Source organism: Burkholderia sp. A2 (assembly GCF_001729305.1).
GTDB lineage: Bacteria > Pseudomonadota > Gammaproteobacteria > Burkholderiales > Burkholderiaceae > Burkholderia > Burkholderia sola.
Genome location: NZ_LZXX01000057.1, coordinates 69,954 through 263,051 on the forward strand (window position 1 = coordinate 69,954; position 193,098 = coordinate 263,051).

A 193,098-nucleotide genomic window follows, 5' to 3' on the forward strand; every position below is an offset into this window, starting at 1 on the left:
CGAAGGCGACGGCAACCTGAAGGCCGCGGCACCGGTGCGGGAAACAAAGGTAGCAACCGCACCGGTCGCGGCGGCGACGCCGTCGAAGCCGGTGGCGGACGTGCCGGCCGAGCCGCCTGTGCAGCCCGCAGCGCCTCGCGCACCGGCGCAACCGCGCCGCGACGAACCGGCCGCGCAGCCGCGCGCGGCGCGCGCGCCGGGCGAACGGCCGCTCGCGTCGCCGGCCGTGCGTCAGCGCGCGTGGGACATGGGCATCGAGCTGCGCTACGTACGCGGCACCGGTGAGGCCGGCCGGATCCTGCACGCGGATCTCGATGCGTATGCAGGGTCCGGCGGCGGCACGGCGCGCGCATCGCAACCGCGCGGCTACGACGAACGCCACGACGAAACCGAAGTGCCGGTGATCGGCCTGCGGCGCGCGATCGCGCGCAAGATGCAGGAAGCGAAGCGCCGCATTCCGCACTTCAGCTACGTCGAGGAAATCGACGTGACCGAGCTCGAATCGTTGCGCACGGAACTGAACCGCCGCCACGGCGACACGCGCGGCAAGCTCACGCCGCTGCCGCTGCTGATCCGCGCGATGGTGATCGCGCTGCGCGACTTCCCGCAGATCAACGCGCGCTTCGACGACGAAGCGGGTGTGGTCACGCGCTACGGTGCGGTGCACATGGGCGTCGCGACTCAGACGGACGGCGGCCTCACGGTGCCCGTGCTGCGCCATGCGGAAGCGCGCGACGTGTGGTCGATCTCGGCGGAAATCGCGCGGCTTGCCGACGCGGTGCGCGCGAACCGTGCTCAGCGCGACGAGCTGAGCGGATCGACGATCACGATCTCGAGCCTCGGCGCGCTCGGCGGCATCGTGTCGACGCCGGTGATCAATCATCCGGAAGTGGGCATCGTCGGCGTGAACCGGATCGTCGAGCGGCCGATGATCCGCGACGGCGCGGTCGTCGCGCGCAAGATGATGAACCTGTCGTCGTCGTTCGATCATCGCGTCGTCGACGGCGCGGACGCGGCCGAATTCATCCAGGCCGTGCGCGCGGTGCTCGAACGCCCGGCATTGCTGTTCGTGGAGTGAGCCGATGAAGAACGAACACACCACACTGCTCGTCATCGGCGGCGGCCCGGGCGGCTACGTCGCCGCGATCCGCGCGGGGCAGCTCGGCATTCCGACGGTGCTCGTCGAGCGCGACCGGCTCGGCGGGACGTGCCTGAACATCGGCTGCATTCCGTCGAAGGCGCTGATCCACGTGGCCGACGCGTTCGAACAGGCGTGCGGCCATGCCGGCGAAGGGGCGCTCGGGATCCGCGTGCGCACGCCGGAGATCGACATCGCGAAAAGCGTCGCATGGAAGGACGGCATCGTCGACCGGCTGACGCGCGGCGTCGGCGCGCTGCTCAAGAAGAACGGCGTGCGCGTACTGCACGGCGAAGCGCGCGTGGTCGACGGCAAGACCGTCGAGGTCGTCGGCGGCGGCCATACGGTGCGGATAGGTTGCGAGCACCTGTTGCTCGCGACCGGGTCCGAACCGGTCGAACTGCCGTCGATGCCGTTCGGCGGGCACGTCGTGTCATCGACCGAAGCGCTGTCGCCCGCGACGCTGCCGAAGCGGCTCGTCGTCGTCGGGGCCGGCTACATCGGGCTCGAACTCGGGATCGTCTATCGGAAGCTCGGCGTCGACGTCAGCGTCGTCGAAGCGGCCGAGCGCGTGCTGCCTGCATACGATGCCGAACTCGTGCGGCCGGTTGCCGATTCGCTCGCGCGGCTCGGCGTGCGGCTGTGGCTCGGCCACAAGGTGCTCGGCCTGGACGCGCACGGCGCGGTGCGCGTGCAGGCGGCCGATGGCGCCGAACAGACGCTGCCGGCCGACCGCGTGCTGGTTGCCGTGGGCCGTCGGCCGCGCGTCGACGGGTTCGGGCTCGAATCGCTGATGCTCGATCGCAACGGCCGCGCGCTGCGGATCGACGACACATGCCGGACCTCGATGCGCAACGTGTGGGCGATCGGCGACGTCGCGGGCGAGCCGATGCTCGCGCATCGCGCGATGGCGCAAGGCGAGATGGTGGCCGAGCTGATCGCCGGCCGGCGTCGCCGGTTCACGCCCGCGTCGATTCCGGCCGTGTGTTTCACCGATCCCGAAATCGTGACGGCCGGTTGGTCGCCGGACGATGCACACGCGGCCGGCGTCGATTGTCTGAGCGCGTCGTTCCCGTTCGCGGCGAACGGGCGGGCAATGACGTTGCAGGCGACCGACGGATTCGTGCGCGTCGTCGCGCGGCGCGACAATCATCTGATCGTCGGCTGGCAGGCGGTCGGGCGCGGGGTGTCGGAGCTGGCCGCGGCTTTCTCGCAGTCGCTCGAAATGGGTGCGCGGCTGGAGGACATCGGCGGCACGATCCACGCGCATCCGACGCTCGGCGAAGCGCTGCAGGAAGCGGCGTTGCGCGCGCTCGGACACGCGCTGCATATCTGACGTAATCGCCTGACGGGGCGCCGCCGGTGCGTCACGCACGTATCGGCGGCGCTTGCGGCGTCTGATGGACTTCATGTTGTTTCAATCGGCATCCGCTCGCGCGGGATCGCGCCCGACAGCGCCGTAATTTTTCGAGACGAGTGGAGGGTTGTCGGCGTGGCGCCGGCCGACGATCATGTCGATAGCCGGAAACCGGGCCGCCTCGGTCCGCCAACGCAGGCTCCACACGGAAAAACCGACATGAAACTGCTGCTCGTCGGCGCGACCGGACTCGTCGGGCGCCACGTTCTCGACGTCGCGCTGGCCGATGCGCGGATCGATCAGGTGATCGTCCTCGCGCGCCGGCCGTTGACGCCGCATCCAAAGATGCGCGCGCTGGAAGTGGATTTCGACCATTTGCCCGATACGGCCGACTGGTGGCACGCGGATGCCGTGATCTGCACGCTCGGCACCACGATGCGGGCCGCCGGTTCGCAGGCGGCTTTCCGGCGCGTCGATCACGACTATCCGCTCGCGGTCGCGCGGCTCGCGCATCGGCACGGCACGCCGACCTACGTGCTGAATTCCGCGCTCGGCGCCGATGCTGCGTCGCGGATCTTCTACAACCGCGTGAAGGGCGAGGTCGAGCAGGCGCTCGCCGGCGTCGGCTTCGATTCGCTCACGTACGTGCGACCGGGCCTGATCGGCGGCAGCCGCGACGAGTTCCGGTTCGGCGAGCGGCTGTTCGTGTTCGCGCTGAGCGCCGCCGCGCCGGTGCTGCCGGCGAAGTGGCGCGTGAATCCCGCACCGCGGATTGCGCGCGCGCTGCTCGACGCGGCGATCGACGCACGGCCGGGCGTGCAGGTCGTCGCATCCGAGCGGCTGGTCTGATGCGGTGCGGGCGCGCCCGTCCGACTGATCGGCTGCGTTTCCCGTGTGGTGACCGCTGCGCCCGACCGGGCCCCCGGGCAGGCCGAACTTTCATTTTTCCGACATCCGGCTTGCGGCAATGCTGCCCTGGCGTGCCGCAATGACTCGGACGATTTCGAAAATCGCTTGATTCCGGGTAATCACCGATATCTCGCAAGTTGTATATACAAGATCATCCGCTGGCAATGTCGGCACACGTCGTGCCGCTTGCGCGCCAGCATGCAGACCGTGCGTGCGTGGCGCATGCCGGCGATCCACGGCGCCCCGCATCCGCCGAGCCGAAAGGGCGGCTCGCAGCTTCCTGTCCCGTTCAAACCATGTGTGGTCCTGAGTATTTTGGAGATTGACCCGTGTCAACGAATTCCAGTGGAAAAGCCGGCGGACTGATCGAGGTACGCTCGATCGACTTCATTCCCGACGCCGAGCGCCACGGCGGCCTGCTGAGCCAGTTCACGCTGTGGCTGTCGGCGAACATGCAGATCACGGCCATCGTCACGGGCGCGCTCGCGGTCGTGCTCGGCGGCGACGTGTTCTGGTCGCTGGTCGCGCTGCTGCTCGGCCAGCTCGTCGGCGGCGCGGTGATGGCGCTGCACGGCGCGCAGGGGCCGCAGCTCGGGCTGCCGCAGATGATCTCGAGCCGCGTGCAGTTCGGCGTGTATGGCGCGATGATCCCGATCGTGCTCGTGTGCCTGATGTACATCGGCTTTTCCGCGAGCGGCTCGGTACTGGCCGGGCAAGCCGTCGCGCAACTGCTGCACGTCGACGACGCGGCCGGCATCCTGCTGTTCGCGGCCGTGATCGTCGTGCTGACCGTGTTCGGCTATCGCGCGATCCACTTCGTCGGCCGGATCGCGAGCGTGGTCGGCATCGTCGCGTTCGTCTACATGTTCGCGCAGTTGTTCGCGAACCACGACATCGGCGCGCTGCTCGCGAACAAGCATTTTTCGCTCGCGAGCTTCCTGCTCGCGATGTCGCTGTCCGCGTCGTGGCAGATCGCGTTCGGCCCGTACGTGGCCGACTATTCGCGCTACCTGCCGCGTTCGACGTCGTCGGTCGCGACGTTTCTCGCGGTCGGTCTCGGCTCGGTGATCGGCGCACAGGCGGCAATGGTGTTCGGTGTGTTCGCGGCCGCGCTCGCCGGCAGCCAGTTCGCGCACCATGAAGTGGCGTACATCGTCGGCCTCGGCTCGACGGGTGCCGTGGCCGCGCTGCTGTACTTCAGCATCGCGTTCGGCAAGGTGACGGTGACGGCGCTCAACGCGTACGGCAGCTTCATGTCGATGGCGACGATCGTCAGCGGCTTTCGCGGCAAGGGGGCGGTATCGTCGAAGAGCCGCCTCGTGTACATCTTCGGGATGATCTGCGTATCGACGCTGATCGCGCTCGCGGGCCGTCATTCGTTCCTGAAGGAATTCACCGCGTTCATCCTGTTCCTGCTCGCGTTCTTCACGCCGTGGAGCGCGATCAACCTGGTCGACTACTACTGCTTCACGCGTTCGCGCTACGACGTGCCGGCGCTGTCCGATCCCGACGGCCGCTACGGCCGCTGGAACGTGATGGCGATCGCGATCTACGCGGTCGGCATCCTGGTGCAACTGCCGTTCATGTCGACGCACATCTACACGGGGCCGCTCGTCGATGCGCTCGGCGGCACCGACATCTCGTGGATCCTCGGTCTCGTCGTGCCGGCCGTGCTGTATTACGTCGGCGCCCGCGCGTCGCGGCGCAGCATTCCCGAACGCCTGATCCTGCCGCTCGAACGCGGCGAGGTCTGACACCGACGGATCACGTCGTTCGTCGGGCCGGTCTGCCGCCGGCCTGAGCGGCCCGATAGCGCCGAATCGGCGCGACCGGCAACCGCACCGCACATCATCTTCGTTATCCGCGATGCCGGCATGGCAGACCACCGTGCCCGGCATCGTTCCATTCTCCTTTCATTGAATAGCATGACTAAGAAAATGAACGCACGAGGACATCGTTCCCGGGCGCGACCGGCGTATGCCGGTCTTCGGATGGCCGTCGCGGCCGCTTGCGTCGTCGGTTCGGGAGCCGCCTTCGCGCAGGACGGCGTCACGCTGTACGGCGTGATCGACGAATTCGCGCAGGTCGTGAATACGGGCAACGGCCACACGGCCGCGATCAACTCGGGCGGCCAGTGGGGCAGCCGGTTCGGACTGAAGGGCGGCGAGGAGATCGGCGGCGGCCAGAAGATCGAATTCGCGCTGGAAAACGGCTTCAATCCGAACGACGGCTCGCTTGCGAGCGCCGGCAGCCTGTTCAACCGGCAGGCGTGGGTCGGCATCGCGGGACCGTGGGGCAAGGTGCGTGCGGGCCGCCAGAATTCGCCGCTGTTCAACGACCAGGGCGGGCAGGATGCGTTCGGCGGCGTCACGCAGGCGTCCGGCATGGACAACCTGACCGTGTTCGCGTTCCGCACGAGCAATACGCTGTCGTACCAGAGCCCGGAGATCGCCGGTTTCCAGGGCGGCCTGTACTTCGGGTTCGGCGAGGCGGGCGGCGTGCGCTCGGCCGGCTCCAGCCAGCAGTTCGACCTGACCTACGAGCACGGCTCGTTCGGCGCATTCGTCGCGGGCCAGTGGTTGAAGAACGCCGCGGCGACCACGACCGATCGCACGATCATGGCCGGTGCGTCTTACGAGATCGGCAAGGCCACCGTGTATGGCGGGTTCTCCGCGGTGAAGTGGGGCGACCTCGGAATCGATTCGCGCGTGTACGGGCTGTCGGTCAAATACCAGTTCAACCCGGCGAATGCGGTCGCGCTCGGCTACGCGTACCTGCACGACCGGTCGTCGCAAGGCAACAATGCAGATCAGCTCGGGCTGATGTACGAGTACGACCTGTCGAAGCGCACGAGCTTTTACGGCGCGCTGTCGTACCTGCGCAACCGCAACCAGGCCGGCTACACGCTCGCCGGCGCGGCGAACCCCGGCCTGCCGCTCGCGTACCCGGGCGCGAATGCGCGTGGCGTGCAACTCGGCATCGTGCATCGCTTCTGACGCCCACACACGGCGCGACGCGCGCGGCCGCATGCGCCCGGCGCTTTCTCCGCGCACGTGCGCGCCGTCATTTCCCGAGCCGCTCCGCGAGCGAATAGCGCTGCATGCAGCGCTCCATCGCGTCGAGAAACGCATGCTCCGCCGCATTCATCTTGCGGTCGCGATGCCACAGCAGGAACACGTCGACATCGACGAGCCCGTCGTCGGGCGGCAACCGCCACAGCCGCTGCTGCGCGATGTCGTCGCGCACGATGTGCTCGGGCAGGCAGCCGATCCCGTAGCCCGCGAAGATCAGCCGCCGCACTTCGTCGAGGCTCGGCGACGACGCGACGATGCGCCCCGTGAAGCCCTTCTGGTCGCGGAACACGGTGAGCGGCGACAGGCTGTCGCCGATCTGGTCGCTCGTGAACGACACGAAATTCTCCGCGAGCAGATCGTCCATCCGCAATTGCGTCTGCCCGAACAGCCGGTGATGGCGGCCGCAGTAGATCGCATAGCGCTGGCGCAGGAAGCACCGCATTTCCAGCTTGTCGTGCGGCGTGCGGCACAGGCCGAGCCCGGCCGTGGCCGTCTTCTGCAGCAGCGAGGAAAGAATGTCCGACGAGCGCATCACTTCGATCTGCAGATCGATACGCGGATACGCGCGATGGAAATCCGCGAGGCATTCGTCGTAGACGGGCGATTCGATGCGGCTCACCGTCAGCAGCCGGATCGAGCCGGTCAGGTCGGCGGTGCTGTCGTCGATTTCGGTTTCGAGGCGCGAGATGCCGCCGTAGATGTCGCTCGCGATCCGGTACACGGCTTCGCCGGCCGGCGTCGGCGCGAAGTGCGCGCCGCGCCGCTCGATCAGCCGGCGCTCGAGCGTCTCCTCGAGCCGCCGCAGCGCCTGGCTCACGGCCGGCTGCGTGACGTGCAGGCGCGCGGCCGCGCGGCTCACGCTGCGCTCCTGCATGATCACCAGGTAGGTGCGCAGCAGGTTCCAGTCGAGGCGATCGTTGAGGAACGGGGCGAGGTCGGGGCGCATCGGGTCTCCGGGCGGGCGGCGAGCGGGCATTAGTTGAACTTATATGGTGAATAATAACTTGAAATTTGACTAATGATTTGCGGCCACCGATAAAGGAGGGGCGCCGCAGCGTGCGGCGCGAGGCCGCGACAGACGGCCGTCCTCACGATATTGCGTGCCGCCCGCCGCGGCGCGCGTCAGGAGCCCGCATGACTGAGTCCCTTCCTTCCGCCCGCCAGCCGGCACGCGCCGCGACGGCCGCGTTCATCGGCACGATGATCGAGTGGTACGACTTCTACATCTACGCGACCGCTGCCGCGCTCGTGTTCGGCGAACTCTATTTCCCGTCGCACGATCCGTTCGTCAGCACGATGGCGTCGTTCGCGACGTTCGCGGTCGGCTTCTTCGCGCGTCCGCTCGGCGGCGTGATCTTCGGCCATCTCGGCGACCGCATCGGCCGCAAGAAGGCGCTGATGACGACGCTGATGATGATGGGCGTCGCGACCGTATGCGTCGGGCTGTTGCCCGCCTATTCGAAGGTCGGCGTCCTCGCGCCGGTGCTGCTCGTCGCGCTGCGTATCGTGCAGGGGATCGCGGTCGGCGGCGAATGGGGCGGCGCGGTGCTGATGGCGGGCGAGCATGCGCCGCAGGGGCGCCGCACGTTTTTCGCGTCGTTCGCGCAGCTCGGCAGCCCGGCGGGGTTGATCCTGTCGCTGATCGCGTTCCGCGCGGCCACGTCGATGGACAAGGCCGACTTCCTCGCGTGGGGCTGGCGCCTGCCGTTCCTCGCGAGCTCGGTGCTGCTGGTGGTCGGGATTCTGATCCGGCTCGGTGTGAACGAGTCGCCGGAATTCGCGCGGGTCAAGGAAGCGAACCGCACGGTGAAGCTGCCGGTCGCGGAAGTGTTCCGTTCCGCGTCCGGGCCCGTGCTGCTGTGCATCGGCGCGAACACGATCGGCATCGCGGGCGTCTATTTCACGAACACGTTCATGATCGCGTACACGACGCAGTACGTCGGCGTGTCGCGCTCGCTGATCCTCGACAGCCTGTTCGCGGTCGCGATCATCCAGTTCTTCGCGCAGCCGCTCGCGGCGTGGATCGCGGAGCGCATCGGCGGCGCGCGCTTCCTGAAGCTGGCGGCGCTGCTCGCGATGCTGTCGCCGTATCCGATGTTCATGCTCGTGCAGGGCGGGACGTCCGCGTCGCTGATCGCCGGCATCGCACTCGCCGTCGTCTGCATGGCCGGTTTCTATTCGGTGATCGCGGGCTTCGTCAGCGACGTGTTTCCCGCCCACGTGCGCTATTCGGCGATCTCGCTCGCGTACCAGATTTGCGGCGCGATCGCGGGCGGCCTGACGCCGCTCGTCGGCACATGGCTCGCGCATCGCTTCACGGGCCAGTGGTGGCCGCTCGCGGTGTTCTACACGTGTCTCGCCGGCATCTCGCTGCTCTGCATCGTCGCGCTCGATGCGCGCCGCGCCGCGCAGCCGGCCGCCGCCGAAGCGCTCGGCTCGCATTGAACCCTCAACGAACGAATCGATCCGGAATTGCGATGAACGACCTGCTTGAAATCGACGGCGCCCGCCTGTGGCAGAGCCTGGCCGACATGGCGGGCGTCGGCGCGACCCCGCGCGGCGGCGTGCGGCGCGTCGCGCTCACCGATGACGACCGGCGCGGGCGCGACCTGTTCGCGCAATGGTGTCGCGACGCGGGGCTGACTGTGAGCGTCGATGCCGTCGGCAACCTGTTCGCGCGGCGCGACGGCGCCGATGCGCACGCCGCGCCGGTGCTGATCGGCAGCCATCTCGACACGCAGCCCGAGGGCGGCCGCTTCGACGGCGTCTATGGCGTGCTCGCCGCGCTCGAACTCGTGCGCACGCTGAACGACGCGGGCATCGCGACCGACAAGCCGCTCGAGATCGTGTCGTGGACCAACGAGGAAGGCGCGCGCTTCGCGCCGGCAATGCTCGGCTCGGCCGTATTCACGGGCGCGCTGCCGCTCGACGACGCGCTCGCGAAGCAGGACGCCGACGGCGTCACGCTCGGCGCGGCGCTCGACGCATGCGGCTATCGCGGCACGCGCGCAACGGGCGGCGCGGTCGACGCGTATTTCGAGGCGCATATCGAACAGGGGCCCGTGCTCGAGGCGAACGGCACGACGATCGGCATCGTCACCGGCGGGCAGGCGATCCGCTGGCTCGACGTGACGGTGACGGGCGTGGCCGCGCACGCCGGCACGACGCCGATGCCGTATCGCAAGGACGCGTATTTCGCGAGTGCGCAGATCGCGCTCGAACTCGAACGGATCGTCGCCGGCCATGCGCCGCGCGGGCTCGCGACGATCGGGCGGGTCGGCATCCGCAACGCGTCGCGCAACACGATCGCCGGCGAGCTGACGTTCACGGTCGACCTGCGTCATCACGACGATGCCGAAGTCGACGCGATGGAGCGCGACCTGCGCGATGCGTGCGCTCGCATCGCCGTCGTGCGCGGCGTGCAGGTGGCGATCGACACCTGCTGGCGCAGCCCCGCGACGCCGTTCGATCCCGATTGCGTCGGGCTGGTCGCGCGGGCGGCCGCCGCGTTCGGCTACACGCACGAGCGGATCGTGAGCGGCGCCGGCCACGATGCGATCCTGCTCGCGCGCCGTTTCCCGACCGCGATGGTGTTCATTCCGTGCGTCGACGGCCTGTCGCACAACGAAGCCGAGGACGCATTGCCCGACGACGTGACGCGCGGCGCGAACGTACTGCTCCATGCGGTGCTGGCGCGCGCGGGCATCGCGGCGCGCGTCGACGCGGCGGCCGCCGCGCACGGCGCCTGATCCGGCGAATCGACGAGGACTACGATGAAAACCTATTTCCATCCCGAACAATTGCTGCACCATCCGCGCAGCTACCTGTCGCGCGGCCGGATGCGCGAACCGCAGGAAGTGCCCGAGCGCGCGGCGCGGCTCGTCGCGGCCGTCCGGTCGCTCGACTTCGACGTGCGCGAGCCGGCCGACCGCGGCACCGCGCCGATCGCGGCCGTGCACGACATGAACTACCTGCGCTTTCTCGAGGACGCGCACCGCGACTGGAAGCAGATGCCCGACGACTGGGGCGACGAAGTGATGTCGAACGTGTTCGTGCGCGATCCGAACCCGCTGCGCGGCGTGCTCGCGAAAGCCGCGCGCTATCTCGCCGACGGTAGTTGCCCGGTGGGCGCGAATACGTGGCGCGCGGCGTACTGGTCCGCGCAGGGTGCGCTGGCCGCGGCGGCCGACGTCAACGACGGCGCACGCGAAGCCTACGCGCTGTGCCGGCCGCCCGGCCATCATGCGCGCCGCGACGCGGCCGGCGGCTTCTGCTACCTGAACAACGCGGCGATCGCCGCGCAGGCGCTGCTCGGCCGCCATCGCCGCGTCGCGATTCTCGATACCGACATGCATCACGGGCAGGGCGTGCAGGAGATTTTCTACGGCCGCGACGATGTGCTGTACGTATCGATTCACGGCGACCCGACCAACTTCTACCCGGTCGTCGCGGGCTACGAGGAAGAGACGGGCGCGGGCGCCGGCGACGGCTTCAACCTCAATCTGCCGATGCCGCACGGCGCGCCGGAGTCGACGTTCTTCGCGCGGCTCGACGACGCGCTGCGCGCGCTCACGCGCTTCCAGCCCGATGCGCTCGTGCTCGCGCTCGGCTTCGACATCTACAAGGACGATCCGCAATCGCAGGTTGCGGTCACGACCGACGGGTTCGGCCGACTCGGCGGCGCGATCGGCGCGCTCGGCTTGCCGACGGTGATCGTGCAGGAGGGCGGTTACCACCTCGAGAGTCTCGACGCGAACGCACGCGCGTTCTTCGGCGGGTTCGCCGCTCGGCGCTGACCGGGCCGTCGAACCGACCGCGCGCCGACAATGAAAACGGCCGCATGACGCGGCCGTGAGAATGCGTGCGGACGGTTCCGGATGGTCCCGACGTGCCCGCGCTTACGAATTCGCGGCGGCCGGCGAGCGGCGGCGCTGCGTGACCTGCAGCATGACGAGGGCGAGCCCGGCGGCGGCGATCAGCGCGCCGACGAGCGGCACCGCCGCGTAGCCGAACCCGGCCGAAATCGCCGCACCGCCGGCGGCGGCGCCCACCGCGTTGCCGAGATTGAACGCGCCGATGTTGACGGCCGACGCGAGGCCCGGCGCTTCGTGGGCCGCACGCATCACGCGCATCTGCAGCGGCGGCACCACCGCGAACGTCGCGATCCCCCAGACCAGCAGCGTGACGGCGGCGCCTGCATGGGTGGCGGCGAGCAGCGGGAACGCGGCCATCGTCGCGATCAGCAGCAACAGGAAGCCGATCAGCGTGCCGTCGAGCGAGCGGTCGGCGAGGCGCCCGCCCGCGATGTTGCCGATCGAGAAGCCGACGCCGATCAGCACGAGCATCGCGGTCACGAAGCCGGGCGTGGCGCCCGTCAGGTGTGCGAGCGTCGGCGCGACGTACGTATAGAGCGTGAACATCGCGCCGGCGCCGAGTACCGTCGTCGCGAGCGCGCCGAGCACGACCGGGCGCGTGAGCACGGAGAGTTCGGCACGCAGGTCCGGCATCTTGCCGGCTTCGCCCTTCGGCAGCGCGGCGAACAGGCCGGCGATCGCGACCAGGCCCAGGCCGGCGGTCGCCGCGAACGACATGCGCCAGCCGATGATCTGGCCGAGCCAGGTCGCGGCCGGCACGCCGCCGACATTCGCGATCGTCAGCCCCATGAACATCGTCGCGACCGCGCTGGCCTGCTTCTCGCGCGGCACGAGGCTCGCGGCGACCACCGAGCCGAGCCCGAAGAACGCGCCGTGGTTGAGGCTCGTCACGAGGCGGGCGAGCAGCAGCGTCGTGTAGTCGGGTGCGGCGGCCGACAGCAGGTTGCCGATCGTGAAGATCGACATCAGCGCGATCAGCGCGGAACGACGCGACCAGCGCGCGAGCAGCAGCGTCATCAGCGGCGCGCCGACCATCACGCCGATCGCATACGCGCTGATCAGCATGCCGGCTTGCGGAATCGACACGTGCACGCCGTCGGCGATCACGGGCAGCAGGCCCATCGGCGAGAACTCGGTCGTGCCGATGCCGAACGCGCCGGCGGCGAGCGCCAGCAGCGGCAGCGCGGCGCTGCCGCCCGGGCGGGACGGAGAAGAAGTCGTGGGGTTCACGCGGCGGGCTCCTGTAAGCGGGGGACAACGGCACGAAGCCATTGAGGACAGCCCGAAGTGTGCCTGCATTACTTTTGCGGAAAAAGCCGCATCCAGACGAAATTATCTTGATTTCATGTCAACAATGCGGCGCGCGGGCGGCGTGTGGGGCGTGACTCGACACGCAACAGCAAAAAAGCCCCGACCACAGGGGGTCCGTGGCCGGGGCGGAAACGCATCCTCTCTTTGGCACGAGGGGTTGGATGCGCGGGCAGTATATTTCGGGCCAGGACGATTCGAATCGGCGTTAAACGGCCGTTTTGGGTGTCAATTTGAAAATAGCGTCGTCGTGACGCCGTCTGTCGGCGTTCTGAAAGAATTTTCGGTGACACGGCGGTGTCGTTTAGTGTGCAAAAACAGCGAAAACGGCGAGATGGCGGAAAGGCGATTCCGTCCATCGGCCGGCGCTGCCGGTCGCGTCGCCCGGCCGCGCGCCGATGCGCCCGGCGTACGTTCAGCCCGGTTCGCCGGCCGCGTCGCGGACCGCCGCGAGAAACCGCGCGACGACGGGCGACGGGGCCGCCGCCGCGCCGTCGAACACGAACTCGATGTCGAAGCGGCTCGCGAGCGCGTCGAGCGCGACGAGCCGGACCGTGCGCGGGCAGGTCGGCGACGCACTTTCCGGCACGAACGCGCAACCCATTCCGGCCGCGACGAGGCCGATCAGCGTCGGGATGTCGCTGCCGACCTGCGCGATGCGCGGCGTGAAGCCGGCCTGCTCGCATTGCGTCATCAGGAACCGGTGGTGCGCGGCGGAGCGCTGCGCATCGAACCAGACGAACGGCTCGTTCGCGACGTCGGCCAGCGTGCGCGGCGCGACGAAGCGGCCGCCCGGCGGCGCGGGCATCGCGAGCACGAAGCGGTCGCTCAGCAGCCGCACGCCCGTCAGGTGCGGCGCTTCCTCGCGACGCCACGCCATGATCCCGGCGTCGAGCTGGCCGCGCATCAGCGCGCTCGCCTGTTCGGCCGACAGCATCGGCGCGATCGACAGTTTCACGTCCGGGCACGCGTCGCGAAACGCCTTGAGGACGTTCGCGACGACCGGCAACGGCAGGCAGTTCGGCAGCGCGCCGAGCCGCAGTTCGCCGAGCTGGCCGGCCGCGCTGCGCAACGCGCGCTCGCGGCTGTCCTGCAGCATCGCGAGCAGGCCGGTCGCATCGCGCAGGAAGCTCGTCCCGGCCGCCGTGAGCGTGACGCCGGTCGCGCGACGGATCAGTAGCGGCGTGCCGATCGCGTCCTCGAGCTCGCGGATCTGCCGCGACAGCGCGGGTTGCACGATGCCGGCCGCGCGGGCGCCGGCCATCACGCTGCCGGCCTGGGCGACGGCGACGAAGTAGCGCAGGTGACGCAGTTCGATCTGGCGCATGCGGTGTCGGGTCTGGGGTGTGGATATGCCTGTGAAGCATAGCAAAAGCCATCCGATGGTATTGGAAAGCATGGCGGGCCTGCCGTACGATGACCGTCATTGCCGCATTCGCGTCGTCGCGCGTCGCGTGCGTTTCCTCCCTTCCTCATTGCGTTCCGTCCCATGCCGCTTCATATCCCGACCCCTTATATCCGCTCGCCGATCGCGTCCCGCCGGCTCGGCACGTCCATCCGGCTGAAGCTCGAGGCGCTGCAGCCGTCGGGTTCGTTCAAACTGCGCGGCGTCGGCGCCGTCTGCGAGGCACGGCACGCCGCCGGCGCGCGGCGATTCGTGTCGTCGTCGGGCGGCAACGCGGGCATCGCGGTCGCGTACTGCGGCCGCGAGCTCGGCGTGCCGGTGCGCGTCGTCGTGCCGGAAAGCACATCGGCGCGGGCGCGCGAGCTGATCCGCGTCGAAGGCGCGGAACTCGTCGTGCACGGCGCGAGCTGGGCCGAGGCGAACGCGTTCGCGCAGTCGGGGCTCGACGCGCACGACGCGTTCGTGCATCCGTTCGACGATCGGGCGCTGTGGGACGGCCACGCGACGATGATCGACGAGATGGCGGCGGCCGGCCCGAAACCCGACGCGGTCGTGCTCGCGGTCGGCGGCGGCGGTCTGCTGTGCGGCGTGCTCGAAGGGCTCGCGCGCAACGGCTGGCACGACGTGCCGGTCGTCGCCGCTGAAACGAAAGGCGCCGACTGCTATGCGCGCTCGATCGCGCAGGGGCGCCCGGTCGAACTGGCGGCCATCTCGAGCATCGCGACGACGCTCGGCGCGAAGCGGCCGTGCGACGCGGCGGTCGAATGGGCGACACGCCACGCGATCCATCCGGTCGTCGTGTCCGATGCCGACGCGGTGGCTGCGTCGCTGCGGTTTCTCGACGAACACAGGATCGTCGTCGAGCCCGCGTGCGGCGCGGCGCTGGCCGCACTGGAGCGGCCGGTGCCGGTGCTCGCGTCGGCCGCGGACATCGCTGTGATCGTCTGCGGCGGCGTGACCACGACCGTCGAGGATCTGCAGACGCTGCGCGCGACGTTGCGGTAGGCGCGGGCGCCGACGAGCAGCGCGGTCGCGGGACGGCGGATCGCTTGCGATTGTCGCGCGCGGTGACGGCGAGCCTGGCGCGTGCATGGCGAACCGTCACGCGTCGACGTTGCCTTACCGTCAATCCCGCCCGGACATACGCGGCCGGCGCACGGCCGGATGGGCGGAAACGACCTCAGGGAATCATGCGGAAGGGCGACGTACCGTCGCGCCGCGCCGCATGCGGCCGGGCGCAACGGTACGGGAGCGCGATCAATTTGCGGTGGGTGCGCCCACGCCGGACGGCGTGGACGATGCGACGGGGTTGGCGGCAGCCGGCGCAGGCGATGCGCTTGACGGCGGCGATGCCGAGGTCGATGCGGACGTGGATGTCGCTGACAAAGACGCGGCCGAGGACGAGGACGAGGACGAGGACGAGGACGGCGTAACGGTGGCCGCTGCTGCCGCTGGCGCCGAAGCAGACGCGGGCGCGGAAGCCGGCGCGGCCGTCGAACCGGAGGTCGACGAAGGTGCGGGCGCGGTTGCCGGACCGGAAACCGGCTTAGGCGCCGAAGCCGGCGCAGCAGCCGAAGCGGGAGCCGGCGCAGGGGGCGACACAGGCGCCGGGCCAGCAGCCGAAGCCGGCGCGGGTGCCGAAGCCGCCGCGGGGGCCGCTCCCGAAGCCGGCACCGGCCCGGACGCCGTCGTCGGCGCCGCAGCGCGCATCGCAGCCGGCGCCGCGACGGCCGATGCCGCGGCCGGCACGGCATTCGCGCCCGAACCCGGCGCGACACCCGTCGCCGAAAGCGGCACCGGCGCCGCGGGCGGCGTCGGCACGACCGGCGTCGTCATCTTCATCGGTTCGCCCTGCGGGGTCGGCGCCGGCTCCGGCAGCGGCGCAACGGGCTCCTTCTCGGCGGCCTTCACGGTCGCGCGGTCGCGGCGCGCCGGATCGATCTTCAGGAAATGGTCGACGAGCGTGAAGAAGCGCTCATAGAACACGCCGGCGGGAATCGTCTCGCTCGCGGTCTTGACGAGCGCGTCGTCGCTCGACCCGATCGGCAGCGACAGCGAGCCGAACACGCTGAGGCCCACGCTGGCCGACGTATTCGATTTCTTCAGCGTATAGCGGTCCTGCACCGCGTTCACGTACGCGATGCTCGACGCGCCGTCCGCGGTCGCGTCCGCGCACACGACGTGAAACTCGATCACGACGTGCATGTCGTTGCTCGGCTGGAAATTCTTGCTGCCGTCGACCGCGTCGTTGCGCGATGACGACACCACGTAGCCCTGGCTCAGCAGCGCGCGCCGCGCGGCCTCGCAGGCCGCGTCGGATTTCGCGTGGAACGTATGCGCGTACGGGCTGGTGGCCGCGTCGAACTGTTCCTGCTGGTAGATCGGCTTGGGCGGCGACGAGCATGCCACCAGCACGGTCGCGGCCGCGAGCGCGCACGAAACGGAAAACAGGCGAAATCGGTTGTGCATGGCGTCTTTCAGAAGGCTCGGCGAGAGGCGGCGCAAGGGGAGTGCCCGGATTGATGCGGCGCACATCTCGTATGGCCGGGGCGACATTATAGTTTCGTTTGATGTCGCGCTCGCTTCAGTCGACCGGCGCGCCGCGCGGCGCGGCCAGCAATTGCGCCGTCAGCGGATGATGTTCGCCGCGCCGGGAGCGGATCGCGTGGATCTCCTCGGTCACGTCGCCCGCGCGCCCGAGCCGCCTGAGCCCGCGCAGCAGCGACGCATCGTTCGCGCCGAGTTCGCTCAGCGGAAACACGCCGAGGCCGCGCGCCGCGAACACGGCCATCAGCGCGCTGTCCTCGAACTCGCCGGCCACGCGCGGCATGATCCGCTCGCTTTCCAGCCACACGTCGAGACGCACGCGCAATGCCGAATGCGCGGTCGGCAGCAGCACCGGAAGCTCGGCCAGGCAGTGCGGAAAGCGCTGCCGCGCGGCCGGCGTGACGAGCGCCGCGGGCCCGTACCAGTCGACCGGCGACGCGACGAGCCGCTCGCTCGTCACGCGCAGGTTCGACCCGGACGGCGCGCCTTGACCGGCCAGCACGAGATCCAGGTGGTGCAGCGCGAGTTCCGCGAGCAGCGCGTCGTGCTCGCCTTCGTGACACAACAGCCGCAGCGTGGGCGTGTCGAGCACCGGGGCCAGGATCGCGTGCGCGGCGAGCTTGGAGATGCCGTCCGCGAGGCCGACCGCGAGCCGCACGGTCGGCTGGCTGGCCGCCGCGCGCACGTCGTCGGGAATCAGCCGGCCCATTTCGAAGATGATTTCCGCGCGCGCAAAGGCGGCCTGCCCGGCGTCGGTCATCGCGACGCCGCGCCCGGCCGGGCGCAGCAACGGGTGCCCGAGCGCTTTCTCCAGCTCGCGCACCTGCGCGCTGATCGTCTGCACGGCCATGTCCAGCCGGCCGGCCGCGCGCGCGAAGCCGCCTTCCTTCACGACGACCCAGAAATAGTACAGATGGCGAAAATTCAGCATTGGAGCGCGACATATCGAAAAAACCGAACTTGAAGTCAGATTCTCGCTGATTTTTCCGAAGTGCGGGTCGTCATATCATCAGGCTTTCCACTTTCGTATCGGCCCATCCCATGGACTACCTGCTGACGCTTGCCACCGACCCCGCCGTCTGGGCCGCGCTCCTGACGCTCGTCGTGATGGAAGTCGTGCTCGGCATCGACAACCTGATCTTCATCTCGATCCTCAGCAACAAGCTGCCCGAAGCGCAGCGCGCCCGCACGCAGCGCCTCGGCATCGCGCTCGCGCTGGTGATGCGCCTCGCGCTGCTCGGCAGCGTCGCGTGGATCGCGAGCCTGACCGAACCCGTGTTCACGCTGTTCGCCCATGCGTTCTCGTGGCGCGACATGATCCTGCTGTCGGGCGGCCTGTTCCTCGTGTGGAAGGCGACCACCGAGATCCATCACCACGTGTCGCACGACGGCGACGGCGCGGGCGGGGCCGCCGGCGCGGCCGGCCTGACGATGTGGGCCGCGATCGGCCAGATCGTGATGCTCGACATCGTGTTCTCGATCGACAGCATCGTGACCGCGATCGGCATGACCGAGCACGTTCCGATCATGTTCGTCGCCGTGATCATCGCCGTGAGCGTGATGCTGTTCGCCGCGCAGCCGCTCGCACGCTTCATCGACCGCAACCCGACGATCGTGATGCTCGCGCTGTCGTTCCTGGTCGTGATCGGCATGACGCTGATCGCCGAAGGGTTCGGTTCGCACGTGCCGAAGGGGTACATCTACGCGGCGATGGCGTTCTCGGCGTTCGTCGAGGGCATGAACATGCTGGCGCGGCGCGCGAAGGCGAAGCGGGCCGCGCACGTGGCGCGCGACTGAGCCGGCGCGCGTGACGCCGGCCGCCGCGGCGGCTCGCGCGCCTCATACGGAATCCGGATGACATTCGCACGGAAAGGAGAAATGCGATGAAATGTCCTGTCTGCAAGACGCCCGACCTGCTGATGGCCGAGCGCCAGTCGATCGAGATCGACTACTGTCCGACCTGCCGCGGCGTGTGGCTCGATCGCGGCGAACTCGACAAGCTGATCGCCCGCGAAACTGGTGACGCGCCGGCTCGCCGCGACGCCGCGCCGGCGCAACACGATGCGCACGCGCCGCGCGAGCGCGGCGACGGCTGGGGGCGCGACGGCCGCTCGCACGACGAGCGATACCGGCACGACGGCCGGCGCCGCAAGAAGTCGGTGTTCGATCTGTTCGATTTCGATTGAAGCTGCCGTCCGCGCGCCTGAGCGCGCGCGGCCCGATGCAAAAAAAGCCTCGCCCGGCATCGTGCCGGAGCGGGGCTTTTTCATGCGCGTCGCGTCAGGACACGCGTCGGCCCTTACGCGTTGCCGACCGTCACGTCGATGCGGCGCGGACGCGTTTCCTCGCGGCGCGGGATCGTCAGCGTCAGCACGCCGTCACGCAGGTTCGCGTCGATCCTCGACGTGTCGAGATCGGCGCTCAGCACGAACGACCGTGCATAGCGCGTCGCGCGCACTTCCGCGTGTCGCACGCGCAGATCGGCCGGCGTGTCGATATGCGTCGCGGCTTCGATCGTCAGCGTCGTGTCGTGCACCTTCACGTCGAGGTTCTCGCGCGGCACGCCGGGCAGATCGGCCCGCAGCGTGACGCCGCGCGCGTCCTCGACGATGTCGACGGACGGGGTGATCGCGGGCCGGCGCACGGCTTCGGCGGCGGCAGCGTGAACGGTGCTCGGTTGGCGTTCGGCCAGGGTCGGGTTCGTGTTCATGTCGGTATCCTGAAGATTACTGAATGGTGATCGCACGCGGCTTCGATGCTTCGCGCCGGCCGACGCGAATCAGCAGGCAGCCGTTCTCGTAGCGGGCGCTGACCTGGTCGGGGTCCGCGTCGCGCGGCAGTTCGACCACGCGGCGGAACGCGCCGTGAAAGCGCTCCTGCGCATACGTGCGTACGTCGTCGCCCTCGGTGCGCGGCGCCGGTTTGCGCTCGCCGCTGATCGTCAGCAGATCCTTGTCGATCGACACGTCGAAGTCGGCCGCGGCCATGCCGGGCGCGAACGCGACGATCTCGATCGCGTCGTCGGTCGCGCCGACGTTGAGTGCGGGAAACGTACCGGCGCGCCCCGCGCGGATGCCGGACGGACGTTCGCCGAGCAGGCTCGTCATCTGCCGCTGCAGGCGGGCGAATTCGTCGAACAGGTCATAGCCGTGATGGATACCGCTCATGTTGGTCCTCCTGAACAGGGAACGCGGGAGACGTGACGGCGCGACGCCTGCGGCGGGCGCGACGGGTGGCTCCACGGGGTCGATACGGGGGCGGTGCGTTGCATGCGGCACTGCCAGCCGACGCTTAATTAGTGGCCGTCGCCGCGCATTTCAAGAGGCAAGATGCAATCCGCGTCGACGCGTGCGCGGGGGATTCGATGCGACAATCGCCGCGGCATATCCGCAGACCAAACTACACGGGACAACCATGGACATTCGACGTATCGCGATCGTCGGCGCCGGCGTGATCGGCGCGAGCTGGGCCGCTTTCTACCTGACGCAAGGCTTCGACGTCGTCGCGACCGACCCGGCGCCGCAAGCCGATGCGCGGCTGCGCGACGCGCTTGCCGCCTTCCTCGGCGAGCGGGCCGCCGAACTTTCCGCGCGGCTGTCGTTCGACGCCGATCTCGTGCGCGCGCTGGACGGCGTCGACTTCGTGCAGGAGAACGGCCCCGAGCGGCTCGACCTGAAGCGCGCGCTTTACCGGCAGATGGACGACGTGTTGCCCGCGCACGTGCCGATCGCGTCGAGTTCGTCGGGCCTGAAGATGTCCGATATCCAGACCGCGTGCGCGAAGCATCCGGAGCGCTGCCTGATCGCGCATCCGTTCAATCCGCCGCACCTGATCCCGCTCGTCGAGCTGGTCGGCGGCGACGCGACCGCCCACGACGTGATCGCGCGCGTGAAGCAGTTCTACGATGCGCTCGGCAAGCAGACGATCGTGCTGAACAAGGAGATGACCGGCCACGTCGCGAACCGGCTCGCGGCCGCGCTGTTCCGCGAGGTGTATCACCTCGTCGGCGAAGGCGTCGTGAGCGTCGCCGATGCGGACAAGGCCGTCGCGTGGGGGCCCGGCCTGCGCTGGGGGCTGATGGGGCAGTGTCTGACCTATCACCTCGGCGGCGGCGCGGGCGGGATCGCGCATTTCCTCGAACACCTGTCGGGGCCGATCACGAGCTGGTGGGACGACCTCGGCGCGCCGTCGTTCGATCCGGAAGTCGATCGCAAGCTGACCGACGAGCTGCGCGCGATCCAGGGCGAGCGCTCGATGCAGGAACTGGCGGCGGAGCGCGACCGGTTGCTCGTCGAACTGATCGACGCGCGGCGCCGCAGCTTCCTGCCCTGATCCCGATCCCGTCGCGCCGGCGCGACGGCGGCGCCGGTCATTGCTGCGACGTCGCCTGGCTGGCGGGCGGCACGTGGGCCAGCCAGGCGGGGCTCACGGCCTGCACGAGTTCGCGGTTGCGTGCACGGGTCGCGGCGTTCGGCGGGTAGTTGCCGTCGTTCGTCGGCAGTTCGCCGTCGAGATAGGCTTGCTTGAGCTGGTCGATGACTTCGGCGCGCGTCAGGCCCTGTTGTGAGGGGGCCGACGCGTCGGTCTGGGCAAAGGCGGGGGACAGCAAGGCGGCTGCAGCGGTCGCGACGGCGAATCGCAGGGCGTTGTTCATGGCGGGCTCCGATCGAGGGGACGGGGTACCGGCGCGCGCGGCGATGCGCGGTGCGTCCGGATGGGGCCCATTGTCGCGAGCGGGTGCTGCGCGGACGATGACGCGTTCCGGGCAAAGCTGTCAGGTGCGGTCGCGCCCGCGCGCAGTGCCGTTACAGCTCGGCCGCCGCCGTGATCAACGTGGCTTCCAGCGCGAGCGTCGAGCGCGACGCGGCCGCCGGGCGATCGATCACGTATTCGAGTTCGCCGAGTTCCGGCAGCCCCGCGTCGAGCCGCGCGAGCCCGGCCGGGATCACGTAGCCGGCGAATGCGCTGACGCCGAGCCCTGCGCTCGCGGCCGCCCGCAGCACCGCGATGCTGCTGCTCACGACGGCGATCCGGTACGGCCGCCCGATGGCCTCGAGCGATTCGAGCACGCGGCGGCGCGACACGCTCGGCTCCGGATGCATCGCGAGCGGCAGCACGGCCTCGTGGCCGGTGATCCGCGAATCGGGGCCGGTGCACCAGTACAGCGGTTCGCTGCGGATCACGCGGCCGCGCCGGCTGCCGGCGATGCGTTTCGCGAACACGAGATCGTGCCGGCCCTCGTCGAGCGCGTCGAACAGGTCGCCCGACAGTCCGGTCGAGATCGCGAGCTCGACGTCCGGGTTGCGCTGCACGAAGCTCGCGAGCGCGGCCGTCAGGTGCGCCGACGCGAAATCCTCCGACATCGCGAGCCGCACCTTGCCCGACAGCGGCGGCCCGCATACCGACGTGACGGCCTCGTCCATCAGTTCGAGGATGCGCACCGCGTAGCGGAACAGCGCGTCGCCGTGCTGCGACAGGTGCACGTTGCGCGTGTCGCGCTCGAACAGCGGCCGGTCGAGCAGCTCCTCGAGCCGGCGGATATGCTGGCTGACGGTCGACTGCGACAGGTTCACGCGCTCGGACGCGGCGGTGAAGCTGCCGGACTGGGCGACGGCGACGAAGCTGCGCAGCAATTCGGGCGGTAACGGACGCATTGCTAAATCCACTGAATCGGTTTCGACAACTTCATAAATGGCCGGATTTTGCGGCGCTAGTATCGGATCACGCGCCAGTGCGGCCTCCGCGAACGAGGGGCACCGGACGCGTAGCCCGTGTCGCGCCGCCGGCTGCATCGATCAGTCTAAGCCATCCGGCGTCCGGCCCGAACCCGCATCATCCCATCGACCCCGAGAACGCGCTCGCACGACGAGCCGCCGGGCCGCGGCGCCCCGCCGCAGGAGACACACAGTCCGCCCGGGATCGGCGTGCGGGCCTGGCTCCCGCACGCGTCAGGCGCCCGTCACGAAGAGACTGGAGACGACTCATGATCATCTACGGAACCGCGCTGCTGGCGTTCTGCCACCTGGCCGGACTGTTCCTCGGCGACCTGCTCGGCAGCGCGATCGGCGTGAAAACCAACGTCGGCGGCGTCGGCATCGCGATGCTGCTGCTGATCTGCCTGCGCCTGTGGCTGCACCGGCGAGGCTGGCTGCCGAAGGAGACCGAGGCGGGCGTCGGCTTCTGGGGCGCGATGTATATCCCGGTCGTCGTCGCGATGGCCGCGAACCAGAACGTCGTCGCCGCGCTCAAGGGCGGGCCGGTCGCGCTGCTGGCCGCCGTCGGCGCGGTCGCGATCTGCGCATGCTGCATCGCGGTACTCGCGCGCACGGGCCGCGACGACACGGCCTTCGCGGGCGTGCCGCAATTCGAAGAACAATAACGGAGGCCGCCATGCTGCAGATGCTCGAAAAAACCGTCGCCCACAACGGGCTCGTCGCGTCGTTCGCGCTGGTCGGCCTGATCATGTGGCTGTCGTCGATCGCGTCGCGCAAGCTCACGTTCGGCCGCGTGCACGGCTCGGCGATCGCGATCGTGATCGGCCTCGTGCTCGCCTACGTCGGCGGCGCCTTCACCGGTGGCGAGAAGGGGCTGGCCGACGTCAAGCTGTTCGCCGGCATCGGCCTGATGGGCGGTGCGATGCTGCGCGATTTCGCGATCGTCGCGACCGCGTTCGAAGTGCAGCCGACCGAGGCGCGCAAGGCCGGGCTCGTCGGCGTCGTGTCGCTGCTGCTCGGCACCGTGCTGCCGTTCATCGTCGGTGCGTGCGTCGCGCGCGCGTTCGGCTATACCGACGCGGTCAGCATGACGACGATCGGCGCGGGCGCCGTCACCTACATCGTCGGGCCCGTCACGGGCGCGGCGATCGGCGCGAGCTCCGACGTGATCGCGCTCAGCATCGCGACGGGGCTCGTGAAGGCGATCATCGTGATGGTCGGCACGCCGGTCGCGGCCAACTTCATGGGCCTGAAGACGCCGCGCTCCGCGATGATCTTCGGCGGCCTCGCCGGCACCGTCAGCGGCGTGAGCGCGGGGCTCGCCGCGACCGATCGCCGGCTCGTGCCGTACGGCGCGCTGGTTGCGACGTTCCACACCGGCGTCGGCTGCCTGCTCGGGCCGTCGCTGCTGTTCTTCACGACGCGCGCGCTGGTCGGCGCGTAGGGCAATGCGACGCGGCCCGCGTGCGGGCCGCATCCATCGCGGCGTCCTCTGAGTCGCATTCTGCAACATCATCAATCGGCGGCGGCGCCAGGCTTAGAATGCCGCTGAACCATCGAAGCGGAGAACTGTTCATGACCGGATGGAATCACGCGCGGCAGGCGCGCGATGCACGCGTCGCGGCCGGCGCGGCGTACGCGCAGGGCAAGCGGGTCGACGCGCGCGACACCGTCGCGTTGCTCGAAGCGGTGCTGCGGCCCGGCGACCGCGTGTGCCTCGAAGGCGACAACCAGAAGCAGGCCGATCTGCTCGCCACCGCGCTCGCCGACGTCGACAGCGCCAAGATCCACGGCCTGCACATGGTGCAGTCGGGCGTCGTGCTGCCCGAGCACCTCGACGTGTTCGAGCGCGGCATCGCGACGCGTCTCGACTTCGCGTATTCGGGCCCGCAGTCGCAGCGCATCGCGAAGCTGCTGTTCGGCGGCAAGATCGCGCTCGGCGCGGTGCATACCTATCTCGAGCTGTTCGCCCGCTACTTCATCGACCTCACGCCGCAGGTCGCGCTGATCGCGGCCGTGAGCGCCGATCGCGACGGCAACCTGTACACGGGCCCGAACACCGAGGACACGCCGACCGTCGTCGAAGCCACCGCGTTCAAGGACGGCATCGTGATCGCGCAGGTCGACCGCATCGTCGACAAGGTGCCGCGCGTCGACATCCCGGGCGACCGCGTGCATTTCGTCGTCGAGGCCGGCCGGCCGTTCTACGTCGAGCCGCTGTTCACGCGCGACCCGGCCGCGATCACCGAGACGCAGATCCTCACCGCGATGCTCGCGATCAAGGGCCTCTACGAGCCGTACGGGATCAAGCGCCTGAACCACGGGATCGGCTTCAACACCGCCGCGATCGAGCTGCTGCTGCCGACCTACGGCGCGAAGCTCGGGCTGAAGGGCAAGGTGTGCACGCACTGGGCGCTCAATCCGCACCCGACGCTGATTCCCGCGATCGAATCGGGCTGGGTCGAGCAGATCCACTGTTTCGGCTCCGAAGTCGGGATGGACGACTACATCCGCGCGCGCTCCGACGTGTGGTTCACGGGCCCCGACGGGTCGCTGCGCTCGAACCGCGCGTTCTGCCAGACGGCCGGCCTCTATGCGTGCGACATGTTCATCGGCTCGACGCTGCAGATCGACCTGTCCGGCCATTCGTCGACGGTTACCGCCGAGCGCATCGCCGGCTTCGGCGGCGCGCCGAACATGGGCAGCGACGCGCGCGGCCGGCGCCATCCGAGCGAGCCGTGGCTGAAGGCCGGCGCGGAAGCCGACCCCGACACGCCGGCGGCGCTGCGGCGCGGCCGCAAGCTGGTCGTGCAGATCGGCGAGACGTTCGGCGACAAGAACGTGCCGATGTTCGTCGAGAAGCTCGACGCGCTGAAGCTTGCCGACAAGCTGCAGCTCGACCTCGCGCCGATCATGGTCTACGGCGACGACGTCACGCACATCGTCACCGAGGAGGGCATCGCGAACCTGCTGATGTGCCGCGACAAGGACGAACGCGAGCACGCGATCCGCGGCGTCGCCGGCTATACGGACGTCGGCCGCGGCCGCGACCGGAAGATGGTCGAACGGCTGCGCGAGCGCGGCGTGATCCGCCGCCCGGAGGATCTCGGCATCGATCCGCTCGACGCCGACCGCCGCTGGCTCGCCGCGCGTTCGATCAAGGATCTCGTGCACTGGTCGGGCGGGCTCTATGCGCCGCCGGCCCGGTTCCGCAACTGGTGAGGAAGAGGGGCATGGAACAGTTGAACTATCGCTTCACCGCGCGCGAACGCGCGAAGGGCGAACGGGCCGCGGCGCTCGTCGGCGTGGTCGCGTCCGGCAATCTCGAGGTGCTCGTCGAGCGCGTGCTGCCGGGCAACGAATGCGAGATCGACATCCGCACCGCGGCCGTCGGATTCGGCGCGGTCTGGCAGGCGGTCGTGTCGGATTTCGTCGAACGGCGCACGCCGGGCGGCCTGAAGCTGTCGATCAACGACGGCGGCGCGCGGCCCGACATGGTGTCGCTGCGGCTCGCGCAGGCCGTGCGCGCGATCGAGGGGGATGCATGATGAGCGACACGATCCACGACGCACCGGCGTTCGTCGCGAATGCGGCGAGCTGGTATGAAGCATCGGCGCGGCAGCGTATCGACGGGCTGCTCGACGCGGGCAGTTTCGGCGAATTCCTCGGGCCGGCCGAACGCGTGACGAGCCCGCACCTGCCGCTGTTCGGCCTGCCGCAGCAGTTCGACGACGGGATGGTGGTCGGCCACGGCCGGCTCGACGGCAAGTCGGTGTTCGTCGCCGCGCAGGAAGGCCGTTTCATGGGCGGCGCGTTCGGCGAAGTGCACGGCGCGAAGCTCACCGGGCTGCTGCGTGCCGCGCGTGAAGTCGGCAAGCCGGTGCTGATCCTGTTCGATACGGGCGGCGTGCGGCTGCAGGAAGCGAACGCGGGCGAGCTCGCGATCGCCGAGATCATGCGCGCGCTCGTCGAAGCGCGTGCGGCCGGCGTGCCGGTGATCGGGCTGATCGGCGGCCGCGCGGGCTGCTACGGCGGCGGCGGCTTGCTCGCCGCGTGCTGTTCGGCGCTCGCGGTGTCGGAGCAGGGGCGCATCAGCGTGTCGGGGCCTGAAGTGATCGAGACCAATCGCGGCGTCGAGGAATTCGACTCCAAGGATCGCGCGCTGATCTGGCGCACGATGGGCGGCAAGCACCGGCGGCTGATCGGCGGTGCCGATCGGTACGTGGCCGATACGCCGGACGCGTTCCGCGCGGCGGCGCTCGACCTGATCGATCGCGCGCCGACGTTCGATGCGGCGATGCTGCGCGCGGAGCAGGCGCGTCTCGACGCGCGGGTCGAACGGTTCGGCGGCTGCAAGGATGCGCTCGACGTGTGGCGCATGCTCGGGGCCGACGCGCCGGAAGCGATCCCCGGGATGCCCGACCAAGAATTTGCGAAGCTCGCCGATCAACTGCAGGAGCCGCGGCATGACGCTCGATGAAGTACTGAACTCGCTGTTTCCCCGAGGCCATTCGATTGCGCGCAATGGTGGCCTGCTGACGGGCCACGCGGAACTGGCCGGCACGCGCGTCGACGTGATCGGTGTGACCGACCGCTTGCCGTTCGGCATCGACGAGGCGCTGACGCTCGCGTCGCGCGTGCTCGACACGGTCGCGCGCGGCGGCGATACGCCGATCGTCGTGCTGGTCGACAGCGACAGCCAGCGGATGAGCAAGCGCGACGAATTGCTCGGCCTGAACGAGGGGCTGTCGCATCTCGCGAAGTGCCTGATGCATGCGGATCTCGCCGGGCACCGGACGATCGGCGTGCTGTACGGTCACACGGCCGCGGGCGCGTTCATCGCGACCGCGCTCGCGACCCGCACGCTGCTCGCGGTGCCGGGCGCCGAGCCCGAGGTGATGGACCTGCCGTCGATGTCGCGCGTCACCAAGCTGCCGATCGACGTGCTGAAGGAGATGGCGCGTTCGACAGCGGTGTTCGCGCCGGGGCTCGACAACCTCGTGAAGATGGGCGCCGTCGACGCCGTGCTCGATCCGTCCCACGCGCTCGACGCACAGGTCGGCGAGTGGCTCGGCAAGCCGGCCGAGCGCGTCGATCGGCGCGCGGCGCGCGGCCGGCCGGTCGCGACCGACGTCGCCGCCCGCGTCGAGGCACTCGCGCGTGCCGCACGCTGAGCTGCCGCTGCGCCGCCACACGCTCGTCACGCTGACGGCGGCCGGGTGGGACGCGGCCTTTGCCCGCGATCCCGCGCTCGCGGGCGAGTCGTTCTTGCGCGCATGGGCCGAACGCGGGTGGCCGCTGATCGTGCGTCGCGCGTCGCCGGATGAAGCCGATGCCGGTCGCGTGCCGCTCGGCCTGCCGCTGCCGCCGTCGGCGGGCAAGCGGCGCATCGCGCTGAACGTGGCCGCCGACGCGCTCGCGACGGTCGGCCCGCTGCCTGCGTTGGCGGACGTACTCGCCGCCGCGCCCGCCGCGTGGCATGCGCCGCTGCGCGAGCTCGATGCGCTCGGCGCGCGCTGCGGCGCGCAGGGCCGCGTGTTCGGCAGCCTCGCCTGGCAGGCGCTGACCGGCGAGCCGTACCTGAGCGCATCGTCCGATCTCGACATCGTGTTCCCGCTGCCGGACGCCGCGTCGCTCGCGCCGCTGCTCGACGGTCTTGCGGCGATCGACGCGCACGCGCCGATGCGCATCGACGGCGAACTGCTGCGCGACGACGGCGCTGGCGTCAACTGGCGCGAACTGCACGCGCGGTTGCCCGAAGTCGCGGTGAAGACCGCGATGGCCGTCGAATTGATGCGCGCCGATGCATTCATCGGAGGCACGGCATGAGCGCCCGGAGTGCGTGCCGCGTGGCGGTGCCGTCGGCTGCCGAGCGCGTCGCCGCGCTGGCCGAGCGCAGCCTCGTGCTCGAGATCGACACCTATCCGAAGCCGGGCCTCGTCAGTCACGTCGACACCGGCAGTCACGCGGACATGGATGCCGCGACGTTCGCGCGCAGCGCCGCCGTGCTGCGGCCGTACTTCGCGGAACTCGCCGACGCGGGCGCACGCGACGCCGACATGGCCGTGCTGCGCAAGATCGGCCTGCGTGCCGAGCACGCGATGCTCGCCGCGACCGGCGGCGTCAATACGCATCGTGGCGCGATCTTCGGCCTCGGGCTGCTGTGCGCGGCCGCCGGCCGGCGCGCGATGCCGGGCGCGATGCCGGCCGGGACGACGCTCGGTGCGTTCGTGTCGCGCCGCTGGGGCGTCGAGATCCTCGGCGGCCCGCGTTTGCCGGACAGCCACGGCGAGCGCGCGAGCCGCCGCTACGGTGTCGGCGGTGCGCGTCGCGAGGCCGCCGACGGCTTCCCGACCGTGTATGCGATCGGACTGCCCGCGCTGCGCCGCGCACGGCGCGATCTGCCGGGCGATCCGGAAGCCGCGCGCGTCGCCGCGTGCTTCGCGCTGATCGCCGCGCTCGACGACACGAATCTGCTGCACCGGGGCGGCCGGGACGGCCTCGATTTCGCCCGCGCGACCGCCCGTGCGTTCGTCGCGCGCGGCGGCGTGCGGGCGCGCGACTGGCGGCTGCGCGCGGCGGCCGCGCATCGTGCGTTCGTGGCGCGCCGGCTGAGCCCGGGCGGCGCGGCCGACCTGCTCGCGATGAGCGTATTCGTCGATGCGCTCGAAGCCGAAGGGCATGCGCGATGACGCTGGCCATCCTGTGCTCGGGGCAAGGCGCGCAGCGCGCCGACATGTTCGATCTGACCGGATCGGCGCCGCAGGCCGACGCACTGTTCGCGCATGCGGGCCGGCTGCTCGGCGAAGATCCGCGCACGTGGGTCCGGCAGGCCGGGCCCGACACGCTGCAGGAAAACCGGGTCGCGCAGATCCTCTGCACGCTCCAGGCGCTCGCGGCGGCCGCGCTGCTCGACGCGGCGTGGCCGCGCCGGCGCTGCGTCGCGGGCTACAGCGTCGGCGAGGTCGGCTCGTGGAGCGTCGCGGGGATGATCGACCCGCACGATGCGCTCGACCTGGCCGATGCGCGTGCACGCGAGATGGATGCCGTGAGCGGCGGCGACGAGCGGATGGCGTTCGTGCGCGGCCTGACGCGGGCGCAACTGGCGAAGCTGTGCGACGGTCGCGACGCGGCCATCGCGATCGCGAACCCCGGCGACGCGTTCGTGGTCGCCGGGCGGCAGGCCGATGTCGACGCCGTGGCCGACGACGCGGCGCGCGCCGGCGCGCTGCGTGTCGCGCCCGTGTGCGTGCGGATCGCGTCGCATACGCGTCGGCTGGCGGCGGCCGTGCCGGCATTCCGCGCGACGCTGGCCGCGACGCGCGTGCGCCGGCCGTTGCCCGGCACCCGGCTGTTCTCGGGGATCGATGGCGCGTCCGTACTCGATGTCGACGCGGGCCTCGACAAGCTCGCGCGGCAGATCGCGGAGCCGGTCGAGTGGGCGGCCTGTCTTGCCGCATGCGTGGAGGCCGGCGCGACCGCGTTTCTCGAACTCGGCCCCGGGCGCGCGCTGGCCGAGATGGCCGGTGGCGCGTATCCCGCGTTGCCCGCGCGCAGCCTCGCGGATTTCCGTTCCGTCGACGGCGTGACGAGCTGGCTTGCGCGCGTCGCGGCCGGCTGATCGACGGGTCGGAACCCGGGTCGAAACACAGCGGCCGGGCACCTGTTCCGTACTGTGTGTTGCGTCGGCGCAGCAGCGTCGCAGCCGCCTCTTGTCATGCGAATTGGCGTCGCTACAATGGCGCCCGCCATGAGACCAGCCGCCTTCTTGCTCGCCGCGTTCTGCTGCGCGACGAGCGTCCACGCCAGCCAGATTCCGTCCGATGCCGCATCGGTCGGCACGTACTTTTCGTATGACAACGCGGCGGCCGACGCGACCGTCGATCTGATCGAACAGGCGCAGCGCCGCGTGCTGCTGGCCGGCTATACGCAGGTGCCGCCGGCCGTCGCGAGCGCGCTGCGGGCGGCTCGCGCACGGGGTGTCGAGGTGCGCGTCGTGCTCGTACGTTCGCCGCGTGCGGGCAAATACAGTGGCGCCGGCTATCTGAAATCGGCGGGCATCGACGTCGCGATCGATTCGCGGCACGGCGGCCCCGCGTCGCGTTTCGTGATCGTCGACGACAGCGTCGCGCTGACGACGTTGTCCGACGGCGCGGCCGAGCACGCCGACACGGTGAACGTGTTCCGGCGCGCGCCCGAACTCGCGCAGTCCTACGCGCAGTCGTTCTGGCGGCTGTACCGGCAGGCCGCCGGTCTCTGATCCTTTCCCGCGGCGCGTCGCGCGCCGGTATGACCCTGCTTGCATCGACGCGATCGATGAACCATGCTCGTTGACAGGCGTCGGCGCGGGTTGCGCGCGCCCGGCGCAACGGCAGGGAGCCGATCGTGATCGAAAGCAGTTTTGCCGATCGCGCCGATGCCGGCCGCCAGCTGGCCGACGCGTTGCGCGAATACGCGGGGCGAACCGATGTCGTCGTGCTCGCGCTGCCGCGCGGCGGCGTGCCCGTCGCGTATCCGGTCGCGTGCGCGCTGCGCGCGCCGCTCGACGTGCTGGTCGTGCGCAAGCTCGGCGTGCCGTTCGACCCCGAGCTCGCGATGGGCGCGATCGCGACGGGCGGCGCGACGCATCTGCAGCGTTCGGTGATCCGCGCGATGGACGTATCGGATGCGCAACTCGCCGACGTGATCGCGCGCGAGACGGCCGAACTGCAACGCCGCGAAGCGCTGTACCGCGGCGCGGCGCCGCCGCTGGCGGTGGACGGACGCATCGCGATCGTCGTCGACGACGGTGTCGCGACCGGCGCGTCGATGCGCGTCGCGCTGCAGGCGCTGCGCGAGCGCCGCCCGGCGCGCATCGTCGCGGCGGTGCCGGTCGCGCCGGCGGGCGCGGCGCATGCGTTCGACGGCCTGGCCGACGCATTCGTCGCGGTGTCGCAGCCGGCGCGGCTTCTCGGGATCAGCCAGTTCTACGCGCGCTTCGAGCAGACGAGCGACGACGAGGTGCGCGCGCTGCTCGACGCGGCGCGCCCCTGACGCGTCGTCACGTCCGACGGTTCCGGCGCGGGCGCGGTCGGCCGGTTTCCGCCTGCGCGAACACGCGCTGCATCGCCGGATGGACGTTGCCGTGCCAGCGTGGCCCCGTGAACAGCCCGTAGTGATCGCAATCGTCGACGTCGACGCGATGGCGCGCATCGGCCGGGAGGCCGCTGCACAGGTCGAGCGCCGCATGCGTCTGGCCGGCGCCCGTGACCGCGTCGCGGGCGCCTTCGACGGTCAGCAGCGCGACGTCGCGCAACGCGGCGGGTTCGACGCGCCGGCCGCGCACGTGCCACGCACCGGTCGCGAGCAGCATGCGCTGGAACACGACGTCGACCGTATCGAGAAAATAGTCGGCCGGCATGTCGAGCAGCGCGGTGTATTCACGCAGCGCCCGCCGTGCGTCGGCGAGCCCGGCCATGTCGAAGCGGGAAGCGGCCAGCGCGTAGGTCTCGATCAGCGTCAGGAAGCGTTGCGGATACAGGAGCGCGATCTCGCCCTGTTGCAGGTAGGTCGGGAACACGTGGCGGCCGTGTCCCGCGAAGCCGGGCGGCACGATGTCGATCAGATGGCGCCGGCACCAGTCGAGCGAATGGGCGGCCGCCGCGGCGCCGAGCGCGCTCGGGTTCAGCCGCGCATCGAGCGGGCCGCCGATCAGCGTGATGCTCGCGGGCGGCGCAAGGCCGCGAGCGGCCCGCAACGCGAGCGCGCCGAGCGCGGGAACGGTCGCCTGACACACGGCGACGACGTGCAGCGGCCGATCGTCGTGCTGGAGCGCGTCGACGAAGCCGTCGAGCATCGCGACGTACTCGTCGAGCCCGAAGCGTCCTGCCGCGAGCGGCACGTCGCGCGCATTGCGCCAGTCGGTCACGCAGACGTCGCCATCGGCGAGCAGCGTTTCGGCGGTTTCCCGCATCATCACGGCCGCGTGCCCGACGAGGGGCGCGCACAGCAGCACCGTGCGGCGCGCGTCGGCGTGCGCGAAACGCCGCAAGTCGCAAAACGGCGTATGCGCGACGACCTGCTCGCCGACGTCGGGCCACGCGAGGTCGAAGCCCGGCGGCGCGGCCTGCGGCCCGAGCAGCGGTTCGAACAAGTCGTCGTAACACGACGACGCGGCATGCGGCAGCGACGCCGCCGGCCATGCGTCGAACGCGTATCGCGTCGCCGCGCGCCACGCGCGCATCCATTCCCGCTGCTGCTCGACGACGGCATACCACATGGCGGACCCTGGGGCGGAAGGAGCGTGAATCTGCATTATGGTCGCAGGGGGCGGGCAGTGCGAGCCCGATACGCGGCTCGCTGATGCGCGTCAAGCGCGCGGGCACGCAAGGGTCCGTTATTGGCGTGAACAGACCCTAGGCGCCGCCGCGCGACGCTGCTACAGTCGTCGGTCCCATCCCCGTAAGCGGAGCGTTCGCGATGAAGCTGATCGGCATGCTGGATTCCCCGTTCGTGCGTCGCGTCGCCATTTCGGCGAAGCTGCTCGACCTGCCGTTCGAACACGAGTCGATCTCGGTATTTCGTCATGTCGAGCAGTTCAGGCGGGTCAACCCGGTCGTCAAGGCGCCGACGCTCGTGACCGACGGCGGCGCGACGCTGATCGATTCGTCGCTGATCGTCGACTATCTCGATCATCTCGCCGCGCCGGAGCGGCGCCTGCTGCCCGACGCCGTCGATGCCCGACTGCGCGCGCTGGTGCCGATCGGATTCGCGCTGGCCGCCGCCGAGAAAACCGTGCAGGTCGTCTACGAGCAGGCGCTGCGGCCGACGGACAGGCAGCACGAACCGTGGATCGAACGCGTGCTGGGCCAGCTCGAAGGCGCATACGGCGCACTCGAGCCGCTGGTCGCGGCCGCGAACGGCTGGTTCGGCGGGGCGCGACTGCTGCAGTCGGACGTGACGGTCGCGGTGGCGTGGCGCTTCACGCAATTCATGGCGGCCGGGTACCCGGTGCTGGCGCGGATCGATCCGGCCCGTTATCCGGCGCTCGCCGCGCATTCCGCGCGGGCGGAAGCGCTGCCGGCCTTCGTCGAGACGCCGCTCGCCTAGCCTTTGAAGCGGCCCGCCGGGCGATCGCACGCCGCTCGCCTTGGTCCGGCAAGCCGCTGCCGATTGTTCTCGGCCGCTGACAAGTGACTTCGCATTCGCGCTGTTTATCCGGAGGCCACCGATCCCTAGAATCCACTCCATCAAATCACGCATTGCCAGATGGAGCCGATGATGAAAGCCCTGATCGAATCGAGCCTGTACCACCCGTCCGTCGTGTTGGCGCTTGCCGGGCTCACGCAGCTGATGGTCGAGCGCGATTTCAATCTCGGCCAGGTCGGGATGATCGTCGCGGCGCGCGGTGCGCAGGCGGCCGTGTCGCGGTCGCGCGCGCTGATCTTCTGCCGTCACTGCGAAGCGCAGGCATGAACGCGCATGTCGACTGAATGAAAAAAAGCCCGGCCGGCGCAAGCCGGTCGGGCGGATCGGGTTCGATCGGGCCCCGGCTTCGGCCGGGGCTTTTTCATTGAGCGACGCTCATGCGCGTGCGGGTGTCGCGACGCCGTAGATTTCCGAGTCGTCGTCCTCGTCGCGCAACTGGCGCGCGAGCTGGTGCGCTTCGCGGCGCGTCGCGACGGCCGGCGGCGAGCCCTTCAGCGGCTGGCGCGCGGTTTCGGCGAGCGCGACGACCGACACGATGCCGATCAGCGCGGCGCCCATCATGTAGTACGCGGGCATCATCAGGTTGTGCGTCACGTCGACGAGCCACGCGGTCACCAGCGGCGTCGTGCCGCCGAACAGCGACACCGACACGTTGAAGCCGATCGCGAGCGCACCGTAACGGATCTCGGTCGGGAACAGCGCGGGCAGCGCCGACGGCATCACGCCGGTAAAGCACGACAGCAGCACGCCGAGGATCAGCAGGCCGCCGAACACCGATGCCGTGGTGCCCGTGTGGATCAGCATCAGCGACGGGATCGACAGCACCAGCAGGCCGACGCAGCCGGCGAGCATCACCGGCTTGCGGCCGACCTTGTCCGACAGGCGGCCGGCGTACAGCGTCATCGGCATCATCAGCACCATCACGATCAGCACCAGCACGAGGCTGTGCGATTCGTCGAAGTGCAGCGTCGACGACATGAAGCTCGGCAGGTACGACAGCACCATGTAGTCGGTCACGTTGAAGATCAGCACGAGGCCGACGCACAGCAGCAGGGCACGCCAGTTGCGCAGCAGCGTCTCGCGGAAGCGCGTCTTCGGCACGGCCTTGTCCTGCGCTTCGCGCGCTTCGGCCTGGCGCTTGAACGCGGGCGTTTCCTCGAGCTTCATCCGGATGTACAGCCCGATCAGGCCGAGCGGCCCGGCGATCAGGAACGGCACGCGCCAGCCCCACGACAGCAGCGCGTCCTGCGACAGCGACGCGGTGAGCAGCGCGACGACGCCCGCGCCCAGCACATAGCCGATCAGCGTGCCGAATTCGAGGAAGCTGCCCATGAATCCGCGACGCTTGTCGGTCGAGAACTCGGCGATGAAGGTCGCCGCGCCGCCGTATTCGCCGCCGGTCGAAAAGCCCTGCACGAGGCGCGCGACGAGCAGCAGGATCGGGGCCATGATGCCGATCGACGCGTAGCTCGGGATCAGGCCGATCGCGAAGGTGCCGACGGCCATCATGATCATCGTCGCGGCGAGCACGCGCTGGCGGCCGATGCGGTCGCCGAGCGGGCCGAACACCATGCCGCCGAGCGGGCGCACGAGGAACGCGGCCGCGAACGTGCCGAAGGTCGCGAGCAACTGCGCGGACGGGCTGCTGGACGGGAAGAACACCTTGCCGAGCGTGACGGCGATATAGCTGTAGACGCCGAAGTCGAACCATTCCATCGCATTGCCGATGGCCATCGCGCTGACGGCGCGCTTGAGCAGGCTCTGGTCGACGACGGTGATGTCGTCCGCGGCGAGCGGGGCTTCGCCGGACGACGAAGCGGGGGAAGAGACAGCGGTCGGGCTGACGTGTGTTGCGGTCAAGGTCATGCACTCCTTTGACAGCGCCGGAACGGGCGGGGCCGTCCGACACGGTTTGCCGGCGAGCGCGGTGTCGTGTGCTGCGCGTCGGGGCAGACCTTTAAGCACTTACTGCGCAGGGGGCAGCAAAGGGCCGAGGGGCTGCTTCGACGCGGGCCCGATGGGCCGTCGCGACAGTGCGCTCATGAAGAATGGGCCGCGTGATGCAAGCGGCGGATGCCGGTGCGGACGAGATGTCCGGCGTTCCGGCAACGCCCCGGAGGGGCAACGAAACGAGAAAAGCGGGCCTGTCGGGCGGGCTTTCCTGTGGATGCAATTTCGATCGAGGCACCGGCCCGCAGCGTGCGGACGGACTTCTCTCAAAATCGAAAAGACAGAGATTGAATGTTGAAACAGGCGACATGATAGCACGATGACGGACGATCGTGCAAATTGCCCGGAATCGCCCGTCTGGCGGGGCATCCGGGCGGGCCCGCTCGGGTATGATCGGCGGCGCGCGGCGCGGGCATGCGGTCCGCCGCGACGGGGCAGAATTCGCGAGGAACCGGATGACCGAATTGACGAGGATCGCGGCGCTGTTCGCCGCTACCGCACTGGCCGAAATCGTCGGCTGCTACCTGCCGTGGCTCGTGCTGAAGGCCGGGCGCCCGGCCTGGCTGCTGGTGCCGGCCGCGCTGTCGCTCGCGCTGTTCGCGTGGCTGCTGACGCTGCACCCGAGCGCGGCGGGACGCACGTATGCCGCGTACGGCGGCGTGTACATCGCGGTGGCGCTGATCTGGCTGCGGGTGGTCGACGGCGTCGCGCTGACCCGCTGGGACGTGGCCGGCGCGGTGCTCGCGCTCGGCGGGATGGCCGTCATCGCGCTGCAGCCGCGCGCATGAGCGCGGCTGCAACGCGGGTTGCGGGTATTACGCCGCTTCGGCGGTATCCGTGTCGGCGGACTGGCGCCACACGCAGGTGCCCTTGACCGACTTGTCGAGCTCGTCGAGCTGAGCCTGGTGCGCGGCCAGCTCGTCGTCGCTCGCGGCCACCACGGGCAGGTCGAGCGCGGCGAGCGACACGCGCTGGCCATTCGCCGCGCCGCCGCCGACACTCGCGTCGTCGAGCATGTCGATCACGAGGCTGTCCTGACCGCGCGTCATCGCGAGATACACCTCGGCGAGCAGCTCCGAGTCGAGCAGTGCGCCGTGCAGCGTGCGGTGCGCGTTGCTGATGCCGAAACGGTCGCACAGCGCGTCGAGCGAGTTGCGCTTGCCCGGGAACATCTGCTTGGCCTGCACCAGCGTGTCGATCACGCCGCCGCAATGCTCGGTGAACGGCGGCAGGCCGAGCCGTGCGAATTCGGCGTCGAGGAAGCCGAGGTCGAACGGCGCGTTGTGGATGATCAGCTCGGCGTCCTTCACGAAATCGAGGATCTGGTGGGCGACTTCCGCGAATTTCGGCTTGTCGCTCAGGAATTCGGTCGTGAGGCCGTGCACCGCCAGTGCGCCCGGATCGCTGTCGCGTTCGGGGTTCACGTAGAAGTGCAGGTTGTTGCCGGTGAGCCGCCGGTTCAGCAGCTCGACGCAGCCGATTTCGATGAGGCGGTCGCCCGTGCGGGCGTTCAGGCCGGTGGTTTCGGTATCGAGAATGATCTGGCGCATGTCGGGAAAAGCAAGAAAAACGGGAGAGGGCGGCCGGCGTTTACGCGGCCAGCGATTCGACGCCGCGATTCGCGAGCGCGTCCGCGCGTTCGTTTTCGGGATGGCCCGCGTGGCCCTTGACCCAGCGCCACTCGATCTCGTGCTGCGCGACGAGCGCGTCGAGCCGCTTCCACAGGTCGGCGTTCTTCACCGGGGTCTTCGCCGCGGTGACCCAGCCTTTCTTCTTCCACCCGTGGATCCACTCGCTGATGCCTTTCTGCACGTATTGCGAGTCGGTATGCACGATCACGCGGCACGGCCGCTTCAGCGCTTCGAGCGCGGCGATCACGCCCATCAGCTCCATGCGGTTGTTGGTCGTGTTCGGCTCGCCGCCGAACAGTTCCTTTTCCTTGTCGCCGTAGCGCAGCAGCGCGCCCCAGCCGCCGGGGCCGGGGTTGCCCTTGCAGGCGCCGTCGGTATAGATGTCGATGGTGTCGATTGTCATGAACGTTCTTGGTGAGTGGTCGGGGAGGCCGCCGGCGTCAGGCCCGGTGCGAGCACGGGCTTCTTCATCTTGATCGGGCCGACGAGGCGCATGCCGCGCACGCGCTTGACGGCCGTCACCATGTAGACGGCGCCGAAGATCGGCCACCAGCGGTCGCCGGCGGCCTCCATGAAGCCGTAGCGGGCCAGCCACTGGTCGGTGGCGAGCGGCGGCCGGTAGCAGCCGAAACGGCCGCGTTCGAGGTCGAAACCGAGCAGCTTGATCCAGTCCTTGAGCCGGATGAACGCGATCTGGTCGCGCGTGGCCGGCACGAACGGGCGGTTCGCCATGCGCCCGAACGATTGCCGCATGCCCCACAGGCTCAGCGAGTTGAAGCCGGTGATCACGAGCTGGCCTTCCGGCATCAGCACGCGCTCGGCCTCGCGCAGCAGGCGGTGCGGGTCGGACGTGAATTCGAGCGTGTGCGGCATCACGATCAGGTCGACGCTCTGCGATTCGAACGGCAGGTCGAGCAGGTCGCACCAGGTCGTGCTGCGATCGGCGGGCGCATGGCTTGCCGTGTGCGCTTCGCGCGCCCACGGATACTGATACGGCGCGCTCGCGCCGCTCGCCGGGTCGAGCACGAGGCCGCGATACGGCATGCGGTTCTCGCGCAGCGCGTCGAGCTGCGGCAGGCCCAGCTGCAGCGCGTGGAATCCGAAGACGTCGGACACGATCCGGTCGAGCTGCGCCTGTTCCCAGCCCAGCACGTAGCGGCCGGGCGGCGAGTCGGTCCAGGCGGGCCAGTCTATAATTTGTGGATCGGACATAACGATGATTGCGCGCCCATGAACGAGCTGGAATACGTGCCGGTTCCGGCATTCGAAAACAACTATATCTGGCTCGTCTCGGACGGCCGCGATGCGATCGCCGTCGATCCGGGTGAAGCCGCGCCCGTACGCCGGGTTCTTGCCGAACGAGGTTGGCGGTTGACCGCTATTTTACTCACGCACCACCATGCCGACCACGTCGGCGGTGTCGACGCGCTGCGTAATAGCCAACCGGACGATGCTCCGCTCCCCGTTTACGGTCCTGCGGCCGAAGCGATCGGCGTGGTCACGCGGCCGCTGGCGGGCGGCGATCGCGTGACGCTCGACGCGCCGGCCGTCGTGTTCGACGTGCTCGACGTGCCGGGTCATACGCGCGGCCACATTGCATACTTTCAGGCGGCCGGCCAAGGCACGGCCGGTCCGGGCGCGGCCGGGCAGGGCAACGCGGTGCCGCACGTGTTCTGCGGCGACACGCTGTTCTCGTGCGGCTGCGGCCGCCTGTTCGAAGGCACGCCCGCGCAGATGCTCGCCTCGCTCGACGTGCTCGCGGCGCTGCCGGGCGACACGCGCGTGCATTGCGCACACGAATACACGCTGTCGAACATCCGCTTCGCACTCGCGTGCGAGCCGGGCAATGCGGCGCTCGCCGCGTGGCGTGACGATGCGCAGGCGCTGCGTGCGCGCGGCGTGCCGACGCTGCCCACGACGATCGCGCACGAGCGTGCCGTCAACCCGTTCATGCGGGCCGACAGCGCGGCGATCCACGCGACGCTCGAGGCCGAGCTGCACGAAACGGTGACGGATCGTCTTGCCGCGTTCACGCTGATGCGCGAATGGAAAAACCGGTTCCGATGAGCTTTTCCGGAGGACTCCAAAGCTCAAGCGGTATCTGTAAAAATTGCTCCAAATGTAGGATTTCGCTGAGTTTTCGGTGTTTTTATTGACGTGAAGCACGCACTTCCGTAGTATCGCTTGCAATTTCCAGCCGTCGGAAGCAGAGATTTTCATGCGACTTATATTGAGTGCGATGGTGGTGCTGCTACTCGCCGCTTGTGCGAGCCAGCCCCCTGTCGCCAACAACGCCGCCGATTCGCAGGCGACGTCCAACTACCTCCGTAAATCAGCCACCGCCAAAGAAACTGTCGACGTCGACAAGCAATCCGTCGGCGACCTGACCACGGCAGACTCCGATCTCTGGGCGCGCATCCGCCGCGGCTTCCAGATGCCCGACCTGCAGAGCGATCTGGTCGACATGCAGACGACCTGGTATACGCAGCGTCCCGATTACGTGCAGCGCATGACCGAGCGCTCGCAGAAGTACCTGTATCACATCGTCGAGGAACTCGAGGCGCGTCACATGCCGACCGAGCTCGCGCTGCTGCCGTTCATCGAGTCCGCGTACAACCCGCAGGCGCTGTCGGTCGCGAAGGCGGCCGGCATGTGGCAGTTCATGCCCGGCACCGGCCGCACGTACAACCTGAAGCGCAACATGTGGCAGGACGAGCGCCGCGACGTGCTCGCGTCGACGAGCGCCGCGCTCGACTACCTGTCCCGCCTGCACGACATGTTCGGCGACTGGTATCTGGCGCTGGCCGCGTACAACTGGGGCGAAGGCAACGTGCAGCGCGCGATCGCGCGCAACCAGGCGGCCGGCCTGCCGACCGACTACCAGAGCCTGCGGATGCCGAACGAGACGCGCAACTACGTGCCCAAGCTGCAGGCGGTGAAGAACATCATCGCGAGCCCGCAGCAGTACGGCCTGGCGCTGCCCGATATCCCGAACCACCCGTATTTCGTGACGGTCACGACGTCGCGCGACATCGACGTGGCGGTGGCCGCGAAGCTCGCGAACCTGCCGCTCGACGAATTCCGCTCGCTGAACCCGTCGTTCTCGAAGCCCGTGATCCTCGGCGCGACCGAGCCGCAGATCCTGCTGCCGTTCGATAACGCGTCCGCGTTCGAGAAGAGCCTGAAGGCCTATAGCGGCCAGCTGTCGTCGTGGACCACCTACACGGTCAGCGAGCGTGCGCGCCCGGCCGCGATCGCCGAGAAGATCGGCGTCGACGCCGATACGCTGATGTCGGTCAACAAGATTCCGGCCGGCATGCGCTTGAAGCCCGGTTCGACGATCGTCGTGCCGCGCGGCGATGACGACGACGAGGACATCAGCGCCGATGTCGCCGAAAACGGTGCGCTTGCGATGGAGCCGGACGTTCCCGATACGCGCAAGATGCTGATCCGCGTGCGTCGCAAGCAGTCGATGGCGGCGATCGCCGGCCGCTACGGCGTGTCGGTCGGCCAGTTGAAGGCGTGGAACCGTACGCACCGCGATCTCGTGATGCCGGGCCAGGCGCTCGTGCTGCACGTGCCGGTCGGCCGTTCGGTGCCTGCGGAACCCGGTCCGGAGCGAATCGCGACGTCGGCCGCCGGTGCGCACATCGAGCGCGCGAGCCTGGCGGTGGGCGGCAAGTCGCACGGCGGCAAGCGCGGCGCCGCCAAGTCGTCGGCGAAGTCGGCGAAGGCTGCCGCTCCCGCGAAAGCCGCGCCGGCCAAGACCGCCGCGCACAAGGGCAAGAAGAAGTAAGCGCGGCCGTCGCGCGCGGCGTAGCGGCCGGCGAGGCCCGCGCGATTGCGCTATTATCCGACGAATTCGGCGAAACGCCGTCACCGAGGTGACGGCGTTTTCGTTTGTGCGCGGCGCATCGGCGCTGCGTCGCGCGTATTCATCCAACAAGGGGAAGCGATGTCGTCGGTGCAGGTGAGGGTGCTCGCGCTGTTTTCGGTCGGATATTTCGTGTCGTACGTGTTTCGCGGCGTCAATCTGGGCTTCGCGCCGTTCGTCACGCATGAGCTCGGGCTGTCGGCCGCCGATCTCGGCCTGCTCACCAGCCTCTATTTCCTCGGCTTCGCGGGCGCGCAGATTCCGGCCGGCGTGATGCTCGACCACTTCGGCCCGCGCCGCGTGACGGCCGGCATGCTGCTGTTCGCGGCGGCCGGCGCGGCCGTGTTCGGCGCGGCGCACGGCATCGGCGCGATGATGGTCGGCCGGCTGCTGATCGGCGTCGGCGTGTCGGTGTGTCTCGGCGCGGCGTTCAAGGCGCTCGCGCAGCATTTCCCGGTCGGCCGGCTGCCGCTCGTCAACGGCCTCGTGATGGCCGTGGGCGGCCTCGGCGGCGTGATGGTCGGTTCGCCGCTGACCTGGCTGCTCGGCTGGGCGAGCTGGCGCGCGATCTGTTTCGGCCTCGCGGTGCTGACGGTGATCGTCGCGGCGTCGATCGGCTTCGGCGCGCCCGATGTGCAGCAGGCGCGCCACCAGGGCGGGCTCGTCAGTCAGTTCAAGGGCACGTGGCACATCCTGACGAGCCGCGCGTTCTGGAAGATTGCGTCGTTCTCCGTCGTCACGCAGGGGGTGTTCTATGCGATGCAGTCGTTGTGGGTCGGCCCGTATCTGCGCGATGTCGGCGGGTTCGATGCGCGTCATGCCGCGCGCCTCGTGTCGGTGCTCGGCTTCGCGATGATGGCTGGCTGCGTCGGCTTCGGCGCGGCGGCGCGCGTGCTCGAGCGGCGCGGCGTGTCGGTCTACGCCACCTGCGGCATCGGCATGGCGCTGTTCGTCGCGACGCAGCTCGCGATCGTCGCGCGCGTGCCGTTGCCGCCCGCCATGCTGTGGGCCGCCTACGGGATGTTCGGCGGCGTGGGCATCCTGACCTACGCGGTGATGGCCGGACATTTTCCCGCCCAGCTGATCGGCCGCGCGAACACGACGCTCACGCTCGTGATCTTCCTGCTGATCTTTGCGTTCCAGATCGGCGTCGGCGCGGTGCTGTCGCACTGGCCGGCGGTCGACGGCCGTTATCCCGCGGCCGCGCACTTCACCGCGTGGGGCGTGCTGCTCGCGCTGCAGCTCGCGAGCGCGGTCTGGTACATGTGGCCCGCGCGCGGCGCTGGTCAAGCGCACTGATCCGGCGGTACGCTGGCAGGCGGGGCGGCCGCGGAACCGGGGCCGCAGCACAGTGCGCTGCGCCGCCGAATGCGGCGCGCACACGATCGGACGGCCATATCCATTGAAGATAGGCCCATTTTCAGGCTATAATTTGAAAGTTTGTGCTGATCAACCTCGCACCCTAGCGCCTACCTCATTCATCCCGTTCATCCGCCGCACGCCGCCTGCCGGGCGATGCCGCGAAGCCTCGTGCGCCACGCGCCGGGTTCGCGTCTCGACAACGCAGGCCGCGTCCAGCTAGCGACCGCGCGCGCCCACGCAGCGCGGCGCTTGCGCGGCAGGGTAAACAGGTCGGCAGCAGGGTGTTCCCCAAGGAGCCTCCCGTGTTGCCGTCTTTTTCTCCCGCCTTGCTTGCACTCGCCGACGGCACGGTCTTTCGTGGTTATTCGATCGGGGCCGAAGGCCATACGATCGGCGAAGTCGTGTTCAATACCGCGATCACCGGCTATCAGGAAATCCTGACTGATCCGAGCTACTCGCGCCAGATCGTCACGCTCACCTATCCGCATATCGGCAACGTCGGCGTCAACGCCGAAGACGTCGAAGCCACGAAAGTCCATGCCGCCGGCCTGATCATCCGCGATCTGCCGACGCTCGCGTCGAACTTCCGCATGGACCGCACGCTCGGCGACTACCTGCGCGACGAAGGCGTCGTCGCGATCGCCGGCATCGACACCCGCAAGCTGACCCGCATCCTGCGCGACAAGGGCGCGCAGAGCGGCTGCATCCTGACGGGCTCCGACGACGAAGCGAAGGCGATCGAACTCGCGCGCTCGTTCGAGGGCCTCGCCGGCATGGATCTCGCGAAGGTCGTGTCGACCACCAAGCCGTTCGAGTGGAAGCAGACGGAATGGCGTCTCGAAGGCGGCTACGGCATGCAGGAAGCGCCGAAGTACCGCGTCGTCGCGTACGACTTCGGCGTCAAGTACAACATCCTGCGCATGCTCGCGGAGCGCGGCTGCCACGTGACGGTGCTGCCCGCCCAGGCCAGCGCGGCCGATGCGCTCGCGCTGAATCCGGACGGCGTCTTCCTGTCGAACGGCCCCGGCGATCCGGAGCCGTGCGATTACGCGATCGCGGCCACCAAGGAATTCATCGAGCGCGGCGTGCCGACCTTCGGCATCTGCCTCGGCCACCAGATCATGGGCCTCGCGGTCGGCGCGAAGACGCTGAAGATGAAGACGGGCCACCACGGTGCGAACCATCCGGTGAAGGATCTCGGCGACGGCCGTGTCGTGATCACGTCGCAGAACCACGGCTTCGCGGTCGACGCCGATTCGCTGCCGGCCAACGCGCGCGTGACGCACGTGTCGCTGTTCGACGGCACGCTGCAGGGCTTCGAGCTGACCGACAAGCCGGCGTTCTGCTTCCAGGGCCACCCGGAAGCATCGCCCGGCCCGCACGACATCGGCTACCTGTTCGACCGTTTCACCGCGCTGATGGACGCGGCGAAGCAGCGCACCGCCTAACGTCATCGACGCAACCGAAGAACGGGAGATTCACATCATGTTCGGCCACGCACTCGGCATCACGGATATCTGGACCTACGTGTTCGGCGTGATCTTCATCATCCTGCTGCCGGGGCCGAACTCGATGTACGTGCTGTCGCTCGCCGCGCAGCGCGGCGTGAAGGCCGGCTATCGCGCGGCCTGCGGCGTGTTCGTCGGCGATACCGTGCTGATGGTGCTGTCGGCCGCGGGCGTCGCGTCGCTGCTGAAGGCGAACCCGCTGCTGTTCTCCGTCGTCAAGTACGGCGGCGCCGCATACCTGCTGTACATCGGTACCGGGATGCTGCGCAGCGCGTGGAGCAAGCTGCGCGCGCGCGGCGATGCGCCGGTCGAGGCCCGGCAGGCGGTCGACGGCGAACGTCCGTTCCGGAAAGCGCTGATCGTGAGCCTGCTGAATCCGAAGGCCATCCTGTTCTTCATCTCGTTCTTCATCCAGTTCGTCGACCCGGCATTCCCGCATCCCGCGCTGTCGTTCGTCGTGCTCGGGGCGATCGCGCAATGCGCGAGCGTCCTGTACCTGAGCACGCTGATCTTCGCGGGCGCGCGGCTCGCCGAGCACTTCCGCCGCCGCCGCAAGCTCGCGGCAGGCGCGGCGAGCAGCGTGGGCGGCCTGTTCATCGGTTTCTCGGTGAAGCTGGCGCTCGCGACCATGAGCTGAGCGCCGCCGGCCGACCCACGACAACGATTACTTATTGAATTCACAAGCCATGCCAAAACGCACAGACATCAAGAGCATCCTCATCATCGGCGCCGGCCCGATCATCATCGGCCAGGCGTGCGAGTTCGACTATTCGGGCGCGCAGGCTTGCAAGGCGTTGCGTGAGGAGGGCTACAAGGTCGTTCTCGTCAACAGCAACCCGGCGACGATCATGACCGACCCGAACACGGCCGACGTGACCTACATCGAGCCGATCACGTGGGAAGTCGTCGCGCGCATCATCGAGAAGGAGCGCCCGGACGCGATCCTGCCGACGATGGGCGGCCAGACCGCGCTGAACTGCGCGCTCGACCTGCACCACCACGGCGTGCTCGAGAAGTTCGGCGTCGAGCTGATCGGCGCGTCTCCGGAAGCGATCGACAAGGCCGAAGACCGCCAGAAGTTCAAGGAAGCGATGACCAAGATCGGTCTCGGCTCCGCGAAGTCGGGCATCGCGCATTCGATGGAAGAAGCGACCCAGGTGCACGCGCAGATCATGGCGGAGACGGGTGGCAGCGGCTACCCGGTCGTGATCCGTCCGTCGTTCACGCTCGGCGGCTCGGGTGGCGGCATCGCATACAACCGCGAAGAGTTCGAGGAAATCTGCAAGCGCGGTCTCGACCTGTCGCCCACGCGCGAGCTGCTGATCGAAGAGTCGCTGCTCGGCTGGAAGGAATACGAGATGGAAGTCGTGCGCGACCGCGCCGACAACTGCATCATCGTCTGCTCGATCGAAAACCTCGACCCGATGGGCGTGCACACCGGCGACTCGATCACGGTCGCGCCGGCGCAGACGCTCACCGACAAGGAATACCAGATCCTGCGTAACGCGTCGCTCGCGGTGCTGCGCGAGATCGGCGTCGACACGGGCGGCTCGAACGTGCAGTTCTCGATCAACCCGAAGGACGGCCGCATGGTCGTCATCGAGATGAACCCGCGCGTGTCGCGTTCGTCGGCGCTCGCGTCGAAGGCCACCGGCTTCCCGATCGCGAAGGTTGCCGCGAAGCTGGCCGTCGGCTACACGCTCGACGAGCTGAAGAACGAAATCACCGGCGGCCAGACGCCGGCGTCGTTCGAGCCGACGATCGACTATGTCGTCACGAAGATCCCGCGTTTCGCGTTCGAGAAGTTCCGCGAAGCCGATTCGCGCCTGACCACGCAGATGAAGTCGGTCGGTGAAGTGATGGCGATCGGTCGCACGTTCCAGGAATCGTTCCAGAAGGCGCTGCGCGGCCTCGAAGTCGGTGTCGACGGCCTCGACGAGAAGTCGACCAACCGCGACGAGATCGCGATCGAGATCCACGAGCCGGGCCCGGACCGCATCTGGTACGTCGGCGATGCGTTCCGCATCGGCATGACGGCCGAGGAAATCTTCGCGGAAACCGCGATCGACCCGTGGTTCCTCGAGCAGATCGAGCAGATCATCCTGAAGGAAAAGGCGCTGTCGGGCCGCACGCTCGCGTCGCTGACGTTCGACGAGCTGCGCTACCTGAAGCAGAGCGGCTTCTCCGACCGCCGCCTCGCGAAGCTGCTTGGCGCGACGCCGGAAGACGTCCGCAAGCGTCGCGTCGAGCTGAACGTGCGTCCGGTCTACAAGCGCGTGGACACGTGCGCGGCCGAGTTCGCGACGAAAACGGCGTACATGTACTCGACCTACGAGGAAGAGTGCGAGGCGCAGCCGACCACGAACAAGAAGATCATGGTGCTGGGCGGCGGCCCGAACCGGATCGGCCAGGGCATCGAGTTCGACTACTGCTGCGTGCACGCGGCGCTCGCGATGCGCGAGGACGGCTATGAAACGATCATGGTCAACTGCAACCCGGAGACGGTGTCGACCGACTACGACACGTCCGACCGCCTGTACTTCGAGCCGCTGACGCTCGAAGACGTGCTCGAGATCGTCGACAAGGAAAAGCCGGTCGGCGTGATCGTCCAGTACGGCGGCCAGACGCCGCTGAAGCTCGCGCTCGACCTCGAGGCGCACGGCGTGCCGATCGTCGGCACGTCGCCGGACATGATCGACGCGGCCGAAGACCGCGAACGCTTCCAGAAGCTGCTGCAGGACCTCGGCCTGCGCCAGCCGCCGAACCGCACCGCACGCGCCGAAGACGAAGCGCTCGCGCTGGCCGACGAAATCGGCTATCCGCTGGTCGTGCGTCCGTCGTACGTGCTCGGCGGCCGCGCGATGGAGATCGTCCACGAGCCGCGCGACCTCGAGCGCTACATGCGCGAGGCCGTGAAGGTGTCGAACGATTCGCCGGTGCTGCTCGACCGCTTCCTGAACGACGCGATCGAGTGTGACGTCGACTGCATCTGCGACGGCGAAGCCGTGTTCATCGGCGGCGTGATGGAGCACATCGAGCAGGCGGGCGTCCACTCGGGCGACTCGGCATGCTCGCTGCCGCCGTACTCGCTGTCGGAGGAGACCGTGGCCGAACTGAAGCGCCAGACGGGCGCGATGGCGAAGGCGCTGAACGTGGTCGGCCTGATGAACGTGCAGTTCGCGATCCAGCAGGTGCCGCAGGCGGACGGTTCGAAGCAGGACATCATCTACGTGCTCGAAGTGAACCCGCGCGCATCGCGCACGGTGCCGTACGTGTCGAAGGCGACCAGCCTGCCGCTCGCGAAGATCGCGGCGCGTGCGATGGTCGGCCAGAAGCTCGCGCAGCAGGGCGTGACGAAGGAAGTCGAGCCGCCGTACTTCAGCGTGAAGGAAGCGGTGTTCCCGTTCGTGAAGTTCCCGACCGTCGATCCGGTCCTCGGGCCGGAAATGCGCTCGACCGGCGAAGTGATGGGCGTCGGCCAGACGTTCGGCGAAGCGCTGTTCAAGTCGCAGCTCGCGGCCGGTTCGCGCCTGCCGGAGTCGGGCACGGTGCTGCTGACCGTGATGGACGCGGACAAGCCGAAGGCCGTCGAAGTCGCGCGCATGCTGCACGATCTCGGCTACCCGATCGTCGCGACCAAGGGCACGGCCGCCGCGATCGAAGCGGCCGGCGTGCCGGTGAAGGTCGTGAACAAGGTGAAGGACGGTCGTCCGCACATCGTCGACATGATCAAGAACGGCGAGATCGCCCTCGTGTTCACGACGGTTGACGAGACGCGCCAGGCGATCGCCGATTCGCGTTCGATCCGCATGAGCGCGCAGGCGCACAAGGTCACGTACTACACGACGATGTCGGGCGCGCGCGCGGCCGTCGAAGGCTTGCGCTACCTGAAGGATCTGGAAGTCTATGATTTACAAGGTCTTCACGCTCGCCTAAACTAAGCAGTCAGTTACCTGTCGAAGCAACACGTGCCGCGATTAGGCGGTGTTTCCAGTGCATCGGAAGCGCGCTTAATCGCGGTGATTTTTTTTATAGCCGTTTTTAGCGATTGAGCCGTTTATGAGCACCATTCCGTTGACAAAGCGTGGCGCGGAGCAACTGCGCGATGAATTGCAGCGCCTCAAGTCCGTCGAGCGGCCGGCCGTGATCAACGCGATCGCGGAGGCCCGCGCACAGGGCGATCTTTCCGAAAACGCCGAATACGACGCCGCGAAGGAAAAACAGGGCTTTATCGAGGGCCGCATCGCGGAACTCGAATCCAAGCTGTCCGCCGCGCAAATCATCGATCCCACGGTGCTCGACGCCGACGGCCGCGTCGTGTTCGCCGCGACGGTCGAACTCGAGGATCTCGAGTCGGGCGACACCGTCAAGTACCAGATCGTCGGCGACGACGAAGCCGATATCGATCACGGCCTGATCTCGGTCAGCTCGCCGATCGCGCGCGCGCTGATCGGCAAGTCCGAAGGCGACGTCGCGGCCGTGCAGGCGCCGAGCGGCGTGCGCGAGTACGAAATCATCTCGGTCAGCTACATCTGAAACGGGGCGACGTGATGCCGCATCGCGTGTTCCGTCTGCTGTCGGCCGTGTGGGTCGGCAGCCTGCTGACGATCGGGTATGCGGTCGCACCCGTCCTGTTCAAGACGCTGGAGCGGATGACGGCCGGTTCGGTCGCCGCCCAGCTGTTCCGCATCGAGGCGATCCTCGGCGTCGTGTGCGGCGTGCTGCTGCTCGCGTTGTCGAATCAGCAGGTGCGGCGCGGCAGCACCGAATATCGCCGCGTGCGCTGGATCGTCGCGGCGATGGTCGTGTGCGTGCTGGTCGGGTATTTTGCGCTGCAGCCGTTCATGAACGCGCTGCGGGTGGCCGCGATGGAGGCGGGCACCGATATCGCGAATTCGCCGTATGCGAGCCGCTTCGGGATGCTGCACGGCGTGTCGAGCGTGTTCTATCTCGTCGAGAGCGTGCTGGGGCTGATGCTGATCTGGCGTCTGCCGGCGCGCGACGCCTGAGCGCCGCGCCGTCGCGCGTTGCGCAACGACGAGGCAGGGCGGCACGGGCATCCGTGCCGCACGGGCGCCTTACTTGTCCTGGAACGGCCGCTTCGTGCTGGCCTGACGCTTTTTCGCGCGCTTCACGGTGCCGCCTGCCGTCACGCGTTCGTTGCCGCGCACCGTGACCTTGACCGGCCTCGGGCGGCGTACGGGGCTCGCGTTCGGCGATACCTTGACGACCTTGACGGTGCGCGGTGCACGGCCTTTCTTGTCGTCGACGGCTTCGGCCGCGCTCGGCAGCGCGCCGGCACGACGGCCGCGGGTCGGGGCCGCTACGGCCTCGGGCCTCCAGATCACCAGCAGCTTGCCGATATGCTGAATGGGGGCCGCGTTCAGGCGGTCGCAGATCTCGTCATAGATTGCGATGCGTTCGTCGCGTTCATCGCCGAACACGCGGATCTTGATCAACTGGTGCGCGTCGAGGTGCACCTTGATTTCCTTCAGCACGGCGTCGGTCAGCCCTTCGGCGCCGATCAGCACGACGGGCTTGAGCGCATGGGCCTGGGAGCGCAGCGCGGAGCGCTCGGCGGGAGAAAGCGAAAGGGCGGGCATGGAAATGTCGAAATCTAAATAAGGGCGCGCTGACTGAAAAGCGATCGCGGGACGTTACCGCGTCAGCCGTGCGCCGAAACCACGTAAAATCGCGGCTTGGGCCTGAAAAGGGGCCGCAGCCGCGCGAAGAAGACGCGTATTATCCGCTAAAAGCGCGGCTTCACGAAGCAATGGGCAGCAATCTCTCTCTCGAATGGCAAAAAACCGCTTCAACCAGCACTGGCTGCACGACCACATCAACGACCCGTACGTCAAAATGGCGCAGCGGGAGGGCTATCGCGCGCGCGCCGCGTACAAGCTGAAGGAAATCGACGAGCAGGACAAGCTGATCCGTCCGGGCCAGGTGATCGTCGATCTCGGCGCCACGCCGGGCAGCTGGAGCCAGTATGCCCGCAACAAGCTCGCGCAGGGCAAGAAGCGCGACGCGGCGCGCGAAGGCGGCATCGACGGCACGATCGTTGCGCTCGACATCCTGCCGATGGAGCCGATCGCCGACGTCCACTTCCTGCAAGGCGACTTCCGCGAGGACGACGTCCTCCACCAGCTCGAAGAAGTGCTCGAAGGCCGCGCGGTGGACCTTGTTATTTCCGACATGGCCCCCAACCTCTCCGGCGTGGCCTCGGCGGACGCGGCGCGCATCGAGCATCTCTGCGATCTGGCGCTCGAATTCGCGCAGAACCATCTGAAGCCGGACGGTGCGCTGCTCGTGAAGTGCTTTCACGGCAGCGGCTACAGCCAGATCGTCGAGAAGTTCAAACAGCAGTTTAAGGTTGTCGCGCCGCGCAAGCCCAAGGCATCCCGCGACAAATCGTCCGAAACGTTCATTTTGGGTCGGCAGCTGAAGCATCCGCGCTGATGCGGAGCGCGATGCCGCAAACGGGCTCCGGCCCTTGCCGGACAAGCGAAGCGCTATCGCGGCGGTTGTCAATGCTTATGGCAGGGGTGGTCGGACTGGATTAGAATGACCGAGGGGCGCCGCAAGGAAAATGTAGGCGCTCGTCTACGAGTGAAGGAGTGGTGCTTTGAACAACAATATGTTTTCGAAGGCAGCGGTGTGGCTGGTGATCGCACTGGTGCTGTTTACGGTGTTCAAGCAGTTCGACAAGCCCCGCGTCCAGGAAGGCGTGTCCTATTCGCAGTTCATGGACGACGCCAAGAACGGCAAGGTCAAGAACGTCATCGTTCAGGGGCGCAACCTCACCGTCACTCCGGCTGATGGCCAGAAATACCAGATCGTGTCGCCCGGCGACATCTGGATGGTCGGCGATCTGATGAAGTACGGCGTGCAGGTCAGCGGCAAGGCCGACGACGAGCCGAACGCGCTGATGTCCGCGCTGTACTACCTCGGGCCGACGATCCTGATCATCGTGTTCTGGTTCTACATGATGAGGCAGATGCAGGGAGGCGGCAAAGGCGGCGCATTCTCGTTCGGGAAATCGCGTGCGCGGCTGATCGACGAGAACAACAACGCGGTGAACTTCTCCGACGTCGCGGGCTGCGACGAAGCGAAGGAAGAAGTGTCCGAGCTCGTCGACTTCCTGCGCGATCCGCAGAAATTCCAGAAACTGGGCGGCCGCATTCCGCGCGGCGTGCTGCTGGTCGGCCCGCCGGGTACCGGCAAGACGCTGCTCGCCCGCGCGATCGCGGGTGAAGCGAAGGTGCCGTTCTTCAGCATCTCGGGTTCGGACTTCGTCGAAATGTTCGTCGGCGTCGGTGCGGCCCGTGTGCGCGACATGTTCGAGCAGGCGAAGAAGCATGCGCCGTGCATCGTGTTCATCGACGAAATCGACGCGGTCGGCCGTCATCGCGGCGCCGGCATGGGCGGCGGCAACGACGAGCGCGAGCAGACGCTGAACCAGATGCTCGTCGAGATGGACGGCTTCGAGGCGAACTCGGGCGTGATCGTGATCGCGGCGACCAACCGTTCCGACGTGCTCGACAAGGCGCTGCTGCGTCCAGGCCGTTTCGACCGCCAGGTCTATGTCGGCCTGCCGGACATCCGCGGCCGCGAGCAGATCATGCGTGTGCACCTGCGCAAGGTGCCGATCGCGAACGACGTCGACGCGGCGGTCATCGCACGCGGTACGCCGGGCTTCTCGGGCGCCGATCTCGCGAACCTCGTGAACGAAGCTGCGCTGTTCGCCGCCCGTCGCGGCAAGCGCATCGTCGAGATGCAGGATTTCGAGGACGCGAAGGACAAGATCTTCATGGGTCCGGAGCGCAAGTCGGCGGTGATCCGCGAGGAAGCGAAGCGCGCCACCGCGTATCACGAGTCGGGCCACGCGGTGATCGCGAAGCTGCTGCCGAAGGCCGACCCCGTGCACAAGGTCACGATCATCCCGCGCGGTCGTGCGCTGGGTGTCACGTGGCAGTTGCCGGAGCATGACAACGAGACGTATTCGAAGGATTACCTGCTGGACCGCCTCGCGATCCTGTTCGGTGGCCGGGTGGCCGAAGAGTTGTTCATGAACCTCGTCAGCACCGGCGCGTCGGACGACTTCAACAAGGCCACGCAGACGGCGCGTGCGATGGTTGCGCGGTTCGGCATGACCGACGCGCTCGGGCCGATGGTGTACGTCGACGACGAGAACGATGCGTCGCCGTTCGGCCGCGGTTTCACGCGCACGATCTCGGAAGCGACGCAGCAGAAGGTCGACTCGGAAATCCGCCGCGTGCTGGACGATCAGTACAACCTCGCGCGTCGCCTGCTCGAGGAGAACCGCGACAAGGTCGAGGCGATGACGGCCGCGCTGATGGAGTGGGAGACGATCGACGCCGATCAGATCAACGACATCATGGAAGGCCGTCCGCCGCGCTCGCCGAAGAGCTCGCCGGCCGTCGGCGGCGATTCGTCGGGCGGCGGCAGCGCCGAGGTCAAGCCCGGCAGCGCGCCGGCGCCGGCTACGCCGGCGGCATAATCTCCGCTTTAGCACCGTTCACGGGCTGGTGTGGCTTCACACCGGCCCGTTTTGCATTCATCCACGCCCGTTGCTCGTGTCCGATTCCGCAGTGTCCCCATTCATTCCCGCGCCGCTCCGGTGCGGCCGCTTCGAACTGACGTTCGAACGCCCGCTCGTGATGGGCATCCTCAACGCCACGCCCGATTCGTTCTCCGACGGCGGCCGCTTCCTCGCGCGCGACGATGCGCTGCGCCAGGCCGAGCGGATGATTGCCGACGGCGCGGACCTCATCGACATCGGCGGCGAATCGACGCGCCCCGGCGCGCCGCCGGTGCCGCTCGACGAGGAACTCGCGCGCGTGATTCCGCTCGTCGAGGCGCTGCGGCCGCTGAACGTGCCGCTGTCGATCGATACCTACAAGCCCGCCGTGATGCGCGCGGCGCTGGCCGCCGGTGCGGACCTGATCAACGACATCTGGGGGTTCCGCCAGCCGGGCGCGATCGACGCGGTGCGCGACGGCAATAGCGGCCTGTGCGCGATGCACATGCTCGGCGAGCCGCAGACGATGCAGGTCGGCGAGCCCGACTACGGCGACGTCGTGACCGACGTGCGCGATTTCCTCGCCGCGCGCGCGCAGGCGCTGCGCGACGCGGGGGTGGCGGCGGAGCGGATCTGCGTCGATCCCGGCTTCGGGTTCGGCAAGGCGGTCGTCGACGACAACTATGCGCTGCTGGCCGCGTTGCCGGACACGGCGCCCGCGCGGCCCGACGGGTGCGCTTACCCGATTCTCGCGGGCATGTCGCGCAAGTCGATGCTCGGCGCGGTGATCGGCGGCAAGCCGCCGCTGGAGCGCGTCGCGGCGAGCGTGGCGGCCGCGTTGTGCGCGGTCGAGCGCGGCGCCGCGATCGTGCGCGTGCACGACGTCGCGGCGACGGTCGATGCGCTGAAAGTATGGAATGCCGTGCGCGCAGCCGCGCGGCAACGATAAGCAAGTCAGAAAGACGAAAGACGAAAGACGAAGGAGGAAGGACCCCATGGGACGTCGATATTTCGGCACGGACGGCATTCGCGGCACGGTGGGCGAGGCGCCCATCACGCCGGACTTCGTATTGCGCCTTGGCTATGCGGCCGGCAAGGTGCTGGCCGGCTCGGCCGACGTCGCGGCAGGCTCGCGTCCGACCGTGCTGATCGGCAAGGACACGCGCGTGTCGGGCTACATGCTCGAAGCCGCGCTCGAGGCCGGATTCTCGGCGGCCGGCGTCGACGTGATGCTGGCCGGCCCGATGCCGACGCCCGGCGTCGCGTATCTGACGCGTGCGCTGCGCCTGTCGGCCGGTGTCGTGATCAGCGCGTCGCACAACCCGTATCACGACAACGGGATCAAGTTTTTCTCGGCTGACGGCAACAAGCTGCCCGACGACACCGAGGCCGCGATCGAAGCGTGGCTCGACAAGCCGCTCGAATGCGCGCCGTCGGACGGCCTCGGCAAGGCGCGCCGCCTCGACGACGCGGCCGGCCGCTACATCGAGTTCTGCAAGAGCACGTTCCCGGCCGCGTTCGACCTGCGCGGGCTGAAGCTCGTGATCGATTGCGCGCACGGCGCCGCGTACCAGATCGCGCCGCACGTGTTCCACGAGCTCGGCGCGGACGTCATTCCGATCGGCGTCGCGCCGAACGGCTTCAACATCAACGACGGCGTCGGCGCGACCGCGCCGGACGCGCTGGTGCGCGCGGTGCGGGCGAACCATGCCGATCTCGGCATCGCGCTCGACGGCGACGCCGATCGTCTGCAGGTCGTGGACGCGACCGGCCGCCTGTACAACGGCGACGAGCTGCTCTACGTGCTCGTGAAGGACCGGATCGCGACCGACGGCAAGGTCGAAGGCGCGGTCGGCACGCTGATGACGAACCTCGCCGTCGAAGTCGCGCTGCAACGCGAGGGTGTGAAGTTCGTCCGTGCGGCGGTCGGCGATCGCTACGTGCTCGAGCAATTGCGCGAGCACGGCTGGCAGCTCGGAGCGGAAGGGTCGGGTCACATTCTGTCGCTCGACCGGCACTCGACCGGCGACGGCATCGTGTCGGCGCTGCTCGTGCTGGCCGCGCTCAAGCGCAGCGGCCGCACGCTCGCGCAGGTGCTCGATGGCGTCACGCTGTTCCCGCAGAAGCTGATCAACGTGCGGATGAAGCCCGGCGCCGACTGGAAGGGCAGCGCGTCGATTCGCGCCGCGATCGACGCCGCCGAAGCCGCGCTTGCCGGCAGCGGCCGCGTGCTGATCCGCGCATCCGGCACGGAGCCCGTGTTGCGCGTGATGGTCGAAGCGCAGCAGGCGGCCGATGCGGTGCGCCATGCGGAGACGATCGCCGACGCGGTGCGCGCGGCGACGGCCTGATCCGTGCCGGCGCGCGCGGCGGTTCGGCCGCCCGTGCGCCGGCTTCCGACGAATGTGCGTGCGGCGCCCTCGGGCGCCGTCGTTTTGTCGGACGCAAAGGTTTGCGTTACCTAATAGAAGCAAGCTTCGGCAAACGCATCCTTCCAATCGAATCGGCATCCGACCCCGGAATCGGACCTCCGGCCGGACCGGGCTTCCCGTCCGTCCGACGCTGCGCTACGATGCGCCCGCACGCTGCCGAAACCCGGCGTTCATCCTCTCCGTTCGAGCCAGGCAATTCTTGCCGCCGGCGGCGCTCCCGCGCCACCCGATATTCCCTTTCAACCAGTCATGTTACTGTCACGCCAGTTTCATCGATTGTCACATTACCGTCATGAGCAGCCCCTAACCTTCGCGGTGCCGTAGTCATCCGCTCACACACTGGAGGTCTCATGAAATTGATGCAAACCGCGATTGCCGGCCTGGCTGGCGCGCTTTTCGCCGTCGCCGCCCACGCTGCCGACATCACGGGCGCAGGCAGCACGTTCGCGATGCCGATCTATACGAAATGGGCTGCCGACTACCAGCAGTCCGGCGGTTCGAAGGTCAACTACCAGGGCATCGGCTCGTCGGGCGGCCTGAAGCAGATCATCGCGAAGACGGTCGATTTTGCCGGTTCGGACGCTCCGCTGAAGGATGAGGATCTCGCGAAGGAAGGCCTGTTCCAGTTCCCGACGGTGGTCGGCGGCGTGGTGCCGGTCGTCAACGTGCCGGGCGTGAAGGCCGGCGAACTGACGCTGTCGGGCCCGGTGCTCGGCGACATCTACCTCGGCAAGATCAAGAAGTGGAACGACCCGGCGATCGTCGCGCTGAACCCGAAGGTCAAGCTGCCGGATACGGACATCGCCGTGGTCCGCCGCGCCGACGGCTCGGGCACGAGCTTCATCTGGACGAACTACCTGTCGAAGGTCAACGACGAGTGGAAGTCGAAGATCGGCGAAGGCACGACGGTCAACTGGCCGACGGGCACGGGCGGCAAGGGCAACGACGGCGTCGCGGCCTTCGTGCAGCGCCTGCCGGGCGCGATCGGCTACGTCGAGTGGGCGTACGCGAAGAAGAACAACATGACCTACACTGCGCTGAAGAACTCGACGGGCACGGTGGTCGAGCCGAAGACGGAAACGTTCAAGGCCGCAGCGGCAGGCGCGAACTGGTCGAAGTCGTTCTACCAGATCCTGACGAACCAGCCGGGCAAGGAAGCGTGGCCGGTCGTCGGCGCGACGTTCGTGTTGCTGCACGCAAAGCAGGACAAGCCGGAGCAGGGCGCGGAAACGCTGAAGTTCTTCAGCTGGGCGTTCAAGAACGGCGAGAAGGCTGCCGACAGCCTCGACTACATCTCGCTGCCGGCGACGGTCGAGACGGAAATCCGCAAGCAGTGGAAGACGAAGGTGACGGACGCTTCGGGCAAGCCGGTCGCCGCCGAGTAAGCCATCCAGCGGTTCGCTGCCCGGCCGTGCCGGTCGGGCAGTGTGTGCGGTAAAGCCGGGCGTTACGGCGTCCGGCGATCAAAAGCAGGCACCCATGTCTGATATTTCATACCCGTCCTCCCGATCGGCCGACAGTGCACAGCAGCGCGCGCCGAGCCGTCTCGGGGATGTCCTGTTCGGCGGCCTTGCGCGGCTCGCCGCGATCGTGACCCTGCTGCTGCTCGGCGGGATCATCGTTTCCCTGATCATCGCGTCGATGCCGACCATCCAGAAGTTCGGCATCGGCTTCCTGTGGCAATCCGAGTGGGATCCGAACTCGGACATCTACGGCGCACTCGTGCCGATCTACGGCACGATCGTGACGTCGCTGATCGCACTCGTCATCGCGGTGCCGGTCAGCTTCGGCATCGCACTGTTCCTCACCGAATTGGCGCCCGTGTGGCTGCGCCGTCCGCTCGGCATCGCGATCGAGCTGCTCGCCGCGATTCCGTCGATCGTGTACGGCATGTGGGGGCTGCTTGTGTTCGCGCCGATCTTCGCCGAATACTTCCAGAAACCCATCGGCCGGCTGCTCAAGGACGTGTGGGTGCTCGGCCCGCTGACGTCCGGCGCGCCGATCGGCATCGGCATTCTCGCGGCCGGCGTGATCCTCGCGATCATGATCATCCCGTACATCGCGTCGGTGATGCGCGACGTGTTCGAGGTGACGCCGGTGCTGCTGAAGGAATCGGCATACGGCATCGGCTGCACGACCTGGGAAGTGATGTGGAAGGTCGTGCTGCCCTATACGAAGACCGGCGTGATCGGCGGCGTGATGCTCGGCCTCGGCCGCGCGCTCGGCGAAACGATGGCCGTGACCTTCGTGATCGGCAACACCAACCTGCTCGACAGCGTGTCGCTGTTCGCGCCGGGCAACAGCATCACGTCGGCGCTCGCGAACGAATTCGCGGAAGCGCAGCCGGGCCTGCATACGTCCGCGCTGATGGAGCTCGGCCTGATCCTGTTCGTGATCACGTTCATCGTGCTGTCCATCTCCAAACTGCTGCTGCTTCGTCTCGAGAAGGGAGAGGGCAAGAAATGAGCGAGCCCATCATGAATTTCCCGGGGCCGGACGGCGCCGCGCTCGACGCGATGCGCAACCGCCTGCAGCGCAAGCGCAAGGCCGTCAACGCGATCGCGCTCACCGCGTCGCTCGGCGCGATGGCCTTTGGCCTGCTGTGGCTCGTGTGGATTCTCTACACGACGGTGCATCTCGGCGTCGGCGGCCTGTCGCTGCAACTGTTCACCGAATCGACGCCGGCGCCGAACACGGAAGGCGGCGGTCTCGCGAACGCGATCGTCGGCAGCCTGCTGCTGTGCGGCTTCGGCACGCTGGTCGGCACGCCGATCGGCATCCTCGCGGGCGTCTATCTCGCCGAATACGGGCAGAAGAACCTGCTGGCGAGCACGATCCGCTTCATCAACGACATCCTGCTGTCCGCGCCGTCGATCGTCATCGGCCTGTTCGTGTACGCGATCGTCGTCGCGAAGTCGGGGCGCTTCTCCGGTTGGGCCGGCGTGATCGCGCTGGCGCTGCTGCAGATCCCGATCGTGATCCGCACGACCGAGAACATGCTGAAGCTGGTGCCGAACGCGCTGCGCGAAGCGGCCGTCGCGCTCGGCACCCCGAAGTGGCGCATGGTGCTGAAGATCACGCTGCGCGCGTCGGTCGGCGGGATCGTGACGGGCGTGCTGCTCGCGGTCGCGCGGATCGCCGGCGAAACGGCGCCGCTGCTGTTCACCGCGCTGTCGAACCAGTTTTTCTCGGTCGACATGAGCCAGCCGATGGCGAACCTGCCGGTCACGATCTACAAGTTCGCGATGAGCCCGTTCGCGGAATGGCAGTCGCTCGCGTGGGCGGGCGTGTTCCTGATTACGCTCGGGGTGCTCGGACTGAACGTCCTGGCGCGCTCGATCTTCTCGAAAAAGTAACGGCGGAGCAATCCGATGAATATGGCAGAAAGCCACCTGAATCCCGTCGAGCGCACCGCTGCGCCCGCCGGCACGCAAGACGCGGCGCACGGCCGTCCGCTCGCGCCGCTGAACGCGAAGATCGAGGTCAACAACCTCAACTTCTTCTACAACAAGTTCCACGCGCTGAAGAACATCAACCTGCGCATTCCCGAAGGGAAGGTGACGGCGTTCATCGGCCCGTCGGGCTGCGGCAAGTCGACGCTGCTGCGCACGTTCAACAAGATGTTCGCGCTCTATCCGGAGCAGCGCGCCGAAGGCGAAATCCTGATGGACGGCGAGAACCTGCTGACGACGAAGCGCGACATCTCGCTGCTGCGCGCGCGAATCGGCATGGTGTTCCAGAAGCCGACCCCGTTCCCGATGTCGATCTACGACAACATCGCGTTCGGCGTGAAGATGTTCGAAAAACTCACGCGCTCGGAAATGGACGATCGCGTCGAGTGGGCGCTCACGAAGGCCGCGCTGTGGAACGAAGTGAAGGACAAGCTGGGCCAGAGCGGCTACGGGCTGTCGGGCGGCCAGCAGCAGCGTCTGTGCATCGCGCGCGGCATCGCGATCCGTCCGGAAGTGCTGCTGCTGGACGAACCGTGCTCGGCGCTCGACCCGATCTCGACGGGCCGCATCGAGGAGCTGATCGCGGAGCTGAAGAGCGACTACACGGTCGTGATCGTCACGCACAACATGCAGCAGGCCGCACGCTGCTCGGATTACACGGCCTACATGTACCTAGGCGAGCTGATCGAGTTCGGCGACACCGAAAAGATCTTCATCAAGCCGGTGCGCAAGGAAACGGAAGACTACATCACCGGCCGCTTCGGCTGATGACGGAGAACAACAGCCATGTCGGATAAACATCTGTCGAGCCAGTTCGACGCGGACCTGAATGCCGTGTCGTCGAAAGTGCTGGAAATGGGCGGACTCGTGGAGTCGCAGATCGTCGGCGCGATGCGCGCGCTGAACGAGTTCGATCGCGATACGGCCGAGAAGGTGATCGCGGCCGAGGAAACGCTGAACGCGATGGAAGTGGACATCGACCAGGAATGCGGCAACATCATCGCGCGGAGGCAGCCTGCCGCGCGCGACCTGCGTCTTTTGATGTCGATTTCGAAAACGATTACGAACCTCGAGCGCGCCGGCGACGAGGCCGAGAAGATCGCCAAGCGCGTGCGCCGCCTGGTCGACGAGCCGGCCGCACGTGCGGTCAACATCGCCGAGATCAAGGTGTCGGGCGAGATGGCCGTGACGATCCTGCGCCGCGCGCTCGACGCGTTCGCGCGCCTCGACACGGTGGCTGCCGCGCAGATCGTCAAGGACGACAAGGAAATCGACATGGAATTCCGCGCGTTCGTGCGCAAGCTCGTGTCGTACATGCAGGAAGATCCGCGCACGATCTCGGTCGGCCTCGACTACCTGTTCATCGCGAAGGCGATAGAACGGATCGGCGACCACGCGAAGAACATCGCCGAATTCATCATCTACATCGTGAAGGGCACCGACGTGCGGCACCAGCCGCGCGACACGCTCGATCGCGAAGCCAACAGTTAATCGACTCCATAGGAAGAACAGAGGTGCCGATGCCCAGCAACATTCTCGTCGTTGAAGATGAGCCCGCGATTTCCGAATTGATCTCGGTGAATCTCCAGCACGCCGGTCACTGCCCGATCCGCGCGTACAACGCCGAACAGGCACAGAACCTGATCAGCGACGTGCTGCCCGATCTCGTGCTGCTCGACTGGATGCTGCCGGGCAAGTCCGGTATCGCGTTCGCGCGCGACCTGCGTAACAACGAACGGACCAAGCACATTCCGATCATCATGCTCACCGCCCGCGGCGACGAGCAGGACAAGGTGCTCGGCCTCGAAATCGGCGCGGACGACTACGTGACGAAGCCGTTCTCGCCGAAGGAACTGATGGCGCGCATCAAGGCCGTGCTGCGCCGCCGCGCGCCGCAGCTGACCGAGGACGTCGTGTCGATCAACGGGCTGCGCCTCGACCCGGCCACGCATCGCGTCGCCGCGCACGGGGACGGCAGCGAGATCAAGCTCGATCTCGGCCCGACCGAGTTCCGGCTGCTGCATTTCTTCATGACCCATCCGGAGCGCGTGCACAGCCGCACGCAGTTGCTCGACCAGGTGTGGGGCGACCACGTGTTCGTCGAGGAGCGCACCGTCGACGTGCACATCAAACGATTGCGCGCGGCCTTGAAACCGGCCGGCTGCGATGCGATGATCGAAACCGTGCGCGGCAGCGGCTACCGCCTCGCCAAGCACGCGTAACGTATTCGGGCACGCCGCGTGCCGCGGCATGCCGTTCCTTCTTTCGGACGCTGAATCATGAACATCATCTGGGCGCGCTTCCTGGTGTCGCTCGTGCTGCTCGTGCTGATCGGCGTGTTGGTCGGCGTCTTCGCCGGCCCGACCGCGGGCCTCGTGTTCGTGGTCGTGATGCTGGTCGCGCAGGGCTTTTTCAGCACCTTCCACACGCAGCGTCTGTGGCGCCTGCTCGATGCGCCGGTCTACGGCGAAGTGCCGAGCGCGCCGGGCATCTGGGGCGAGATCTACTATCGGCTGCACAAGCTCGCGAAGCAGTGGCATGCGCAGGTGCGGCAGGTCGAGCAGCAGCATTCGCGCTTCATCCAGGCGATCCAGGCTTCGCCGAACGGCGTCGCGATGCTCGACGATCACGACCAGATCGAGTGGTGCAACGCGATCGCCGAAGTCCATTTCGGCCTCGACGCGAAGCGCGACCTGCGTCAGCACATCACGAACCTGGTGCGCCATCCCGATTTCGTCCGCTACCTGAATGCGCAGCATTACGACGAGACGCTGTTGATGCGCGGCATGGGCGACTCGCGGCAGAACGTGCTGGCCGTGCAGGTGTTTCCGTACGGCGAGAACCGCAAGCTGCTGCTCACGCAGGACATCACCGAGCTCGAGCGTACCGACGCGATGCGGCGCGACTTCGTCGCGAACGTGTCGCACGAGCTGAAGACGCCGCTCACCGTGCTGTCGGGCTTCCTCGAGACGATGCGCGAACTGCCGCTGAACGAGGAAGACCGCGCGCGCTATCTCGACATGATGGAGCAGCAGGCGTCGCGGATGCGGCACATCGTGACCGACCTGCTGGTGCTCGCGAAGCTGGAAGGCGAGAGCAAGCCGCCGGTCGATCACGCGATCGACATGCGTGCGGTGTTCGACCATCTGAAGGAAGATGCGCACACGCTGTCGAACGGGCATCACGACATCGCGTTCTCGATCGACGAGACGCTCGGCGTCACGGGCGCGCAGACGGAGTTGTTCAGCGCGTTCGCGAATCTCGTCACGAATGCGATCCGCTATACGCCGGACGGCGGCAAGATCGTCGTGTCGTGGCGGCGCGAGGGCGCGCAGGGCGTGTTCTCCGTCACGGACAGCGGCTTCGGGATTCCGGCCGCCGACCTGCCGCGGCTCACCGAGCGCTTCTACCGTGTCGATCGCAGCCGTTCGCGCGACACCGGCGGCACGGGCCTCGGGCTCGCGATCGTCAAGCACGTGCTGCAGCGGCACGACGCGCATCTGTACGTGCAGAGCGAGGAAGGGCGCGGCAGTACGTTCACCGCACGGTTCCCGGGCTCGCGGGTCATCGCGATCCGGCCGGCCGCTTACGAAGCATGATCGCGTAGCGGTTTGACAGTCAAAAAAAGCAGCCCGCGGGCTGCTTTTTTCATGGCGAAGCGGCGCGTATCGCGCCGAAGGCTCACGAGCAGAACTTCGCGAGCAGCCCCAACTGCGCGTTGCGGATCGTCTTGCCGGTGCGGCGGCGGCGATAGTGGCCGTCGCTGTGCATCTGCCATGCCGACTGGTTGTCGCCGAGGCACACCGACAGCCCTTCGGCGATCACGCGCCGCTTGAGCTTGCGCTCGCGGATCGGGAACGCGACTTCAACGCGGCGGAACAGGTTGCGGTCCATCCAGTCGGCGCTCGACAGATAGACGTCCTCGGCGCCGCCCGCGTGGAAGTAGTAGATGCGGTGGTGTTCGAGGAAGCGGCCGACGATCGAGCGCACCGTGATGTTTTCCGACAGGCCGGGCACGCCGGGCTTCAGCGCGCAGACGCCGCGCACGATCAGGTCGACCTTGACGCCGGCCTGCGACGCTTCGTACAGCGCGGCGATCACCGACGGCTCCAGCAGCGCGTTCATTTTCGCGACGATGCGCGCGCGCTTGCCGGCCTGCGCATTGTCGATCTCCGCGCGGATCGAATCGATGATGCGCGGATGCAGCGTGAACGGCGACTGCCACAGCTCGTGCAACGTCAGTTCGCCGCCGATCCCGGTCAGTTGCTGGAACACGTGATGGACGTCCTCGCAGATCTTCTGGTCGGCCGTCATCAGCCCGAAGTCGGTGTAGAGGCGCGCCGTGCGCGGATGGTAGTTGCCGGTGCCGAGGTGCACGTAGCGGCGCAGCGACGCCTTGCCGGCCTGCACGACGCGCCGCACGATCAGCATCATCTTCGCGTGGCACTTGTGGCCGACCACGCCGTACACGACATGCGCGCCGACGGCTTCGAGCTGCGACGCCCAGTTGATGTTGGTTTCCTCGTCGAAGCGCGCGAGCAGCTCGACGACGACGGTCACTTCCTTGCCGTTGCGCGCGGCTTCCATCAGCGCGTCCATCAGCGGCGAGTCGGTGCCGGTGCGGTAGATCGTCTGCTTGATCGCGACGACGCTCGGATCTTTCGCGGCCTGCTGCAGCAGTTCGAGCACGGGCTGGAAGCTCTCGTACGGATGATGCAGCAGGATGTCGCCGGCGTCGATCGCGTCGAACATCGTCGGCGCGTTGGCGATGACGGCCGGCGTCGATGCGGTGAACGGCGCGAACTTCAGGTCGGGGCGATCGACGAGATCGGGAATCTGCATCAGGCGCACGAGGTTCACGGACCCGGCCACGCGATAGCAGTCCTTGTCGCCGAGTTCGCTTTCCTCGAGCAGGCGTCGCACGATGTGCAGCGGCGTGTCGGCCGACACCTCGAGGCGTACCGCGTTGCCGAGGTGGCGCGCGGGCAGTTCGCCCTGCAACGCGACACGCAGGTTCGTGATTTCGTCTTCGTCGACGAACAGCTCGCTGTTGCGCGTGATGCGGAACTGGTTGCAGCTTTTCACGACGAGTTGCGGAAAGAGTTCGCCGACGAAGCGCTGCATGAACGAGCTCAGCAGCACGAAGCCGTGCTCGAAACCCGACAGCGCATGCGGCATGCGCACGACGCGCGGCAGTGCGCGCGGCGCCTGCACGATGCCCATCACGGCCTGGCGGCCGAATGCGTCGCGGCCTTCGAGCTCGACGACGAAGTTCAGGCTCTTGTTCAGCACGCGCGGGAACGGGTGGGCCGGATCGAGGCCGATCGGCGTCAGCACGGGCAGCAGTTCGTCGAGGAAGTAGCGTCGCGCCCATTCGAGCTGCTCGTCGTTCCACGTGTCGCTCGCGTGGAAGTAGATGCCCTCCTGTTCGAGCGCCGGCAGCACGGTTTCGTGCAGCATCGTGTACTGTCGATGCACGAGCCGCTGCGCGCGTTCGACGACGAGATCGTAAGCATGCTGCAACGACATGCCGTCGGGCGTCAGCGCGCCGGGGTTGTCGCGGATCTGCTCCTGCAGGCCGGCCATCCGGACTTCGAAGAATTCGTCGAGGTTGCTGCTGGTAATGCAGATGAAGCGCAGGCGCTCGAGCAACGGGACTTGCGGATCGGCCGCCTGGGCCAGCACGCGCTCGTTGAAACCGAGGATGCCGAGTTCACGATTGAGAAGCGGGTAACGGACGGACATCGGCAGAGTAGGGGGTAATTCAGGCGATGATTCGAAAGGACGCTCGGAAACTCTCACGGTACGATGACGTGCTGATGACAATCATGGTTTTATATCGGGAAATTCTACGCCCGAACCCTTTCGTCGCATAAATGTTTTGGCTATATGGAACGGAGCAGTGTGCATGCCCGTGAAGCGTGGCAACGGCAAGCGTTCCACGCTTAAAATGTCGCCTTTGATTGATCGCCCGCGGGTGCCGGAACGGCCGCCGCGGAAGAACGCGCACGGAGCCCCTTCTGATGGTTACAACTCCCCACTTGCTGGCTGCCGTGGATCTCGGCTCGAACAGCTTCCGGCTGATCGTCGGGCGCGTCGAGGAAACGCCGGCGGGCAGCCAGATCTATCCCGTCGACGCGCTGCGCGAGCCGGTTCGGCTGGCCGCGGGGCTGTCGAGCGACAAGATGCTCGATCGCGCGTCGCAGGAGCGTGGCTGGGAGGCGCTCAAGCGGTTCGGCGAGCGCCTGCGCGATTTCCATCCCGATCATGTGCGTGCGGTGGCGACCAACACGCTGCGCGTCGCGAAGAATGCCGCCGAATTTCTCGGCGAGGCCGAGGCCGCGCTCGGGTTCCCGATCGAAGTGATCGCGGGCCGCGAAGAGGCGCGCCTCATCTATGCGGGCGCCGCGCACTCGGTGCCGGCGAGCGCCGGCAAGCGGCTCGTCGTCGACATCGGCGGTGGCTCGACCGAATTCATCATCGGCTCGCACTACACGCCGATCGTGATGGAGAGCCTTTATATCGGCTGCGTGAGCCATAGCCGCGCCTTCTTCCCGGCCGGCAACGTCGACGAATACACGATGCGGCAGGCCGAGCTCGCGGCCAAGCGCGAGATCCAGATCATTTCGAGCGAATACAAGAAGGCCGGCTGGGACCAGGCGATCGGTTCGTCCGGCACCGCGCGCGCGCTCGCGGAGCTCGTCGAGGCGAACGGCTTCAACGATCCGGGCATCACGCACGGCATTTCGCGCGGCGGCCTCGAGCGCCTGAAGCGTGCGCTGATCAAGGCGGAGAACGTCAACCGGCTGAAGCTGATCGCGCTGAAGCCGGACCGCGTGCCCGTGCTCGCGGGCGGCCTCGCGATCATGCTGGCGGTGTTCGAGGAGCTGGGGGTCGACTACGTCGATACGACCGACGGCGCGCTGCGCCTCGGCGTGCTGTACGACCTGCTCGGCCGGACGCAGCACGAGGACATGCGCGCGGTGACCGTCGAGGGGTTCACGCGCCGCTACGGCGTGGATCGTGCGCAGGCGGAGCGGATCGGTGCGCTCGCGGTGCGTTTCTACGACGAGCTCGAGGAAGACGACGAGGAAGCGCGCGAGGAAGGACGGATGTTCCTCGGCTGGGCGGCCGCGTTGCACGAGATCGGCCTGTCGATCTCGCACAGCGCGTATCACAAGCATTCGGCCTATATCGCGAGCAACGCGGACATGCCGGGTTTCTCGCGTACCGACCAGGCGCGGCTCGCCGCGCTCGTGCTCGGCCATGCGGGCAAGCTCGGCAAGCTGTCGCAGGCGCGCGAGGTCGAGTGGCCGCTGCTGTTCTGCCTGCGGCTCGCGGCGCTGCTGTGCCGGCGCCGGACCGATGCGGGGCTGCCCGAGATTTCCGTTTCGCAGATGAAGAAGGGCGGGTACGAGGTGCGTCTGCCGAGCGCATGGGTCGAGCAGAACCCGTTGACCGACTACAGCCTCAGCCAGGAGGCGGCGGAGTGGGAGAAGGTCGGTATCCCTTATCGCGTGGTTTATACCGGCGCGTGACAGGGCGATAGCGGGCGCCGGAAGGTGCTTCGGGCTCCGGGGAGATATGCCTTTGGGCGGCACCTTTCAGGCGTCGCCCCGTACAATCACGGGCCTCGCAACGCGGGCGGTGATGGTCTGCTCAATCCGACGAGCAGACGATCGCGGTCAGGAACGGGAACGCCTGCTTGACGGTCGCGTCGCTGCCGGCCTTGCGCACGGCTTCCTCGACGGCGCTCTTCGTGCCGCGCACGACGACGCCGTAAGCCCAGTCACCGATCGGCTTGCCGTCGCCCGGACGGAAGATCGGGTCGTTCGCCTGGTAGCCGAGCACGACATAGACGCCGAAGCCGTACGCCGTCAGCGAGCGGTTCGTGCGGAACGCATTGACCGAATTCGATTCGACGTGCATCGGCTCCGACTGGATGTCGCCGGCCGCGAGCAGCGGCGCGACGAACTTGTGGCCGGTCGAATGGCAATCGAGCGCGTCGTCGAGCGCTTTCGCCGACGCGTCGCCGGCGGTGGCGAGCACGAGCAGCAACGCACACAGAGCAGTTTCGAGAATGTTGTTTTTCATGCGCGGATGCGGGTTGTTCACACGTATTATCGCGTGTTCCAGCAAGTTCCGTGCGCGGGCTTGGCGGGTGACGCGGGGGGATCGGTGCCCGGGCCGTGCCGCTGCGGGCCCCGGAGCGATTCAAGTGGTCGGTAAAAAGCGCCCGCAAACTGAAAAAGGGGCTACGGTGTTCACTCCGTGCCGGCGCGCTCGGCCCACACTTCGATTGGTCTCGCGCATGCCCGCCAGCGGATGTGGGTGCACCTGGCTTCGACGCTGAACTGTCCTATCTGTGTGCTGCCAATGCCACACGGATACGCATGGTTTCCAATCGTTGGGGAAACCGGTAACTCATGCCGGCGGTGGCGAATACCAAGAAATGGAAACAAATCAGGCGTTGCGTCTAGCCAGCATGTCCGCATCCAGCGATCAATATTCTGGCCAAGGTAGACCGATTAGTCTATATTCCCTGCACGCTGCGCGCTTAATCCGGCGAGCGCGTCTTCATCAGCCGTTTTCCGACGGAAATGGGCATCGATAAGGCCAAGCCGCGGCGAGTCTTTTTCGCGATCAACTCCGTTGTGTGCGATACCGCCGACATCGAATAATTGCCGTGAAGATGAAATCGAATAACGGGTGATCCAGCGGAGACCATCGATGCACCGAACGCGCTTCGTATTTTTGCCTGCCCTGCTGAGTGCGCTGGCTTGCGGCTCTATCGCCCAAGCGCAGACTGCCTGTCCTCCGGGGATGGTTCCGTATGGCACGGCGCAGGACCAAAGCGTGTGCGGCGCGGATCCGAACGCGCAACAGCAATACCCTGGCCAGAGCGCGGTGCCCTCCGTCCGGTGGGCTTCCAGCTGGCAGGCGCTTGCGACAGACACGCCTAAAGGCATCCTCGGAGCCTCGAAAGACCAACCCGACAGGGCGCTGGCCGAAGTGGCTGCTCTGAGGGATTGCCGCCTCAAGGGCGGCACTGACTGCACACTGCAGATTTCCTATGGAAACGGCTGTGTGGCGATGGTGGTCGGCGATCGCGCGATGAACATGAATGGCGGTATCACGGACGACGATGCCGCGCAGAAGGGATTGGAGATGTGCCGCGCCGCAGGAGATTCCAATTGCCGCGTTTACTACTCCGCCTGCAGTCTTCCTCAACGCATCCAATAGCGGGGTCGACTTCATCGACTATGCGTACCTTCCGAACTTTTGCCTTGCTCGCGACTCTTCTGGGCACTGCATCCATCGGCGATGCACAAGTCGCGTGTCCGCCGGGTTGGATCCCCTATAGCGCGAGTTCCTGCGGCCCGGATACGGGCGGCCAAGAACAAGAAGCCTCTCCACCGCAACGCCAGATTAGTTGGATCTCCCGCTGGGGAGCAATCTCCACCGACGGCAAGGTGGGCGCGCTCGGCACATCCACCGATCTGGACAGCCAGCGACAGGCTGAGCGCGCCGCGCTTTCGCAATGCAAGGCGCAAGGTGGTACGCAGTGCGAGGTTGACCTCTCCTACGCGAATGGCTGCGCGGTCATGTCTGTTGGAGAAAACACGCACAACTCGAACTACGGGGCTTCGATCGACGAGGCCACAGCCAAGGCCATGAAAGTCTGCAACGCGAACGACAGGAACTGTCGCGTTTTCTATTCGGGTTGCAGTCTTCCCAGGCCGGTGCAGTAAGGCCGCCTCCGGGGAGGCGGCACATGCACAGGATTACGCAGACTGATTGCGGCGGCGCTCGTTGGTACATATTGGCATGTCCCCAACGCTCAGGCTCAGTACGATGCCGGTGCCAGCATCGGGCTTGGTATGGGCATGACGTCGAACAACAACATCATCGGCGGCTTGAACATTGGCTCGCAGATCGTCGGGCGGGGCGCTGCGCAGCCTCCGGGTCCGGATGCGGCCGCGCAGCAGAAACTGCGGTTTCGTCCGGATGAGACGGTTCATCGTGAAGTCTACGTGTCAATAGTCGATTTTCTGGCGCGCCGCGATCCGTCCCGGCGGGCAGAGGCCGAACGGTATCTCGCCCAATCCGCTCCACTCGCGCAGTTCGACCGCATGCTGGGGAGCTATGCATTGGAGCGCAACAACCTGGCCGATGTGCTTGTCGGCTATATGGTGGTCACTTGGGAAGTTGTGAATGCGACGCACGCCAGGCCGAAGCCGGAAGGTATCGCGACCCTGCGCGCAAAAATGCGTGCCGCGCTTGCCCGCGACAGCAAGATCAGCGGGATGTCGGATGCCGACAAGCAGCGCCGGGCCGAGACGTTCGCCTATCTGGCCGCGCTGGCCGTGGCTGCCGACACCGAAATGCAGCGTCAAGGAAACCAGGCTGACATTGCGCAGCTTCGCCAGAGCGTTCGGCGCGCCGCTATGCAAACCATCGGTGTGGATGTTCAGGGCTTGCGCCTCGCCGAGAGTGGATTTCGGCGCTGAGCAGCCCACGGGGATCTCGTCTCGGCCGCGGAGCATGCTCTGTTAGCGACTATTGCATCTGGCCCCATACATGAACACCCCTCGACTGTAGGGGCGAAAGGGCGAGGCAGAGAGGAATCGATATGGATGGACCGATGCGGGATGGCGTTACATGGACCGAATAAAGAAAAAGGGGTTACACGCTTTTGGCATGTAACCCCTTGATTCCTTTGGTCGGAGCGAAAGGATTCGAACCTTCGACCCTCTGATCCCAAATCAGATGCGCTACCAGGCTGCGCTACGCTCCGACGAGCCAAAGATAATAACGTCGAATGACCGATCCGGTCAATCACGATATGCGGGTAAATGCCGCGACCGCGAACCGGCCGCGATTTGCGACAATTCCCGTGATGATCGGCCGGCCCGCACGCATGCGCGCGGCCGCTCGCCGAAGCAAGGAGAACATCATGATGAACCTGATCCTGTGGCGCCACGCCGAAGCCGAAGATTACGCGCCGAGCGATCTCGCGCGCCAGCTGACCGTGCGCGGCCGCAAGGACGCGCAGGCGATGGCCAAATGGCTGCGCGGCCGGCTCGAGACGAATACCGTGATCCTCGCGAGCCCGGCGGCGCGCACCGTGCAGACCGTCGAGGCGCTGACCGACCAGTACCGGACGGTGGACGCACTCGCGCCGGGCGGCAGCGTCGACGACGTGCTGGCGGCGGCCGGCTGGCCGGAAGGCATCGCGCCGACGGTCGTGATCGTCGGCCATCAGCCGACGCTCGGCAGCGTCGCCGCGCAATTGATCGCCGGCGACGACGACAGCTGGAGCGTCAAGAAGGGCGGAATCGTGTGGCTCGCGAGCCGCACGCGCGACGGTAGCCGGCAGGCGGTGCTGCGGGCGGTTTTGACGCCCGAACTGGTGTAAAGCCCGCCGGAATGGGTTTGAAGGGATTGATCGTACGGTTTCGCAAGCTTTCTGCTAAAGTCAATTCGGCGACACGTCATTGAAAAGACACGGTCGTGCCACATAACGGTCACGGCCGGTTACTACATTGGCGGGCATGTCGTCCTATTCCTTACGACCAGGAAAGCCTAATGCGAGAACTGCCGACGCCTACGCTCCCTTTTGCCTCGCTGCCCCTCGACATGTCGCGGCGCCACCTGCCGCGCGCCAGTGAAACCGTCACATCGGAGTATCGCCTGCGCGCCGCGTGGGCGCGCACGGAAGACGAATTGCGCGAAGCCCAGCGCCTGCGCTACAGCGTGTTCGCCGAAGAGATGGGCGCGCAGGTCAGCGGCCCCGCCGGTCTCGACGTCGATCCGTTCGACGCGTATTGCGACCACCTGCTGGTCCGCGATCTCGACACGCTGAAAGTCGTCGGCACGTACCGCGTGCTGCCGCCGCACCAGGCGGCGCGGGTCGGCCGACTGTACGCCGAAGGCGAATTCGACCTGTCGCGCCTCACGCACCTGCGCGGCAAGATGGTCGAGGTCGGCCGCTCGTGCGTGCACAGCGACTACCGCAGCGGCGCCGTCATCATGGCGCTGTGGGGCGGTCTGGGCGCGTACATGATGCAGAACGGCTACGAAACGATGCTGGGTTGCGCGAGCGTGTCGATGGCCGACGGCGGCCACTACGCGGCGAACCTGTACCAGTCGCTGTCGGCAGGCTCGCTGACGGCGCCCGAGTACCGCGCGTTTCCGCACACGGCCCTGCCGGTCGACGAACTGCAGACGGGCACCGTCGTCGCGCCGCCGCCGCTGATCAAGGGTTACCTGCGTCTCGGCGCGAAGATTTGCGGCGCACCGGCCTGGGATCCCGACTTCAACTGCGCGGATTTCCTGACGCTGTTCCGCCTGTCGGACATCAACGCACGCTACGCCCGCCACTTCCTGGGCTAAGCCGTCTGAACCGCGTCGCGCCCGTGAGGCGCAGCGCACACAAGCGAACGCCGTCGCGTGGCAAGTGCTGCGCGACGGCGTTCGTGTATCCGGTCCATGTGCGCGCATCGGGCCCCGATAATTTCAGCCACGCAACGATTACCGTACCGCGGGGTGGTACGTTCGCGCGGCCCTGGGGAAGGGCCGGACGGCAGCGACGCGCTCAGTGCTTGCGCCGCCAGTCGAGCAAGTGGTGTTCCGCCATCCAGTGGTGGATCATCCCTTCGCCTTCGTGGCTGCGCTTGTATTCGCGCGACTCGAAGTACGACAGCGCGACGAGCACCATCAGACCGATGAACAGGCCGATCAGGCCCGCAATTTCTTCAGACGACATGGCAGCCTCCTTTCAACGGCACAGCGCCATGCGTACATAGTAGGACATGTTCGGCGCAACCCCGAAACCGGATTTCCGCTAGACTCGGCGCGGTCCCGGCGTGCGATGGGCGCGCCGTTTTCCGGAGCTCTACCTGATGACCCGTTTCATGCTGGCCGTGCTGGCCGCATCCCTCCTTGCCGCCTGCAGCAGCGATCCTCGCCAGGCGCGCCGCGGCCACCCGCCGGAAGATCCCGCCGACTATCACGGTGTGCCGACCGACATGACGCCGCCGTCGATGCTCGACGTGCCGTCGCCGAAGCCGGTGCAGTAACGCCCGGCCGCGCCCGCCGTCACGCGCGGGCCGCGGACGCGGCCTGCGGGTCGGCGCCAATGCGCCGCAACAGCGCCGGCAGGTAGCGCGCGAGCGTCGCGCCGCGCGCGGCCATGAACAGCAGTAGCGCAAACCAGAGGCCGTGGTTGCCGAACGTGCCGACGGCGGCGAGCGTGGCCGCGATGAAGATCGACAACGACACGACCATCGCGCGCATCAGCGATTGCGTCTGCGTCGCGCCGATGAACACGCCGTCGAGCAGGAAGCCCCAGACCGACACGATCGGCGAGATCGCGGCCCACGGCAGGTAGCGCAGCGCGACCGCGCGGATTTCGGCCTGGTCGGTCAGGCGCGCGACGATCCAGCTCCCCGCCGCCCAGTAAACGAGCGCGAACAGCAGTGCGCCGAGTGCCGACCAGAACAGCGTGACGCGCACGGCTTGCCGGAATGCGCGGCGATCGCGCGCGCCGGCCGCCGCACCGACGAGCGCCTCGGCCGCATGCGCGAAGCCGTCGAGGCCGTACGCCATGAAGGTCTGGAAATTCAGCAGCAGCGCATTCGCGGCGAGCGTCGCGTCGCCCTGTTTCGCGCCGAGATGCGCGAACCACCCGAACGCGCCGAGCAGGCACAGCGTGCGCAGGAAGATGTCGCGATTGAGCGCGATCAGCCGCTTGAGCGCGACGCGGTCGGCCAGCGCGCGTACCGCGAGCGGTGCAAGGCCGCGCGGCCGCAACCGCCACAGCAGCCACGTGCCGAGCGCGAAGCCGCAGGCGTCCGCGGTGGCGGTCGCCGCGCCGATACCCGCGATGCCCCAGCCGAAGCCGTACACGTAGAGCAGCACGGCGGCGATGTTCACCGCGTTGATGAACACCTGCGCGACGAGCGCGAGCCGCACGCGCTGCATGCCGAGCAGGTAGCCGAGCACCACGTAGTTCGCGAGCGCGAACGGTGCGCTCCAGATCCGTGCGTGGCCGTATGCGAGGGCGGTTGCGCGCACGGCATCGCTGCCGCCGAGCGCGGACAGCGCGAACGACAGCAGCGGCACCTGCAGCGCCAGCACTGCAGCGCCGAGCGCGAACGCGACGATCAGCGCACGCAGCAGGTTCAGGCGGATCCCGGCGGCGTCGCCTGCGCCATGCGCCTGCGCGACGAGACCGGTCGTCCCCATCCGCAGGAAGCCGAAGCCCCAGAACACGAAATTGAAGAACAGCCCGCCGAGCGCGACGCCGCCGAGATATTGCGCGCCGTCGAGATGGCCGGCGACGGCCGTGTCGACGGCGCCGAGGATCGGCTGGGTCAGGTTCGCGACGACGATCGGGAACGCGAGCGCGAGGACGCGCCGATGCGTGACGACGGCCGAAGCGCAGCCGGCCCCGTGCGGTGAGGCGGAGTCGGACATGGCGGACGCGTCAGGCGCGTTCCTGCACGCAGACCCACGGCGAGACGACGACCGCCCACAGCTCCGGATTGCGCGCCGCGTAGTCGGCGGCGGTCTCGGCCGGCATGCGCGCGACGAGGCCGGACGACAGCCAGCGTGTGACCTGTTCGGCGTCGTCGCTGGCAACGGCTTCCGCGACGCTGACGAGATCGAGGTCGCGTGCGATCGACAGCAGCTTGCCCTGCGCGAAGAAGCGTTCGAGATCGCACCAGTCGATCTTGGCGGTCTCGCCGAGGAGTTTGGCGTAGAGCGGGCTGTGCGACGCGCCCGCGGTGGCGTGTTGATCAGAGGACATCGGTTTCTTGGAAAGACTGCGTGGCGCCACTATAAACCATCCGGCCGGGCGGGCCGAGCCGCGGGCGGGCCGCTCACGCGTCGCGCAGCGCGCGGCGCACGATCTTGCCGGTCGCGGTCATCGGCAGGCTGTCGACGAACGCGATCGCGCGCGGATACTCGTGCGCGGCGAGCCGCGTGCGCACGTGCGCCTGCAGCGCGCCGACGAGGGCGTCGTCGCCGACGTGGCCGGGGTTCAGCACGACGAACGCCTTGACGATCTCGGTGCGCGTCGCATCAGGCACGCCGACGACGGCCGCCATTCGCACCGCCGGATGCGTGAGCAGGCAGTCCTCGATCGGGCCCGGGCCGATCCGGTAACCGGCGCTCGTGATCACGTCGTCGTCGCGGCCAACGAAGCGCACGAAACCGTCCGCGTCGATCGTGCCCGTATCGCCGGTGAGCAGGTAGTCGCCCGCGAACTTGTCGTGCGTCGCGCCGGGATTGCGCCAGTATTCGAGAAACATCACCGGGTCGGGGCGGCGCACCGCGATGCGGCCTTCGGCGCCGGGCGGCAGCGGCGCACCGTTCGCATCGACGATCGCGACCGCATGACCGGGCACCGCCTTGCCGATCGCGCCGGGCTTTGCGTCGAACAGCGCCGCGCACGACGACAGCACCATGTTGCACTCGGTCTGCCCGTAGAACTCGTTGATCGTCACGCCGAGCGCGTCGCGGCCCCACGCCGTCAGTTCGGTGCCAAGCGATTCGCCGCCGCTCGCGACCGATTTCAGCGACAGCGCGTAGCGTTCGCGCGGCGCCGCGACGGCGCGCATCAGCTTCAGCGCGGTGGGCAGCAGGAACGCATGGGTGACGCCGTGCCGCGCCATCAGCGCGAACGCCGCGTCGCCGTCGAATTTCTCGAAGCGGCGCGCGAGCACCGGCACGCCGTGATGCCATGACGGCAGCAGCACGTCGAGCAGCCCGCCGATCCATGCCCAGTCGGCCGGCGTCCAGAACAGACGTGCGCCGCGCGGGAAGCACTGCTGCGACATCTCGACGCCCGGCAGGTGGCCGAGCAGCACGCGATGCGCGTGCAGCGCGCCTTTCGGCTTGCCGGTCGTGCCGGACGTATAGATGATCACGGCGGGATCGTCGGCGGCCGTATCCACTGGCACGAAATCCGGCGCTTCGGCGGCGAGCGCCGGGTCGTAGCGCAGCACGCCCGGCGCATCGGGCGCATCGTCGCCGATGCAGTAGACGGTATGCAGCGCCGGCAGTTTCGCGCGCAGCGGCGCGATCTTCGCGTAGCCGGCCGCGTCGGTGACGAGCGCGGCGGCCTCGCTGTTCGCGAGCCGGTACTCGAGCGCATCCACGCCGAACAGCGTGAAGAGCGGTACCGCGATCGCGCCGAACTTGTACGCGGCGAGGTGTGCGATCGCCGTTTCCGGGCCTTGCGCGAGAAAGATGGCGATCCGGTCGCCGCGCCGCAGGCCGGCACGCGCAAAGCTGTTCGCGAGCCGGTTAGAAGCATTCCTCAGGTCGTCGAACGTGACGCGGAAAACGTCGCCTTGCGTCGTTTCGTGGATCAGCGCGAGGCGTCCGCTGCCGTCTGCCCATTTGTCGCACACGTCCACCCCGATGTTGTAGCGTGCCGGAATGTCCCACTGGAAGCGGGAGAGGAGCTGGTCGTAGCAGTCGGCGGCGGGCAGCATCGGGTGGTCTCCTGGTGTCGAGCGTGGCGTCGGGTAAACGGCTTACATCAGGAATTCACGCAGACGAATCCACAATGGTGTTTCCTGATAGGGAATGTTCGGACTCGTCCAATTGGCGAGGCTCAGTGCACGATTCCACAATGACGCATAAGATCAAGACAAAACAGTGGTGTGACCATGGATTTGCTTCTGATAGCTGCGGGGTTCAGCCTGATTGGAATCGGGGTGCTGGTGGCGTTTGCTCGTCACGTCGATCCGTTGTCCGGCCGTTTCACCGGACGTCTGCGCAAGCGCTGACTCGATTTTTCCGTTTTCGACGCGACGGCACGCGATGCGCGCCGTCGCCGCGTGTCGTCTGTCGTGCGCTCAGCGCGCCGGCAGGTAGCGTGACGGATCGATCGAGCGGCCGCCATAGCGCAGCTCGAAATGCAGCGCGACGCGATCGCTGTCGCTGTTGCCCATCTCCGCGATCGATTGCCCCTGCGTGACCGACTGGCCTTCCTTCACCAGCAGCGCGCGGTTGTGCGCGTAGGCCGTCAGGTAATCGGCGTTGTGCTTCAGGATGATCAGGTTGCCGTAGCCGCGCAGGCCGTTACCGGCGTAGACCACGACACCCGGCGCGGCTGCGACCACCGGCGTGCCCGGCGAATTCGCGATGTCGATGCCCTTCGATTTCGAGCCGTCGAACGTGCGCACCACGTTGCCGGCCGCCGGCCAGATCAGCGCGATGCTCGTGGCCGGCTTCACGGCCGATTCGATCGGCGCGGAAGGTGCCGGGCGCGCACGGCCCGCGCTGCCGGTGCCGGTGGTCGACGGCGTCGACGCGGTGGTTGTGCCGGGCGGCGGTGCGACGCGCAGCACCTGGCCCACCTCGATCGCGTCGGGGTTCGTCATCTGGTTCCAGCGCACGATGTTCTGTACCGACGTGCGGTTTTCGCGCGCGATCTTGTACAGCGTGTCGCCACGCTCGACGCGATAGAACCCGGGGCCGACGGGCGCGGAGCCGCACGCGACGAGCAAGGCGGCGCAGGCGGCTGCGAAGAGTCGCTTCGTTGTTGTTCCGAACATTGAACCTCGCAAAACCCCGCCGCGCGTGACGCGGCAGGCAACACAAAACGTCAGATTTTAACGGGTTCGACCCGCGCACCGCAGTTTCGGTGGCGGGTGCGGCTGCCGCGCCCCGGTTCGGCGCGTGTCGAATCAGCCGGCGAGCGGCGCGACGCGGATCCGCAGCGTGGCCGTTTCGGTCGCGCCTGGCGAGAGCATGCGCAGCCCGCGGCCGTTGTGGATCGCATCGGGCAGGCCGAGCCACGGTTCGACGCAATAGAAATCCGAATCCGGCTTTTCGGTCCACGTCGTGACTGCGTACCACGGGATCGAGCCCGGCACGTCGAGCGCGATCTCGATCGTGCGGCGGCGGCCCGGCATCACGATGCGCACCGGCGCTAACGGCTGGCCGTCGAGGCAGTGGAATCGATCGAGGATGTCCGGATCGTCGAGGCGGTAATGGGCCTGGCCCGGTTCGGGCGGGCTGATCGAGCCGTCCGCGCGCTGTTGGCAACGGTGCGTCGGCGGCAGTTCGAGGACGGTGTCGGCCCGCTCGCCGTGCGGCAGCGCGAAATAGAAATGGTGGCCGGCGTAATAGGGCAGCGGCGTGTCGCCGCGATTGGTCGTCGTCAGCGCCACGTCCAGCGTATGCGCGTCGGCCAGCCGGTAGGTCGTTTCGAAGCGGAAATCGAACGGGTAGCTCGCGCGCAGCGCGTCGTTCGCGTCGAGCGTCATCGACAGCGCGGCGCCGTCGGCCGACGGGTGCGCGTCGAACGGCAGATCGCGCGCGAAACCGTGCATCGGCAGATCGCGGACGACACCGGCCGCATCGCGCCAGCGGCCGATTTCGCCGTCGACGCGGTGGCGGCCGAGGAACGGGAACAGTAGCGGATTGCCGCCGCGCACGCGTGCGAGATTGCTCCAGTCGGCGGTTTCCGGCCAGAAGATCACCGGTTCGCCATCGACGTGCCAGGACAGCAGGCGGCCGCCGAATTGCGGGGCGACCCGGACGAGCGACGGGCCGGCGTGAAGTTCGTGAATGTCGTGTTGCTGGAAGATCGGCATGGCGAATCGGGATTGGACGGGTGACGGGAGCAACGGGCGTTCCATTATCGGGCCGCCGCCGGTCGGGGAAAACCCTTCTGGGGAAATTGCGAGTTTTTAACACTGTCGACCGCCGGGATAATGCCTCTAAACCGGTGATGTTGCCGGGTCATGACACTTCGTGGAGGGGGCCATGGATCTGGCAATGGCAATGGGAATCGCACTGTTCGGCATGTTTACCGGTAGCACGGTATTATTTTTCTATCAGCTCGGCCGCTGACGGCAATTTCTGCCGAAGTCGACAGGCCCGCCATGCAAATGGCGGGCTTTTTGCTTTCTGCTCGCTTACAAATTGCAAGTGTTTGTGTGCATCGCCGCAATATCCTGCCAAATGCCTTGGCGCAGTAATCCTGGCTCGGCATAATCGGGGCGCGTTTTTCAGGACGCGCATCGCGTCGTCCGCCTTCCTTCCCGCTTATCTTCACTAAAAGGACCGACGCGTGAGCCTCTGGTTTCTGGTATTCCTGAGCGTCCTGCAGGGCGTCACCGAACTCTTCCCCGTCAGCAGCCTTGGCCACACGCTGCTCGTGCCGGCGCTGTTCGGCATGCACATCGACAAGCACGCGCCGCAACTGCTGCCCTTCCTCGTCGCGCTCCACCTCGGCACCGCGCTGGCGCTGCTGTGGTATTTCCGCGCGCGCTGGATCGCGCTGATCGGCGGGTTCTTCGCGCAGCTCGGCGGCCGCAAGAACGACGACGGCCACCTGATGTGGGCGCTGATCATCGGCACGATCCCGACCGGCATCGTCGGACTGCTGCTCGAGAAGCGCATCGAGCGCGTGTTTCACGATCTGCGGATCGTCGCGATCGCGCTGATCGTCAACGGGGTGTTGCTGTGGGTCGGCGATCGCATCCAGCGCAGCCGCGCGCATCAGCCGCCCGAGAAGATGACCTTCAAGCAGGCGTTCTTCGTGGGCCTCGCGCAGATCGGCGCGCTGATTCCGGGCTTCTCCCGCAGCGGGCTGACGATGATCGCCGGCAACGTGGCCGGGCTGACGGCGGAGAAGGCGGCGGAATTCTCGTTCCTGCTCGGCACGCCGATCATCTTTGCCGCGGGCGTGCTCGAATTGCCGAAGCTGTTCCATGCGCGCGACCAGCTCGCCGATGCGCTGCTCGGTGGCGTGCTGACGGCGATCGCCGCGTACCTGAGCGTGCGGTTCCTGATGCGCTATTTCGAAGGGCGCGGCCGGCTCGCGTCGTTCGGCCTGTATTGCGTGATCGCCGGCGTGTTCTGCCTCGGCTGGTTCATGCTGCATCCGCAGCCGGTTTGATGCCGCGGGCGCTGGTCTCGCGTGATCTGGTGCGATGATCGGGTATAATTTCGGGCTCGGCTTCTTGCCGGGCCCGTTTTGGTTTCGGGGTTTGAGTTCTTATGGGGTAGTGGGCGGTGTTGCTGCTTCTCCGTGACTCGAAAGCCCGAGGCCGAATGCGGTCCGCGTCACGCCGTGTCTTTTCTCACCGACCGCCCTTAGCTCAGTTGGATAGAGCAACGGCCTTCTAAGCCGTAGGTCACACGTTCGAATCGTGTAGGGCGGGCCAGAACTCTTCGCTTATTCAGGCACTTAGTCACGCGAGCGACTGCTGTTAAGTTGGCTCCATTCGCTGTTCGGCGTGAACCGAGTGTGAATGAATTCTACCCGATGACCGCCCGATACTTTGCCGAAGGCCGCGTCATCATCTGTTGAGCGCTTGCGTTAGCAATGTTCCTCCAACGCCCAGCACTGCGCCTATGACGGCCGCTATCAAATTAGCGAGGATGTCATCACGCTTCCGCTGCCAGAACGATTTCCGGGCGTCACGTCGGATGCCATAAAACACAGTGTCCCGTCTTGGGCCTGGCCTAAATACGGCTATGCACATCGCAAGACCGATACCGGCTAGGCAGGCGACGGGTACCACTTGCCACGATTTTCTCCCCGAGGAATGCGAAGAGTTCCTCCGCATTGTCAAACTCATTGCTCCCACTGGTCATCTTGGGCGGGGCACCATCAATGCCTGTCTCGGACCTACAAGAACGCCGCGACGAAACTTGAATGGGCATGCGCACGGTCATCACTGGTCGGCAGTGCCGGGAGCAATCGTTGCGGGGAGGTGGTGCCGTGTGTGTGCGTACGACGGCCGGAAGCTAGGGTTGAAGCTGATGCGAACAATCCAAGGGAGCGCGGCGGTCGATGCGTCTCGACGGAGTATGTGAACGCCAGCACGAGGCTTGAGTGGGAATGCCATATCGGGCATCGTTGGTTCGCGACGCCGAATACGATCCGAAACGGGCACTGCACTGGTGTCGACTGTGCGCCTATCTAGAGATGACGACAAATCCGACGACCATTCGCAAGCGCGGCCACTTACCGACCAAGGTCTGATAGCGCACCAGGCGGACAGTCTGGCGTCCAGGTGAGGATGTTTTAGAATTTAGCAGGCTGATACGATCAGCATAGAGCACCCGAATAATTGTAGGGAATGTAAACGAGGGCGTTATGTTTAAGGGCATCAGTGCCATTGTGATTGGGGTGGGCCTTCTTGTCGCTGCTGCAATCAGCGCACAGTCGACTAGAGAGTTTCTTCGAACGTCGATTGTGGTGCCGGGCCTCGTCGTTAAGCTCAACGCTGGCGGATACCATCCCGAGATTCAATTCACCACCAAGACCGGGCAGCAGATTTCGTATCCGCAAGGCGGGATTGTCACGAAAGTGGAGCTTGGTCAGCGAGTTGAGGTGCGATACCAGGCCGACGATCCTGATGGCAGCGCAACGATGAATGTCTTCGCCGCGATCTGGGATTCGACGATTGTTTTTGCCTTCATGGGTGCGGTTGCAATCGTGTGCGGGATTATGAATCTGCCGTCACGGACATAACGAGAAGCAGAAGAGAGAGGGCGTATGTCGTATCTTCGGAAGAGCAAGTGGAAATATGACACTGGCGCGGGCGGTGGGGTGAGCGTTGACATCGTAGTTGCGACGGGGGGGAATATCGTTCTCACTGATCCTCAGAAGCATTTGCAAAGCTTCTACTACGGTGGTGTAGGTATTGGCTATGGTTGGGGTGCGAAGATTCCGAAAATCAAGTTGCCGAGATTCACAATTCCCGAGTTGAAATTGCCAAGCTTCGGTAGCCACGACGCAAGTGCCGCTGGTTCGACGTATGATTTCCCGAGTCATGGAACCGTTTACATGACAAGTGCATTTAAGGGCAGCGAGCTTGCGCGATCGGATTTACAAGGCGGAACCGTCTATCTTGATGGCTACGGCGGGGCAGTTGTCGCGCAGGGCGGGACGGTCATGCTGTTGGGCATCAATCCGGCATTGCTTGCGTTGGGCCTGACGAGCCCAGCCATGTCGATGATTCTGGCAGAGGCCATAGCGGATGCTCCGGCGCTGCTCTTCATGCATGGTCTAACGGCTGGCTTTCAGGCCGGTTTTGGTGGCGGTATTCTGGCTGGCTATCTCCACTGACCTATACCAGCGGTTGTGTCCCAGCGCGTGGAGCGCACCGCAAAAGCTCCTTGCCGCTCTCGGCCGATAACACGACGAGCTGAACGTAGCTGTTTGACTGAGCGTACGGGCCGAAGAATCGGTCCATGACAGCCGAGAACCGATGCAGGCTGACATCTCGTGTCGCAGCCTCGGAGAACGAAAGCAGGATCTCCACACCGCGAACAAATGACGGGAAATGATTGTCGAGAGGCATCCACCTGAGCGCCGGTTTGTAGTCGAGGGATGCGATCGCGTCGATGCAACGTTGGGCAACCACGCTGGAACGCGGAGCATGGAAACGGAGAAACTCCTTCAGCGCGGGTAATCCGGTCCGCGTCAGGTCGAGCGGATGCGGCGCCAATGCCGACAGGACGCGCCAAAGTGCACCGCCACGCGGCAAGGCAGCCGGCAAGGTGGGGCGGGAGAGCAGCATGATCGGACACGCCAATGCCGAACCCTCGTACAGAAGATCGCTATCCGGAGCACCGATCGGCAACCGGGACGGCATTGCTCCGTTGGTTGCGAGGACATCGACATCGACCTGAGGGTGTCGTGGATGAGCGGTTTGACCCTTTAAGTCGACCAACGCCAGTTGCGATTCCGCCAGGGCGCCGTCCGACATGGCTTCCGGATCTCGGCAGGCCAGCCAATAGATGGCGGACGAATTCATGGGCCGCGCGTGACTGAATGCACGATACGGCCACACCTGCGTGCGCGGTGCCGCGTGTGAAGCGATGGCGGCCTTGTCTTCGTTCGACTTCGTACGCTCGCCCAGATACACGGCTTCAACCGAGTAGACGCTCAGCGGAATGCCGGTTGCCAACGGGGTCGGCGTGATCGGATAGGTGGCATCGTGACTGGTTAGCTGGATAGGCGTTGCCGCGCGTTCGAACAGGTTGACGACCGGTGTGCAAAACAATCGGAACGTGCTGATGTTCAGCGTTGCCAAGATCTGAGCGGCGCCGGAATCATGGGCGGTGCCTTGCACGGCGATGTGAAGCGTCAGTCGTCGAGCTGCTTCGGCACGCGCGGCGCGACGCATTCGACCCAGGTCGATGTCGACGAAATCAAACTTCTCGGGGAAGGCAAAATACTCGATCAGATGCCTGAACGATTGTGCGCTTGTATCGTCTTCGTTCGGCAACAATCGCTCGCCATCGGCAAATCCGGCCGGCTCAATGGGGACTTTCGACAAGCGGGTCCAGCGTCCGCTTTCGTCCACCTCCACGTAGGCGGCCGATGCACGAAGCAACAGCGTATCGGAAAGCGCGGCGACGAGCGGCCGCTCTCCGGACAGATGTACCCGCACTGGCGCGGACGGAATGGCGTCATCGAACGCTTGCGACGCGGATTCACTTGTAAAGGTAATCGAAATGATCCCCGTCACTTCTGCCGGGATGCGCGCTGCTGCTGGCGCAAGCGTCGCTGGTGAATAGCGTGCCGAGTGAATGCGCAATGGCGACAACGTGACGTCGTAGACTGTACGAAAGCGGCACGGCGCAGCATTGGCGTCCAGCATCGTGCCGCACGCTATCGTCAGCGGTTCGGTAAGCTGACCGAACAGAACCGATGGGTCGAACGAGGCAACCGCGCATGACGGAACCGTGCGCAGATACTGCGGATAGGCAATTTCGAGAAGTGCCTCGGTGAATTGCGGGTAATCGTCATCAAGCTTCGCATCGACACGAGCGGCTAGCAGCGCGAACGTCTGTACCATTCGGTCGACGTGCAGGTCTTCGACGTGGCCGCCAGACATGCCGAGGCGTGCTGCAATCTTCGGAAAGCGTCGAGTAAAGTCCGCCAGACTGTGTGCGAGCAGTCCGATTTCACGTTCGTAATGTGACAGCAGGTGGTCCATTTGCTGAAAATATTCAATAATCCGCGATAATCGGTCCCCGTTTTCCGGAGCCAACATCTAGTCCAAATGGCGCGCGGACATATTAGAATGGCCGCGCCGACAAAAAGCTGCCCCTCTGCTGAGAGATTCCGAGGCTAAATATGCAAATGTCCGAAATTGCGAGCTTCTTCCAGCTCCAGAGCAATCGCCTGTTTACGATTGAAACGCCTTTGAAAGGTCGATCGGATCTCGTACTCGTCGATTTCCATTGTACCGAGGGGTTATCTCAGAATTTTGAGATGCGTGTCCGGCTCGCGTCGCAGGACAAGAATATCGAGCTGAAGAAGTTGATCGGCCAACCTGTGACAATCACGTTGCAGTTGACCGATGCGCTCGCCAGCTCCGAAGAGCGTTACTTCCACGGATACGTCGCAGCGTTTTCGCATCTGGATACCGATGGCGGTTTTGCGATGTACAGCGCAACGATCCTGCCGTGGCTCTGGATGCTCTCTCGCCGGCAGGACATTCGGATCTTTCAGGAAGAGAACACAGAGGCGATTCTCTCGCGTGTGTTTCGAGAATACGGCAAGCTCGCGTCGTTCGAGTTCCGGCTCTCGAAGGGAACGCAGAATCGTAGCTATTGCACGCAGTACCGTGAGACGGATCTTGCTTTCGTCGAGCGACTGATGCGCGAGGACGGCCTGTTCTATTACTTCGAGCATGCGAAGGATGGGCACAAGCTGATCATCTCCGATAACTCGGTGACCGCAAAGCCGATCGACGGGCGCAGTCCATCGCTGCAATACAACCAGGGCGAGGCGATGGACAATCTTGCCGTCATCACGTCATTTCAAGCGCAGCGTCAGCTTGCACCGGACACGGTCGGACTGAAAACTTTCGACTACAAGATTCCCCATGCTCGGCGATTCGTGTCGGGTGGAACGGAAGTCAATCAAGGCGACGTACCGTCCTACGAGATCTACGACTACCTCGGCGAGCATGGTTTCGCTGACAGCGATCGAGGTGAAGAGCTCACGCGCTTCCGGACGGAAGCGCTGGCTGCGCACAGCAAGACGTTCGTCGGGGTAACGACGGGTCGTCGGATGATGCCGTGCCGATACTTCGAGCTGGACGACCACTACGATCACGCCAGCACCAAACAGGAAGACCGGCAATTCCTGTTGCTGACTGTGTCACACACCGGCACGAACAACTATGAGCCTGGTGAGGGGAGTTCGGCGTATTCGTGCAGCTTCACCTGCATTCGCAAGAAAATTCCGTACCGTCCGGCATTCGAAGGGGAGCGTCCGACGATCGTCGGGCCGCAGACGGCGATCGTCGTGGGCCCGAAAGGCGAGGAGATTTATACGGATAGTCTCGGTCGGGTGAAGGTGCAGTTCCACTGGGATCGTCTCGGCAAACGCGACCAAGGGAGTTCCTGCTGGGTGCGCGTGAGCCAGCCGTGGGCGGGTAGCGGTTTCGGGATGATTCAGATTCCGCGAATCGGGGATGAGGTGGTCGTGAGCTTCCTGGACGGAAATCCGGACCGTCCCCTTGTGACGTCGCGCGTTTACAACTCCCAGAACATGCCGCCGTGGGCGTTGCCAGCCAACGCGACACAGAGCGGGATTCTGACGCGTTCGACCAAGACCGGTAACGTCAATACGGCCAATGCGATTCGCTTCGAGGACAAGAAGGGTGAGGAAGAGGTCTGGCTACACGCCGAGAAGGACCAGCGCATCGAGGTCGAGCACGATGAATCGCATTGGGTTGGCAACGATCGCACCAAGAACATCGATCACGATGAGACGGTACACGTCGGCCACGATCGTACGGAAACCGTCGACAACAACGAGACGATTCACATTGGGGTGGATCGCACCGAGACCGTTGGCAACAACGAGACGCTGACGGTCGGCGGCAATCGGAACGAGACGATCGAGGGGATGGAGAATCTCTTGATTGCACTGACGTCGACGGAGACGGTGGGGCTGGCGAAAGCACTGACCGTTGGCGGCGCGTATACGGTGACGGTAGCGGGCGCGATCAACACCGCGGCCGGGCTTGCCAGCGCCGAGGAAGTGGGGCTGTCGAAAACCACGATGGTGGGCAAGACCTATACGGTTACTGCGGGCGATCGCATTGAACTGCGAACCGGTAAAGCGTCGATCGTTCTCGAAAGCAGCGGACACATCACCATTAGCGGGACGAGCATTGACATTCTCGGTTCCGACGCGGTGAAGGTCGACGGCAAGACCGTCGATCTGAACTAAGTGCTACGACGATGGAGTTCCGTAACCTCACGCCCTTGCATGCGATGGCGTTCAATGCCGTCGACGTGCCGGGCAACGAAATCCACGTGGTGGCGCTCAAGGCGGCGTATCGGCTTGAGCCGGCGCAATCGTTCGACCCCGATGGCGATACACATCGTTGCGTGTTGCTGAGCGGTGACAACGCCGTCCCGTTGGCGATGGCAGACGAATACGAAGGCGAAACGGGTAAGAGCAGCGTGAAATGGGAAAGCGATCTCGCGCCGTTCAAACCGAAGTGTGATGTCCTGGTTCGAGCGACAGCACACGCCCCGCATGGCACGCCTGCGGCATCGTGGCCCGCTCGCGTACGCGTATTCGACGCCGGGACGATGGTCATCGACAAAGGACTGCGCGTCACGGGACCGCGCTCATTTACGAAGGGCTGGCGCGGGTGGAAGCTCGGTGAGCCTGAACCGACACGAGCTGTTCCGGTGCGCTGGGAGCAGGCATACGGCGGCACGAGCCGCGTCGCCCTTGCGCAGAGCGCAAAGGGGACGAGCGCGGATCTTGAACTGAACGAAGTCTGCTTCACCAACCCGCTGGGCCGTGGTTGGGTCGAGAAGCGCTTCCTCGATCGGGCGACCCATAAGTCGGTCGTCGCTTCGTTGTGTGCATCATCGATTCCAGGACCGTTACCGAAGATTGCCGAAATTGCGGCGCCGCAGATAGAAGCATGGGACATTCCGATAACCAGTCTCGACGTTGCCGAGCACTCCGCTTCGGGGCTGGATGCCAAGCAGATGAAAGAGGTCGTAGCCCGCTATGCGACGACGCCTGTCGGATTGGGTGTTGTCGGTCGCGCCTGGACACCCCGTTTGCAGTTTGCCGGGACTTACGACGAGACTTGGCATAAGACAAGATGGCCGTACCATCCGGTGGATCATGACTTCCACTATTGGAACGGTGCGCCGGCAGATCAGCAGATCGAATGGCCTGCGCCGGGACTCGCCTTCGAGCTTGCCAATCTCGCGCTGCCGGAGCACACGCGTGCAGGCTTTTTGCGTGCGAGGCTTCCGGGGCATCGCGCCCTTGTGGCGCTTCGCTTCAAGAGCGGGGAAATCGTGCCACTCGAGATGAAGCTCGACACACTTTTGATCGATACCGAGGAAATGCGCGTATCGGCTACATGGCGGGCGGTTTTTCCGTTGCAGCCGGCGGTGCGTGTGTGCGAGGCACGTTTCGAACTCGATCGGCATGCGCCTCTGCTGCGAATGGCTGTCCCGAAAACAACCAGCGAACCGGAGGACGCGTGGCAGACAACGTAATGGCTCGCAAGGATGGCCAGTGGACCATCGTGTCGATGATGCCGGACGTATGCAAAACCCCCATGGGGAGTAGCACGCCGCCCGTACCTTATCCTGTCACAGCGAGCCTTGGCGACAGTCAGATGACGTCGAAGACGGTCTTTGCGAACGGCAATCCGATCGTGCGGTTCGATTCGAGTTTCGCGCCGGATACGATCGGCGATCAGGCCGGTGTGGCACATGGAGTCGAAAGCGGAACCGTTGGCGCCAAGTGCTGGCCTATCGACCATAGCAAGACCGTTCGGGTCGAGAGCAAGATGGTCGTGCGTCACAGCGATCAGTTCTGGATGAACGGCAATTACGTCGGAAAGGAAGCAAAGGCTGCCCGATGGCGAGGTCGGAAGGCCCAGATTGCCGAGGCACGGGAGAAAGCTGCTTCGATGCCGCCGGGACCGGAGCGGAGCAAACTCGAAGCGGCGGCAAATCGCTTCGAGCAAAACAATACGGCCGTCGAAAAGGCGCGCTTGGCTGAGAACGTTTACCACCCGGGGCAGGCGGCCCCAGAGGGATGGACGAACGTCAGCAGCGACCCTGCGAAACTGGCTCAGTTCAAGTTGAAGCCCAACGATTTTTCGATACCGGGGACAAACTTTCGTGCGCAGGTCTACGAGCCCGATCCGGCAGTTTTCGGAAACGACTTCAAGACGCAGGTGGTTTTTCAGGGAACAGACAAGTACAAATGGTCCGACTGGGCCAATAACATCGCTCAAGGAGCCAATAAGAACTCAGCCTATTACGATCGTGCAGTCAAGATCGGGCGGGCGCTTGAGAAGAGTGGAACCGATGTGGACATTGTGGGGCATTCGCTCGGTGGCGGCATGGGCTCTGCCGCATCGCGCGCAAGTGGCTTGGCTGCGACCACGTTCAACGCAGCGGGCCTCAATCCGGCGACGGTAGCGCGCTATGGCGGGACACCGGTGGCATCCGATATTCAGGCGTACCGCGTGGAAGGGGAGATCCTGACGAAGGTTCAGGAAGGCAGTCACGGCATGATGCCTACAGCTGTAGGCACGCCGCACATCCTTCCGGGAACGGGTGGTGCGGTCGCACGCCATGGCATGAATCAGGTCATCGATGGCATCGAAGCACAAAAAACAGCCGATCAGGCGACGATCGTTCAGGAGACGCGTCCTTGAGGACCAATACGACAACTTCGCCGGCCCGAAGCGTGAGGCACACGGCGCGGTGGCGGTGGATGGCTCTAGCCGCTGTCTCTGCACTAACAATCATCGTAAGTGGATGCAATATGAGCGCGAACTCACCCAGCAAGTATTTTGACGGCAGCTATCTGTCTGCTGCCAAGGCGATCAGCGATGGCGACGTTGCTCAACTGAAATCGGCGTTGTCCGGGATCGACGTGAACAAGCCCGGGCGACAAGAGATGACGTTGCTTTGGTTTGCCATCTCGACCAAGAATTTCCCCGCCATCAGCGAACTGATTGCGCATGGCTCAAAGCCGGACGCTCAAATTGTGGAGGGGCTGGGCAGCGCGATGTACTTCGCGATCACCAATGAAGATACTCGGTACCTGAAGGCCATGCTCGACGGCGGCTTGTCGCCGGATACGGTCGATAGCGATGGCACGAGTCTGTTGCAGCGGGCGATGGAAGGCAACGGCGCGATGGAGCGAGTAAAGCTGCTCATCGAACATCACGCAAACATCAATCATCGCGACAGCATTGGCGGGACCGCACTGGATTCCGCGCTCGACGTCGCCAAGCCGGACATTGCGATTTTTCTCGTTGAGCATGGTGCCGATGTCAACGCCCATACGACGAACGGCGTGAGCGTGGCCTACTCCGTGCAGAAAGACATCGACGCACTGCAACCGGAGGCCAAGCAGGCCACGGTCACCGACATCTCGTTGGATAAGGATGGGCAACCGGTCAGAACGACACAGACGCCTCCCGCACCAGGGTTGTCGCCCGAGGGCAAGGAGCGCTTGGAAAAATTCGAGCGTCTGCGCGCGCTGATGATTGCGAAGGGAGCGAAGTTTCCGCCCGACCCGCCGGCGAAGGTTCGAGAACAGATGAGCAAAAAATAAGTCGGGGAGCGTACTGTGGGTGACAAGGGCAATACTGTCGGCAGATTGTACGGTCAGGCGTCGATGTCGAGCGCCCCTGCGTCTTCAGCCAATCCGCCGGTGAAAGCGGAAACACCAGAAGAGGAGGGTTGGTTCTCCAAATGGTGGGGCAATACGAAGCACGAGCTGAGTGAGGCCGCAGATCATCCATGGGAGGCGACGAAGGGCGCTGTTAAAGGGATTGCCAATATACCGTCCGATATTGGCGAGTTGCTGATCAAAGGCAGTACGCTCCAAACCGCAGGGCAAATGGAGCAGGCTGCGGCTATGCAAAGTGTGTTTGGGCAAACGCAGTCTGCTGAGGCGCTGATGCAGGGGGCGCAGGAAGTCAAGGCGAGTGCCGGCTCTATCGAGCTACCCAAGTTCCAGATGAGCAATGCGGCCCAGGCCGGCGGCGACAAGATTGCGACGGCGGCGTCACTTCTTGCTGGAGGAGCCGGGCTGGCCAAGGGCGGAGTCAGAGGTATGGCGGCTCTGGGTAAGGTTGGTGCTGCTGAAGGAGCTGAACTGACTAAGACCGCTTCGGCCGCTGGGAAGGTGCTTAAGACTGAAGGCGCTGTTGCTGAAGGCGCAAAGGCTGCCGACGCACCCACGGCGGTCGGCAAGGCGACTGGTGCAACTGAAGGTGCCGGTGCCGGAGATGCAGTCGGGGATGGAGCAAAAGTACTCAGGCGACGTAAGTCACTGCGCGAACGGTACCTCGGGCGTACCCCAGGCAAGAATTCACGGACGGGCAAGGAAGTGCAGGCGCGGCTCGAAAAGGAAGGCAGGCTACGCGAAGATCCGTTCACTGGAGAGAAAGAGTTTGAGTACAAGGGCAACTGGTATCCGCTTAAAGATGCTGATATGGCGCACCAAACGGACGCGGTTACCTGGTGGAACAATGTTGGGCGAGAGTATGGGGCGAAAGCTCCAGAGGTTCGTGCATGGATGCTCGACTCCAAGAATTACGATTTGCAACCATACTGGGTCAACAGATCCCTTGGTGCTAAACTGGGCGAACGTTATCTACCCCCATTGAAGTAAGGTGCATATGGCCATGAAGCTACCAGAGGAACTCACTAAAGACGTATACGCTTACGGTGCGGCGGGTCGGGAAGCTTGGAAGAAGGGAGACATCGCTGAAGCCGAGGTAAATTTCACAAAGGCGTGGGAGATCTTGCCCGAGCCTAGAGAGCAATACGACCTCGCGCAGTCGATGACACGTGGATTCGTCGTTTTTTATCGCGATACTAAACAGTTTGATAAGGCTGTTCACTGGCTGGCAGAAATGAAAAAGGCGTACGGTTCTGGAACCGGTCCGGATCTGACAATCGGCTTTCTTAGCGGAACGGTGTATTTTGAAGCCGGAGATCTAGATAAATCCGCGGAATTTTTTGTGCCGCTGTATGAACAATTTGGAAACAGACCGTTTTCCGGTGAGGATAAGAAGTATCTCGAATTCGCGAAGCGTGCGTCGAAGGGAAGCAAGTAAAAATGACTAGGCTTCCCAAAAAAATCCAAGATGAGTTAGATGCTCTCTCGGAGCAGGGTAATGTCTTGTGTGATGCATCGAAGTTCGATGAGGCGATTCAGCGATGGAGTGCAGCTCTCGAGTTGCTTCCCGAACCGCGGGTTGATTGGGAAGCATACACGTGGCTCTGCGCATCGATCGGTGATGCGCAATATCAGCTCGAAGAGTTTGAGGCAGCGCGACAGAGTTTCTTTGATGCGCTCAATGGCCCCGGCGGACAGGAGAACCCCTTTGTTCACTATCGATTGGGGCAAAGTCAGGTCAGTCTCGGAGACGAGGAGCACGGAGTCGCCAGTTTACTAAAGGCGTACATGCTCGATGGCGAAGAGATTTTCGACGAGGACGACGAGGGCGAAAAGTATTTACAGATGTTGCGTGATAGAAAGCTTGTCGGTTGATCATCCATCAGACCTTGCACTGCGTGAACTTTGGGGTAGTCCGCGATAAGGGTTACAGGCGCTTGTAATTGGAAGGAAGTTGTCGCGAGCGGCGCGACTGGGATGGGCTCGTGGCGAAGTCATTCGATGTGTCACAAGCGTAGTGGGAGCGGCTGGCGTTCTTGAGGCTGCGCGCCTATTTCACCGGCGGGCTGCGACGCTCCGACATCGGAGCGCGTTGCGGCACCATAGTGGCGATTTCGCGCGACTTAGAGAGCGGTCAGGACATTGTGCCAAAGAACCTTGATCGTGACTTGGCCAGCCGCTCTCACCGACCAGCCCACGACTTCAAGCCGCTCTTCAAATTCAACCCAATCGCGTGCTTGCGTCGCTATTGCAAGGCTTTCGCGAGGGCAAGGACCTCGGATTGACGGCCGCCGTGTCGAGCGAAGGCCTGGAGCAGCGCACCAACAAGCCGATTTCAAAGTGGGGCACCATCACGCGCGATGGGGTACGGTGCAGCGCAGCACGCGGTGTTGGCCGGATATGTGCTCAGGCGCTGGGCTGTCGACGGGAGTCCGGACTGTAGGTTCGATCCAGCGTCAGACCTTCGATGGTTGAAATATGCAGACGCTGTATGGCGTAGAGAGCGCGTCGCGTGCCGTAGAGCAGGCCGCTCGCGAGCCGCCAAATTGAATTGACCAAGAATAGAATTGACCAAGAATTGCACGGGGAAGAAGAACAAATGCCAAGCATGAATCTGAGTGAGCTTGCAGCGGAGTATTGGCACATCGGCGTGGTCGCGCTGGTCTTGGTCTGTCTATCGCTGGACTTTCTAGTCAGGTTTTTCATCCGGTCGTTTAAGCTGAGGCGCGATCTCGATGACGCTATCGAGGCGTTGCAGGCGATTCGTGGCGAGAAGAACGGGGAGCTTGTCGAACTCTCCGCGGTCGAGACCAAGGCGATGAAGTCCGAAGCTTTGTCCAACCCGTGGACCGAATATGCCAAGACGCTTCACAAGCAGCTTGGCGATGAGGACGAGCTGGGGCAGCAACGCATCAGGTGCTGGCGCTCGACAGCGCTGGCCGAGACTTTTTTCACGGATCAGGCAATCGTCGACAGTCGCTTGAAGACGGACTTCTTCAAGCATCTCCCCGGGGTGCTCACGGGCCTGGGGATCATCGGAACCTTCCTCGGCCTCATCAAGGGTCTCGTGCATTTCGATGTGAGCGTCGACCCGGCGGCGGCCCAAGCTCAGCTCCAAGGGTTGGTGAGTTCGGTGGGACATGCCTTCTATGTCTCGGCATTCGCCATCGGCCTAGCCATGTTGATTACTTGGATCGAGAAGACGATCGTCACGGTTTGTTATGGCCAAGTCGAGGACATTCGCGAACTGGTCGATAGCATGTTCAGGGGCGGGGCGGGAGAGGAATACCTGCAACAGCTCGCGAAGTCGTCCCAAGACGCGGCGACCCAAGCTCAGCAAATGCGCGACTCGCTGGTAGTCGATCTCAAAGAGATCCTCACGACGTTGACCGAACGGCAGATTGCGGCCCAAGCCCAGTACACAGGCCAGATGTCTGTCGACGTGGCCAAAGTCATTTCAGAATCGCTGGCCAGTCCCATGTCCGCGATGGCCGAGGCTGTCCAGAAGGTCAGCGGTAGTCAGGGAGACGCTGTCAACAAGCTGTTGACCGACGTGTTGGCGAGCTTCTCTGAGCAAATGCAGGAGATGTTTGGCGGCCAGATGCGCGGCATGAGCGATCTGTTGCAAAAGGCCAGTGAATCGATGCAGGCCACGGCGATTCAATTCGGACAGCTTGCGGCGAACATGGACGCCGCCGGTAACAATACGGTGGACTCGATGGGCGAGAAGCTCGCCCAAGCGCTCGATGCGATGGACGTCCGGCAGTCGGCGATGAACGCTCGGATGGGAGAATTCATCGAGCAGATTCGCTCGTTGGTCGCGCAGTCTCAGTCCGAGACCGGTGAAAAGCTACGAGAGGCGTTGGCGGCGGTCGGGACTCAGGTCGCGGGCGTGGTCGAGACGCTGCGAAAGCAGGCCGAGGAGGCCGCTGAGTCGCAAGGCCAACGCGCCCGGCGGTTCGAGGAGTCGACTGGCCAGGCGATCAACTCGCTCTCCGGCCAAGTTGAGCAACTGCTCTCGCAGTCCGTGGAGACCAACAAGTCCTTGCAGACGTCCGTGTCGGCTTTGGCCGGCGCGACAGACCGGGCGATGGCCAGCCTCAATTCGGGGGTGGAAACCCTCTATGTCGCAGCCAGCGACTTCGCGAAAGCCGGTTCAGGAGTGTCCGAAACGATGCGCTCGGCCTCCACGGCCACCGATTCGATCAAGACGGCCTCCGAGCAGCTCTCGACGGCCACCGACAACGCCAAGGGGATCTTCGCCGACTACGCACGCACGCGCGACACATTCGCCACGATGGTCGCGGAGCTGCGGCAGACCTTCGAGTCGGCCAAGAAGGATGCTGCAATGACTTCGGAACTCGTTGGTAAGATCCAGGCAGCGGCCCGCGAACTCGCAGCGGCCCAGCAGCAGTCAGAGGACTATCTCAAAGGCGTCACCGAGGTCCTCGTGGGTGCGCACGAATCCTTCCGCGACAACATTGACAGAACGCTGGGTGAGGGCAATCGCAAGTTCCAGTTTGAGCTATCGAACGCCGTCAACCTACTGTCCGGAGCGATCAAGAATTTGGGCGATGCGGTTGATGAGATTCCGGCCGGTCGAGGGCGATAAGCGATGTTTGGTCCGAAATCATCTAGGCGGCGCAATGGCAGGGACGAAGGGGAGAAGCCCTTCTGGATTTCCTTTTCCGATTTGATGACGGCGCTTATGGTGCTGTTCCTCGTGTCGATGGCAGTCGCCCTGATCGCCATCACGCAGAAGCAAAAGGTCATTGACGACACGATCGAATTGCGCAAGAAGACCATCGCACAATGCTTGACCGAAGTCGAAGATGTTACCAAGCGCCCCGAGTTCAAGGGAGTGACGGTGCACGGCAACTCGATCGACTTCGGCGCAGTCGTTCTGTTCGCCGATCAGCACCACTCGTTTGAGAGGTCGGCCGACGAGCGCTTTATTCGCAGCTTCGTCCCCGAGGTGTTGAAGGTGGCTCGCGCAAAGAGCTGCGAAACGTGGCTTAAGCGTGTTGTAGTCGAAGGCTTCGCCAGCCGTACCGGTAACTATCTCTACAATCTGAATCTAAGCTACCTGCGATCTCAGCGAGTCTTGTGCGCGTTGCTAAACACACAAGTTCCCGACGCGCTCTCCGAAGCCGATCGAAGGCAGATTCAGACGCTCTTCTTGGTCGGCGGCTCGTCCTTCAACACTGCATCCAACGATGGTCCGGCACGCATGCGACGGGTCGAGGTCAGGTTAGAGTTCCGCGATTTCGGATCGGCGGCTGAGCCGACGCCAGACATTCCACTTGATCCGGGCAAGTCTTGTCCGAACGACCTGCGATGAACGAAGCGCTGGAATTGCTGCGATCAGGCTTGGCCCGCTCGTTCACGCAAGCGGCGAAGAATCCCGACCTATGGCTAGACGCGAAATCGATGGAGCACGCGAAGGAGCGCGTGATTCGCGATCATGGCGGAGCGGCGATCAAGGTGGATAGCCGGACCATTTGGGCTTCGATCGAGGACTTCCGACGGCTTGGCCATGCCGCGAACTTCCGCGAGCTCAAACACGTTTGCCTAGGTGTTTCCGCTATGGATGCCAAGGGCTGGTGCATCCTCGCTGAGGAAAGATTGCGTGAGCAGGTAGGCAAACAGGTCGAGGAACAGGTGGCTATCCATCGCAAGCTGCGCTGTTTTCAAGCATTGCTCGCCTCTTACTTCTCGTTTGCGCTTGGAGCGTCCAATCTTGACCCAAAGGCGGTGAAGGGCTGGACGACACTTCGGACTTGGCTCCAACGTCAGCGGCAGCAATTGGCCATTGCCTTGGACCACGTTCCGCCTTGGTTCGAAGCTCTGGATCGACATTCTGAATTTCTGACTGGGCGGCCCTGTGACAAGTTCGTCCCTGACTTGATGCGCGGCGATGCGTCCTCGCTCGAAGAAGCGATGGACAGCCTAGGCATCGATCGCGATTCCTGGGTGATGGAGGCGGCCGTCTTTGCGCAGATGGAGGCAGCGGAGAAGCTTGACGATGTTCGTTTCAAGGCGGCACTACCTGATCTGCTGCGCATCGCAATGGGTGAGGCGGGCGCGAAGGTCGGCGAACGGCTGCGGATTCGCGGCATCGCGTTACTGGTTTCCCGATATGCGCGTTGCTCTGCAACGCCAGAGCACCCTGGGCTGCGCGACGCGGCAGTCGGCGTCATTGGTAACCCTTGGTTGCGCAGAGCGAGTTGGGATGCGCACGTCGTAGACGCGGTAAAGCAGCCCGACACGCGTGCGAGAGAGATGGTTTTCGGGTGGCTCAAAGGCCGGCTCATCCAGGATTTCTTTGAGTTGCTCAGCGCCGAAGATACTGGCGATACGCGGCGCCTCGTCTATTGGCTGCGTTTCGCGCCCTTCGTCGACGATATGTGGTTCGCTCTTGGCCCCACGGCGCAATACCGAAGCGATCGGCTATTCAGGGAGTTTCGTGAGCGTGCGAAAGGGCGGCTCCTAGACCTTGAAGGCGCGTCGGGCGACAACAACGCGTTCGTGATGAGGATTGGTGCTCATGTCGCCATTGAGTTTGGCGCCACGGGCCACGCGTTCTATCTGCTTCGTTGGGACGCCTTGCCGCCAGCCGTATCTAGGGCGCTGACTTCGGGTAAAGCGAAGGACTATGTGGTGCTCAGCCAACTGAAGCCGGAACTCCACGAATGGAAGCAGAGTCACCGGGATGCGCCTGTCGCTCTCAGAAGTTGGGAACAGAAGTTTGACGACGAACTCTTACCGCGATTGGGTGTGGCGCCGAAAGAGCGGCCGGTATGCGTACCTGATCTCGAAAAGCTGTTGGAAGGGCGTAATGTCACCGTGACGGATAACAGGGCCAAGGGGGGCGCGCTTCGGATTGGGCCAGATGACGAACTGGCCGGCGTAGCTCGTCAGCTTGCAGCCTTGGGTATGCAGCAGCCGCGGCGCGGCCGTGGTTGGATCAAGGAGTGAGGAGATGATCCGATTGTTCGGTTCGAGGCGAGTCGGCGAGCAAGCCGAAGTTCACCCCCGTTCGAAGATCAATGTGTCTTGGGGGCGCCATGGCGTAGCATTTATTCCGGGCCCTGCTGATGAGGCGTGGCTTGATGAACCCAGCGTGTTCGGCGCCGACTCCGAACTAGTGCTATTGCTTCGGCAGTTAGAGGAGGAGGGCTACATCGAGGTGCGGCCGTCCGGCGCGTCGATGGACTGGGAGTCCTATTATCGCCTTGAAGCAGTGGAAGGTTACTCCGCTTCGCTTCATCTGTTGAAGCTCCCCGCAAAGCGCGGCTGGCGCCCGATGTTGTCCAGCCGGGGCGGGCTCTCGGATGCAACTTTCGCCATCGGAATCTCGGGCTGGCGCGACCCGGCCGGCGCGCAGCCGAGCGGCAACGTGGAGATTCAGGGGGCGATCGTCTCTGCCGATGGCGAGCAATCGCTGCTCTCCGAGTCGGTATGGCGAGTGGTCCACGCCATTGCCGAGCGGCGCTCTCGTTCTGCGGAGGGATACAGCCCCGAAGACAACAAACGAGATTGGGCCAGAATCAGACGGCATGCCATCGACGCGAATGCTGATCTTGCCGATTTCCTCGCCAAGACAATCGTACTCACTCCCGAACGGATCGACATCCAAATGCGTAAGGGCGGTGAGGGCGCACAAGACATGGTGGAGATCATGCCCGGCTTCGACGGTGCTCCGAGTCGATGGCTGGAAGTCTTCGATAGATTCGAAGTAGTCCCGGAGCGCTACGAGATACCGAACGGCTCCGGTCTGGTGCACGTCTTGATGTCGGAGGACGCGCGCGCGGTCCTGTCGGAGATTCGGCGGATGCCTGGGCGTCGGGTGGCCGGCGCTCGCGCGGAGGCCTTCTTGCGCAACCCGTTTGCGACGCTTGGCCCCTCGGCCGCAGTCGCGATCGACCCGGACCAGTTCGAGCGAGCGCGAGAGGATGCAGGCATCGTTTTCGAACGGTTTTCCGCACGCGTCGTCGCGGACCAATCTGGCTATCCGTGCGACGTGGGCTTGCTCATTGAGCAGGTCTTCGAGGGCAAGCTGGTGGCGGAGGAGTCCAAGTTCGAGTCCGCCACCGAACTCGGATCGTTCATCGCAAAGATGGAACAGCGCTTCGCCACTGGAGCGCAGTGCTGTCATTGGAAGGGATTCGACCTCGAAATCCTGGGTGACTCGCCAGATCAAGTTGAGAAACTGCGTTCGGCGTTGGCCAAGCTCGCCTTGCCGCGCAAGATCACGGTATCCGACATCTTTGATCTCTCACTGTATTCCGAGCGCATAGAGGGTTTCGGGGTAGAGAAGCCCTATTACTCGCCCTTTATCGCCAAGAAAGGCGACGGCGGTTGGGTGCCGGAGAACGTCGACCTTGGTCTATGGTTCACCGACTCGAAGGGCGAGACGGTGGCGATACCGCTCGATGGGCGCAACCTGGACAAGTTCCGCAAGGAGGTTGAGCAGGCTGAGCAGGAAAAGCGAGAGAGCTTTTCCTTTCCTGGGTGTCCGAGACCGGTGCCGACGGGCTGGGCCAAGGAGGCTCTCGAAACCCTCGGCAAGGTTAAGGAAGAAGTCAAAGGCGGCAACTACATTCCCGGCAAGGACAAGTCGGCTCGCAAGATGGTCGAGCGCAAGGGCTTGGTGGTCAAGCCCAATGTAGATGGACTTGATTACGAGGAGCGGCGTGGAGATCTGTCAGCGGATAAGGCGCCACCCGCGATACCATCGAGCCTACGCCCCGATATTGAGCTCAAAGACCATCAACGAGACGGTTTAGCTTGGCTACAAAATATGTGGCGCAATTCGCCGTCGGTATGCCGTGGCGCGCTCTTGGCCGACGACATGGGCTTGGGAAAGACCGTTCAGTTGTTGGCCTTCATGGCCTCGCTGATTGAGCTCGAGCCCCGCATCGATCCATTCTTGGTCGTCGCGCCCGTTTCGTTGCTGGACAATTGGAAGGCCGAAATCGAGAAATTTTTCGTTGAGGGAGCGATGGATGTCCTCACGCTGTATGGCCCGAACCTCGCGGCAAAGCGAGCACCGAGGTCCGCGCTTGATGACGGGTTGATTGAGTCGGGTTCGCCCAAGCTCTTAGCATCGGACTGGCTCGGTTCGGCAAACGTGGTGCTGACGACCTATGAGACATTGCGCGACCTGGAATTCTCCTTAGCTGCGCAGAAGTGGTCGGTCATGGTTTGCGACGAGGCCCAAAAGATCAAGAACCCCAACGCGATGGTGACGCGGGCCGCCAAGAAGCAGAACGCCAGACTGAAGATCGCATGCACCGGCACGCCCGTCGAGAACACGTTGGCTGATCTGTGGTGCCTATTCGATTTTGTGCAGCCTGGCTTGCTTGGTTCGTTGAAGGACTTCGGCAGCAAATACCGCAGGCCCATCGAGGTGGAGACCGACGACGAGAAGGCGCGCATTGAAGAGCTGCGCGGCCTTATCGAGCCACAGAAGCTGCGTCGCACCAAAGCCGAGGTCGCGAAGGACCTGCCTAAGAAGATCTTGCATGAGGGCTGTCGCAAGCTGCCGCTTTCCGCTCGCCAGCGGGCGCTCTACGCGGATGCGGTGGCTCAGTTCAAATCACGTGGGCAAGGGCAGGGTAGTGGGCTGCAATCGCCTTTAGGTCTGCTGCAATACCTGCGCCGCCTTTGCTCTGATCCGCGGCCTCCCGGTCATATTGCCACCAGCGATGAATCCGTCGAGACCATCAAGAAGGCGTCGCCCAAGATGGACTGGATGCTGCGGCGGCTCAGGGAAATCGAGGCGTCGGGATCTGGCGACAAGGTCATCGTCTTCTGCGAGTTCCGGGACTTACAGCGCGTCATTCAACGCGCCATATCTGAGGTGTTCGGATTCGTGCCAGACGTGATCAACGGTGATACCTCGACCGAATCCGGGGCCGCAAGTAGTCGCCAAACCCGTATAACGGCTTATCAGCAAAATCCTGGTTTCGGCGTGATCATTCTTTCCCCTCTTGCAGTCGGCTTCGGCGTCAACATCCAGGCTGCCAATCATGTCATTCACTACACGCGCACATGGAATCCCGCGAAGGAAGACCAAGCCACTGACCGCGCGTATCGAATTGGGCAGCAAAAGGATGTGTACGTCTACTACCCCGTTGTGGTTGGCGGCGACTTCGTGACTTTCGACGAGAAGCTGGACGTGTTGCTTGAACGGAAGCGCGCGCTGTCCTATGACATGCTCAATGGGGTCGGCGATGTGACCCCATCTGACTTCGCTGACATCGAAGCGCCGGGTGGTGGTTCGCCATTTGGCGAAGATCTCTTTAATCCTGTCGATGTCGGTTCCTTGGGACCGGATGCATTCGAGTCCTTTTGCGCGTTGCTGTGGAGCAAGCAAGGTTACTCGCGAACAATCAAGACGCCGAAGACGGGGGATGGCGGTGTGGACATCGTTGCAATCAAAGGCAATCGTGGCGCGCTCATCCAATGCAAGAGCTCTGGTGTCGAGGGTAAGGAGATGGGCTGGGAGGCTGTCAAGGATGTCGCGGCCGGTTCCGTGGCCTATTCCGCGCGCTACCCGGGCGTCGAGTTCCAACTCATTGCGGCCACCAATCGCCGGTTCAATCAATCGGCCCGACAGCAAGCGTCACTGCTGAACGTGACGTTGATCGAAGGGAGTGATCTAGTCGATTTACTTTCGAAGCACCCGACTAAGCGAGGTGAACTCGATCGCTTCGCAATGGCTGGCTGGTCACAGTGAAGAGAAGAATATGTCGTGACCTGCCTGATTTCGTCGTGCCATTTCAATCTTGGAGAACGGCCTCGGTTAACTTCTTGCGTCCTGGCAAGCCGGCCGACAATGCGAAGAACGAATCCTTCAACGGGCGCTTTCGGGAGGAGTGCCTCAACGCACACTGGTTCTTGTCGCTTGAAGACGCCAGACGCAAAATCGAAGTCTGGCGCGAGTACTATAACGAGGCGCGTCCTCACTCTGCGCTGCAGTGGATGACACCGGCGGAATTCGCCCGCCAGTGCACCGATCGGGCCGGTTCGGCCCGCCCCGAAGAGCCGGAATTTTCCAGCTAAGACTGGGACGGAAATTGGGCTAGCCTCACGAGCAGTATGTCGCCGTGGCCGTGCGATCGATTTGTTTGGCAGTCCCTTATTTATCCCCCCGTCGAACCGGCTTGCGGCATTCAACTGAAACACCAACAACGGGCGTGGCGTAGCTACGCGACGCGTCGGCGTATCGCTGCAGCGGCGGCGGCGCCCATCCGCGTGCTGCGCATTCCCTCTTCCGAACGCCGGAATCGGCCGCGCACCATCGCCCGGGCGCCGTGCTCTTGCGCATCGATTCCCGCAACAAAGCGACGCACTGACAATCGTATCGAAATGCCGCCAACGCGATCCCGCCCGGTCGCGCCCGCCCGCATTCCATCGCCGCAGCGCAACAACCCGCGACGACGGCGTGGCTCGGCGCCTCTGCCTTGCAGTCGCAAGGGATGCAAACTATATATATATATGACTAATCGACTCGTACCACGGCAGCGGTGCGGCATGCGGCGGGGCGCATCGTCAGATCAGAACAACCGGGTGCCGAACGGGAGCCCAACATGGACGAGACTGTGTCAGTCGCACCAATGTGTTCCGGCACCTGGTCTTCGAACCTACTGCGCGCACCCGCGCGTCCCCGCGCGAGGCAGGCGCTGGCGCTGATCGCATGCTGCGCCGCACTGAGCGGCCAGGGCGCCGGCTTCGCGGCGGAGCCCGGCGTGACCGGCGACACGATCCGCCTGGGCATGGTCAACGCGCAATCGGGCAATTCCGCCGGTCTCGGACACGGGCTGCTGATCGGCGCGCAAGCCGTATTCGACGACACGAACGCTCGCGGTGGCGTGCACGGGCGAAAAATCGACCTCGTCGTCGCCGACGATCGCTATGAGCCCGACCGGACTGTGGACAACACGCTGGACATGATCGAGCGGGGCAACGTCCTTGCGCTGTTCGGCTACGTCGGCACGCCGACGACCACCGCGGTGCTGCCGATGATCCGGGACGCCGGCATTCCGCTCGTCGGTACTTTCAGCGGCGCGATGGCGCTGCGCAAGCCGGTCACGCCGGAGGTCTTCAACGTCCGGGCGAGCTATGACGACGAAACGCGCGCGCTCGTCGATCATTTGATCGCGCACGACCGCGCAACGCGTTTCGCGGTGTTCTACCAGGACGACGGCTTCGGGCTCGCGGTGCTGGCGGGCACGCAGCTCGCGCTGCGCCGCCATGGCCTCGACGTCGTCGCCACCGGCACGTTCCGCCGCGGCACGACGGCGGTCGACACGGGTCTCGCGGCCGTACTCGAAGGGCGGCCCGACGTCGTCATCATGGTCGGCCCGTATACGCCGGTCGCCGCATTCGTTCGGGCCGCGCACCGCGAGGGCCTTACGGCCCATCTCGCGGCGGTGTCGTTCGTCGGCACCGACGACCTGTTGCGCCTGATCGGCGACGAAGGGAACGGCATGCTGATTTCGCAGGTCGTGCCGCTGCCGCAGAGCGATCGCCCGGTGATCCGGGACTGCGCGCGGCTCATCGCCCAGCGCTTTCCGGACGAGCACATCGGCGTGGTGCACATCGAGGGCTGCCTCGACGCGAAGGTCGCGCTGATCGGGCTGGAACGCGCGGGGCCATCGCCCACGCGAGCGACGCTGAAGCAGGCGCTCGAATCGATCCGGCATCTGGACCTCGGCGGCCTGGTGGTCAACCTGAGCACCGACGATCACCAGGCGCTGAACGACGTGTTCCTCACCGAAATCGCGCACGGGCGCGTCACGCCGCTAGTCGTGCCGGCGCAATGAGCGGCGGATGGCCGTCAGGCCATTCCGATCCTGGAGGGCTGCATGGACATCAAGGCGAAGCTCGTCACCAGTACCAGCCTGATGCTGCTGGGCGCGGTGGCGATTTCCGTGACCAGCCTGATCGCGGTGCACGGCATTGCGTCCGGCGTGCGCACGCTGACGACGGAATCGCTGCCGCTGCAGGTGCGCAGCAACGAACTCCAGCGCGCGTATGCGGAACTCGCGGTGGAGTTCGGCCGGCTCGAGCACGCGCAGGACGCGGCGGAGCGACAGCAGTCGTCGTCGCAGATCGAAACGCAATTGCAGCGGATTTCCGGCATCACGGCCGCCGTGCGCGCGATCGACCGGCACGGCATCGACGAACCGGCCACCGATCTGCGGACGATGCTCCGGTCGATGAACGAAGGCGTCGACAAGCGCCTGCGCGGCGATGCGCAGCTCGTCGCCGAGCGCCGGCTGATCGAACGCGTGCAGGCGCGGGGCGCCACGCTGCTGACCGAAATCGGCAAGGAAACCGAGCGGCTGGACGACGACGCCGATGCGGCGGTGAGCGGCGCGCTCGCGGCCAATACCGCATACAACCGGACGATTCATGCGCTCGACCAGGTGCGCACGAACGTGAAGGACATCATCACCGTCGCCGGCCGCGTCGACGTCGCGCCGAACCGATACCGGCTCGCGCCGCTGCGCGAGCGCATGCAGGCGTCGATCGACGGCGCGCGCCATGCGCTCGCGCTCGCGGCGCAGAACCTCGATGCCGCCACCGCGCAGGGCGTGACGGCCGCACTCGGGCGCGTGGCGGCCGACATCCTCGACGGCCAGGACGGCCTCGTCGCGCTGCGCGGCGCCATGTTCGCCGAGCCGTCCGTCGCGGCCCGCTACCGCGCGAAAGAGAGCAGCGTGCTGCAGTCGCTCGATGCGCTGGACGCAAAGCTCGCGGAGATCGCGGATCCGTTCGCATTGCAGATCGTCAAGGCGCGACAGCGTCTCGACGAGGCGATTGAATTCCGGCGGCGTGCCGCGCGGGTCGCGTCGCTGTCGGCGATCGTGAACGGCGGGATCAGCGCATTGGCGTTCGACCTGCGGATGATCGCGCAAAGCGACGGCAACGACCGTCTGGCGCGCGGCGACGACGATCTGCACAAGAATATCGGCGCGCTCACCGCATCCGCCGGCGCACTGCGCGATGCGCTCGCCGCGGACGGCCAGAGCAACGTGAAGCGCGCACAGGAGGTCGTCGGGCTGACCACGGAGCTGGCCGGATCCGCGCGCCGCATCCTCGCGGTGAAGTCCGACATGCTGTCCAACGACGTGGCCATGCAGGGCATCGTCGCGGACGTCGACACGACGGCCAATCGCCTCGCGGCCTACACGGAGCAGGAGGCCGTGCGCGTCGACCTTCAGCAGCGCGGCATCGTATCGGACGTCTACCGGGCCGTGGCGACCGCGATCCTGATGATCGTGGGGGTATCGTTCCTGCTCGCGATCGGCGGGCTGCTGATCAGTCATCGGCTCGGCGCGTCGATCTCCGGGCCGCTGTCGCGCCTGACGCGCACGATGGCGCGCATTCGCAGCGGCAGCGACCTGTCGTTGCGCATGACGCACAAAGGTCGCGACGAAGTCGCGGCGCTCGTCGCCGGCTTCAACATGATGCTCGACGAAATCCAACGCCGCGACGTCGATTTGCAGGCGGCGATCGCCACGGCCGAAGCCGCGAATTCGGCGAAATCGGAGTTTCTCGCGCGAATGAGCCACGAGATTCGTACGCCGATGAACGGCGTGCTCGGCATGACCGAACTGCTGCAGCGCACGCGGTTGACGTCGAAGCAGCGCAAGTTCGTCGACACCGTGTATCGATCCGGTCAGACGCTGCTCGTGCTGATCGACGACATTCTGGATTTCTCGAAGATCGAGGCCGGCAAGCTGACGCTGGAGCGCATCGATTTCAACCTGCATCAATTGCTCGACGATGTCGTCGCGCTGCTGGAGCCGAACGCGCAACGCAAGGCGCTTGCGCTCGTGTACCGGCGCGGCGACACCGTTCCGGAATGGATGCGCGGCGACCCGGTGCGGTTGCGCCAGGTGCTCACGAACCTGCTGGGCAATGCGATCAAGTTCACCGAGCACGGACACGTCGCGCTCAGCGTGTCGTATGCGGACGACGGCCGCATCGTGTTCACGATCGCCGACACCGGCATCGGCATCGCGCCCGAGGTGTCCGCGCAGTTGTTCCGGCCGTTCCAGCAGGCCGACAACTCGACCGCGCGCAAATACGGCGGAACCGGGCTCGGCCTCGTGATTTCCCGGCAGCTGGCCGAGATGATGGGCGGCGCGCTCACGCTCGAATCGACGCCCGGCCAGGGCTCGGTGTTCACCGTGACGACCCCGTTCGAGCCGGCGTCCGGAGAGGTCGGCGTCGCATCGGAGGCAAGGCCGTCGCTCGCCGGCCTGAAGGTGCTGATCGTGGACGACAGCGAAACCGATCGCAGCGTGCTGCTCGAACATGCGATCGAATGGCAGCTGTGCGTCGCCACGGCGATCGGCGGTGACGACGCGCTGGCGCAGTTGCGCGCGGCGGTCGCCGACGGCGCGCCGTTCGATCTCGCGATCGTGGACGTACGGATGCCGGGCATGGACGGCATCTCGCTCGTGCAGTACATCCGCCGCGATCCGTCGCTGCGTGCGCTCAGGATCATCACGCTGACCGCGTTCGAGATGATGGACAGCGTCCTGGTCGCGCATGAACTCGACATCGCCGCCCGGCTGACGAAGCCGCTCCATGGCGCCGATCTCCATACGGCCATCGCGTCGGCGATGCACGTGATGCCGCCGCGGCCGACGTCGGCGGAGCCGGTGTCCGACGACGCCGACGCGAGTCCGGGCCGGCCGCTCGATGCGATCGCGGCGCGCGTGCTGCTGGTGGAGGACAACGTCGTGAATCAGCAGATCGCGCTCGCGATGCTGGAGGACACCGCCTATCAGGTCGACGTGGCCGACGACGGCGAGCAGGCGCTGAAGCGGCTGGCGGACGACCGATTCGACGTCGTTCTGATGGACTGCCAGATGCCGAAGCTCGACGGCTTCGAGGCGACGCGGCAGCTGCGCCGTCGCGAAGCCGAAGCCGGCGCGCCGCGCTTGCCGGTGATCGCGCTGACGGCCAATGCGCTCAGCGGCGACCGCGAGCGCTGCCTGGCCGCCGGGATGGACGACTATCTCGGCAAGCCGTTCCGCCGCGATGCGCTGCTGCAGATGCTCGCGCGCCATGTCGGCGGCGCGGCGTGCGCGCCGGCAACCGAAAGCGATGCGGCGACGACAGACGCGGGCATCGACACGCGTCCGGAAGCGGGCGGTGGCGCGGCCCCCGATCCGGACGACGACGCAAGCGTGATCGACCACAAGGCGCTCGATGCATTGCGCGCGCTTCAGCGGCCGGGCCGCCCGGATGTCCTGACGCGGATCATCGATCAATTCGCGGCGGATGCGCCGCGGCTGATCCGCGACATGCATGCGGCGGTCGAAGCGGGCGACGCCGATGCGCTGAAGCTGGCTGCCCATACGCTGAAATCGAGCAGCGCGAACGTCGGCGCGCACCTGCTGTCGGCGCGTTGCCGCGCGATCGAGCAGCTGGCGCGCGCGGCCGACGTCGGCGCGGCGGTGGAGCTGGTCGCCGGCACGGATGCGGAATTCGGGCACGCGCACGCGGCGCTGATCGCGGAGCGCGTCGAAGGTTGAATGGACGCCGGACCGGCCGATCGCCAGGGCGATTGCGCGGCGGCAAAACAGGAGGATGCTCGTGAACCAGGAACATGCCGATGTGCCGGCGATTCTGATCATCGACGACGACGCCATGACGCGCCTGCTGGTCGTCGAGACGCTGGAACCCGAAGGCTTCCGCGTCGAGGAAGCGACGGGGCCGCAGGAGGGCATCGACGCGTTCCTGCGTCATCGTCCGGTCGTGGTCCTGCTCGACGTCGAAATGCCCGGCGGGGACGGATTCGAGTGTTGCCGGGCGTTGCGCGCGTTGCCGGAGGGCCGCCGCGTGCCGATCGTCATGCTCACGGGCAACGACGACGACGCATCGATCGCCAGCGCGTTCGACGCCGGCGCGACCGACTTCGTGTCGAAGCCGATGCGGTGGAAGCTGCTCGGGTATCGGGTCCGCTATCTGTTGCGCGCGGCCGCGGCGGTCGAAAAGCTGGCGACGACCGAGGTCAGCCTCACGCATGCGCAAGCGCTCGCGCACCTCGGCAACTGGGAATACCAGGCCGGGCGGACGGACGGCTACTGGTCGCCGGAGCTGTACCGGATTCTCGGGCTCGACGCCGCCCACACGCCGCCGACGTTCGAACGCCTCGTGCAGGCCGTTCCACCCGACGAGCAGCCGCTGCTCGTGCAGTCCTACACGAGCCTGCGCACCGAAGGTGTCGCGTTCTCGATCGAGCATCGGCTGATCCATGCGGACGGCACCGAGCGCTGCGTGCTGCACCAGGCGGAGTCCGGCCGCGATCCGAACCACGCGATCATCCTGCGCGGCATCGTGCAGGACATCACCGAACGCAAGATGCAGCAGGGGCGTATCGAATACCTCGCCAATCACGACGCGCTGACGGGCCTGCCGAACCGCAACCTGCTCGGCGACCGGATGGAGCAGGCGATGTCGCAGGCGCGGCGCACCGGGCAGCTGATCGCGGTGATGGTGCTCGACCTGGACCGCTTCAAGCACATCAACGACAGCTTCGGTCACTCGGCCGGCGACGGGCTGCTGCGGGTCGTCGCCGCGCGCCTGAAGAGTTCGGTGCGCGACGGCGACACGGTCGCGCGGCTCGGCGGCGACGAGTTCGTCGTGATGCTGGTCAACCTCGCGACGGCGTCGGATGCGGACGCGATCGCCCGCAAGATCCTGGACACCTTCATTGCGCCGTTCGTGCTCGATGGCCACGACCTGCACGTGACGACCAGCGTCGGCGTCAGCCTTTACCCGACCGACGGGACCGACGCGGAGACGCTGCTGAAGACGGCCGATGCCGCGCTGTATTGCGCGAAGGAACACGGGCGCAATTGCTACAGCTTCTATACGCGTGAACTCGGCGCGCGCGTCGAAGAGCAGACCATCCTCGAAAACGCGCTGCATCAGGCCGTCGCGAACGGCGAACTCGAGCTGTACTACCAGCCGAAGGTCGATCTCAAGACCGGTCAGATCAGCGGCGTCGAGGCGCTGATTCGCTGGCGACGTCCGGGAATCGGCGTGATTCCGCCCGACCGCTTCATTCCGATCGCCGAAGAAACCGGGCTGATTCTGCCGATCGGAGAATGGGTGTTGCGCACCGCGTGCGCCCAGGCCGTCGCGTGGCGCCGGGAAGGGCATCCGCCGATCCGGATTGCCGTCAACCTGTCCGCGCGCCAGTTCCGGCAGCAGGACGTGGCGCACCTGGTGCGCACGGCGCTCGCGGAAACCGGTCTCGAGCCCGACTCGCTCGAACTCGAGTTGACCGAGAGCGTGCTGATGGAGGATTCCAATGCGATCGCACATACGCTGCGCGAACTGAAGGCGCTCGGTGTCGTGCTGTCGCTGGACGATTTCGGCACCGGCTATTCGAGCCTGTCGTACCTGAAGGACTTGCCGATCGACGTCGTCAAGATCGATCGTTCGTTCCTCAGCGACGTCACCACCAGCGCGGAAGGTGCGTCGTTGACGCGCTCGATCATCGCGATGGCCGAGTCGCTGCACATGGAGACGGTGGCCGAGGGCGTGGAGACGGAAGCCCAGCTGTCGTTCCTGAACCGCCACCGCTGCCATGCGATGCAGGGTTACTACTTCAGCCATCCGGTCACCGGCGACGAGATCGCCGACATGTTGTCCGCCGGCTCGGAGTTGCCCGAGCACTGCCGGCAGCGCGAACTGCTGCATCGCACGCTGCTGCTGGTGGACGACGACCGCGCGGTCCTGCAGATGCTCAGGCAGGCGCTTGGCCGCGACGGCTACGAGATCCTCGCCACCACCGATCCCGACGAGGCGCTCGACCTGCTCGCGCAGCATCGCGTCGGCGTGATCGTGTCGGACTTCCGGATGCCGAGCGTGTCCGGGCTCGACCTGCTGCAGCGTGTCAAGGCGCTGTACCCGGACATCGTGCGCATCCTGCTGTCCAGCTACGGCGACGGCGCGTCGATCGAGGACGCGTCCGGCAGCGGGTCCGTTCAGAAGCTGCTGATCAAGCCATGGGACGTCGCACTGCTGCGCAAGCACATCACCGAGTCGTTCCAGCGGTTCGAGCACGCGTCGATGAGCGGGGCCGATCTCGGCGTGGCCCGCCTCGGCATCCGCCCGTCTCCGCTGCGCGCGCTCGGCAGGGCGGAGTCGCGCGATCGCCATTGACCGAAAGCCGCCGACGCGCTCGACGCATGGACGGTGCGGAGGTGCGCATTGCGTCGACCGGCGCGCTCGCGGAACGTGTTTCGCGCGACGCCGCTCGGCTATCGGAATTCGATACCCGGGCAATAAAGAGGACCGCCCGGCAATCGAAAACTGAACAAATGCGTAAATTGTGCGCGATTCGGAAAATCATTCCGCCCGGCGCCGTAAGACTATTAAAGTGGATGGCGACTACATAATGCGGAGCCGCGATAATACGCCGACTGGCGGGATCTCCATTCACTTGTGAACAGGTTTTTCCATAAATACATTTCGACGCTAAATTATTTGAAAACGCCAAAAAAATTGTCTATACCCTAGACGAACGGCTGGATCCACATTGCGTCGATGCGGGCAGGTAACAAGCGAGCGCGGGTCATGGCGGATTCCATTGCCGCCGAACTCGCGTTGCAGTGATCGAATGGATTCCGGGGGATGCGAACGGCCCGTTGCCAGGCCTGCCGCATGAGTCATGAATGGGCGAAACGCAGTGAACACCACCGAAGCAACGCCGCGTCTTTACATTCAACGGTCGATCAACGACCCCGTCACACGGAGGTTGTCATGCTGCACTACGTCAAATCCCTGCTGCGCGATGAACGCGGCGTCAGCTCGCTCGAATACGCGGTCCTCGCCGGCATCGTCGTCGTCGCGCTGGCTGCGGTCGGGGTGATCCTGAGCAGCAACACCGGCGGGCTGCCGGCCGTGTTCACATCGTTGATCAACAAGGTCACGGCGCTGATCTGATCCCCCTGAACCCGCGCGCCGCCGACGAATACACGGATCCGCAGCGGTACGACGTATCCAGCCGGGGCGCGCCGACGGACGGCTCTCCGATGCTCTATCTCGTACAGTCGGCGGCGACGCTCGTGCTGATGTCGCTCGTGCTGCAGGACGTGCGCACGCGGCGCCTGTCGAACCGCGCGGTCCTCGCGTTCGCGGTGCTGTATTTCGTCGCGGCCGCGCTCGCGCGCGAAGGGCTCGCGCAGCTCGCCGCGCACGTCGCGACCGCCGCGGCGATGCTGCTGCTGTTCGCCGGGCTGCGTCACGCCGGCTGGATCGGCGGCGGCGACGTGAAGCTGGCGGCGGCCGTCTTCCTGTGGGCCGGCCCGGCGCTCGCGTTCCCGGTGTTGACGATCGTCGGGGCGAGCGGCGTCGCATGCGGCGTCGCCATGCTCGGGGCCGTGGCGTGGCAGCGTCGCCGCATCGCGCCGGCGCCTGCGATCGACACGCGCGGCGTGCCGTACGGCATCGCGCTCGCGCTCGGCGGCGCACTGGCCGTCTGGGCACCGTTTCCTCACGCGGTTTCGCTCACCTAGCGGGGACGCACGCCGCCATGCCCAAACCTCTGAGAATGGCCGTGCTGATCATTGCTGCCGCCATCGGTGCGTTCCTGCTGCGCCAGCTCTATGTCGCCGCGTCGACGCCGTCGGCGCCCGGCGTGGCGAGCGACGTCGACGTGCGCGTCGCGGCGGCCGACCTGCCCGAAGGGCTGCTGCTGCGCGACAACGATCTCGCGTGGAAGCGCATGCCGCGCGCGCAGGTGCCGGCCGGCGCATTCGTCGAGTCCCAGCCGGGCGCGGACCTCAAGGGCGCGCTGCTGCGCAGCCGCGTGGACGCCGGTGCGCCGATTCGCGCGGACAACGTGATCCCGGCCGGCGCGCCGGATTTTCTCGCGGCCGCGCTGCAACCCGGCATGCGCGCGATCTCGGTGCCGGTCGACGACGTGTCGGGCAACGCGGGGCTGATCCAGCCGGGCGACTTCGTCGACGTGGTGCTCACGCAGCAGATCGGCGGTTCCGCGACGACGCCCGGCACGTTCGAAGCCGAGACGGTCGTGCGCCGCGCGCGCGTGCTCGCGGTCGGTTCGGAATTCCAGCGTGCGAAGACGGCCGCGAGCGCGCCCGACGCGCCGGTGCGCGCGCGCACGGTCACGCTCGAGGTCGCGCCGCGCACCGCGCAGGTCGTGCTGGTCGCGACGCGCCTCGGTTCGCTGTCGCTCGCGCTGCGCAGCTTCGCGACGAGCGACCGCCGCCAGGCCGCGGGCGGCGACGAACAGGAGCCCGATACGCCGCCGGTGTGGGCCGGCGACGTCTCGCGCGCGTTCCGCGATGCGACGCGCTCGCCGTCGGCGAAGACCGACACGGGCATGCGGCCGGCTCCGCAGGGCAACACGGTCGTGATCTATCGCGGCTCGTCGGTGGACGACGGCTCGCGTGGCAGTGGCGGCGGCGGTGGCGTCGGCATGCCGGGCATCCCGCCGCTGCCGTCCGGCTGGCCGGGCACGCCCGTTGCGCCGCCTGCGCCCGCGGTGGGCAATGCGGCCGCCGACACGACGGCGCAAGCGCCGCGGGCGGCGCTCGCGCAGTGACGCGATGACGAGGTGTCGATTGGGAACCGGCCGCCCGGCGGCCTGCATTTGACGGGAACACGCATGGTGCGCATGGTTCGTTGGATCGCTTGCTGGTGCCTGGCCGCCGTCGTCGCTCCGGGTGTCGCGTTCGCGCAGCGCGCGCAGGCGGCGGACGCCGGCGCGGCATTGTCGATCGCGACCGGCAAGGGCGAGATGCTGTCGCTGCCGGAACCGGCGACCGCGATGTTCGTCGCGGACCCGAGCATCGCGGACATCCAGGTGCCGTCGCCGCGCACCGTGTTCGTGTTCGGCAAGAAGGCCGGCACCACCACGCTGATCGCGCTCGGCGCGAATCATCGGCCGATCCTGCGCCGGACCGTGATCGTGCAGGTCGACACCGCATCGCTGCAGACGGTGCTCGACAGCCGCTTCCCGCAATTGAAGCTGTCGGTGTCCGGCGCGCCGGGCTCGCTGATGGTGTCGGGCAAGGTGCCGAGCGCGGCCGACGCGGACGCCGTGATGCAGTCGCTCGCGCCTTATGTGAACGACAAGGAAAAGATCGTCAACCGGCTCACGCTGTCGCGCCCGATCCAGGTGAACCTGCGCGTGCGCGTGACGGAAGTGAGCCGCAACATCACGCAGCAGCTCGGCATCAACTGGAGTTCGCTCGGCGCGGCAGGCAACTTCATCGGCGGGCTGTTCAACGGGCGCACGCTGTTCGATCCGACGAACCGGCTGTTCAACCTGTCGCCGACCGGCGCGTATTCCGTGGTGGGCGGCTTCCATGCCGGGCGCTGGTCGATCGACGTCGTGCTCGACGCGCTCGATCAGGAAGGGCTGATCACGATGCTCGCGGAGCCGAACCTCACCGCGATGTCCGGGCAGACCGCGAGCTTCCTCGCGGGCGGCGAGATTCCGATTCCGGTCGCGCAGGCCGGCAACACGACCGGCGCGATCACGGTCGAGTTCAAGCCGTTCGGCGTGTCGCTCGACTTCACGCCGACCGTGCTCGCCGACAACCGGATCAGCCTGAAAGTGCGCCCGGAGGTGAGCGAGGTCGACCCGAACAACAGCGTGACGACCGGCGGCGTCACGGTGCCCGGGCTCTCCGTGCGGCGCGTCGAGACGACGGTCGAGCTATCGAGCGGGCAGAGCTTCGCGATCGGCGGGTTGCTGCAGAGCCAGACGGCCAACACCGTGTCGCAGATCCCGGGGCTCGGCCGGCTGCCGATCATCGGCCGGCTGTTTTCGTCGAAGAACTTCCAGGACAACAAGACCGAGGTCGTCGTGATCGTGACGCCGTACATCGTGCAGCCGACCGGGCCGGGCCAGCTCGAGCAGGCGCTCGACACCGTCGCGCGGCCGAGCAGCGACCTCGAGTTCGCGATCCAGCGCAATCTCGGGCTCGACCTGCTGACCGGCGACACGCCGCGTCTCGTCGGCGCCGCGGGCTTCGTGTACTGACCGGAGGAGCACGCATGCGAGTCCGAACCCTGTTCACCGCGCCGTTGCCGCTGGCGCTCGCGGCGTGCCTGTCGACGCCGCCGCCGATCAACCTGCCCGATGCGCGCGCGATCGGCTTCGACGGCGTCCGTGCGGTGCCGCCCGACTGCGCGAAGCTGATGCAGCCGTCGCATCTCGTCGATGCCGGCTTCGGGCGGCCCGGCGTGCCGTTCGGCTGCGCGACCTACACGAATCTCGCGACGATGCTCGCGCGGCCGGAAGACCTCGTCGCGCCCGTGCCGTACGGCGGTGCCGATGCGCAAGTCGCGACCGACGCGGTGCGCCGCTACGTCGAGGATCGCGTGAAGCAGCCCACGCCGGGCAAGACGCTGACGACGACCGGCTCGCCCGGCCATTGACCCACTTCCGATGCGATCGCGATGCCGCCCATGAACGTCCTCGACCGCCAGAACGCCAAGCACGCCGCCGCAGCCGGTGCGGCGGACCTCATCGCGGTCGTGTCCGACGCCGGCAGCGAGGATGTGATCCGCCGCGTCGCGCAGGACCTGTCGATCGCGCGCGCCCACGTGCAGCCGGGCAACTGCGACGACGCGATCCGGCTGCTGCAGCAGCACGAGCGCTCGCCGCGCCAGCTGATCGTCGACGTATCGGATTCGGTGCTGCCGGTGTCGGACCTGATGCGGCTCGCGGACGTGTGCGATCCGTCGGTGCGGGTCGTCGCGATCGGCACGCAGAACGACGTCGGGCTGTTCCGCAACCTGCTCGGCATCGGCGTGCAGGACTACATCGTGAAGCCGCTGACCGTCGAGCTGATGCGGCGCGCGCTGACCACGACGGAGGCGGTCGTGCAGGTGCGCACGGGCAAGATCGTCAGCTTCGTCGGCGCGCGCGGCGGCGTCGGCACGACGACGATCGCGGTCAGCCTCGCGCGCTGCCTGGCGGGCGAGAAGCGGCGCCGCGTCGCCTACGTCGACCTGAACCTGCACGGCGGCGGCGCGAACTCGATGCTGGGGCTGTCGAGCAACAACGGGCTGATCGAATTGCTGAACATGGAACTGCGCCCCGACGACGCGCTGTTCGACCGCATGTTCGTCACGAAGGGCGACCGCCTGCACGTGCTGTCGGCCGAACTCGCGTACGGCGAGGACGCGTTGCTGCGCGAGGATGCGATCGCGCAGCTCGTCGACATGCTGAAGGACCGCTTCCATTACGTGCTGTTCGACGTGGGCGTCCGTGCCGGCAAGCTGTTCGAGGATGCGCTGACGGCGTCCGATCTCGTCTATATCGTCGCCGATCGGTCGGTGCACGCCGCGTACGAAGCCGCGCGGCTGGCGCGCTTCGTGAAGGAAATGCCGGGCGAGCGGGTGCTGTCGATGGTGTTGAACAATCCGCTCGAGCCGGTCAAGGGGCGCGTCGCGCCGTCCGATTTCGAGGAGGCGTTCGGCGGGGTGCGGCTGCGCGAGCTGCCGCACGACGCGCAGTCGCTCGCGATCGCGGAGAACCTCGGCGAGCCGATCGAAAGCTCGAAACGCCGCGGCTTCCTGGACGAAATCCGGCTGCTCGCGAACGGCATCACCGGCGAATCGATGGCCGTCGCCGAGCCGTGGTATGCGCGCTTCGTCAAATGGAGGAAGGGATCGTGACGTTCGGTACCCGCAAGCGGTCGACGCCGGACCCCGCGCCGGCGGGGTCCCATGCCGCGCCGCGTGACGATGCGCCCGCGCCGGCCGCGAGCCCGGTGCCGGCGTCGCTGTCCACGTCCGCCTCCGCGTCCGCGGCCGCGCGCGCGGCTGCGACGGCCGATACGCAGGAGGCCCTCATCCGTTCCGGCAAGTTCGATGCGATCCGCACCGCGGTGTTCGCGTCGATGAACATGTCGGCGGCGCTGATGAAGACGCGCGACGAGGTGCGCGCGGGCATCGAGCAGGTGGCCGCGCACACGGTCGAGCGCGAGCGCCTGAAGATCACCGCGGGCGAGCAGGTGCTGATCGTCGACGCGATCCTGAACGACATGTTCGGCGTCGGGCCGATCGAGCCGCTGCTCGCCGACGACACCGTGTCCGACATCCTCGTCAACGGTCCCGACCAGGTGTACGTCGAGCGCGCGGGCCGGCTCGAGCTCACGCCGCTGAAGTTTCGCGACAACGCGCACGTGACGAGCGTCGCGCAGCGGATCGCGGCGGCGGTCGGACGCCGCGTCGACGAGAGCAGCCCGATGGTCGATGCGCGGCTCGCCGACGGCAGCCGCGTGAACGTGGTGCTGCCGCCGATCGCGATGCGCGGCGCGTCGATCTCGATCCGCAAGTTCGCGAAGCGCGACATCACGCTCGCGCGGATGGCGCATCAGGGCAACATCTCGCACGGGATGCTGCAGGTCCTGAAGATCGCGTGCGCATGCCGGCTGAACATCGTGATCTCGGGCGGCACCGGATCGGGCAAGACGACGCTGCTCAACGCACTGTCGCAGCACATCGAGGAGCACGAGCGGATCGTGACGATCGAGGACGCGGCCGAGCTGCAACTGCTGCAGCCGCACGTGGTGAGTCTGGAGACCCGGCCGGAGAATACGGAAGGGCTCGGCGGCATCTCGCAGCGCGATCTCGTGCGCAACGCGCTGCGGATGCGGCCCGACCGCATCATCCTCGGCGAAATCCGCGGCGCGGAGGCGTTCGACGTGCTGCAGGCGATGAACACGGGCCACGACGGCTCGATGACGACGATCCACGCGAACTCGCCGCGCGACGCGATCAGCCGGCTCGAAAGCATGGTCATGATGGCGAACGCGAACCTGCAGTTGCTGTCGATCCGGCGTCAGATCGCGAGCGCCGTGCACCTGTTCGTGCAGGTCGAGCGGATGCGCGACGGCGTGCGCCGCGTGACGCGGATCACCGAGATCGTCGGGATGGAAGGCGAGGTGGTCATCACGCAGGACCTGTTCGCGTTCCGCCAGGAGGGCGACACGACGCGCGACGTGGTGAAGGGCGTGTTCGAGGCGTCGTCGCTGCGGCCCGCGTTCGCGCCGCGGGCCGCGTACTACGGCGTCGAGGATGTGCTCTCCGAGGTATTCCGGCAATGAGGGCTGCCGATCTCTTCACGCTCGGCGCGTTCGTCGCGATCCTTGCGGCGGGCCTCGGGCTGTCCGCGTTGCTCGAGCGTGCGCGCCATACGCCGGAGCAGCGCATTCGCGCGCGGCTGCAGCGCCTTGCGCCGTCGCTCGCGGGCCGCGACGCCGGTGAGGCCGCCGGGTCCGGTGTCGCGCTGTTCAACCTGCCGCGCCGGCAAAGCCGCGTGCGTGCCTGGATGCAGCGCTACGTGACGCGCGTGCGCGCGGTCGGCGGGGAGCGCGGGCTGCGGATCGTCATCGCGAGCACGATCGCCGGCGCGATCGCCGGGATCGTCGCGGTGAAGCTCGTCGCGCTGCCGAGCATCGTGCATCCGGCGATTTACGTCGGACTGCCGCTGATTGCGATGCGCGCGAGCTACCGCATGCTGGTCGAGCGTTTCCGGCTGCGCTTTCTGGAGGCGTTCCCCGATGCGATCGACCTGATCGTGCGGGCGGTGCGCGCGGGCATTCCGGTCACGCAGGCGATCAGCACGGTCGGCGACAGCGCGGCCGAGCCGGTGCGCTCGATCTTCCGCACGATGGGGGACAGCCTGCGCGTCGGCGCGGATCTGAAGGACGTGCTGACGCACGCGGCGGACCGGCTGAGGATCGCGGACTTCTCGTTCTTCACCGTCTACCTGCTGCTGCAGCGCGAGACCGGCGGCAGTCTCGGCGAGACGCTCGACGAGCTGTCGAGCATCATCCGCACGCGCCGCGACATCCGGCTGAAGACACGCGCGCTGACGGCCGAGGGGCGGATCACGACGAAGATCATCTCGGCGGTGCCGTTCGTGATGATCGGCGCGCTGTTTCTCGTGAACCGCGCGTACGTGATGCTGCTGTTCGACACGCATGCCGGACGCGTGATGCTGACGATCGCGGCGGTGCTGCTGACGATCGGCCTGCTGGCGATTCACAAGATTTCGAAACTGGATACCGCGCGATGACGATGTCGATGCTGGCCGCCCGCGGCCTCGAACTGTTGCTGCTGATCGCGTGCGTCGCGGCGGCGCTCGCGACGCCGGGCGGCGGCACGCGCCGGCGGATCGCCGTGCGCGTGCAGCAGGCCGCCGGACAGCGGCCGCCGTCGGTGGGAGGCGGGCGTCTGCCGGGCGACGTGCGCCAGGATCTGACGCGACGGCTCGCGCAGCTCGGCGAGCGGCTGCCCGTGCTCGATCCGATGCAGCGCGTGAAGCTCGGGCTGCAGTTGACGCGCGCGGGTTTTCGCGAACGGCGCGCGGTGTCGTCGATGATCGGCATCAAGCTCAGTTGCGGCGTGCTGTTCGCCGGCGTGGCGATCGTGTTCAGCCCGTATATTCCGCGCTTCGGCGAATACTTCGTGATCCGTGCGGTGGCGATGATCGCCGCGTTCGTGATCGGCGTGATCGTGCCGGAATACGTGCTCGGCGCGATGATCCGGCGGCGCCGGCGAATCATCGCCGCATGTTTTCCGGATGCGCTCGACCTGCTCGTGATCTGCACGATGGCCGGCAACAGCCTCGTGTCGGGCGTGCGGCGCGTCGCGCGCGAGCTCGAGCGCATCTGCCCGCCGCTCGCCGACGAGCTGACGGTCTGCGCGGACGAGCTGACGCTGAGCGGCAACGTGTCCGAAGCGCTCGCGCATTTCGCGCTCCGCGTCGATTTCGCGTCGGCGCGCTCGCTCGCCACGACGCTCACGCAATCGCAGCGGTTCGGCACGCCGATCACGCAGGCGCTGCGAACCCTGTCGCGCAGCGAGCGCACCGAGCAGATCGTCGCGCTCGAGGAACAGGCCGCGAAGCTCGCGCCGAAGATCACGCTGCCGATGATGCTGTTCATCCTGCCGACGGTCGGCCTGATCGCGGCAGGCCCGGCGGCCATCCGTCTGCTCGAGGTGTTCAAATGAAAGGCTCCGCGCGACGCGTGTTCGCATTCGCGGCCGTGCTGCCGCTGCTGGCCGGCGGCTGCGCGCCGGGCATCCAGACGCGGCCGGCGCTGTCGCACAAGAGCGACGACCCGCAGGCCGAATTGCGCATTGCCGACAGCGCGCTGGCCGGCGGCAACGTCGATCTCGCGTCGACGCTGTACGGCAAGGTGCTCGCCCGGCATCCCGACTCGCTCGCGGCGCAACTGGGGCTCGCCGACGTCAACTACCGCGCCGGCGATCTGGAGCGCGCACGCGTGTTCTACGAGCAGGCGCGGCAACAGGCGCCCGCGGAACTCGGGCCGCAGGTCGGGCTCGCGCGCGTTGCGTTGCGGCAGCGGCGGCTCGACGAGGCCGCCGGCCGCTATCGCGCCTTGCTCGCGGCACAACCGAACCTGCCGCTCGCGGCGCAGGGGCTCGGCACGGTGCTCGACCTGCAGGGCCGCCACGAGGACGCCCAGGCCGTGTACCGGGACGCGCTGCGCGCCCATCCGGACGCGCAGGGGCTGCGCGTCGACCTCGGGCTGTCGCTCGTGCTGAGCAATCGTCCGCGCGAGGGCGTGAACGTGCTGCTCGACGTGGCCGGGCTGCCCGATGCGCCGTGGCAGGCGCGCCAGAATCTCGCGTTCGCGTATGGCGTGCTCGGCAACACCGATTCGGCGAAGAAGCTGCTGTCCGCGGATTTGCCGGCGTCGGCGGTGGCCGACAATCTGCGCGTGTACCAGGCGGTGCGTGCGCGGCTCGCGGCGCGCCCGGCTGCCGATGCGGGGCGGCCGTCGAAGGGCGCCGCGCTCGAGCCGCATACGGTGCCGCCCGTCGCGGCGGCCGCAAAATGACACGCGCGGCGATGCGCGTCCGCCACGCGCGCGGCGTCGTATCCCTCGAGTTCGTATTGATGCTGCCGTTCCTGCTGATGGTGCTGATCGGCATCATCGACGTGAGCCTGCTGCTGTGCGACAAGGCGGTGATCACGAACGCGAGCCGCGAAGCCGCGCGGGCCGGCGTCGTGCTGCGCGTGCCGATGCTGACCCCGACGCAGATCGCCAACGTCGCGCTCAACTATACGCAGAACAGCCTGATCACCGGCGGCACGCCGACGACGCCGACCGTGACCGTGACGCAGGCGAACGGCACGACGGCGGGCACCGCGCTGACGGTCACGGTGACCTACACGTATTCCGGGATGGTGCTCGGCTCGGCATTCAGTGCGCTGACCGGCCCGGTGACGCTCACGGCCAGCTCGGTGATGCTCTATGAATGACGCGGCCGACACGCGATCCGGCGGCACGGCGCGCGAGCGCGGCTCCGTCGCGCTGTTCTTCCTGATGTTCCTGATTCCGCTGCTGTCGTTCGGCGCACTGGCGATCGACATCGCATGGATCGCCACGGTGCGCAACCAGCTGCAGAATGCCGCGGATGCGGCCGCGCTCGCGGCGGCCGATGCGATGATGTCGCCGACCGGCGGGCCGCTGAACTGGTCGCAGGCCGCGCCGGCGGCGAACGGCGTGATCGCGCAGAATTCGGCGGCGGGCGCACCGCTGGCGACCGGCACGGTGACGACCGGCTACTGGAACGTGACGCGCACGCCGGCATCGATGCAGCCGACCACGATCACGCCGGGCCCCTACGACGTGCCGGCAGTGCAGGTGACCGTGTCGCGCGCGCCGGGCATCAATGGCGGCTCGATTCCGCTGCTGCTCGGCGGGCTGCTGGGCATCCCCGGCGCATCCGGCGGCGCGACCGCGATCGCGGTGCTTGCCGCGCCGGGCGGCGTCGCGGCGGGCGGGCTCTTTCCGATCGCGATCGACCAGTGTGTGTACAACCAGTACTGGAACGCGCAGACCAACCAGCCGCTGATCAATCCGCTGACGGGTTTGCCGTACGAGTTTTCGATCACGAACGGCCAGACGTATGGCGCGCTGTGCATGGGCGGCCAGTGGACGTCGTTCCAGTCGACCGCGACCGACACGACGACGATGGGCGGCCTGATGGTGACCGGCAATCCGACCACGCTCAATATCGGCGACAGCATCAATCTCGCGACCGGCGTGAAGGCGACGCTCTACACGTCGGTGCCGGTCGGCACGACGGTCGTGCTGCCCGTCGTCACGCAGACGTCGAGCAGCACCTCCGTGCCGATCGTCGCGTTCGCCGCGTTCCGCATCGACGTGTCGCTGGGCGGCACCTACAAGTACATCCAGGGGCACTTCGTCGCCGGCGTCAAGATGACCGGCGTCGCGACCGGTGTCGGGCCGTATTACGGCGTGTACGTTCCGCCGCGGCTCGCGCTGTGAGTGTTGGGCGCGTCGTGCCGTGCGCGGCGCACCAGCATCAGCAGTGCGAAGAGCGTCACGGCCGGGCCGATCTGCGGCACCTGCAGCCACGGGTTCAGGTATTCGGCGATCGGCAGTGCCCACATCAGCGCGATCGCGGCCTGTTCGCCCCGCAGCCAGCCGTCGCGCCAGCCGATCGACAGCATGCAGGCGATCGGGATCGCGAGCCACGCGAGCTCGTAGTGCCATACGTACGGGTTCGCCACGAGCGTCGCGACCGCCAGGACGGCCGCGCGCACGCGGGTGTCGCGCGATTGCGTCCAGACGACGCAGGCGGCGGCGATCGCGATCGCGGCGATGCCGGCATGGGCGACATACGCGGCGTCGAGCGGCACGCCCGCGAGGCGGAACGCCGCGAACGGCGTCGGCGACGCGAGCCAGAACCCGACGCCATGCTCGAGGATGATCGAGCGGACGAGGCCGGTGCTCGCGACGAACAGGCGCGGCGACTCGATGCCGCAGACGAGCACGCTCGACGCGACGAATGCGCCGGTCGCGAGCGCGGCCCACATGATCGTGCGCCATGCGCGCACGGCGACCAGCACGAACGGGAACAGCAGCGCCATCTGCGGCTTGACCGACAGCAGTGCGATGCAGAGGCCGGCCCACGGCGGTCGACGCTCGGCCCAATAAACGGCCAGCGCCGCACACGCTGCGGTCAGGAACGCGTTCTGCCCGAGCGTCGCGGTGACGAACACGCACGGCGCGGCGATCAGCGCGAATGCGCCGGCGCGCGCTGCGCCGGGGATCGCGCGGAGGCCGGATACGCGCCACGCGGCGAGGCCGAGCATGAGCACGCCGAGCGCGACGAACAGCGGATAACCGAGCGCGAACGGCAGCAGCGCCAGCGGCGTCACGAGCAGCAGATAGGTGGGCGGGTACAGCCACGGCGCGAAGACGTCGCGGGGAAGGTGCGGGAACAGCCCGGTCGTCAGCCGCGAGAAGGCGGAAAAATCGTACGCCTGCGATGGCGCGCCGTGCAGCATGACGTACGACGCGGACCAGAACACCGAGAAGTCGGCGCCCGGGCGCGGCATCACGCCGCCGGTGGCGGACGCGTGACGCGCGACCGCCGTCCAGATCGCGATGAACACCGCGTACGACATCAGCACCAGCACGCTGTACAGGACGACGCGTCGCGACGTGAGCCACGCGACGACCGGCCGCTCGGCCGCGCGTGTCGATTGCCGGAGGATGTCCAATTGACGCGGCCCGGTGCTACTTGAACGACGTCTTGCGGGCGGCGATGCCCGCGGCCGCGGGTGTCGCGGCCCGGCGGCGCGCCGAGGGCGCACGCTTGAGCGGAAACTGCAGCAGCTTCGATGCCGGTCGCGCGGCCGCATCGCGCTCGGCACGGTAGTGCCGCCTCACGAGATAGACGGGGCGTTGCTTCGATTCGTGATAGATCCGGCCGAGGTATTCGCCGATCACGCCGATACCGATCAACTGGATGCCGCCGACGAACAGCACGACGGAAATCAGCGACGGGTAGCCGTGCACCGGATTGCCATACAGCAGCGTGCGCGCCACGATGAAGGCGCCATACGCGAGCGACAGCATCGCGAACGTGAGGCCGACATAGGTCCACACGCGCAGCGGCACCGTGCTGAAGCTCGTGATGCCCTCGAGCGCGAAATTCCAGCGCCGCCATCCGGAGAATTTCGAGCGGCCGCCGCTGCGCGCCGCGCGCGTGTATTCGATGATCTCGGTACGGTAGCCGACCCACGCGAACAGGCCTTTCATGAAGCGCCGCCGCTCGGGCAGCGCGCGCAGCGCGTCGACGACCTCGCGGTCCATCAGCCGAAAATCGCCGACGTTCTCCGGCATCTCGACTTCGGAGAGCCGGTTGTGCACGCGGTAGTAGAGCGCGGCGGCCACGCGCTGCATCAGCGGATCGCACCGGCGGTCGGTGCGCTTCGCGGCGACGACCTCGGCGCCGGCGTGCCAGCGTTCGAGCATCGCGGGGATCAGCGCGGGCGGGTCCTGCAGGTCGGCGTCGATCAGGATCACGGCCGCGCCGGCGGCTTCGTCGAGGCCCGCGGTGAGCGCCGCTTCCTTGCCGAAGCGGCGTGTGAGATCCACGACGTGCACGCGCGGGTCGCCGGCGGCGACCGACAGCAGCCGGTCCAGCGTGCGATCGCGGCTGCCGTCGTTGACGCAGACGATCTCGAAGCGCACCGACGCCACCGACTCGAGAACGGGCAGCGTTTCCGCAAAGAATGCGTCGATCGTTTCTTCTTCGTCGTGAAAAGGCACGACGAGCGATATCAGCGGCTTCCTGGCATGCGTCGACACGTTGCGGCCCCCCGGAGAGATTCGGCCTGCGTTGCACGGTAGGTTTGCGTTGTCGTTTGCCGAACGGGGCGACCCGATTCGGGGCGAAGGCGGTCCCGGCCAGCCTTTCCACCGTGGAACGGACGACATGGGCTCTCAATATTGTACGAAGTATTCGGGATTCGACAAGGCGCGAATCGCGCACGCGGCGTGCGGCGCGGGCCCGAATGATCGGTTGAAGACCTTCGCGGGCCCGCCCGCGTCCAGGAACCGCGCGTCACTCGACCGTCACCGATTTCGCCAGGTTCCTCGGCTTGTCGATATCCGCGCCCCGCAGGCACGCCGCGTGATACGCGAGCAACTGCAACGGCACGACGTGCAGAATCGGCGACAACAGCCCGTAGTAATCGGGCATGCGCAGCACCGACACGCCTTCGCCATTGTCGATCCGCGTATCGGCGTCCGCGAACACGTAAAGCTGGCCGCCGCGCGCCCGCACTTCCTGCATGTTCGACTTGAGCTTTTCGAGCAGCGCATCGTTCGGCGCGATCGTCGCGACGGGCATCGTATGCGTGACGAGCGCCAGCGGCCCGTGTTTCAGCTCGCCGGCCGGATACGCTTCCGCGTGAATATACGAAATCTCCTTCAGCTTCAACGCGCCCTCGAGCGCGATCGGGTAGTGCAGCCCACGCCCGAGAAACAGCGCGTTTTCATGCTGCGAGAATTCCGCCGCCCAGCGCTCGATCTGCGGCTCCAGCCCCAGCACGTCTTCGAGCGCGCCGGGCAGGCGCCGCAACTGCGTCGTATAGCGCGCGAGCTGCGCATCGTCGACGTAGCCGCGCAGCCGCCCGAGCGTGACGGCGAGAATGAACAGCGCGGCGAGCTGCGTCGTGAACGCCTTGGTCGACGCGACGCCGATTTCCGGGCCGGCCCGCGTCAGGAAGCGCAGGCCGGTCTGGCGCATCATCGCGCTGGTCGGCACGTTGCAGATCGCGAGCGTGTCGATGTGGCCGAGCGCCTGCGCGTACTTGAGCGCGGCGAGCGTGTCGGCGGTTTCGCCGGATTGCGACACGCTGACCACCAGCGTATTCGGCATCGCGAGCGCGTCGCTGTAGCGGTATTCGCTCGCGATCTCGACCTGCGCGGGGATGCGCGCGATCGTCTCGAGCCAGCGGCGTGCAGTCAGGCCGGCGTAGTGGCTCGTGCCGCATGCGAGGATCAGCACGTTGTCGATCTGCTCGAACGCGCGCGGGGCGTCGGGGCCGAATACGGCCGGATCGAACAGTCCTGCATCGGGGATCGTCGCGGCCACGGCCTGCGGCTGCTCGAAAATTTCCTTCTGCATGAAATGCCGGTATGGCCCGAGCTCGACCACGCCCTGCACGGACGGAACGGTTTGTATCGCGCGTTCGATCGGCGTGCCGGTGCGATCGAGCACCCGCACGCCGCCCGGCGTCAGTTCGACGATGTCGCCTTCCTCGAGAAAGATGAAGCGGTCGGTGATGCCGGCGAGCGCGAGCGCGTCGGACGCGAGAAAGCACTCGCCGTCCTTCACGCCGACGACGAGCGGCGAGCCGGCCCGCGCACCGATCAGCCGCTGCGGCTCGCGCTTGCTGAACACCGCGATCGCATACGCGCCGTGCAATTGCGAGGTCGCGTCGCGGACGGCGGCGAGCAGGTCGCCGCGATACTTGCTGTGGATCAGGTGCGCGACCACCTCGGTGTCGGTCTGGCCGTCGAACTCGTAGTGTTCGGCGGATAGTTGCTTGCGCAACGTCTCGTGGTTCTCGATGATGCCGTTGTGCACGAGCGCGATTTCGTCGCGCGAGAAGATCGGATGCGCGTTGCAGGTCGCCGGTGCGCCGTGCGTAGCCCAGCGCGTGTGCGCGATGCCGGTGCTGCCGGCCAGGCCGGCGCTGCGCACGTGGGCGTCGAGATCCGCCACGCGCGACATGCTGCGCTCGCGGCGTGCCTGGCCGTCGACGACCGTCGCCACGCCGCATGAATCGTAGCCGCGATATTCAAGGCGGCGCAAACCTTCGATCAGAATCGGGACGATGTCCCGTTGCGCGACCGCGCCGACGATGCCACACATGACACGTCTCCTTCCCTGTAGATTCCCCCGGACCGTGCGCACGCGTGGATCAGCGTGACACGGTCTCCGTTGTCGCCGCCGTCGTGAAGCCGCATTGAGCGGGCGCGACCGGGTCGGCCATCCGGCTTTCGAATGCCAGATAAAGCGCTTCCTCCAGGACGTTCCAGTGTGCGCCGTGCCGGTACGGGCCCGATAGCGCATGCCAGCACGCGACCGTGTTCCTGTCGTTCATCTTGAATGCGACCAGTGCGATCAAGCCCCACGGATAATCGGAGCTGGCCAGTTGCAGCCAGGTCTTGGCGTACTTCTGCATCCACTGCGCGTAGAACACATCGTTCGATTGCTGTGGAATCTGAATGCCCGACAGGAGCGGAAAGATCTGCGCCACTTTCGCCGGATAGAACGTCGTGTCGCTGATGCGCTGCGTGCTCGCGCGAAAGCCCGACTGCGTGCCGCGCCAGAACACCTTCAGGATCGCGGACGCGAGCCGGTCGGCGCGCTGGCTCCACGGGCCGGCGCGCGTGGAGTCGCCATGCCGGACGTAATACGCGGCGAGCGCCTGGAACGCGCTGTGTACCTCGACGTTGTCCATCAGCAGCGCGACGTGCAGCGTCGACGAGATCTGATAGACGCCCGTGGGCTTGCTGAGCAGCGTATCCAGATGCGCACCGGCGCGATTCAGGCTGAGTTCCCATGCGGCGGGCAGGCCGTCGGGCGGCGCGAAGCGGGCGAGCAGTTCGATCCAGGTCGCCATCATCGCGTCGTCGGCGTCGGCTTCGGCGCATGAACTGTACTGGCCGCTCTTCACGCAATAGCGATCGAAGCCGCCGTCCGGCCGCTGGCGCGGCAACAGCCACGCGATCCATGCGAGCGCGGCCTGACGGGCGTCGAGGCCGGCATCGGCGGCGCCGAGCAATGCCTTCGCCGCGAAATACGGATCGATGCCGGCGCCGTTCAGGCGCACGGTGATCGCCCCGTCGGGACGTTGGTAGAGTCCGTTGAGTTGCAGTTCGGCGGCGCTCGCCTGCGGTGCGACGCCGCATGCGGCGACACAGCAGGCGATGCACCACAGGCGGCATAGCCGGGCGGTGGCCGTCACGCGTGCGCGTGCGGCCGGGAAAAGCGCGGGCCGGTTCATGATGGGGGGCTCCTGCGCGGTGGTCCTGCGCAAATTCCGCCGGGCGCGGCGTTGGCCGCGTCGCGCGCCGGCGGGTGTGTCGATGTCGCGGCTCAGTGCACCTTGGCGCTGGTGAACTTGAGACTGGTCCCGCTGTTCGCGGTCACGAGCCAGTACGTCGAGTCGGTGATGACGACGCTACCGAGGCCTTGCGTGATCAAGGGCAGCGAGAAGGCCTTCTTCGGCAGCAGCCACGTCATGTTCGCGAGGCTGGTCGGGTGGCTGGCGGCGAATGCCCAGCCGCTGCCCGTATCGGTGGCCGACCACGTGACGTTCAGGCGTGCGCGGTCGAACACCGTGATGTCGGTCATCGTGTACCACTTGAACTGACCCGTGAGCTTCAGCATGTTGGCTTGATTGAAGATCGCGGACAGCGTCGACGTGTAGGACGATGCGCCGAGCGGGTGTGCATAGATCAGCCGGCTCGTGCGGTTCGCGACGACGAAGTTCATCAGCGATGCGTACCAGTTGTTCACATCGGCAGTCGGCACCGCATACTGCTGGAACTCCTCGAACGTCGCGTACTTGCCGAACGGCATCACCGGGTAAGCCCACAGGCCCGGGTTCAGCAGCGCGCCGTTGCGGTATGCGCGGGTCGGCGCCGAGCCGGTGTGGCCGGTGAAGTAATAGCCGTTGAAGCCGTTGCTTTCGAGCCAGTTGACCGACCACGTCGGCGTGTTGCCTTCCGGCGCCGCGTACTCGACATCGGGCAAGGCTGTCGTCGCCTGGACGGCCTGGTGGTTCATCACCAGGTACTGCGTGAACGTGCTCGCGTTCGTTTCGCTCGCATTCGCCCCCCAGTAGTCGTGAATCCAGCCGCCGTGGCTGCCGACGCGATGGCCCTTGCTCACGAAATACTTGAGGAGATTCTGCGCGGACGGGTTGTTGGCGAGATTGATGCCGCCACCGTCGCCGAAGGCCGCTTCATCGGGGCCGGCCGTGACCACGAGCGAGAACGGCCCGTTGTTCCATACGCCGAGACTCTTCAGGTAGAGCGCCGGCTGGATCTGGTCGCCCGCGCAGAAGTGCCAGTTGAACACGAGCCCGGCCATCGCCTTCGGCAACGGCGACAGCGACGGCAGATTCAGCATCTGCGTGCCGAAATAATGCAGGTAGCCGTGAATCAGCATGCCGTCGGTCTGGCCGTCGAGGTAGGCGAGCGGCAGGTTGACGAACAGCACGCCGCCGTTGCCGTACGTGTTGTAGCCGGACACCAGCCCGAAAGTCGGCGAGGTCAGGATCGTCGTGCCGGTGTACGTCCCCTGGGTGACGAAGCTCGGATAGCTGAGGAAGCCGTACACGTAGCCGGAGATGCCTTCGAGCGTGTCGGCGGTGGTGGCCAGCGTCGACGCGAGCGCGTTGGCCGTCTTGCCGGTCGACGTGCTCAGCAGCGAATTGGCGGTATACGTCGTGGTTTTCTTGAGCTTGCCGGCCACGGTGCCGGTCAGCTTCGGGGCCGTCTGGTTCAGCACGCCGCTGCCGGTGGACGGCGTCGTGTACTGGAACCATGCGCCGTGGTTGTAGTTGGCGAGGCCGCCGGGGTTCGACGGGCTCGCGGACAGGAACTGTGCGCTGCCCGACGTCGAAGTCGTCGACGTGCCCGAGGGGCTCGTCGCCGCGAACGCGCTGGCGGTCGTGGCGGTCGACGAAGTCGTGGTCCACGCCATCGACTTGCCGGGGGGCACCTGGAGCGTGCGCAGCCAGCTGCTCATGCCGGTTACGTTGCCGAGACCGATCATGTTGCCGCCGTATTGGTCATACAGCACATAGTCCACGCCGACCATGCTGCTGAAGCGCGATTTCGGGCTGACGTAGAAGCCGGCCGAATTCAGTACGCCGAAATCGTAGACGAGCATCACCTTGCCGCCGTTCAGCGCGTAGTTCTGAATCGCCGTCACGAGCGCGTCGGCGGCGGTCGTATGCACCTGATCGGGCAGGATCAGGCCCGGATACTGCGACAGCGTCGCGCCGGCCGCCATGAACTGGCTGTCGGTCATCACCTTGATCTGCAGCCCTTCCTCCTGGGCACTGTCGAGCCATGCGGATACGCGCGAATCGGGCAGCGTCAGCGTATCGGGCACCAACAGCAGAAGCTGGTTGGTGGCCGCCTGAACGCCGCCCGGACTGAATGCGAACGCGAGCGCGAACAGCGCGAACAGGATCCGCAAGAACTTGCCTGACTTTGCCAACATGGTGTGCTCCTCGCTCAAGGAATGGGGGGCGTGCGGCAGCCGGGATACGCGTGCCGCCAGGTCGAGCAATCCAGCCCCGTAGGTGTCGTGCGGCTGTCCGGTTCGTCGGGTATCGAGCGGTGCGTGTCAGGGCGGTCCGACTGCGCAAATGCGCCGGTGCGCCGCGCTGCCTTCGCCGGTGAGAGGACTCGATGCGACGCATTGAAAGAAGCGAACAACGTGCCATTGGCGCAGGAGGCCCGGTCCTGCGGGCTTCTTGCGCTGCAGGTCGCGCGGCACGGTCGCAAACCCGGCGGATTCGTTTCATCGCTGATACGGCGCGTTGGGACGCGCTATCAGCAGACGGAATCGCGATCGCGCGTCAGTGCGCCGGGCCAGCTCGCGCAGTAGGTATAGAGCGTGACCAGCAGGCCGATCAGCAGCGGCCCGCCGAGCAGGAAATAGCAGAAGGGCAAGAACAGCAGCGAGCCGTGATGGACGATCGTCGCGTGCAGCAGCATCACGAACGGCAGCGCGAACACGAAGTAGCCGAGCACCAGCAGCGACGCGACGGCTTTTTGCAGCAGCGAGAAATCGAGCGGGTAGTACAGTGCGGCCATGACCAGCGGAATCAGGGCAATCGCCGCGCCGTGCAGCACGAACATGTCGCGCAGATGCAGCTGCGGGACGTACGGGAACGTGCCGGGCGCGAGCCAGAAGTACGCGCAAATCAGCAGCTGGGTGAAGCTCGCGATACGTAACAGATATGCAACAGGCAGCCAGTGCGAGCGCCGGATGAACGATGCGGCGAAGCCGATCATACAGAGCGCGGTGGTGGCGACGAGCAGCGTGCCGCCCGGCATGCGGGCCGCGACGTCGATCGACAGCAGCGGCACGCGCGGTGCGTCGGCCGGATAACCGATCACGATCACATGAAGCGCCGGATCGATCTGGCGCGCGCCCCACGCCATCACCGCGCGCCAGTAGCGCCACGCGAGCGGCATTCCGAACCACAGCGACGCGTACAGCGCGGGTGTCAGCAGCGCGATCGACGACAGCCAGCGCTGCGGGTGCGCGTGGGTGCGCAGCGAACGGTCGACGGGGGGACGGACGGGATGCGTGTGCATGGCGCCCGCCCGCTTACCAGCGATAGAAGACGCTGAGCTCGCCGCCGATTCGTGAGTAATACGGGTTGTGGTAGTAGGCGAATTCGAGTTGCGTTCCCCACTTGCGCGTGACCCAGTAGCGCCATTTCGCGGTGATCTCGTGGCTGCGGAAATCCGCGATCTGCGAGCCCGAGCCGGTGACCTGATACGCTTCGCGGCCGACGCCGCCGCGCAGCACGATCACGCTCTTGCCGACTTCGCCGTAGGTGACGGCGCCGTAGTAGGCGGGCGCCTTCACCGATCCGGGCGAATCGACCGTATAGTTCGCGCCCGCCTCGAAAATCCACTTCGGCAATGCGTACCAGATCACGCCGGCGTGATAGAGCTGATCGCGGTGGCCGCTGCGGTTCCATGCGTAGCCGGCGCCGAGCGACACGACCAGCGAACGATCGGGCAACAGCTTGCGGTTGATCGACGCGTCGATGCGCGCACTCGGCAGGATCGTGCCTGACGTGGTGCCGGAAAAGCCGATCCCGCCGAACCAGTCGGGGCCGAGGTTCTGCACGTAGGTCAGCGCGCCGAGCTGCGTGTTCTCGCCGAAGCGGTGCAGTTGCGCCAGTTCGCCGAGCACGGTGCGGCTGCCGTCCTGATAGACGCCGCGCAGGTGCACGCCGTACCAGTCGCCGTAGCCGTGCGTCAGATGTGCGCTCGAATAGCCGAGCGACAGCTCGGTGTGCGATTCCTGCGGCGCCTGAACATGGGTGACGACTGCATCGGGCAGCGGCGGCCGGTTCGTATCCTCGGGCGTGAACTCGGCGAGCGGCACGCCGTCCGGCAGGCCTTCGGCCTCCACGCGCACGAACATCGATTCGTCGCGCATCCTTGGCGTGATGACGGTCGGGGGGGGCGGCTGCACGGCGGGCGCGGCGGCGGCATCGTCCGGCTGCTCCGCCAGCGCCGCGGGCGCGCCGAAGGCGACGCCGCACAGCATCGCGAGGGTGGCAACCGGCACGCGCGGGCCGCGATGGCTGGGGCGATCGGACATGAGGCGCTCCTTAACGGGATGTGTGGAACCAGCCGCTGCGCCACGCGACGAGATCGCCATGCACGCACGCATGATTGACGATCGATACGTCGCGCGCGCACGCGCTGACCGGATGACCGGCGACGCCGATGCGCGCACCCGTCAGTCGCAGCAAGCCGCCGGCCGACACGACGCCGTCGATGCAGCTCGCGTGGGCGAGCAACACGTCGTCGCGCGCGAATACCGCGCCGTGCAGCAATGCGCGGCGTTCGAGTTCGACGCGATGCGCCTTGACGCTGCCGCGCAGCACGCAGCCTTCGCCGAGGACGAGCGTCCCTTCGACGATCAGGTTGCCTTGCACGACCGTGTGCGCGGGCAGGCGAACGTCGCACGGCAGCAGGTAACGACCGTGCAGGAAGCGATGCGGCAGCGACGCGAAGTGACGGGTGAGCGTGATCGCGCGGCGCGGGGCGGCCGGTGTGTCGGCAGGCCGCTCGCCGGGTGCCGCGCCGAAGACGATCGGCTCGCCATACAGGCACGCGAAGCCGCCGGCGCCGCGCAGGCGCACCGTGTCGCCGACCACGACGCCGCGGAGCACCGCGCCGTCGACGTCGATCAGCGGCGCATGCGCGAGCGTGCCGATCGTCGCGCCGGCATGAATGTCGATGCGCTCGTCGGCGAACGCGTACGCGGCCCGCGCGCCGTCGTCGAGCGTGATCGAACGATCGGCGTAGAGCACGTCGTCGCGATGCGCATCGCGTGCGACATGGATCGCGTCCACATGCTCGACGGGCAGCCCGAGCGCTTGCCACGGCGGCGCGCCGGATGCATCCGGCGGCGGCGTGCCGGCCACGTGCGCGCGCAGCGCGTCGTGCCAGCGCGCGGCGAGCAGCGCCTGATCGACGAACGGCCCGTCGCCGATCGGCAGCGCCGCGACGTCGCTGCGCCGGATCAGTTCATGCAGCATCGGCAGGAACGGCAGGCTGAGCACGCCGGCCACCGGCACCATCACGTTGAAGGTCGTCATCGCTCATCGCTCCGGTTTCAACTGCCGGCGAAAACGCTCGGTCTTGTCCCATTTCAGTTCGCGGCGGAACGCGGCGTCGAGCGCGAGGCCCCACAGCGCGGAGACGACCGCCGCGATCGTCACGCAAAAGCCGACGACGTTGACCGGCACGAGCCGCAGCCGCGTCGCGCGGCCGTCGAGCCGCGCGGCGACGACGATCTCGAAGAACACGCCGAAGTTGCCGAAGGTACTGAACGAGAACAGTGCGAACAGCGACAGGAGCAGGCCGAGCGCGGTCGAGTTGACGCCGTTGAACAGGTAGAGCGCGAGCGCGGCGCTCCAGGCGATCGCGAGCAGCGCGGGCATCGCGAACACGCCGAGCAGCAGCGCGCCGTCGAGCCGGCAGCGTCGCGAGATCAGCGGGGTGCGCAGCACCGGAACCAGATAGCGCAGCATCGTCTGGTTGTGGCCCTTCGCCCAGCGCGTCAGTTGCCGCGCGCGGACGGCCCAGCGCTCCGGCACTTCCTCGTAGCATTCGGCGTGGTTCAGATAGACCGTGCGCCAGTCGCTCAGCAGCAGGCGGTAGGTCATGTCGGTATCTTCGGCCAGCGTGTCGTCGCACCAGCCGCCGACGGCGTCGAGCGCGCCCTTGCGGATGCCGCCGACCGTGCCGCCGTATTGCGGCACCAGGTTGAGATTGTTGCGGGCTTGCTGGTTGACCTGATAGCCGCCCGCGCGCTCGAGATCGAGCAGCCGCGCGAGCAGGTTGCTGTCGGCGTTCTGCGGCACGACGCGGCCCATCACCGCGCCGACTTCCGGGTCGAAGAACGGTGCGACCAGTTCCTTCAGCAGCCCCGGGCGCGGCAGGTAGTCCGCGTCGAATACCACCATGATGTCGCCGCGGATGAAGCGCAGCGCATCCTTCAGCGCGGCTGCCTTGCCGGGCTTGCCGGTCTCGCGGTGAAACGGCTGGATCAGTTCGGGCGCGAGTGCGCGGACTTCGTCGATCAATGCGCGCGTGTTGTCGGTCGAGCGGTCGTTGACCGGAATGATCGTCAGCCGGTCGCGCGGGTAGGTCGTCGCCAGCAGCGCCATCAGGCAATCGACGATGACGGTTTCCTCGTTGTGGGCGGCGACGAAGACGGTGAGCCGCGGCCAGTCGCCGTGGGTCATCGTCCGGTACGGCGCGTGCTGCGGCTTGAACAGGCGGTCGAGGCTGAATACGTAGTGCCGTGCGGCATACGCGCACGTCAACAGCGTGAACAGCCACAGGTACGCGACACACGGTATCAGCAGCAGCTCGGGGTCGAACGCGATGCCCGGCGGAGGGGAGAGTGGCGGCTCGAGCGACGTGTCCGTATCGGGCGAGGCCGGCGCGACGAGCGAGAGCGTCACGCTGTCGAGCGCGGTGCGCTCCATCGTGAGTCCGGTGGTTGCGGTCGTTGCGGCGGGCACGCCGAACCGGACCGGTTCGGCGATCGCCTGCGAGGCGGTGTCGCGCACGATGAGCGAGCAGGCAAGCACGATCAGCAGCAGGATGCCTTGCTCGCAGAGTGACGCCGCCAGCGTTTTCTTCATGTCCCCATCCCCGTGCCCGCAACGACGACCGATGAGAGCTGAAGGCGCTCCGTGGATCGCGCGGACGTCAATGGGAAACGATGGCGCATTCGTTGCAGGGCGGTTGTCGGCTGCCCCGGACGGACGTGTCGCGTCGTCTCCCGGCTTCGTTGCTTTGGTGTTCCCGTCCGTCTGCTGCGATGCGAGTGCTTCGGGACGCACGTGTCCGACATCAAGCAAGGCGTGAGCCATCTGCCGCGATGCCCCGCGCAGCAAGGGGGCGCGCGCGGGGAACGGATGCGGCGCGCGTGCAGCCCGCGTGTTTTGATTCACTGACGAATCAGCATGAGCACGTCGCATCCGACCCCGCACGGTCGGGCGCGCGCCGCGAGCGCGTCGCGCGGCGCCCGGCCGTCCAAGCCGCAGATGCCGGCTTGCCGGGTGCGGCTTGGCATGACGGGCCGTCGTGTGCCGGTCGGCGTGCACGCGTCGGCCCCGCGATTACCACGGCGCACTGCTTTCACATGAGACAAATGGACCGGACTCCGATGTATTCGCCGGTTTCGAATCCGCGTTACACATCCGCAACATTTCCCGCGCCCCGATTCGTGTGATGCAAGGCAGCGTCGGATGTCGATGAAATCCTGCGCGCGCGACGACGGTCGACGCTCGAGTGCGCACCGCGCACTGCACAGACGAAAGGGGCGAATCGAGGCGACGCAACGCGCGTCGAAAGGTCAACGCGATCCGCATCGTCACGGGGGCGCGACCTGCATGCGCGATTCGTCGGACGACGTCGTCAGACGGATCGCGCGAACGTCCGACTGTTTATCGGTGTCGCGTCGATCCGGCGATGCGGGCGTCCGTAGCAGTTGTGAAACATTCCGTCACGTACCGTTCGCGGGCAATGGCCGCCGAGCGAAGCGGGCCGCGACGCGAGCCGGCTGGTTTGAATATTGCTGGTGTGGGAAGACGTGACGCTCGACACGGCGAGGAACGACTCATGACGTGATTGATCCAGTGCAACGGGACGCCGGTAGTACGACGATTCGCGCGGCCCGGACCGCGCGGACGAAGCGGTGCGCTCGCCCCGCAACACCGCCGCGTGTCGCTCGCGTGCGAATACGGGATGCGCCGCCCGAATACATGCTTCGCGCCACGTGCAGGATCGCCAGGCGCGAAGCGGGCTAAACGAGGACAACGATGAAGAAGATCTTGCTTGTGTTCGGGACCCGGCCGGAGGCCATCAAGATGGCGCCGCTGGTGCGTGCGCTGAAGGCGCAGGCGGATGTCGACGCTCGCGTGTGCGTGACCGCGCAGCATCGGGAAATGCTCGATCAGGTGCTGACGCTGTTCGACATCAAGCCCGACTACGATCTCAACCTGATGCGGCAAGGCCAGACGCTGACCGACGTGACGACCGGCATTCTTCAGGCGATCGGCATCGTCTTCGACGATTTTCGGCCGGACGTCGTGCTGGTACACGGCGATACGACGACCACGCTCGCGGTGAGCCTGGCCGCGTTCTATCGCTATCTGCCGGTCGGTCACGTGGAGGCCGGCTTGCGCAGCGGCGACATCTGGTCGCCGTGGCCGGAGGAGCTGAATCGCCGCGTGACCGATGCGGTGTCGTCATGGCATTTCGCCCCGACCGGGCAGGCACGCGACAATCTGCTGAGCGAGGGCGTGCCGGGCGGGGCGGTCTCGCTGACCGGCAACACCGTGATCGATGCGTTGCACGAGGTCAAGCGCATGCTCGATTGCACCGCCGCGCTGTCGGACAAGATCGCCGCGTACTTCCCGTTTCTCGAACCGTCGCGGCGCGTCGTGCTGATCACCGGCCATCGCCGCGAAAGTTTCGGCGAACCGTTCCGGCATTTCTGCGACGCGCTGTGCACGCTGGCGAACCGCTATCGCGATGCGCAGTTCGTCTATCCGCTGCACCTGAACCCGAACGTGCGGGACCCGGCGCGCGCGCGGCTCGGCGGCGTGCCCAACATCTACCTGATCGAGCCGCAGGAATACCTGTCGTTCGTATTCCTGATGTCGCGCGCGCATTTCATCATCACGGATTCGGGCGGCATTCAGGAAGAAGGGCCGGCGCTCGGCAAGCCGGTGCTCGTCACGCGCGAGACGACCGAGCGGCCCGAAGCGATTCAGGCCGGCACCGCGCGGCTCGTCGGCACCGATCAGGACCGGATCGTGTGGGAGGCGTCGCGGCTGTTCGACAGCGAGAGCGCATACGAGGAAATGTCGCGCGCGAGCAATCCGTACGGCGACGGCCACGCGAGCGAGCGGATCGTCCATGCGCTGATGCGCACGCCCGGCGTATCCACGAAGACGACCAGCTTCTCGATGGGCGCCGCGGAGATGCCGTTCAACGCGCTCACGCTCGGGTTGCAGGCGTTGCGGTCGCCGTGAGGAAGATCGCCCGCTAGCGCGTTGCGGCGCGTTCGGCGCAACCATCAAGCATCCGGTCCGGCCGCGAGGTCGCCGGATGTTTGTCTATGTGCGACCCGGAACGCACGCATCCCGACGCACTCGGAAGTCACACCAATGACACGTCCGGTCCCCGGCCGTGCCTTCTCCCCGCTTGCCTAAAACTCCCGAATCGCCGGGAGCCGACGTCAAATCCGAAATGGTTCGATAATGCGGACGGCGATCCATGCGGACGAGCGCCGGCCGGGGCGAAGGTGAAAGGTTGCGCAGGCAACCGGCCGACGGCATCGTTCGCGGCATCCGCCCGACCGTGCGTGCACGCGACACGGTCGACGAAACGGCGCCACGCCTGCCTGATCGTTCGGAATGTGCGCCGCGCCGTTCGAATCCCCACTCGATGCCTGCCCGGCGGGCATCGCAACCAGGAGGTGAACGATGATCACGCTGACCGTCAACGGTAGCGAGCAGCACTTCGACGGCAATCCCGACATGCCGTTGCTCTGGTATCTGCGCGATGTGCTCGGCCACACCGGCACCAAGTTCGGCTGCGGGATGGCGCTGTGCGGTGCGTGCACCGTGCATCTCGACGGCGTCGCGATCCGCGCGTGCATCACGCCGGTCGCGGCGGCCGCGTCCCGGCGCGTGACGACGATCGAGGGGCTGTCGACGGATCTCACGCACCCGCTGCAACAGGCGTGGCAGGAACTGAACGTCGCGCAATGCGGCTACTGCCAGTCCGGGCAGATCATGCAGGCCGCGTCGCTGCTGAAGACGAATCCCCATCCGAGCGACGCCGACATCGACGATGCGATGTCCGGCAACATCTGCCGTTGCGGCACCTATACGCGCATTCGCGCGGCGATCCGGCTGGCCGTGCGCCGCGGAGGTGATGCATGAGCGCACCCGAACTCTCCGTCCACAACGAAAGCCGCCGCGCGCTGCTGCTCGGCTTCGCATCGGGCGGGCTGCTGCTCGCGTTCGGCGTGCCGACGCTCGCGCAGGCGGCCGCGCCGGTGCAGCCGCCCGTCAGCGCGAATCCGCAGTATGGCGGCGCCGGGATGCCGCACGGCTTGCGCGACGATCCGAACCTGTTCGTTGCGATCGCACCGGACGGCACCGTCACGGTGACCTGCATCCGTTCCGAGATGGGCCAGGGCGTACGCACGAGCGTCGCGCTCGTGGTCGCCGACGAACTGGGCGCGGACTGGGTGCGAGTGAAGGTCGCGCAAGCGGTCGGCGACGAGCCGCGCTACGGCAACCAGAACACCGACGGTTCGCGCAGCCTGCGCCAGAGCTTCGCCGCGCTGCGCCGTGCGGGGGCGGCCGCGCGCACGATGCTCGCGCAGGCGGCCGCTGCCGTGTGGGGCGTCGACGTGCGCCAGGTGAAGGTGACGGTGCACGAGGTCGTCGACACGCAAAGCGGGCGCAAGCTCGGCTTCGGCGAACTGGCCGCGAAGGCAGCCGCGCTGCCGGTGCCCGATACGAAAAGCGTGGCATTGAAGGCGCCGGCCGAATTCCGCTACATCGGCAAGGGCAAGACGGCGCTGATCGACGGACGCGACATCGTCGGCGGCCGCGCGCGGTACGGGATCGATACGCGGCTCGACGGCATGCTGTATGCGGTCGTCGCGCGACCGCCGGCGTACGGCGACACGGTCGCGTCGTTCGACGCATCGGCCGCCGAGAAGCTGCCGGGCGTCGTCAAGGTCGTGCAACTGGCGTCGACGCCGCTGCCGTCCGGCTTCCAGCCGCTCGGCGGCGTGGCCGTCATTGCGCGCGATACGTGGACGGCCATCCAGGCACGCGCGCAGTTGAAGATCGACTGGAAGCGCGGGCCGCATGCGGGCTACGACTCGGCCGCGTATCGCAAGACGCTCGAAGCGGCCGCCGCGCAGCCGGGCGACGTGATCCGCAACGACGGCGATGCCGCGGCCGCGCTCGCCGGCGCCGCGAAACGCGTGCGCGCGACGTACTACGTTCCGCATCTCGCGCACGCGACGATGGAGCCGCCCGCGGCGGTGGCGCGGGTGGCCGACGGCCGCTGCGAAGTGTGGACCTGCACGCAGGCGCCGCAGACCACGCGCGACGAGATCGCGAAGGCGCTCGGCGTGCCGGCCGAGCGCGTCACGGTCAACGTGACGTTGCTCGGCGGGGGCTTCGGCCGCAAGTCGAAGCCCGATTACGTGGTGGAAGCCGCGCTGCTGTCGAAGGCGGTCGGCGCGCCGGTGAAGCTGACGTTCACGCGCGAGGACGACATCGCGCACGACTACTTCCACGCGGTGTCGCTCGAAGCGTTCGACGGCGGGATCGATGCGGCGGGGAAGGTGGTCGCGTGGCAGCATCGCACGGTGGCGCCGTCGATCCAGTCGACGTTCCGCGCCGGCGTCGTGCACGAGCAGCCGGGCGAGCTCGCGCAGGGCATCGCGGATCTGCCGTTCGCGATTCCGAACGTGCGGATCGAGAATCCGGCGGCCGAAGCGCACACGCGGATCGGCTGGTTCCGCTCGGTGTACAACATCCCGCATGCGTTCGGCATCCAGAGCTTCGTGTCGGAACTCGCGCATGCGGCCGGCCGCGATCCGAAGGATTTCCTGCTCGACCTGATCGGGCCCGCGCGGCGTTTCGAGCCGCACATCACGGTGAAAAACGTGAACTACGGCGAGGATCCGGCGCTGTATCCGGTCGATACGGGCCGGCTGCGGCGCGTGGTCGAGACGGTCGCGCGCGAAGCCGGCTGGGGGCGCAAGCTGCCGAAGGGGCGCGGGCTCGGGATCGCCGCGCATCGCAGCTTCGTGTCGTACACGGCAGCGGTGTGCGAGGTGCAGGTCGATGCGGACGGCAGGATCTCGGTGCCGCGCGTCGACATCGCGATCGACTGCGGGCCGCAGGTCAATCCGGAGCGGGTGCGCTCGCAGCTCGAGGGCGCGGTGGTGATGGGGCTCGGCATCGCGCTGCATGGCGAGATCACGTTCAAGGACGGCCGCCCCGAGCAGAGCAACTTCAACGGCTTCCAGGTGCTGCGGATGAACGAGGCGCCGCGCGAAATCCGCGTGCATCTCGTCGCGCCGGACGACTACGCGACGCCGCTCGGCGGTGTCGGCGAACCGGGCCTGCCGCCCGTCGCGCCGGCGCTGACCAACGCGATCTTCGCGGCGACCGGCACGCGCATCCGCAGCCTGCCGGTTGCCGATCAGCTCGCGAAGCCGCAGGCGGGCTGACGCGACGGCTGTCCCGCGCCGGGTCGCCCCGTGCGGCCCGGCCCACTTCCCGGATACGCGGACGAGCAGGCGCGTCGTTGTCGTTTGCGAACGACCGTGCTAAATTCCTGCCAGCACTTGGCGTCACGCAACCCTTCATTCGGCTGGCACGGCCAGCACCCCGGGAGGCAGCACGATGAGCCTGTTGATGTCGCGACGCGATCTTGCGTTCCTGCTGTATGACTGGCTCGACGCCGAAGCGCTCGTCGCGCTGCCGCGCTATGCGGAGCACAGTCGCGAGACTTTCGATGCGGTGCTCGACACCAGCGAGCGTATCGCCGAAGACCTGTTCGCGCCGCACGCGGCGCGCGGCGATCGCGAGGAGCCGCGGTTCGACGGCGAACGCGTGACGCTGATCCCGGAAGTCGAACCGGCCGTGCGCGCGTTCGCGGACGCCGGGCTGATCGCCGCGGGCCACGACGAAGCGCTCGGCGGCATGCGCTTGCCGAAACTGGTCGAAGCCGCGTCGTTCCTGTTCTTCCAGGCCGCGAACATCGCGACGGCCGCGTATCCGTTCCTGACCGTCGCCAATGCGAACCTGCTCGTCGCGCACGGCAGCGCCGCGCAGATCGACGCGTTTGCGCGCCCGGAGCTGGAAGGGCGCTTCCTCGGCACGATGTGTCTGTCCGAACCGCAGGCCGGCTCGTCGCTGTCCGACATTGCGACGCGCGCCGATTTCGAATGCGATTCGCCGCTCGGTGCGCGCTACCGGCTGACCGGCAACAAGATGTGGATTTCCGGCGGCGAGCACGAGCTCGCGGAGAACATCGTCCATCTCGTGCTCGCGAAGATTCCCGACGAGCACGGCCGGCTGCAGCCCGGCACGCGCGGCATTTCGCTGTTCATCGTGCCGAAGTTCCTGACGGGTGCCGATGGCGGCGCGAACGGCGAGCACAACGACGTCGTGCTCGCCGGGCTGAACCACAAGATGGGTTATCGCGGCACGACCAACTGCCTGCTGAATTTCGGCGAAGGGACGCGGTACCGGCCGGAAGGGCGAGCGGGCGCGATCGGCTACCTGGTCGGTCAGCCGAATCACGGGCTGGCCTATATGTTCCACATGATGAACGAAGCGCGCATCGGCGTCGGCGCGGGCGCGGTGGCGCTCGGCTACACCGGCTATCTGCATGCGCTCGACTACGCGCGCAACCGTCCGCAAGGGCGCCCGCTCGGGCCGGCCGGCAAGGATGCGGCCGCGCCGCAGGCGCCGATCGTCGACCATCCGGACGTGCGCCGCATGCTGCTCGCGCAGAAGGCGTATGTCGAAGGCGGCCTCGCGCTGATCCTGTATTGCGCGAAACGCGTAGACGAAGCGCGTGCGTACGACGATGCGGCGGTGCGCGCCGATGCCGCGCGGCTGCTCGACATCCTGACGCCGATCGCGAAAAGCTGGCCGTCGCAATGGTGTCTTGCCGCGAACGATCTCGCGATCCAGGTGCACGGCGGCTACGGCTACACGCGCGACTATGCGGTCGAACGGCTCTATCGCGACAATCGCCTGAACCCGATTCACGAAGGCACGCACGGCATCCAGGCGCTCGATCTGCTCGGCCGCAAGGTTGTGCAGGACGATGGCGCGTCGCTGCGCGCACTCGATGCACGCATCGGCGCGACCGTCGAGCGCGCGCAAGCGCTGGAGGCCGGCACGCGCGAGCAGGCCGATGCGTTGGCGCGGCGCTGGGCGCGGCTGGGCGACGTCACGCGGGAACTGGGCGCGATCGGCGATCCGCAGACGCGGCTCGCGAACGCGAGCGTGTATCTCGAAGCGTTCGGCCATCTCGTCGTCGCGTGGCTGTGGCTCGACGTGACGCTCGCCGCGCACGGGCGCGACGGCGATTTCCACGACGGCAAGCGCGCGGCGGCCCGGTACTTTTTCCGCTGGGAACTGCCGAAGGTGGATGCACAGCTCGACCTGCTGTCGAGCGTCGACACGACGACGCTCGACATGCGCGATGCGTGGTTCTGACCGTGGCTTCAACGACATTCCGGAATGCCGACGATGTTGCCGATGCCGTCGGGCATCGCATACGCGTCGTGAACCGGCCGCGCGGGGATGTCCCGCACACCGTACCGATGCCCGGCCACGCCGCGCAAGGAGAGATAAGCGCATGAAAGCCTTGTTGTGTACCGCATTCGGCCCGATCGACCGTTTGCGCATCGCGGACGTCGCGATTCCCGAACCGGCTGCCGGACAAGTCCGGATCCAGGTGAAGGCGGCGTCGCTGAACTTCCCCGACGCGCTGATCGTCCAGGGGCTGTATCAGGTGAAACCGGCGCTGCCGTTTTCGCCGGGCGCCGAGTTTGCCGGCGTGGTCGACGCGGTTGGCGAGGGCGTCACGGCATGGCGGCCCGGCGATTCGGTGATGGCGTTTACCGGCCACGGCGGGTTCGCGCAGCAGTGCGTGGCCGACGCGCACCAGCTCGCCGCGCTGCCGCCCGACATGACGTTCGAGCAGGGCGCGGCGCTCGTGCTCGCGTACGGCACGTCGCTGCACGCGCTGCAGCAGCGGGCGCGTCTGCAGGCGGGCGAGACGCTGCTCGTGCTCGGCGCGGCCGGCGGCGTCGGGATCGCCGCGATCGAGATCGCGAAAGCGCTCGGTGCGCGCGTGATCGCGGCGGCGTCGAGCGCGGACAAGCTCGCGCTGTGCCGCGAGGCGGGCGCCGACGAGACGATCGACTATGCGACCGAGGACCTGCGCCGCCGCGTCGACGAACTGACCGGCGGGCGCGGCGCCGACGTCGTCTACGATCCGGTGGGCGGCGCATACAGCGAAGCGGCGCTGCGTGCGACCGCGTGGCGCGGCCGGTTTCTCGTGGTCGGCTTCGCGGCCGGCGAGATCCCGAAGCTTGCGCTGAACCTCGCGCTGCTGAAGGAGCGCGACATTCTCGGCGTGTTCTGGGGCGATGCGGTGCGTCGCGATCCGGCGCAGCATGCGGCGAACATGCGGCTGCTCGCCGAATGGTTCGCGGCCGGCAAGGTGCGGCCCACGATCACCGAACGCGTGTCGCTGGACGGCGCGGCCGATGCGATCGCGCGGATGGCGAACCGGCGGGTGAAGGGCAAGGTGGTGATTTTGCCGGACGCGTGATCCGGTTTCGCCGCGCGCTGCTTCGACGCAGGCCGCGCGGCCTGGGCTTCACGAAAGCGGGCGCGGTGCGATCGATTGTAAAGGCGTCGCGACCCGACAGTCGGGCGCACGATGTCGATCGGCGCTGAAGCGAACGCCGCAGCGGCTTCAATCCTTCGGCAAACGCAGCGTGTCGAGCGCGAGCTGCGAAAACTCGACCCAGAACCGTTCGTTCGCGATGCCGGCCTGCAGCACCAGATGCTGCAGGCGCTTCGTGCGCGAATCGCCGGCCACCGAAGCGCCGTCCGCCGGATCGCCGTCCGCCGGATCGCCGGCCGCCAAAAAATCACGCGCCTCGATCTGCAGATACAAGTCCAGCTTTTCCTGATGCAGCGCGATGCGTCGCCGGATCTCGTCCTCGAGGCCGGCCGGCCCGAGCACGGCTTCCGCGCGCAGGCGCACCATCAACGCCTCGCGCAGCGGCGTCGGATCTTCCGGTTCGGCGATCCAGCGGCGCAATTCCTTCTTGCCGGCCGGCAGGATCCGGTACGCGCGCTTGCGGCCGCGGCCGGACTCGGCGGGCAGCGATTCGATCCAGCCCGTTTCCTCGAGACGCCCGAGTTCGCGATAGATCTGCTGGTGCGTCGCCTGCCAGAAATAGCCGATCGATCGATCGAAACGGTCGGCGAGCTCGGACCCCGAACCGGGGCGTTCGGCGAGGGCGGTGAGAAGCGCGTGAGGCAGGGACATGTCGGATCGGGGAAGGCTGCGCAATGAACCGAATCTTGCCATATCGGTGCCGCGGCACAAACGGTGGGGCCTCTTTGTGCAACATGTTGCATAAACGAAATCGACGCGCTACCATCTGTGCAACTTGTTGCATAAAAAATGGAGACGCCCCGATGACCTTCCGTTATCCGCATTTGATGACCCCGCTCGAACTCGGCTTCACGTCGCTCAGGAATCGCGTGTTGATGGGCTCGATGCACGTCGGCCTCGAGGAAGCGCCGAACGGCTTCGAGCGGATGGCTGCGTTCTATGCGGAGCGCGCGCGCGGCGAGGCCGGCCTGATCGTCACGGGTGGATTCGCGCCGAACGAGCGCGGCCGTCCGGGGCCGGGCGGTGCGATGCTGACGACCGAAGCGGAGGCCGAACACCATCGTGTCGTGACGCGCGCGGTGCACGCGGAGGGCGGCCGGATCGCGTTGCAGATCCTGCATTTCGGGCGCTACGCCTATCATCCGGCGCTCGCGGCGCCCAGCGCGCTGAAGGCGCCGATCAACCGGTTCACGCCGCATGCGTTGACGAGCGACGAGGTCGACGAGACGATCGCCGATTTCGTGCGATGCGCGGCGCTCGCGCAGCACGCGGGCTACGACGGCGTCGAGATCATGGGGTCCGAGGGCTACCTGATCAACGAATTCATCGCCGCGCGCACGAACCATCGCGACGATGCGTGGGGCGGCGCGTACGACAACCGCATCCGCTTCGCGGTCGAGATCGTGCGGCGCGTGCGCGAGCGTGTCGGCACGAATTTCATCGTCATCTACCGGCTGTCGATGCTCGATCTCGTCGAAGGCGGCTCGACGCTCGACGAGGTGATCCGGCTCGCGCAGGCGATCGAGGCGGCCGGCGCGACGATCCTCAATACCGGCATCGGCTGGCACGAGGCGCGCATTCCGACCATCGCGACCAAGGTGCCGCGCGCCGCGTATGCGTGGGTGACGCGGCAACTGATGGGCAAGGTCGGCATCCCGCTCGTCGCGACCAACCGGATCAATACGCCGGAAGTCGCCGAGCAACTGCTCGCCGACGGCTATTGCGACATGGTGTCGATGGCGCGGCCGTTCCTTGCCGATGCCGATTTCGTGCGCAAGGCGCGCGAAGGGCGCGCGGACGAAATCAACACGTGCATCGGCTGCAACCAGGCGTGTCTCGATCATACGTTCAGCGGCCGGATCACGTCGTGCCTCGTGAATCCGCGCGCGTGTCATGAAACCGAGCTCGTGATCCAGCCGGCGCCGCGGCGCAAGCGGATCGCGGTGGTCGGCGCGGGGCCGGCCGGCCTCGGCTTCGCGGTCACGGCGGCCGAACGCGGTCACGCGGTCACGCTGTACGAAGCCGGCGCCGAGATCGGCGGCCAGTTCAACATCGCGAAGAAGGTGCCCGGCAAGGAAGAGTTCAACGAGACGCTGCGCTATTTCCGCCGGCAGATCGAATTGCGCGGCATCGCGCTGCACGTCAATACGCGTGCGACCGCCGAGATGCTGTTGCAGGGGGAATTCGACGAAGTGGTGATCGCGACGGGCATCGTGCCGCGCACGCCGCCGATCGACGGCGTCGGGCATCCGAAGACGCTCGGCTATCTCGACGTGCTGCGCGACGACAAGGCCGTCGGTCGCAACGTCGCGATCGTCGGCGCGGGCGGCATCGGCTTCGACGTCGCCGAATATCTCGTTCATCGCGACGGCGGCGAGCGTGTCGATGCGGAGCGGTTCTTCAGCGAATGGGGCGTCGACCGGTCGTATGCGAATGCCGGTGGCCTGGGTGAAGCGCGGCCCGAACCGGCGGCGCGGCACGTGCACCTGCTGCAGCGCAAGGCGTCGAAGGTCGGCGACGGGCTCGGCAAGACCACCGGATGGATTCACCGTACCGCGCTGAAGGCGCGCGGCGTCGGGATGTCGTCGTCGGTCACATACCGGCGGATCGACGACGACGGCTTCCACGTGACGATCGACGGCGTCGATCAGACGCTGCCGGTGGACAACGTGGTGATCTGCGCGGGGCAGGAGCCGTCGCGCGAGCTGGCGGCGCAACTGCAGGCTGCCGGATGCCGCGTGCATCTGATCGGCGGCGCATACGAGGCCGCCGAACTCGATGCGAAGCGCGCGATTCACCAGGGCACGACGCTGGCGGCGACCCTTTGATTGATACCGCCGTTTCTGTTTCTGTTCCGTCCCACCACATGACTGGAGACTGCGATGACGCATTCCCCGCTGCATGTTCATCCCGCCGTCGCGAAATCGCTCGACACATGGCATGCGATGGTCGAACGCAAGGATTTCGGCGCGCTGGAATCGATCGTCCACCCGGACGCCGTGTTCCGTTCGCCGATGGCGTTCAAGCCGTACGGGCCCGCGCCCGCGCTGTTGATGGCGCTGCGCACGGTGATCACGATCCTCGAGAATTTCACGTATCACCGCCAGTTCGCGGCCGACGACGGCAAGAGCGTCGTGCTGGAGTTCGGCGCGACCATCGGCGACAAGGCGCTGAAGGGGATCGACATGATCCGCTTCGACGACGACGGGCGGATCGTGGAGTTCGAGGTCATGATCCGGCCGTTCAATGCGCTGCAGGCGCTCGGCGCGGAAATGGGCGCGCGGCTCGGGCAGCAGTTGCCGGCGTTCAAGACCGGCGGTTGAGCGGTGCGGCGACTATCGTGCAACCGGCTTGCGGCCGCGTAGCCGGGCTGAGCGCGCGAGGTCGTGGGTAGCCTCGACGAGGCGCGCGGCAGGCGCGCGCGTGCGGACGCACGCGTTCGCGGCACACAACCGGCCGCAGGCCGACAAGCCGTGGGTGCAGTTCGGCTTCCCGCCGTAGACGCGCGGAGCGGCAACTCGAGCTGTCAAAATCCTGACGGATCAAGTTGATATATTGTATCATCTGACGTTTTCGTCGCCGGTCGGCCGGCTGCCCGGGCCGCTCGCGTGCGACGACATCCAACGAAGATCGATACGACGTGACGAGAACCGGACACACCCCGGCGCGCGGGGAGCGGCGCCATGCCGCGCCGCGCCGGAACGCGAGCGCCTGGCGCACGCGCGCGGCACGCAGTTGCACGACCTTGGTCGGCTGCGCGATCGCGACCACCGGCGCGCTGGCCGCCGAAGCCGCCGCATCGTCGCCGGACGACCGGCGCGCGCTGCCTGCGATCAACGTTACGGCTTCGTCCGCACCGGCCGACCCGCTGACGCAGCCGCTCGAAACCGGCTCGCGGCTCGGGCTCGCGAGCCTCGACACGCCCGCGAGCGTCGAAGCCGTCACGGCCGACACTATCGACGCACGCGGCGATCGCACGGTGCTCGATGCGGTCACGCGCACCGCGGGCTTCGCGAGCGCGATCGCGCCGGGCACCGGCGGCACCGCGTTGAGCGTGCGCGGCTTCAGCGGGCAGGAATCGGTGATGACGCTGCTCGACGGCGTGCGGCTGATGCCGGCCGCCGGCACGAGCACGTTTCCGTTCGACACGTGGTCGGTCGAGCGCATCGAGGTGTTGCGCGGCCCGGCATCGGTGCTGTACGGCGAAGGGGCGATCGGCGGGGTCGTGAGCGTGGTGCCGAAGCGGCCGCAGCGCACGCGCGAGACGACGCTGCAGGCCGGCGTCGGCCCCGACGGCGCGAAGCGCTTCGCGTTCGATACGACAGGCGCGCTCGGCCCGCGGGCGTCGTACCGCTTCTACGCGAGCAATGCGCGCGCGAACGGTCTCGCCGAGCGGGCCGACACGCATGCGACGGCCATCGGCGGCGCGCTGACATTCGACGTGAGCCCGCGACTCACGCTGACGCTTGACTACGACTACGGGCGCCAGATGCCCGCGACGTACTATGGCGTGCCCGCGCCGAACGGCGTGCTCGATTCGTCGCTGCGCAAGCTGAACTACACGGTTGGCGATGCGACGATTTCGTACTACGACCAGTGGACGCGCCTGTCGGCCAGCTACCGGCCCGCGCCCGGCGTGGCGATCGACAATCAGCTCTACTACCTGACGTCGAACCGCCACTGGCGCAACGCCGAATCGTATGCGCTCGACGCGGCGACGGGGCGCGTCGCGCGCGGGGACTATCTCGACATCGGCCACCATCAGCGGCAGATCGGCGACCGGCTGAGCGTGCGCATCGACGGCACGCTGTTCGGTCGCGCGAACCGTTTCGTCGTCGGCACGGAATTCAGCCGGATCACGTTCAGCGGCATCAACAATTCGCCGTACGGCGGCGAAACGTCGGTGCCGGCGCACGGCTTCGATCCCGGCGTATTCACGAGCCCCGACCCGACCGTGCCGCAGTTCGGCACGCGCGTGCGGCAGGCGGCGGTATTCGCGGAGAACCGGCTCGACGTGCTGCCGCGGCTCGCGTGGGTGAGCGGCCTGCGCTACGACCACATCGCGTTCAGCCGCGAACAGGCGGCGACCGGCGCGGGCTTCGACAAGCGGTTCGCGAACGTCGGCTGGCGCACCGGTTTCGTGTTCGACATCGCGCCGACGTTCAGCGCGTATGCGCAGTACACGACGGGCGCGGAGGGCGTCGGCTCCCTCGTGACGCTGTCCGCGTCGCAGGCGGGCTACCGGCTCGCGACCGGCGAACAGTGGGAAGCCGGGCTCAAGCAGACGCTGCTCGACGGTCGCGCGTACTGGACGTTCGCGGTGTACGACATCACGAAGCGCAACCTGCTCAGCACCGACCCGTTCAATCCGGCGCTGCGCCAGCAGGTCGGCCGGCAGTCGTCGCGCGGCGTCGAGCTGACCGGCGGCGCGCGGCTGCCGCGCGGCTGGACGATCGATGCGAACGTCGCGCTGCTGCGGGCACGCTACGACGCATTCAACCAGGCGGTCGGCGGCGCGACGGTGTCGCGGGCCGGCAACGTGCCGTCCGGCGTGCCGCAGCAGACGGCAAACCTGTGGCTCGGCTGGGCGTTCGCCGAGCGCTGGCGCGCGGATGCGGGCGTGCGCTACGTCGGCGCGACGTACGGTGACGACGCGAATCGCGTGCAAGTGCCGTCATACACGGTGTTCGATGCGTCGCTGCGCTGGCAGCCGACGTCACGCACCGAACTCGCGCTGTATCTGCGCAATCTCGCGAACCGTACGTACGCGGTGACGACGTCGAACGGCGGCGAGCAATGGCTGCTCGGCCCGTCGCGCTCGGCGGAGCTCGTCGCGACGATGCGCTTCTAGGGCGGGACGGCATGCGTCCCGTCACCCACATGCTCGATATCGAACGCGTGAGCTGGTCTGCCGGCGGCGCGATCGACGTGCTCGATTCGGTGACGCTGACGGTGGCCGAAGGCGAATTCGTCGGGCTGGTCGGCCCGAACGGCAGCGGCAAGACGAGCCTGCTGCGCTGCGTGTTCCGCTACGCGCGTCCCGACGCGGGCCGCGTCGCGCTCGACGCGCAGGACGTGTGGCGCATGCGGCCGCGTGCGGTCGCGCAGCGCATCGCGGTGCTGCAGCAGGAAACGCCGGACGATTTCGGGCTGACGGTCGACGAACTGGTCGGCATGGGCCGCACGCCGCACAAGCGGCCGTTCGATGCGGAGTCGGCCGACGATCGCCGGATCGTCGAATCCGCGCTGCACGATGTCGGCCTCGTCGAGCGTCGCGCACAGCGCTTCGCGTCGCTGTCGGGCGGCGAGAAGCAGCGCGCGCTGCTGGCGCGCGCGCTCGCACAGCAGCCCGAGCTGTTGTTGCTCGACGAACCGACCAACCATCTCGACCTGCGTCATCAGCTCGAACTGCTTGCGCGCGTGCGCCGCCTCGGCATCGCGACGCTCGCGACGATTCACGACCTCAATCTCGCGGCCGCGTATTGCGACCGGCTCCATGTGCTCGCGCACGGCCGCGTCGTCGCGTCCGGCGCGCCGGACGACGTGCTGACCGAAGCGCTGCTGCGCGACGTGTTCGGCGTCGCCGCGCTCGTCGATCGCCATCCCGTCACGGGCCGCCCGCGCATCACGCCGCTTCATCCGGAATGACCGCCATGCCGTTTCCTGTTCTGTCCTCCCTCTCCCGCCGGTTCGTTGCCGCTGCCGTGCTCGGCGGCGCGGCCGCTCACGCGCTCGCCTATCCCGTCACCGTGCGCAGTTGCGATCGCGACGTGACGTTCGAGCGCGCGCCGATGCGCGCGGTCAGCAACGACGTGAACCTGACCGAGATGATGCTCGCGCTCGGCCTGAAAGACCGGCTCGTCGGTTATACGGGCATCGGCGGCTGGAAGACGGGCACCGCGCGCGTACGCGACGCATTGCGGGGCGTGCCCGAACTGGCGAGTCAGTATCCGTCGCTGGAAGTGCTGGCCGCCGCGCGCGCCGACTTCTATCTCGCGGGCTGGAACTACGGAATGCATGTCGGCGGGCCGGTGACGCCCGCGACGCTCGCGCCGTTCGGCATCCGCACGTACGAACTGACCGAATCGTGTTCGCACGTGATGAAGCAGTCGGCCGCGTCGTTCGACGGCGTGTTCCGCGACCTGACCAATCTCGGCCGGATCTTCGGCGTCGATGCGCGCGCCGCGCGGGTCGTCGCCGGGATGCGCGCGCGGCTCGCGGCGGTGTCGCGCGCGATCGGGCGGCCGGCGCCGCTGCGCGTGTTCGTGTACGACAGCGGCACCGACAAGCCGATGACGGCGGGCGGCCTCGCGATGCCGACCGCGCTGCTCGCGGCGGCGGGCGCGCGCAACGTGATGGACGACCTGCCGCGCAGCTGGACCCAGGTGAGCTGGGAAAGCGTGGTCGCGCGCGATCCGCAGGTAATCGTGATCGTCGACTATTCGGCGGTCACGGCTGCGCAGAAGCAGCAGTTCCTGTCGAGCCAGCCCGCGCTCGCGCGCGTGGCCGCGATCCGCGACCGGCGCTTCGTCGTGATTCCGTACGATGCGGCGACGCCGGGCCCCGAGAACGTCGCGGCCGTCGAGACACTCGCCCGCGCGCTGTATCCGGCCGCATTCGCGGCAGCGGCACGATGAGCGTGCGCGGGGAGGCGGCGCGGCTCCGCATGCGCGCGGTGCTGCCGGGGCTGGCCGTGCTGCTGATCGTGTCGATCGTCGTGTCGGCCGCGTTCGGCCCGGCGCCGATCGCGATGCCGGCCGCGGTGCGGATGGTCGCCGCGCACGTCGCGTCCGCGCTCGGCGGCGCCGACGCGTTCGCGGCCGCCGCGGGCGACGACAGCATCGTGTGGCTGATCCGGATGCCGCGTGCGCTGCTGGCCGCGATCGTCGGCGCGACGCTGGCGGCGGTCGGCGTCGCATTGCAGGCGGCGACCGCGAACCGCCTGGCCGATCCGCACCTGCTCGGCGTGAGCGCGGGCGCGATGCTCGGCGCGATCGCGGTCACGGTGGTGGCGGGCGCCGCGTTCGGCCCGTTCACGCTGTCGGCCGCCGCGTTCGGGGGCGCGCTTGCAGCCACCGCGTGCGTGGTCGCGCTTGCTTACCGGAGCGGCCGGCTCGAATCCGACCGGCTGCTGCTCGCGGGCGTGTCGGTGTCGTTCATGATGGCCGCGTTCGGCAACCTGCTGCTGTATCTCGGCGACCAGCGCGCCGCGTCGTCGGTGCTGTTCTGGATGCTCGGCGGCGTCGGGCTCGCGCGCTGGGATCTGCTGCCGGTGCCGGCCGTGTGCGCGGTGCTTGCCGGCGGCGCGCTCTATGCGCGCCGGCGCGAACTGAATGCGCTGATGTCGGGCGATGTCGCCGCCGCGTCGCTCGGCGTGCCGAGCGCGCGGATGCGGCGCGAGGTGTTCGTCGTCGCGTCGTTCGCGACGGGCGCGATGGTCGCGGTCAGCGGCGCGATCGGCTTCGTCGGGCTCGTGACGCCGCATCTGTGCCGTCGCGTCGTCGGCGCCGAGCACGGCCGGCTGCTGCCGGTCGCCGCGCTGGCGGGCGCGATCCTGCTCGTGTGGGCCGATGTCGCCGCGCGCACGCTCGCGGTGCCGGAGGATCTGCCGATCGGCATCGTGACCGCGCTGTTCGGCAGCCTGTTCTTCGTCGCGCTGCTGCGCCGGCGCTGACAGCGCGCGGCAGGCGACGGGGCGGGCGGGGGCGCCGCCCGTTTCGTCAAAGCGGGACGACGCTACGCGTGCCGCTGCGGCGGCGCGCATCGGCGTGCCGGGTCGCGACGTCGTGCGCGACGTCGAAAAGGCTGTCGGGCAGCGTGCGCACGGGCAGCGTGATCACGAAGCGCGCGCCGCCGAGCGGCGAATCCTCGAGCCGCACGTCGCCGCCGTGCACCTGCGCGACGCGCCGCACGATCGCAAGCCCGAGCCCGAAGCCGCCGGTCTGCCGGTCGCGGCTCGAGTCGAGTCGCTGGAACGGCTCGAACACGCGGGCGCGCTCGGCGGGCGGAATGCCGGGGCCATCGTCGTCGACGCTCAGCACGAGCGCACCGGAGCGGTCGCGGGCAGCGGCCAGCACGACCTTGCGCGACGCATAGCGCGCGCCGTTGCGGATCAGGTTCAGCAGCGCGCGGGCGACGAGCTTCGGATCGCAGACGTGGGTCGCGGCCGCGTCGAGCGTCGACACGTCGAGCGCGATGCCGCGCTCGGCGATGTCGTCCGCGACGTTGCCGGCGACGCTGTCGATCAGCGCGTCGACGACGACCTCCATCGGCGCGAGCTCGCTCGCCCCCTGTTCGAGCCGGCCGATCGTCAGCAGTTCGGTGACGAGTTCGTCGAGTTCGCGCACGTCGCGCCGCAGCGCGTCGCGGCGCTCGCGCATCCGGCCCGTTTCGTCGGCGTCGGCGAGCAGTGCGAGCCCGAACTCGAGTCGCGCGAGCGGCGTTTTCAGTTCGTGCGAGATGCCGTGCATCATTTCGCGCTGCTGCTTGATCGACGCCTCGATGCGCGCGGCCATGTCGTTGAACTGCTGCGACAGCTCGTAGATGTTCGATTTACCCGACACCTTCACGCGCGTCGACAGCATCCCGGCGCCGAACGCGCGCGCGGCGTCCTGAAGCCTGCGAATGTCGCGCCAGTGATAGTGAATCCACAGCACCACCGCGAACAGCGTCGCGAGCGCGAGCAGCATGTACGCATAGATGCGGATGTCGAGGTCCGGCGCTTCGATCGGGCGCGCATGCAGCACCGAGCCGTCCGCGAGCGGCATGTAGTAATCCTTGCCGTTGTAGCTGATCGCGATCCTGCCGGCGTCGAGATCGCGCAGCGGCGCGCCGCTCAGTTGCGCGCGTGCGTCGGCCATCGACATGAAGCCGAACCCTTCGCGGCCGTGCAGCGCGAGTTCGCGCAATGCGAGTTCGCGCTGCGCGCCCGGATGGCGTTCGAGGTAGTCGTTCAGCACGAACGAATAGGTCGTCAGCGAGTCGCGTTGCGCCTGCGCGCCGCGCTCGTAGAAGATCCGGTCGAACGACAGCTGGATGAAGATGATCGACGCGCCGACGAACAGGATCACGACGAGGTACAACCGAAGCAACGGGCGCAGCATTTATTCTTCCCACGCAGAAGGGCTGAACAGGTAGCCGCGACCCCAGATCGTCTTGATCTTGTGCGGCTCCGACGACGCATCCTCGAAGCGGCGGCGCAGCTTCGAGATGCCTGAATCGACCGAGCGGTCGAGCCCGTCGAATTCGATCCCGCGCAACTGCTTCAGGATGTCGTCGCGGCTCAGCACGGTGCCGGCCGCGCGCGCGAGGATCAGCAGCAGGTTGAATTCGGCGGTCTTCAGCTCGACCGGCTCGCCGCGCCACGTGACGGTGCGGTTCGGCGGCGAAATGGCGAGCTCGCCGAATACGAGCGCGTCGGGCGCGACCGCGGGCGTTTCCGCCGCGGGCGGTTGCGCACGGCGCAACAGCGCGCGGGCGCGCGCGACGAGCACGCGCGGCTCGATCGGCTTGGTGACGTAGTCGTCGGCGCCCGTCTCGAGCCCGGCGACCTGGTCGTACACGTCCGCGCGTGCGGTCAGGATCAGCACGGGGACGTTGGTGAACGCGCGAATGCGCCGGCAGACCTCCATGCCGTCCAGATTCGGCAGCATCAGATCGAGTATCACGAGGGCCGGCTGGTGCTCGCGAACCGCCGCGACGGCGAGGTCGCCGCGCCGCACGACCGTCACCGCGAATTCATAGCCGTCGAGGTATTCGCGGACGAGCTGCGCGAGGCGGTCGTCGTCCTCGATCAGCAGCACGCGGTATTTGAGCGGAACTTCGTTCATGGTTTCCTCGGGATGCACGCGCCATCTCCCACCCGGCAGACCGACGGGCGGCGCGGCACGCGAATTCTATCCGGCGGATCGACCGCCGGGGCAGCGGGGCGACAATCGCGAACAATCGAACACAATTGAGCACACATTCGCCGCACATTCGGGACAGTCTCGGCGCGGGGCGGCACCTAGACTGCGGGCTTCGTTACTCATATCTCAATATTGTGCGCCCATCCCTTCGCCGCTACCGCTATTGCATGCCGCTCGCCGGCCTGACCCTCGCCGCCGCCGCCCACGCGGAAAACCAGTATTCGTTGTCGCTCGGCGGCGGGGTCGCCCCGCGCTACCAGGGCAGCAAACAGTATCGCGGCGTCGTTGCGCCGTCGTTTTCCGCCACGTTCGGCAATGGCTTCTTCGTCGACAGCACGCAGGGCGCCGGCTACCGGCTGGACCTGCCGCACGGGGCGTTCGTGTCGGCGGCGGTGAACTACGACGCGGGCCGCGCGGACGAGAACCGCTTCGACCTGCCGGGCTCCGACTACCTGAAGGGCATGGGCCGGATTCCGGGCTCGGTGCTCGTCGGCGTGCGCGCCGGCGTGACGTTCTTCGACACGGCGGAACTGAGCGTCACGATCGATACGCCGGTGACGCACACGTCGCGCGGCGTGTCGGGGCACGTGGATCTCGCGGTGCCGGTGCTCAAGACGTCGCAGCACGAGATCATCGTGACGGGCACCGTGCACGCGGGCTCGGGACGCTACATGCAGACCTTTTACGGCGTGACCGACGCACAGTCGATGACGAGCCGGTTCCGGCCGTATTCGGCGAGCGGCGGGATCGACAGCGCGTCGATGGCGGTCGCATGGAACTGGACGCTGTCGCGGCACTGGTCGGTGCTCGCGACCGGCGGGGTGACGCGGTTGCTCGGCCGCGCCGGCGACAGCCCGATCGTCCAGTCGCGCAGCAACTATTACGGCATCGCGGGCGTCACGTACAAGTTCTGAGCGGATTGTCGACGCGGGCTGGCGCGCGCGGCGCGCACACGATGTGTCGGCGTCGCGCCGTCGCCGCGAACCGCGTGCGGTAACATGCGGGCGGGTTCGGCGTCAGGCCGGGCCTGCGACGCCGGGGCGCCGACGTGGCCCCGGCCGAGTCGCGACAGGCCGCCATGCGCGGGCCGGCTCCGGCAGGAAACGGCTGGCAGCGTGGGGAACCGATCATGCATGCGATGCCCGGTCGTGCACGAATGCCGCACATGGGCCGCCGGGCCGCGACAGGGAGAAACGGATGAAGAATACGATCGCGATGCTCATTGCACTCGTTGCGAGCGCAACCTTTGCAGGATGTGCGGACATGGACACGAAGCACCCCAACGCCACCGCCGGCGGCGCGGCCAGGGCCCCGTTGCAGCCGGGCGCCGCGCAAGTATGCAAGGCGGACGCCGCGCCGGACGATGCGCTGGTCGGCAAGACCGAGACCGATGCGGCCGCGCTGCTCGGCGGCTGCCTGTGGCGCGTGCTCGAGCGCGACGGGAAGTCGTTGCCGGGCACGATGGATTACCGGGAGGAGCGCCGCAATCTCGGTATTCGTGACGGGAAAGTGATCTGGGTGCGGCGCGGGTGACGGCCGTATGACGATTTCACGACCGGACTCGTCGACGTCGCGCGATCTGCGCGCGTATTTCACGGAGCGTGGCACGGCCGCGCCCGAACTGCCGCCGACCGCACGGAAATAATCGCCGCGATGCGCAAGCGATCGGGCCCGCGCGTTACTTCGAGATGTACCACAGCGCGTCCGCGCTGGCGCGCGACGGCTGAGCGGTCGCAGCCGGTCCTTGAGCCGGCGCGGGCGGCGGCGTATTCGACGTGATTGCGGTCGGCAGCGTGGCGGGAATATTCGCGGTCGAAGGCGAGGCCGCCGCCGTTCCCGACGTCGACGGCGTATTCACGTACCACAGCGCATCGGCCGACGCGGTGCGTTTCGCTGCCGCCTTGGACGCCGTGTTTGTCGCCGCATTCGTCGTCGTCCCTGCCGACTTCTTCGATGCCGAGGCCGATTCCCCGGCCGTCGCCGTCCCGGCCGTCCCGGCCTGCGCGGTCATGCCTGCGGCCGCCGCACTGCGCTGCGCGCGCGCTTCGAACGGCCCGAGCTGGAAGATCAACGTTTGCGCGGGACGCGTCACGACGGCATACGGAAACTGCAGCTCCCACGACATCAGCACGCGCCCGGCCGACGTCTCGGTGAAGATCGCCGGCACGTGTTTCATGTCGCTGAACTGCACATAGACCCGCGCGCCGTCGTCGAACACCTGGGTCGGCTTGGCCTGGTCGGCGCCGGTGACCGTCCATCCGAAGTTGTACGTGCCGGCCGGCCCGGCGGGGCCGCCCTGCGGCGGCGGAGGCGCAGAGCCCGGCGAGATCGTGCGTGCGCGCGTGACGGGCGGCGCCGACACGCTCAGGCTCGCGAACGGGTTGTACGTCTGTGCCTGTTGCGGCGGCGTAAAGGACGGTGGAAGGATGGGCATGGGAGTATCCGGCGAATCCGGCATGGTCCGGATTGCATCATAGACCTTGCGCGCATACGCGAGGCGCTTGTCGGGCGATGCGGAGTTGTACGCGCCGATCGCGTTCCAGTTGGGGCCGAGCTGGCGGATGTTCTGCGACAGGATCCACGCGCCGACGTACGCGTTCGTGCAGGCATCGAACAGGCTTTCCCGCGTGATCCCTTCGCGCGCGAGCGTCGGCAGCCACGTGCTGTTGATCTGCATCAGCCCGATGTCGACCGTGCCGTTGGTATTCGTGTTCACCGCGTTCGGATTCATCCCCGACTCGACCTGCGCGATGCCGCGCATCAGGGCGACGCTCACGTGCTGGAACGCGGCCGCGTCGTCCAGGCAATCGGCCCGCGCGACGCCAGAGAGCGCGCACGAGAGCGCGATCGTCGAGGCGATGGTCAGCGTGTGGCGGCTGAGCGGGCGAGCAGTATGACGCGGCATGGCAGGATGGGGCGGAATCCGACCGCCCGGTGCAAGGAAATTACGCAGACGCGAAGTGTGCCATAGCAGGCGGGCAAATGGCTCACGTCAAACTTTCCTTTGCATTTGCCCGTGCGGGCACCGCGCACTTTTATCGCGCCGGATCACGGTTCGAGGCGATCGCGGATCGGTAAAAATGGCCGGCATTGGCGTGAGTGCCGATGCAATGGCGGCGATGGAAACCTGACGTATTACGTCAGGCGCACGATGAAACCGGCGATGAAGCGGGCGAACAGGAAAATCGCCCGGCAGACGTTGGCGGCGCGAAAGAAAAGGATAAAAAATCGGCGGCCGAAGCCGCCGTTTGCGCCATGCGGATTCGGCCTGCCGCGCGGCGCGCGGCAGGCCATCCTCAGGTAGTCGCCGTCAGAAACGGTGACGCAGCCCGAGGTTGACCATCGTCTGCGAGCTCGTGCCCGCGTAACCGTACGAACCGATCGATGCCTGCGCGGCCATCGAGCCGCCGTTGCCGTCGCCGGTCTGGCCGCTCGCGTGCTGGTACGCGGCGGTCAGATAGACGTCGGTGCGCTTGGACAGGTTGTAGTCGGCGCCGGCCGATACCTGGTGATAGGTCGCCGACGTGTCGCCGCCCGAGCGCGTGTAGCTGTAGCCGACGCCGACGAGCAGCGCGTTCGTCGCCTGGTAGTTCACGAAACCTTGCCCCGTGTTGTAGTGCTCGTTCGAGCCGAACACCGAGCTTGCGTCGCGGCGGTACTGTGCGTTGCTGTAGCCGACGCCGAACGTGAACGGGCCGGCGACGTACTGGCCCGCGATGCGTGCGATGCCGAACGCGTGCGCGCTCGCATAGCCGCTGTTGATCGGGCCGTCGAACGTGCCGTCCGACGAGCTCGTCCAGCCGTTGCGCACGCCGTTCGACGCGGGGCTGTTGGTCGCGTGGAAGTAGCCACCCGCGACGCTGAACGGCCCGTTGTTGTACGACACGGCGGCCGAGTAAGACTGCGCGGCGCCGGTGCTGCCGGCGATGCCGCCGAACGAGTACATCGCCGCGAACTGCAGGCCCGAATAGACGGCCGACGTGTACTTGACCGCGTTGTCGACGCGGAAGCTGTTGTCGTAGTTGTCGACGTCGCCCGGCGTCGCGAACGCGCTGCCCAGATAGTTGTCGGCGGTGATGCCCTGCACGAGATCGACGAGCGGGTCGTACTGCCGGCCGAACGTGAGCGTGCCGTAGCGGTCGCTCGTCAGGCCGACGAAGGCCTGACGGCCGAACAGGCGGCCGCCCTGGCCTTGCCGGCCGTTGCTCGGGTCGAAGCCGTTCTCCAACTGGAACAGCGCCTTCAGACCGCCGCCGAGGTCCTCGGTGCCTTTCACGCCCCAGCGGCTGCCGGCCAGGTTGCCCGCGCTGCTGTTGCCGAGCATCCATGCGTTGTCCTTGCCTTGGGCATGGTTCACATAGGTGATCGACGTGTCGATCACGCCATACAACGTGACGCTCGACTGCGCATGCGCGACGGACGTCGCCGCCAACGACGCGAGGGCAATCATCGAGAGGGCCGTGCGTTTCATTAGTTGCTCCGAGAAACCCCGTCCTTCAGGACGGGGAGGAAAGGGGTGCTGTTGACAGACAGCTTCTTCCACGGGTTAGGATCACCGGCATGATCCTTGTCTACCGCTACCGCGTGAAGTCGCTCAACGGACTGCTTAACAAGCAGAGCCGCGCGGTGAACTATGTCTGGAACTTCTGCAACGACACGCAGAAGCACGCGCTCAAGTGGAGCAAGAAGTGGCCGACCGGTTTCGACTTGAATGTGCTCACGACCGGCAGCAGCAAGGCGCTCGGCATCCACTCCGGCACGATCAACGCGACGTGTGAGCAATACACGAAGTCGCGCAGCCAGCACCGTCGCCCGTACCTGCGCTATCGCGGCAGGAAGTCGCTCGGCTGGGTGCCGCTGAAGGGACGTGACCTGAAGCGCGAGGGCGATGCGTTCCGTTTCGCCGGCAACACCTTTCGCGTGTTCAACAGTCGACCGCTTCCCGAAGGCAAGATCAAGGACGGGAGCAACTTCGCGCAGGACGCGCGTGGCAACTGGTTTCTCAACATCGTGATCGAGATGCCCGATGTTCAGGCCCGCCCGATCCGTTCCGGCGTCGGCATCGATCTCGGCCTGAAAGACTTCGCCACACTTTCGACCGGCGAAAAGCTGCCCAATGACCAATTCGGTCGACGAGCGGCGGAAAAGCTGGCGAAAGCGCAACGGGCACGAAAGCACAAGCGGCATATCGCGAAGCTGCACGCCAAGGTCGCGAATGCGCGTGCCGATTTCCAACACAAGCTCGCGCTCGATCTGGTGCGGCGCTTCGATTACATCGCGGTTGGCAACGTATCTGCCGTCAAACTTGCCAGAACCAGGATGGCGAAAAGCGTCTACGACGCATCCTGGTCGTCCTTCCGAAACAAACTCCATTACAAAGCGATCGCGCACGGAGCCACGTTCGAGGAAGTCGACGAAAGCGGTTCGACCCAGTCCTGTTCGGCGTGCGGGTCGAAAGACAGCACGACGCGGCCGAAAGGTATCGCGGGACTGCGAATAAGAGAGTGGACCTGCAGTGACTGTGGTGTCGAACATGATCGTGATATCAACGCTGCGTTGAACATTCTCCGATGCGGACGTGCATCGCCAGATGTGGGAATCCTCTCCCTTCAGGGAGGGGAGGACGTCAACTCCTTTGCGCATGGGTGTGGGTTCGTGAGCCGGAAGGGCACGAGACTACAGAGCCGCACTGAAACGGCAAAAATGGAATTCTTCGTTGTGGCCTGATGCAGACAGGGATGTTTCCCGGAATTCACCGTTGAGGGATCGGGATTATTGATAAGCGCGTATCAATGGGTTGCCATTCCGCCGGTTTTTCAGTGGGCTTTGCGCATGTCGTGATAATTCGGCGTGTTTTGCGGGTGAACTACCGCAATCTCGATATTGTTTTCGATCCGTCAAATCGTTATTTAACGAATTGAATCGGCTGCGCTGAAATGAATGTGATAGATGCGCGTCGCGCGTGAGCGGTGACGGCCTCGTCTCGCCACGTCACGAACCGTCGGTGCGTCGTAGCCGCCGCACGTTGAAACTCGGGCCGCGAACTCGCCTTGGCTCGTCAACGCGCCGCATCCGGTCGCGGCCGGGCTGCCGGCCGGCGCGACGAACGCGTACGGCAAGCAGGCGCCGATGAGCCGGGGCAAGCCGGGCTCGGCGCGATCACGATCGCGACCGTGTACGGTCAACCCGACAACGCCGCGATCTTCGCGTACGAGAAAGGCGCGACGATGGACTACGAAACGCTCGCGCCCGCGCGCCGCCGCGACGCCGCCTCGATCAGTTGCGCCAGCGCTTGCGCGGGCTCCGACATCGTGCGCCGTGCACGATGCACGAGCCCGATGTCGCGGTGAAACGTGTGATGCCCGAGGTCGATCGCGCGCACGCCGGCCGGCCAGCGGCGATACACGGCGGTCTGCGGCACGATCGCGATGCCGACGCCGTTTTCGACCAGCTTGACGATCGCGTCGAGCTCGTCGAGTTCGCAGGTGTCGCGCACCGCGATGTGCATCTTGCGCAGAAAGCGGTCGACCTGACGGCCGCCGAACGACGCGCGATCGTAACGCACGAACGGTTCGTTCGCGAGCAGGGCGGTCCAGTCCTTGCCCTTCACGCCGCGCGGCACGATCAGCCGGAACGGTTCCTGCGCGAGGGTCGTCCAGTGCAGGTCGCTCTGCAGTGCGAACGGCGGCCGGATGATCGCGGCCATGTCGATTTCGCCCGCGTCGACCCGGTTGACCAGCTCGATCGACAGCCCCGGTATCACGCGCGTGCGGCACCCGGGGTGCCGGCGATGGAAATCGGCCAGCGCGGCCGGCAGCAGCGCGCTCTGCACCGACGCGATCGCGCCGATCGTCACGCGCACGGCGTCCGGCGAGCCGGGCGCGGTCGAGCTCAGGTTCTCGTACAGGCCGATCAGCGCCTGCGCCTGGTCGAGCACGTGATGGCCCCGCTCGTTGAGCCGCGCCGATCGCCCTTGCCGGTCGAACAGCGCGAAACCGAGCTCGGCTTCGAGGCGCTGCATCTGCGCGCTCACGGCCGCCTGCGTGAGCCCGATACGATTGCCGGCCGCGGCAAAGGTGCCTTCGCGGGCGACGGCGACGAGGGTTTTCAGCTCGCGAATCATTCATCAATTTCGTTTGTGAATCAGCCAATTTTATATTGATTTAATTTTTGAGCGGCGTTGTCTACCATGGTGCCGTCCTCGCGACACGCGAGCGTTCCTTTACGAGGCCATCATGAGTCTTTCCCCGTTTCACCTGGCGATTCCGGTCTACGACCTGCCGGCCGCGCGCGATTTCTACGGCCGCGTGTTCGGGCTGGAAGAGGGGCGTTCGAGTGCGCAGTGGGTCGACTTCAACTTTTACGGGCATCAGCTCGTGATCCACGCGCATCCGAAAACCGCGTCGCAGGAAGGCGCGCATACGAATGCGGTCGACGGCCACGACGTACCGGTGCCGCATTTCGGGATCGTGCTCGACTGGGCGAGCTGGGAAGCGCTGGCCGAGCGGCTGCGTTCGTTCGGCGTGACTTTCGTGATCGAGCCGTATGTGCGGTTCCAGGGGCAGGTCGGCGAACAGGCGACGATGTTCCTCTTCGATCCGTGCGGCAATGCGCTCGAATTCAAGGCGTTCCGCGACATCGGTCAGCTGTTCGCGAAGTGACCGGCTACGGCGCCGGCGCCGATTGAAATCGGGTGCGAGAATGCAGCCTTCGGCCCGGCCGCGCGCACGTGCGACCGCCGGCGCCGCGCCGCACGGTATGGGTCCGTGCGCCTCCTCCAAGGAACCCGTATGGACAGTCACATCGCGCCGGTGGCGCTGAACAAAGCCTATCGTCTCCTCAATCACGGCCCGACCGTGCTCGTGTCGGCCCGCCACGACGGCGTCGACAACGTGATGGCCGCCGCCTGGGCGTGCGCGCTCGACTTCCAGCCGCCGAAGCTGACGGTCGTGCTCGACAAATCCGCGAAGACGCGCGAGCTCGTCGAGCGCAGCGGCACGTTCGTGATCCAGGTGCCGACGGCCGCGCAATTGCAGCTCACGCATGCGGTCGGCAGCCGCAGCCTCGCGGAGCGGCCCGACAAGCTGCGCGAAGCGGGCGTCACGCTGTTCGACGTCGACGGTCATGACCTGCCGTTCGTCGCCGGCTGCTCGGGCTGGCTCGCGTGCAGGCTGATTCCGGAACCGCACAATCAGCAGACCTACGACCTGTTCATCGGCGAGGTGATCGGCGCATGGTCGGACACGCGCGTGTTTCGCGACGGCCACTGGTATTTCGAATCGGCCGATCCCGCGCTGCGCAGCCTGCACTACATCGCGGGCGGCAATTTCTATGCGATCGGCGAATCGCTGCACGTCGATCCGGACGCGCAGTAAGCGCCGCGCGGACTTTCCCGAATCGGGCGCGCTTCATGCGCGCTTTTTCAATTCGGCCAGCATGAGGTCGGCGAACGCCTGCGCGACGCGCGGCAGCGTGCGCCCGCGCTTCGCGACGAGCGCGATCGGCCGCACGAACGCGGGATCGTCGATCGGCTTCGCGACCAGTTCGGGTTCGGCGCGCACCTCGCGGGCGGTCGCGGGCAGGATCGTCACGCCGAGGCCGCCGCGCACCATCGCGACGGCCGTCATCATGTAGGTCGGCTCGCACGCGATGTCGGGCGTGCAGCCGGCCGCGTCCAGCGCGGCATCGACGACGCTGCGCACGCTCGTGCCCCGTGCGGTGAGCACGAGCGGCACGCCGGCGACGTCGGCGGTGGTGACGCGGCGCTTGCGCGCGAGCGGATGATCCTGCGGGCACACGGCGACGAGCCGGTCGGCGCCTGCATACAGCACGTCCAGCGACGCATCGAACGTATCGCCGCCGGTGAGCCCGAGATCGGCGTCCTCGTTGCGCACCAGCGCGGTGACGAGGCTTGCGACGCCGTCGCGGATCTCGAAGCTCGCGCGCGGCACGTCGCGCCGGAACGACTGGATCAGCTCCGGCAGCACGCTGGACGCGAAGGTCGGCAGGCACGCGAGCCGCACCGTGCCGCTCGCGCCTTCGCCGAGCGCGCGTGCATCGCGCAGCACGCGCTCCATGTCGTCGAGCGAGCGCTGCAACAGCGGCAGCAGTTCGCGCCCCGTCTGCGTGAGCGCGACGCTGCGGCTGTTGCGGTCGAACAGGCGCGCGCCGACGATTTCCTCGAGCCGGCGGATCTGCACGGTCAGCGCCGGCTGCGACAGGTGCAGCCGCGCGGCCGCGCGCGTGAAGTTGCCGGCGTGCGCGACGGTGACGAACGCGCGAATATCGCGAAGATTCAGATCCATAACGGTTCGTGATTGCTGCGATCAAATCATTTCAATTGTGCTATCGCTGCGCCGACCTTACGCTCGTCTCCAACAAAAGACAAGGTAGGAGACACGGATGCTGCCGTTACTCGGGCTGGGCACGATCGTCGTGCTGCTGGCCGCGATTCTGTCGAAGCGGATGTCGCCGCTCGTCGCGCTGATCGTCGTGCCGATCGCCGCGTCGCTGCTCGGCGGCTTCGGGCTGCACACCAGCAAATTCGTCATCGACGGGCTGAAGGGGCTCGCGCCCGTCGTCGGGATGTTCGTGTTCGCGATCCTGTACTTCGGGACGATCACCGACGCCGGCACGCTCGACCCGATCATCGACCGGATCCTGCGCGCGGTCGGCACGCGGCCCACGCGCATCGTGATGGGCACCACGCTGCTCGCGCTGCTGATCCACCTCGACGGCTCGGGCGCCGTGTGCTTTCTCGTGACGATTCCCGCGGTGCTGCCGCTGTACGACCGGCTGAAGATGGACCGGCGCGTGCTGGCCGCGGCCGTGTCGATGGCCGCGGGCATCAACTTCCTGCCGTGGACGGGCCCGATGATCCGCGCGTCGGCGTCGCTGCACCTGCCGGTGTCGGCGCTGTTCAATCCGCTGATTCCGGTGCAGGCGATCGGGCTCGTGTTCGTGTTCGGCGTCGCGTACTGGCTCGGGCGGCGCGAGGAGAAGCGGCTCGGCCTGTCGCGCGACGATGCGTCGATCCCGCTGCCCCGGCGCGAACTGACGCCCGACGAGCAGGCGCTGCGCCGGCCGCACCTGTTCTGGTTCAACCTCGTGCTGACGCTCGTCGTGCTCGGCACGATGGTCGTGATGGGCGAGAAGATTGCGCCCGCGATCATGTTCATGGTCGGGCTGTGCATCGCGCTGATGGTGAATTACCCCGACGTCGACATGCAGCGCAAGCGCATCGACGCGCATGCGCGTGCCGCGCTGATGATGGCCGGCATCCTGCTCGCGGCCGGCGTGTTCACCGGGATCATGCAGGGCAGCGGGATGCTGAAGGCGATGGCGCAGGCGGCGGTCGGCTTCGTGCCGCCGTCGATGGCCGGCCATATTCCGGTCGCGCTCGGCCTCGCGTCGATGCCGCTCAGCATGCTGTTCGATCCCGATTCGTTCTACTTCGGCGTGCTGCCCGTGATCGCGGAAGTGGCCGGCCAGCTCGGCGTGCCGGCCGTGCAGGTCGGACAGGCGGCGCTGCTCGGCCAGATGACGACGGGCTTTCCGGTCAGCCCGCTCACGCCGGCGACGTTCCTCGTCGTCGGGCTGTGCGGAATCGAGCTGGCCGAGCATCAGAAATTCACGTTTCCGCTGCTGTTCGGCGCGTCGATCGTGATGACGATCGCGTGCGTCGTGCTCGGCGTTTTTTGATTCCTGCCGGCGATGCGCTCGCCGGACGACGGTACGGACATGACAGCAAAGCAACCTGAACGGCGCGTGCGCATCGGCGCGGGCGCCGGCTACTCGGGCGACCGGATCGAGCCCGCGGTCGAACTGGCCGAACACGGGCAGCTCGACTACCTGGTCTTCGAATGCCTGGCCGAGCGCACGATCGCGATCGCGCAGCAGGCGCGCCGCAAGGATCCGGCGCTCGGCTACGATCCGCTGCTCGACGCGCGGATGCACGCGGTGTTGCCGGTCGCGGCGGGCAAGCGCGTGCGCATCGTGTCGAACATGGGCGCGGCGAACCCGCGTGAGGCCGCCCGACGTACCGCGCGGATCGCGCAGTCGCTCGGCATCGCGGGGTTGAAAGTCGCGGCGGTCGAAGGCGACGACGTGCTCGACGTCGTGCTGCGCGGCGCGTTCCGCTTCGAGGAATCGGGCGACGACGTCGCCGCGTATCGGGACCGCATCGTGTCCGCGAACGCGTATCTCGGCGCCGCGCCGATCGTCGACGCGCTCGCGGCCGGCGCGGACGTCGTGCTGACCGGGCGCGTCGCCGATCCGTCGCTGTTCGCCGCGCCGCTGATCCACGCGTTCGGCTGGCGGATGGACGACTGGGACGCGCTTGGGGCTGCGACCGTCGTCGGCCATCTGCTCGAATGCGCGGGGCAGGTGACGGGCGGCTATTTCGCTGATCCCGGCTACAAGGACGTGCCGAATCTCGCGCGGCTCGGGTTTCCGATCGGCGAGGTTGCGGCCGACGGCACGGTCGTGATCACGAAGGTGCCGCACGCGGGCGGCCGCGTGAGCGCGGCGACCTGCAAGGAGCAGCTGCTCTACGAGATTCACGACCCGGCGCGGTATCTGCAACCCGACGTCGTGGCCGATTTCACGCGCGTGGCGGTCGCCGAGGAAGCGACCGATCGCGTGCGCGTGACGGGCGGGCGCGGCACGGCGCGCCCCGATACGCTGAAGGTGTCGGTGGCGTACGTCGACGGCTGGATCGGCGAAGGCCAGATCTCGTACGGCGGCCCGGGTGCGCTCGCGCGTGCGCGTCTCGCGCTCGACATCGTCCGCGAGCGGCTCGCGCTGACCGGCGTCGCGGCGAGCGAATTGCGCTTCGACCTGATCGGCGTCGATGCGCTGTATGGCGACGCGGCGCCGGCCGTGCGCGGCGAGCCGGCCGAGGTGCGCGTGCGGGTGGCCGGCCGCGCGGCGAACGCCGCCGAAGCCGCGCGGATCGGCAACGAAGTCGAGACGCTCTATACGAACGGGCCGGCCGGCGGCGGTGGCGCGTTCAAGTCGACGCGCGAGGTGATCGCCGTGCAGTCGGTTCTGCTGCCACGCGCGGCCGTGACCCCGTCGTTTTCATTCGTGGAGGCCTGATGCAACTGCGTGAACTCGCGCATGCGCGCACCGGCGACAAGGGCAATACGCTGAACGTGTCGGTCATCTGCCGCGATCCGCGCCATTACGACCATCTGCGCACGCATCTGGATGCGCACGCGGTGAAGGCGTGGCTCGCGGGCATCGTGCACGGCGACGTCGTGCGCTACGAATTGCCGGCGCTCGGCGCGTTCAACTTCGTGCTGCGCGATGCGCTCGGCGGCGGGGTGACGCGCTCGCTCGCGCTCGACGCGCACGGCAAGTCGGTCAGTTCGGCGCTGCTGGCGATCGAGGTGCCCGACCCGGCGTGACGCAGGCATCGTGGCCGGGACGGGGCCGGGGCGTTCACGGGATCAGCAGTTCGCGACGCCCGTCCGCATGCTCGATGCGTTCACTCGCGACGTGATGAGGTGCCGACCGAACGGTGCGAGACGACGTCCTTCAAGGTCGGGCCCACGCGCGTATCCATGTCGGGCCGGCCGCTCGACGCTTGCGGCGCGTCCCCGTGCGTGTACGCTACGGCCTCGCGGGTCGATTCGCGCGCGTATCGAACGGATGCCTGGAATGAACAACGAGATCGTGACGCCGGCCGGCGGGAAGGGCGCGGCGGGCGTCGTGGTCCCGCCTCAGGCCGCCGCGGCGCCGCCGGTATCGCCCTGGCAACCGTGCTCCGTTGAGTTTGCAACGATCGGCCACACCTCAATCCGACCTGATCTCATTATGACTGTCCAGAACCGGAACCGACGTCTCAAGTCGCTCGCGGCTTCGCGCGCCGCCCTTGGCGCACTCACGGCGCTCGCCGCGCTGTCACCCGTTCATGCCGCCGAGCCGCCCCAGCTCGACCGCCAACTGAAAACCTTCATCCACGACACGTACGGCAACTGGCGCGCGGACCGCAAGGGCTGGCAGGCGGAAGACGGCGATTTCATCCATTCGCCGTGCGGCATGCTGCGCGTGGCGACCGCGGACGGCCCGCGCACGCTGCTCGCGATGTGCGGCGAGACCGAGGCGGCGGTGCAGAACGGGATGCCGGGCATGGATTCGGACGTGACGCCGGGCGCGGTAGACCTGTACGTGCTGAGGCCTTCGTCGGACGGCACGACGCTCGAGCCGGTCGCGAAGACAACGGAAATCGCATCGGGCCAGCGCGGCGAACCGGGCACGGTGCGCATCGAGCGGCTCGGGCCGCGCCTGTTCGGGTTCGTCATCGGCGAAAGCGACACACGGCAAGGCTACACGCGACGCTTTCGTTCGATCTGGCTTCCATACGGCGATGCACTGCTGCATGCGGCGGCGCGCATCGACGAGGCGCTCGACAATGCCGAGTCGACGGAATGCGCGCATGCTCGCGCGCGTTGCGAGGAGCGCCGCTTCGAGATCGCGCCGGACACGACCGGCACGGGCGACGTCTATCCGCTGACGGTCACGGAAACGGGCACGCGCGGCGACAAGGCCATCCATGCACGCTACACGGTGAAGTTCGACGCCGCGCGCGGCCGCTACGTCGTGCCGAAGGCGCTGCGCGACGGGTACTGATCCCTCGCGCGCAGGAACGGGCGGCATTGCGCCGCCCGCGTATCGCGCAACTGCGTCACACGTACAGGTAGCGCACCAGGTGGAAGAACACCGGCGCGGCGAAGCAGATCGAATCGACGCGATCGAGCATCCCGCCGTGGCCGGCGATCATCGAGCCCCAGTCCTTCGTGCCGAGCGAGCGCTTGACGGCCGACAGCACGAGCCCGCCGACGAAGCCGGCGATCACGATCGCGAGCGAGATCCCGAACGCCGCGCCGAAGCTGAACGGCGTCACGCGATACAGCGACGCGCCGCACAGCGTGGCCAGCAGGCCGCCGCCGACGAAGCCCTCGATCGTCTTCGACGGCGACAGCTGCGGCGCGATCTTGCGGCGTCCGAACAGCTTGCCGACCACGTACTGCAGCACGTCGCTGATCTGCACGACGAACAGGAAGAAGAACAGCAGCAGCGCGTTCTGCCCCGCGTAGCGCGGGATGTCGAGGATCAGCACGGCCGGCGCGTGGCTCAGCCCGTACACGCACACCATCAGCGCCCAGTTGATCTTCGCGTTGCGGCTCAGGAATTCGCGCGTGTCCTGCGTGAGCGCCGACACGAGCGACATCGCGAAGAACAGGTGCACGGGCACGAAGATCGAGTACATCCCGTACCAGTTGATCCCGAGCAGCAGGTACTGCACGGGGATCGCGACGAAGAACGCGATGAAGAGCGTCGTATGGTCGCTCGCGGTGGTCGGCGTGAGCGTGATGAACTCGCGCAGCGTCAGGTACGACAGCAGCGCGAACACCAGGTACGTGACGTTGTTGCCGAGGCCGATCGCGACGGCCATGATCGCGATCATCGCCCACCATGCGCGGATGCGCTGGTTCAGGTTGACGATGGTCGCGCTGGTGCCGCCGCTGCGCGCGCCGAGAATCGCGCCGATCACGGTCGCGACGACGAGCACGCCCGTGACGCCCGCGACCAGTTCCCAGAAGAGGGTTCGCATGGTTGGTATCCGGAAAAGGGAGAAGGGGGCGCGCCGCGTTCAGCCGGCCGGCCGCTGCGGCGGCGCGAGCGCGATGACCGCGTCGCGCATGCGGGCGAGGAACGTCGGCTTGTCTTCCTCGGCGCCGAGCGCTTCGTTCGCGCCGAAATGCACCTTGCAGATCAGCGGCACGGGCCAGATCGCGCCCTTCGGCATGATGCGCTGCAGGTTCTCGAGGTAGACGGGCGCGAGCGCGACGTCCGGGAACTCGGTCGCGAGATGGAACAGCCCGCTCTTGAACGGCTGCGGCAGCACGTCGGCGCCGCGCGTGCCTTCCGGGAAGATGATGATCGAGTGACCCTGTCGCAGCGCGTCGCGCACGGGGTCGAGGGGATCGCCTCCGGATTCGCGGTGACGGTCGATCAGCACGACGTTCAGCAGCTTCTGCGCGATGTGGCGCTTCACGTCGCTGCTGTCCCAGTAGTCGCGCGCGGCGACCGGCCGTACGACCGCGCGCACGTCGCGCGGCAGCGCGGCGAGGATCGCGAGCGTGTCGATGTGGCTCGTGTGGTTCGAGAAGTAGATCTTCTGCGTCGGGGACGGCGGCGCCTGATGCCAGACCGGATACGCGCCGGCGACGAGCCGCACGATGGACAGCAGGAAGTCACGCTGCCAGACGTTGACGATGTTCATCGGCGCGTGGCCTCCTGCGTGCATGCCCGGCCCGCCGCGCACGCGCGGCGGACGGAACCCCGGAATGCCGGCGCGGCAGGATGCGCGCCGAACGGCTCTTGTTTAAATTTTTTCAAAGTTCGTGGCTGCCTGTCGCAGGTCCGCGATAATCGGACGATTCGCCGTCGCACGCGGTTGCGTCGCGGCGAATGCGCCGGTCGGCGGCGTGATAATCGGCTGTTGCACGAGTGCCCGTCTGCAGTTCGAATGGAATCTCGCGGCGATCGGGCCAGCGGATTATCGCGAGTTTCGCCGAAAAACGCCAGATTGGCGCCACGCGGGCGGGCCGGGCCGCATGCTTGACGCATCGGGGCGGCTCGGCGACGATGAGGGCCGTTCAATCCAGGCCGACGACGGCCGTTTCGCCGCCCGGGGCATGGCGGCGGGAAACGTATCCGACCGTGCCGCGCGAATAATACGAATACGAAACGATGAGCCTCTACGCACTCAAACCCAAATTCCAGAACCATCTGCGCCCGTTCGCGAATTCGCTCGCCGAACGCGGCGTCACGGCCAACCAGGTCACGCTGTTCGCGGCCGGCGGCTCGATCGTCGTCGGCGCGCTCGCCGGGCTCGGCGTATTCGCCCGCGCGCTGTTCCTGCTGATTCCGCTGTGGCTGTTCGCGCGGATGGCGCTCAACGCGATCGACGGGATGCTCGCGCGCGAGCACGGGCAGAAGAGCACGCTCGGCGCGTACCTGAACGAACTGGGCGACATCGTGTCCGACGTCGCGCTCGTGCTGCCGTTCCTCGCCATTCCCGCGTTCGCTCCGGCGGACGTCTGGCTGTTCGCGCTGACGGCGGTGATCGTCGAATGCGCGGGGCTGATCGGCCCGCTCGTCGGCGCGACGCGCCGCTACGACGGCCCGTTCGGCAAGAGCGACCGCGCGCTGGCCCTCGGCGCGTTCGCGCTGTGGATCGGCCTCGGCTTCCCGGTCGGCGGCGTCGCCGCGTGGCTGTGGCGGCTGCTGATCGTGCTGTCGATCGTGACGGCGGTGCGGCGCGTGCGGGCCGGCATCGCCGAAGCGGGCCGCTGACGGGCCCGGCGCTGGAGGGCGGCGCCACACCATTCGAATAACGAAACGAGAGAGATCGCATGAACGCACGCACGGCCCGTGAGGCCGATTTCATCACGCACGACGGCGCAACGCTGTTCTATCGTCACTGGCCCGCGACGGGCCCGCGCTGCCGCGGCGCGATCGTGCTGCTGCATCGCGGGCACGAACATTCGGCGCGCGTCGCGCACCTCGTCGACGAGCTCGACCTGCCGGATTTCGCCTTTTTTGCGTGGGATGCACGCGGCCACGGCCGCTCGCCGGGCGCGCGCGGCTACAGTCCGAGCGCGGCCGCGTCGGTGCGCGACCTGCAGACCTTCGTCGAGCATATCCGCGACACGCATGGCATCGCGATCGAGGAGCTGGCTGTCGTCGGCCAGAGCGTCGGCGCGGTGCTCGCGGCGGCCTGGGTGCACGATTACGCGCCGCCGATCCGCGCGCTCGTCGTCGCGTCGCCGGCATTCCACATCAAGCTCTACGTGCCGTTCGCGCGGCCGGGGCTGCGGCTGATGCACAAGCTGCGCGGGCTGTTCTACGTGAACAGCTACGTGAAGCCGAAATTCCTCACGCACGACCCGGAGCGGATCGCGAGCTACGCGTCCGATCCGCTGATCACGCGGCCGATCGCGGTCAACATGCTGCTCGACCTGCACGATACCGCGCAGCGGATCGTCGCCGATGCCGCCGCGATCACCGTGCCGACGCAGTTGCTGATCTCGGGCGCCGACTGGGTCGTGCATCGCGGCCCGCAGGACCGCTTCTTCGAACGGCTCGGCGCGGCGCGCAAGGAGCGCATCGTGCTGCCGGGCTTCTATCACGACACGCTCGGCGAGCGCGACCGCGCGCAGGCGCTCGCGCCGCTGCGTGCGTTCGTGCTGCGCGAGTTCGATGCGCCGAGCCCGCGCGTGTCGCTTGCCGACGCCGACCGCCGCGGCGCGTTCCACGACGAATACGCGGCGCTCGGCCGGCCGCCGGCCAGCGTGTTCGCGCGGGCGTACTGGGCGCTCACGCGCGCCGGCCTGAAAGCCGGCGGTGCGCTGTCCGACGGCATCGCGCTCGGGCTGCGGCTCGGCTTCGATTCGGGCTCGACGCTCGACTACGTGTACCGCAACCGCTCGCAGGGGCGGTTCGGCATCGGCGCGCTGATCGACCGCACGTATCTCGATTCGCCGGGCTGGGTCGGCATCCGCCAGCGCAAGGTGCATCTGCAGGAACTGATCGGCACGGCGATCGGCCGCCTGCGCGGGAACGGCACGCCGGTGCGGATCGTCGACATCGCGGCCGGCCACGGGCGCTACGTGCTCGACGCGATCGCGACGGCCGCCGAGCGCGACGGCGCGGCGCCCGACGACATCACGTTGCGCGACTACAGCCCGCCGAACGTCGAGGCCGGCCGCGTGCTGATCGCGCAGCGCGGCCTCGAGCCGATCGCGCGCTTCGAGCGCGGCGATGCGTTCGACGAGGCATCGCTCGCGACGCTCGAGCCGCGGCCGACGCTGGCGATCGTGTCGGGCCTGTACGAGTTGTTCGGCGAGAACGCGCTGATCGAGCGCTCGCTGCGCGGGCTCGCGCAGGCCGTGCCACCGGGCGGCTATCTCGTCTATACGGGGCAGCCGTGGCATCCGCAGCTCGAATTCATCGCGCGTGCGCTGAACAACCACCGCGGCGAGTCGACCTGGGTGATGCGCCGCCGTTCGCAGGCCGAAATGGACGAGCTCGTCGCGCGGGCGGGTTTCCGCAAGCTCGACCAGCGGATCGACGAGATGGGCATCTTCACGGTCAGCCTCGCGCAGCGGGTCGACGCGTCATGAGCGCGCTCGGCGGCGGCGCGGGTGCGGACGCGAGCGGCGGGCTGGCCGAGCCGGCGGCCGGTGCGCGCGACGCGTCGTTCGCGCTGCGCTTGTGCTGGCTCGCGGCGATGGGCGCCGTGTTCTTCTCGACGTACGGCTTCGCGAACTGGCTCGCCGCGCGCCGCGAAGCGGTGCCGACGTTCGCGTTCGGCTGGGAGCATGCGATCCCGTTCGTGCCGTGGACGATCGTGCCGTACTGGTCGATCGACCTGCTGTATGCGCTGTCGTTCTTCTTCTGGACGCGCCGCGACGATCTGCTCGATCACGTGAAGCGGCTGTTGACCGTGCAACTGGTGTCGGTCGCGTGTTTCGTCGCGTGGCCGCTGCGCTTCGGCTTCGAGCGGCCCGACGCGGGCGGCGTGGCCGGTGCGCTGTTCACGCTGCTGATGGGTTTCGACAAGCCGTTCAACCAGGCGCCGTCGCTGCATATCGGGTTGCTCGTCGTGCTGTGGGCCGTCTATGCGAAGCACGTGCGCGGCACGTTCGCGCGCGTCGTGCTGCATCTGTGGTTCGCGGCGATCGGCGTGTCGGTGCTGACGACTTACCAGCATCACGCGATCGACGTGCCGACCGGGGCGGCCGTCGGCTGTCTCGCGCTGTTCCTGTTTCCGCTGCGCGATGCGGCGGGCCGCTTGGCCGGCGCCGAGGCGTCGCCGTCCGCGGCCGGTCGCGCGCTCGCGCGCCGCTATGCGTTCGGCGCCGCGCTGGTCGCGCTCGCGGCGCTGGCGTGCGTGCCGCGTGCGCCGGGGTGGGCGCTGGCGGCAGGGTGGGTCGCGCTGGCGCTCGCCTGCGTCGCATGGGCATACCGGCGCGGCGCGCCCGGCGCGTTCCAGAAGGATGCGGAGGGGCGGTTTCCGGTTTCCATCGGCTGGCTGCTTGCGCCGACGATCGCCGGCGCGTTCGTCAATTCACGGCTGTGGACGTTCCGGCACCCGGCGCCGGTGCGGATCGACGAGCGCGTGTCGATCGGCCGGACGCCGACGACGCGCGAGATCCGGCGCCACGGCTTCACCGCACTGATCGACCTGGCCGCCGAGATGCCGCGCTGGGCGGCGGCCGATGCCTCGCTCGCATATGCGTGCGTGCCGCAGCTCGACCTCGTCGCGCCGACGGCGGCGCAGCTCGCGCAGGCCGTCGCGGCGCTCGAGCGGCTGCACGGCGACGGGCGTGACGTGCTGGTCTGCTGCGCGCTCGGCTACGGGCGCAGCGTGCTGTGCGCGGCCGCTTGGCTGGCCGCGCGGCGCGGGCTGACGGATGCGCGCGACGCGCTGGCCGCGGTGCGCGCGGTCCGGCCGCACGCGGTGTGGTCGGATGACGGCGTGGCCGTGCTGCAGCAGTGGATCGATCGCCGTCGCGACGCGGAGCCGGTGTGATGCGCGATCGGTCCGGCCCGTTCAGGATCGCCGCCGCGCGCGGCGTGCTCGATGCGGGCGCGTGGGCGATCGCGGTCGCGCTGGCCGCGGCCGGCGCGGGCGGATGGATCGCGGCGGGCTGGCCGCCGGCGACGCTCGCCCGCGTGCTGCTGGCCGTCGTCAGCACCGGATCGGGGATCGCGGCGCTGTGGTACGCGGTGCGCATCGAGATCGATCGGCGGCTGTTTGCCGCGCTGGCGCGGGCGGTGGACGGCGACGGGTCGGTCGACGACGGGCTCGCGGCGCTCGACCGCGCGCTCGCCGATCTGGGCTGGATCGATGCGACGAAGGCCGGGCGCACGCTCGACGCGCGCGTGCGCGGCGCGGTCGGGCTGTGCCGGGCCGCCGTGCTCGTCGCGGTCGTGCAGTGGCTCGTCGTCGGTATCGCGATCGCGGTGTCGCCGATCGGCTAGCGATGCATGCGATGCGTCACGCGTGACGCGCGGGCCGTCCGTTGCGTCCGCGTGCGCTGGGCCTCGTACATCGCCTGGTCCGCATGCTCGATCAGCGCATTCATGTCGGTACCGTCGTCCGGCAGCATCGCGATGCCGACCCTGACGCCGAGCCGCAGCGCATGCCCGTCGAATTCGAACGGCTCGCCGGCCCGTGAGCGCGTCGTGCGTCGCGCGCAGGTAGCGTTCGTTCGCTTCGTTGCGGGCCGCGTGGAACATCGCGGCGGCGATCAGGTCGGCCATCAGCCGCAGCGTGCCCGAATCGGCCGGCGACAAACCGGCGACGTCCGGCGACATCACCTTCAGCACGCCGATCGTCGTGCCGGCATGCGTGAGCGGCATCACGAGCATCGAGCGCAGGCCGACCCGGCGGCACGCATCGCGATCGACGCGCGGGCCGGTTTCCGAATCGCTGCAGTGCAGCAACTCGCCTTGCTGCACGCACAGGCCCGACAGGCTGCCCGAGCCGCAACCGTAGCGCGAACATCCCGGCGGCCGTGCCCGACGCGGCGCGGGACACCATGTCGTCGCCTTCGGCGAATTCGACCGCGGCGGCGCTCGCGCCGGTGAGCTGCGGCACCTGCTAGGCCATCACCCTGCCGAGGTCGAGGCCGAGTTTCGCGATTTCGGCCTGGGCCGCGCTGCTGCGCAGCAGCGTATCGGCGGACGGGGTGGCGGAGTCGACGATTTGATTCAGGTCGGTTTTCCATGAAGAAAGTACGTCGCGCGGCGCGTACTTGCGGTAGCATACGCGCCGCTTGCGGCAGCGCATTCCGGGCGGTCCGCAACGGAACGTGGCCGATGCCCGGCCAGCCGTATCGCGCCGGCGGTATGCCGTTCCAGCCGTCCGGCTGGCAACGGCGCAATTCTTGCCATTCACTCTTCCTGCGCAGCATTTCCGACCGAATTGAGATTTTTTCGCTTCTCAGTCGCGAATCACGGTAAGTTTTGTTCTATTTTTGAGATAGTGTGACGAATGATGGGCGCCGGTGCCAGGCGCCCCTCAGCGCGACGAACCGGTTATTCAAGCATCCGCCGCGTCGTACCGATAAATGCAATCAAGCCAGATATGAGGGGAAGCAGAGGGGATGTGCACTCACGGGCATAGCTGCTTTGCGCGCGTCGGTTGCGACGCGCAGGATCACCGGACGATCGTGACGACGCGAGGCCGCGCATGAAGCCCGCCGTGTCGCTGTTCGTCCTGACGGCCGCGATGACCGGCGCTTTCCATACGGCCGCGCTGTCGGCCGCACCGATGCCGGCCGTGCCGGCCGCCGCCTCGACGGCCGCGGCCGCTTACGCGGCGGCGCCCGATGCGGCGTCGGCCGCGGTGCCCGCGGCAGCGCCGGCCGCCGGCCTGCCGGCGACGACCGTTCATGTGCCGTTCGCATCGCTCGGGGCGTTCGATCCGCTGCGTCTGCGCGGCGCCGACGACGCCCGCACGATCAACGCCGGCGTGCGGCTCGACCGCGTGATCACGGGCGCGCGCTTGCGCCTGACTTACGCGTATTCGCCGTCGCTGATCTTTCCGCTGTCGCACCTGAAGGTGTCGGTGAACGGCGAGGTGGTCGCGACCGTCCCGTTCGACGCCGCGCGCGCGGGCCGTACGGTCACGCAAGAAATCCCGATCGATCCGCGTTACTTTTCCGATTTCAACCAGATCGGCCTGCGCCTGATCGCGCATTACACGCTCGACCATTGCGAGGATCCGACGAACTCGGCGCTGTGGGCCGACGTGAGCCCGACGAGCGAGCTGATCCTCGACGAATCGCCGGTGCGCCTGCCGAACGATCTCGCGCTGTTGCCCGCGCCGTTCTTCGACCGCCGCGACAATGGCCGCGTGCGGTTGCCGTTCGTGCTGCCTGCCGCGCCCGATTCGGCGACGCTGCGCAGCGCGGGCGTGCTCGCGTCGTGGTTCGGCGCGCTGGCCGACTATCGGCATGCGCGCTTCCCGGTAGCGACCACGCTGCCCGCCGACGACCAGGCCGTCGTGGTCGGCACGGCCGCGACGCTGCCGGCCGGTCTCGCGCTGCCGCCCGTGAACGGCCCGCTGCTCGCGGTCGCCGACAACCCGGCCGCGCCGGGCCGCAAGCTGCTGGTCGTCACGGGCCGTACGGCGGCCGAGGTCGACGACGCGGTCGCGACGCTCGTGCTCGGCCGCGCGGCGCTGTCGGGGCCGGCGGCGACGGTTGCGCACGTCGATCTCGGTGCGCCGCGCAAGCCGTACGACGCGCCGCGCTGGCTGCCGGTGAACCGGCCGATCGCGTTCCGCGAACTCGTGAACGACCCGCGCCAGCTGGAAGTGCGCGGCACGACGCCCGACGCGATCCGGCTGAACCTGCGCGTGCCGGCCGATCTGCATTCGTGGAACGGCGCGGGCGTGCCGATCACGCTGCGCTACCGCTACACGGCGCCGACCGTGCAGGACAATTCGACGCTCGCGGTCGAGATCAACGACCAGCTCGTGAAGTCGTACCGGCTCGGGCCGGCCCAGGCGGAGGACGCGCACGGCCGCATGCAGCTACCGCTGCTGTCGGTGCCGGAAGGGCGTGTGACGAGCGACGTCGACATTCCCGCGTTCCGCGTCGGCAGCGGCAACCAGCTGCAGTTCCGCTTCACGCTCGATTCGCAGAAGACGGGCCTGTGTTCGAGCACGGCCACCGAGCCGCAGCGCGCGGCGATCGATCCCGATTCGACGATCGACTTCTCGCACTTCGTCCATTACGCGCAATTGCCGAATCTCGCGTTTTTCGCGAACAGCGGCTTCCCGTTCACGCGCTTCGCCGACCTGTCGCAGACGGCCGTCGTACTGCCCGACCGGCCGTCGCCGCAGGAACTCGAGGCCTATCTGACGATGCTCGGCCACATGGGCGAATGGACCGGCTTCCCGGCGCTGCGCGTGCAGGTCGCGCGGCCCGGCGACGTCGCCGCGCTGTCGGGGCACAAGGACCTGCTCGTGATCGACGGCTCGCCCGCGTCGCCGCTGCTCGCGCAGTGGCGCACGGCGCTGCCGCTCGCGATCGGCGAGCAGGGCGGGGCCGGCGGCGCGGGCGCGACGCGCGTCGCGTTCACGGTGAAGGAGCGCTGGCGCAACGGCGTGGGCGTCGCCGACGGCGGCGCGCACATCGAACAGGCGGGCCCGCTCGCGGCGCTCGCCGGTTTCGAGCTGCCGGGCAGCCGCGGCCGCAGCGTCGTCGCGCTGACGGCGACCGGCCAGCCGCGCCTCGGCGATCTGCTCGACGTGTTCGAGAACGCCGGGCTCGTGTCGCAACTGCAGGGCGACCTCGCGCTGGTACGGCCGGGGCAGGTCGACAGCCTGCGGGTCGGCGAGCCTTACGTGGTCGGCTTCGTGCCGTGGTATGCGCGCGTGTGGACCGAGGCGGCGCGGCATCCGGTCGTGCTCGGCGCGGTCGGCGTCGTTGCGGGGCTGCTGCTCGCGCTCGGCGTGTTCAGCGTGCTGCAGCGAATCGCCGCGCGTCGACGGGGGATGTAACGGATGGCGCGGGCAATGACGAAGCGACGGGCAACGCAGCCGGCGCGGCGTGTCGGCGCGACGCTCGCGCTGGCGGTTGCGATGACGTGCGCGGCGGTCGGCATGACCACGCGCGCGCACGCCGCGGCGGCCGATGCGGCGGGCGCGGGATGCGGCGCGGCGTGGCCGCGCTGGGACGCGTTCAAGCGCGATTTCATCTCGGCCGACGGCCGCGTGATCGACGTCGGCTCGGCCGATTCGCGCACGGTATCGGAGGGGCAGGCGTATGGACTTTTCTTCGCGCTGGTCGCGAACGACCGGCGCATGTTCGACACGATCCTCGCATGGACCGAGAACAACCTCGCGCAGGGCGACCTGAGCGCGCACCTGCCGGCGTGGCTGTGGGGCCGCGCGCCCGACGGCGCGTGGCGCGTGCTCGACGCGAACGCGGCGTCGGACGCCGACCTGTGGATCGCGTATGTGCTCGTCGAGGCCGGGCGGCTGTGGCACGAGCGCAGCTATACGGCGCGCGGCGCGCTGCTCGCGAAGCGCGTGCTCGACGACGAGACGGCGACCGTGCCGGGCCTCGGTCTCACGCTGCTGCCGGGGCCGACCGGCTTCAAGCTCGCGAACGGCCAATGGCGCGTGAATCCGAGCTATTCGCCGCCGCAGGTGATTCGCGCGCTCGGCGCGCGGCTGCCCGACGACCGGCGCTGGGCCGCGCTGGCATCCAGCACCGCTCGCGTGCTGCTCGACACCGCGCCGAAGGGCTTCTCGCCCGACTGGGCGCTGTATCGCGCGGGCAAGGGCTTCGGGCCCGATCCGGACACGCACGCGGAGAGCGCGTACAACGCGATCCGCGTGTACCTGTGGGCCGGCACGCTCGACCGCGCCGATCCGCTCGCCGCGCCGCTGCTCGCGCGCTTCGCGCCGTTCGCCGACCATATAGCCGCGCATGGCGCGCCGCCCGAGAAGGTCGATACGACGACGGGCGTCGCGGGGCCCAACGACGGCAACGGCGGCTTCTCCGCGGCCGCCGTGCCGTTCCTCGACGCGCGCGGCCAGCACGCGCTCGCGGATGCACAGGCGGCTCGCGTCGATACGCTCGCGCGCCAGTCGGCGCCCGGCTATTACACGAGCGTGCTGACGCTGTTCGGCCTCGGCTGGCGGGACGGCCGCTACCGGTTCGGGGCGGACGGCACGCTCGACACCCGCTGGGGAGGCCGTTCGTGCGCCGCCCGCTGAAGCGCGCCGCGCCGCACGTCGCGGGATTCGCGTGGCTCGCGTCGTCGGTATGCGCGGCGGCGCCGGGCGCTGCCACGGGCACGGCGATCGCGCCCCCCGCGAACCCCGCGACACCGGCGACCTCGGCTGCCGCCGATGCGCGGCGCGAGCTCGACACCGCGCGGATGTGGGGCATCAAGCATCGCGACGACCTCGCAAGCGATGCGTTGCGCAAGGGCCTGCTGATCGCGCCGGGCGATCCCGACCTGCTGGCCGAACAGGTGCGCGTGCTGCTGCGGCTCGGCGATGCGAAAGGCGCGCAGGCGTCACTGGCGCGGCTGCAGGCGCAGTCGCCGAATGCGCCTGCCACGCGGCGGGTGGCCGACGAATACCGCGTCGCGACGAGCGGGCGCGGCGAGATGGCGCAGATCCGGCTGCTCGCGCGCAGCGGCCGCGCCGACGAGGCGGCCCGGCGGATCGTCGCGCTGTTTCCGAACGGCGCGCCGTCGGGCGCGTTGGGCGCCGAGTATTACCAGATCGTGTCGAATGCGCCGGGCGGGCGCGAGCCGGCGATCGCCGCGCTGCGCCGCGCGGTCGCCGCCGATCCGCGGGACACGAGCGCGTCGGTCGCGCTCGCGCGGCTGTTGAATCAGCGCGACGACACGCGCGCGGAAGCGAACCGGATCGCGTCGTCGCTCGCGAAGCGCGCCGACGCGGACCATACGGAAGCGATGGCGCTGTGGCGGCGCGTGCTGCAGTCGGCCGGCAGCGACCCCGCGTATCTCGATGCGCTGCACGCGTACCTCGCGCTCGCGCCGGACGATACCGAATTCCGCGATCGCGCTGCCGGCCTCGACCGGCAGCGCGACGCGCAGCGCCGGCTCGAACGCGATCCCGACTACATCGCGCAGCAGCGCGGGTTGCAGGCGCTCGCGCGCGGCGACCTGGCCGCCGCCGATCCGCTGCTCGCGCGTGCCGCGCGGGCGCGCTCGGACGACGCCGATGCGCTGGGCGGCCTCGGCCTGCTGCGTCTGCGCGAAGGGCGGCACGACGAAGCGCGCGCGCTGTTCGCGCGGGCCGCGACGCGTGCGACCGACCAGCGCGGCAAATGGCAAGGCCTCGCGCGTACCGCGCAGTTCTGGGGGCTGCTCGCCCAGGGCCGCGAAGCGGCCAGCGCCGGGCGCGCGCAGGATGCCGAGCGCGCCGCGCGTGCGGCGCTCGCGATGCAGCCGGACAACCCCGACGCGAAGCTGCAGCTCGCCGATGCGCTGCTCGCGCAGCGCGACTGGGCGCGGGCCGAGCCGTTGCTGCGCGGCTTGCTGGCCGCGCGTTCGCCGAGCCTGTCGGCCGTGCGCGACACGGCCACGCTGTATGAAAACACCGGCCGCGCGGACCGGATCGGCCCGCTACTCGACGCGCTGCAAGGGCGCGTGACGGGCGCCGACGACCGCCGCACGCTCGACGGCCTGCGCGGCGACGTGCTCGCGAACGAAGCGCGGGCGCTGGCCGACAAGGGCGCGCGCGGCCCGGCCGCGCAGCGCTACGAGGCGGCCGTGCGCGCGGCGCCCGACGCGCCATGGACGCGCTTCGCGCTCGCGCGTCTCTATCGCGACATGGGGCTGCCGCAGCTCGGCCGCACGGTGATGGACGACGGGCTCGCGCGGAGCGACACGCCCGAGATGCGCTACGCGAGCGCGCTGTATCGCAACTCGATCGACGACGTCGCGGGCGCGCAGGCCGCGCTGGCGCCGGTCGACGACGCGCACCGGTCGGACGGGATGCGGGCGCTCGCGCGCAAGCTCGATGCCGAACGCGCGCTGGCCGACGCGCGCGGCGCGCATGCACGCGGGGACCGCGCGGCCTTCGCGGCCACGCTCGCGCACGCGCAGGCGAGCGCGCCGGACGATCCCGACATGCTCGCGGCGATCGGCGCGCAGTGGATCGACGCGGGCGACCCCGAGCGCGGCCTCGCGCCGCTGCGCGACTGGATCGCCGCGCATCCGCGCGAAGCCGACGCGGACGTGCGGTTGCGCTACGGCGACCTGCTCGGCAGCGCGGGGCGCGACGAGGCGCTCGCCGCGTGGCTCGACACGCTGCGCCGCGATCCGTCGCTGACGCCCGCGCAGACGGCGCGACTGGAGGACCAGTCGCTGCGGCTCGTGCTGCGGCAGACCGACGACGCGATCGCACGACAGGACTATGCACGGGCGCGCACGCTGCTCGATCGCGCGAGCCCGGCCGGCCGCGCGGACAAGCGTTATGCGCTCGAACTCGCCGATCTCGAACGCGCGCAGGGGCATTACGACGCGGCGCGCGACGCGCTCGCGCCGGTCGTCGCGCGTACGCCGGACGATGCCGATACGCAGCTCGCGCTTGCCCGGATCGACGAGGACAGCGGCAACCGTGCCGCCGCACGCGAGCGCGTGCAGGCCGTGCTGGCGCGCACGCCGGACGACGACGTCGACACGCAACTGTCGGCCGTGCGCCGCCTGAACGCGCTGCGCCGCCCGGACGAAGCCGCGCAGGTGACGGACCGGCTGCAGGCCGCGTATCCGGCGCGCGCCGACGTGACGGTCGCGGCCGGGCGCGTGGCCGAGGCGCAGGGCCGCTATGACGACGCGGCGTCGCTGTACCGGCTGTCGCAGTCGCAGGAACGCGCGACGGGCGTGAGCCCCGGTCGCGACGGGCTCACGCCCGCGCAGGCCGCGTTCGCGGAGCTCGCGCAGCGGCGCAATCCCGAGATCGAGACCGGCTGGATACCCGCGTACAAGTCGGGCGACGAAGGCATCTCGTCGTATCGCGCCCAGCAGGTGCCGATCTACATGCAGATGCCGGTCCGCTACGACGGGCACGTGTTCGCGCAGATCGACACCGTACACCTCGATCCGGGCACGCTCGATACCAGCGACCTGAACGCGTATTCGCTGAAGACGTTCGGCACGTACGCGGCGTTCAGGGCGCAGCCGAATCCGCCGGCCGCCGCGCTGCTCGCGAATCCGCCGGGCTCGCTGCACCAGTCGACCACGGGCGTCGCGCTCGGCGCCGGTTACCTGTCCGATGCGTGGCGCTTCGATCTCGGCACGTCGCCGCTCGGCTTCCCCGTGCATTACCTCGTCGGCGGCGTGCGCTACCGCTTCGACGCGGGCCCCGCGAGTTTCTCGGTGAATGCGTCGCGGCGGCCCGAAACGAGCAGCGTGCTGTCGTACGCGGGGATGCGCGACCCGTGGACCGGCGCGGTGTGGGGCGGCGTGCGCCGCGACGGCGTGAACCTGCGCGCGTCGGTCGACGTCGGCCGCACGAACCTGTTCGCGGAACTCGGCGCGGGCATGCTGTCCGGCCGCAACGTCGAGCGCAATGCGGAAGTCACGCTACGCACCGGTTTTACGGTGCCCGTGTACGAGCGCGCGACGATGAAGGTCAGCACCGGGCTCGTCGGCAATGCGTGGCACTACGCGCAGAACCTGCGCTACTACACGTACGGGCAAGGCGGTTACTACAGCCCGCAGCGCTATCTGTCGCTCGGCGTGCCGATCGAATGGGCGGGGCGGCACGATGCGCTGTCGTGGGACCTGACCGTCACCGGCGGGATCTCGAACAGCTACGAGAAGGATTCGCTGTATTACCCGACGCTCACCGGCCAGCGCGCCGCGCAGGTCGCGGCCGGGTTCGTGTACGCGGGCAGTTCGACGCGCGGCGTGTCGTTCTCGTACGGCGTGAACGGCATCGTCGAGTATCGCGTGAACCCGCACCTGAGCGTCGGCGCGCAGTTGCACATCGACCGGTCGCACGACTATGCGCCGAGCTCGGCGCTCGTGTACCTGCGCTATGCGTTCGATGCGCGCGCGCCGCGCAACTGGCTCGTGACGCCGACGCCCGTGCGGCTTTATTCGGATTACTAGGGGAACGCGTGAATACGGAATTCGATGCCACCCGCCACGCGCCCGGCGCCACCGGCCTGGTCGACCGCCTGCGCGCGCTGCTGCGCTCGGGATCGGCGCGCAGCAGCGCCGGCGCATTGAGCCGGCTCGCGATCGACGGCCTGCCCGATACGTGGACGCAACTGGAGGCCGGCGGTCTTTACGCGATCTACGCGGCCGGCGGCACGCCGGGATGCGACGCGCTCGTGTGGGAAAGCGCGCGCCAGGCGCGCACGCGCGACGTCACGATCGTGCTCGCGCGCGATCCGGTGCGCGTCGCCGCGCACATGGAATCGCTCGGCTTCGCGGGCGGCGCGCAGCCGGCCGGCTGGCCGCGCAACCTGAACGTGCTGGCGATGCCGCCGGCGGCCGAGCCGGCCGAGGCCGGTGCCGACGCCGGCGTGACCGCCGCTGCGCCGCGCGGCGCGGCGCCGGGCCCGTTCGCGCGGCTGACCGGCGGGTTGCGCGCGATGAAGCGCTACGGGCTGCATGCCCGTTCGCTGTATTTCGTCGAAGGTGCGCAGCGCTGGTTCAGCTGGGACGATCCGGTCGCGCTCGCGGATGAAGCGCACGCGCTGGCCGACTGGTGCCGCACGCGCCGGATCGCGCTCGTGCTGCTGCTCGACCCCGAAGCGACCCGGGCGGGCGACGACGCGCGCACCGACGATGCGCCGCTCGTGCGCGACGCGGATCGTACGCCGCGCAGCGGCTTCCACGGGATCTGCTCGGGCGTCGCGCAGTTGCAGCGCACCCACGGCGAGCTGCTGTGGGTGGTCGATTTCTGGCGCGCGGGCGACACGCTCGCGGCCGGCGAGGTGCGGCCGCTGCGCTTTGCGCCGGGCGGCCGGCTGTCGGCGAGCGTCGATGGCGGCGCGATCGAACCGGCCCGCCGGATGAAGCTGGCGAGCGACGAGGATCGCGTGGTGGTCAGCCGCGCGGTGCTCGACGGCGTGAGCCGCGTGCCGGACGGCTGGGAGATCGTCGACGACAACGCGGCCGTCGTCGCCGCGTGCGCGACCGCGCAGGCCGCGACCGCGGTGCTCGTGTTCCGCTCGCACGCGCAGCTCGAAGCGCTGTGCGCGGACGTGCACGCACTGCGCCGGCAGTGCGGCGGCGCGCTGAAGATCGCGGTCGTCGAGCGTGGCGAGGTGCTGCGCCAGCAGTTCGAGATGCTCGTGCTGAGCGTCGGCGCGAACCGGGTCGTCGCGCGCGACCTGCCCGTCTCGCGGATGCAGGCGGCCGTGCACGCGTTGCACGGCCAGCTCTACGCGCGGCCCGTCGCGGCCGACTATCGTGCGGCGCTCGCGGCCGCGCTCGGCGATTCGGTGCTCGGCTATCTGCCGGTCGGTGCGTTCTGCCTGCGGATTCGCGCGGTGCTCGACCGCGGCGCGGTGCTTGCGCTGCCGCACACGCTCGCGAAGCTCACGCTGTTGCCGGGCGTGTCGCACGTCGACGCGCTGCGGCACTGCCGGCCGCGCCGCGCGGGCGACGTCGTGACGGCCGATGCGGGGCACCTGTTCGTGTTCCTGTTCGCGTGCGAGCCGGTCGACGCCGACGATGCGCTCGCGCGGATCTTCGACGTGCCGGTCGATACGCTGTCCGATCGCGTCGTATGCCTCGGCCAGGGCAGCATCGACACCGAGCTCGATGCGCTGAAGGCCGAGAACCGGCGCGCGCCGATCGCCGACTACAGCGACCTGTTCGCGGCGACGCAGCCGGCGCACGCCGCACGCGCCGCGCCCGCGCACGTCGAAGTCGACGCCGGCGCGGCGCTGCCCGACGCGAGCGAGGTGAGCGATGCGATCGAGGCGATCGATACCGTCGTCACGCTCGACGCGATCGGCACACCGCGGGCGTCCGATTCCGCCGCCGCCGATGCCGTCGACGCGTCTGCACCGGAGCCCGTCATTCCCGCCGCGCGTGCGCGCGGCGCCGTCCGCAGCGCGATGCCGCTGCGCAAGCAGGAGAACGCATGATCGGCGAACTCGTCATCGGCTTCATCGTCGGTATCGTGATTGCGGTGCCGGTGTGGATCGTCGCGCAGCACCTCGGCATCGGCCGCGGCTTCCACGCGCCGCGCGGCATCGACCGGCGCGACGCGGTGCCGTGCGAACTCGTGCCGGTCGCGCTGCGCGGCCGCCTGTTGCCGGGTGCCGGCGGCGAAGAAGGCGACAAGCGCGATAACCGCGATAACCGCGATAACCGCGACAGCAAGGCGGCACGATGAAGACGATCGCCCTCACGTCGACGGCAGGCGGCGCGGGCCGCACGACGCTGGCCGCCGCGCTCGCGGTGCTGCTCGCGCGCCGCGGCCGGCCGGTCGTTGCCGTCGAATTCGATGCACAGAACCTGATGGGCGCGACGCTCGGCCTCGATACGGTGGCCGAACACGGTCTCGCGCACAGCCTGCTGGGCGGCGCCGAACCGTGGCACGCGCATACGTGGCGCAACGCCGACGGCGTGCTGTTCGTGCCGTACGGGCAGGTCGATGCGGCCGGCGCCGCCGCGTGCGATGCGCGGCTCGTCGCCGATCCGGCCTGGCTGTCGCGCGCGCTCGACGAGGTCGCGCTGCCGGCCGACGGCGTCGTGCTGGTCGACACAGCGCGCTATCCGTCGCCGCAGGCCGAGCAGGCGATTCGCCGCGCGGACCTGACGCTCGTCGTCGTGCCGCCGGAGCCGGTCGCCTGCGCGACGACGGCCGCGCGGCTCGGCGCGCTGCGGGCCGGCCGCGGCGAACTGCGGATCGTCGTGAACCGGCTGAACCCGGCGCGCGACATGCAGCGCGACGCGCTGGCGATGCTGCGCGCGGTCGCGGGGCCGGCGTCGATGCTCGAGCAGCGCATCCACGTCGACGCGGCGATGCCCGAAGCGCTCGCGCGCGGCAGCTGGATCTTCGACGATGCGCCGTACTCGCAGGCGTCGCACGACCTGAACGGCGTCGCGAACTGGGTCGACACGTGGCTGACGGCGGCCGTCGCCGGCCGCGCGGGAGCCGCGCGATGAAGGCCGCGCTCGCGTCGCGACTGCGCGCGTTCGGCCGGCGCGCGGCAGACTGGTGCGCGCGCGGCATCGGGCTGCCGGCGCAACGCACGCGGGTGGACTGGTTCGTGCGGCTGTTCTTCCACGCGCCGCCCCCCGGCCGGCCCGATCATGTGCGCCGCTGGGTGCGCGTCGCGTTCCTGCGGCTCGCGCACGACTGGGGCGTGCTGCAGCCGCTCAGCGTGCGCGAATGGCTGTGGCGCGCGATCGTGCGCGCGCCGCGTGCGGCCGACGGCCGGCCCGCGCGCGATCCGCTCGCGTGGTTCGACACGTTCGTCGTGCCTGTCTACGTGGCCGCGCGTGCGGTCGGCCGGCGCGTCAACGCGATGCTCGAGCGTCTGCCGTGGGCGCGCTGGGGCGGCTGGCTCGATGCGCGCGCGAACGGCGTCGGCCGACGTCGCTGGCTCGCGCCGCTGCTGCTCGTCGCCGGCGCGGTGCTGTGGGCCGCGGCCGGAATGTCGCCGCTGATGCCCGGCGCGCAGTTCGCGTTCTTCGCGATCGTCGCGGTGCTCGCGCTCGCGCTGCGCCGCCTGCCGGGCCATCTGCCGACCCTCGCGCTCGCGTCGCTCGCGCTGCTGGCCACGCTGCGCTACGTGTGGTGGCGCACGACGCAGACGCTCGACTTCCGCAGCCCGGTCGAAGCCGTCGCCGGCTACCTGCTGTACGGCGCCGAAGCCTATACGTGGATGATCCTGCTGCTCGGCTTCGTGCAGACCGCGTGGCCGCTCGACCGGCCGATCGTGCCGCTGCCCGACGATCCGGACACCTGGCCGACCGTCGACGTCTATATCCCGACCTACAACGAGCCGCTGTCGGTCGTGAAGCCGACCGTGTTCGCCGCGCAGAGCATCGACTGGCCGAGCGCGAAGCTGCGCGTGTACCTGCTCGACGACGGCCGGCGCCCCGAGTTCGCGGCCTTCGCGGCCGAGGCCGGCATCGACTACCTGACGCGCGACGACAACCTTCACGCGAAGGCCGGCAACATCAACCGCGCGCTGCCGAAGACGCACGGCGACTACATCGCGATCTTCGACTGCGATCACGTGCCGACGCGCTCGTTCCTGCAGACGACGATGGGCGTGTTCCTGCGCGACCCGAAATGCGCGCTCGTGCAGACGCCGCACCATTTCTTCTCGCCCGATCCGTTCGAGCGCAATCTCGGCACGTTCCGCGAGGTCCCGAACGAGGGCAACCTGTTCTACGGCCTCGTGCAGTCGGGCAACGACCTGTGGAACGCGACGTTCTTCTGCGGATCGTGCGCGGTGCTCAAGCGCAGCGCGCTGGAGGAGGTCGGCGGCGTCGCGGTCGAGACGGTGACCGAGGACGCGCACACGGCGCTCAAGCTGCATCGGCGCGGCTATACGTCGGCGTACCTGCCGACCGTGCAGGCGGCCGGCCTCGCGACCGAAAGCCTCGCCGGCCACGTGAAGCAGCGCACGCGCTGGGCGCGCGGGATGGCGCAGATCTTCCGTATCGACAACCCGTTCCTCGGGCGCGGGCTCGGGTTCATCCAGCGGATCTGCTACGGCAACGCGATGCTGCATTTCTTCTACGGGATTCCGCGGCTGGTGTTCCTGACGATCCCGCTCGCGTACCTGTTCTTCCACCTGTACTTCATCAACGCGTCGTCGTTCGCGCTCGCGAGCTACGTGATCCCGTACCTCGTGCTCGCGAACGTCGCGAACTCGCGGATGCAGGGACGCTACCGTCATTCGTTCTGGGCCGAGGTCTACGAATCGGTGCTCGCGTGGTACATCGCGTTGCCGACCACGGTCGCGTTCTTCAGCCCGAAGCACGGCAAGTTCAACGTGACCGACAAGGGCGGCAAGATCGACGAAGGCTACGTCGACTGGTCGACGTCGAAGCCGTATCTCGTGCTGTTCGCGTTGAACGTGCTCGCGATCGTCGCCGGCCTGTGGCGGCTCGTGGCCGATCAGGGCGACGAGGCGTCGACGATCCTGATCACGCTCGGCTGGACCGTCTACAACCTCGCGATGCTCGGTGCGGCGCTGGCCGTCGCGCGCGAGACCAAGCAGGTGCGCGTCACGCACCGGATCGCGATGCGCGTGCCGGCGATGCTGCTGCTCGCCGACGGCTCGACCGCCGCGTGCTTCACGAGCGACTATTCGACCGGCGGCCTCGGGCTCGAAGCGGTGCCGGGGCTGCCGCTCGCCGTCGGCGACACGCTGACGGTGTGCGTGACGCGCGGCGACCGCGCGTTTCCGTTCCCGGTGCGCGTGACCCGTGCGACGCCGACCCATGTCGGCGTGAGCTTCGAGGAGCTGACGCTCGAGCAGGAACGCCAGCTCGTGCAATGCACGTTCGGCCGCGCGGATGCGTGGCTCGACTGGCACGAAAGCGCGCGGCCCGACACGCCGCTCGGCGGGCTCAAGGAAGTGCTGCGGATCGGGCTGGACGGCTATGTACGAATGTGGAAGGGTGCGGCGCGCGGCGTGCAGGCCATGCTTGCGCCGAAACTCGATCGCGCGCGCGACTGACGCGGCGCGCATCATGGAGTGGGTTAGATGACGTTCTGGAATCTGTATTTCATCCTGAAGTTCGCGCTGTTCGCGACCGGGCGCCTGCAGCCGTTCTGGCTCGCGAACCTCGCGTTCGCGGTGGCGCTCGTGGCGAGCGCGCCGATCCGGTCGCGCGCGTGGCGCATCGTCCGGCAGGTCGTGGCGATCGCGATCGCGGTGCCGCTGCTCGCGCGCGAACTGCATGCGCCGCCGCTCGCCCGTCTCGCGGAGGCCGCGCGCGAAGTCAGCACGTTCCGCCTCGACTACTGGATGGAGCTGCTGCCGCGCCTGTTGCCGCCCGTGCTGGCGCTGACGATCGTCGGCGTGCTGATCATCTATTTCATCGTCAATCGCTGGCTGCGCGTCGCGACGTTCGTGGTGGCCGTGCTGGTCGTGATGCCGCTGTGGCAGGCCGGCAGCGGCCTGATGGCGCGCGTCGCCGTACCGGCGCAGCCGCAAGCGAACGCGGCGGGCGCCACGCGCGTCGACCAGCCCGAGGACCACAACGCGGCGCTCGCGACGTTCCGTGCGCAGGAGTCGCAGCGGCAGGTCGCGTTCGGCCATCTCGGCAGCGATCCGGCCGCGCAGTTCGACGTGATCGTGCTGCACATCTGCTCGCTGTCGTGGGACGACCTCGATGCGGCGAAGGTGCGCAACCATCCGATGCTGAGCCACTTCGACTACCTGTTCACCAACTTCAGCACGGCCGCGAGCTACAGCGGCCCGGCGGCGATCCGCGTGCTGCGCGCGAGTTGCGGGCAGGAAGCGCATGCGGACCTGTACAAGAGCGCGCCGCAGCAGTGCCATCTGTTCTCGCAACTGGCGGGCGCCGGCTACACGGTGCAGTCGCTGCTGAACCACGACGGCCATTTCGACAACTTCCTGCAGGTGATCCACGACAACATCGGCGTGGCCGATGCGCCGATGATCTCGAACGCGGCCGCGCCGGTCGCGATGCATGCGTTCGACGGCTCGGCGATCAAGGACGACTACTCCACGCTCGCGAACTGGTACGCGCAGCGTGCGGCGGTGCCGGGGCCCGTCGCGCTGTACTACAACACGATCAGCCTGCACGACGGCAACCGCGTCGTCGGCAGCGCGCTGACGAGCATCGACTCGTATCCGCAGCGCGCGACGAAGCTGATGACCGACTTCGACCGTCTCGCCGACCTGATCGCGCAATCGGGCCGCCGCGCGGTGATCGTGTTCGTGCCCGAGCACGGCGCCGCGTTGCGCGGCGACAAGAACCAGGTCGCGGGGCTGCGCGAGATTCCGACGCCGCGCATCGTGCACGGGCCGGTCGGCGTGCGGCTCGTCGGCTTCGCCGGCAACCACGGCGCGACGACCGTGATCGAGCAGCCGACCAGCTTCGTCGCGCTCGCGCAGTTGCTGTCGAATCTCGTGTCGAACAGTCCGTTCAAGCCGGGTGCGACGCTCGCGCAATACGCGACCGATTTGCCGCGCACGCGGATGATCGGCGAGAACGAGGGCACGGTGACGATGCAGACCGCCGCGGGTTACGCGGTGAAAACTCCGGACGGCGTATGGATCGACGAACAGTAACGATTTCCGGCGAAGGCGACGACGATCGCCTGTCGCAACCGAACGACGTGATCGGCCTCGCGCGGCATCTGCCCGCGCTCGATCCCGAGCGCTATGTCGACGAGCAGGCGCGCCGCGCGTTCGACGCGTCGCTCGATCGCTGGCCGACGCTCGCGAAGCTGATGGGATTGAAGCGGTAAACGTACGACGGCCGGCATGATCGCCGGCCGTCGTGGCTTCGTCGGGCGAACCCGCCTACTGCGTCTTGCGTTCCGGCTGGCGGGTCCATTCGTCTTCTTCGCCCGGCACCTTGCCGAACGTCTGATCGGCCCACGCGGCGCGCGCCGCATCGATCTTCGCGCGTTCGCTCGACACGAAATTCCATTCGATGAAACGCTCGCCCGGCAGGTGCGCGCCGCCGAGCAGCATCACGCGTGCGCCGTTCGTACTCGCCAGCGCGACGGTGGCGCCCGGTTCGAGCACGGCCATCGTCGCCGGGGCGAGCGGCGTGCCGTCGATGCACAGGTCGCCGTCGACGAGATACACGCCGCGTTCGTCGTGCTCCGCATCGAGCGCGAGCTGCCCGCCCGGCGCGAATGCCGCATACGCATAGAGCGTCGGCGAGAACACGGCGACCGGCGACGCGCGCCCGAACGCGGTGCCCGCGATCACGCGCACCGTCACGCCGTCGCGCGTGAACGACGGCAGCGTGTCGGCCGCATGGTGAACGAACGCGGGCGCGGTGTCTTCATGCTCGACCGGCAGCGCGACCCAGGTCTGGATGCCGTGCACGGGCTGCTCGCGCGGTCGATCCTCGTCGGGCGAGCGCTCCGAATGCACGATGCCGCGGCCGGCCGTCATCCAGTTCACGTCGCCCGGCACGATCTTCTGCCGGAAGCCGAGGCTGTCGTGATGCATCAGCGAGCCGTCGAACAGGTAGGTGACGGTCGCGAGCCCGATGTGCGGATGCGGCAGCACGTCGATGCCGCGGCCGGCCGGCAACACGGCCGGGCCCATCTCGTCGAAGAAGATGAACGGGCCGACGAGGCGCGCGGCGCGTGCTGGCAGCACGCGGCGCACGACGAGGTTGCCGATATCGCTTTCGCGCGGCGTGAGCAGGGTCTTGATCGAGGCGGACATGGCGGGAATCTCGTGGCGGGGCGGTGACGGAAGGCGCTCAGGCGATCGCCGTGTCGATCGCGATCGGATGCGTGAGGATCTTGTGCACCGGGCACGCGTTCGCGATCTGCAGCAGGCGTTCGCGCTGCTCGCCGGTCAGGTCGCCGTCGAGCGTGATGCGGCGCACGATCGTGCTCCCCGCGCTGCCCGATTCGTGCGCGAGCTTCACGTGCACTTCGTCGAGCGGCCAGCCTTTGCGTTGCGCATACATCTTCAGCGTGATCGCGGTACACGCGCCGAGACTCGACAGCAGCAGCGCGACGGGCGTCGGCGCCGTATCGCCGCCGCCGAGCGACGCGGGTTCGTCGGCGCGCCACTGGTGGACGCCGTCGGTGAAGTGGACGAGGTAATCGACCGGGCCGATGCTCGCTTCGACGGTGAGTTCGCTCATTGAAATTCCAGGTGGGGAAAGGGGACGGGCCTGCCGGGCAGGCCGGACGTCAGGGTTCGAGCAGGCGCTGCAGCCGCAGCTCCTCGAAATCCAGTTCGGATTCTATGCGGTGCAGCACCGCGTCGTCGACCCGGCCCTCGCGATGCAGGCCGAGCAGCGCGTCGCGCGACACGCCGACCAGCTCGAGCTCCACGCGCAGCATCCGCGCGCGCACGTCCGCGGGCTCCGCACCGTCGCGATGCGCGCGTTCGTTGAACGCGACGCGGCTGCGGTATTCGGTCAGCAGCCGGTCGAGCGATGCGCGTTCGAGGCCGGCGCCGCGCTGCTCGCGCGCGTCGAGCTCGGCAAGCGCCGCGCCGAACGTGTGCGCGCGCACCGCGTGTTCGGACATCGTGCGGCGCGCGGCCGGACGCAGTTTCAGTGCACGGATCAGCGGCGCGAGCGTGCCGCCCTGCACGACGAGCGTCGCGATGATCAGCAGGAACGTGCTGAACAGGATCAGGTCGCGGCCCGGGAAGTTGGCCGGCAGCGCGATCGCGGCCGCGAGGCTCACGACGCCGCGCATGCCCGACCAGCCGAGCACGACGGCTTCGCGCCACGACCACGCCGCGTGGCCCGCGCGCCGTGCACGCAGGCGGCCCGGCAGCCACATCGCGACGAACACCCACACGATGCGCGTGCCGATCGCGGCGGCCGTCGCCGGCAGCGCGACCCGCAGGCCGGCCGTCAGCACCGCGCCTTCGTGGTTCACGCCCGCGAGGATCGCGTGCAGCGCGAGGCCGATCAGGATGAACACGAGCGCGTCGAGCACGAACACGATCGCTTCCCACGTCGCCTTCGCCTTGATCCGCATGTCGGCGCCGAACACGCGATGCTGGCGCACGCCGAGCACGAGGCCGCAGGTGACGACCGACAGCACGCCGGAGCCGTGCACGGCTTCCGCGATCCCGTAGCTGCCCCATGCCATCGCGAACGTCACGACGATGCCGAGCATCGGCTCGCGCAGGCGTTGCAGCACCCAGCACATCGCATGGCCGCATGCGAGGCCGACCGCGATGCCGATCAGCGTGAGCGAGAAGAACAGGCCGGTCGCGCTCGCCGCCGTGATCGATACGGCGAGCGCGGCCGACACGGCCATCTGGTACAGCAGCAGGCCCGACGCATCGTTGACGAGGCTTTCGCCTTCCAGCACCGCGACGAGCCGCGCGGGCAGCGGGTGGCGCTGGAGGATCGCCTTCGCGGCGACCGCGTCGGGCGGCGACACGATCGCACCGAGCGTGAAGCATGCGGCCCACGGCAGCGCGGGATTCGCCGCATGCACCGCGAGCGCGACCGCGACGGTCGTGAACGCCACGGCCCCGAGCGCGAGCGACGCGATCGATGCGAGCTCCTGCCGGAATTCCTTCCACGCGGTGTAGAACCCGCTCGACATCAGGAGCGGAGGCAGCACGGCCGCGAGCAGCAGCGCCGGGTCCATGTCGGGCACGCGCTTGCCGGCGACGGCGACCACGCAGCCGCCGAGCAGCAGCACGACGGCCGGCGGAATCGAGATTCGCTCGGCGAGCCAGGTGAGCGCGCCCGCGCCGCAGATCAACAGCAACAGGTAATGGAACAGCTCGACGTTGGTCATGCGTGGCGGGCGGCGATGGAGTGGATCAAGAAGGCTTGCGGTCGTTCGCGGCGCCGCCCGGCAACGCGCCGAACATGTGCTGGCTGCACTTCGCGTCGCGCCATGCGGTGTTCAGCCGATGGCCGGACAGCATGCGCCGCGCGACGGGCAGGATCTGTTCGCCGGCCAGCATGCCGAGCAGGCCGACGAGCGCGATGACCGGCGGCGCGGGCGAGTTCACGCCGATCGCGCCGTAGATGACGCCGGCGAGGATGCCGGCGAGCAGCGACAGGACATACGGTTTCATGGTGGTGCGCCTCGTGATGGCCGAGCGGCACCGGAACGGCACCGTCAAAGTCCTGAAAGCGTATCGGGTTTACGTGAAGAAAAAAAGGGCGGGCAGTCCCGAACGGACGTCCATTCGGGAATCGGATCGATTCCATTCCTTGGGTGTTCGCGCCGCGCGTTTGCGGCTTAAATGTTTCAGCCCGGATGATGACGATCCGGCGCCGACGCATTCCGGGCGCCTCCCGCTTTCACGGTCGAGGCAGCCGCCTATTTTCCGTTCACAGGACCCATCCGCCATGAGCAACCCGAAACTTGAAGTACTGACGCCGCAGAACAGCCAGCTGATCTTCATCGACCAGCAGCCGCAGATGGCGTTCGGCGTGCAGTCGATCGATCGGCAGACGCTGAAGAACAACGTCGTCGGGCTCGCGAAGGCCGCGAAGGTCTTTAACATCCCGACCACGATCACGACGGTCGAAAGCGACAGCTTCTCGGGCCACACGTATCCCGAGCTGCTCGACGTGTTCCCGAACCAGAAGACGCTCGAACGCACGTCGATGAACTCGTGGGACGACCAGAAGGTGCGCGACGCGCTTGCCGCGAACGGCCGCAAGAAGGTGGTGGTGTCGGGCCTGTGGACCGAAGTCTGCAACACGACGTTCGCGCTGTGCGCGATGCTCGAAGGCGACTACGAGATCTACATGGTCGCCGATGCATCGGGCGGCACGACGCAGGCTGCGCACGACTTCGCGATGCAGCGCATGGTGCAGGCCGGCGTGGTGCCGGTCACGTGGCAGCAGGTGCTGCTCGAATGGCAGCGCGACTGGGCGCGCCGCGATTCGTACGACGCGGTGATGGCGATCGCGAAGGAGCATTCGGGCGCGTACGGGATGGGCGTCGATTACGCGTACACGATGGTCCACAAGGCGCCGCAGCGTACCGCGACGCCGCACGAGTCGATTCCGGCCGTGCCCGCGAAGTAACGCGCTGCCGGCCGCGATTGCCGCGACGGTTGCCGCGGCGATCGCGTGCCGTCGGCCGTCGCGCGGTCAGGCGGCGGGCAGCGCCCACGGCGCGCGCGAGAAATGTTCGGCGAGGAAATCGAGCAGCACCGTCACGCGCGCGGCGCGCAGCATGCCGGGCGGCGTGACGAGGTTCACGTTGATGTCGGCGATCTTCCAGTCGCTCATCACTTCCTCGAGCGCGCCGCGCTGCAGTTCGTCCCACACCAGGAACTCGGGCTGCAGCGCGAGGCCGTGACCGCCGACGAGGGCGGGGAGGATCACGTCCGCATTGTTCGTGCGAATGCGGCCGTGCACGTTCACGCCGACATCCTCGCCGGATGCCGAATGGCGGAAGCGCCAGTGCTCGGGTGTCGGCAGGTTCGTATACGTGAGGCACACGTGCTGTTCGATGTCGCGCGGATGCGTGGGGCGGCCGCGCCGGTCGAGATACGCGGGCGCCGCGACGAGCGGCCGGCGCACCGCGCAGAGGCGACGCGAGCGCAGCGTCGAATCGCTCAGCTCGGCGATGCGGATCGCGACGTCGAAGCCGCCCGATACGATGTCGACGATGTGATCGGTGAGCACGAGATCGATGTCGACGCGCGGATAGCGCTCGAGAAACGTGGGCAACACCGGCGACAGATGGTGCAGCCCGAACGACATCGGCGCGTTCACGCGCACGAGGCCGTGCGGTTCGAGCGCTTGCGCGGTGGCCTCGCTTTCGATCAGTTCCGCATCGGCGAGCAGGCGGATCGCGCGGTCGCGCAGCAGTTCGCCGGTCGGCGTGAGCGACAGCTTGCGCGACGTGCGGTACAGCAGCATCGCGCCGAGGCGTTTTTCGAGGCGCGCGATCGCTTTCGACACGGTGGGTTGCGAGACGCCGAGCTGCTCGGCGGCTTTCGCGAACGAACCCGTCTCCGCGACGCGCGCGAAGATGGCCCAGGCTTCGAGATCAGGAAGGTGTTGCATGGTCGGAGCGGATGGCAGGGAAGCGAAACGGATGCGAGGGCGGCGCGGCATGCGGCCGATGCGATGCGGATCATTCTAATCCGGCCGGGAGGAAAATCGTTATGGAATCTTATCTAATTTCATTGGGCGCCGGCGTGCTGATCGGCGTCGTGTACAGCGTGATCAAGGTGCGTTCGCCTGCGCCGCCGCTGATCGCGCTGGTGGGTCTCGCCGGCATGCTGGTCGGCGTGCAGGCCATCGCGCCGGTTCGTCACTGGCTCGGCTTCTGAACGCATCGAGGAGATGTCAATGAGCGCAACCGATACTCAACCCGATCTGATCCTGCACAGCGGGCGCATCACGACGCTCGATCGTGCGAACCCGATCGCGACCGCCGTCGCGATCAAGGACGGCCGCTTCGTCGCGGTCGGCGGCAATGCGGAGATCATGCCGCTCGCGAGCCGCGCGACGAAGGTGGTCGATCTCGGCGGCCGCGGCGTGCTGCCGGGCCTGATCGACAACCACTGCCACGTGATTCGCGGCGGCCTGAACTACAACATGGAACTGCGCTGGGACGGCGTGCCGTCGCTCGCGCTCGCGATGGAGATGCTCAAGCAGCAGGTCGCGATCACGCCCGCGCCGCAGTGGGTGCGCGTGGTCGGCGGCTTCACCGAACACCAGTTCGTGGAGAAGCGGCTGCCGACGATCGACGAACTCAATGCAGTCGCGCCGGACACGCCCGTGTTCATCCTGCACCTGTACGATCGCGCGTTGCTGAACGCGGCGGCGCTGCGGGTGGTCGGCTACACGAAGGACACGCCGGAGCCGCCGGGCGGGACCATCCTGCGCGATGCGGCGGGCAACCCGACCGGCCTGCTGCTCGCGAACCCGAACGCGACGATCCTCTACGCGACGCTCGCGAAGGGGCCGAAGCTGCCGTTCGAGTATCAGTACAACTCGACGCGCCATTTCATGCGCGAGCTGAACCGGCTGGGCGTGACGGGCGTGATCGACGCGGGCGGCGGTTCGCAGAATTATCCCGACGATTACGAAGTGATCCGCAAGCTGCACGACGCGGGCGAGATGACGATCCGGATCGCGTACAACCTGTTCACGCAGAAGCCGAACGCGGAGAAGGAAGACTTCGTGAACTGGACGAAGAGCGTCAAGTACCACGACGGCACCGACTACTTCCGCAATAACGGCGCCGGCGAGATGCTGGCGTTTTCCGCGGCCGACTTCGAGGATTTCCGCGTCGCGCGGCCGGACCTGCCCGCGCAGATGGAGGACGATCTCGAAAGCGTCGTGCGCGTGCTCGCG

General features: G+C 67.5%; 166 protein-coding genes, 2 tRNA genes and 4 pseudogenes (1 of these 172 cut by a window edge). 120 read left to right on the forward strand and 52 right to left on the reverse strand.

Annotated features, from left to right (window positions below):
• The 5 genes from A9Z05_RS04585 to A9Z05_RS04605 form a co-directional block, all read left to right on the forward strand.
• Positions 1-1,078, forward strand: the 3' portion of a protein-coding gene (locus tag A9Z05_RS04585; protein ID WP_069617068.1) for a dihydrolipoamide acetyltransferase family protein. It extends 236 nt beyond the left edge of the window; 1,078 of the gene's 1,314 nt are visible here — the last part of the coding sequence; the start codon falls outside the window, past its left edge; the stop codon is at positions 1,076-1,078.
• A 4-nt stretch (positions 1,079-1,082) separates the two neighbouring features.
• Complete coding sequence (gene lpdA / locus A9Z05_RS04590) at positions 1,083-2,474, forward strand: dihydrolipoyl dehydrogenase (protein WP_069617069.1); 1,392 nt, start codon at positions 1,083-1,085, stop codon at positions 2,472-2,474.
• Between the two features lie 240 nt (positions 2,475-2,714).
• A complete protein-coding gene (locus A9Z05_RS04595; protein ID WP_069617070.1) occupies positions 2,715-3,344 on the forward strand; it encodes an NAD(P)H-binding protein in 630 nt (209 codons plus the stop codon).
• Positions 3,345-3,733: 389 nt separating this feature from the next.
• Positions 3,734-5,158 (forward strand): cytosine permease, encoded by a 1,425-nt coding sequence (locus tag A9Z05_RS04600; protein ID WP_069617071.1) that lies wholly within the window; start codon positions 3,734-3,736, stop codon positions 5,156-5,158.
• 171 nt (positions 5,159-5,329) lie between these two features.
• Positions 5,330-6,400: a porin gene (locus A9Z05_RS04605; protein WP_069617072.1), complete on the forward strand. Its 1,071-nt coding sequence runs from the start codon at positions 5,330-5,332 to the stop codon at positions 6,398-6,400.
• Between the two features lie 67 nt (positions 6,401-6,467).
• Here the strand turns inward: A9Z05_RS04605 and A9Z05_RS04610 are convergent, their stop codons facing one another.
• Positions 6,468-7,424 (reverse strand): LysR family transcriptional regulator, encoded by a 957-nt coding sequence (locus tag A9Z05_RS04610; protein ID WP_069617073.1) that lies wholly within the window; start codon positions 7,422-7,424, stop codon positions 6,468-6,470.
• 188 nt (positions 7,425-7,612) lie between these two features.
• Here A9Z05_RS04610 and A9Z05_RS04615 point away from each other — a divergent pair, with 188 nt between their 5' ends.
• From A9Z05_RS04615 to A9Z05_RS04625, 3 genes are read left to right on the forward strand one after another with little or no spacing between them, the layout of a single operon-like run.
• On the forward strand, positions 7,613-8,923 hold the full coding sequence (locus A9Z05_RS04615) for an MFS transporter (RefSeq protein ID WP_069617074.1): 1,311 nt from the start codon (positions 7,613-7,615) through the stop codon (positions 8,921-8,923).
• 32 nt (positions 8,924-8,955) lie between these two features.
• Positions 8,956-10,227: a Zn-dependent hydrolase gene (locus tag A9Z05_RS04620; RefSeq protein ID WP_069617075.1), complete on the forward strand. Its 1,272-nt coding sequence runs from the start codon at positions 8,956-8,958 to the stop codon at positions 10,225-10,227.
• 24 nt (positions 10,228-10,251) lie between these two features.
• A complete protein-coding gene (locus tag A9Z05_RS04625; RefSeq protein ID WP_069617076.1) occupies positions 10,252-11,274 on the forward strand; it encodes a histone deacetylase family protein in 1,023 nt (340 codons plus the stop codon).
• A 102-nt stretch (positions 11,275-11,376) separates the two neighbouring features.
• Here the strand turns inward: A9Z05_RS04625 and A9Z05_RS04630 are convergent, their stop codons facing one another.
• On the reverse strand, positions 11,377-12,582 hold the full coding sequence (locus A9Z05_RS04630; RefSeq protein ID WP_089434805.1) for an MFS transporter: 1,206 nt from the start codon (positions 12,580-12,582) through the stop codon (positions 11,377-11,379).
• A 493-nt stretch (positions 12,583-13,075) separates the two neighbouring features.
• Positions 13,076-13,987 (reverse strand): LysR family transcriptional regulator, encoded by a 912-nt coding sequence (locus A9Z05_RS04635; protein ID WP_069617078.1) that lies wholly within the window; start codon positions 13,985-13,987, stop codon positions 13,076-13,078.
• A 162-nt stretch (positions 13,988-14,149) separates the two neighbouring features.
• Here A9Z05_RS04635 and A9Z05_RS04640 point away from each other — a divergent pair, with 162 nt between their 5' ends.
• A complete protein-coding gene (locus A9Z05_RS04640) occupies positions 14,150-15,070 on the forward strand; it encodes a pyridoxal-phosphate dependent enzyme (protein WP_069617079.1) in 921 nt (306 codons plus the stop codon).
• 252 nt (positions 15,071-15,322) lie between these two features.
• Here the strand turns inward: A9Z05_RS04640 and A9Z05_RS04645 are convergent, their stop codons facing one another.
• Both A9Z05_RS04645 and A9Z05_RS04650 read right to left on the reverse strand, forming a co-directional pair.
• On the reverse strand, positions 15,323-16,534 hold the full coding sequence (locus A9Z05_RS04645; protein ID WP_069617080.1) for a DUF2242 domain-containing protein: 1,212 nt from the start codon (positions 16,532-16,534) through the stop codon (positions 15,323-15,325).
• Between the two features lie 115 nt (positions 16,535-16,649).
• Positions 16,650-17,543 (reverse strand): LysR family transcriptional regulator, encoded by an 894-nt coding sequence (locus A9Z05_RS04650; protein ID WP_069617081.1) that lies wholly within the window; start codon positions 17,541-17,543, stop codon positions 16,650-16,652.
• Between the two features lie 110 nt (positions 17,544-17,653).
• On the opposite strand from A9Z05_RS04650, the gene A9Z05_RS04655 reads away from it, so the two are divergent.
• Together A9Z05_RS04655 and A9Z05_RS04660 are read left to right on the forward strand one after the other, a co-directional pair.
• Positions 17,654-18,409 carry a TerC family protein gene (locus tag A9Z05_RS04655; protein ID WP_069617082.1) on the forward strand — a complete coding sequence of 252 codons (756 nt, stop codon included), beginning with the start codon at positions 17,654-17,656 and terminating at the stop codon, positions 18,407-18,409.
• Between the two features lie 86 nt (positions 18,410-18,495).
• On the forward strand, positions 18,496-18,798 hold the full coding sequence (locus tag A9Z05_RS04660; RefSeq protein ID WP_069617083.1) for a zf-TFIIB domain-containing protein: 303 nt from the start codon (positions 18,496-18,498) through the stop codon (positions 18,796-18,798).
• Between the two features lie 113 nt (positions 18,799-18,911).
• Here A9Z05_RS04660 and A9Z05_RS04665 read toward each other — a convergent pair whose 3' ends face one another.
• Positions 18,912-19,322, reverse strand: a complete 411-nt coding sequence (locus A9Z05_RS04665) for an Hsp20/alpha crystallin family protein (RefSeq protein WP_069617084.1) — start codon at positions 19,320-19,322, stop codon at positions 18,912-18,914.
• 16 nt (positions 19,323-19,338) lie between these two features.
• Entirely contained in the window at positions 19,339-19,779 is a 441-nt protein-coding gene (locus tag A9Z05_RS04670; RefSeq protein WP_069617085.1) for an Hsp20/alpha crystallin family protein, read from the reverse strand.
• Positions 19,780-20,026: 247 nt separating this feature from the next.
• Here A9Z05_RS04670 and A9Z05_RS04675 point away from each other — a divergent pair, with 247 nt between their 5' ends.
• Complete coding sequence (locus A9Z05_RS04675) at positions 20,027-20,944, forward strand: 3-hydroxyacyl-CoA dehydrogenase NAD-binding domain-containing protein (RefSeq protein ID WP_069617086.1); 918 nt, start codon at positions 20,027-20,029, stop codon at positions 20,942-20,944.
• A 37-nt stretch (positions 20,945-20,981) separates the two neighbouring features.
• Here A9Z05_RS04675 and A9Z05_RS04680 read toward each other — a convergent pair whose 3' ends face one another.
• Entirely contained in the window at positions 20,982-21,266 is a 285-nt protein-coding gene (locus A9Z05_RS04680; protein ID WP_069617087.1) for a DUF4148 domain-containing protein, read from the reverse strand.
• 151 nt (positions 21,267-21,417) lie between these two features.
• Positions 21,418-22,266: a LysR substrate-binding domain-containing protein gene (locus A9Z05_RS04685; protein WP_069617088.1), complete on the reverse strand. Its 849-nt coding sequence runs from the start codon at positions 22,264-22,266 to the stop codon at positions 21,418-21,420.
• Between the two features lie 329 nt (positions 22,267-22,595).
• Here A9Z05_RS04685 and madL point away from each other — a divergent pair, with 329 nt between their 5' ends.
• The 11 genes from madL (at position 22,596) to A9Z05_RS04740 (ending at position 31,359) form a co-directional block, all read left to right on the forward strand.
• Positions 22,596-22,991: a malonate transporter subunit MadL gene (madL, locus tag A9Z05_RS04690; RefSeq protein ID WP_006485307.1), complete on the forward strand. Its 396-nt coding sequence runs from the start codon at positions 22,596-22,598 to the stop codon at positions 22,989-22,991.
• 11 nt (positions 22,992-23,002) lie between these two features.
• Positions 23,003-23,770 (forward strand): malonate transporter subunit MadM, encoded by a 768-nt coding sequence (madM, locus tag A9Z05_RS04695; protein ID WP_027808885.1) that lies wholly within the window; start codon positions 23,003-23,005, stop codon positions 23,768-23,770.
• A 131-nt stretch (positions 23,771-23,901) separates the two neighbouring features.
• On the forward strand, positions 23,902-25,548 hold the full coding sequence (gene mdcA / locus A9Z05_RS04700) for a malonate decarboxylase subunit alpha (RefSeq protein ID WP_069617089.1): 1,647 nt from the start codon (positions 23,902-23,904) through the stop codon (positions 25,546-25,548).
• 11 nt (positions 25,549-25,559) lie between these two features.
• Positions 25,560-25,874: a malonate decarboxylase acyl carrier protein gene (mdcC, locus tag A9Z05_RS04705; protein ID WP_069617090.1), complete on the forward strand. Its 315-nt coding sequence runs from the start codon at positions 25,560-25,562 to the stop codon at positions 25,872-25,874.
• Positions 25,871-26,806 (forward strand): biotin-independent malonate decarboxylase subunit beta, encoded by a 936-nt coding sequence (locus tag A9Z05_RS04710; RefSeq protein WP_069617091.1) that lies wholly within the window; start codon positions 25,871-25,873, stop codon positions 26,804-26,806. Before mdcC ends, A9Z05_RS04710 begins: the two co-directional genes overlap by 4 nt.
• Positions 26,793-27,500, forward strand: coding sequence for a biotin-independent malonate decarboxylase subunit gamma (gene mdcE / locus A9Z05_RS04715; protein ID WP_069617092.1), 708 nt, complete (start codon positions 26,793-26,795; stop codon positions 27,498-27,500). The genes A9Z05_RS04710 and mdcE overlap by 14 nt, the downstream gene beginning before the upstream one ends.
• Positions 27,487-28,155 carry a malonate decarboxylase holo-[acyl-carrier-protein] synthase gene (mdcG, locus tag A9Z05_RS04720; protein ID WP_069617093.1) on the forward strand — a complete coding sequence of 223 codons (669 nt, stop codon included), beginning with the start codon at positions 27,487-27,489 and terminating at the stop codon, positions 28,153-28,155. Before mdcE ends, mdcG begins: the two co-directional genes overlap by 14 nt.
• Positions 28,152-29,018 carry a triphosphoribosyl-dephospho-CoA synthase MdcB gene (gene mdcB / locus A9Z05_RS04725; protein ID WP_069617094.1) on the forward strand — a complete coding sequence of 289 codons (867 nt, stop codon included), beginning with the start codon at positions 28,152-28,154 and terminating at the stop codon, positions 29,016-29,018. The genes mdcG and mdcB overlap by 4 nt, the downstream gene beginning before the upstream one ends.
• Positions 29,015-29,947 carry an acyltransferase domain-containing protein gene (locus A9Z05_RS04730; RefSeq protein ID WP_069617095.1) on the forward strand — a complete coding sequence of 311 codons (933 nt, stop codon included), beginning with the start codon at positions 29,015-29,017 and terminating at the stop codon, positions 29,945-29,947. The genes mdcB and A9Z05_RS04730 overlap by 4 nt, the downstream gene beginning before the upstream one ends.
• 117 nt (positions 29,948-30,064) lie before the next feature.
• Complete coding sequence (locus A9Z05_RS04735) at positions 30,065-30,586, forward strand: phospholipase D-like domain-containing protein (protein WP_069617096.1); 522 nt, start codon at positions 30,065-30,067, stop codon at positions 30,584-30,586.
• 125 nt (positions 30,587-30,711) lie between these two features.
• The gene (locus A9Z05_RS04740) at positions 30,712-31,359 is read left to right on the forward strand and encodes a phosphoribosyltransferase (protein WP_069617097.1); all 648 of its coding nucleotides are present in this window, start codon (positions 30,712-30,714) and stop codon (positions 31,357-31,359) included.
• 7 nt (positions 31,360-31,366) lie between these two features.
• Here A9Z05_RS04740 and A9Z05_RS04745 read toward each other — a convergent pair whose 3' ends face one another.
• On the reverse strand, positions 31,367-32,584 hold the full coding sequence (locus tag A9Z05_RS04745) for a polyhydroxyalkanoate depolymerase (protein ID WP_069617098.1): 1,218 nt from the start codon (positions 32,582-32,584) through the stop codon (positions 31,367-31,369).
• 200 nt (positions 32,585-32,784) lie between these two features.
• Between A9Z05_RS04745 and A9Z05_RS04750 the strand changes: the two genes are divergently transcribed.
• Both A9Z05_RS04750 and A9Z05_RS04755 read left to right on the forward strand, forming a co-directional pair.
• Positions 32,785-33,414 carry a glutathione S-transferase family protein gene (locus A9Z05_RS04750; protein ID WP_069617099.1) on the forward strand — a complete coding sequence of 210 codons (630 nt, stop codon included), beginning with the start codon at positions 32,785-32,787 and terminating at the stop codon, positions 33,412-33,414.
• A gap of 159 nt (positions 33,415-33,573) precedes the next feature.
• Positions 33,574-33,780, forward strand: coding sequence for a hypothetical protein (locus A9Z05_RS04755; RefSeq protein WP_006476356.1), 207 nt, complete (start codon positions 33,574-33,576; stop codon positions 33,778-33,780).
• A 108-nt stretch (positions 33,781-33,888) separates the two neighbouring features.
• Here A9Z05_RS04755 and proP read toward each other — a convergent pair whose 3' ends face one another.
• Complete coding sequence (gene proP, locus A9Z05_RS04760) at positions 33,889-35,379, reverse strand: glycine betaine/L-proline transporter ProP (RefSeq protein WP_069617100.1); 1,491 nt, start codon at positions 35,377-35,379, stop codon at positions 33,889-33,891.
• Positions 35,380-35,918: 539 nt separating this feature from the next.
• On the opposite strand from proP, the gene A9Z05_RS04765 reads away from it, so the two are divergent.
• Positions 35,919-36,251 (forward strand): YnfA family protein, encoded by a 333-nt coding sequence (locus tag A9Z05_RS04765; RefSeq protein WP_069617197.1) that lies wholly within the window; start codon positions 35,919-35,921, stop codon positions 36,249-36,251.
• Positions 36,252-36,278: 27 nt separating this feature from the next.
• On the opposite strand, the gene dnaQ is transcribed toward A9Z05_RS04765, so the two are convergent.
• Genes dnaQ through A9Z05_RS04780 form a run of 3 tightly spaced genes read right to left on the reverse strand, consistent with a single transcriptional unit; the run spans position 36,279 to position 38,306 of the window.
• The gene (dnaQ, locus tag A9Z05_RS04770; RefSeq protein ID WP_069617101.1) at positions 36,279-37,013 is read right to left on the reverse strand and encodes a DNA polymerase III subunit epsilon; all 735 of its coding nucleotides are present in this window, start codon (positions 37,011-37,013) and stop codon (positions 36,279-36,281) included.
• A gap of 40 nt (positions 37,014-37,053) precedes the next feature.
• Positions 37,054-37,497: a ribonuclease HI gene (gene rnhA / locus A9Z05_RS04775; RefSeq protein WP_069617102.1), complete on the reverse strand. Its 444-nt coding sequence runs from the start codon at positions 37,495-37,497 to the stop codon at positions 37,054-37,056.
• The gene (locus A9Z05_RS04780; RefSeq protein WP_069617103.1) at positions 37,494-38,306 is read right to left on the reverse strand and encodes a class I SAM-dependent methyltransferase; all 813 of its coding nucleotides are present in this window, start codon (positions 38,304-38,306) and stop codon (positions 37,494-37,496) included. Before A9Z05_RS04780 ends, rnhA begins: the two co-directional genes overlap by 4 nt.
• A gap of 18 nt (positions 38,307-38,324) precedes the next feature.
• Between A9Z05_RS04780 and gloB the strand changes: the two genes are divergently transcribed.
• From gloB to A9Z05_RS04820, 8 genes are all read left to right on the forward strand, one after another.
• A complete protein-coding gene (gene gloB / locus A9Z05_RS04785; protein WP_069617104.1) occupies positions 38,325-39,161 on the forward strand; it encodes a hydroxyacylglutathione hydrolase in 837 nt (278 codons plus the stop codon).
• A gap of 151 nt (positions 39,162-39,312) precedes the next feature.
• Complete coding sequence (locus tag A9Z05_RS04790; RefSeq protein ID WP_069617105.1) at positions 39,313-40,890, forward strand: transglycosylase SLT domain-containing protein; 1,578 nt, start codon at positions 39,313-39,315, stop codon at positions 40,888-40,890.
• A 159-nt stretch (positions 40,891-41,049) separates the two neighbouring features.
• The gene (locus A9Z05_RS04795; protein ID WP_069617198.1) at positions 41,050-42,267 is read left to right on the forward strand and encodes a nitrate/nitrite transporter; all 1,218 of its coding nucleotides are present in this window, start codon (positions 41,050-41,052) and stop codon (positions 42,265-42,267) included.
• 365 nt (positions 42,268-42,632) lie between these two features.
• On the forward strand, positions 42,633-43,778 hold the full coding sequence (gene carA, locus A9Z05_RS04800) for a glutamine-hydrolyzing carbamoyl-phosphate synthase small subunit (RefSeq protein WP_069617106.1): 1,146 nt from the start codon (positions 42,633-42,635) through the stop codon (positions 43,776-43,778).
• A gap of 37 nt (positions 43,779-43,815) precedes the next feature.
• The gene (gene leuE / locus A9Z05_RS04805; protein WP_069617107.1) at positions 43,816-44,475 is read left to right on the forward strand and encodes a leucine efflux protein LeuE; all 660 of its coding nucleotides are present in this window, start codon (positions 43,816-43,818) and stop codon (positions 44,473-44,475) included.
• A gap of 49 nt (positions 44,476-44,524) precedes the next feature.
• Positions 44,525-47,779 carry a carbamoyl-phosphate synthase large subunit gene (gene carB / locus A9Z05_RS04810; RefSeq protein ID WP_069617108.1) on the forward strand — a complete coding sequence of 1,085 codons (3,255 nt, stop codon included), beginning with the start codon at positions 44,525-44,527 and terminating at the stop codon, positions 47,777-47,779.
• Between the two features lie 118 nt (positions 47,780-47,897).
• Positions 47,898-48,374, forward strand: coding sequence for a transcription elongation factor GreA (gene greA, locus A9Z05_RS04815; protein ID WP_006476345.1), 477 nt, complete (start codon positions 47,898-47,900; stop codon positions 48,372-48,374).
• Between the two features lie 14 nt (positions 48,375-48,388).
• Complete coding sequence (locus A9Z05_RS04820; protein ID WP_069617109.1) at positions 48,389-48,847, forward strand: DUF4149 domain-containing protein; 459 nt, start codon at positions 48,389-48,391, stop codon at positions 48,845-48,847.
• A gap of 69 nt (positions 48,848-48,916) precedes the next feature.
• Here the strand turns inward: A9Z05_RS04820 and A9Z05_RS04825 are convergent, their stop codons facing one another.
• Positions 48,917-49,441 (reverse strand): YhbY family RNA-binding protein, encoded by a 525-nt coding sequence (locus A9Z05_RS04825; RefSeq protein ID WP_069617110.1) that lies wholly within the window; start codon positions 49,439-49,441, stop codon positions 48,917-48,919.
• A 193-nt stretch (positions 49,442-49,634) separates the two neighbouring features.
• Here A9Z05_RS04825 and A9Z05_RS04830 point away from each other — a divergent pair, with 193 nt between their 5' ends.
• The 11 genes from A9Z05_RS04830 to phoR all read left to right on the forward strand — a co-directional run bounded on the left by A9Z05_RS04830 (position 49,635) and on the right by phoR (position 61,863).
• Complete coding sequence (locus A9Z05_RS04830) at positions 49,635-50,297, forward strand: RlmE family RNA methyltransferase (protein ID WP_034206952.1); 663 nt, start codon at positions 49,635-49,637, stop codon at positions 50,295-50,297.
• Between the two features lie 166 nt (positions 50,298-50,463).
• Positions 50,464-52,359 (forward strand): ATP-dependent zinc metalloprotease FtsH, encoded by a 1,896-nt coding sequence (gene ftsH, locus A9Z05_RS04835; RefSeq protein WP_050015209.1) that lies wholly within the window; start codon positions 50,464-50,466, stop codon positions 52,357-52,359.
• 28 nt (positions 52,360-52,387) lie between these two features.
• Complete coding sequence (gene folP, locus A9Z05_RS04840) at positions 52,388-53,329, forward strand: dihydropteroate synthase (protein WP_069617111.1); 942 nt, start codon at positions 52,388-52,390, stop codon at positions 53,327-53,329.
• Between the two features lie 46 nt (positions 53,330-53,375).
• Complete coding sequence (gene glmM / locus A9Z05_RS04845; protein ID WP_069617112.1) at positions 53,376-54,731, forward strand: phosphoglucosamine mutase; 1,356 nt, start codon at positions 53,376-53,378, stop codon at positions 54,729-54,731.
• Between the two features lie 431 nt (positions 54,732-55,162).
• Positions 55,163-56,197, forward strand: a complete 1,035-nt coding sequence (pstS, locus tag A9Z05_RS04850) for a phosphate ABC transporter substrate-binding protein PstS (RefSeq protein ID WP_069617113.1) — start codon at positions 55,163-55,165, stop codon at positions 56,195-56,197.
• Positions 56,198-56,291: 94 nt separating this feature from the next.
• Positions 56,292-57,278, forward strand: coding sequence for a phosphate ABC transporter permease PstC (gene pstC, locus A9Z05_RS04855; RefSeq protein WP_069617114.1), 987 nt, complete (start codon positions 56,292-56,294; stop codon positions 57,276-57,278).
• Entirely contained in the window at positions 57,275-58,168 is an 894-nt protein-coding gene (gene pstA, locus A9Z05_RS04860) for a phosphate ABC transporter permease PstA (RefSeq protein WP_069617115.1), read from the forward strand. Before pstC ends, pstA begins: the two co-directional genes overlap by 4 nt.
• 15 nt (positions 58,169-58,183) lie before the next feature.
• Positions 58,184-59,032 (forward strand): phosphate ABC transporter ATP-binding protein PstB, encoded by an 849-nt coding sequence (gene pstB, locus A9Z05_RS04865; protein ID WP_050015221.1) that lies wholly within the window; start codon positions 58,184-58,186, stop codon positions 59,030-59,032.
• An 18-nt stretch (positions 59,033-59,050) separates the two neighbouring features.
• Positions 59,051-59,755, forward strand: coding sequence for a phosphate signaling complex protein PhoU (phoU, locus tag A9Z05_RS04870; RefSeq protein WP_006476334.1), 705 nt, complete (start codon positions 59,051-59,053; stop codon positions 59,753-59,755).
• A 29-nt stretch (positions 59,756-59,784) separates the two neighbouring features.
• On the forward strand, positions 59,785-60,486 hold the full coding sequence (gene phoB / locus A9Z05_RS04875; protein ID WP_006750313.1) for a phosphate regulon transcriptional regulator PhoB: 702 nt from the start codon (positions 59,785-59,787) through the stop codon (positions 60,484-60,486).
• A 57-nt stretch (positions 60,487-60,543) separates the two neighbouring features.
• Positions 60,544-61,863 (forward strand): phosphate regulon sensor histidine kinase PhoR, encoded by a 1,320-nt coding sequence (gene phoR, locus A9Z05_RS04880; protein WP_069617116.1) that lies wholly within the window; start codon positions 60,544-60,546, stop codon positions 61,861-61,863.
• Between the two features lie 82 nt (positions 61,864-61,945).
• Here the strand turns inward: phoR and ppk1 are convergent, their stop codons facing one another.
• Positions 61,946-64,009, reverse strand: coding sequence for a polyphosphate kinase 1 (ppk1, locus tag A9Z05_RS04885; RefSeq protein WP_069617117.1), 2,064 nt, complete (start codon positions 64,007-64,009; stop codon positions 61,946-61,948).
• Positions 64,010-64,287: 278 nt separating this feature from the next.
• Here ppk1 and ppx point away from each other — a divergent pair, with 278 nt between their 5' ends.
• Positions 64,288-65,802: an exopolyphosphatase gene (gene ppx, locus A9Z05_RS04890; RefSeq protein WP_069617118.1), complete on the forward strand. Its 1,515-nt coding sequence runs from the start codon at positions 64,288-64,290 to the stop codon at positions 65,800-65,802.
• Positions 65,803-65,923: 121 nt separating this feature from the next.
• Here ppx and A9Z05_RS04895 read toward each other — a convergent pair whose 3' ends face one another.
• A complete protein-coding gene (locus A9Z05_RS04895; protein ID WP_069617199.1) occupies positions 65,924-66,358 on the reverse strand; it encodes a hypothetical protein in 435 nt (144 codons plus the stop codon).
• A 636-nt stretch (positions 66,359-66,994) separates the two neighbouring features.
• On the opposite strand from A9Z05_RS04895, the gene A9Z05_RS04900 reads away from it, so the two are divergent.
• The 3 genes from A9Z05_RS04900 to A9Z05_RS35885 all read left to right on the forward strand — a co-directional run bounded on the left by A9Z05_RS04900 (position 66,995) and on the right by A9Z05_RS35885 (position 68,775).
• The gene (locus tag A9Z05_RS04900; RefSeq protein ID WP_084044114.1) at positions 66,995-67,507 is read left to right on the forward strand and encodes a DUF4189 domain-containing protein; all 513 of its coding nucleotides are present in this window, start codon (positions 66,995-66,997) and stop codon (positions 67,505-67,507) included.
• Positions 67,508-67,551: 44 nt separating this feature from the next.
• Positions 67,552-68,016 (forward strand): DUF4189 domain-containing protein, encoded by a 465-nt coding sequence (locus A9Z05_RS34090; protein WP_176730142.1) that lies wholly within the window; start codon positions 67,552-67,554, stop codon positions 68,014-68,016.
• Between the two features lie 135 nt (positions 68,017-68,151).
• A complete protein-coding gene (locus tag A9Z05_RS35885; RefSeq protein ID WP_141723356.1) occupies positions 68,152-68,775 on the forward strand; it encodes a DUF6683 family protein in 624 nt (207 codons plus the stop codon).
• Between the two features lie 210 nt (positions 68,776-68,985).
• Here the strand turns inward: A9Z05_RS35885 and A9Z05_RS04910 are convergent.
• Positions 68,986-69,062, reverse strand: a tRNA-Pro gene (locus tag A9Z05_RS04910).
• A 159-nt stretch (positions 69,063-69,221) separates the two neighbouring features.
• On the opposite strand from A9Z05_RS04910, the gene sixA reads away from it, so the two are divergent.
• Positions 69,222-69,683, forward strand: coding sequence for a phosphohistidine phosphatase SixA (gene sixA / locus A9Z05_RS04915; RefSeq protein ID WP_069617202.1), 462 nt, complete (start codon positions 69,222-69,224; stop codon positions 69,681-69,683).
• A 170-nt stretch (positions 69,684-69,853) separates the two neighbouring features.
• On the forward strand, positions 69,854-70,660 hold the full coding sequence (locus tag A9Z05_RS04920) for a GNAT family N-acetyltransferase (protein ID WP_069617119.1): 807 nt from the start codon (positions 69,854-69,856) through the stop codon (positions 70,658-70,660).
• A 202-nt stretch (positions 70,661-70,862) separates the two neighbouring features.
• On the opposite strand, the gene A9Z05_RS36775 is transcribed toward A9Z05_RS04920, so the two are convergent.
• The gene (locus tag A9Z05_RS36775; protein WP_006476323.1) at positions 70,863-71,033 is read right to left on the reverse strand and encodes a hypothetical protein; all 171 of its coding nucleotides are present in this window, start codon (positions 71,031-71,033) and stop codon (positions 70,863-70,865) included.
• A gap of 136 nt (positions 71,034-71,169) precedes the next feature.
• Here A9Z05_RS36775 and A9Z05_RS36780 point away from each other — a divergent pair, with 136 nt between their 5' ends.
• Positions 71,170-71,346 (forward strand): hypothetical protein, encoded by a 177-nt coding sequence (locus A9Z05_RS36780; protein ID WP_089434830.1) that lies wholly within the window; start codon positions 71,170-71,172, stop codon positions 71,344-71,346.
• Positions 71,347-71,365: 19 nt separating this feature from the next.
• On the opposite strand, the gene A9Z05_RS04925 is transcribed toward A9Z05_RS36780, so the two are convergent.
• From A9Z05_RS04925 to A9Z05_RS04945, 5 genes are all read right to left on the reverse strand, one after another.
• Positions 71,366-72,745 (reverse strand): MATE family efflux transporter, encoded by a 1,380-nt coding sequence (locus tag A9Z05_RS04925; RefSeq protein WP_069617120.1) that lies wholly within the window; start codon positions 72,743-72,745, stop codon positions 71,366-71,368.
• A 10-nt stretch (positions 72,746-72,755) separates the two neighbouring features.
• Positions 72,756-73,079 (reverse strand): DUF2288 domain-containing protein, encoded by a 324-nt coding sequence (locus tag A9Z05_RS04930; protein ID WP_069617121.1) that lies wholly within the window; start codon positions 73,077-73,079, stop codon positions 72,756-72,758.
• Positions 73,080-73,152: 73 nt separating this feature from the next.
• Entirely contained in the window at positions 73,153-74,772 is a 1,620-nt protein-coding gene (locus A9Z05_RS04935; RefSeq protein WP_069617122.1) for an acyl-CoA synthetase, read from the reverse strand.
• A 366-nt stretch (positions 74,773-75,138) separates the two neighbouring features.
• Entirely contained in the window at positions 75,139-75,840 is a 702-nt protein-coding gene (locus tag A9Z05_RS04940; RefSeq protein ID WP_069617123.1) for a peptidoglycan DD-metalloendopeptidase family protein, read from the reverse strand.
• Between the two features lie 132 nt (positions 75,841-75,972).
• Positions 75,973-76,884: an aldose epimerase gene (locus A9Z05_RS04945; RefSeq protein WP_069617124.1), complete on the reverse strand. Its 912-nt coding sequence runs from the start codon at positions 76,882-76,884 to the stop codon at positions 75,973-75,975.
• A gap of 479 nt (positions 76,885-77,363) precedes the next feature.
• On the opposite strand from A9Z05_RS04945, the gene A9Z05_RS04950 reads away from it, so the two are divergent.
• The 4 genes from A9Z05_RS04950 (at position 77,364) to A9Z05_RS04965 (ending at position 80,375) form a co-directional block, all read left to right on the forward strand.
• Positions 77,364-78,194, forward strand: a complete 831-nt coding sequence (locus tag A9Z05_RS04950) for an undecaprenyl-diphosphate phosphatase (RefSeq protein ID WP_069617125.1) — start codon at positions 77,364-77,366, stop codon at positions 78,192-78,194.
• Positions 78,195-78,385: 191 nt separating this feature from the next.
• Positions 78,386-78,462: transfer RNA gene (locus A9Z05_RS04955), tRNA-Arg, on the forward strand.
• Between the two features lie 938 nt (positions 78,463-79,400).
• Positions 79,401-79,778, forward strand: coding sequence for a DUF3592 domain-containing protein (locus A9Z05_RS04960; RefSeq protein ID WP_012492498.1), 378 nt, complete (start codon positions 79,401-79,403; stop codon positions 79,776-79,778).
• Between the two features lie 78 nt (positions 79,779-79,856).
• Complete coding sequence (locus A9Z05_RS04965) at positions 79,857-80,375, forward strand: hypothetical protein (RefSeq protein ID WP_256121848.1); 519 nt, start codon at positions 79,857-79,859, stop codon at positions 80,373-80,375.
• 1 nt (position 80,376) lies between these two features.
• On the opposite strand, the gene tssF is transcribed toward A9Z05_RS04965, so the two are convergent.
• Positions 80,377-82,254, reverse strand: a complete 1,878-nt coding sequence (gene tssF, locus A9Z05_RS04970) for a type VI secretion system baseplate subunit TssF (protein WP_069617127.1) — start codon at positions 82,252-82,254, stop codon at positions 80,377-80,379.
• Positions 82,255-82,394: 140 nt separating this feature from the next.
• Between tssF and A9Z05_RS04975 the strand changes: the two genes are divergently transcribed.
• From A9Z05_RS04975 to A9Z05_RS05095, 27 genes and pseudogenes are all read left to right on the forward strand, one after another.
• Positions 82,395-84,506 carry a type VI secretion system Vgr family protein gene (locus A9Z05_RS04975; RefSeq protein ID WP_069617128.1) on the forward strand — a complete coding sequence of 704 codons (2,112 nt, stop codon included), beginning with the start codon at positions 82,395-82,397 and terminating at the stop codon, positions 84,504-84,506.
• Between the two features lie 11 nt (positions 84,507-84,517).
• Positions 84,518-85,810 carry a DUF2169 domain-containing protein gene (locus tag A9Z05_RS04980; protein WP_069617129.1) on the forward strand — a complete coding sequence of 431 codons (1,293 nt, stop codon included), beginning with the start codon at positions 84,518-84,520 and terminating at the stop codon, positions 85,808-85,810.
• Positions 85,795-86,985 (forward strand): PAAR-like domain-containing protein, encoded by a 1,191-nt coding sequence (locus tag A9Z05_RS04985; RefSeq protein WP_063777027.1) that lies wholly within the window; start codon positions 85,795-85,797, stop codon positions 86,983-86,985. Before A9Z05_RS04980 ends, A9Z05_RS04985 begins: the two co-directional genes overlap by 16 nt.
• Before the next feature lie 110 nt (positions 86,986-87,095).
• Positions 87,096-87,893, forward strand: a complete 798-nt coding sequence (locus A9Z05_RS04990) for an ankyrin repeat domain-containing protein (protein WP_069617130.1) — start codon at positions 87,096-87,098, stop codon at positions 87,891-87,893.
• A 15-nt stretch (positions 87,894-87,908) separates the two neighbouring features.
• Positions 87,909-88,958 (forward strand): GH-E family nuclease, encoded by a 1,050-nt coding sequence (locus tag A9Z05_RS37540; RefSeq protein ID WP_012492503.1) that lies wholly within the window; start codon positions 87,909-87,911, stop codon positions 88,956-88,958.
• Positions 88,959-88,971: 13 nt separating this feature from the next.
• A complete protein-coding gene (locus A9Z05_RS04995) occupies positions 88,972-89,406 on the forward strand; it encodes a hypothetical protein (RefSeq protein WP_124714746.1) in 435 nt (144 codons plus the stop codon).
• A gap of 2 nt (positions 89,407-89,408) precedes the next feature.
• Positions 89,409-89,843, forward strand: coding sequence for a tol-pal system YbgF family protein (locus A9Z05_RS05000; protein ID WP_069617131.1), 435 nt, complete (start codon positions 89,409-89,411; stop codon positions 89,841-89,843).
• Positions 89,844-90,576: 733 nt separating this feature from the next.
• Positions 90,577-92,580: an anti-phage ZorAB system protein ZorA gene (gene zorA, locus A9Z05_RS05005; RefSeq protein ID WP_256121849.1), complete on the forward strand. Its 2,004-nt coding sequence runs from the start codon at positions 90,577-90,579 to the stop codon at positions 92,578-92,580.
• 3 nt (positions 92,581-92,583) lie between these two features.
• The gene (locus tag A9Z05_RS05010; RefSeq protein ID WP_006490605.1) at positions 92,584-93,309 is read left to right on the forward strand and encodes a flagellar motor protein MotB; all 726 of its coding nucleotides are present in this window, start codon (positions 92,584-92,586) and stop codon (positions 93,307-93,309) included.
• Positions 93,306-94,946: an EH signature domain-containing protein gene (locus A9Z05_RS05015; protein ID WP_069617132.1), complete on the forward strand. Its 1,641-nt coding sequence runs from the start codon at positions 93,306-93,308 to the stop codon at positions 94,944-94,946. The genes A9Z05_RS05010 and A9Z05_RS05015 overlap by 4 nt, the downstream gene beginning before the upstream one ends.
• A 4-nt stretch (positions 94,947-94,950) precedes the next feature.
• Positions 94,951-98,712, forward strand: coding sequence for an SNF2-related protein (locus A9Z05_RS05020; protein ID WP_084044116.1), 3,762 nt, complete (start codon positions 94,951-94,953; stop codon positions 98,710-98,712).
• 65 nt (positions 98,713-98,777) lie between these two features.
• Positions 98,778-99,038, forward strand: a pseudogene (locus A9Z05_RS34100) (transposase); the annotation flags it as partial.
• A 686-nt stretch (positions 99,039-99,724) separates the two neighbouring features.
• Complete coding sequence (locus tag A9Z05_RS05025) at positions 99,725-100,801, forward strand: ABC transporter substrate-binding protein (RefSeq protein WP_256121850.1); 1,077 nt, start codon at positions 99,725-99,727, stop codon at positions 100,799-100,801.
• A gap of 42 nt (positions 100,802-100,843) precedes the next feature.
• A complete protein-coding gene (locus A9Z05_RS05030) occupies positions 100,844-104,533 on the forward strand; it encodes a response regulator (RefSeq protein ID WP_069617133.1) in 3,690 nt (1,229 codons plus the stop codon).
• Between the two features lie 55 nt (positions 104,534-104,588).
• Entirely contained in the window at positions 104,589-107,174 is a 2,586-nt protein-coding gene (locus A9Z05_RS05035) for an EAL domain-containing protein (RefSeq protein ID WP_371090618.1), read from the forward strand.
• A 600-nt stretch (positions 107,175-107,774) separates the two neighbouring features.
• Complete coding sequence (locus A9Z05_RS05040; RefSeq protein WP_050013708.1) at positions 107,775-107,957, forward strand: Flp family type IVb pilin; 183 nt, start codon at positions 107,775-107,777, stop codon at positions 107,955-107,957.
• Between the two features lie 89 nt (positions 107,958-108,046).
• On the forward strand, positions 108,047-108,529 hold the full coding sequence (locus A9Z05_RS05045) for a prepilin peptidase (RefSeq protein WP_069617134.1): 483 nt from the start codon (positions 108,047-108,049) through the stop codon (positions 108,527-108,529).
• Positions 108,530-108,546: 17 nt separating this feature from the next.
• Positions 108,547-109,581, forward strand: coding sequence for a Flp pilus assembly protein CpaB (cpaB, locus tag A9Z05_RS05050; RefSeq protein ID WP_069617135.1), 1,035 nt, complete (start codon positions 108,547-108,549; stop codon positions 109,579-109,581).
• Positions 109,582-109,644: 63 nt separating this feature from the next.
• The gene (locus A9Z05_RS05055; protein ID WP_069617136.1) at positions 109,645-111,027 is read left to right on the forward strand and encodes a type II and III secretion system protein family protein; all 1,383 of its coding nucleotides are present in this window, start codon (positions 109,645-109,647) and stop codon (positions 111,025-111,027) included.
• A 14-nt stretch (positions 111,028-111,041) separates the two neighbouring features.
• On the forward strand, positions 111,042-111,425 hold the full coding sequence (locus tag A9Z05_RS05060) for a CpaD family pilus assembly lipoprotein (RefSeq protein WP_069617137.1): 384 nt from the start codon (positions 111,042-111,044) through the stop codon (positions 111,423-111,425).
• A gap of 21 nt (positions 111,426-111,446) precedes the next feature.
• Positions 111,447-112,670, forward strand: a complete 1,224-nt coding sequence (locus A9Z05_RS05065; RefSeq protein WP_069617138.1) for an AAA family ATPase — start codon at positions 111,447-111,449, stop codon at positions 112,668-112,670.
• On the forward strand, positions 112,667-114,103 hold the full coding sequence (locus A9Z05_RS05070) for a CpaF family protein (protein ID WP_069617207.1): 1,437 nt from the start codon (positions 112,667-112,669) through the stop codon (positions 114,101-114,103). The genes A9Z05_RS05065 and A9Z05_RS05070 overlap by 4 nt, the downstream gene beginning before the upstream one ends.
• Complete coding sequence (locus A9Z05_RS05075; protein ID WP_069617139.1) at positions 114,100-115,077, forward strand: type II secretion system F family protein; 978 nt, start codon at positions 114,100-114,102, stop codon at positions 115,075-115,077. Before A9Z05_RS05070 ends, A9Z05_RS05075 begins: the two co-directional genes overlap by 4 nt.
• Positions 115,074-116,015, forward strand: coding sequence for a type II secretion system F family protein (locus tag A9Z05_RS05080; protein WP_069617140.1), 942 nt, complete (start codon positions 115,074-115,076; stop codon positions 116,013-116,015). Before A9Z05_RS05075 ends, A9Z05_RS05080 begins: the two co-directional genes overlap by 4 nt.
• On the forward strand, positions 116,012-116,869 hold the full coding sequence (locus A9Z05_RS05085; protein WP_069617141.1) for a lipopolysaccharide assembly protein LapB: 858 nt from the start codon (positions 116,012-116,014) through the stop codon (positions 116,867-116,869). The genes A9Z05_RS05080 and A9Z05_RS05085 overlap by 4 nt, the downstream gene beginning before the upstream one ends.
• Positions 116,866-117,294: a TadE/TadG family type IV pilus assembly protein gene (locus tag A9Z05_RS05090; RefSeq protein ID WP_069617142.1), complete on the forward strand. Its 429-nt coding sequence runs from the start codon at positions 116,866-116,868 to the stop codon at positions 117,292-117,294. The genes A9Z05_RS05085 and A9Z05_RS05090 overlap by 4 nt, the downstream gene beginning before the upstream one ends.
• Positions 117,287-118,327, forward strand: a complete 1,041-nt coding sequence (locus tag A9Z05_RS05095; protein ID WP_069617143.1) for a TadG family pilus assembly protein — start codon at positions 117,287-117,289, stop codon at positions 118,325-118,327. The genes A9Z05_RS05090 and A9Z05_RS05095 overlap by 8 nt, the downstream gene beginning before the upstream one ends.
• Here A9Z05_RS05095 and A9Z05_RS05100 read toward each other — a convergent pair.
• The 9 genes from A9Z05_RS05100 to A9Z05_RS05140 all read right to left on the reverse strand — a co-directional run bounded on the left by A9Z05_RS05100 (position 118,291) and on the right by A9Z05_RS05140 (position 130,797).
• On the reverse strand, positions 118,291-119,568 hold the full coding sequence (locus tag A9Z05_RS05100; RefSeq protein ID WP_069617144.1) for a glycosyltransferase family 87 protein: 1,278 nt from the start codon (positions 119,566-119,568) through the stop codon (positions 118,291-118,293). The two genes, A9Z05_RS05095 and A9Z05_RS05100, sit on opposite strands and share 37 nt — an antisense overlap.
• Positions 119,569-119,584: 16 nt before the next feature.
• A complete protein-coding gene (locus A9Z05_RS05105) occupies positions 119,585-120,661 on the reverse strand; it encodes a glycosyltransferase family 2 protein (protein WP_069617145.1) in 1,077 nt (358 codons plus the stop codon).
• 256 nt (positions 120,662-120,917) lie between these two features.
• The gene (gene glmS, locus A9Z05_RS05110) at positions 120,918-122,735 is read right to left on the reverse strand and encodes a glutamine--fructose-6-phosphate transaminase (isomerizing) (RefSeq protein ID WP_069617146.1); all 1,818 of its coding nucleotides are present in this window, start codon (positions 122,733-122,735) and stop codon (positions 120,918-120,920) included.
• A 49-nt stretch (positions 122,736-122,784) separates the two neighbouring features.
• Entirely contained in the window at positions 122,785-123,873 is a 1,089-nt protein-coding gene (locus tag A9Z05_RS05115; protein WP_069617147.1) for a hypothetical protein, read from the reverse strand.
• Between the two features lie 92 nt (positions 123,874-123,965).
• On the reverse strand, positions 123,966-126,104 hold the full coding sequence (locus A9Z05_RS05120) for a hypothetical protein (RefSeq protein WP_069617148.1): 2,139 nt from the start codon (positions 126,102-126,104) through the stop codon (positions 123,966-123,968).
• A 335-nt stretch (positions 126,105-126,439) separates the two neighbouring features.
• Complete coding sequence (locus A9Z05_RS05125) at positions 126,440-127,210, reverse strand: hypothetical protein (RefSeq protein ID WP_069617149.1); 771 nt, start codon at positions 127,208-127,210, stop codon at positions 126,440-126,442.
• Between the two features lie 13 nt (positions 127,211-127,223).
• Complete coding sequence (locus A9Z05_RS05130; protein ID WP_069617150.1) at positions 127,224-128,234, reverse strand: YaiO family outer membrane beta-barrel protein; 1,011 nt, start codon at positions 128,232-128,234, stop codon at positions 127,224-127,226.
• A 10-nt stretch (positions 128,235-128,244) separates the two neighbouring features.
• Entirely contained in the window at positions 128,245-129,240 is a 996-nt protein-coding gene (locus A9Z05_RS05135) for a polymer-forming cytoskeletal protein (RefSeq protein WP_069617151.1), read from the reverse strand.
• A gap of 3 nt (positions 129,241-129,243) precedes the next feature.
• The gene (locus A9Z05_RS05140; RefSeq protein WP_069617152.1) at positions 129,244-130,797 is read right to left on the reverse strand and encodes a glycosyltransferase family 2 protein; all 1,554 of its coding nucleotides are present in this window, start codon (positions 130,795-130,797) and stop codon (positions 129,244-129,246) included.
• Between the two features lie 1,182 nt (positions 130,798-131,979).
• On the opposite strand from A9Z05_RS05140, the gene wecB reads away from it, so the two are divergent.
• The 5 genes from wecB (at position 131,980) to A9Z05_RS05165 (ending at position 139,561) form a co-directional block, all read left to right on the forward strand.
• Positions 131,980-133,197, forward strand: a complete 1,218-nt coding sequence (gene wecB, locus A9Z05_RS05145) for a non-hydrolyzing UDP-N-acetylglucosamine 2-epimerase (protein WP_069617153.1) — start codon at positions 131,980-131,982, stop codon at positions 133,195-133,197.
• Positions 133,198-133,650: 453 nt separating this feature from the next.
• Positions 133,651-134,112 carry a (2Fe-2S)-binding protein gene (locus A9Z05_RS05150; RefSeq protein WP_069617154.1) on the forward strand — a complete coding sequence of 154 codons (462 nt, stop codon included), beginning with the start codon at positions 133,651-133,653 and terminating at the stop codon, positions 134,110-134,112.
• On the forward strand, positions 134,109-136,433 hold the full coding sequence (locus A9Z05_RS05155; RefSeq protein ID WP_069617155.1) for a xanthine dehydrogenase family protein molybdopterin-binding subunit: 2,325 nt from the start codon (positions 134,109-134,111) through the stop codon (positions 136,431-136,433). The genes A9Z05_RS05150 and A9Z05_RS05155 overlap by 4 nt, the downstream gene beginning before the upstream one ends.
• A gap of 175 nt (positions 136,434-136,608) precedes the next feature.
• Complete coding sequence (locus A9Z05_RS05160; RefSeq protein WP_069617156.1) at positions 136,609-138,438, forward strand: acyl-CoA dehydrogenase; 1,830 nt, start codon at positions 136,609-136,611, stop codon at positions 138,436-138,438.
• Between the two features lie 142 nt (positions 138,439-138,580).
• Positions 138,581-139,561 carry an NADPH:quinone oxidoreductase family protein gene (locus A9Z05_RS05165; RefSeq protein WP_069617157.1) on the forward strand — a complete coding sequence of 327 codons (981 nt, stop codon included), beginning with the start codon at positions 138,581-138,583 and terminating at the stop codon, positions 139,559-139,561.
• A 147-nt stretch (positions 139,562-139,708) separates the two neighbouring features.
• Here the strand turns inward: A9Z05_RS05165 and A9Z05_RS05170 are convergent, their stop codons facing one another.
• On the reverse strand, positions 139,709-140,290 hold the full coding sequence (locus A9Z05_RS05170) for a PadR family transcriptional regulator (protein WP_069617158.1): 582 nt from the start codon (positions 140,288-140,290) through the stop codon (positions 139,709-139,711).
• A 152-nt stretch (positions 140,291-140,442) separates the two neighbouring features.
• Here A9Z05_RS05170 and A9Z05_RS05175 point away from each other — a divergent pair, with 152 nt between their 5' ends.
• The 6 genes from A9Z05_RS05175 (at position 140,443) to A9Z05_RS05200 (ending at position 148,313) form a co-directional block, all read left to right on the forward strand.
• A complete protein-coding gene (locus A9Z05_RS05175) occupies positions 140,443-142,467 on the forward strand; it encodes an FAD-dependent oxidoreductase (RefSeq protein WP_069617159.1) in 2,025 nt (674 codons plus the stop codon).
• Positions 142,468-142,521: 54 nt separating this feature from the next.
• Positions 142,522-142,962 carry a nuclear transport factor 2 family protein gene (locus tag A9Z05_RS05180; protein WP_069617160.1) on the forward strand — a complete coding sequence of 147 codons (441 nt, stop codon included), beginning with the start codon at positions 142,522-142,524 and terminating at the stop codon, positions 142,960-142,962.
• Between the two features lie 437 nt (positions 142,963-143,399).
• On the forward strand, positions 143,400-145,490 hold the full coding sequence (locus A9Z05_RS05185) for a TonB-dependent siderophore receptor (protein WP_069617208.1): 2,091 nt from the start codon (positions 143,400-143,402) through the stop codon (positions 145,488-145,490).
• Between the two features lie 11 nt (positions 145,491-145,501).
• Positions 145,502-146,287: an ABC transporter ATP-binding protein gene (locus A9Z05_RS05190; protein ID WP_069617161.1), complete on the forward strand. Its 786-nt coding sequence runs from the start codon at positions 145,502-145,504 to the stop codon at positions 146,285-146,287.
• Complete coding sequence (locus tag A9Z05_RS05195) at positions 146,284-147,276, forward strand: ABC transporter substrate-binding protein (RefSeq protein WP_069617162.1); 993 nt, start codon at positions 146,284-146,286, stop codon at positions 147,274-147,276. Before A9Z05_RS05190 ends, A9Z05_RS05195 begins: the two co-directional genes overlap by 4 nt.
• On the forward strand, positions 147,273-148,313 hold the full coding sequence (locus A9Z05_RS05200; RefSeq protein WP_069617163.1) for an iron ABC transporter permease: 1,041 nt from the start codon (positions 147,273-147,275) through the stop codon (positions 148,311-148,313). The genes A9Z05_RS05195 and A9Z05_RS05200 overlap by 4 nt, the downstream gene beginning before the upstream one ends.
• A 46-nt stretch (positions 148,314-148,359) precedes the next feature.
• On the opposite strand, the gene A9Z05_RS05205 is transcribed toward A9Z05_RS05200, so the two are convergent.
• Both A9Z05_RS05205 and A9Z05_RS05210 read right to left on the reverse strand, forming a co-directional pair.
• A complete protein-coding gene (locus A9Z05_RS05205; protein ID WP_069617164.1) occupies positions 148,360-149,742 on the reverse strand; it encodes an ATP-binding protein in 1,383 nt (460 codons plus the stop codon).
• Positions 149,743-150,468, reverse strand: a complete 726-nt coding sequence (locus A9Z05_RS05210) for a response regulator (protein ID WP_069617165.1) — start codon at positions 150,466-150,468, stop codon at positions 149,743-149,745. It abuts the gene before it with no gap.
• 245 nt (positions 150,469-150,713) lie between these two features.
• On the opposite strand from A9Z05_RS05210, the gene A9Z05_RS05215 reads away from it, so the two are divergent.
• Both A9Z05_RS05215 and A9Z05_RS05220 read left to right on the forward strand, forming a co-directional pair.
• Positions 150,714-151,460 carry a MipA/OmpV family protein gene (locus tag A9Z05_RS05215; RefSeq protein WP_069617166.1) on the forward strand — a complete coding sequence of 249 codons (747 nt, stop codon included), beginning with the start codon at positions 150,714-150,716 and terminating at the stop codon, positions 151,458-151,460.
• Positions 151,461-151,743: 283 nt separating this feature from the next.
• Positions 151,744-152,079, forward strand: a complete 336-nt coding sequence (locus A9Z05_RS05220) for a hypothetical protein (RefSeq protein ID WP_069617167.1) — start codon at positions 151,744-151,746, stop codon at positions 152,077-152,079.
• A gap of 145 nt (positions 152,080-152,224) precedes the next feature.
• Here A9Z05_RS05220 and A9Z05_RS05225 read toward each other — a convergent pair whose 3' ends face one another.
• The 3 genes from A9Z05_RS05225 to A9Z05_RS05230 all read right to left on the reverse strand — a co-directional run bounded on the left by A9Z05_RS05225 (position 152,225) and on the right by A9Z05_RS05230 (position 155,017).
• A complete protein-coding gene (locus A9Z05_RS05225) occupies positions 152,225-153,451 on the reverse strand; it encodes a transglycosylase SLT domain-containing protein (RefSeq protein WP_069617168.1) in 1,227 nt (408 codons plus the stop codon).
• A 230-nt stretch (positions 153,452-153,681) separates the two neighbouring features.
• On the reverse strand, positions 153,682-153,840 hold the full coding sequence (locus tag A9Z05_RS36785; RefSeq protein ID WP_176730143.1) for a hypothetical protein: 159 nt from the start codon (positions 153,838-153,840) through the stop codon (positions 153,682-153,684).
• A 16-nt stretch (positions 153,841-153,856) separates the two neighbouring features.
• Positions 153,857-155,017 (reverse strand): porin, encoded by a 1,161-nt coding sequence (locus A9Z05_RS05230; RefSeq protein ID WP_069617169.1) that lies wholly within the window; start codon positions 155,015-155,017, stop codon positions 153,857-153,859.
• 89 nt (positions 155,018-155,106) lie between these two features.
• Between A9Z05_RS05230 and A9Z05_RS05235 the strand changes: the two are divergent.
• Together A9Z05_RS05235 and A9Z05_RS37545 are read left to right on the forward strand one after the other, a co-directional pair.
• A pseudogene (locus A9Z05_RS05235) lies at positions 155,107-156,156 on the forward strand (RNA-guided endonuclease InsQ/TnpB family protein); the annotation flags it as partial.
• A gap of 438 nt (positions 156,157-156,594) precedes the next feature.
• Positions 156,595-156,806, forward strand: a pseudogene (locus tag A9Z05_RS37545) (hypothetical protein); the annotation flags it as partial.
• Here A9Z05_RS37545 and A9Z05_RS05240 read toward each other — a convergent pair.
• Positions 156,779-157,669, reverse strand: a complete 891-nt coding sequence (locus tag A9Z05_RS05240; RefSeq protein ID WP_069617170.1) for a LysR family transcriptional regulator — start codon at positions 157,667-157,669, stop codon at positions 156,779-156,781. The pseudogene A9Z05_RS37545 and the gene A9Z05_RS05240 overlap by 28 nt on opposite strands.
• A gap of 112 nt (positions 157,670-157,781) precedes the next feature.
• Between A9Z05_RS05240 and A9Z05_RS05245 the strand changes: the two genes are divergently transcribed.
• Both A9Z05_RS05245 and A9Z05_RS05250 read left to right on the forward strand, forming a co-directional pair.
• Positions 157,782-158,207, forward strand: coding sequence for a VOC family protein (locus A9Z05_RS05245; RefSeq protein WP_069617171.1), 426 nt, complete (start codon positions 157,782-157,784; stop codon positions 158,205-158,207).
• A 129-nt stretch (positions 158,208-158,336) separates the two neighbouring features.
• A complete protein-coding gene (locus A9Z05_RS05250) occupies positions 158,337-158,921 on the forward strand; it encodes a flavin reductase family protein (protein WP_069617172.1) in 585 nt (194 codons plus the stop codon).
• Positions 158,922-158,954: 33 nt separating this feature from the next.
• Here the strand turns inward: A9Z05_RS05250 and A9Z05_RS05255 are convergent, their stop codons facing one another.
• Positions 158,955-159,851, reverse strand: coding sequence for a LysR family transcriptional regulator (locus tag A9Z05_RS05255; protein ID WP_069617173.1), 897 nt, complete (start codon positions 159,849-159,851; stop codon positions 158,955-158,957).
• 97 nt (positions 159,852-159,948) lie between these two features.
• On the opposite strand from A9Z05_RS05255, the gene A9Z05_RS05260 reads away from it, so the two are divergent.
• The 4 genes from A9Z05_RS05260 to A9Z05_RS05275 all read left to right on the forward strand — a co-directional run bounded on the left by A9Z05_RS05260 (position 159,949) and on the right by A9Z05_RS05275 (position 164,181).
• The gene (locus A9Z05_RS05260) at positions 159,949-161,247 is read left to right on the forward strand and encodes a CitMHS family transporter (RefSeq protein WP_069617174.1); all 1,299 of its coding nucleotides are present in this window, start codon (positions 159,949-159,951) and stop codon (positions 161,245-161,247) included.
• Positions 161,248-161,286: 39 nt separating this feature from the next.
• A complete protein-coding gene (locus tag A9Z05_RS05265) occupies positions 161,287-162,645 on the forward strand; it encodes an acyclic terpene utilization AtuA family protein (RefSeq protein ID WP_069617209.1) in 1,359 nt (452 codons plus the stop codon).
• Entirely contained in the window at positions 162,645-162,956 is a 312-nt protein-coding gene (locus A9Z05_RS05270) for a hypothetical protein (RefSeq protein WP_069617175.1), read from the forward strand. Before A9Z05_RS05265 ends, A9Z05_RS05270 begins: the two co-directional genes overlap by 1 nt.
• A gap of 409 nt (positions 162,957-163,365) precedes the next feature.
• The gene (locus tag A9Z05_RS05275) at positions 163,366-164,181 is read left to right on the forward strand and encodes a topoisomerase IV (RefSeq protein ID WP_069617176.1); all 816 of its coding nucleotides are present in this window, start codon (positions 163,366-163,368) and stop codon (positions 164,179-164,181) included.
• A gap of 55 nt (positions 164,182-164,236) precedes the next feature.
• Here A9Z05_RS05275 and A9Z05_RS05280 read toward each other — a convergent pair whose 3' ends face one another.
• A complete protein-coding gene (locus A9Z05_RS05280; RefSeq protein ID WP_006481850.1) occupies positions 164,237-165,166 on the reverse strand; it encodes a phosphatidate cytidylyltransferase in 930 nt (309 codons plus the stop codon).
• Between the two features lie 39 nt (positions 165,167-165,205).
• On the reverse strand, positions 165,206-165,838 hold the full coding sequence (locus A9Z05_RS05285; RefSeq protein WP_069617177.1) for a lysophospholipid acyltransferase family protein: 633 nt from the start codon (positions 165,836-165,838) through the stop codon (positions 165,206-165,208).
• A gap of 470 nt (positions 165,839-166,308) precedes the next feature.
• On the opposite strand from A9Z05_RS05285, the gene A9Z05_RS05290 reads away from it, so the two are divergent.
• From A9Z05_RS05290 to A9Z05_RS05305, 4 genes are read left to right on the forward strand one after another with little or no spacing between them, the layout of a single operon-like run.
• Positions 166,309-166,914 carry a CDP-alcohol phosphatidyltransferase family protein gene (locus A9Z05_RS05290; RefSeq protein WP_069617178.1) on the forward strand — a complete coding sequence of 202 codons (606 nt, stop codon included), beginning with the start codon at positions 166,309-166,311 and terminating at the stop codon, positions 166,912-166,914.
• Positions 166,915-166,973: 59 nt separating this feature from the next.
• Positions 166,974-168,743 (forward strand): bifunctional alpha/beta hydrolase/class I SAM-dependent methyltransferase, encoded by a 1,770-nt coding sequence (locus tag A9Z05_RS05295; RefSeq protein ID WP_069617179.1) that lies wholly within the window; start codon positions 166,974-166,976, stop codon positions 168,741-168,743.
• A complete protein-coding gene (locus A9Z05_RS05300) occupies positions 168,740-170,155 on the forward strand; it encodes a phosphatase PAP2/dual specificity phosphatase family protein (RefSeq protein ID WP_069617180.1) in 1,416 nt (471 codons plus the stop codon). The genes A9Z05_RS05295 and A9Z05_RS05300 overlap by 4 nt, the downstream gene beginning before the upstream one ends.
• Complete coding sequence (locus A9Z05_RS05305) at positions 170,155-170,607, forward strand: hypothetical protein (RefSeq protein WP_069617181.1); 453 nt, start codon at positions 170,155-170,157, stop codon at positions 170,605-170,607. The genes A9Z05_RS05300 and A9Z05_RS05305 overlap by 1 nt, the downstream gene beginning before the upstream one ends.
• On the opposite strand, the gene A9Z05_RS37550 is transcribed toward A9Z05_RS05305, so the two are convergent.
• From A9Z05_RS37550 to A9Z05_RS37560, 3 genes and pseudogenes are all read right to left on the reverse strand, one after another.
• Positions 170,604-170,765, reverse strand: coding sequence for a diguanylate cyclase domain-containing protein (locus A9Z05_RS37550; RefSeq protein WP_256121852.1), 162 nt, complete (start codon positions 170,763-170,765; stop codon positions 170,604-170,606). The two genes, A9Z05_RS05305 and A9Z05_RS37550, sit on opposite strands and share 4 nt — an antisense overlap.
• A gap of 157 nt (positions 170,766-170,922) precedes the next feature.
• Positions 170,923-171,087, reverse strand: a pseudogene (locus A9Z05_RS37555) (GAF domain-containing protein); the annotation flags it as partial.
• A 142-nt stretch (positions 171,088-171,229) separates the two neighbouring features.
• Complete coding sequence (locus A9Z05_RS37560; RefSeq protein ID WP_256121851.1) at positions 171,230-171,418, reverse strand: hypothetical protein; 189 nt, start codon at positions 171,416-171,418, stop codon at positions 171,230-171,232.
• A 402-nt stretch (positions 171,419-171,820) separates the two neighbouring features.
• On the opposite strand from A9Z05_RS37560, the gene bcsB reads away from it, so the two are divergent.
• From bcsB to A9Z05_RS05355, 9 genes are read left to right on the forward strand one after another with little or no spacing between them, the layout of a single operon-like run.
• Positions 171,821-174,139: a cellulose biosynthesis cyclic di-GMP-binding regulatory protein BcsB gene (gene bcsB / locus A9Z05_RS05315; protein WP_069617182.1), complete on the forward strand. Its 2,319-nt coding sequence runs from the start codon at positions 171,821-171,823 to the stop codon at positions 174,137-174,139.
• Between the two features lie 3 nt (positions 174,140-174,142).
• Positions 174,143-175,363: a cellulose synthase complex periplasmic endoglucanase BcsZ gene (bcsZ, locus tag A9Z05_RS05320; protein WP_069617183.1), complete on the forward strand. Its 1,221-nt coding sequence runs from the start codon at positions 174,143-174,145 to the stop codon at positions 175,361-175,363.
• Positions 175,348-179,241, forward strand: coding sequence for a cellulose synthase subunit BcsC-related outer membrane protein (locus A9Z05_RS05325; protein ID WP_069617184.1), 3,894 nt, complete (start codon positions 175,348-175,350; stop codon positions 179,239-179,241). The genes bcsZ and A9Z05_RS05325 overlap by 16 nt, the downstream gene beginning before the upstream one ends.
• A gap of 8 nt (positions 179,242-179,249) precedes the next feature.
• A complete protein-coding gene (gene bcsE, locus A9Z05_RS05330) occupies positions 179,250-181,235 on the forward strand; it encodes a cellulose biosynthesis protein BcsE (RefSeq protein ID WP_069617185.1) in 1,986 nt (661 codons plus the stop codon).
• Positions 181,232-181,486: a hypothetical protein gene (locus A9Z05_RS05335; RefSeq protein WP_069617186.1), complete on the forward strand. Its 255-nt coding sequence runs from the start codon at positions 181,232-181,234 to the stop codon at positions 181,484-181,486. Before bcsE ends, A9Z05_RS05335 begins: the two co-directional genes overlap by 4 nt.
• Positions 181,483-182,262: a cellulose biosynthesis protein BcsQ gene (bcsQ, locus tag A9Z05_RS05340; RefSeq protein ID WP_069617187.1), complete on the forward strand. Its 780-nt coding sequence runs from the start codon at positions 181,483-181,485 to the stop codon at positions 182,260-182,262. The genes A9Z05_RS05335 and bcsQ overlap by 4 nt, the downstream gene beginning before the upstream one ends.
• The gene (gene bcsA, locus A9Z05_RS05345; RefSeq protein WP_069617210.1) at positions 182,259-184,796 is read left to right on the forward strand and encodes a UDP-forming cellulose synthase catalytic subunit; all 2,538 of its coding nucleotides are present in this window, start codon (positions 182,259-182,261) and stop codon (positions 184,794-184,796) included. Before bcsQ ends, bcsA begins: the two co-directional genes overlap by 4 nt.
• Before the next feature lie 27 nt (positions 184,797-184,823).
• Positions 184,824-186,380, forward strand: a complete 1,557-nt coding sequence (gene bcsG / locus A9Z05_RS05350; RefSeq protein WP_069617188.1) for a cellulose biosynthesis protein BcsG — start codon at positions 184,824-184,826, stop codon at positions 186,378-186,380.
• Positions 186,362-186,559 (forward strand): hypothetical protein, encoded by a 198-nt coding sequence (locus tag A9Z05_RS05355; protein ID WP_069617189.1) that lies wholly within the window; start codon positions 186,362-186,364, stop codon positions 186,557-186,559. The genes bcsG and A9Z05_RS05355 overlap by 19 nt, the downstream gene beginning before the upstream one ends.
• A gap of 55 nt (positions 186,560-186,614) precedes the next feature.
• On the opposite strand, the gene A9Z05_RS05360 is transcribed toward A9Z05_RS05355, so the two are convergent.
• From A9Z05_RS05360 to A9Z05_RS05375, 4 genes are read right to left on the reverse strand one after another with little or no spacing between them, the layout of a single operon-like run.
• Positions 186,615-187,499 (reverse strand): pirin family protein, encoded by an 885-nt coding sequence (locus A9Z05_RS05360; RefSeq protein ID WP_069617190.1) that lies wholly within the window; start codon positions 187,497-187,499, stop codon positions 186,615-186,617.
• A 37-nt stretch (positions 187,500-187,536) separates the two neighbouring features.
• A complete protein-coding gene (locus A9Z05_RS05365; RefSeq protein ID WP_069617191.1) occupies positions 187,537-187,929 on the reverse strand; it encodes an OsmC family protein in 393 nt (130 codons plus the stop codon).
• Positions 187,930-187,978: 49 nt separating this feature from the next.
• On the reverse strand, positions 187,979-189,559 hold the full coding sequence (locus A9Z05_RS05370; protein ID WP_069617192.1) for a sodium:proton antiporter: 1,581 nt from the start codon (positions 189,557-189,559) through the stop codon (positions 187,979-187,981).
• A gap of 25 nt (positions 189,560-189,584) precedes the next feature.
• On the reverse strand, positions 189,585-189,845 hold the full coding sequence (locus tag A9Z05_RS05375; RefSeq protein ID WP_050018056.1) for a XapX domain-containing protein: 261 nt from the start codon (positions 189,843-189,845) through the stop codon (positions 189,585-189,587).
• A gap of 277 nt (positions 189,846-190,122) precedes the next feature.
• On the opposite strand from A9Z05_RS05375, the gene A9Z05_RS05380 reads away from it, so the two are divergent.
• Positions 190,123-190,809: a hydrolase gene (locus A9Z05_RS05380; protein ID WP_059837139.1), complete on the forward strand. Its 687-nt coding sequence runs from the start codon at positions 190,123-190,125 to the stop codon at positions 190,807-190,809.
• Positions 190,810-190,875: 66 nt separating this feature from the next.
• On the opposite strand, the gene A9Z05_RS05385 is transcribed toward A9Z05_RS05380, so the two are convergent.
• Entirely contained in the window at positions 190,876-191,799 is a 924-nt protein-coding gene (locus A9Z05_RS05385; protein WP_069617193.1) for a LysR family transcriptional regulator, read from the reverse strand.
• A gap of 101 nt (positions 191,800-191,900) precedes the next feature.
• Here A9Z05_RS05385 and A9Z05_RS05390 point away from each other — a divergent pair, with 101 nt between their 5' ends.
• Positions 191,901-192,068, forward strand: a complete 168-nt coding sequence (locus A9Z05_RS05390; RefSeq protein WP_069617194.1) for a DUF1427 family protein — start codon at positions 191,901-191,903, stop codon at positions 192,066-192,068.
• A gap of 19 nt (positions 192,069-192,087) precedes the next feature.
• The coding region (locus tag A9Z05_RS05395; RefSeq protein ID WP_141723357.1) for an amidohydrolase family protein at positions 192,088-193,098 on the forward strand (1,011 nt) is incomplete at its 3' end.

Coding starts and splice junctions, on each gene's coding strand:
- A9Z05_RS05225 (WP_069617168.1), bottom strand. CDS start 153,451: ATGCCGCGTCATACTGCTCGCCCGCTCAGCCGCCACACGCTGACCATC.
- A9Z05_RS04685 (WP_069617088.1), bottom strand. CDS start 22,266: ATGCGTCCGTTACCGCCCGAATTGCTGCGCAGCTTCGTCGCCGTCGCC.
- A9Z05_RS05370 (WP_069617192.1), bottom strand. CDS start 189,559: ATGACCAACGTCGAGCTGTTCCATTACCTGTTGCTGTTGATCTGCGGC.
- pstC (WP_069617114.1), top strand. CDS start 56,292: ATGTCTGATATTTCATACCCGTCCTCCCGATCGGCCGACAGTGCACAG.
- phoR (WP_069617116.1), top strand. CDS start 60,544: ATGAACATCATCTGGGCGCGCTTCCTGGTGTCGCTCGTGCTGCTCGTG.
- A9Z05_RS04675 (WP_069617086.1), top strand. CDS start 20,027: ATGGACATTCGACGTATCGCGATCGTCGGCGCCGGCGTGATCGGCGCG.
- A9Z05_RS04755 (WP_006476356.1), top strand. CDS start 33,574: ATGGAGCCGATGATGAAAGCCCTGATCGAATCGAGCCTGTACCACCCG.
- sixA (WP_069617202.1), top strand. CDS start 69,222: ATGATGAACCTGATCCTGTGGCGCCACGCCGAAGCCGAAGATTACGCG.
- A9Z05_RS05245 (WP_069617171.1), top strand. CDS start 157,782: ATGAGTCTTTCCCCGTTTCACCTGGCGATTCCGGTCTACGACCTGCCG.
- A9Z05_RS05090 (WP_069617142.1), top strand. CDS start 116,866: ATGACACGCGCGGCGATGCGCGTCCGCCACGCGCGCGGCGTCGTATCC.
- A9Z05_RS04995 (WP_124714746.1), top strand. CDS start 88,972: ATGAAGCTACCAGAGGAACTCACTAAAGACGTATACGCTTACGGTGCG.
- A9Z05_RS05260 (WP_069617174.1), top strand. CDS start 159,949: ATGCTGCCGTTACTCGGGCTGGGCACGATCGTCGTGCTGCTGGCCGCG.
- A9Z05_RS05250 (WP_069617172.1), top strand. CDS start 158,337: ATGGACAGTCACATCGCGCCGGTGGCGCTGAACAAAGCCTATCGTCTC.
- A9Z05_RS04750 (WP_069617099.1), top strand. CDS start 32,785: ATGAAGCTGATCGGCATGCTGGATTCCCCGTTCGTGCGTCGCGTCGCC.
- A9Z05_RS04595 (WP_069617070.1), top strand. CDS start 2,715: ATGAAACTGCTGCTCGTCGGCGCGACCGGACTCGTCGGGCGCCACGTT.
- A9Z05_RS05065 (WP_069617138.1), top strand. CDS start 111,447: ATGCCGCCCATGAACGTCCTCGACCGCCAGAACGCCAAGCACGCCGCC.
- A9Z05_RS05030 (WP_069617133.1), top strand. CDS start 100,844: ATGGACATCAAGGCGAAGCTCGTCACCAGTACCAGCCTGATGCTGCTG.
- A9Z05_RS04730 (WP_069617095.1), top strand. CDS start 29,015: ATGACGCTGGCCATCCTGTGCTCGGGGCAAGGCGCGCAGCGCGCCGAC.
- A9Z05_RS05130 (WP_069617150.1), bottom strand. CDS start 128,234: ATGTCCGATCGCCCCAGCCATCGCGGCCCGCGCGTGCCGGTTGCCACC.
- A9Z05_RS04610 (WP_069617073.1), bottom strand. CDS start 7,424: ATGCGCCCCGACCTCGCCCCGTTCCTCAACGATCGCCTCGACTGGAAC.
- A9Z05_RS04735 (WP_069617096.1), top strand. CDS start 30,065: ATGGCGCCCGCCATGAGACCAGCCGCCTTCTTGCTCGCCGCGTTCTGC.
- A9Z05_RS05375 (WP_050018056.1), bottom strand. CDS start 189,845: ATGAAACCGTATGTCCTGTCGCTGCTCGCCGGCATCCTCGCCGGCGTC.
- A9Z05_RS05085 (WP_069617141.1), top strand. CDS start 116,012: ATGAAAGGCTCCGCGCGACGCGTGTTCGCATTCGCGGCCGTGCTGCCG.
- A9Z05_RS36785 (WP_176730143.1), bottom strand. CDS start 153,840: ATGGCCTGCCGCGCGCCGCGCGGCAGGCCGAATCCGCATGGCGCAAAC.
- A9Z05_RS05150 (WP_069617154.1), top strand. CDS start 133,651: ATGATCACGCTGACCGTCAACGGTAGCGAGCAGCACTTCGACGGCAAT.
- A9Z05_RS05210 (WP_069617165.1), bottom strand. CDS start 150,468: ATGAACGAAGTTCCGCTCAAATACCGCGTGCTGCTGATCGAGGACGAC.
- carB (WP_069617108.1), top strand. CDS start 44,525: ATGCCAAAACGCACAGACATCAAGAGCATCCTCATCATCGGCGCCGGC.
- A9Z05_RS05205 (WP_069617164.1), bottom strand. CDS start 149,742: ATGCTGCGCCCGTTGCTTCGGTTGTACCTCGTCGTGATCCTGTTCGTC.
- madL (WP_006485307.1), top strand. CDS start 22,596: ATGATCATCTACGGAACCGCGCTGCTGGCGTTCTGCCACCTGGCCGGA.
- A9Z05_RS05365 (WP_069617191.1), bottom strand. CDS start 187,929: ATGAGCGAACTCACCGTCGAAGCGAGCATCGGCCCGGTCGATTACCTC.
- A9Z05_RS04605 (WP_069617072.1), top strand. CDS start 5,330: ATGACTAAGAAAATGAACGCACGAGGACATCGTTCCCGGGCGCGACCG.
- A9Z05_RS05200 (WP_069617163.1), top strand. CDS start 147,273: ATGAGCGTGCGCGGGGAGGCGGCGCGGCTCCGCATGCGCGCGGTGCTG.
- A9Z05_RS04895 (WP_069617199.1), bottom strand. CDS start 66,358: ATGAAAAACAACATTCTCGAAACTGCTCTGTGTGCGTTGCTGCTCGTG.
- A9Z05_RS04710 (WP_069617091.1), top strand. CDS start 25,871: ATGATGAGCGACACGATCCACGACGCACCGGCGTTCGTCGCGAATGCG.
- A9Z05_RS05165 (WP_069617157.1), top strand. CDS start 138,581: ATGAAAGCCTTGTTGTGTACCGCATTCGGCCCGATCGACCGTTTGCGC.
- A9Z05_RS05170 (WP_069617158.1), bottom strand. CDS start 140,290: ATGTCCCTGCCTCACGCGCTTCTCACCGCCCTCGCCGAACGCCCCGGT.
- A9Z05_RS04975 (WP_069617128.1), top strand. CDS start 82,395: ATGCAAATGTCCGAAATTGCGAGCTTCTTCCAGCTCCAGAGCAATCGC.
- A9Z05_RS05055 (WP_069617136.1), top strand. CDS start 109,645: ATGGTGCGCATGGTTCGTTGGATCGCTTGCTGGTGCCTGGCCGCCGTC.
- A9Z05_RS04940 (WP_069617123.1), bottom strand. CDS start 75,840: ATGTTCGGAACAACAACGAAGCGACTCTTCGCAGCCGCCTGCGCCGCC.
- A9Z05_RS35885 (WP_141723356.1), top strand. CDS start 68,152: ATGACGTCGAACAACAACATCATCGGCGGCTTGAACATTGGCTCGCAG.
- A9Z05_RS05020 (WP_084044116.1), top strand. CDS start 94,951: ATGATCCGATTGTTCGGTTCGAGGCGAGTCGGCGAGCAAGCCGAAGTT.
- A9Z05_RS05355 (WP_069617189.1), top strand. CDS start 186,362: ATGGATCGACGAACAGTAACGATTTCCGGCGAAGGCGACGACGATCGC.
- A9Z05_RS05045 (WP_069617134.1), top strand. CDS start 108,047: ATGCTCTATCTCGTACAGTCGGCGGCGACGCTCGTGCTGATGTCGCTC.
- wecB (WP_069617153.1), top strand. CDS start 131,980: ATGAAGAAGATCTTGCTTGTGTTCGGGACCCGGCCGGAGGCCATCAAG.
- bcsA (WP_069617210.1), top strand. CDS start 182,259: ATGAAGGCCGCGCTCGCGTCGCGACTGCGCGCGTTCGGCCGGCGCGCG.
- A9Z05_RS05175 (WP_069617159.1), top strand. CDS start 140,443: ATGACCTTCCGTTATCCGCATTTGATGACCCCGCTCGAACTCGGCTTC.
- A9Z05_RS05290 (WP_069617178.1), top strand. CDS start 166,309: ATGAGCCTCTACGCACTCAAACCCAAATTCCAGAACCATCTGCGCCCG.
- A9Z05_RS05390 (WP_069617194.1), top strand. CDS start 191,901: ATGGAATCTTATCTAATTTCATTGGGCGCCGGCGTGCTGATCGGCGTC.
- A9Z05_RS05140 (WP_069617152.1), bottom strand. CDS start 130,797: ATGAAGAAAACGCTGGCGGCGTCACTCTGCGAGCAAGGCATCCTGCTG.
- A9Z05_RS04825 (WP_069617110.1), bottom strand. CDS start 49,441: ATGCCCGCCCTTTCGCTTTCTCCCGCCGAGCGCTCCGCGCTGCGCTCC.
- ppk1 (WP_069617117.1), bottom strand. CDS start 64,009: ATGTCCGTCCGTTACCCGCTTCTCAATCGTGAACTCGGCATCCTCGGT.
- A9Z05_RS05035 (WP_371090618.1), top strand. CDS start 104,589: ATGCTCGTGAACCAGGAACATGCCGATGTGCCGGCGATTCTGATCATC.
- gloB (WP_069617104.1), top strand. CDS start 38,325: ATGAACGAGCTGGAATACGTGCCGGTTCCGGCATTCGAAAACAACTAT.
- A9Z05_RS05000 (WP_069617131.1), top strand. CDS start 89,409: ATGACTAGGCTTCCCAAAAAAATCCAAGATGAGTTAGATGCTCTCTCG.
- A9Z05_RS05010 (WP_006490605.1), top strand. CDS start 92,584: ATGTTTGGTCCGAAATCATCTAGGCGGCGCAATGGCAGGGACGAAGGG.
- mdcE (WP_069617092.1), top strand. CDS start 26,793: ATGACGCTCGATGAAGTACTGAACTCGCTGTTTCCCCGAGGCCATTCG.
- zorA (WP_256121849.1), top strand. CDS start 90,577: ATGAATCTGAGTGAGCTTGCAGCGGAGTATTGGCACATCGGCGTGGTC.
- A9Z05_RS04990 (WP_069617130.1), top strand. CDS start 87,096: ATGAGCGCGAACTCACCCAGCAAGTATTTTGACGGCAGCTATCTGTCT.
- A9Z05_RS05195 (WP_069617162.1), top strand. CDS start 146,284: ATGACCGCCATGCCGTTTCCTGTTCTGTCCTCCCTCTCCCGCCGGTTC.
- phoB (WP_006750313.1), top strand. CDS start 59,785: ATGCCCAGCAACATTCTCGTCGTTGAAGATGAGCCCGCGATTTCCGAA.
- A9Z05_RS04960 (WP_012492498.1), top strand. CDS start 79,401: ATGTTTAAGGGCATCAGTGCCATTGTGATTGGGGTGGGCCTTCTTGTC.
- A9Z05_RS05190 (WP_069617161.1), top strand. CDS start 145,502: ATGCGTCCCGTCACCCACATGCTCGATATCGAACGCGTGAGCTGGTCT.
- pstB (WP_050015221.1), top strand. CDS start 58,184: ATGAATATGGCAGAAAGCCACCTGAATCCCGTCGAGCGCACCGCTGCG.
- A9Z05_RS05275 (WP_069617176.1), top strand. CDS start 163,366: ATGACTGTCCAGAACCGGAACCGACGTCTCAAGTCGCTCGCGGCTTCG.
- dnaQ (WP_069617101.1), bottom strand. CDS start 37,013: ATGCGCCAGATCATTCTCGATACCGAAACCACCGGCCTGAACGCCCGC.
- A9Z05_RS05240 (WP_069617170.1), bottom strand. CDS start 157,669: ATGATTCGCGAGCTGAAAACCCTCGTCGCCGTCGCCCGCGAAGGCACC.
- A9Z05_RS05040 (WP_050013708.1), top strand. CDS start 107,775: ATGCTGCACTACGTCAAATCCCTGCTGCGCGATGAACGCGGCGTCAGC.
- A9Z05_RS36780 (WP_089434830.1), top strand. CDS start 71,170: ATGACCCGTTTCATGCTGGCCGTGCTGGCCGCATCCCTCCTTGCCGCC.
- A9Z05_RS05015 (WP_069617132.1), top strand. CDS start 93,306: ATGAACGAAGCGCTGGAATTGCTGCGATCAGGCTTGGCCCGCTCGTTC.
- A9Z05_RS05380 (WP_059837139.1), top strand. CDS start 190,123: ATGAGCAACCCGAAACTTGAAGTACTGACGCCGCAGAACAGCCAGCTG.
- A9Z05_RS05160 (WP_069617156.1), top strand. CDS start 136,609: ATGAGCCTGTTGATGTCGCGACGCGATCTTGCGTTCCTGCTGTATGAC.
- pstS (WP_069617113.1), top strand. CDS start 55,163: ATGAAATTGATGCAAACCGCGATTGCCGGCCTGGCTGGCGCGCTTTTC.
- mdcA (WP_069617089.1), top strand. CDS start 23,902: ATGACCGGATGGAATCACGCGCGGCAGGCGCGCGATGCACGCGTCGCG.
- A9Z05_RS04745 (WP_069617098.1), bottom strand. CDS start 32,584: ATGTGGTATGCCGTCGTCGAGCAGCAGCGGGAATGGATGCGCGCGTGG.
- proP (WP_069617100.1), bottom strand. CDS start 35,379: ATGACCTTGACCGCAACACACGTCAGCCCGACCGCTGTCTCTTCCCCC.
- A9Z05_RS05120 (WP_069617148.1), bottom strand. CDS start 126,104: ATGTTGGCAAAGTCAGGCAAGTTCTTGCGGATCCTGTTCGCGCTGTTC.
- madM (WP_027808885.1), top strand. CDS start 23,003: ATGCTGCAGATGCTCGAAAAAACCGTCGCCCACAACGGGCTCGTCGCG.
- A9Z05_RS04925 (WP_069617120.1), bottom strand. CDS start 72,745: ATGTCCGACTCCGCCTCACCGCACGGGGCCGGCTGCGCTTCGGCCGTC.
- A9Z05_RS05305 (WP_069617181.1), top strand. CDS start 170,155: ATGCGCGATCGGTCCGGCCCGTTCAGGATCGCCGCCGCGCGCGGCGTG.
- glmM (WP_069617112.1), top strand. CDS start 53,376: ATGGGACGTCGATATTTCGGCACGGACGGCATTCGCGGCACGGTGGGC.
- pstA (WP_069617115.1), top strand. CDS start 57,275: ATGAGCGAGCCCATCATGAATTTCCCGGGGCCGGACGGCGCCGCGCTC.
- bcsG (WP_069617188.1), top strand. CDS start 184,824: ATGACGTTCTGGAATCTGTATTTCATCCTGAAGTTCGCGCTGTTCGCG.
- A9Z05_RS05075 (WP_069617139.1), top strand. CDS start 114,100: ATGAGGGCTGCCGATCTCTTCACGCTCGGCGCGTTCGTCGCGATCCTT.
- A9Z05_RS36775 (WP_006476323.1), bottom strand. CDS start 71,033: ATGTCGTCTGAAGAAATTGCGGGCCTGATCGGCCTGTTCATCGGTCTG.
- A9Z05_RS05360 (WP_069617190.1), bottom strand. CDS start 187,499: ATGTCCGCCTCGATCAAGACCCTGCTCACGCCGCGCGAAAGCGATATC.
- A9Z05_RS04920 (WP_069617119.1), top strand. CDS start 69,854: ATGCGAGAACTGCCGACGCCTACGCTCCCTTTTGCCTCGCTGCCCCTC.
- A9Z05_RS04625 (WP_069617076.1), top strand. CDS start 10,252: ATGAAAACCTATTTCCATCCCGAACAATTGCTGCACCATCCGCGCAGC.
- A9Z05_RS05220 (WP_069617167.1), top strand. CDS start 151,744: ATGAAGAATACGATCGCGATGCTCATTGCACTCGTTGCGAGCGCAACC.
- A9Z05_RS04945 (WP_069617124.1), bottom strand. CDS start 76,884: ATGCCGATCTTCCAGCAACACGACATTCACGAACTTCACGCCGGCCCG.
- A9Z05_RS05125 (WP_069617149.1), bottom strand. CDS start 127,210: ATGCACACGCATCCCGTCCGTCCCCCCGTCGACCGTTCGCTGCGCACC.
- A9Z05_RS04655 (WP_069617082.1), top strand. CDS start 17,654: ATGGACTACCTGCTGACGCTTGCCACCGACCCCGCCGTCTGGGCCGCG.
- A9Z05_RS04900 (WP_084044114.1), top strand. CDS start 66,995: ATGCACCGAACGCGCTTCGTATTTTTGCCTGCCCTGCTGAGTGCGCTG.
- A9Z05_RS04935 (WP_069617122.1), bottom strand. CDS start 74,772: ATGCTGCCCGCCGCCGACTGCTACGACCAGCTCCTCTCCCGCTTCCAG.
- A9Z05_RS37560 (WP_256121851.1), bottom strand. CDS start 171,418: ATGCGCTGCCGCAAGCGGCGCGTATGCTACCGCAAGTACGCGCCGCGC.
- A9Z05_RS05300 (WP_069617180.1), top strand. CDS start 168,740: ATGAGCGCGCTCGGCGGCGGCGCGGGTGCGGACGCGAGCGGCGGGCTG.
- A9Z05_RS04980 (WP_069617129.1), top strand. CDS start 84,518: ATGGAGTTCCGTAACCTCACGCCCTTGCATGCGATGGCGTTCAATGCC.
- A9Z05_RS05155 (WP_069617155.1), top strand. CDS start 134,109: ATGAGCGCACCCGAACTCTCCGTCCACAACGAAAGCCGCCGCGCGCTG.
- A9Z05_RS05095 (WP_069617143.1), top strand. CDS start 117,287: ATGAATGACGCGGCCGACACGCGATCCGGCGGCACGGCGCGCGAGCGC.
- A9Z05_RS05335 (WP_069617186.1), top strand. CDS start 181,232: ATGATCGGCGAACTCGTCATCGGCTTCATCGTCGGTATCGTGATTGCG.
- A9Z05_RS05060 (WP_069617137.1), top strand. CDS start 111,042: ATGCGAGTCCGAACCCTGTTCACCGCGCCGTTGCCGCTGGCGCTCGCG.
- cpaB (WP_069617135.1), top strand. CDS start 108,547: ATGCCCAAACCTCTGAGAATGGCCGTGCTGATCATTGCTGCCGCCATC.
- A9Z05_RS04635 (WP_069617078.1), bottom strand. CDS start 13,987: ATGCGCCAGATCGAACTGCGTCACCTGCGCTACTTCGTCGCCGTCGCC.
- A9Z05_RS05180 (WP_069617160.1), top strand. CDS start 142,522: ATGACGCATTCCCCGCTGCATGTTCATCCCGCCGTCGCGAAATCGCTC.
- bcsQ (WP_069617187.1), top strand. CDS start 181,483: ATGAAGACGATCGCCCTCACGTCGACGGCAGGCGGCGCGGGCCGCACG.
- A9Z05_RS05265 (WP_069617209.1), top strand. CDS start 161,287: ATGACAGCAAAGCAACCTGAACGGCGCGTGCGCATCGGCGCGGGCGCC.
- A9Z05_RS05270 (WP_069617175.1), top strand. CDS start 162,645: ATGCAACTGCGTGAACTCGCGCATGCGCGCACCGGCGACAAGGGCAAT.
- A9Z05_RS04650 (WP_069617081.1), bottom strand. CDS start 17,543: ATGCTGAATTTTCGCCATCTGTACTATTTCTGGGTCGTCGTGAAGGAA.
- A9Z05_RS04660 (WP_069617083.1), top strand. CDS start 18,496: ATGAAATGTCCTGTCTGCAAGACGCCCGACCTGCTGATGGCCGAGCGC.
- A9Z05_RS04830 (WP_034206952.1), top strand. CDS start 49,635: ATGGCAAAAAACCGCTTCAACCAGCACTGGCTGCACGACCACATCAAC.
- bcsZ (WP_069617183.1), top strand. CDS start 174,143: ATGGCGCGGGCAATGACGAAGCGACGGGCAACGCAGCCGGCGCGGCGT.
- A9Z05_RS04615 (WP_069617074.1), top strand. CDS start 7,613: ATGACTGAGTCCCTTCCTTCCGCCCGCCAGCCGGCACGCGCCGCGACG.
- A9Z05_RS05295 (WP_069617179.1), top strand. CDS start 166,974: ATGAACGCACGCACGGCCCGTGAGGCCGATTTCATCACGCACGACGGC.
- A9Z05_RS04670 (WP_069617085.1), bottom strand. CDS start 19,779: ATGAGCGGTATCCATCACGGCTATGACCTGTTCGACGAATTCGCCCGC.
- A9Z05_RS05385 (WP_069617193.1), bottom strand. CDS start 191,799: ATGCAACACCTTCCTGATCTCGAAGCCTGGGCCATCTTCGCGCGCGTC.
- A9Z05_RS04820 (WP_069617109.1), top strand. CDS start 48,389: ATGCCGCATCGCGTGTTCCGTCTGCTGTCGGCCGTGTGGGTCGGCAGC.
- A9Z05_RS05135 (WP_069617151.1), bottom strand. CDS start 129,240: ATGACGACCTTCAACGTGATGGTGCCGGTGGCCGGCGTGCTCAGCCTG.
- A9Z05_RS04790 (WP_069617105.1), top strand. CDS start 39,313: ATGCGACTTATATTGAGTGCGATGGTGGTGCTGCTACTCGCCGCTTGT.
- A9Z05_RS05215 (WP_069617166.1), top strand. CDS start 150,714: ATGCCGCTCGCCGGCCTGACCCTCGCCGCCGCCGCCCACGCGGAAAAC.
- A9Z05_RS04680 (WP_069617087.1), bottom strand. CDS start 21,266: ATGAACAACGCCCTGCGATTCGCCGTCGCGACCGCTGCAGCCGCCTTG.
- A9Z05_RS05080 (WP_069617140.1), top strand. CDS start 115,074: ATGACGATGTCGATGCTGGCCGCCCGCGGCCTCGAACTGTTGCTGCTG.
- leuE (WP_069617107.1), top strand. CDS start 43,816: ATGTTCGGCCACGCACTCGGCATCACGGATATCTGGACCTACGTGTTC.
- A9Z05_RS04930 (WP_069617121.1), bottom strand. CDS start 73,079: ATGTCCTCTGATCAACACGCCACCGCGGGCGCGTCGCACAGCCCGCTC.
- A9Z05_RS04640 (WP_069617079.1), top strand. CDS start 14,150: ATGCCGCTTCATATCCCGACCCCTTATATCCGCTCGCCGATCGCGTCC.
- lpdA (WP_069617069.1), top strand. CDS start 1,083: ATGAAGAACGAACACACCACACTGCTCGTCATCGGCGGCGGCCCGGGC.
- A9Z05_RS05115 (WP_069617147.1), bottom strand. CDS start 123,873: ATGAACCGGCCCGCGCTTTTCCCGGCCGCACGCGCACGCGTGACGGCC.
- A9Z05_RS04780 (WP_069617103.1), bottom strand. CDS start 38,306: ATGTCCGATCCACAAATTATAGACTGGCCCGCCTGGACCGACTCGCCG.
- rnhA (WP_069617102.1), bottom strand. CDS start 37,497: ATGACAATCGACACCATCGACATCTATACCGACGGCGCCTGCAAGGGC.
- A9Z05_RS04665 (WP_069617084.1), bottom strand. CDS start 19,322: ATGAACACGAACCCGACCCTGGCCGAACGCCAACCGAGCACCGTTCAC.
- A9Z05_RS04795 (WP_069617198.1), top strand. CDS start 41,050: ATGTCGTCGGTGCAGGTGAGGGTGCTCGCGCTGTTTTCGGTCGGATAT.
- A9Z05_RS04765 (WP_069617197.1), top strand. CDS start 35,919: ATGACCGAATTGACGAGGATCGCGGCGCTGTTCGCCGCTACCGCACTG.
- A9Z05_RS05285 (WP_069617177.1), bottom strand. CDS start 165,838: ATGAACATCGTCAACGTCTGGCAGCGTGACTTCCTGCTGTCCATCGTG.
- phoU (WP_006476334.1), top strand. CDS start 59,051: ATGTCGGATAAACATCTGTCGAGCCAGTTCGACGCGGACCTGAATGCC.
- A9Z05_RS04620 (WP_069617075.1), top strand. CDS start 8,956: ATGAACGACCTGCTTGAAATCGACGGCGCCCGCCTGTGGCAGAGCCTG.
- tssF (WP_069617127.1), bottom strand. CDS start 82,254: ATGGACCACCTGCTGTCACATTACGAACGTGAAATCGGACTGCTCGCA.
- A9Z05_RS04645 (WP_069617080.1), bottom strand. CDS start 16,534: ATGCACAACCGATTTCGCCTGTTTTCCGTTTCGTGCGCGCTCGCGGCC.
- glmS (WP_069617146.1), bottom strand. CDS start 122,735: ATGTGTGGCATCGTCGGCGCGGTCGCGCAACGGGACATCGTCCCGATT.
- A9Z05_RS05280 (WP_006481850.1), bottom strand. CDS start 165,166: ATGCGAACCCTCTTCTGGGAACTGGTCGCGGGCGTCACGGGCGTGCTC.
- bcsB (WP_069617182.1), top strand. CDS start 171,821: ATGAAGCCCGCCGTGTCGCTGTTCGTCCTGACGGCCGCGATGACCGGC.
- A9Z05_RS05255 (WP_069617173.1), bottom strand. CDS start 159,851: ATGGATCTGAATCTTCGCGATATTCGCGCGTTCGTCACCGTCGCGCAC.
- mdcC (WP_069617090.1), top strand. CDS start 25,560: ATGGAACAGTTGAACTATCGCTTCACCGCGCGCGAACGCGCGAAGGGC.
- greA (WP_006476345.1), top strand. CDS start 47,898: ATGAGCACCATTCCGTTGACAAAGCGTGGCGCGGAGCAACTGCGCGAT.
- ppx (WP_069617118.1), top strand. CDS start 64,288: ATGGTTACAACTCCCCACTTGCTGGCTGCCGTGGATCTCGGCTCGAAC.
- A9Z05_RS05230 (WP_069617169.1), bottom strand. CDS start 155,017: ATGAAACGCACGGCCCTCTCGATGATTGCCCTCGCGTCGTTGGCGGCG.
- mdcB (WP_069617094.1), top strand. CDS start 28,152: ATGAGCGCCCGGAGTGCGTGCCGCGTGGCGGTGCCGTCGGCTGCCGAG.